216 protein-coding genes, 2 tRNA genes, 1 pseudogene and 1 riboswitch (2 of these 220 running past the window's edge) are annotated in these 225,410 nt (G+C 62.0%); of the genes and pseudogenes, 96 read left to right on the top strand and 123 right to left on the bottom strand.

The window, feature by feature from the left end:
* Positions 1-731, bottom strand: partial view of a peptidoglycan-binding domain-containing protein gene (locus HPQ62_RS06505; protein ID WP_174801709.1) — the 5' portion only. It extends 163 nt beyond the left edge of the window; the window shows 731 of its 894 coding nt (coding positions 1-731); the start codon lies at positions 729-731; its stop codon lies beyond the left edge, outside the window.
* A 390-nt stretch (positions 732-1,121) separates the two neighbouring features.
* On the opposite strand from HPQ62_RS06505, the gene HPQ62_RS06500 reads away from it, so the two are divergent.
* Complete coding sequence (locus HPQ62_RS06500) at positions 1,122-1,622, top strand: DUF5330 domain-containing protein (protein ID WP_174801708.1); 501 nt, start codon at positions 1,122-1,124, stop codon at positions 1,620-1,622.
* A gap of 83 nt (positions 1,623-1,705) precedes the next feature.
* Positions 1,706-2,131 carry a SufE family protein gene (locus HPQ62_RS06495; protein WP_425312598.1) on the top strand — a complete coding sequence of 142 codons (426 nt, stop codon included), beginning with the start codon at positions 1,706-1,708 and terminating at the stop codon, positions 2,129-2,131.
* A 5-nt stretch (positions 2,132-2,136) separates the two neighbouring features.
* Here the strand turns inward: HPQ62_RS06495 and HPQ62_RS06490 are convergent, their stop codons facing one another.
* From HPQ62_RS06490 to HPQ62_RS06445, 10 genes are all read right to left on the bottom strand, one after another.
* Positions 2,137-2,625 carry a DUF6456 domain-containing protein gene (locus HPQ62_RS06490; RefSeq protein ID WP_174801706.1) on the bottom strand — a complete coding sequence of 163 codons (489 nt, stop codon included), beginning with the start codon at positions 2,623-2,625 and terminating at the stop codon, positions 2,137-2,139.
* Complete coding sequence (locus HPQ62_RS06485) at positions 2,618-3,034, bottom strand: helix-turn-helix domain-containing protein (RefSeq protein ID WP_244629580.1); 417 nt, start codon at positions 3,032-3,034, stop codon at positions 2,618-2,620. The genes HPQ62_RS06490 and HPQ62_RS06485 overlap by 8 nt, the downstream gene beginning before the upstream one ends.
* 298 nt (positions 3,035-3,332) lie before the next feature.
* On the bottom strand, positions 3,333-3,755 hold the full coding sequence (locus HPQ62_RS06480; RefSeq protein ID WP_174801705.1) for a Ros/MucR family transcriptional regulator: 423 nt from the start codon (positions 3,753-3,755) through the stop codon (positions 3,333-3,335).
* Between the two features lie 349 nt (positions 3,756-4,104).
* Complete coding sequence (gene mnhG / locus HPQ62_RS06475) at positions 4,105-4,446, bottom strand: monovalent cation/H(+) antiporter subunit G (protein WP_174801704.1); 342 nt, start codon at positions 4,444-4,446, stop codon at positions 4,105-4,107.
* Positions 4,447-4,450: 4 nt separating this feature from the next.
* Positions 4,451-4,843, bottom strand: a complete 393-nt coding sequence (locus HPQ62_RS06470) for a cation:proton antiporter (protein ID WP_174801703.1) — start codon at positions 4,841-4,843, stop codon at positions 4,451-4,453.
* Positions 4,843-5,316, bottom strand: coding sequence for a Na+/H+ antiporter subunit E (locus HPQ62_RS06465; protein WP_174801702.1), 474 nt, complete (start codon positions 5,314-5,316; stop codon positions 4,843-4,845). Before HPQ62_RS06465 ends, HPQ62_RS06470 begins: the two co-directional genes overlap by 1 nt.
* Positions 5,313-6,866 (bottom strand): Na+/H+ antiporter subunit D, encoded by a 1,554-nt coding sequence (locus HPQ62_RS06460; protein ID WP_174801701.1) that lies wholly within the window; start codon positions 6,864-6,866, stop codon positions 5,313-5,315. The genes HPQ62_RS06465 and HPQ62_RS06460 overlap by 4 nt, the downstream gene beginning before the upstream one ends.
* A 22-nt stretch (positions 6,867-6,888) precedes the next feature.
* Complete coding sequence (locus HPQ62_RS06455) at positions 6,889-7,266, bottom strand: Na+/H+ antiporter subunit C (protein WP_174801700.1); 378 nt, start codon at positions 7,264-7,266, stop codon at positions 6,889-6,891.
* A complete protein-coding gene (locus tag HPQ62_RS06450; RefSeq protein ID WP_174801699.1) occupies positions 7,266-7,685 on the bottom strand; it encodes a Na(+)/H(+) antiporter subunit B in 420 nt (139 codons plus the stop codon). The genes HPQ62_RS06455 and HPQ62_RS06450 overlap by 1 nt, the downstream gene beginning before the upstream one ends.
* Entirely contained in the window at positions 7,682-10,039 is a 2,358-nt protein-coding gene (locus HPQ62_RS06445; protein WP_174801698.1) for a putative monovalent cation/H+ antiporter subunit A, read from the bottom strand. Before HPQ62_RS06445 ends, HPQ62_RS06450 begins: the two co-directional genes overlap by 4 nt.
* Positions 10,040-10,253: 214 nt before the next feature.
* On the opposite strand from HPQ62_RS06445, the gene msrB reads away from it, so the two are divergent.
* The gene (gene msrB, locus HPQ62_RS06440; protein ID WP_174801946.1) at positions 10,254-10,667 is read left to right on the top strand and encodes a peptide-methionine (R)-S-oxide reductase MsrB; all 414 of its coding nucleotides are present in this window, start codon (positions 10,254-10,256) and stop codon (positions 10,665-10,667) included.
* Between the two features lie 332 nt (positions 10,668-10,999).
* Here the strand turns inward: msrB and HPQ62_RS06435 are convergent, their stop codons facing one another.
* Complete coding sequence (locus HPQ62_RS06435) at positions 11,000-12,271, bottom strand: PleD family two-component system response regulator (RefSeq protein ID WP_174801697.1); 1,272 nt, start codon at positions 12,269-12,271, stop codon at positions 11,000-11,002.
* Between the two features lie 13 nt (positions 12,272-12,284).
* A complete protein-coding gene (locus HPQ62_RS06430; protein WP_174801696.1) occupies positions 12,285-12,656 on the bottom strand; it encodes a response regulator in 372 nt (123 codons plus the stop codon).
* 128 nt (positions 12,657-12,784) lie between these two features.
* Between HPQ62_RS06430 and HPQ62_RS06425 the strand changes: the two genes are divergently transcribed.
* The 3 genes from HPQ62_RS06425 to HPQ62_RS06415 all read left to right on the top strand — a co-directional run bounded on the left by HPQ62_RS06425 (position 12,785) and on the right by HPQ62_RS06415 (position 15,111).
* A complete protein-coding gene (locus HPQ62_RS06425) occupies positions 12,785-13,081 on the top strand; it encodes a DUF3572 family protein (RefSeq protein WP_174801695.1) in 297 nt (98 codons plus the stop codon).
* A complete protein-coding gene (locus tag HPQ62_RS06420) occupies positions 13,078-13,731 on the top strand; it encodes a hypothetical protein (RefSeq protein ID WP_174801694.1) in 654 nt (217 codons plus the stop codon). The genes HPQ62_RS06425 and HPQ62_RS06420 overlap by 4 nt, the downstream gene beginning before the upstream one ends.
* Before the next feature lie 87 nt (positions 13,732-13,818).
* Positions 13,819-15,111: a DNA polymerase IV gene (locus HPQ62_RS06415; RefSeq protein WP_244629579.1), complete on the top strand. Its 1,293-nt coding sequence runs from the start codon at positions 13,819-13,821 to the stop codon at positions 15,109-15,111.
* Between the two features lie 365 nt (positions 15,112-15,476).
* Here the strand turns inward: HPQ62_RS06415 and xsc are convergent, their stop codons facing one another.
* The 6 genes from xsc to HPQ62_RS06385 form a co-directional block, all read right to left on the bottom strand.
* A complete protein-coding gene (gene xsc, locus HPQ62_RS06410; protein WP_174801692.1) occupies positions 15,477-17,258 on the bottom strand; it encodes a sulfoacetaldehyde acetyltransferase in 1,782 nt (593 codons plus the stop codon).
* 12 nt (positions 17,259-17,270) lie between these two features.
* Complete coding sequence (locus HPQ62_RS06405) at positions 17,271-18,662, bottom strand: NAD(P)/FAD-dependent oxidoreductase (RefSeq protein WP_174801691.1); 1,392 nt, start codon at positions 18,660-18,662, stop codon at positions 17,271-17,273.
* A gap of 7 nt (positions 18,663-18,669) precedes the next feature.
* Complete coding sequence (locus tag HPQ62_RS06400) at positions 18,670-19,068, bottom strand: nuclear transport factor 2 family protein (protein ID WP_174801690.1); 399 nt, start codon at positions 19,066-19,068, stop codon at positions 18,670-18,672.
* A 16-nt stretch (positions 19,069-19,084) separates the two neighbouring features.
* The gene (locus tag HPQ62_RS06395; RefSeq protein WP_174801945.1) at positions 19,085-20,425 is read right to left on the bottom strand and encodes a TRAP transporter large permease; all 1,341 of its coding nucleotides are present in this window, start codon (positions 20,423-20,425) and stop codon (positions 19,085-19,087) included.
* Positions 20,425-20,982: a TRAP transporter small permease gene (locus HPQ62_RS06390; protein ID WP_174801689.1), complete on the bottom strand. Its 558-nt coding sequence runs from the start codon at positions 20,980-20,982 to the stop codon at positions 20,425-20,427. The genes HPQ62_RS06395 and HPQ62_RS06390 overlap by 1 nt, the downstream gene beginning before the upstream one ends.
* A gap of 230 nt (positions 20,983-21,212) precedes the next feature.
* The gene (locus HPQ62_RS06385) at positions 21,213-22,214 is read right to left on the bottom strand and encodes a TRAP transporter substrate-binding protein (RefSeq protein WP_174801688.1); all 1,002 of its coding nucleotides are present in this window, start codon (positions 22,212-22,214) and stop codon (positions 21,213-21,215) included.
* Between the two features lie 122 nt (positions 22,215-22,336).
* Here HPQ62_RS06385 and pdxR point away from each other — a divergent pair, with 122 nt between their 5' ends.
* A complete protein-coding gene (gene pdxR / locus HPQ62_RS06380; RefSeq protein ID WP_174801687.1) occupies positions 22,337-23,815 on the top strand; it encodes a MocR-like pyridoxine biosynthesis transcription factor PdxR in 1,479 nt (492 codons plus the stop codon).
* 107 nt (positions 23,816-23,922) lie between these two features.
* A complete protein-coding gene (locus HPQ62_RS06375; RefSeq protein WP_174801686.1) occupies positions 23,923-24,666 on the top strand; it encodes an MOSC domain-containing protein in 744 nt (247 codons plus the stop codon).
* Positions 24,667-24,719: 53 nt separating this feature from the next.
* On the opposite strand, the gene HPQ62_RS06370 is transcribed toward HPQ62_RS06375, so the two are convergent.
* Complete coding sequence (locus HPQ62_RS06370; RefSeq protein ID WP_174801685.1) at positions 24,720-26,384, bottom strand: FAD/NAD(P)-binding protein; 1,665 nt, start codon at positions 26,382-26,384, stop codon at positions 24,720-24,722.
* Between the two features lie 204 nt (positions 26,385-26,588).
* On the opposite strand from HPQ62_RS06370, the gene ggt reads away from it, so the two are divergent.
* On the top strand, positions 26,589-28,391 hold the full coding sequence (gene ggt, locus HPQ62_RS06365; protein WP_174801684.1) for a gamma-glutamyltransferase: 1,803 nt from the start codon (positions 26,589-26,591) through the stop codon (positions 28,389-28,391).
* Positions 28,392-28,641: 250 nt separating this feature from the next.
* On the opposite strand, the gene nusB is transcribed toward ggt, so the two are convergent.
* The 5 genes from nusB to HPQ62_RS06340 all read right to left on the bottom strand — a co-directional run bounded on the left by nusB (position 28,642) and on the right by HPQ62_RS06340 (position 32,934).
* Positions 28,642-29,106: a transcription antitermination factor NusB gene (gene nusB / locus HPQ62_RS06360; protein ID WP_174801683.1), complete on the bottom strand. Its 465-nt coding sequence runs from the start codon at positions 29,104-29,106 to the stop codon at positions 28,642-28,644.
* A gap of 107 nt (positions 29,107-29,213) precedes the next feature.
* Positions 29,214-29,696: a transcriptional regulator NrdR gene (gene nrdR, locus HPQ62_RS06355; RefSeq protein WP_174801682.1), complete on the bottom strand. Its 483-nt coding sequence runs from the start codon at positions 29,694-29,696 to the stop codon at positions 29,214-29,216.
* A gap of 2 nt (positions 29,697-29,698) precedes the next feature.
* Positions 29,699-31,003 carry a serine hydroxymethyltransferase gene (glyA, locus tag HPQ62_RS06350; protein ID WP_174801681.1) on the bottom strand — a complete coding sequence of 435 codons (1,305 nt, stop codon included), beginning with the start codon at positions 31,001-31,003 and terminating at the stop codon, positions 29,699-29,701.
* Positions 31,004-31,148: 145 nt separating this feature from the next.
* Positions 31,149-32,435 carry a L,D-transpeptidase family protein gene (locus HPQ62_RS06345; RefSeq protein ID WP_174801680.1) on the bottom strand — a complete coding sequence of 429 codons (1,287 nt, stop codon included), beginning with the start codon at positions 32,433-32,435 and terminating at the stop codon, positions 31,149-31,151.
* 121 nt (positions 32,436-32,556) lie between these two features.
* Positions 32,557-32,934, bottom strand: a complete 378-nt coding sequence (locus HPQ62_RS06340; protein ID WP_174801679.1) for a DUF6163 family protein — start codon at positions 32,932-32,934, stop codon at positions 32,557-32,559.
* 132 nt (positions 32,935-33,066) lie between these two features.
* On the opposite strand from HPQ62_RS06340, the gene hemB reads away from it, so the two are divergent.
* From hemB to HPQ62_RS06315, 5 genes are all read left to right on the top strand, one after another.
* The gene (gene hemB, locus HPQ62_RS06335) at positions 33,067-34,089 is read left to right on the top strand and encodes a porphobilinogen synthase (RefSeq protein WP_174801678.1); all 1,023 of its coding nucleotides are present in this window, start codon (positions 33,067-33,069) and stop codon (positions 34,087-34,089) included.
* A gap of 80 nt (positions 34,090-34,169) precedes the next feature.
* Positions 34,170-34,637 carry an RDD family protein gene (locus tag HPQ62_RS06330; protein ID WP_174801677.1) on the top strand — a complete coding sequence of 156 codons (468 nt, stop codon included), beginning with the start codon at positions 34,170-34,172 and terminating at the stop codon, positions 34,635-34,637.
* An 86-nt stretch (positions 34,638-34,723) separates the two neighbouring features.
* Complete coding sequence (locus HPQ62_RS06325) at positions 34,724-35,476, top strand: arginyltransferase (RefSeq protein WP_174801676.1); 753 nt, start codon at positions 34,724-34,726, stop codon at positions 35,474-35,476.
* Positions 35,477-35,590: 114 nt separating this feature from the next.
* A complete protein-coding gene (gene mscL / locus HPQ62_RS06320; protein ID WP_174801675.1) occupies positions 35,591-36,058 on the top strand; it encodes a large conductance mechanosensitive channel protein MscL in 468 nt (155 codons plus the stop codon).
* A gap of 145 nt (positions 36,059-36,203) precedes the next feature.
* Positions 36,204-36,833, top strand: coding sequence for a LysE family translocator (locus tag HPQ62_RS06315; protein WP_174801674.1), 630 nt, complete (start codon positions 36,204-36,206; stop codon positions 36,831-36,833).
* A gap of 15 nt (positions 36,834-36,848) precedes the next feature.
* On the opposite strand, the gene parC is transcribed toward HPQ62_RS06315, so the two are convergent.
* On the bottom strand, positions 36,849-39,128 hold the full coding sequence (parC, locus tag HPQ62_RS06310) for a DNA topoisomerase IV subunit A (RefSeq protein ID WP_174801673.1): 2,280 nt from the start codon (positions 39,126-39,128) through the stop codon (positions 36,849-36,851).
* 167 nt (positions 39,129-39,295) lie between these two features.
* Here parC and HPQ62_RS06305 point away from each other — a divergent pair, with 167 nt between their 5' ends.
* On the top strand, positions 39,296-40,525 hold the full coding sequence (locus HPQ62_RS06305; protein ID WP_174801672.1) for a hypothetical protein: 1,230 nt from the start codon (positions 39,296-39,298) through the stop codon (positions 40,523-40,525).
* A gap of 228 nt (positions 40,526-40,753) precedes the next feature.
* Here the strand turns inward: HPQ62_RS06305 and HPQ62_RS06300 are convergent, their stop codons facing one another.
* The 4 genes from HPQ62_RS06300 to pcaC all read right to left on the bottom strand — a co-directional run bounded on the left by HPQ62_RS06300 (position 40,754) and on the right by pcaC (position 43,658).
* Positions 40,754-41,830 (bottom strand): 3-carboxy-cis,cis-muconate cycloisomerase, encoded by a 1,077-nt coding sequence (locus HPQ62_RS06300; protein WP_174801671.1) that lies wholly within the window; start codon positions 41,828-41,830, stop codon positions 40,754-40,756.
* Positions 41,831-41,949: 119 nt separating this feature from the next.
* On the bottom strand, positions 41,950-42,549 hold the full coding sequence (gene pcaG / locus HPQ62_RS06295; RefSeq protein WP_174801670.1) for a protocatechuate 3,4-dioxygenase subunit alpha: 600 nt from the start codon (positions 42,547-42,549) through the stop codon (positions 41,950-41,952).
* A 1-nt stretch (position 42,550) separates the two neighbouring features.
* Positions 42,551-43,279: a protocatechuate 3,4-dioxygenase subunit beta gene (gene pcaH / locus HPQ62_RS06290; RefSeq protein WP_174801669.1), complete on the bottom strand. Its 729-nt coding sequence runs from the start codon at positions 43,277-43,279 to the stop codon at positions 42,551-42,553.
* Positions 43,272-43,658 carry a 4-carboxymuconolactone decarboxylase gene (pcaC, locus tag HPQ62_RS06285; protein WP_174801668.1) on the bottom strand — a complete coding sequence of 129 codons (387 nt, stop codon included), beginning with the start codon at positions 43,656-43,658 and terminating at the stop codon, positions 43,272-43,274. Before pcaC ends, pcaH begins: the two co-directional genes overlap by 8 nt.
* A 149-nt stretch (positions 43,659-43,807) precedes the next feature.
* Between pcaC and HPQ62_RS06280 the strand changes: the two genes are divergently transcribed.
* On the top strand, positions 43,808-44,734 hold the full coding sequence (locus tag HPQ62_RS06280) for a LysR substrate-binding domain-containing protein (protein WP_174801667.1): 927 nt from the start codon (positions 43,808-43,810) through the stop codon (positions 44,732-44,734).
* A 252-nt stretch (positions 44,735-44,986) separates the two neighbouring features.
* Here the strand turns inward: HPQ62_RS06280 and HPQ62_RS06275 are convergent, their stop codons facing one another.
* The 4 genes from HPQ62_RS06275 to aspS form a co-directional block, all read right to left on the bottom strand.
* Positions 44,987-45,766, bottom strand: a complete 780-nt coding sequence (locus HPQ62_RS06275) for an ATP-binding cassette domain-containing protein (RefSeq protein ID WP_174801666.1) — start codon at positions 45,764-45,766, stop codon at positions 44,987-44,989.
* Position 45,767: 1 nt separating this feature from the next.
* Positions 45,768-46,868, bottom strand: coding sequence for an ABC transporter permease (locus HPQ62_RS06270; RefSeq protein WP_425312609.1), 1,101 nt, complete (start codon positions 46,866-46,868; stop codon positions 45,768-45,770).
* A gap of 154 nt (positions 46,869-47,022) precedes the next feature.
* Positions 47,023-47,970, bottom strand: a complete 948-nt coding sequence (locus HPQ62_RS06265; protein WP_174801664.1) for a sugar ABC transporter substrate-binding protein — start codon at positions 47,968-47,970, stop codon at positions 47,023-47,025.
* Positions 47,971-48,839: 869 nt separating this feature from the next.
* Positions 48,840-50,627, bottom strand: coding sequence for an aspartate--tRNA ligase (gene aspS / locus HPQ62_RS06260; RefSeq protein ID WP_174801663.1), 1,788 nt, complete (start codon positions 50,625-50,627; stop codon positions 48,840-48,842).
* Between the two features lie 506 nt (positions 50,628-51,133).
* Between aspS and rnd the strand changes: the two genes are divergently transcribed.
* A complete protein-coding gene (gene rnd, locus HPQ62_RS06255; protein ID WP_174801944.1) occupies positions 51,134-52,279 on the top strand; it encodes a ribonuclease D in 1,146 nt (381 codons plus the stop codon).
* 83 nt (positions 52,280-52,362) lie between these two features.
* Positions 52,363-53,703, top strand: coding sequence for an esterase-like activity of phytase family protein (locus HPQ62_RS06250; RefSeq protein ID WP_174801662.1), 1,341 nt, complete (start codon positions 52,363-52,365; stop codon positions 53,701-53,703).
* 37 nt (positions 53,704-53,740) lie between these two features.
* Here the strand turns inward: HPQ62_RS06250 and HPQ62_RS06245 are convergent, their stop codons facing one another.
* Positions 53,741-54,148, bottom strand: coding sequence for a DUF2000 family protein (locus tag HPQ62_RS06245; protein ID WP_174801661.1), 408 nt, complete (start codon positions 54,146-54,148; stop codon positions 53,741-53,743).
* Here HPQ62_RS06245 and HPQ62_RS06240 point away from each other — a divergent pair.
* The 3 genes and pseudogenes from HPQ62_RS06240 (at position 54,147) to ppx (ending at position 58,884) form a co-directional block, all read left to right on the top strand.
* Positions 54,147-55,061, top strand: coding sequence for an AraC family transcriptional regulator (locus HPQ62_RS06240; protein ID WP_174801660.1), 915 nt, complete (start codon positions 54,147-54,149; stop codon positions 55,059-55,061). The genes HPQ62_RS06245 and HPQ62_RS06240 overlap by 2 nt on opposite strands.
* Positions 55,062-55,231: 170 nt before the next feature.
* Positions 55,232-57,352, top strand: a pseudogene (locus HPQ62_RS06235) (RNA degradosome polyphosphate kinase); the annotation flags it as partial.
* Between the two features lie 11 nt (positions 57,353-57,363).
* The gene (gene ppx / locus HPQ62_RS06230; RefSeq protein WP_174801658.1) at positions 57,364-58,884 is read left to right on the top strand and encodes an exopolyphosphatase; all 1,521 of its coding nucleotides are present in this window, start codon (positions 57,364-57,366) and stop codon (positions 58,882-58,884) included.
* Between the two features lie 268 nt (positions 58,885-59,152).
* Here the strand turns inward: ppx and HPQ62_RS06225 are convergent, their stop codons facing one another.
* Entirely contained in the window at positions 59,153-59,953 is an 801-nt protein-coding gene (locus HPQ62_RS06225; protein ID WP_174801657.1) for an ion transporter, read from the bottom strand.
* Positions 59,954-60,236: 283 nt separating this feature from the next.
* Here HPQ62_RS06225 and HPQ62_RS06220 point away from each other — a divergent pair, with 283 nt between their 5' ends.
* Both HPQ62_RS06220 and HPQ62_RS06215 read left to right on the top strand, forming a co-directional pair.
* Positions 60,237-61,052: an MBL fold metallo-hydrolase gene (locus HPQ62_RS06220; protein ID WP_174801656.1), complete on the top strand. Its 816-nt coding sequence runs from the start codon at positions 60,237-60,239 to the stop codon at positions 61,050-61,052.
* A gap of 88 nt (positions 61,053-61,140) precedes the next feature.
* The gene (locus HPQ62_RS06215; protein ID WP_174801655.1) at positions 61,141-61,887 is read left to right on the top strand and encodes a YebC/PmpR family DNA-binding transcriptional regulator; all 747 of its coding nucleotides are present in this window, start codon (positions 61,141-61,143) and stop codon (positions 61,885-61,887) included.
* A gap of 369 nt (positions 61,888-62,256) precedes the next feature.
* On the opposite strand, the gene HPQ62_RS06210 is transcribed toward HPQ62_RS06215, so the two are convergent.
* Together HPQ62_RS06210 and HPQ62_RS06205 are read right to left on the bottom strand one after the other, a co-directional pair.
* Positions 62,257-63,261, bottom strand: a complete 1,005-nt coding sequence (locus tag HPQ62_RS06210) for an LLM class flavin-dependent oxidoreductase (protein ID WP_174801654.1) — start codon at positions 63,259-63,261, stop codon at positions 62,257-62,259.
* A 59-nt stretch (positions 63,262-63,320) separates the two neighbouring features.
* The gene (locus HPQ62_RS06205) at positions 63,321-64,274 is read right to left on the bottom strand and encodes a LysR family transcriptional regulator (RefSeq protein WP_174801653.1); all 954 of its coding nucleotides are present in this window, start codon (positions 64,272-64,274) and stop codon (positions 63,321-63,323) included.
* A 91-nt stretch (positions 64,275-64,365) separates the two neighbouring features.
* Between HPQ62_RS06205 and HPQ62_RS06200 the strand changes: the two genes are divergently transcribed.
* The 4 genes from HPQ62_RS06200 (at position 64,366) to ruvB (ending at position 67,668) form a co-directional block, all read left to right on the top strand.
* The gene (locus HPQ62_RS06200) at positions 64,366-65,250 is read left to right on the top strand and encodes an oxidoreductase (protein WP_174801652.1); all 885 of its coding nucleotides are present in this window, start codon (positions 64,366-64,368) and stop codon (positions 65,248-65,250) included.
* Between the two features lie 108 nt (positions 65,251-65,358).
* A complete protein-coding gene (ruvC, locus tag HPQ62_RS06195) occupies positions 65,359-65,874 on the top strand; it encodes a crossover junction endodeoxyribonuclease RuvC (protein WP_174801651.1) in 516 nt (171 codons plus the stop codon).
* Positions 65,875-65,949: 75 nt separating this feature from the next.
* The gene (gene ruvA, locus HPQ62_RS06190; protein ID WP_174801650.1) at positions 65,950-66,570 is read left to right on the top strand and encodes a Holliday junction branch migration protein RuvA; all 621 of its coding nucleotides are present in this window, start codon (positions 65,950-65,952) and stop codon (positions 66,568-66,570) included.
* A 54-nt stretch (positions 66,571-66,624) separates the two neighbouring features.
* Positions 66,625-67,668 (top strand): Holliday junction branch migration DNA helicase RuvB, encoded by a 1,044-nt coding sequence (ruvB, locus tag HPQ62_RS06185; RefSeq protein ID WP_174801649.1) that lies wholly within the window; start codon positions 66,625-66,627, stop codon positions 67,666-67,668.
* 94 nt (positions 67,669-67,762) lie between these two features.
* On the opposite strand, the gene hdaA is transcribed toward ruvB, so the two are convergent.
* Complete coding sequence (hdaA, locus tag HPQ62_RS06180; RefSeq protein WP_174801648.1) at positions 67,763-68,452, bottom strand: DnaA regulatory inactivator HdaA; 690 nt, start codon at positions 68,450-68,452, stop codon at positions 67,763-67,765.
* Positions 68,449-69,576, bottom strand: coding sequence for an AI-2E family transporter (locus HPQ62_RS06175; RefSeq protein WP_174801647.1), 1,128 nt, complete (start codon positions 69,574-69,576; stop codon positions 68,449-68,451). Before HPQ62_RS06175 ends, hdaA begins: the two co-directional genes overlap by 4 nt.
* A 269-nt stretch (positions 69,577-69,845) precedes the next feature.
* On the opposite strand from HPQ62_RS06175, the gene purM reads away from it, so the two are divergent.
* A complete protein-coding gene (gene purM / locus HPQ62_RS06170; RefSeq protein WP_174801646.1) occupies positions 69,846-70,919 on the top strand; it encodes a phosphoribosylformylglycinamidine cyclo-ligase in 1,074 nt (357 codons plus the stop codon).
* Positions 70,916-71,569 carry a phosphoribosylglycinamide formyltransferase gene (purN, locus tag HPQ62_RS06165; RefSeq protein ID WP_174801645.1) on the top strand — a complete coding sequence of 218 codons (654 nt, stop codon included), beginning with the start codon at positions 70,916-70,918 and terminating at the stop codon, positions 71,567-71,569. Before purM ends, purN begins: the two co-directional genes overlap by 4 nt.
* A gap of 46 nt (positions 71,570-71,615) precedes the next feature.
* Here the strand turns inward: purN and HPQ62_RS06160 are convergent, their stop codons facing one another.
* The gene (locus tag HPQ62_RS06160; RefSeq protein ID WP_174801644.1) at positions 71,616-72,263 is read right to left on the bottom strand and encodes an MBL fold metallo-hydrolase; all 648 of its coding nucleotides are present in this window, start codon (positions 72,261-72,263) and stop codon (positions 71,616-71,618) included.
* A 119-nt stretch (positions 72,264-72,382) separates the two neighbouring features.
* Here HPQ62_RS06160 and HPQ62_RS06155 point away from each other — a divergent pair, with 119 nt between their 5' ends.
* From HPQ62_RS06155 to HPQ62_RS06145, 3 genes are all read left to right on the top strand, one after another.
* Positions 72,383-72,871 carry a MarR family winged helix-turn-helix transcriptional regulator gene (locus HPQ62_RS06155; RefSeq protein WP_174801643.1) on the top strand — a complete coding sequence of 163 codons (489 nt, stop codon included), beginning with the start codon at positions 72,383-72,385 and terminating at the stop codon, positions 72,869-72,871.
* Complete coding sequence (locus HPQ62_RS06150; protein WP_174801642.1) at positions 72,871-73,566, top strand: response regulator; 696 nt, start codon at positions 72,871-72,873, stop codon at positions 73,564-73,566. The genes HPQ62_RS06155 and HPQ62_RS06150 overlap by 1 nt, the downstream gene beginning before the upstream one ends.
* 78 nt (positions 73,567-73,644) lie before the next feature.
* Complete coding sequence (locus HPQ62_RS06145) at positions 73,645-75,009, top strand: ATP-binding protein (RefSeq protein ID WP_174801943.1); 1,365 nt, start codon at positions 73,645-73,647, stop codon at positions 75,007-75,009.
* 45 nt (positions 75,010-75,054) lie between these two features.
* Here the strand turns inward: HPQ62_RS06145 and HPQ62_RS06140 are convergent, their stop codons facing one another.
* The 3 genes from HPQ62_RS06140 to HPQ62_RS06130 all read right to left on the bottom strand — a co-directional run bounded on the left by HPQ62_RS06140 (position 75,055) and on the right by HPQ62_RS06130 (position 77,987).
* Entirely contained in the window at positions 75,055-75,834 is a 780-nt protein-coding gene (locus HPQ62_RS06140; RefSeq protein WP_174801641.1) for an SDR family oxidoreductase, read from the bottom strand.
* Between the two features lie 10 nt (positions 75,835-75,844).
* Positions 75,845-76,993, bottom strand: coding sequence for a galactonate dehydratase (dgoD, locus tag HPQ62_RS06135; RefSeq protein ID WP_174801640.1), 1,149 nt, complete (start codon positions 76,991-76,993; stop codon positions 75,845-75,847).
* A 106-nt stretch (positions 76,994-77,099) separates the two neighbouring features.
* Positions 77,100-77,987, bottom strand: a complete 888-nt coding sequence (locus tag HPQ62_RS06130) for an aldose 1-epimerase (protein ID WP_174801639.1) — start codon at positions 77,985-77,987, stop codon at positions 77,100-77,102.
* A gap of 298 nt (positions 77,988-78,285) precedes the next feature.
* Between HPQ62_RS06130 and HPQ62_RS06125 the strand changes: the two genes are divergently transcribed.
* The 6 genes from HPQ62_RS06125 to HPQ62_RS06100 all read left to right on the top strand — a co-directional run bounded on the left by HPQ62_RS06125 (position 78,286) and on the right by HPQ62_RS06100 (position 84,379).
* Entirely contained in the window at positions 78,286-79,062 is a 777-nt protein-coding gene (locus HPQ62_RS06125) for a FadR/GntR family transcriptional regulator (RefSeq protein ID WP_174801942.1), read from the top strand.
* A 90-nt stretch (positions 79,063-79,152) separates the two neighbouring features.
* Positions 79,153-80,133, top strand: coding sequence for an arabinose ABC transporter substrate-binding protein (locus HPQ62_RS06120; protein WP_174801638.1), 981 nt, complete (start codon positions 79,153-79,155; stop codon positions 80,131-80,133).
* A gap of 73 nt (positions 80,134-80,206) precedes the next feature.
* Positions 80,207-81,724 (top strand): L-arabinose ABC transporter ATP-binding protein AraG, encoded by a 1,518-nt coding sequence (araG, locus tag HPQ62_RS06115; RefSeq protein WP_174801637.1) that lies wholly within the window; start codon positions 80,207-80,209, stop codon positions 81,722-81,724.
* 5 nt (positions 81,725-81,729) lie between these two features.
* Positions 81,730-82,680: an L-arabinose ABC transporter permease AraH gene (araH, locus tag HPQ62_RS06110; protein WP_174801636.1), complete on the top strand. Its 951-nt coding sequence runs from the start codon at positions 81,730-81,732 to the stop codon at positions 82,678-82,680.
* A 143-nt stretch (positions 82,681-82,823) separates the two neighbouring features.
* Positions 82,824-83,765 (top strand): 2-dehydro-3-deoxygalactonokinase, encoded by a 942-nt coding sequence (locus HPQ62_RS06105; protein ID WP_174801635.1) that lies wholly within the window; start codon positions 82,824-82,826, stop codon positions 83,763-83,765.
* Positions 83,762-84,379, top strand: a complete 618-nt coding sequence (locus HPQ62_RS06100) for a 2-dehydro-3-deoxy-6-phosphogalactonate aldolase (protein ID WP_174801634.1) — start codon at positions 83,762-83,764, stop codon at positions 84,377-84,379. The genes HPQ62_RS06105 and HPQ62_RS06100 overlap by 4 nt, the downstream gene beginning before the upstream one ends.
* A 68-nt stretch (positions 84,380-84,447) precedes the next feature.
* Here the strand turns inward: HPQ62_RS06100 and HPQ62_RS06095 are convergent, their stop codons facing one another.
* From HPQ62_RS06095 to HPQ62_RS06080, 4 genes are read right to left on the bottom strand one after another with little or no spacing between them, the layout of a single operon-like run.
* A complete protein-coding gene (locus HPQ62_RS06095) occupies positions 84,448-86,157 on the bottom strand; it encodes an aldehyde dehydrogenase family protein (RefSeq protein WP_174801633.1) in 1,710 nt (569 codons plus the stop codon).
* The gene (locus HPQ62_RS06090; RefSeq protein ID WP_174801632.1) at positions 86,154-87,788 is read right to left on the bottom strand and encodes a long-chain-fatty-acid--CoA ligase; all 1,635 of its coding nucleotides are present in this window, start codon (positions 87,786-87,788) and stop codon (positions 86,154-86,156) included. Before HPQ62_RS06090 ends, HPQ62_RS06095 begins: the two co-directional genes overlap by 4 nt.
* A 1-nt stretch (position 87,789) precedes the next feature.
* On the bottom strand, positions 87,790-89,394 hold the full coding sequence (locus tag HPQ62_RS06085) for a GMC family oxidoreductase (RefSeq protein WP_174801631.1): 1,605 nt from the start codon (positions 89,392-89,394) through the stop codon (positions 87,790-87,792).
* A 5-nt stretch (positions 89,395-89,399) separates the two neighbouring features.
* Positions 89,400-91,358 (bottom strand): alkyl/aryl-sulfatase, encoded by a 1,959-nt coding sequence (locus HPQ62_RS06080; RefSeq protein ID WP_206678054.1) that lies wholly within the window; start codon positions 91,356-91,358, stop codon positions 89,400-89,402.
* 100 nt (positions 91,359-91,458) lie between these two features.
* Between HPQ62_RS06080 and HPQ62_RS06075 the strand changes: the two genes are divergently transcribed.
* A complete protein-coding gene (locus HPQ62_RS06075; RefSeq protein WP_174801630.1) occupies positions 91,459-92,373 on the top strand; it encodes a LysR family transcriptional regulator in 915 nt (304 codons plus the stop codon).
* A 12-nt stretch (positions 92,374-92,385) separates the two neighbouring features.
* Here HPQ62_RS06075 and clpS read toward each other — a convergent pair whose 3' ends face one another.
* A complete protein-coding gene (clpS, locus tag HPQ62_RS06070) occupies positions 92,386-92,697 on the bottom strand; it encodes an ATP-dependent Clp protease adapter ClpS (RefSeq protein WP_342343677.1) in 312 nt (103 codons plus the stop codon).
* Positions 92,698-92,915: 218 nt separating this feature from the next.
* Here clpS and ychF point away from each other — a divergent pair, with 218 nt between their 5' ends.
* Positions 92,916-94,019, top strand: a complete 1,104-nt coding sequence (gene ychF / locus HPQ62_RS06065; RefSeq protein WP_174801628.1) for a redox-regulated ATPase YchF — start codon at positions 92,916-92,918, stop codon at positions 94,017-94,019.
* A 24-nt stretch (positions 94,020-94,043) separates the two neighbouring features.
* Here ychF and HPQ62_RS06060 read toward each other — a convergent pair whose 3' ends face one another.
* A complete protein-coding gene (locus HPQ62_RS06060; RefSeq protein WP_206678053.1) occupies positions 94,044-94,322 on the bottom strand; it encodes a BrnA antitoxin family protein in 279 nt (92 codons plus the stop codon).
* Entirely contained in the window at positions 94,258-94,560 is a 303-nt protein-coding gene (locus tag HPQ62_RS06055; RefSeq protein ID WP_174801627.1) for a BrnT family toxin, read from the bottom strand. The genes HPQ62_RS06060 and HPQ62_RS06055 overlap by 65 nt, the downstream gene beginning before the upstream one ends.
* Before the next feature lie 128 nt (positions 94,561-94,688).
* On the opposite strand from HPQ62_RS06055, the gene HPQ62_RS06050 reads away from it, so the two are divergent.
* Positions 94,689-95,177: a glutathione peroxidase gene (locus HPQ62_RS06050; RefSeq protein WP_174801626.1), complete on the top strand. Its 489-nt coding sequence runs from the start codon at positions 94,689-94,691 to the stop codon at positions 95,175-95,177.
* Positions 95,178-95,331: 154 nt separating this feature from the next.
* On the opposite strand, the gene HPQ62_RS06045 is transcribed toward HPQ62_RS06050, so the two are convergent.
* The 6 genes from HPQ62_RS06045 to HPQ62_RS06020 all read right to left on the bottom strand — a co-directional run bounded on the left by HPQ62_RS06045 (position 95,332) and on the right by HPQ62_RS06020 (position 102,958).
* Positions 95,332-95,871, bottom strand: a complete 540-nt coding sequence (locus HPQ62_RS06045; protein WP_174801625.1) for an adenine phosphoribosyltransferase — start codon at positions 95,869-95,871, stop codon at positions 95,332-95,334.
* Between the two features lie 90 nt (positions 95,872-95,961).
* Positions 95,962-96,783 (bottom strand): cytochrome c1, encoded by an 822-nt coding sequence (locus tag HPQ62_RS06040; protein WP_425312608.1) that lies wholly within the window; start codon positions 96,781-96,783, stop codon positions 95,962-95,964.
* A 56-nt stretch (positions 96,784-96,839) separates the two neighbouring features.
* A complete protein-coding gene (locus HPQ62_RS06035) occupies positions 96,840-98,117 on the bottom strand; it encodes a cytochrome b (protein ID WP_174801623.1) in 1,278 nt (425 codons plus the stop codon).
* Between the two features lie 17 nt (positions 98,118-98,134).
* Positions 98,135-98,713, bottom strand: coding sequence for a ubiquinol-cytochrome c reductase iron-sulfur subunit (gene petA / locus HPQ62_RS06030; protein ID WP_174801622.1), 579 nt, complete (start codon positions 98,711-98,713; stop codon positions 98,135-98,137).
* A gap of 221 nt (positions 98,714-98,934) precedes the next feature.
* Positions 98,935-100,803, bottom strand: coding sequence for an ABC transporter ATP-binding protein (locus HPQ62_RS06025; RefSeq protein ID WP_174801939.1), 1,869 nt, complete (start codon positions 100,801-100,803; stop codon positions 98,935-98,937).
* A gap of 295 nt (positions 100,804-101,098) precedes the next feature.
* Positions 101,099-102,958 (bottom strand): ABC transporter ATP-binding protein, encoded by a 1,860-nt coding sequence (locus HPQ62_RS06020; RefSeq protein WP_174801621.1) that lies wholly within the window; start codon positions 102,956-102,958, stop codon positions 101,099-101,101.
* Positions 102,959-103,396: 438 nt separating this feature from the next.
* Between HPQ62_RS06020 and HPQ62_RS06015 the strand changes: the two genes are divergently transcribed.
* The gene (locus HPQ62_RS06015) at positions 103,397-105,301 is read left to right on the top strand and encodes an FUSC family protein (protein WP_174801620.1); all 1,905 of its coding nucleotides are present in this window, start codon (positions 103,397-103,399) and stop codon (positions 105,299-105,301) included.
* On the opposite strand, the gene HPQ62_RS06010 is transcribed toward HPQ62_RS06015, so the two are convergent.
* Positions 105,241-106,092 (bottom strand): AraC family transcriptional regulator, encoded by an 852-nt coding sequence (locus HPQ62_RS06010; protein ID WP_174801619.1) that lies wholly within the window; start codon positions 106,090-106,092, stop codon positions 105,241-105,243. The two genes, HPQ62_RS06015 and HPQ62_RS06010, sit on opposite strands and share 61 nt — an antisense overlap.
* A 64-nt stretch (positions 106,093-106,156) precedes the next feature.
* On the opposite strand from HPQ62_RS06010, the gene HPQ62_RS06005 reads away from it, so the two are divergent.
* A complete protein-coding gene (locus tag HPQ62_RS06005) occupies positions 106,157-107,533 on the top strand; it encodes an SLC13 family permease (RefSeq protein WP_174801618.1) in 1,377 nt (458 codons plus the stop codon).
* Between the two features lie 35 nt (positions 107,534-107,568).
* Positions 107,569-108,042, top strand: a complete 474-nt coding sequence (locus HPQ62_RS06000; protein WP_174801938.1) for a tRNA (cytidine(34)-2'-O)-methyltransferase — start codon at positions 107,569-107,571, stop codon at positions 108,040-108,042.
* 4 nt (positions 108,043-108,046) lie between these two features.
* Here HPQ62_RS06000 and HPQ62_RS05995 read toward each other — a convergent pair whose 3' ends face one another.
* Positions 108,047-108,298 (bottom strand): hypothetical protein, encoded by a 252-nt coding sequence (locus HPQ62_RS05995; RefSeq protein ID WP_174801617.1) that lies wholly within the window; start codon positions 108,296-108,298, stop codon positions 108,047-108,049.
* Positions 108,299-108,404: 106 nt separating this feature from the next.
* Here HPQ62_RS05995 and hemF point away from each other — a divergent pair, with 106 nt between their 5' ends.
* Both hemF and HPQ62_RS05985 read left to right on the top strand, forming a co-directional pair.
* Positions 108,405-109,316, top strand: coding sequence for an oxygen-dependent coproporphyrinogen oxidase (gene hemF, locus HPQ62_RS05990; RefSeq protein WP_174801616.1), 912 nt, complete (start codon positions 108,405-108,407; stop codon positions 109,314-109,316).
* 391 nt (positions 109,317-109,707) lie between these two features.
* Positions 109,708-109,890 (top strand): DUF1059 domain-containing protein, encoded by a 183-nt coding sequence (locus HPQ62_RS05985; protein WP_174801615.1) that lies wholly within the window; start codon positions 109,708-109,710, stop codon positions 109,888-109,890.
* Here the strand turns inward: HPQ62_RS05985 and HPQ62_RS05980 are convergent.
* Genes HPQ62_RS05980 through HPQ62_RS05970 form a run of 3 tightly spaced genes read right to left on the bottom strand, consistent with a single transcriptional unit; the run spans position 109,887 to position 112,377 of the window.
* Positions 109,887-111,152 (bottom strand): CCA tRNA nucleotidyltransferase, encoded by a 1,266-nt coding sequence (locus HPQ62_RS05980; RefSeq protein WP_174801614.1) that lies wholly within the window; start codon positions 111,150-111,152, stop codon positions 109,887-109,889. The two genes, HPQ62_RS05985 and HPQ62_RS05980, sit on opposite strands and share 4 nt — an antisense overlap.
* On the bottom strand, positions 111,149-111,781 hold the full coding sequence (locus tag HPQ62_RS05975) for an NUDIX domain-containing protein (protein ID WP_174801613.1): 633 nt from the start codon (positions 111,779-111,781) through the stop codon (positions 111,149-111,151). The genes HPQ62_RS05980 and HPQ62_RS05975 overlap by 4 nt, the downstream gene beginning before the upstream one ends.
* A complete protein-coding gene (locus tag HPQ62_RS05970; protein ID WP_174801612.1) occupies positions 111,778-112,377 on the bottom strand; it encodes a DUF1285 domain-containing protein in 600 nt (199 codons plus the stop codon). The genes HPQ62_RS05975 and HPQ62_RS05970 overlap by 4 nt, the downstream gene beginning before the upstream one ends.
* A gap of 161 nt (positions 112,378-112,538) precedes the next feature.
* Here HPQ62_RS05970 and HPQ62_RS05965 point away from each other — a divergent pair, with 161 nt between their 5' ends.
* Genes HPQ62_RS05965 through HPQ62_RS05950 form a run of 4 tightly spaced genes read left to right on the top strand, consistent with a single transcriptional unit; the run spans position 112,539 to position 119,288 of the window.
* Positions 112,539-113,540 carry an AAA family ATPase gene (locus tag HPQ62_RS05965; protein WP_174801611.1) on the top strand — a complete coding sequence of 334 codons (1,002 nt, stop codon included), beginning with the start codon at positions 112,539-112,541 and terminating at the stop codon, positions 113,538-113,540.
* A gap of 11 nt (positions 113,541-113,551) precedes the next feature.
* Positions 113,552-114,457, top strand: coding sequence for a DUF58 domain-containing protein (locus tag HPQ62_RS05960; RefSeq protein WP_174801610.1), 906 nt, complete (start codon positions 113,552-113,554; stop codon positions 114,455-114,457).
* A complete protein-coding gene (locus HPQ62_RS05955) occupies positions 114,457-117,225 on the top strand; it encodes a DUF4159 domain-containing protein (RefSeq protein ID WP_174801609.1) in 2,769 nt (922 codons plus the stop codon). Before HPQ62_RS05960 ends, HPQ62_RS05955 begins: the two co-directional genes overlap by 1 nt.
* Positions 117,225-119,288: a hypothetical protein gene (locus HPQ62_RS05950; RefSeq protein ID WP_174801608.1), complete on the top strand. Its 2,064-nt coding sequence runs from the start codon at positions 117,225-117,227 to the stop codon at positions 119,286-119,288. The genes HPQ62_RS05955 and HPQ62_RS05950 overlap by 1 nt, the downstream gene beginning before the upstream one ends.
* Positions 119,289-119,406: 118 nt before the next feature.
* Here the strand turns inward: HPQ62_RS05950 and HPQ62_RS05945 are convergent, their stop codons facing one another.
* Positions 119,407-119,904, bottom strand: a complete 498-nt coding sequence (locus tag HPQ62_RS05945; RefSeq protein ID WP_174801607.1) for a GNAT family N-acetyltransferase — start codon at positions 119,902-119,904, stop codon at positions 119,407-119,409.
* A 270-nt stretch (positions 119,905-120,174) separates the two neighbouring features.
* On the opposite strand from HPQ62_RS05945, the gene HPQ62_RS05940 reads away from it, so the two are divergent.
* Together HPQ62_RS05940 and HPQ62_RS05935 are read left to right on the top strand one after the other, a co-directional pair.
* Positions 120,175-121,146 carry a glutathione S-transferase family protein gene (locus tag HPQ62_RS05940; RefSeq protein ID WP_174801606.1) on the top strand — a complete coding sequence of 324 codons (972 nt, stop codon included), beginning with the start codon at positions 120,175-120,177 and terminating at the stop codon, positions 121,144-121,146.
* Between the two features lie 46 nt (positions 121,147-121,192).
* Positions 121,193-122,110 (top strand): metallophosphoesterase family protein, encoded by a 918-nt coding sequence (locus tag HPQ62_RS05935; RefSeq protein ID WP_174801605.1) that lies wholly within the window; start codon positions 121,193-121,195, stop codon positions 122,108-122,110.
* Here the strand turns inward: HPQ62_RS05935 and HPQ62_RS05930 are convergent.
* Positions 122,092-122,775 (bottom strand): CerR family C-terminal domain-containing protein, encoded by a 684-nt coding sequence (locus tag HPQ62_RS05930; RefSeq protein WP_174801604.1) that lies wholly within the window; start codon positions 122,773-122,775, stop codon positions 122,092-122,094. The two genes, HPQ62_RS05935 and HPQ62_RS05930, sit on opposite strands and share 19 nt — an antisense overlap.
* Before the next feature lie 415 nt (positions 122,776-123,190).
* Between HPQ62_RS05930 and HPQ62_RS05925 the strand changes: the two genes are divergently transcribed.
* Positions 123,191-123,691 (top strand): hypothetical protein, encoded by a 501-nt coding sequence (locus tag HPQ62_RS05925; RefSeq protein WP_174801603.1) that lies wholly within the window; start codon positions 123,191-123,193, stop codon positions 123,689-123,691.
* A gap of 55 nt (positions 123,692-123,746) precedes the next feature.
* On the opposite strand, the gene leuA is transcribed toward HPQ62_RS05925, so the two are convergent.
* The 3 genes from leuA to lepA all read right to left on the bottom strand — a co-directional run bounded on the left by leuA (position 123,747) and on the right by lepA (position 128,959).
* Positions 123,747-125,444 (bottom strand): 2-isopropylmalate synthase, encoded by a 1,698-nt coding sequence (gene leuA / locus HPQ62_RS05920; RefSeq protein WP_174801602.1) that lies wholly within the window; start codon positions 125,442-125,444, stop codon positions 123,747-123,749.
* Positions 125,445-125,723: 279 nt separating this feature from the next.
* Positions 125,724-126,929 carry a benzoate/H(+) symporter BenE family transporter gene (locus HPQ62_RS05915; protein WP_174801601.1) on the bottom strand — a complete coding sequence of 402 codons (1,206 nt, stop codon included), beginning with the start codon at positions 126,927-126,929 and terminating at the stop codon, positions 125,724-125,726.
* Between the two features lie 203 nt (positions 126,930-127,132).
* Positions 127,133-128,959, bottom strand: a complete 1,827-nt coding sequence (gene lepA, locus HPQ62_RS05910) for a translation elongation factor 4 (RefSeq protein WP_174801600.1) — start codon at positions 128,957-128,959, stop codon at positions 127,133-127,135.
* Positions 128,960-129,313: 354 nt separating this feature from the next.
* On the opposite strand from lepA, the gene HPQ62_RS05905 reads away from it, so the two are divergent.
* The 5 genes from HPQ62_RS05905 to HPQ62_RS21030 all read left to right on the top strand — a co-directional run bounded on the left by HPQ62_RS05905 (position 129,314) and on the right by HPQ62_RS21030 (position 133,288).
* Entirely contained in the window at positions 129,314-130,117 is an 804-nt protein-coding gene (locus HPQ62_RS05905; RefSeq protein ID WP_174801599.1) for a hypothetical protein, read from the top strand.
* A gap of 53 nt (positions 130,118-130,170) precedes the next feature.
* Positions 130,171-130,758 carry a helix-turn-helix domain-containing protein gene (locus HPQ62_RS05900; protein ID WP_174801598.1) on the top strand — a complete coding sequence of 196 codons (588 nt, stop codon included), beginning with the start codon at positions 130,171-130,173 and terminating at the stop codon, positions 130,756-130,758.
* Positions 130,755-131,279: a GNAT family N-acetyltransferase gene (locus HPQ62_RS05895; protein ID WP_174801597.1), complete on the top strand. Its 525-nt coding sequence runs from the start codon at positions 130,755-130,757 to the stop codon at positions 131,277-131,279. The genes HPQ62_RS05900 and HPQ62_RS05895 overlap by 4 nt, the downstream gene beginning before the upstream one ends.
* Before the next feature lie 145 nt (positions 131,280-131,424).
* The gene (locus HPQ62_RS05890) at positions 131,425-132,456 is read left to right on the top strand and encodes a histone deacetylase family protein (RefSeq protein WP_174801596.1); all 1,032 of its coding nucleotides are present in this window, start codon (positions 131,425-131,427) and stop codon (positions 132,454-132,456) included.
* 109 nt (positions 132,457-132,565) lie between these two features.
* Entirely contained in the window at positions 132,566-133,288 is a 723-nt protein-coding gene (locus HPQ62_RS21030) for a BA14K family protein (protein ID WP_244629577.1), read from the top strand.
* A 73-nt stretch (positions 133,289-133,361) separates the two neighbouring features.
* On the opposite strand, the gene HPQ62_RS05880 is transcribed toward HPQ62_RS21030, so the two are convergent.
* Positions 133,362-133,847: an acyl-CoA thioesterase gene (locus tag HPQ62_RS05880; RefSeq protein WP_174801595.1), complete on the bottom strand. Its 486-nt coding sequence runs from the start codon at positions 133,845-133,847 to the stop codon at positions 133,362-133,364.
* A 237-nt stretch (positions 133,848-134,084) separates the two neighbouring features.
* Here HPQ62_RS05880 and clcA point away from each other — a divergent pair, with 237 nt between their 5' ends.
* Positions 134,085-135,437 carry a H(+)/Cl(-) exchange transporter ClcA gene (gene clcA, locus HPQ62_RS05875; protein ID WP_174801594.1) on the top strand — a complete coding sequence of 451 codons (1,353 nt, stop codon included), beginning with the start codon at positions 134,085-134,087 and terminating at the stop codon, positions 135,435-135,437.
* A gap of 7 nt (positions 135,438-135,444) precedes the next feature.
* On the opposite strand, the gene HPQ62_RS05870 is transcribed toward clcA, so the two are convergent.
* The 11 genes from HPQ62_RS05870 to HPQ62_RS05820 all read right to left on the bottom strand — a co-directional run bounded on the left by HPQ62_RS05870 (position 135,445) and on the right by HPQ62_RS05820 (position 145,125).
* Entirely contained in the window at positions 135,445-136,389 is a 945-nt protein-coding gene (locus HPQ62_RS05870) for a formylglycine-generating enzyme family protein (protein ID WP_174801593.1), read from the bottom strand.
* Positions 136,390-136,523: 134 nt separating this feature from the next.
* Positions 136,524-136,600 (bottom strand) — tRNA-Pro (locus HPQ62_RS05865).
* A gap of 92 nt (positions 136,601-136,692) precedes the next feature.
* Positions 136,693-136,926, bottom strand: coding sequence for a hypothetical protein (locus HPQ62_RS05860; RefSeq protein ID WP_174801592.1), 234 nt, complete (start codon positions 136,924-136,926; stop codon positions 136,693-136,695).
* 223 nt (positions 136,927-137,149) lie between these two features.
* On the bottom strand, positions 137,150-137,983 hold the full coding sequence (locus HPQ62_RS05855; protein WP_174801591.1) for a polyphosphate kinase 2 family protein: 834 nt from the start codon (positions 137,981-137,983) through the stop codon (positions 137,150-137,152).
* Between the two features lie 69 nt (positions 137,984-138,052).
* A complete protein-coding gene (locus HPQ62_RS05850) occupies positions 138,053-140,596 on the bottom strand; it encodes a plasma-membrane proton-efflux P-type ATPase (protein WP_174801590.1) in 2,544 nt (847 codons plus the stop codon).
* Positions 140,597-140,716: 120 nt separating this feature from the next.
* Complete coding sequence (locus tag HPQ62_RS05845) at positions 140,717-141,247, bottom strand: MerR family transcriptional regulator (protein WP_174801589.1); 531 nt, start codon at positions 141,245-141,247, stop codon at positions 140,717-140,719.
* Between the two features lie 129 nt (positions 141,248-141,376).
* Positions 141,377-141,721 carry an integration host factor subunit alpha gene (locus HPQ62_RS05840; RefSeq protein WP_174801588.1) on the bottom strand — a complete coding sequence of 115 codons (345 nt, stop codon included), beginning with the start codon at positions 141,719-141,721 and terminating at the stop codon, positions 141,377-141,379.
* A gap of 102 nt (positions 141,722-141,823) precedes the next feature.
* A complete protein-coding gene (locus tag HPQ62_RS05835) occupies positions 141,824-142,792 on the bottom strand; it encodes a beta-ketoacyl-ACP synthase III (protein ID WP_174801587.1) in 969 nt (322 codons plus the stop codon).
* A 35-nt stretch (positions 142,793-142,827) separates the two neighbouring features.
* Positions 142,828-143,892, bottom strand: a complete 1,065-nt coding sequence (plsX, locus tag HPQ62_RS05830; RefSeq protein WP_174801586.1) for a phosphate acyltransferase PlsX — start codon at positions 143,890-143,892, stop codon at positions 142,828-142,830.
* Between the two features lie 119 nt (positions 143,893-144,011).
* Positions 144,012-144,584 carry a YceD family protein gene (locus tag HPQ62_RS05825; RefSeq protein WP_174801585.1) on the bottom strand — a complete coding sequence of 191 codons (573 nt, stop codon included), beginning with the start codon at positions 144,582-144,584 and terminating at the stop codon, positions 144,012-144,014.
* A complete protein-coding gene (locus HPQ62_RS05820; RefSeq protein WP_194246286.1) occupies positions 144,577-145,125 on the bottom strand; it encodes a ubiquinol-cytochrome C chaperone family protein in 549 nt (182 codons plus the stop codon). Before HPQ62_RS05820 ends, HPQ62_RS05825 begins: the two co-directional genes overlap by 8 nt.
* A gap of 275 nt (positions 145,126-145,400) precedes the next feature.
* Between HPQ62_RS05820 and HPQ62_RS05815 the strand changes: the two genes are divergently transcribed.
* Complete coding sequence (locus HPQ62_RS05815; protein ID WP_174801584.1) at positions 145,401-145,934, top strand: outer membrane protein assembly factor BamE; 534 nt, start codon at positions 145,401-145,403, stop codon at positions 145,932-145,934.
* A gap of 67 nt (positions 145,935-146,001) precedes the next feature.
* Here the strand turns inward: HPQ62_RS05815 and HPQ62_RS05810 are convergent, their stop codons facing one another.
* From HPQ62_RS05810 to tsaD, 6 genes are all read right to left on the bottom strand, one after another.
* Positions 146,002-146,349 (bottom strand): hypothetical protein, encoded by a 348-nt coding sequence (locus tag HPQ62_RS05810; protein ID WP_174801583.1) that lies wholly within the window; start codon positions 146,347-146,349, stop codon positions 146,002-146,004.
* A 75-nt stretch (positions 146,350-146,424) separates the two neighbouring features.
* Complete coding sequence (locus HPQ62_RS05805; RefSeq protein ID WP_174801582.1) at positions 146,425-148,560, bottom strand: sodium-translocating pyrophosphatase; 2,136 nt, start codon at positions 148,558-148,560, stop codon at positions 146,425-146,427.
* Between the two features lie 398 nt (positions 148,561-148,958).
* Positions 148,959-149,387, bottom strand: coding sequence for an EVE domain-containing protein (locus HPQ62_RS05800; protein WP_174801581.1), 429 nt, complete (start codon positions 149,385-149,387; stop codon positions 148,959-148,961).
* Between the two features lie 3 nt (positions 149,388-149,390).
* Complete coding sequence (locus tag HPQ62_RS05795; RefSeq protein ID WP_174801580.1) at positions 149,391-149,684, bottom strand: YciI-like protein; 294 nt, start codon at positions 149,682-149,684, stop codon at positions 149,391-149,393.
* 13 nt (positions 149,685-149,697) lie between these two features.
* Positions 149,698-150,678, bottom strand: coding sequence for an NAD(P)H-dependent glycerol-3-phosphate dehydrogenase (locus HPQ62_RS05790; protein WP_174801579.1), 981 nt, complete (start codon positions 150,676-150,678; stop codon positions 149,698-149,700).
* Positions 150,675-151,772: a tRNA (adenosine(37)-N6)-threonylcarbamoyltransferase complex transferase subunit TsaD gene (gene tsaD / locus HPQ62_RS05785; protein ID WP_174801578.1), complete on the bottom strand. Its 1,098-nt coding sequence runs from the start codon at positions 151,770-151,772 to the stop codon at positions 150,675-150,677. Before tsaD ends, HPQ62_RS05790 begins: the two co-directional genes overlap by 4 nt.
* Before the next feature lie 65 nt (positions 151,773-151,837).
* On the opposite strand from tsaD, the gene hemC reads away from it, so the two are divergent.
* From hemC to HPQ62_RS05755, 6 genes are all read left to right on the top strand, one after another.
* Positions 151,838-152,767 (top strand): hydroxymethylbilane synthase, encoded by a 930-nt coding sequence (hemC, locus tag HPQ62_RS05780; RefSeq protein WP_174801577.1) that lies wholly within the window; start codon positions 151,838-151,840, stop codon positions 152,765-152,767.
* Between the two features lie 8 nt (positions 152,768-152,775).
* Complete coding sequence (locus HPQ62_RS05775; protein ID WP_174801576.1) at positions 152,776-153,492, top strand: uroporphyrinogen-III synthase; 717 nt, start codon at positions 152,776-152,778, stop codon at positions 153,490-153,492.
* A gap of 120 nt (positions 153,493-153,612) precedes the next feature.
* Positions 153,613-154,899: a COG4223 family protein gene (locus HPQ62_RS05770; RefSeq protein WP_174801575.1), complete on the top strand. Its 1,287-nt coding sequence runs from the start codon at positions 153,613-153,615 to the stop codon at positions 154,897-154,899.
* Positions 154,900-154,910: 11 nt separating this feature from the next.
* Positions 154,911-156,692 carry a heme biosynthesis protein HemY gene (locus HPQ62_RS05765; protein ID WP_174801574.1) on the top strand — a complete coding sequence of 594 codons (1,782 nt, stop codon included), beginning with the start codon at positions 154,911-154,913 and terminating at the stop codon, positions 156,690-156,692.
* 102 nt (positions 156,693-156,794) lie between these two features.
* Complete coding sequence (locus HPQ62_RS05760) at positions 156,795-157,283, top strand: tellurite resistance TerB family protein (RefSeq protein WP_174801573.1); 489 nt, start codon at positions 156,795-156,797, stop codon at positions 157,281-157,283.
* Positions 157,276-157,995: a glutamine amidotransferase gene (locus HPQ62_RS05755; RefSeq protein WP_244629576.1), complete on the top strand. Its 720-nt coding sequence runs from the start codon at positions 157,276-157,278 to the stop codon at positions 157,993-157,995. The genes HPQ62_RS05760 and HPQ62_RS05755 overlap by 8 nt, the downstream gene beginning before the upstream one ends.
* Here HPQ62_RS05755 and HPQ62_RS05750 read toward each other — a convergent pair.
* A complete protein-coding gene (locus tag HPQ62_RS05750) occupies positions 157,974-159,245 on the bottom strand; it encodes an MFS transporter (protein ID WP_174801935.1) in 1,272 nt (423 codons plus the stop codon). The genes HPQ62_RS05755 and HPQ62_RS05750 overlap by 22 nt on opposite strands.
* A 132-nt stretch (positions 159,246-159,377) precedes the next feature.
* Between HPQ62_RS05750 and HPQ62_RS05745 the strand changes: the two genes are divergently transcribed.
* A complete protein-coding gene (locus HPQ62_RS05745; RefSeq protein WP_174801572.1) occupies positions 159,378-159,668 on the top strand; it encodes a YggT family protein in 291 nt (96 codons plus the stop codon).
* Between the two features lie 2 nt (positions 159,669-159,670).
* On the opposite strand, the gene HPQ62_RS05740 is transcribed toward HPQ62_RS05745, so the two are convergent.
* Entirely contained in the window at positions 159,671-160,759 is a 1,089-nt protein-coding gene (locus HPQ62_RS05740; protein ID WP_194246285.1) for a 2'-deoxycytidine 5'-triphosphate deaminase, read from the bottom strand.
* A gap of 70 nt (positions 160,760-160,829) precedes the next feature.
* Positions 160,830-160,907, top strand: a riboswitch (SAM riboswitch).
* Between the two features lie 34 nt (positions 160,908-160,941).
* On the opposite strand from HPQ62_RS05740, the gene HPQ62_RS05735 reads away from it, so the two are divergent.
* A complete protein-coding gene (locus HPQ62_RS05735) occupies positions 160,942-162,126 on the top strand; it encodes an O-succinylhomoserine sulfhydrylase (protein ID WP_174801571.1) in 1,185 nt (394 codons plus the stop codon).
* Between the two features lie 66 nt (positions 162,127-162,192).
* Positions 162,193-162,588: a Co2+/Mg2+ efflux protein ApaG gene (gene apaG / locus HPQ62_RS05730; protein ID WP_174801570.1), complete on the top strand. Its 396-nt coding sequence runs from the start codon at positions 162,193-162,195 to the stop codon at positions 162,586-162,588.
* Between the two features lie 196 nt (positions 162,589-162,784).
* Here apaG and HPQ62_RS05725 read toward each other — a convergent pair whose 3' ends face one another.
* Complete coding sequence (locus tag HPQ62_RS05725) at positions 162,785-164,392, bottom strand: APC family permease (protein ID WP_174801569.1); 1,608 nt, start codon at positions 164,390-164,392, stop codon at positions 162,785-162,787.
* Positions 164,393-164,574: 182 nt separating this feature from the next.
* Positions 164,575-166,191, bottom strand: a complete 1,617-nt coding sequence (locus tag HPQ62_RS05720; protein WP_174801568.1) for an FMN-binding glutamate synthase family protein — start codon at positions 166,189-166,191, stop codon at positions 164,575-164,577.
* 180 nt (positions 166,192-166,371) lie between these two features.
* On the opposite strand from HPQ62_RS05720, the gene HPQ62_RS05715 reads away from it, so the two are divergent.
* Positions 166,372-166,656, top strand: a complete 285-nt coding sequence (locus tag HPQ62_RS05715) for a metalloregulator ArsR/SmtB family transcription factor (protein ID WP_194246291.1) — start codon at positions 166,372-166,374, stop codon at positions 166,654-166,656.
* Complete coding sequence (locus HPQ62_RS05710; protein WP_174801567.1) at positions 166,643-167,299, top strand: SdpI family protein; 657 nt, start codon at positions 166,643-166,645, stop codon at positions 167,297-167,299. Before HPQ62_RS05715 ends, HPQ62_RS05710 begins: the two co-directional genes overlap by 14 nt.
* Positions 167,300-167,326: 27 nt before the next feature.
* On the opposite strand, the gene truB is transcribed toward HPQ62_RS05710, so the two are convergent.
* The 8 genes from truB to amyA form a co-directional block, all read right to left on the bottom strand.
* Positions 167,327-168,259 carry a tRNA pseudouridine(55) synthase TruB gene (gene truB / locus HPQ62_RS05705; RefSeq protein WP_174801566.1) on the bottom strand — a complete coding sequence of 311 codons (933 nt, stop codon included), beginning with the start codon at positions 168,257-168,259 and terminating at the stop codon, positions 167,327-167,329.
* Positions 168,260-168,261: 2 nt separating this feature from the next.
* On the bottom strand, positions 168,262-168,672 hold the full coding sequence (gene rbfA, locus HPQ62_RS05700; protein ID WP_174801565.1) for a 30S ribosome-binding factor RbfA: 411 nt from the start codon (positions 168,670-168,672) through the stop codon (positions 168,262-168,264).
* A gap of 131 nt (positions 168,673-168,803) precedes the next feature.
* Entirely contained in the window at positions 168,804-169,823 is a 1,020-nt protein-coding gene (locus HPQ62_RS05695) for an ABC transporter ATP-binding protein (RefSeq protein ID WP_174801564.1), read from the bottom strand.
* On the bottom strand, positions 169,820-170,806 hold the full coding sequence (locus HPQ62_RS05690; RefSeq protein WP_425312596.1) for an oligopeptide/dipeptide ABC transporter ATP-binding protein: 987 nt from the start codon (positions 170,804-170,806) through the stop codon (positions 169,820-169,822). The genes HPQ62_RS05695 and HPQ62_RS05690 overlap by 4 nt, the downstream gene beginning before the upstream one ends.
* Positions 170,803-171,729, bottom strand: a complete 927-nt coding sequence (locus tag HPQ62_RS05685) for an ABC transporter permease subunit (protein ID WP_174801562.1) — start codon at positions 171,727-171,729, stop codon at positions 170,803-170,805. The genes HPQ62_RS05690 and HPQ62_RS05685 overlap by 4 nt, the downstream gene beginning before the upstream one ends.
* 3 nt (positions 171,730-171,732) lie before the next feature.
* On the bottom strand, positions 171,733-172,659 hold the full coding sequence (gene oppB / locus HPQ62_RS05680) for an oligopeptide ABC transporter permease OppB (protein ID WP_174801561.1): 927 nt from the start codon (positions 172,657-172,659) through the stop codon (positions 171,733-171,735).
* A 126-nt stretch (positions 172,660-172,785) separates the two neighbouring features.
* Positions 172,786-174,393 (bottom strand): peptide ABC transporter substrate-binding protein, encoded by a 1,608-nt coding sequence (locus tag HPQ62_RS05675; protein ID WP_174801560.1) that lies wholly within the window; start codon positions 174,391-174,393, stop codon positions 172,786-172,788.
* Positions 174,394-174,756: 363 nt separating this feature from the next.
* Positions 174,757-176,244 carry an alpha-amylase gene (gene amyA, locus HPQ62_RS05670; RefSeq protein ID WP_174801559.1) on the bottom strand — a complete coding sequence of 496 codons (1,488 nt, stop codon included), beginning with the start codon at positions 176,242-176,244 and terminating at the stop codon, positions 174,757-174,759.
* A 172-nt stretch (positions 176,245-176,416) separates the two neighbouring features.
* Here amyA and HPQ62_RS05665 point away from each other — a divergent pair, with 172 nt between their 5' ends.
* On the top strand, positions 176,417-177,853 hold the full coding sequence (locus tag HPQ62_RS05665) for a mannitol dehydrogenase family protein (protein WP_174801558.1): 1,437 nt from the start codon (positions 176,417-176,419) through the stop codon (positions 177,851-177,853).
* Here HPQ62_RS05665 and HPQ62_RS05660 read toward each other — a convergent pair whose 3' ends face one another.
* Together HPQ62_RS05660 and rpmB are read right to left on the bottom strand one after the other, a co-directional pair.
* Positions 177,854-178,480: a VUT family protein gene (locus HPQ62_RS05660; RefSeq protein ID WP_174801557.1), complete on the bottom strand. Its 627-nt coding sequence runs from the start codon at positions 178,478-178,480 to the stop codon at positions 177,854-177,856. It lies immediately after the preceding gene.
* 95 nt (positions 178,481-178,575) lie between these two features.
* Positions 178,576-178,872, bottom strand: coding sequence for a 50S ribosomal protein L28 (gene rpmB / locus HPQ62_RS05655; RefSeq protein ID WP_174801556.1), 297 nt, complete (start codon positions 178,870-178,872; stop codon positions 178,576-178,578).
* Between the two features lie 226 nt (positions 178,873-179,098).
* Here rpmB and HPQ62_RS05650 point away from each other — a divergent pair, with 226 nt between their 5' ends.
* Complete coding sequence (locus HPQ62_RS05650; protein ID WP_174801555.1) at positions 179,099-179,878, top strand: DUF3108 domain-containing protein; 780 nt, start codon at positions 179,099-179,101, stop codon at positions 179,876-179,878.
* Between the two features lie 4 nt (positions 179,879-179,882).
* Positions 179,883-180,755 (top strand): aromatic amino acid exporter YddG, encoded by an 873-nt coding sequence (gene yddG / locus HPQ62_RS05645; RefSeq protein ID WP_174801554.1) that lies wholly within the window; start codon positions 179,883-179,885, stop codon positions 180,753-180,755.
* Here the strand turns inward: yddG and HPQ62_RS05640 are convergent.
* Positions 180,752-181,171, bottom strand: a complete 420-nt coding sequence (locus HPQ62_RS05640; protein ID WP_174801553.1) for a cupin domain-containing protein — start codon at positions 181,169-181,171, stop codon at positions 180,752-180,754. The genes yddG and HPQ62_RS05640 overlap by 4 nt on opposite strands.
* Positions 181,171-181,941, bottom strand: coding sequence for a hydroxyacylglutathione hydrolase (gene gloB, locus HPQ62_RS05635; protein ID WP_174801552.1), 771 nt, complete (start codon positions 181,939-181,941; stop codon positions 181,171-181,173). The genes HPQ62_RS05640 and gloB overlap by 1 nt, the downstream gene beginning before the upstream one ends.
* 80 nt (positions 181,942-182,021) lie before the next feature.
* On the opposite strand from gloB, the gene HPQ62_RS05630 reads away from it, so the two are divergent.
* The 3 genes from HPQ62_RS05630 to HPQ62_RS05620 all read left to right on the top strand — a co-directional run bounded on the left by HPQ62_RS05630 (position 182,022) and on the right by HPQ62_RS05620 (position 184,893).
* The gene (locus HPQ62_RS05630; protein ID WP_174801551.1) at positions 182,022-182,771 is read left to right on the top strand and encodes a methyltransferase domain-containing protein; all 750 of its coding nucleotides are present in this window, start codon (positions 182,022-182,024) and stop codon (positions 182,769-182,771) included.
* 83 nt (positions 182,772-182,854) lie between these two features.
* Positions 182,855-183,973, top strand: a complete 1,119-nt coding sequence (hisC, locus tag HPQ62_RS05625) for a histidinol-phosphate transaminase (protein ID WP_174801550.1) — start codon at positions 182,855-182,857, stop codon at positions 183,971-183,973.
* Positions 183,970-184,893: a prephenate/arogenate dehydrogenase family protein gene (locus tag HPQ62_RS05620; RefSeq protein ID WP_174801549.1), complete on the top strand. Its 924-nt coding sequence runs from the start codon at positions 183,970-183,972 to the stop codon at positions 184,891-184,893. Before hisC ends, HPQ62_RS05620 begins: the two co-directional genes overlap by 4 nt.
* Positions 184,894-184,903: 10 nt before the next feature.
* On the opposite strand, the gene HPQ62_RS05615 is transcribed toward HPQ62_RS05620, so the two are convergent.
* Positions 184,904-185,899: a DUF2125 domain-containing protein gene (locus HPQ62_RS05615; protein WP_174801548.1), complete on the bottom strand. Its 996-nt coding sequence runs from the start codon at positions 185,897-185,899 to the stop codon at positions 184,904-184,906.
* Between the two features lie 49 nt (positions 185,900-185,948).
* On the opposite strand from HPQ62_RS05615, the gene HPQ62_RS05610 reads away from it, so the two are divergent.
* Positions 185,949-186,500 (top strand): gamma-glutamylcyclotransferase, encoded by a 552-nt coding sequence (locus HPQ62_RS05610; RefSeq protein ID WP_174801547.1) that lies wholly within the window; start codon positions 185,949-185,951, stop codon positions 186,498-186,500.
* 9 nt (positions 186,501-186,509) lie between these two features.
* On the opposite strand, the gene HPQ62_RS05605 is transcribed toward HPQ62_RS05610, so the two are convergent.
* The 4 genes from HPQ62_RS05605 to ftsE all read right to left on the bottom strand — a co-directional run bounded on the left by HPQ62_RS05605 (position 186,510) and on the right by ftsE (position 190,202).
* Positions 186,510-187,301, bottom strand: coding sequence for a lysophospholipid acyltransferase family protein (locus HPQ62_RS05605; RefSeq protein WP_174801546.1), 792 nt, complete (start codon positions 187,299-187,301; stop codon positions 186,510-186,512).
* Between the two features lies 1 nt (position 187,302).
* Positions 187,303-187,977, bottom strand: a complete 675-nt coding sequence (locus HPQ62_RS05600; protein WP_174801545.1) for a YdcF family protein — start codon at positions 187,975-187,977, stop codon at positions 187,303-187,305.
* A gap of 157 nt (positions 187,978-188,134) precedes the next feature.
* The gene (locus HPQ62_RS05595; RefSeq protein WP_174801932.1) at positions 188,135-189,112 is read right to left on the bottom strand and encodes a cell division protein FtsX; all 978 of its coding nucleotides are present in this window, start codon (positions 189,110-189,112) and stop codon (positions 188,135-188,137) included.
* A gap of 430 nt (positions 189,113-189,542) precedes the next feature.
* Positions 189,543-190,202: a cell division ATP-binding protein FtsE gene (gene ftsE / locus HPQ62_RS05590; RefSeq protein WP_174801931.1), complete on the bottom strand. Its 660-nt coding sequence runs from the start codon at positions 190,200-190,202 to the stop codon at positions 189,543-189,545.
* A gap of 254 nt (positions 190,203-190,456) precedes the next feature.
* Here ftsE and hpt point away from each other — a divergent pair, with 254 nt between their 5' ends.
* Both hpt and HPQ62_RS05580 read left to right on the top strand, forming a co-directional pair.
* Complete coding sequence (gene hpt / locus HPQ62_RS05585; RefSeq protein WP_174801544.1) at positions 190,457-190,999, top strand: hypoxanthine phosphoribosyltransferase; 543 nt, start codon at positions 190,457-190,459, stop codon at positions 190,997-190,999.
* A 163-nt stretch (positions 191,000-191,162) separates the two neighbouring features.
* Entirely contained in the window at positions 191,163-191,522 is a 360-nt protein-coding gene (locus HPQ62_RS05580) for a response regulator (RefSeq protein WP_174801543.1), read from the top strand.
* Positions 191,523-191,965: 443 nt separating this feature from the next.
* Here HPQ62_RS05580 and glyS read toward each other — a convergent pair whose 3' ends face one another.
* Complete coding sequence (glyS, locus tag HPQ62_RS05575) at positions 191,966-194,080, bottom strand: glycine--tRNA ligase subunit beta (RefSeq protein WP_174801542.1); 2,115 nt, start codon at positions 194,078-194,080, stop codon at positions 191,966-191,968.
* Between the two features lie 171 nt (positions 194,081-194,251).
* On the opposite strand from glyS, the gene HPQ62_RS05570 reads away from it, so the two are divergent.
* Entirely contained in the window at positions 194,252-194,830 is a 579-nt protein-coding gene (locus HPQ62_RS05570) for a hypothetical protein (protein WP_174801541.1), read from the top strand.
* A 7-nt stretch (positions 194,831-194,837) separates the two neighbouring features.
* Here the strand turns inward: HPQ62_RS05570 and HPQ62_RS05565 are convergent, their stop codons facing one another.
* The 10 genes from HPQ62_RS05565 to HPQ62_RS05520 form a co-directional block, all read right to left on the bottom strand.
* Positions 194,838-196,736 (bottom strand): DUF2207 domain-containing protein, encoded by a 1,899-nt coding sequence (locus tag HPQ62_RS05565; protein ID WP_174801540.1) that lies wholly within the window; start codon positions 196,734-196,736, stop codon positions 194,838-194,840.
* A gap of 384 nt (positions 196,737-197,120) precedes the next feature.
* Positions 197,121-198,368 carry a 3-phosphoshikimate 1-carboxyvinyltransferase gene (locus HPQ62_RS05560; protein WP_174801539.1) on the bottom strand — a complete coding sequence of 416 codons (1,248 nt, stop codon included), beginning with the start codon at positions 198,366-198,368 and terminating at the stop codon, positions 197,121-197,123.
* A 44-nt stretch (positions 198,369-198,412) separates the two neighbouring features.
* Complete coding sequence (locus tag HPQ62_RS05555) at positions 198,413-198,973, bottom strand: LemA family protein (RefSeq protein ID WP_174801538.1); 561 nt, start codon at positions 198,971-198,973, stop codon at positions 198,413-198,415.
* Positions 198,974-199,017: 44 nt separating this feature from the next.
* Positions 199,018-199,968: a glycine--tRNA ligase subunit alpha gene (locus HPQ62_RS05550; RefSeq protein ID WP_174801537.1), complete on the bottom strand. Its 951-nt coding sequence runs from the start codon at positions 199,966-199,968 to the stop codon at positions 199,018-199,020.
* A gap of 161 nt (positions 199,969-200,129) precedes the next feature.
* Complete coding sequence (locus HPQ62_RS05545) at positions 200,130-200,525, bottom strand: (R)-mandelonitrile lyase (RefSeq protein ID WP_174801536.1); 396 nt, start codon at positions 200,523-200,525, stop codon at positions 200,130-200,132.
* A gap of 87 nt (positions 200,526-200,612) precedes the next feature.
* Positions 200,613-202,106: a sodium/proline symporter PutP gene (putP, locus tag HPQ62_RS05540; RefSeq protein WP_174801535.1), complete on the bottom strand. Its 1,494-nt coding sequence runs from the start codon at positions 202,104-202,106 to the stop codon at positions 200,613-200,615.
* 371 nt (positions 202,107-202,477) lie between these two features.
* Positions 202,478-202,666 carry a hypothetical protein gene (locus HPQ62_RS05535; RefSeq protein ID WP_174801534.1) on the bottom strand — a complete coding sequence of 63 codons (189 nt, stop codon included), beginning with the start codon at positions 202,664-202,666 and terminating at the stop codon, positions 202,478-202,480.
* 42 nt (positions 202,667-202,708) lie between these two features.
* Positions 202,709-203,569 carry a S49 family peptidase gene (locus HPQ62_RS05530; RefSeq protein WP_174801533.1) on the bottom strand — a complete coding sequence of 287 codons (861 nt, stop codon included), beginning with the start codon at positions 203,567-203,569 and terminating at the stop codon, positions 202,709-202,711.
* 88 nt (positions 203,570-203,657) lie between these two features.
* Positions 203,658-204,458 (bottom strand): tRNA1(Val) (adenine(37)-N6)-methyltransferase, encoded by an 801-nt coding sequence (locus HPQ62_RS05525; protein ID WP_174801532.1) that lies wholly within the window; start codon positions 204,456-204,458, stop codon positions 203,658-203,660.
* A complete protein-coding gene (locus HPQ62_RS05520) occupies positions 204,455-204,685 on the bottom strand; it encodes a putative signal transducing protein (RefSeq protein ID WP_174801531.1) in 231 nt (76 codons plus the stop codon). Before HPQ62_RS05520 ends, HPQ62_RS05525 begins: the two co-directional genes overlap by 4 nt.
* A gap of 102 nt (positions 204,686-204,787) precedes the next feature.
* Here HPQ62_RS05520 and HPQ62_RS05515 point away from each other — a divergent pair, with 102 nt between their 5' ends.
* From HPQ62_RS05515 to moaB, 4 genes are read left to right on the top strand one after another with little or no spacing between them, the layout of a single operon-like run.
* Positions 204,788-205,804 (top strand): polyprenyl synthetase family protein, encoded by a 1,017-nt coding sequence (locus HPQ62_RS05515; RefSeq protein WP_174801530.1) that lies wholly within the window; start codon positions 204,788-204,790, stop codon positions 205,802-205,804.
* Positions 205,805-205,857: 53 nt separating this feature from the next.
* Positions 205,858-207,636: a tetratricopeptide repeat protein gene (locus tag HPQ62_RS05510; RefSeq protein ID WP_174801529.1), complete on the top strand. Its 1,779-nt coding sequence runs from the start codon at positions 205,858-205,860 to the stop codon at positions 207,634-207,636.
* Positions 207,637-207,641: 5 nt separating this feature from the next.
* Positions 207,642-208,526 (top strand): 4-(cytidine 5'-diphospho)-2-C-methyl-D-erythritol kinase, encoded by an 885-nt coding sequence (locus HPQ62_RS05505; RefSeq protein WP_174801930.1) that lies wholly within the window; start codon positions 207,642-207,644, stop codon positions 208,524-208,526.
* The gene (moaB, locus tag HPQ62_RS05500) at positions 208,523-209,056 is read left to right on the top strand and encodes a molybdenum cofactor biosynthesis protein B (protein WP_174801528.1); all 534 of its coding nucleotides are present in this window, start codon (positions 208,523-208,525) and stop codon (positions 209,054-209,056) included. Before HPQ62_RS05505 ends, moaB begins: the two co-directional genes overlap by 4 nt.
* Before the next feature lie 21 nt (positions 209,057-209,077).
* On the opposite strand, the gene HPQ62_RS05495 is transcribed toward moaB, so the two are convergent.
* A complete protein-coding gene (locus HPQ62_RS05495; protein WP_174801527.1) occupies positions 209,078-209,596 on the bottom strand; it encodes a glycosyltransferase family protein in 519 nt (172 codons plus the stop codon).
* A 178-nt stretch (positions 209,597-209,774) separates the two neighbouring features.
* On the opposite strand from HPQ62_RS05495, the gene HPQ62_RS05490 reads away from it, so the two are divergent.
* Positions 209,775-210,887: a PA0069 family radical SAM protein gene (locus tag HPQ62_RS05490; RefSeq protein WP_342343685.1), complete on the top strand. Its 1,113-nt coding sequence runs from the start codon at positions 209,775-209,777 to the stop codon at positions 210,885-210,887.
* Positions 210,888-211,000: 113 nt separating this feature from the next.
* The gene (locus HPQ62_RS05485; protein ID WP_174801525.1) at positions 211,001-211,657 is read left to right on the top strand and encodes a ribonuclease HII; all 657 of its coding nucleotides are present in this window, start codon (positions 211,001-211,003) and stop codon (positions 211,655-211,657) included.
* Positions 211,658-211,660: 3 nt separating this feature from the next.
* Here HPQ62_RS05485 and iolG read toward each other — a convergent pair whose 3' ends face one another.
* A complete protein-coding gene (iolG, locus tag HPQ62_RS05480; protein ID WP_174801524.1) occupies positions 211,661-212,653 on the bottom strand; it encodes an inositol 2-dehydrogenase in 993 nt (330 codons plus the stop codon).
* A gap of 104 nt (positions 212,654-212,757) precedes the next feature.
* Between iolG and HPQ62_RS05475 the strand changes: the two genes are divergently transcribed.
* The 6 genes from HPQ62_RS05475 (at position 212,758) to HPQ62_RS05450 (ending at position 219,435) form a co-directional block, all read left to right on the top strand.
* Positions 212,758-213,567, top strand: a complete 810-nt coding sequence (locus HPQ62_RS05475; RefSeq protein WP_174801523.1) for a MurR/RpiR family transcriptional regulator — start codon at positions 212,758-212,760, stop codon at positions 213,565-213,567.
* A 135-nt stretch (positions 213,568-213,702) separates the two neighbouring features.
* Positions 213,703-215,613: a bifunctional 5-dehydro-2-deoxygluconokinase/5-dehydro-2-deoxyphosphogluconate aldolase gene (locus tag HPQ62_RS05470; RefSeq protein WP_174801522.1), complete on the top strand. Its 1,911-nt coding sequence runs from the start codon at positions 213,703-213,705 to the stop codon at positions 215,611-215,613.
* The gene (gene iolD, locus HPQ62_RS05465; protein WP_174801521.1) at positions 215,610-217,433 is read left to right on the top strand and encodes a 3D-(3,5/4)-trihydroxycyclohexane-1,2-dione acylhydrolase (decyclizing); all 1,824 of its coding nucleotides are present in this window, start codon (positions 215,610-215,612) and stop codon (positions 217,431-217,433) included. The genes HPQ62_RS05470 and iolD overlap by 4 nt, the downstream gene beginning before the upstream one ends.
* Before the next feature lie 2 nt (positions 217,434-217,435).
* Positions 217,436-218,338, top strand: a complete 903-nt coding sequence (gene iolE / locus HPQ62_RS05460; protein ID WP_174801520.1) for a myo-inosose-2 dehydratase — start codon at positions 217,436-217,438, stop codon at positions 218,336-218,338.
* 59 nt (positions 218,339-218,397) lie between these two features.
* Positions 218,398-219,204, top strand: a complete 807-nt coding sequence (gene iolB, locus HPQ62_RS05455) for a 5-deoxy-glucuronate isomerase (protein WP_174801519.1) — start codon at positions 218,398-218,400, stop codon at positions 219,202-219,204.
* Positions 219,205-219,358: 154 nt separating this feature from the next.
* Positions 219,359-219,435 (top strand) — tRNA-Pro (locus tag HPQ62_RS05450).
* A 144-nt stretch (positions 219,436-219,579) separates the two neighbouring features.
* Here the strand turns inward: HPQ62_RS05450 and HPQ62_RS05445 are convergent.
* Positions 219,580-220,698 carry a TRAP transporter substrate-binding protein gene (locus HPQ62_RS05445; protein WP_174801518.1) on the bottom strand — a complete coding sequence of 373 codons (1,119 nt, stop codon included), beginning with the start codon at positions 220,696-220,698 and terminating at the stop codon, positions 219,580-219,582.
* 276 nt (positions 220,699-220,974) lie between these two features.
* On the opposite strand from HPQ62_RS05445, the gene HPQ62_RS05440 reads away from it, so the two are divergent.
* Complete coding sequence (locus HPQ62_RS05440) at positions 220,975-221,748, top strand: gamma-glutamyl-gamma-aminobutyrate hydrolase family protein (RefSeq protein ID WP_174801517.1); 774 nt, start codon at positions 220,975-220,977, stop codon at positions 221,746-221,748.
* On the opposite strand, the gene HPQ62_RS05435 is transcribed toward HPQ62_RS05440, so the two are convergent.
* Positions 221,742-222,428: a DUF4336 domain-containing protein gene (locus HPQ62_RS05435; protein WP_174801516.1), complete on the bottom strand. Its 687-nt coding sequence runs from the start codon at positions 222,426-222,428 to the stop codon at positions 221,742-221,744. The two genes, HPQ62_RS05440 and HPQ62_RS05435, sit on opposite strands and share 7 nt — an antisense overlap.
* Positions 222,429-222,513: 85 nt before the next feature.
* On the opposite strand from HPQ62_RS05435, the gene HPQ62_RS05430 reads away from it, so the two are divergent.
* Positions 222,514-223,047, top strand: a complete 534-nt coding sequence (locus HPQ62_RS05430; protein ID WP_244629575.1) for a TetR/AcrR family transcriptional regulator — start codon at positions 222,514-222,516, stop codon at positions 223,045-223,047.
* Between the two features lie 6 nt (positions 223,048-223,053).
* Here the strand turns inward: HPQ62_RS05430 and HPQ62_RS05425 are convergent, their stop codons facing one another.
* On the bottom strand, positions 223,054-224,013 hold the full coding sequence (locus HPQ62_RS05425) for a 2-hydroxyacid dehydrogenase (RefSeq protein WP_174801514.1): 960 nt from the start codon (positions 224,011-224,013) through the stop codon (positions 223,054-223,056).
* 29 nt (positions 224,014-224,042) lie between these two features.
* A complete protein-coding gene (locus HPQ62_RS05420) occupies positions 224,043-225,083 on the bottom strand; it encodes a LacI family DNA-binding transcriptional regulator (protein ID WP_174801513.1) in 1,041 nt (346 codons plus the stop codon).
* A 206-nt stretch (positions 225,084-225,289) separates the two neighbouring features.
* On the opposite strand from HPQ62_RS05420, the gene HPQ62_RS05415 reads away from it, so the two are divergent.
* On the top strand, positions 225,290-225,410 hold the 5' end (the start) of the coding sequence (locus HPQ62_RS05415; protein WP_174801512.1) for a CobW family GTP-binding protein. It continues 959 nt past the right edge of the window; only the first 121 of its 1,080 coding nucleotides appear in the window; its start codon is at positions 225,290-225,292; the stop codon falls past the right edge of the window.

Here is a 225,410-nt window from a genome sequence, read left to right as displayed (position 1 = left end):
CGCTGGATCTCGATCACCATCGGGTCGGCAGCGCTGATCTCGATAGCAGGGGCCTCGTCCTCTGCTTCAAGCAGTTCGGCAACGGGATCGGCGGATGGCACGGTCTGCGAACGCGGTTTGGGCAGAGGCATGCTGACAAGCGCCATCAGCGCGCCGTCGGCCTTGCCTGTAACCGCAATGCCCTCATCGGCCTGAAACGCCTTGATCGCGGCTTCCGTAATCGGGCCGGTCACGCCATCAGGCTTGGCCTTGTAGTAGCCGCGTGCGGCAAGCGCCTGTTGCAGCGCCAGAATGTCAACCGGCTGTTCGGCGGGTGCTGCAGCCGGTGTCTCTTCCACCGGCGCCGGCGCGTCTGCTGCAACCGGCGGCGGGTTGGCCTCCACCTGCTCCAGTATGGCAATGAGGTCGTCCTCGGGCTTGTCCTGCCGTGTGCCCTCTTCCAGCTCAATGCGGAATGTTTCGAAATCCGTCGCAGCCGCCTTGCGCCGTCCCGGCACGGAATAGGGATCGGAGGGCAGCCGCGTCTTCATCATCGGGCTTGGATGCGGGCCGGGCTGATACCACAGCGCATTGGCGGAGACGAAACTGAAGACAACGCCGAACACCACCGGCCCGCCAAGCTTGGCGGGGTGGCGGGCAAGCAGGCCGCCGATCGAAGACGCAGTGCGCCGGATCAGCGAAGGAGATTTCTTCCTGCGCTTGCCGGTTTTCTTCGCCGTCTTCTTCGCCATTCTGATCATCACCTGATTCTTATCGTATCTGCCCGAAACCAACGGGCCGCAGGCGCCTCGCGGCACCCGGCCGTCGGCGGGCATATCCATGGCAAAGGTAATGGATCGCCCCCTCCGCGGCCAGTGTCAGAGCCGGATGACCGCATGCCTGACGCGGAAAATCGCTCCCTATGGTTAATACCCGAAGCGCCTTGCAGCGGAACGCAAAGGGCACGAAGACTGACCTAGGCTTATGATATTCCATGCTGATTTGCCACAACAGCCTGATCTTCCGGCCCCGTTTCCTGCAATCGGAGAAATTTTCACGCGCCCTTTTAGCGGCTCATTTACCGCCTTAATATAATGCTGATCTGAAACGCGCTGCGGACGCAACCAACGGGCCGGGAGCCAATGAGATTTCTGCTGAAAGCCGCATTCATGATTTTCCTGCTGTTGCTGGTGGTGCCGTTCTTCGCGCCGCTGATGCTTGGCGATGCGGCAACGCGTGAGCAGCAGGCGCTTCCGAGCGGTCAGGATATCGGCGGCGCCGTTTCCGCCGCACGCGGCACATTCGAATATATGAGCGACATCTGCGATCAGCGACCCGAGGTCTGCACCGATGGCGCGGGCATGCTCGGCTTTCTCGGACGCCGCGCCCGCCAGGGCGCCGAAATCGTCTATCTCTATCTCGGCCAGCATTTCGGCGACACGGCTGAAAAGCCCGCGCTCCAGACGGCAGCAACGCCGAAGCTCGCCCGTCCGGTTATCGAACCGGAACCCGTGGCCGCCGAACAGCCGGCACCCGCTGCCGAAACCACGCCCGACCTGATCCAGACCGGCGCGATCGACGAGGCGCCCCCTTCAACCGCCCCTGTCCAGGTCGTACCCGTCCCGACCCCCCGGCCGCGCTAGATCGCGCCGTTTACTTCGCGCCCCGGTCATTCCAATTTCCGCCGCGCCGGACTATATCGGGCAGAAATCAAGCGAAAGAGCGGATGATGACCCAGACACTCGATCAGATTATCGAAGACTTTTCCTTCCTCGACGACTGGGAGGATCGCTATCGCTATGTGATCGAACTCGGCAAGGCCCTCCCCGGTCTTCCGGAAGACGAGAAAATCGAGGACAACCGCGTTCACGGCTGTGCCAGCCAGGTCTGGCTGGTCTCGGAGCCGGAAGCAGGTGACGATCCGGTGATGCGCTTTCGCGGCGATTCCGATGCCTTCATCGTCCGTGGCCTGGTTTCGATCGTGCTCACAGTCTATTCGGGCCGCAAGGCATCGGACATCGTCAAGACGGATGCGATCGACACCTTCAGGAAGATCGGCCTTGTCGACCATCTTTCCGCCCAGCGTGCCAACGGGCTGAATGCCATGGTGACCAAGATCCGCGACACGGCCGCGCGCAGGCTTTCGGCCTGAACGGACTATTCCTCCGCCAAGAGGGCGGAGATATCCGGCCGGTAGCCTTCGGCGGCCCAGCTTCGGATCCCGGTCCTTGCAGCCGGCGGCGCGTAGTGGCGGGCAAGTGCCGCAAGCGCTGCCCGCACCATCAGCTTGGCCGAGCGCACCGGCCATTGGCGTTCGCGCTCGATCTGCTCCAGACCCTTCATGAAGCAGCAGAAATCCAGGGCTATATCGGCCAGTTCCGGCCCGATCGCCTTCATCGCGCTCGCAACGCGCCGGCGAGCATCGATCGCGCTATCGGACGGGCACGATGCCGCCTGCCCGCGCGTGCGCGTCTCAAGCCGCGGCGACAGCGATGCGGTCAGGCGCGGCTGCAGCATGGCGTGATTGAAGTCGGACAAAAGTCGCTCGCCGGCAATGACCGCCTCCAGCGGCAGAAACGGCGCCCCATCACGCGTCTTCAACCGCGCCAGCGTTTCAAGCGGGCTCCTCTCACCACGCTCAGCCATCATGGCGCACCTCGGCGGCCGTGACGACATTATAGGCAAGCCGCTCCACAGCGGCGATGAACTCGTCGAATGCCCGGTCGTCGCGCCGGTCCTCGATCACCCGGCACGAATAGGCAACGGTGGTGCGGTCCCGTCCGAAGGCCTGGCCGATCTCGCTCAGCGACAATTGCAGCGATACGTGGCAGACATACATGGCGATCTGCCGGTAATGCGAAACAGACCTGCGGCGCTCCGCGCGGATCGAGATCCGCTCCCCGGCAACCACCGCCATCTCCTTGGTGATCAGGAGAACGATGCGGCAGGCCTTGCGAATATCCGACATCTGGCTTGCCCGCTCGATGCACCATGGTTGAGAATGCGGCGAGGACTGACGGAATGCCGTCGGCGAAACTATGTGATGCTCGGTCATATTAGCTCCCTGAAAAATAGGATTTTATTCTTACATCGGCCCAGGAAGCGGGGACGGAATCCGGTTCATCCTTACGATCCCCCTCTGATTTTGTTTATTTATTTTTGCCAATAATAGGATTATTTTCCTACATTGATCAACCGTTTACCTATCCGAGCATCATGCAAGGTAAACGCTTTCTTATGGTTGCAAAACCGATCGTACCCGCCGTGAAATCCGGGACCTGTCACCTGCGCATAAAAAAAATGCCGGCGACCATCAGGTTGCCGGCATCCACACTGTAGCGAGAGCGTCTGTCTTAGCGGCCGCGGCGCTGACCGAGACCCATCTCCTTGGCAAGGCGCGAACGGGCCTCGGCATAGGACGGGGCAACCATCGGATAGTCCGCCGGCAGTTCCCATTTTTCGCGGTAGGCGTTCGGGCTCAGATCGTGATGCGTCATCAGGTGACGCTTCAGCGACTTGAAATTCCCGCCGCATTCCAGACAAACAAGGTGGTCGCCGCTGATCGACTTGCGCACCGAGACAGCCGGCTTCTGCTTTTCCTGTGCGACCGCCACGGCCTGAGGTTTCGCCGTGTTGCTGAGCGCGGTATGCACCTCATGGATAAGACTGGGCAAATCGCCGGTCTGGATGACATGGTTGCTAACATACGCTGCCACGATGTCGGCGGTCAGTTCCACCAGGGCCTGATTGTCGCGATCGACCATTGCATCCGTCATTCGTCACTCCTGTTTTTCTTCCCCTGAAGGCCGCTCGACTCGTCTGCTCGTCGCAACCCGAAATACACTTCAGGCATCGCGTGATGCTCAACGTCGAATCTGTACAGAAGTGGAAGCGATGCTTCCAGGAAGGTACGATCGTTTGGCCTTACGAAGAGGGCTGAATTATTTCCACTCTCGAGCGAATTAACTTCGCGCTCTGGGAGGGAATACCATTTCACTCGGAAATGTAAAGTTTAAATCGCCATAACTTGATCTTTATTTCGCGCGATAGGAAGCCTGCTGCAAATCTCACACGAGCTCTTGGGCTTAATACTTAGAAAAATTCCAAACTCGGAGAAACACGCCATCACGTGTCAGTTCTACTTTGCAACTCATCAATTACCGTCTTCTCGTCAAGCGGGTAGCCAACTTCGTGAGAGGCGCGCGCAAGCAGATGTGCTGAAATCGGCGCAGTAATGATGAAGAAGACAATGCCCGCACAGGCGCGCACGAAGGTGGAAAGTTCCTGAGCGTGCAGGCCGACGGCCAGGAAGATCAAGCCGGCACCGACGGTGCCTGCCTTGGATGCCGCGTGCATGCGCGAATAGAGATCTGGAAGGCGCAAAAGCCCGATCGAAGCCGTGAGCGCGAAGACCGCGCCGCCCAGCATCAGAATGGAAACCAGACCTGCCAGAATATACTGTGCCATTGCCCTACCCCTTGACCTTTTCGCCATCGGCATCGACCACCGGAACATCCTCGCCGTCGGGCCCCTCGTCAAAGGCCATCGGATGCGGCTTCACCTTGAAGCCCGTCTCGGTGTCGTCACGCATCCCGCTCGAGCGGATGAAGCGCGCGAAAGCGATCGTCGCCAGAAACCCGACGAGCCCCAGCGCGATCGCGATGTCGATATAGAGCGTGAAGCCGGAGCGCACCGCAATCACGACGATGAAGCCCATTCCGACCGCAACCAGCATATCAAGGGCAAGCACGCGGTCCGGCAATGTCGGCCCGCGCACCACCCGAAAGGCGGTCACCAGCAACGTAATCGACAGCAGCGCAAGCGAAATATCGGCAGCGAGCCTTACGATCTCTTCAGGCGTCATTACGCGAATGCCTCCCTGATCTTGGCTTCGAACCCTTCGGCGATGCTCTTTCGGATCGCGTCCGGATCTGCGCAGTCGAGCGCATGAATATAGAGGTACTTCTTGTCATCCGAAACGTCGACGGTCAGCGTACCGGGCGTGAGCGTGATCATGTTGGCAAGCAGGACGATCTCGAAATCCTTCTCCAGAGATAGCTCGTAGCGGAAAATCCCGGGCTTCAGGACCATGCGCGGCGTGCACACGAGCTTGGCAACCGACCAGGCCGAAACCATCAATTCGTAGAGGAACAGAAGAAACAGCGTCGTGAGGCGCTTTGCCCGCGTGAAATAGCCCGCCCCTCCGATCTGATGGCGCACCAGCGCCACCGAGATCGCGCCGATGATGAAGCCGAAGACCAGATTGTGCAGCGAGGCGCTGCCGGTCACGGCAACCCAGAAGATCGCAAGAACCAGATTGGCAAGCAGAATTCTCATGGCGCACTCCCGCTCGGGAAGACAGACAGGAAATAACCCTCCGGCGACAGGATCGACTGGACAGCCAGATCGGTGACCCGAAGAAGCGGCTCGGGATAGACCCCGAACGCAACCACGACAGCGGAAAGCGCAATGATCGGAACCCATTCGGACAGCGGTATCCTGATCCGTTCGGCAGGCTCAGCCTCGCCGGGCCGCCAGTAGGCCAGGAGAAAGATCCGGCCAAGCGCGATGGTGGAGCAGAAGCCGGCAAACAGGATCGCCGCCGCAAGCCACCACGTGCCGCTGTCAACACTTGCGCGCACCAGTATGGCTTTCGGCCAGAAGCCCGAGAATGGCGGCAGTCCTGCTGCGGCAAAGAACGCGCCAAGGCTGATGCCGGCAAACACCGGATAGCGGCGGTAGATCCCGCCAATACTGTTAAGCGAAAAACCTCCGGCGAGTTTGCCCGCAAGCCCCGTGAGGAAGTAAAGCAGCGTCATCAGGATCATCGAGTGGAGCGCGTAGAACAGCGCGCCCTGCAGACCCTCGACCCCGCCGATCGCGACACCGGCAAGACAATTGCCGATCCCGACGATCACGATATAGCCGACGGCCCTTCTAATATCGTGCTGGGCAATGGCGCCAAGCCCCGCAAGCGCCATCGTCAGGAACGCCACGATCCCGATGATCGAGGACAGCGCCGAAAGATCAGCTGGCAGGATCATCACCATGACACGCAACAGCGCGTAGACGCCAACCTTGGTCAGCAGCCCGCCGAACAGCGCGGAAACCACGGTGCGCGGCGTGTGATAGGACGCGGGAAGCCAGAAATTCACCGGAAACGCCGCAGCCTTCATGCTGAAGGCGAGAACGAAAAGCGCCGCAATCGTTGCCGTCGGAAGCGCCGGCGCCGCACGCGCCTTGATCGCGATATCAGCCATGTTGAGCGTGCCGAACACGGCATAGATGAAGGCGACCGCAATCAGGAACAGCGTGGTGCCGATCAGGTTCAGCACCGCATATTTCATCGCCCCGTCCAGCTGTTCATGGGTGGAGCCCAGGATCAGCATCCCGAAGGACGAGATCAGCAGCACCTCGAACCAGACATAGAGGTTGAAGATGTCGCCGGTGAGAAAGGCGCCGGAAACGCCAGCAATCAGCAACATCAGAAACGGATAGAAGCCGTAGCGCCGGCCGCTCTTGTTGATATCGCCAAGCGCGAAGACGCCGCCCGCAAGGCCCGCAATCGCTGCGGCGAGCGCAAAAAGCGCGCCCATGAGGTCGACGGTGAAGGCGATGCCGAACGGCGGCAGCCATTTGCCGGCGACCATGGTGATCGGTCCGTATTTCAACACCGCATAGAGCAGCATGGAATCGATGACCACAAGGAAGACAAGCGCCGGAATGGCGATGAGCGGATGCCAGACCGTGTGCTTGCGGATCATCATCAGCACGGCGCCGATGGTGATGCAGGTCACGACGGGCAAGACCACGAGCCACTCCGTCAGGGACGTGGGCGCCATGATCAGAGCGGCTGAAAGGTCGGTTTGGTGAGCGGAAACGGCCATGGGTTCAGTCTTGATATCCCGATCAGTAGCCGAGCGGCGGCATGGGCTGGTCCTTGGGCTCTGCAGCGCGCATATCTTCAGTATCGTCGGTGTCGAGATCCTGATAGGCGCGGTAGGTCAAAACCAGAAGGAAGGCGAAGAAGGAAAACGAGATCACGATCGCGGTCAGGATCAGTGCCTGCGGCAGCGGATTTGCCGTGCCGGAAGGCAGCGTGTCCATCGCTTTCGGAATGATCGGCGGAACGAAGCCCGTGATCCGGCCGGCCGTGAAGATCAGAAGATTGACCGCATTGCCGAGGATCGCGATGCCAAGCATGATGCGGACGCTGTGACGTGACAGCATCAGATAGATCGCGGCTGCAAAGAATATCCCGACTAGGCAGGAAAGCACGAACTCCATCAGACGTGGTCCCTTTCCTCAAGCGCCAGGAAGATCGACGAAATCGCGCCGAAGACGACGAGATAGACGCCGATGTCGAAGGTCGTGACCGTGGAGATCGGAATCTCCACGCCGTAAATTTCCGGATAGATCCAGTGTGCCGTCATGAACGGCGTGCGCGCGAAGATCGAGACGAGACCGGACAGCGTGGACAACAGAAGCCCCGCGCCCGCGATGGCCAGCGGATGAAAATAGATCGCCCGGCGCACCGCCGAAACCCCCATCGCAATCCCGAAGATCGCGATCGCGGAAGCGGCGATCAGCCCGCCGATGAAGCCGCCGCCCGGTGCATTATGCCCGCGCAGCAGCACAAAGATCGAAAACAGCATCATCAGCGCGGACAGAAAAGGCGCCGCCGTTCGGAAAATCAGCGTGTTCATCGGACCTCGCTTTCGGTCGGTTTCTTGGGCTTCGTGCCGGTCTTGCCGTTGCGCACGCGGATGAGCGCCAGGATCGCAAGTCCGGTGATCATCACCACCGCAATCTCGCCCAGCGTATCCGTGCCGCGGAAGTCGACGATGATGACGTTGACGACGTTATGGCCGTGGGCAATCACCTTGGAATAGGTGCTGAAGAAAACCGACAGCCGGTCATCGAAGGGCACTTCGGTCACGCGCATCAGCAGCATCGAGAAACCGAGACCGCAGGCAACGGCGATCGCGCCGTCGAAAATTCGCTGGCCCATGCCGCGGTGGTCCGACGGCGTCAGGTTGAGGCGGGTCATGACCAGCGCCAGGATCACGACGGACAGGGTTTCGACCATGAACTGCGTGAACGACAGGTCCGGCGCGCCAAGCAGCAGGAACAGCACCGCCACCGCAAACCCCTGGATGCCAAGCGTCACGATCGCCGTCAGCCGGTTGTGCGCGCCGATGACGGCGCCAAGACCGATGATCGCAAGCAGCAGGATTGCCCAGTGCGCGAGATGGAACTCTTCCGGCAGGCCGCGCCATTCCGGCAGTTCCCCGAAGGAGACCAGCGAGCCGAGAAGAACGATCGCGACGATGACGAAGGTGGCCGTGATGTAGAATTCCAGCCGTCCCGGCTGCACCGTCTGCGTTACCTTGAAGGCGGTGCGCACCAGAACGCGCATGAAGCAATCGAACCAGGCGTCCGGGCCGGAGCGGGGCAGCATCGCCGCGAAGGCGCTGCGCAGCGCGTCAAGCTTCCAGTAGCAGACAAACGCAATCAAAACGGTCAGCGCGGAGAGCGCTAGCGGCAGGCCGATATGGGGCACCAGCGACAGATGGATCTCGACCGCCTCGCCCGCGACGGCGCTCGCCATCGGCCCGGAAAAATGGTCGTTGAAATAATGCGCGAACACCGCCGCCAGCAAGCCTGCAATGCCGAGCGCCACCGGCCCGAGCCACATCAGAACCGGCCCCTCATGGGCGTGTTTCGGGGTTTCGGTCTTCTTGCCGATGAAGGGCCTGAGACCAACGCCGAAGCCGACGGCAAACATCAGTGCATTGCCGATCAGCGCCACGATCAGAAAGATCGTCGCAAACATCGTGCCGGCATCAAGCGCCTCATAGATGCCTTCCTTGGCGAGAAAGCCGACGAAGGGCGGCAGACCACCCATGGAGATTGCGCCGGCAAGCCCTGCCGCAAAAGTAATCGGCATGGCCTTTGCAAGCCCGCCAAGTTTGGTGAGATCGCGGGTGCCGCTCTCGTGATCGATGAGGCCGGCCACCATGAACAGGCTGCCCTTGAACAGCGCGTGGGCGATCAGGTAAAGCACCGCGCCTTCGACGGCATGCTCGATGCCCATGCCGGTCATCATCACCATCAGGCCGAGCGAGGCGACGGTCGTATAGGCAAGCATCAGTTTCAGATCGGTCTGGCGCACGGCAAGAATGGTGCCGATCAGCAAGGTCGTTCCGCCGAACACCGGCAGGACGGTCATCCACAATGCGGTATCGCCCATGACCGGGTTGAGCCGCATCAGCAGATAGACGCCAGCCTTCACCATGGTGGCGGAGTGCAGATAGGCCGAAACCGGGGTTGGCGCTTCCATCGCGTTCGGCAGCCAGAAATGGAACGGGAACTGCGCGGACTTGGTAAAGGCGCCACCGAGGACAAGGATGAAGGCCGCGAGATAGATCGGGCTGTCGCGCAGAACATTGCCGCTTGCAAGAAGCTCTGACAGCGCATTTGCGCCGGTGATGTACTGGATGGTCAGGACGCCTGCCAGAAGCAGCAGACCACCGCCGCCGGTCACCACCAGCGCCTGGATCGCGGCGCGGCGCGAGGCATCCTTTTCATGATCGAAGCCGATCAGCAGGAAGGAGGTGATCGAGGTCAGCTCCCAGAAGATGAACAGCATCAGCAGGCCATCGGAGATGACAACGCCGAGCATGGCCGCCATGAACATGAACATGAACGACAGGAACCGGGCCTGTTGCGGATGGCCCTTCATGTAGCCGCCGCCGTAAAGCACGATCAGCGTGCCGATGCCGGTGATCAAGAGCGCGAAGGTCAGCGACAGCCCGTCGATCAGGAAGGAGAACCGCAGGCCAAGGCTCGGCACCCAGTCATAGCCGCCGGTCAGCGCGTCGCCTTCGGCGACGCGCGGTATCAGGCGCACGAACTGGATCAGCGAAAACAGCGGCAAGAGCGCCAGAAGCCAGGGAGCAAATGACCTGAAGATGCGATAGACTATGGGAGAAAGCACTGCCCCGAGCAGAGGCAGGAAAAGGGCCAGCATTATGAGTGTCGTCTCACTGGGCGACATGGCATCTCCAAAATCTAGTCCGCCGGACGCATGTGCAGGCGGTGTGCCTGCATATCATCAGCCGTTCATCTGCGCTCAAGTCTTTTCCGAAAGCACCGAATGCCACGGTCGTGGCGGCCAGTTGCTCCTTCAAGGCATTGCTTTTCTTGAGACTACGACACATCTATCTCGTAAAACCAGCCCATTAAACGTGAAAAACCGTTGGAGCGCGACTTTGACAGACAGCAATAAACAGAAAAATCAGGTAACCGAAGCCGAATGGCGCGACAAATTGACGCCCGAGCAATACCACATCATGCGCGAACATGGCACGGAGCGTCCGTTTACGGGTCCGTACTGGGACAGTTTCGAGATCGGAACCTATTACTGCGCGGCGTGCAATGAGCCGCTGTTCCGCTCGGACACCAAGTTTGATGCAGGCTGCGGCTGGCCGAGCTTCTTCGAAGCCGTCAGCGAAAACGCCGTCACCGAACACCGCGATGCCACCCATGGCATGGTGCGCACCGAAATCCGCTGCGCCAATTGCGGCGGTCATCTCGGCCACGTCTTTCCGGACGGTCCGAAGCCGACGGGGCTTCGCTACTGCATGAACGGCCATTCCATGCACTTCGTGCCGGACGAATCCTGAACGTCTGAACTGAAGGGTGGATCGAGCGCAGCGAAGCCTGCAAAATCCGCATTGGCAAGCGCTAACATAAGAGCGGCCGGTTGACGGCAAGGGCACGAGGAAGCCCGCAAGCCATCAACCGGCCGACCCCACGAGACCAGGAGATGCGGCGGACCTGAGCATCATGGGGCAACTGCTTGACGCAGTTTCAGTAACTTTGAACGCACACTGAAAATAATCAACTTATTTCCACTGTTCGAACAGAAATCAGTCTATTTTATGGTTAATTTCGGCGTTCTTTCAGAAAAAACACTATAAAGCGGCAAAAAAACTGGCGTCCTTTGACGGCGGTTTTAGCCCACTTCCATCAGCGCTGACTTAAATACAGGAATGTCATCACCACGCGCCGAGCCCAGCAGTCCGGCGCGCGCGCGCTCGTCGGCAATCTGGCGCCAGCTTGCGTCGAGCATCGCATGCAACGCGTGGATGGCATGCTCGGCATCATCCTTGCCGCGATCGGGATAGAGAATCGCAAACAGGCCGGCTTCGACGTGACTTGCCGCCTCACGGCCCTGCAGATGATAGCGGATCAGGGCCGCCACGGCGCCGGCACTCTCATCGGCAACCGTTTCCGGCACGCGCAGCACGCCCATGTAAAGCGGCTCGCCCGCCTCGCTTGCTTCACGCTTCAAAGCATTGAGCGCCCGGGCAAAGCCGTCGGGAGCAAGCAGGCCATTGCTTTCTTCTTCCGAGGACATTTCCTCTGTAGCAATGTCGATGCCGACGCCGAGGGTTGCGAGGAACCGCTTGCGGCGCAGATGCAGAAGCGACCTGAGAACCAGTTCACCCGTCTCTCCCGGCCAATCCATGCAATCGTCCGCAGCGCGGGCCGCTTCACCTGAAACCAGGGAAAGGCCGCCCTGCTCGGACAGCGCGAAGAGCGGCACGAACCGCATGCCCGGCACGCAGCGGAGCTGGCCGCAGATCCGCATCGCATCGGAAAGCTCTGATCCACCATGCACCAGAACGAGATCGAATCGCTGGCTCGCAGACAGATAAAGCGCTTCCTGGAGGTCCCCCGTGGCAATCGTGGTCGTCAGCGACAACATGGATTTCAGGATATCCTGCCGGAGCGCGGCATCTTCCGCCACCACCAGCACCTTCACGCTGTCATCCGGCACCGGATCGGCATGCGTGCGGCTTGCCGTCCGCTCCCACGAGCCAGCCTCCTTTTGAAGCGCAAAAAACCGCAGCAGCGCGGAAATGCGCGCGGCCGCCGCATTCAGATTATGCTCCAGGCCGATCACGTCGTCAGCGCCGGCCCGAAGGGCGGCGAGCCTCAGCGCGGCATCGGCCTTTTCAGGCGTGATGATCGCGACAGGGGCGGCAATGCCCGAATCATGTTCCTTCAGGATCCCGCAGCATGACAGCGCCGGCCCTGCATCCTCGTCATCGACCGCAACCAGAATGAGGCTTGCGGCATTGACCGCCGCCATCATGCCGTCGCTGTCGGAAAAATCCGCCTGATAGAAACCGACCGGCCACGAGCTCAGCATCGCCGTCAGCGTGTGGGCCACAGCCCCCTCGCCGCCGATCAGAACGATGCTTTCTTCGCCGAAGCTCATTACGTTCGTTTCCTCAGGCATCGCCCAGATAAGTCTTCACGGTCTTGATGAAATGTGGAACCGAGACGGGCTTGGAAAGATAGGCATCGCACCCGGCATCGCGGATCCGCTCCTCGTCGCCGCGCATGGCAAAGGCCGTGATCGCGATGATCGGTATCTTGGCCAATTCGCTGTCGGCTTTCAAGCTGCGGGCGATATCGATGCCCGAGCGTTCCGGCAGCTGGATATCCATCAGGATCAGCCCCGGCCGGTAACGCCGCGCCAGTTCCACCGCATCCGCACCCGTGCGGCTTTCCACCGCCTCATAGCCCGATGCCTCAACCAGATCGCGAAACAGCTTCATATTCAAATCGTTATCTTCGACAATCAGAACCTGTTTCGCCATATGACGCAATCCCCTGGCACCGGCACACTGGTCCGGCTTGCAACACGCCGGTGAAACGCTAGAATCGGTCTCACCCTGCGCATCACTGATCGACTTTAGGCCGATTTGGTTAAGAAACGGAAATCCACGTGCAAAAATTTGAAGAGCCTTCGGAAAATTCCTCGCCCGAGCATCAGCTGGCAATCGAAATCCTGGTGTGGCTTGCTGGCGAACCGGAGCTTCTGAGCCGGTTTTCGGCGCTGACCGGCGTCGATGTCGGCGAGTTGCGCGCGCTTTCTGAAAGCCCCGGTTTCGAACAGGCGATGATCGGCTTCATCGCCGGACACGAACCGACGCTGATGGCCTTCTGCCATGATTGCAACGTGAAACCGGAAACCATCAACCGCGCCTGGCAGAAGCTCGACTATGACGGACAGCGCGCGTGAGTACGCGCATCGATCAGGACAATGCAGGCCTGAAAATCGGGGACCGGCCGCTGGTCGTCGTGGATGTCGATGAGGTGGTGCTGCAATTCCTCGAGCCGTTCAAGGCGTTTCTAAAAGCCAATGACCACGAGTTGGTGCTGAGGACCTTCAGTCTCAACGGCAATGTCACGTCGCTCGAAACCGGCGCTGCAATCCCTGATTCGGGCGTCGGCGCCTTCCTGTCTGCATTCTACGATGCCCAGGAGGACTGGCAGCACCCCTTCGAAACCGCACGCGAAACGCTGGAGGGCATCAGCGAGATTGCCGACGTGCTGCTTCTCACCGCCATGCCGCCGCAGCATCGCGATGCCCGCCGGCGGCTTCTTGCCCGCCACGGCTTCCGCTTTCCGCTGATCGCATCGGAAGAGCCCAAGGGCGAGGTCCTCAGATCGCTTTGCGCCAGGCACCCGCCGGCCCTGATCTTTGTGGACGACATGCTCTACAACTGCCGCTCTGTCTCCGAATGTCTTCCAGGCGCGCTGACCATCAACCTGCTGATCAACGAGGATTACCGCGCCATGGCGCCGAAAACCGAGGCGCCATCGGTGGTAGCAACCGGCTGGAACCATGCGGATCAGCTCATCCGCCGCCACATTGCCGAAAACGGTTGATGACGGCATAGGGCCGGCTTGCCAGAGGTCCGGCGCGGCGTTAGTTTCGGCTGTTCAACTTTTGTTCCGATCGCCATGGCCGACACGATGCCACATCTGGATGCCTTGTGCCGTGATTGCCTGAACGGCGTTTCCGGCGATGCCCGCCGCTGCCGTCACTGCGGCAGCCCGCGCCTGCTGCGCCACAGCGAGCTCAATACGCTTTCCATGGCCCATATCGATTGCGACGCATTTTACGCCGCGATCGAGAAGCGCGACAATCCGGAGCTTGCAGACAAGCCAGTGATCATTGGCGGCGGCAAGCGCGGCGTGGTCTCGACCGCCTGCTACATCGCCCGCATCAGCGGCGTGAAATCGGCGATGCCGATGTTCAAGGCGCTGGAAGCCTGCCCCGACGCCGTGGTGATCCGGCCCAACATGGAAAAATATGTCGCGGTCGGCCGTCAGCTCCGCGCCATGATGCTGGAGCTGACGCCGCTGGTCGAGCCGCTTTCCATCGACGAGGCCTTTCTCGATCTGGCGGGCACAGAAAGGCTGCACAAGGCAAGCCCCGCGCTCACGCTGGCGCGCTTTGCCCGCCGGGTCGAGGGCGAGCTTGGCATCACCATTTCCATCGGCCTCTCCTACTGCAAGTTCCTGGCGAAGATTGCCTCGGACTTTCAAAAGCCGCGCGGCTTTTCGGTCATTGGCGAGGCGGAGGCCATGGGCTTCCTGGCGGACAAGCCGGTCAGCATGATCTGGGGCGTCGGCAAGGCGTTCACCGAAACGCTGAAGCGCGACGGCATCACCACGATCGGCCAATTCCAGAAGATGGAGAAGAACGATTTGCTGCGCCGCTACGGCGTCATCGGGCCGCGGCTCTACCACCTTGCCCGCGGCGAGGACACCCGCAGCGTCAAGCCGGAGCGCGAGGCGAAGAGCATTTCCAACGAGACCACGTTCAACACCGATATCGCCGATCTCGAGGCGCTGAGCGCGATCCTCAGGCGGCTCAGCGAAAAGACCGCCGGACGGGCCAAGGCGGCGGGTGTGGCGGGCCACACCGTGGTCCTGAAATTGAAGACCGCCGACTTCAAGACCCGCACCCGCAACCGGCACCTGAGCGCACCGACCCAGCTTGCCGACCGGATATTTTCCAACGGGCTGGATCTCTTGAAGAGTGAAACGGACGGTACCCGATACCGGCTGATCGGGATCGGCATTGCGGATCTTTGCGATCCCGCAACGGCCGATCCGCCGGACCTCGTCGATCCGGGCGCCGCCAAACGCGCCGCCGCCGAAGGCGCCATTGACCGGCTGCGCGGCAAGTTCGGTCTTGCCGCAGTGGAGACCGGCTACACGTTCAGGCCGGACCGGCCGAAATCGGGCGGACGGGATTGATTTTGCGCGTCGTCGCGTTCTTTGCGAAACGGAATGGAAGTTCGTCTCGCAGCAGCCACCGCGCGAAATTTCCGCAGTCTCAATCTCCCCCTTGAGGGGGGAGATTGCGTTTATTGACGAACCTGTCATCAAGTTCTGTGTCATCCTCGTGCTTGACACGAGGATCCAGGCCGCATGGCAAGCACTCGCAGCAGAGCTTGATGAATTCAATCGCTTCAACCGCCTGGATGCTCGGATCAAGTCCGAGCATGACACCGGTGGGTGAACTTGGAGCGCGCGAAAAATTCTGAAGCTCTGGCTTTGTCAGTAGTCTCAATCTCCCCCTCGAGGGGGAGACCGTTTTCTGCCTGGCCTCAGCCTGCCGCTCAGGCCGCACCCTTCTGCGGGCGCATGTCGCCGGCGTCGATGCCAGCGACGACGACCGGCTTCTTCATGGCGTCGCGGCGGAAGGGTTCGCCGAGTTCCTGGTTGAGCAGCACCTCGATGAAGGTCGTTTCCTTGTGGGACAGCTGCCGCTCGACCGCGGTTGAAAGCGCCTCCGTCAGTTCCTGCTGGCTGCGCACCTGAACGCCGTTCGCGCCGCAGGCCTTCGCGATTGCCGCGTAGGACGTATCGCGGTCGAGCTCGGTGCCGACGAAATTATTGTCGTACCAGAGCGTCGTGTTGCGCTTTTCCGCACCCCACTGATAGTTGCGGAAGATCACCATGGTGATCGCCGGCCAGTGTTCTCGACCGCATGCGGTCATCTCGTTCATGGAGATGCCGAACGCGCCGTCGCCGGCAAAGCCGATCACCGGCGTATCCGGATTGCCGATCTTGGCGCCGAGGATCGCCGGGAAACCGTAGCCGCACGGACCGAACAGGCCGGGCGCCAGATATTTCCGGCCCTTTTCGAAGGTCGGATAGGCATTGCCGATCGCACAATTGTTGCCGATGTCGGACGAGACGATCGCCTCCTGCGGCACCGCCTGCATGATTGCGCGCCATGCCTGACGCGGCGACATCAGATCGGCATCGCGTTCGCGCGCGCCGGAATTCCATTCCGTGCCCGGATCGTCGTCCTCGTGGTCGAGGCTGGTCAGCTCCTGCGCCCAGCGCGACTTGGTCTGCGAGACGAGATGCTTGCGGTCCGCACGCCCGGCATCGCCCGCATCTGCGGAAAGCTGGGCCAGAATGCCGCGCGCCACCTTGCCCGCATCGCCCTGAATGCCGACGGTCACCTTCTTGGTGAGGCCGATGCGCGAGGCGTTGATGTCGACCTGGATGATCTTCGCATCCTTCGGCCAGTAGTCGATACCGTAACCCGGCAGCGTCGAGAACGGATTGAGACGGGTGCCGAGCGCCAGCACCACATCGGCCTTGGCAATGATCTCCATGCCGGCTTTCGAGCCGTTATAGCCGAGCGGGCCCATGGCGAGCGGATGGGAACCGGGGAAGCTGTCATTGTGCTGGTAGTTGGAGCAGACCGGCGCATCGAGCCGTTCTGCAAGCTGGATCAGGTCCGGGATCGCGCCGGACAGCACCACGCCCGCGCCCGACAGGATCACCGGGAATTTCGCTTCCGAAAGAAGCTTTGCGGCTTGCGCCACCGCCTGCTCGCCGCCCGCCGGGCGTTCGAAGGCAACCACCTGCGGCAGATCAACGTCGATCACCTGGGTCCACATGTCGCGCGGAATGTTCATCTGCGCAGGCGCGGAATTGCGCCACGCTTCCATGATCACCCGGTTCAGCACTTCGGGAATGCGCGACGCGTCGCGGACCTCTTCCTGATAGCAGACGCAATCGGCAAAGAGCCGCATCTGCTCCATTTCCTGGAAACCGCCCTGGCCGATGGTCTTGTTGGCGGCCTGCGGCGTGACGAGAAGCAGCGGCGTGTGGTTCCAGTAGGCAGTCTTCACCGGGGTCACGAAGCCGGTGACGCCGGGACCGTTCTGGGCGATCGCCATCGACATCTTGCCGGTCGAGCGGGTGAAGCCGTCGGCCATCAGGCCGGCATTGGTTTCGTGGGCGCAGTCCCAGAAGGTGATTCCGGCTTTCGGAAACAGGTCGCTGACCGGCATCATGGCCGAGCCGATAATGCCGAATGCGTGTTCGATGCCATGCATCTGCAGCACTTTGACGAATGCTTCCTCGGTGGTCATTTTCATGGTTTGTGGTCCTTACGTCCGTTCGTCACGATAGTGATAGAGTTGATAGAGGCCCCATTGGCCGAGCCGGCGGAAGGGCGTTTTCCAGCCCTCGTGTTTCAGTTCATTGCCGTAGATCGGCAGGTCCGGGATCGGTTCGCCAGCGACGAGCTGCGCCATGCGGCGGCCGGCCATCGCCGAATACATCACCCCGTTGCCGCCATAGCCGAGCGCGTAAAAGGCGCCGGGCAGATCCGGCATGCCGGTGATGCGCGGCATCATGTCGTGCGACACGTCCACCCAACCCCACCAGCTATAGTCAAGCTCGACATCGCCGAGCGCCGGGAACTTGCGGCCGATCGCATCGCGAAGCCCTTTCAGATGCGCCGGGTTGGCGGCGTCGCGGCCAGTGATCGCAGCGCGCGAACCGATCTGCAGCCGGTTGTCGGGCAGCAGGCGGTAGTAGTTGCGCAGCGTCCGCGTATCGGTCAGCGGCGACAGCTTCCTGATGCCGATCGCCTTCAGTTCATCCTCGTTCAGCACGCGGGTGACGACGCTGTTGGACATGATCGGCAGGAGCCGGTCCTTGACGCGGGGGTGCAGGCTGCGGGGCGCATAGGCAGCGGTTGCCACCGCCACCCGCTTTGTCCGCACCACGCCGCGCGGCGTCTTCAGGTGATGGAAGCCATCCCGGTATTCCCAGCCCTCCACCGGGCTGTCGACATGAACCTTCGCGCCAAGTTCGCGGGCGACGCGGAGATAGCCGAAGGCAAGCTTGGCAGCGTGAATGCCGGTGCCATCCGGCTCCCACATCGCGCCATGGGCTTCCATGTCGCGGGCAACCGTTTCATGCACTTCCTCGCGGCTCAGCATACGCGCGCCATAGCCGAACTTGTCGTTGAGCACCTTCGTCTCGGCTTCGAGAGCAGGCATGGCGGAAGCCTTGTGGGCAATATAGTAGTGCCCGCCATCCTGCGGCTCGCAGGCGATCTGATGGTCGCGGATCAGGCCACGAAACAGATCGAAGGCCTCGACGATCTCGTCATGGAGCGCGCGCGCCGTCGGCAGGTCCCAGCGCTCGATCCACTGGCTGCGCTTGAGGCGACCGGAACTGATCTGCGCCTGCCCGCCATTGCGGGTGGAGCAGCCATAGGCAACGCCGTTCGCCTCCAGCACGGTCGCCTTGATGCCGTGCATCTTGGCAAGGTGGATCGCGGCGGACAGCCCGGTATAGCCGGAACCGATCACCACCGCCTCCGCCTCCATGTCAGCAGTCACCGGTCCGTCATCGTCCGGAAACGCGCCCGCCGTGCCGATCCAGTAGGTCGGCGCATAATCGCTGCCCGGCCCGAGCGTGCGGGCCGTCAGCGGATCGTAATGTGGATCGAATGGCTTTGAGCCCAAACGCTTTTCGTTGACCTGCATGATGGCCTCACTTGGCTGGTATCGCAGGGCGCTGCTTGCGGATCGCCTGCTTCTCGACAATCTTGCCGTCACGGATCCGAAACAGGTCAACGCCCTGCACTTCGGTGCGCGAACCATCGGGATTGGTGGCACGGAAGGTCCACTGGCTGACGCCGCGGCTGCCGTCCTCGGACATGAAATGGCTGTGATCGGCCCACTCTACGTCCGGCATCGCCGTCCAAACGCCCTCGAAAGCCTTGGCGATCGCCGCCTTGCCCTCGATCCGGTTGCCGTATTCATGGTCGCCGGCCACGGTGAAGAACACGCAGTCCTCGGCAAAATGCGTCATCACGCCATCGATATCGTGCCGGTTGAAGGCATCGAACGTGTCTTTCAGATCGGCGGCGGTAAGCGTAGTTTTCGTCATGGGGAAGTTTCCTTGCCTAGTAGCCCATCATCCGCGGCAACCACAAAGAGATGGCCGGGAAGCAGGCGATGATGAAGATTGCGATGACCGAGGCGATCGCGAACGGGATCGCGCGCAGGCTGATCCGCTCGATCGATATCCCGGAAATGCCGGACGCGATGAACAGGTTCTCGCCAAGCGGCGGGGTCTGGAAGCCGACGGACAGCGTGCAGATCATGACGATGCCGAACTGGATCGGATCGATGCCCATCATGTAGGCGACCGGCAGCATGACCGGGACCAGGATCATGATCGCGGCGAGCGTTTCCATGAACATGCCGATGATCAGCAACAGACCAATGACCATGGCCCAGATCACATAGAGGTTGTCCGTGAGCGACAGGATACCACCGGCGATCACGCCAGGCACATCATTTTCGACGAGGATCCGACCGAAGATCGTGGCTGCAAACAGCACCAGCAGCACGCGCCCCGCAAGCCAGGTAGTGGTGTCGAGCGCCTTGATCACCATCCGGACATCGAGTTCGCGGTAGATCACCGCGCCGACGAACAGCGTGTAGAAGATCGCGACGATCGCAGCTTCGGTCGGCGTGAAAAAGCCCGAATAGATGCCGCCGAGGATGACCACCGGAGCAAGCAGCGCCCAGAAGCCGTGATAGGCAGCGCTCGCGACGCGGCGCAGCGAGAACGGCGCGTCCGATCCGTGGAAGCCGCGAATGCGGCAGCGGATATAGTTCATGGCCAGAAGTCCGCCCGCCATCACCACGCCCGGCAGGACGCCGGCGATGAACAGCTTGGAGATCGACACCGACTGGAACACGCCATGGGCCTCGATCGCCTCCGGCGGCGGCTGCATGCCCATGGCCGAAATGCCGAAGATCACCATCGGGATCGAGGGCGGAATGATGATGCCGAGGCCGCCGGCCGCCGCCGTGACGGATGCCGCATAGCCGGGACCATAGCCCTGACGCGCCATCGCCGGGATCATCAGCATGCCGACCGCCGCGGTCGTCGCAGGGCCAGAGCCCGAAATCGCGCCGAAGAACAGGCAGGCCATGATGGTGGCAGCCCCAAGCCCGCCGGTGAACGGACCGGCCAGGCTTTCGGCGAAGGCGATCAGGCGCCGGGAAAGGCCGGCCGCCTCCATCAGCGCGCCCGCCAGAATGAAGGAGGGCAGCGCCATCAGCGGGAACGACCCCACGGACGACCACGCCATCTGCACCATCTTGATCGGGTTGTCGCCGAGATAGAGCATGGCGGCAAGCGAGGCGACGCCGAGCGCCACGGTGATCGGCGCGCCGAGAACCAGAAGCAGCAGGAAGGCGCCAAACAGGATTTCGATCAGAAAGCCGTCCATCACGCATGCCTCTTGTCAAAGGCGCGCTGCTCGTCGGCGGCGAATTCCATCGCAGCCTCGACGCTGACCTTGTCGGGGTCTTCGGGATCGATCCCCATCACGAGTTTCATGTAGTTGACCTGGAGAATGCGCAGCGTCATCAGCGTGAAGGCGATCGGCAGCGCGAGGTAGATGTAGCGCATCTCCCATCCGAGCGTCTGGGCCTTCACGAACGGCTTCAGCCGGCCTATGAACTCGATCGATTCCACGATGAACACGATGTTGAACGCGATCCAGAACGCATCGCCGACCGCTTCGACAATTCGCGCCTTCTTGCGCGGCAAGGCGTTGAGGTGAAAGGTGACGCGGTTGTGGGCGGCAATGCGCGCGGCATAGGATGCGCCGAAATAGGCAAACCAGACGAACAGGATGACCGACAGCTCTTCGATCCATGTGATCGAGAAGCCGAACAGCTGGCGGGCGACGATCTGCACGAACAAGAGCGTCACGAACACGGCCAGCAGCACGCGGCAGACATGGCTTTCGAACCTGTCGGCAAATGACCAGAACGCGGACATGTGAACCTCGGGAGGATTGGCGTGGAAGGCGAAGGATTGGATGGGGTGCGGCGCACGAGAGCGTCGCTTGTTATGGCGCATCCCCTCTCCTTGCGTCACCCTCGGGCTTGACCCGAGGGTCCAGGCAACGCATTCCGAGTGGCCTGGATGCTCGGGTCAAGCCCGAGCATGACGCGGAGAGGGAGGCGGGACTTGGCAGCGACGAACACCGCGCAGCGCCCCCAACCCCATTACTTCGCCGGTTCGCGGCCGAGTGCGTTCAGCACGTTGTCGAGCACGTCCTTGCCGCCAATCTGATCGTAGAACTTCGGCCAGACGGCCGTCGTCGCCAGCTCGATGAATTCCTTCTCGCCATCGGCCGGATCGGTGATCTCCATGCCGCGGCTGACGAGTTCTTCACGGATCTTGGCTTCCTCGGCCTTCAGGAATTCGGAAGACGCTTTGGTCGCGGCTTCGCCGGCGGCCAGAACCTGCTGCTGCTCTTCTTCCGACAGGCTTTCAAACAGCGCCTCGGAAACGATCAGCGGCTCGATCGAGAAGATGTAGTGCAGGTTGGTGATGTATTTCTGCACTTCATCGAACTTCATCGCATAGACGGTCATGTAGGGGTTATCCTGACCATCGACGACCTTCTGCTGAAGCGCCGCGAAGGTTTCGCCCCAGGCCATCGGCGTCGGGTTCACGCCCCAGCTCTTGTAGGTCTCGATCATGATCTCGTTCTTGGGAACGCGGATCACGAGGCCCTGAAGATCGTCTACGGTCGAAACCGGCTTCTTGGAATTGGTCAGCACCCGGAAGCCGGAATAGGCCCAGCCGATGATCCGCACGCCGGCGTCCTCGATGGTCTGTTCGATCATCTCCTGGCCGATCTCGCCCTGGGTCAGCGTTTCGGCGTCTTCCTGGCTGAGGATCACGTAAGGCAGCGTCAGCGTGCCGACGGAAGGCGAGAACGGGGTGATGTTGTTGATGGCGAGGATCGAGAAGTCGAGCGTCCCGGTCGCAGCTGCCGTCACCGTGTCCTGCTCGTCGCCGAGCTGGCCGTTCAGGAACAGCTTGCCGGTCATTTCGCCGCCGGACTGCTCTTCAAGCGCTGCGATGAAAGCATTGCCAAGCGCTTCCTGCGTGCCGCCTGCGCCATCGCCGACAGCGATGCGATATTCGGTCGCGGCAGCCGGCAGGCTGATCGCGAAGGCCGCCACGGCGCCGGTCACAAAACGGGTAAGAATGGTCATGAGTAGTTCCCCTGGGTTTCGGTAGAGAAGCCGCATTTGCGTGTGCGGTCGTTTGACGATCGGCAAGATTGCAGCAAGCGCGGTTTCGCGATATGTCCAGATGGAAGCTTAGTTAGGTCCAGATGAAGAGCACGATCTCCGCCGAGAGCATTTTCCTGCGCCAGGCAGATGCGCCCACATTGCAGGGCCAGCTCGCGGCAGCGCTGGTGCGCGCCATTCTGGAAGGGCGCACCAGCCCCGGCACCCGGCTGCCCTCCAGCCGCAAGCTTGCCGAGGCGCTTGGCATTTCGCGCATGACCGTAACGCTGGTCTATCAGGAGCTCGTCGGCCAGGGTTATCTCGCGACCTTGCCACGGTCGGGCGTTGCCGTCGCCGACACGGCGCCCCACAGGAAGCTGAGACTTTCGGAGGTTAAGACCGAGCCCGGCACACTGCACTGGAACGACTGGCTCTCCGCTGAACAATCACCGCGACGGGTCATCCGCAAGCCGGCCGACTGGCGCAGCTATCGCTACCCCTTCATCTACGGCCAGCCCGATGCCCGGCTTTTCGACCACCATGCCTGGCGCGATTGCGCACGCCGCGCGCTCGGCACCCGCGATTTCGCCGACCTTTCCGCCGACCGCTACGGCGCCGATGACCCGCTGCTCATCGATTACATCTGCTCCAACACGCTCCCCCGCCGCGGCATTCATGCGCGACCGGATGAAGTGCTGGTGACCCTGGGCGCGCAGAACGCGCTCTATCTCGTGGTCGAACTCCTGTGCCGTGCCGACAGGCTGGCGGTAACGGAGGAACCGGGCTATCCCGATATCGCGGAAACGCTGCGCCGCTCACGCAGCCCGACCGCCTTCCTGCCCGTGGACAAATTCGGCCTCGATCCCGAAAGCCTGCCCGAAAATACCAGGCTCGTCATGATCACGCCGAGCCATCATATTCCGACCGGCTCCACCATGCCGCTCTCGCGCAGACAGGATCTTCTGAACCGGGCAGCGGCGCAGGATTTCGTGATCGTGGAAGATGACTATGATTTCGAGATGTCCTATCTCGGTCCGTCCGCGCCTGCGCTCAAATCGCTCGATGCCAAGGGTCGCGTTCTCTATATCGGCAGCTTTTCCAAGTCGCTGTTTCCCGGTCTTCGGATCGGATATCTCGTTGCGCCGGCGCCGCTGATCGCCAAGGCGCGGGCGCTCCGCGCCATGATCCTGCGCCATCCGCCGGGCCACCTTCAGCGCATGACCGCCTATTTCCTGGCGCTCGGCCATTACGATGCGCATATCGTGCGGCTGCGCGGCGCGCTGGTGAAGCGGCGGGCGGCGCTGGAACAGGCGCTAGCGAAAACCTGCCTGACGCTTGAAAGCGCTGCCGTCGCGGGTGGCGCCAGCGTCTGGCTGAAAGGCCCGGACGGGCTCGACAGCGCGGCTTTGGCCGAACGGCTGAAGGCCGATGGCGTGCTGATCGAGCCGGGCGCCGTGTTCTTTGAAACCCCGCCCGATCCCTGCCCGCTGTTCAGACTCGGCTATGGCTCGATCGATTCGGACGACATTCCGCGCGGGATCGCGCTGATCGATGCCGCCGTGAAAGCGGCGATGAACGGCTGAAATTTACCGGAACCGCGGAACCAATCACGCGAAAATCGGTTCCGGTCTTGACTTTGCGCGTGGCAGCAGCCGCTATCCCTGCGCATTCGCATGAACAAGAGGACGGCATGGACACACTGGGCGAAATCATCGAAATCTGGCGCTATCCGGTCAGTTCGCTCGGCGGCGAGATGCTGTCATCGGCAGTCCTTGGCAGCGACGGCATAGCATTCGATCGTGCGTGGTGCGTCTGCGATGCCGCGACCGGCGCGCCGGCTGCGCCGGAAAAGGAGCTGCGCTGGCGCCCCGCGCTGTTTCTGTCGTCGAGGCTCGGCGAGGACCAGAGGCCCGAGATCGGCTTTCCGGGTGACGACTGGATGCCGGTCGATGATGACGTTCTCGCCGAACGGCTCGGCGAACATTTCGGCTTCGCCGTCGATGTCCGACCCTATGCGCGCAACGCCGATGACGAGGGGCCGACCGCGACCAACCGCTATCTGCCCTCCCCGCTTCATCTGATCACCACCGATGCCCTGAAACATCTGGCAACGCTTGCCGGCACCGATACCGTGTCCAGTCGGCGCTTCCGTCCAAATGTCGTCATCGAAACCCACGGGCTTCAGGGCTTTCCCGAAAAGGCCTGGGTCACGGAACGGCTGAACCTCGGCGATGCGCTGGTGGTGGGCTATGAAGAGACCCGCCGCTGCGGCATGACCTTGACGCCGCAGCCGGAGCTTCCGGAAAATCCGGATATCCTGCGCTCGATCCTGCGTCACAACCGGCGCAATTTCGGCATCTACTGCACGATCGAGGCACCAGGCATGATCGCGACCGGCGACAGCGCGAGTCTTGCGGGAGATGCCACGCTGTAATTGTCTCGCCCTGTCCTCCCTCGCAGTCTCACGAGATCTGCCAGCAGACCCGATCAGGCGGCCGTCCGCTCCGCCTCGTTTTCGCTTGCGAGAATGGCAGAGGCGATCACGACGCCGATATCGCGCGCAGAGGTGATGCCCTGGACGAATGGCAGCTTGTGCAGCAGGAACGAGATCGAACCGCAATAGAGATTGCGCGTGAGATTGTCCGTGAAGTTCGGACGGAAGGCATCGTCGAGATCGACGCCGCCGGTGCGCACCATCCCGCCATCCGCAGACATGAGCCCGGCGCGCGTCACCGCCCCATTGATCACGCCCTGACGCAGAAGTGACGGGAACGGCAGGTCGCGGGCCGAAAGCGCGTGCTGGCCCGTCGCATCGATGAAGGCCTCGAAGCGAAGCTCGTCTCCCTCGAACCGCACCACCGCACCGCGCGGGACGCTCTGATTGTCGATATCGGCATCATTGCCGATCGCGACCACATCGAGTTTGTCGGCGCGGTAGAGCGCGAGAAGGCGGCGGATCGAATCGTGCGGCACCGTGGCGTAGTCATCGACAAACACGGTCTTGAAGTGCCTGTGGAACCGCTTGAGATCGTGTTCGTCGAGGTGGGGGATCGCCCGGGCGATTACCTCGTGCATGCGCAGGATCGCATAGCGCCATTCCACGGTCTGGCGGCGCTTTCGGTTCATGTCCGCCTCGGCGAGATTGCGGGCCGCATGCACGAAGGCATCACTGGTCTGGCGCTCGCTGAAATATGCCTCCGCCAGTGTTTCGACCGTCAGCATGCCGAGCCCTATGCGTGCCGCATAGTCAGGATCTGCCAGCGCCAGTTCCTGTCGGAACAGTTCGAACACCGCGTCGAGAAGTCCGTGCTCATGGGTCGCGATCAAGGCTTCGATGGCTATTTCCGTGCAGACTTCAAGCGGCCTGTAGGGTATCTCGCAATAGAAATCCGCCTCCGGCAGGATCCCCTTGCGCGACATCATGGTCGCTTCAAACCCCTCCGTCCCGGCATGCGGCTGATATTGCAGGTCTCCCTGATCATCGAGGAGGAAAGCGCCATGCGCGGTCGCGACCGTGATCAGCGCGTCGATGCCGCTGAGAGATGTGCCCAGAATACCGACACTGACGGGCGGAATTGACTTCAGCGCCGGTGCCGGCCACGGCGAGACGAAATAACCGGGACGCGTCTCGGTCGTATCCGGAAAGTCATGACCGGTTGCAAGCACCACATGGTCAAACACTTCCCGCACCGTTTCGCCATCCGGCGTGGTGATCGTCAACTCGGCGTCATCGCGTGCAAGCTGAATATCAGCGACCCGATGCCCTGCCCTGATCGTGATATCGTGACCATTTTCGAGACCTTCCCGCACCAGTCCGTAAAACTGGGCCTGGAAATATTCGCCAAGAACCACGCGCGGGTAAAACTCACGCTCGGCAATCGCATCGCGCGCGATGCCGAGATCCTGCAGCACCGGATCGGTCTGTCTGCGCAGCCATCCCGTCAGCGTCTCGCAGACCGGCGGAATCTCGATGCTCGCGATATTGGAAAGCATTGCTCGGTCATTGATGTGCGGCTGGTAGGGCATGCCCTTGCCGGGTGCATCCTCGCGCTCGAAGACGGTGATGGCAAGCGGCATGTGCCGGCCGATCAGCCCCTTGAGCGTGTAGATCCCGGTGGGGCCGGATCCGATAATCGCGATTTTGGAAGTCATGGTTGAACCTTTGACAGCTATCTGAAGGATAACAGTTTCGATGAGTTACATGTTCCCGATCCAGTCAAGATCGCCGAACGCGCCTCGTTTTCAGCGCAAGAAGCCATTTGTCATCAAGGCCAGTCTCGCCTTACCATGTTTCCATGACCGAGGCGTAAGCGTGCATGACTGCGCTCTGCCCGATCGGAAAAGGGAGACCGAGCGATGATGAGATTGTTGGCAGGCAGTGCCGTGATTGCGCTGCTTTCCGTGCCCGCCGCCGCACAGCAGGCGGCAGACAGCGTGGCACCGGAAGTCGGAACGGACACCACAGGCTTTGCAGACGCACCGCCAGCCGTCGAGGCGGCACTTGCCGCCAAGGCCGAAGGCAAGCCGGTCGAGGCAGAGAAATGGATGGTGGCGGCAGCCAATCCGCTTGCCGTCGAAGCTGGCGCGAAAATTCTCGAAAAAGGCGGCAGCGCTGCCGATGCGATGGTCGCCGTGCAGGCGGTTCTGGGGCTTGTGGAGCCGCAGTCCTCCGGGCTTGGCGGCGGCGCGTTTCTCGTCTGGTACGACGCTGAAGAAGACCGGCTGACGACGCTGGATGGGCGCGAGACAGCGCCGCGCCTTGCCACGCCCGAACTGTTTCTCGATGCGGGAGGACAGCCGCTTCAGTTCTTCGATGCCGTGGTCGGTGGGCTCTCCGTCGGCACGCCCGGCACGCCGATGCTGATGGAGGAAGCGCACACACGCTGGGGGAATCTGGCCTGGGACGGGCTCTTCGAGGATGCGATCGCGCTTGCTTCGGACGGCTTTGCCGTATCGCCGCGGATGGCCGGCCAGATTGCCGAGGATCGGGACAGGCTCGGCCGGTTCGAGACTACCGGCACCTATTTCCTGCCGGGCAATGAACCGCTTGCCGCCGGCGCGCTTCTCAAGAACCCCGCCTATGCCGAAACCCTGAAGGCGCTTGCTGCCGAAGGGGCGGACGCAATCTATTCCGGGCCGATCGCGGAGGACATCGTCGACACCGTGCAGGGGGCGGAGGGCAATCCGGGGCTGTTGTCGATGGAAGACCTCGCCGCCTATCGGGTGGTGGAGCGAGACCCGGTCTGCGTCGGCTATCACGGCTACGACGTCTGCGGCATGGGCCCGCCCTCTTCCGGCGCGCTGACCGTCGGGCAGATCCTCGGATTAACGGCGGAGAAGGACCTCGCCGGTCTTGGGCCGGACAATCCCGAAAGCTGGCGGTTGATCGGCGATGCCTCGCGCCTCGCCTTCGCCGATCGCGGCCGCTATATGGCCGATACCGATTTCGTGCCGATGCCGCTGAAGGGGCTGGTCGCGCCCGATTACCTCAGGATGCGCGCGAAGCTGCTCGATGGCGACAAGGCGCTGGAAGCGGTTGAACCGGGTCTGCCCGCCTGGGATCACGCCATGATCCGCCATGGCGACGGTGACGCGATCGAACTGCCCTCGACCACCCAGATCGTGATCGTCGATGCCGACGGCAATGCGCTGTCGATGACCTCGACCGTCGAGAACGGTTTCGGCAGCCGGCTGATGACCAGGTCCGGCTTTCTGCTCAACAACGAACTGACCGACTTTTCCTTCGAAACCCATGACGATGCCGGTTATCCGATCGCCAATCGCGTCGAGCCCGGCAAGCGTCCGCGTTCATCGATGGCGCCGACGATCGTGATGAAGGATGGCAAGCCGGCGCTGGTCATCGGTTCGCCGGGCGGCAGCTCGATCATCGGCTATGTGGCGCAGGCAGTGATCGCCTATCTCGACTGGGACATGAACATCCAGGATGCCGTAGCCATGCCGCATCTGCTGAACCGGTTCGGCACCTATGACATCGAAGCAGGCACCGATGCGGAGGCGATGGCGGCACCGCTCGAAGCCATGGGCTTCAAGGTCAAGCTCGGCGCGCAGACCTCCGGCCTGCAGGCGATCGCGATTGAGGATGGCAAGCTTTATGGCGCGGCCGATCCGAGACGCGAAGGCATCGCGCTCGGGGAGTAGCGAACCTCGACCCGCTTAATGCCGGCGGTGGGTTCCTGAGCTAGCGGCTTGCTCCCAATACTCTCTCCCGCTTGCGGGAGAGATGCCCCGAAAGGGGCAGTGAGGGTGATGCAGCTTGTCAGACCGTGAGGGCGTCCGTTTGGATGGTCTCCCCCCTCACTGTCGCTTTCGCGACATCTCTCCCCTCCGGGGCGAGAAGATTGGGGGGCTATGCGGCCTCTCTTAAGAGGCGATAAACCGCGGTACGGGCTCAGCGCTTGCGCTCGGCGCGTTCGCGCCGGGCGATGCGGTCGAGCACGGCGTGAACGAGCTTTGCCTCCTCGCCCTCGAAGAAGGCGGTGGCGATCTCGACATATTCGGTAACGATGACGGCGGTCGGCACATCGGGCTTGGAAACGATCTCGAACACGCCGGCACGCAGGATGGCGCGCAGCGTCGAATCAAGACGCGACAGCGTCCAGCCTTCAGAGATCGAACCGGCGATCATCGGATCGAGCGTCTTCTGATCCTTCACGACGCCGGTCACGATCGAGCGGAACCAGGCCGCATCCGCCTTCAAATAGGTTTCGCCGTCAACTTCCTTGCCGAGGCGATAGACTTCGTATTCGGCCAGGACATCGGCAAGCGCGGTGCCGCCGATATCCATCTGATAAAGGGCCTGAACGGCGGCGAGACGCGCCGCGCCCCGCTGATTGGCGGTCTTTTCCGTGGTCATGCTGCTCCTCGCAATCCGGCAGGGATGCGGTGATTATGGTTGCGCAAACGCGCGTCTGATGCCGCTAAACCATGGGCGCAGACGGCATGCAAGCGTTTTGGTGTATTTCAGTCGTGCTCGACGCCGGTTTCACGCGCAAGCTTTGCCGAAAATTCCGAGATGATCTCCTCGAAATCTTCCGTGGTCGAGAAGTCGCGGTAGACCGAGGCGAAACGGACAAAGGCGACATCGTCGAGGTTTTTCAACGCCTCAAGCACAAGAAGCCCGATTTCTTCCGACTGCACTTCCGGCTCGCCCGAGCTTTCCATGCGCCGGACGATGCCCGACACGGCGCGCTCGATGCGCTCGCGTTCGACCGGGCGCTTTCTGAGCGCGATCTCGAACGAGCGCACCAGCTTGTCGCGATCGAACGGCACCTTGCGACCGTTCTTCTTCACCACCACCAGTTCGCGCAATTGAACGCGTTCGAAGGTGGTGAAGCGCCCGCCGCAATCCGGACAGACGCGCCTGCGGCGGATGGACGTATTGTCCTCCGCCGGGCGCGAATCCTTGACCTGCGTATCAAGCGAATTGCAGAACGGGCAACGCATCCTCAGCCCATATAGCCGTACATCGGGAAGCGCTCGGTGAGGTTGACCACCTTGTCACGCACAGCGGCTTCGACGGCGGCATTGCCCTCATCCGAGTTCGACTGCTTCAGCCCGTCGAGGACTTCCACGATCAGCGAACCGATCTCGGCGAACTCCTTCTCGGTGAAGCCGCGCGTGGTGCCGGCCGGCGTGCCGAGGCGGACGCCGGAGGTCACGAAGGGCTTTTCCGGGTCGAAGGGGATGCCGTTCTTGTTGCAGGTGATGTAGGCGCGGCCAAGGGCTGCCTCGGCGCGCTTGCCGGTGGCGTTTTTCTTGCGCAGGTCGACCAGCATCGAGTGGTTGTCGGTGCCGCCGGAAACGACATCCAGACCGCCTTCCATCAGCGAGCCGGCAAGCGCGCGGGCGTTCTTCACCACCTGCTCGGCATACTGCTTGAACTCCGGCTGCAGCGCTTCGCCGAAGGCCACGGCCTTTGCCGCGATGATGTGCATCAGCGGACCGCCCTGAAGGCCCGGGAAGACCGCGGAGTTCACCTTCTTGGCAATATCGGCGTCATTGGTCATGATCACGCCGCCGCGTGGACCGCGGAGCGACTTGTGGGTCGTGGTGGTAACAACATGGGCGTGCGGGCACGGCGACGGATGCACGCCGCCGGCGACGAGGCCTGCGATGTGGGCCATGTCGACCATGAGATAGGCGCCCACCGAATCGGCGATCTCGCGGAACCGCTTCCAGTCCCAGATGCGCGAATAGGCCGTGCCGCCGGCAATGATCAGCTTCGGCTTGTGCTCCTCGGCCTTGGCGGCGACCTCATCCATATCGATGAGATTGTCTTCCCGGCTGACGCCGTAGGAAACAACGTTGAACCATTTGCCGGACATGTTCACCGGCGAACCATGGGTCAGGTGCCCGCCCGAATTCAGATCGAGACCCATGAAGGTATCGCCCGGCTGCAACAGTGCCAGAAACACGGCCTGGTTCATCTGCGAACCGGAGTTCGGCTGAACGTTGACATATTCAACGCCGAACAGCTTCTTGGCGCGCTCGATCGCGAGTTCCTCGGCGATATCGACGAACTGGCAGCCGCCATAGTAGCGCTTGCCCGGATAGCCCTCGGCATATTTGTTGGTCATGATCGAGCCCTGCGCTTCGAGCACGGCGCGCGAGACGATGTTTTCGGACGCGATCAATTCGATCTCATGGCGCTGACGACCGAGCTCCTTGCCGATCGCGTCGAAGATTTCCGGATCGGTATCGGCGAGATTGCGGTTGAAGAAGTTCTCGGTAAACGGTGTCTGGCTGGTCATCGCGGGCTCCTGAATGTTTCGGGCTGAAGCGTTCCGTAAAGGCGATTGCGTTCTAACGCCGGCCTTTCAAAGGTGCAATAGACGAATGCCGCCGACAAGCATGGCTTGACGGCGGCATTTTCAAGTCACGATACGAAGGATCGGTTTATTCGATACCGGTCGTCGTCTGAAGAGCGAGTTCCGGTGCGCCATCGAGATTGTAGATATCGTCGCGGAACTGGACGATACCGTCCTTGGTCGACCATGCGGTGATGTAGACGAAGTGGTTCGGCACCGGATCGGCAAGATTCACCGGCGTCGAAATGCCGGCATGGATCGTTTCCTCGATCTTCTGACGGTTCCAGCCGGGGGTGTTCTTCAACAGCCATACATCGAGGTCGCGGACATTGCTGATGCGCACGCAGCCGGACGATTCGAAACGCACCACGTCGTTGAAAAGCGACTGGCTGGGCGTGTCGTGCATGTAGACCGCGTACTTGTTGTGGAAGTTGATCTTGGTCGAGGCCATGGCGCTGTTGGGACCCGGATCCTGACGGAAGGTCAGGTTCGGCGCGGTCTCGGCGTTCCAGTCCACCGTCATCGGATCGACCTCCTGACCCTTGCCGTTGTAGAGGCGGATCTTGTTGTCGACCAGATAGTTCGGGTCCTTGCGCATCAGCGGCATGATATCCTTCTGGATGATCGAGCGCGGCACGGTCCAGGGCGGATTGAAGATGACTTCGAAGATCTTCGAGCTGAGAAGCGGCGTCGGGCGCGAGGGACGGCCGACGATGGCAACGTTGCGCAGCGCGACGACATCGTTTTCAACGGCCTCGCAATAGGCTGCGGGAATGTTGACCAGCACGTAACGCTGACCGAGGTCTGAGCCGAGATCCTCGACGCGGGCGAGATTGGTCTCAAGCTGCGCCAGACGCACAGCCGCGCTGACATTCAGCGCCTTCAGCGTGTACTCGTCGATATAGCCGGTCTCGGCCAGGCCGTGGCGGGCCTGGAAGCGCTTGACGGCGCCCTGGACGTAGGAGTCGTACTGATCGGACATGCCGGCTTCCTGCGGCATGTCGCCGGAGACCATCAGGCGCTGGCGCAGCTGGCGCACGGACTGATCGTAGACACCGAACTGCAGCGGCACGTTGGGGTGGACTTCCGGCCAGCCGCCATTGGCGTTGATGCGCTGATATTCCGCCATCGCCTGCATGATGTTCATCGGGGCATTGGGGCTGAGGATCGGCTGGTTGGAGCTGACCGCAGCCTGGGCGCGCGACGTGACGGCATCGAACTGCTCGTCCCAGTTGCCGCGGCCGGGGGTGTTGATCAGAGCATCGACAGCTGTCTGGGCTGCCGCAAGCTTGGGAAGCGCCACCACACCGGCTGCAGCAGCAATGAAGCTGCGCCGCGAAACGGCCTTGGTGATCTTGTTCAGGTCTTTTGTCATGGATTCCAAATCTCGTTTGTCCCTCGGGCGTCAAAAACGCCTGCGTTGGTCTGCCCTTGCATATCAATATGGCCAATTATTGTCGGGTTTCAAATCGACCCCGGCTATCATTGGCGCCATTCTACCGGTGGCGAATGAAGGCAAGGTAAATCCAGAAGGCGCCGTAGAGGCCAAACAACAAAATGTGAAGACCGACAAAGGCCGGCGTCGCCGACAAGGCAACCTCGACAACCGCTCCGATCACCCAGAGCACCAGCCCCCAGCCAACGCCGAACCACAAGCCTGCAGCCGCGACCGGATAGGCGACGGCCAGCACCACCTCGACGATCCGCTGATCCGGCGAAATCAGGTCGAAACGGCCATCGCCCGCAAGGCCGATGAGCTCGGCCCAGTTGTAAAGCGCGATCACCAGCAGGAATGCGGCCACGCAGCGCTTGAAGGCGACGAAGGCGGTCTGCGAGAAGCTTTGCTGAGGGGGGCGCGTCTGTTCTGAATTCATGGCGCCTTATACGCTCAAAACCGGCTCTGACAAACCCTGAACGAATGGATGGCAGCGACAAAAAGTCGTGTTTTGCGCAAGCCCCCGGCATGCTACAAGCCGGGCCGGAACAAGGACACTGCGGAGAACACGATGAGCGATGCGAACGACAAGACCCACCTGGTGGACAGGATCACCGGTCACCGCCGCATGCGCCGACTGCGCAAGGCCGACTGGACCCGCCGGCTGGTGCGCGAGAACCGGCTGACGGTCGATGACCTGATCTGGACGGTGTTCGTCATTCCGGGCGACAATATCGAGGAGCCGATCCCCGCCATGCCCGGCGTGATGCGCATGAGCGTCGACCGGCTCTGCGAAGCGGCGAAGAAGGCCGCCGATCTCGGCATTCCGGCAATTGCGACCTTTCCCAATATCGAAATGGAAAAGCGCGACATGACGGGTTCGGAAGTGCTGAACCCCGACAATCTCATCAACCGCGCAACCCGCGCGCTGAAGAAGGCCGCACCATCGCTCGGCGTGATCACCGATGTCGCGCTCGATCCCTTCACCAGCCATGGCCATGACGGCATCCTCTCCGGCGAGGAGATCGTCAACGATCAGACCGTCGACCAGATCTGCGAGGCAGCGGTCGCCCAGGCGCAAGCCGGTGCCGATATCATCGCACCGTCGGAAATGATGGATGGCCGGATCGGCGCCATTCGAGAACGCCTCGACATGGCCGGCTTCCAGGACGTCGCGATCATGTCCTACGCCACCAAATTCTCGTCCGGCTTCTACGGCCCCTACCGCGAGGCGATCTCCACCAAGGGCCTGCTGAAGGGCGACAAGGCGAGCTATTACGTCGACACCGCAAACGCCACGGAGGCGCTGCGCGATGCAGCCCTCGACGTGGAAGAAGGTGCCGACATGCTGATGGTCAAGCCCGGCCTTCCCTATCTCGATATCTGCTGGCGGCTGAAGGACACATTCGGTCTGCCGGTCTTCGCCTATCAGGTCTCGGGGGAGTACGCGATGATCAAGATGGCCGCAGAGCGTGGCGCGATCGATGGCGATCGGGTCATGATGGAGACGCTACTGTCGTTCAAACGCGCCGGCTGCGACGGCATTCTGACCTATTTCGCGATCGAAGCGGCCGAGAAACTCGCAAAATCGTGATCACGGCTCTCCGCCTTCATTGCATTTGCCGGGAGACACCCCACATCTTTCGGCAAGACAATATGAAACCGGAGACAGAGATGACCCTTGAACGCGACATGCCCTATCAGGCGCCCACGACTGACCATGCCTATTCGGGCGTGCTGTCGCGCCGGGTAATGGCGTTCATAGTCGATTACCTGCTGATCGCGATCCTGTGGGTTCCGGCCGCGGTGGTGGTGTTCTTCCTCGGGATCGCCACGCTCGGGCTCGCCTTCTTCCTCTATCCGGTCCTCTACTTCATCGTGGCGGGCTTCTATTTCGGCTTCAGCATCGGCGGAACCGCCCAGGCTTCGCCCGGCATGCGCATGTTCGGCCTCAGAATGCTGCGCACGGACGGGCTGAAGATCGATTTCCTGACCGCACTCGTTCATCTGGCGCTGTTCTGGCTGTTCAATTCGCTGCTGACCCCGCTGGTTCTGCTGGTCGGCCTTTTCACCGATCGCAAGCGGCTGCTTCACGATTTTCTGATCGGCGCCGTCGTGGTGCGAGAGGAAGCGCGCTACTGAAATCGCGCTTCGCGAAATCTCCAAGGTTGACGTTCCCGCGATTTGCGCCATGCTGTCGGTGAGTGTCGTTGCATGGTACGCCGGGCATGAATACGCAAACCTTTCAGTCGCCGCAGTTCTACCTGACCGCACCGGCCCAGTGCCCCTATCTTGAGGCAGAGCGGGAGCGGAAGGTGTTTACGCATCTTGTCGGCCCGCGCGCCGGCGAGATGAACGAACTGTTGACCCAAGGCGGTTTCCGCCGCTCCCAGAACATTGCCTATCGCCCTGCCTGCGAACATTGTCGCGCCTGCGTTTCGGTGCGCATCGTTGCGGGCGAATTCGAATTCGGCCGTTCGCTGCGCCGCACCAGGGCGAAGAATGCCGATCTGGTCGGCACGGAGCGTCCGGCATTTGCGACGGCAGAACAGTTCGACCTGTTCCGCACCTATCTCGACAGCCGCCACCAGCGCGGCGGCATGGCCGACATGAGCCTCGACGACTACAAGGTCATGGTCGAGGAAACCCATGTGGAAACCCGGATCATAGAATACCGGGTTGCAACCGGCCTGCTCGAAGAGGAGGGCGAGCTGGTAGGGGTCGCGCTGTCCGATTTCATGGTCGACGGGCTGTCCATGGTCTATTCCTTCTTCAATCCCGCTTATGTGAAGCGTTCGCTCGGCTCGTTCATGATCCTCGATCATGTGGCGCGCGCCCGCACGCTTGGCCTGCCCTATGTCTATCTCGGCTACTGGGTAAAGGGGTCACGCAAGATGGATTACAAGAAACGCTTCCACCCGCAGGAGCATCTGACCGCACAGGGATGGGAGCGCGCCGCGCCCGACCCGGAAGACAGCTGAACTTCCCCACTTTTTTCCATGCCCCGCTGGAAGCCGGGCGGCTGCAGCGCTAGATTTCAATCGGAAGCAACGCAATAAGCGCTGTTCATTGTCGCAAACCGAGGGTCAAGCTGCATGCTGAAGGAATTCCGTGATTTTATCGCCAGGGGCAACGTCGTGGACATGGCGGTGGGCATCATCGTCGGCGCCGCATTCACGGCGATCGTGCGATCGGTGGTCTCCGATCTGATCGACCCGATCATCGGCCTCATCATCGGCGGCATCGATTTCTCGGACATGTATGTGGTCCTGAGCGGCAGCGTTCCGGAAGGCGCGAGCCTGTCTGCAGCGCGCGAGGAAGGCGCGGCGATCTTTGCCTACGGCTCTTTCATTACCGCCGTCATCAACTTCCTGATCATCGCCTTCGTCGTGTTCATGCTGGTCAAGGCCATCAATCGGGCGCGCGCGGCCGCAGAAGAGCATCGCAAGGCCGCCGAGAAAGAGGCCGCCGTTCCAAATCCTCCGCCCGGCCCGAGCGAACTTCAGGTGCTCCTGGAGATCCGCGACGAGCTGAAGAAGCGCGATGCATCCGCAGCCAGCTAGGCTTCGGACGCGACTCGCCCGAACGCCTGATCATCATGCCGACGGGCGGCTTGCTATGTTCTTCTTTTGTTCGTATATTCATCGGAACGGCCGTCGCTCGCCGGAGGGTGCGGCCCTCGCCTGAGCGCTGAAGGAGAGGCTGCCGATGCTTTGGGACTATCTGCCGCAATTCATGCTCGCCTGGTCGATCCAGCTTGTCGGCGTTGTTTCGCCGGGGCCTAGCGTGATGCTGATCCTGGGTGTAGCGATGGAACGTGGGCGCGGCTCGGCCTTGGGAACGGCATTTGGTGTCGCCTGCGGGAGCATGACGCTTTCGATCGCAACTGTGCTCGGCCTTTCGATCGTCTTCGCAAAGCTTGCCTATGCGATGGAGATCGTGCGCTTCTTGGGCGCAGGCTACCTGTTCTTTCTGGCGCTGAAATCATTTGCCAAGGTGGTCAACCCGCCGCCGCTCAAGGCTGCGGCATCGGCGCCCGGATCGCTGCGCAGGCAGGCGGCTGCCGGCTATATCCTTCAGGTTTCGAACCCCAAGGCAATCCTGTTCTGGCTGGCAATTGCCGGCGTCGGCGGCGTCGGCGATGCCCCGGCCGCGATCATCCCGGTTTTCGTGCTTGGCTCGTTCCTGCTGTCATTTGCAGGCCACGGCGCCTACGCGCTGCTGTTGTCGAGCGGCGTCGTCCGCGCCGGCCTCACCCGTTTCCGCCGCGTCGTCGAGGCGACGCTTGGCGGCTTCTTCATCTTTGCGGGCGTGAAGCTTCTGACGGCGAAGGTTTAGGCACCTCGGAAATGCCTATCCCTTGAACTTGCCGTTCCTCGGGAAGCCCTTGGGCGCGATGCGGCCGGCCATGGCACGGTCGCCGCGCCATTCCAGCAGCTCATCCTCGGAGCGCGTATGGGTGCGCCCGGCGCTGTCTTCCCAGGTCAGGCCAGCGGCAAGCGTGAATGTCTTGGCATCCGACAGGCCGCCATCCTTGTAGCGCTGGAGCCGGACGCCCTTGCCGCGGGCCATTTCGGCAACCTGCGAGATCGGAAACACGATCAGCTTGCGGTTCTCGCCGATGACGGCGATGTGATCGCCCAAGATCGGCGTCAAGAGCTTGACCTCGTCCTTGGCAGACACATTCATCACCTGCTTGCCCTTGCGGGTATTGGCCACCATCTGGTCTTCGTCAACGATGAAACCATTGCCTGCGTTGGACGCGATCAGCTGCTTGCGCGAGGCTTCGTGGACGAAGGCCGTCACCACATCCTGATCGGCATCGAAATCCACCATGATGCGCAGGGGCTCGCCATGTCCGCGCCCGCCCGGAAGCTTGTCCGCGCCAAGCGTGAACACGCGGCCGCCTGTCGTGACGATCAGCAGCTTGTCCGTGGTCTGGGCCGGGAAGGCGAGCTTGAGGCTGTCGCCTTCCTTGAACGCCACGCTTGACGTATCGACATGGCCCTTCAGCGCCCTGATCCAGCCCTTTTCGGAGATCACGACCGTGATCGGTTCCTTCTCGATCATCGCCTGCTGGATCGCCTCGATATCGGTCTCGGGCGCAATCGCGAAGGTCGAGCGGCGGCGGCCGATCTCTGTCGCCTTGGCAAAGCTCTTCTTGACCTCGCCGATCTCCCAGGCAACCGTCTGCCACTGTTTCTCGTCGGAGGCGAGCAGTCCCTCGATCTCGGACTTTTCAGCGGTCAACGCGTCGAATTCCTTCCGGATCTCGAATTCTTCGAGCTTGCGCAACGCGCGCAGGCGCATGTTGAGGATGGCCTCGGCCTGGACGTCCGTGATCTCGAAACGGGTCATCATCACCTGTTTCGGCTCATCCTCCTCGCGAATGATCCGGATCACCTCGTCAAGGTTCAGATAGGCGACCAGCAGGCCGCCGAGAATTTCGAGCCTGCGATCGATGGCTGCAAGGCGATGCCGGGACCGGCGCTGAAGGACGTCGCGGCGGTGGCCGAGCCACTCCTTCAGCACGTCCACAAGGCCCATCACCTTCGGCACCTTGCCCTGCGAGAGCACGTTCATGTTCATCGAGAAGCGCTGTTCAAGGTCTGTAAGCTTGAACAGCGATTCCATCAGAAGTTCGGGATCCACCGCGCGCGATTTCGGCGTCAGGACGACGCGGATATCTTCGGCGGATTCGTCCTGGATGTCTTCCAGCAGCGGCAGGCGGCGGGCAATCAGCAGCTCCGCGATCTTCTCGATCAGACGCGACTTCTGGACGCCATAGGGGATTTCGGTGATGACGATCTGATAATTGCCGCGGCCGAGATCTTCCTTTTCCCAGCGCGAGCGCACCCGGAAGCCGCCACGCCCGGTCCGGTAGGTTTCGACCATGGATTGGAAATCCTCGACGATGATGCCGCCGGTCGGGAAGTCCGGTCCCTGGATCATGTTCGCCTTCGGTCCCTCGGCGCCCGGCAGGGTCATCACATCCTCGATGGTCGCATCGGGATGCTTGATCAGATAGATCGCCGCCTCGCAGAGTTCATGGGCGTTGTGCGGCGCGATCGAGGTCGCCATGCCGACGGCAATACCGGTCGAGCCATTGGCAAGCAAGTTCGGAAACGCGCCGGGCAGCACCGCCGGCTCGTCGTCTTCCTCGTTATAGGTCGGGCGGAAATCGACGGCATCCTCGTCGATGCCTTCCAGCATCAGCGCGGCGACATCGGTCATGCGCGCCTCGGTGTAACGCATGGCAGCAGCGCTATCGCCGTCGATATTGCCGAAATTGCCCTGCCCGTCGACCATCGGATAACGCTGGGAGAAATCCTGCGACAGACGCACCAGCGCATCATAGATCGAGCCATCGCCATGGGGGTGGAACTTACCCATGACATCGCCGACGATACGGGCGCATTTCTTGTAGGCCGCATTGGGCCTGACACCGATCTCGCTCATGCCGTGAATGATGCGGCGGTGAACCGGCTTCAGCCCGTCGCGCACATCCGGAAGCGCGCGATGCATGATCGTCGACAGCGCATAAGCGAGGTAACGTTCTTCAAGCGCCTTGCGCAGGTCAACGACATCGATATTGTTGTCGCCGTCATCTGGCGGTGTCAGTTCTTTTCCCATGGTTTCGTGTTAGTGGATGCCACGGGCCGCTGCAAGGCAAGCAGCGCTCAATCCCCTGAAAACAAGGGAAATCGGCCGATTTTTGAGGCCGGTCATCGCAAAATTGCATTTCGGCCTTATATGGCCCCTAAACCAGACAGCAGATTCAGTTTCCAAGGGAGCATTTCATGCGCATGACACGTCTCAAACAGGTTTTCCTCACAGGCAGTTTCCTGGCGATCTGCGCGGCTCCCGCTTTCGCGCTCGACACCGACGACCTGATGAACAAGATCAAGGCCGTCAACGAGCAGCAGAGCCAGCTTACCTTCACCTATGACAGCGCGGTTGAAGGGCCGGACGGCAACGTCACGATCACGGGCATGGTGTTTTCGCCCGTTGCGAATGAAGGCGAGCTTGAAGATTTCAAGCAAACCGCGCCCGTAACGATCGCGCTCGAGAATGTGACCGAGGCAGCCGATGGCAGCTATCTGATCGGCAAGACCATGGTGCCCTCGATGGGATTTGCGATGGATGACGTCGATGTCGCGATCGCATCCATGACCGAAACCAATGTTCACGTGCCGGCCACGCCCGACACGCTGCTTCCGGCCGGATGGGGCTATGGCGAGACCACCGAGATCAACGGCATGACCTTCGACTTTGACGGCGATGCGGCCATGACGGTCGACAAGATTGCGGCCCAGCAGACCTTCAACGACGCCCGCACCAAGGCGGACTACAATGCCGACGTGACCGGCATCACGCTTGACCTGTCCGGAAACGATGAGATCGACGCCGACAAGAAGGCGATGCTTGAAGAGCTTGGCCTGATGAAGACCAGTTCGACCCTCAACATCAACGGCGACTGGGATCTGAACTCCGGCATCCTTAACCTTGCCCGCTACAGCCTTGCGACCGACAATGTCGGCACGCTCGACTTTACGCTTGAAATGTCCGGCCTGACGCTGGAAACGCTCGAAACCTTCAAGGCCATTTCCGAGATCGCCGCCACCGAGCAGGACAGCGATACGCCTTCCGAGGAAAATCCCTACCAGAAGGAACTCATGGAACTCGGCCAGAAGATCGGCATCAAAAGCCTGTCGCTGGGCTTTTCCGATGAGGGCGATTTCACCAACCGCGTGATCGCCGCCATGGCACGCGAGAAGGATACGACGCCGGAGGCAATGGTCTCCGATCTGAAATCGCAGATGCGTTCCAGCCTTGGCCAACTCGAGATGCCCGAGCTTTCTGCCGCGGTGTCGACGGCTGTCTCGACCTATCTTGCCGATCCGCAGAACATCTCCGTCAGCATCAAGCCGCGCATGCAGATGCCGATCCTGGCCGTTGTGATGGCAGGCGCCGCCGCGCCCAAGTCCATTCCGCAGCTGCTGAACCTGCAGATCAGCGCGAACCAGTAACTTAAATGGGGGGAGAGTACCTCCCCCCAGACTGCTGAGAAACTCGCGGCTGCAGAGGTCTTGGTCCAGGCCAAACTTTCCCAAGCGTGTCGTCCCCGGGCGCGACCCGAGCATCCGGGAGACACGAAGCCAAAGGCAGAACGGCTAAAGGCCTGCGAGATTCAATGCCCTCGCGGCTCGGTCTTCTTCGCAACCCTCCGGCTGCGCCCGATCAGACCGGTCGCGCGCTCATTCTTCCCGTCCTCGGCTTTCGGCGGCCGGAAAGTCCGCGATCCGGACCACGCTTTCGATGAGCGTGATGCCTGCCGCCAGCGCACGCGCTGCGGCGGATGCCATTTGCGGCAGGATCATCCACTCCAGCATCCATGCAGCGCCCGAACGCTCCTGCTCGTGCACCAGCGCCTGATGCATGCCGGAAAGCTGGACGGCGTTGAAACGGGCGAGCGTCACGAGGAGTTCGGCAAGGACGGGGTTCTGCTTGTGCGGCATCGATGACGAGCCGCCGCCGCCTGACAGCGCGATGTCCCCGAGCTCTGCCATCAACGCGATATCCTGCCCGATCTTGCCGAGCGTGCCGGTGACCAGCGAGAGAAAACCCGCAAATTCGGCCACACCATCGCGCCGCGCATGCCAGGCGCGTGCCGTGGCGGCGAGCCCGAGACTGTCCGCCACATGGTCGGTCACCGCCTGGGCGTGCCGGCCAAGGGCGCGGCGATCGCCGGCCGCTCCGCCCACCTGCACGCATTCAATGCGCGGGCGCAGCACGCGGAGCCGGTCCGCATGATCCTCAAGCGGCAACCGCCACGATGCTATCCTGTCTCCCGCTGAGATTTCCGTGGCCGCCTGCATGCGGGTGCGGCCCATGAGCGGCACATGGCCGAAGCGGGCATCAAGCGCCTCCAGCGCCTGCCCCAGACGGATGAGCCGGGCCGCCACCAGGTCCGAAGTCGCCTTGAGCGTCAGTGCCAGGGCGGTGTCGATGACATCCTGCGATGTGGCCCCGTCATGGACCGGTCCCGCCCCGGCCTCGGCCCTGAGCGCGCGCACCAGCGCCGGAACCGGAACGCCGTCCCTTGCTGTGCCGGCGCGGATCGCGTCATCATCAACTCGCGTGGCGAGGATTGCGGCGGCGGCTTCTTCCGCCGCTCCAGCCTCGGCCAGTCCAACGCTGCCCAGCGCCCGGCTCCACGCGACCTCGAAGGCGAGCATATGCGCAAGCCGGGCCCGATGCGACCAGATCGCGGCGATCTCGTCATCGCCGAACAGGCCGGACAGCCAGGGATCTTCAAACACGCTTGCGCTCATCGCTTACTTTCCTGTGTGGCACGGACCATGGCGAAACCGTTTTTCGCCGACCTATCAGACAGCGGGGCCCCGGCATCCTTACAAAGGGTGACGCATGGGAGCGCGCGGAGCAAGGGCCGCTACATGTCGAGAAAGACGGTTTCGTTTGCGCCCTGCAGGCGGATATCGAAACGATAGCGGTTCTCGCCGACCTTCTTCGCGATCAACGTTTCCACACGCGTGCGGTGTTCGATGCGGGAAAGCAGCGGATCGCCATCATTGTCCTCGTCCTCGAAATAGATGCGTGTCTGCAGGCCGACATTGATGCCGCGCGCCACGATCCAGAGCGCAATATGGGGCGCCTGCATTACGCCCGAGCGATGGCGAACGCGGCCGGGCTTCACGGTTGAAAGCGTGAACTGGCCGGTCTCGGCATCGGCGGCAAAGCGGCAGAAGCCGGAGACCTTCGAGTCTGCACCCGCCTCGCCCGCGAACCTGCCGTCTGCGTCCGGCTGCCAGCTTTCGATCAATGCATCGCGCAAGACATTGCCCAGTCCGTCGTAGACGGCGCCGGTGATCTCGATGACCGTACCCCGCGCACCGTCCTCGAAGGACCGCGCGCCGATTTCGGTTTCATAGGAACCGCCATTGCCGGCATAGGTTGGCATCATGCCGATATGGACATAGGGTCCTGCGGTCTGGGAGGCGGTTTCGCGCAGTTTTTCGAGTTTCTGGGCCATATCACATCCCCTCCAGTCTGTTCTCGAACATGGTCTGGCGGCGGCCGCGCAGCACGATGTCGAACCTGTAGGCCAGAAAATCCAGCGGCCGAGACGAGGCCATGTCGAGGGGCGCAACGAGGTTGTCGAGCTGTCCGTGGTCCTTCACGGTTGCCGCGATCGGACAGAGCGGGATCAGCGGATCGCCCTCGAAATACATCTGCGTGATCAGCCGCTGGCCGAAACTGTGACCGAAGATCGACAGATGGATATGCATCGGCCGCCAGTCATTGCCGCGATTGGGCCAGGGATAGGCGCCCGGGCGAATGGTGAGAAACTGGTAATAGCCGTCGTCATCCGTCAGCGTTCGCCCGCACCCGCCGAAATTGGGATCAAGCGGGGCAAGATAGCTATCCTTCTTGTGGCGATAGCGACCGCCGGCATTGGCCTGCCAGATTTCGACAAGCGTCCGCGGCACGGGCCGCGCATTTTCGTCCAGAACCCGTCCGTGGACCAGGATCCGCTCGCCGATGGCGGGCGCCTTGCCTTGCGTCCAGTTCAGGATGAGATTGTTGTCGAGCGCACCGAACAGGCCATGACCGAACATCGGGCCGGTTTCCTCCGTCGGGCCGCTTTCAAGCGACAGCAGCGGCAGGTTGGGCGAGCGGGAGACCGAGGTCTTGTAGCCCGGATCCAAGGCGGGCGGATGGGCCGCGCGGTCACGCGGGATCAGGGGACCGGGATCACTCATCTTTTGCCGCCTCCATTTCGGCATAGGTTTGTCTGGCGAGCTTCAGCGCGTGGTTGGCGCGCGGGACGCCGGCATAGATCGCCACATGCTGCAGCGCCTCCTGCACATCGCGCTTGCTTGCCCCGGTGCGCGCCGTTGCGCGGATATGCATCGGGATTTCCTCGAAATTTCCGGTTGCCGCAAGAAGGGCGAGCGTGAGCATGGAACGCTCGCGCCGCGAAATGCCGCCCGACGCCCAGACCGTGCCCCAGGCGGCTTCCGTGATCAGGGCCTGAAACGGCGCATCGAAATCGGTCTTGGCCGCCTCGGCCCGGTCGACATGATCATCGCCGAGCACCGCCCGGCGCACAGCCATGCCGTCATCGTAACGTTCGCTCATCGGACCATCCCTCCCAAAAGCCGAGCCAGCCACACCGCTCCCGCAGGCCCCGCGCGCACGAGCTGCGCGGCGCGATCTTGAATTTGCCATAGCTGAAACCCGAAAAAAATTATAAAGATCGCAATCAACCATAACTCCTAGGTTATATCATGCTGCATCCTCGCCTTCGTTTGCGACATCTCGACTGCTTTCTGGAGACAGCGCGTCTCGGCAGTCTGTCGGCAGCGGCGGACGCGCTGAAGATCAGTCAGCCGGCTGCCTCGAAAACCATTCACGAGCTGGAGGATATTCTGGGCACGCCCCTGTTCGACAGGTCCGGCCGCCGCCTGGTGGTATCGCCCGCCGGCCGGCTCTTCCAGCAATCGGCCGGTGCAGCGCTTGGCGAATTGATGCGGGCGCAGACCCTTCTGCAAGGCGGGGCCGCCGACAACCGGAAGATTGCCGCGGGCGTGCTGCCGACGGCGGCAACGGAGCTGTTTCCGGATGCCGCCGAAGCCTTCCGCAAGCGCCATCCGGCCTGCACGCTGCGGGTTACCACCGGACCGAACTGGCTGCTGCTGTCGCAGCTTCGCGAAGGCGCCCTTGATATCGTGGTCGGCCGCATGCCGCCATCAGGCGCCGGCGAAGGTCTGAGTTTCCGCCAGCTATACTGGGAACGCGTGGTACCGGTCATCCGCCCCGGCCACCCCTTGCGCGCGCGCGCCTGGGAGCCCGACGATTTCTTGCGCTTTCCGCTGATGCTGCCGCCCTCCGGCGCAGTGATCCACGCATCGGTGCGGGCCTTCCTGCAATCGCTCGGTCTCGGCATGCCAGTGCCGGCCTATGAGAACGTGTCCCATGCCTTCGGCCGCCGCGTGGTCGAGACATCGGACACGATCTGGTTCATCTCGGGAGGCGTCGTTGCCAGAGAGCTTGCCGCAGGCACGCTCACCGTGCTGCCGGTGCGCAACGAGTTGCTGGGTGGACCGGTGGGGATCTCGCTGAAGGAAAATGCGACGCGCGCGCCGGAACTCGACACGCTGATCGACGCTCTGGCAAGCGTCGCGACCCGCGATCCCTTGCGCGGGCCGTCGTGATGCGACGGGCAAGATCATGGGGAAGGCACACCCGGCTTCCGCCTCGATGATGATCCGGAGGGGACGCCGGAACGAAAGCGGAAAGCAAAACGCGGGAAGTGTTTCGACTGCCCGCGTCCATTGTCTGCATGAGCCGATGATCAGAACCGGATCTTGAGCGTTCCCTTGAAGGAGTTGTCGCTGGCACCATCGCCGAACGTCGCGGGGTCTCCAGCACCGGTTAATGCTCCCCTGCGTCCGCAGAGCGAAGCCTCAGACCGTGCCGCCCAGCGAGGATTCCAGCTCGACCATTTCGCGTCCCCCGGCCATCATGTCCTGAAGCTCCTCAGCACCAATCTCGCCGCGCCTTGCGGTACCGAGCGTCTTGCCGTGATTGATCACGGTAAACCGGTCGCCGACAGCGAGCGCATGGCGGACATTGTGGGTGATGAAGATGACGCCGACGCCGGCCTTGCGCACGCGGTCGATGGTGGAGAGCACATTGGCCGTCTGGCGCACGCCGAGCGCCGAGGTCGGCTCATCGAGGATCAGAACCCGCGCACCGAAATAGACCGCGCGGGCAATGGCCACCGTCTGCCGTTCGCCGCCCGAAAGCGTGCCCACGGCCTGATCGGCAGAGCGCAGGTGAATGCCCATCTTCGCCATCTCGCCGACCGTGATCGCGCCCGCCTTCTTGTGGTCGAATACCTTGATCGGGCCGAAGCGCTTTTCCGGCTCGCGACCCATCCAGAAATTGCGGGTCACCGACATCAGCGGGATCATGGCGAGATCCTGATAGACGGTGGCAATGCCTGCCGCCATCGCGTCGCGCGGATCGGAGAACACCTTCTCCTTGCCATCGACGAGGATGCGGCCGGAACTCGGCTTGTGAACACCCGACATCGTCTTGATGAAGGTCGACTTGCCGGCGCCGTTATCGCCGAGGAGGCAATGGCATTCTCCGGCGTTGACCGACAGCGAAACGCCCGCAAGCGCGATGACGGGGCCGAAATGCTTCTCGATATCGACGAGTTCGATCAGGGGCGTGCTCATCTTAACGTTCTCCCGTGATGCGGCGGCGGATATAGGTGTTGAGAATGACGGCGAGCAGCAGGATGACACCGAGGAAGACGCGGAACAGCGAACTTTCGACGCCTGCGAAGAACAGCCCCTGCTGGACCACACCGAAGATCAGCGCGCCAAGCGCTGCGCCGATCACGGAACCATAGCCGCCGGTCAGAAGCGCGCCGCCGATGACCACCGAAATGATCGCCTCGAACTCTTTCAGAAGACCGCGGTCTGCCGCAGCCGAGCCGAATTCCATGACCTGGCAGGTGGCGAACACGGTGGCGCAGAAGGCCGTCAGCATGAACATCAGGATCTTGACCCGGTTGACCGGGACGCCGACATAGCGCGCGGCCTGCGCATCGCCGCCGGCGGCAAAGATCCAGTTGCCGAATTTGGTGCGCACCAGGATGAAATGTCCGATGACGATCAGCACAAGCGCCCAGACCATCAGCATCGGAATGCCGTCCACCACGGGCTGGCCGGCCCGGGGACCGGCGACGAACTTGGAGATCATGCCCTGATCGGCAAGCCAGGTGAAAAGCCCCGTCAGCACCTTGCCGCCGAAGAGAGCGGCCAGCCAGTCGCCCTCGGCTGCCTCGCGCACACCGCCGATGATGGTCTTCGAGGTGGCGGAGATCGCGATATAGATCGTAAGGCCCCTCAGGATAAACAGGAAGGCAAGCGTGACGATGAACGAGGGAAGCCCCGTGCGGATGACCAGATAGCCGTTGAGTGCGCCGATCGCGAGCGCAAGCGCAAACGCGACCAGGATCGCGACCCAGGCAGGCAGTCCCACCTGCACCGTCAGGAGCGCGATGATGATGCCTGAAAAGCCGATCATCGAGCCGATCGAAAGGTCGAACTCTCCTGCAATCATCAACAGGCAGGCGCCGACGGCGATGATGGCGAACTGCGCGGAAACGGTGCCCCAGTTGATGAAGCCTTCAGCGGAGAACATGCCGCTGTCGCCGGCAATGAACATGAAGAATACGAATACCAGGATTGTGCCGCAGATACTGCCGAGTTCCGGCCGCACAAGCGCCTTGCGCCAGCGTGGCACAGGCCGCATGCGCTCTTCGGCCACCATCTCGTCTATCGGTTTGCGGGTCGGTGCTTCCGACATGGCTTTCACCCGTTTCTGAGGGCAATGAGATGCCGCTGCGCGGCCGGCTGGCGCGCGGGTCATCTCGGTTTGCGGGTTTTCAGGAAAACGCCGCGCCCGAGGGCGCGGCGATCACGATCTAGCGGTACTGACCGGCGTATTTCTCGACCAGCTCGATATTGTCCTTGGTCGTGAAACCGGGACCGGAATTGATCGAGTTGGAGGGCATCACGCCGTAGCGGGCGTAATTGGTCAGGATCACGACCGGAAGGTAGCCCTGCAGATAGGGCTGCTGGTCGATCGCGAAGTTGATCGTTCCGGCCTTGATGGCATCGGCAATGGCAGTCGACAGGTCGAAGGTGCCGAAGTAGATCTCGCCGGACTTTCCGGTTTCCTCAAGGGCCGCAAGCGTCGGTTCGGCGGAGTTGGGGCCGAGCGTCAGGATCGCGCCGGTATCGGGATGGGCGCTGAGATAGGCCGAGACCTTCGACTTGACCTCCGACGGGTCCATGCCGCTGTCGATCATCTGGTCGCCGAGTTCGACGCCGAGACCATCAGCAAAGCCCTGGCAACGCTCGACCGAAGCCGGATTGGTGATGTAGTGGTTGACGCAGAGGAAGCTTGAGGCACCCGATTCCTTCTTGGCGCGCTCGCCCGCAAGCTTGCCGGCGGTATATTCCGGCTGGCCGACATGCATCATTGCGCCGAGCTGCTTCGACTGTTCCTCGGTGCCCGAATTGATGGTGATGACCGGAATGCCCTTGGCAACCGCATCGGCGACAGGGCCGGAAAGAACATCATAATCCGCGATGGTGACAATGATGCCATCCGGGTTCGACGCGGACGCCTGCTGGACAATGCGCGCCATGTCGGCAAGGTCGCCCGTCGGCGGATTGCGGTACTCGACCTCGACATCCATCTGATCGCCCGCAACATTGATCGCGTTCTTGATGGTGTTCCACCAGCTGTCGCTATCCGGCGCATGCGAAATCAGAACGAAACGCTCGCCCTCGGCATGCGCTGCGGCAGGCAGCATGGCGCCAAGCGCCAAAGCGGTCGCGGCGAATGCAAGTAATTGCTTTTTCATGATTTCCTCCCAATCGAAACCGGCCCCATCTCCTCACGGCTGCCAGTTTCCTCCAAGCGCGGTCCGCTCCCCGTTCCGCGTAAAAAAGAATTTATATTCCATTCTTCTCCACTTCAATATTTATTTGCCATTTTCTTCTTTGCACGGGTGAGCATTAGCCGAAAGTATAATAAGGTCACAGTTTCAGAGCCATTCACGCGCGCCGACCTCACTCACACCTGTCCTCGTCGGACTTGATCCGAGCATCAAGGCGACTCAAGCGGTTGATTTCCTGCGCCTTGTTGCGAACACTGACCGTGTTGCCTGGATCCTCGTGTCAAGCACGAGGATGACCCCGAGTTTGAGGACAGGTTTTTCAGCAAACGAAAACCCCAACGATCGCTCGCCGTGTTCAGACTGCTGACAAGACCACTGCTTGTGAGAAATTCACTCACTCCAACATCCCCCACAGAGTCATGCTCGGACTTGATCCGAGCATCCAGGCAGGTCAAACGGTTGATTTTACTGCGCCTTATTGCCGACGCTAACCGTGTTGCCTGGATCCTCGTGTCAAGCGCGAGGATGACCCCGGGGGAGGTTTGTCAAAAAACGAAAACCCTGGCGGTCGTTCGCGGTGGTCAGACTGCGGACAAGACCAAAGCTTGGGAGATTTTCACTAACTCAAACCGCACCCACAGAGTCATGCTCGGACTTGATCCGAGCATCCAGGCGGGTCAAACGGTTGATTTTCCTGCGCCTTATTGCCGACGCTGACCGTGTTGCCTGGATCCTCGTGTCAAGCACGAGGATGACCCCGGGGGAGATTTGTCAACAAACGAAAACCCCGGCGATCGCTCGCCGGGGTCTTTCAAATGCAAAGACTGAAAGTGTCAGTCGGCTTTCTTCGGCATCAGCCTCAGGCCAAGTTCGCGCAGCTGCGCGGGTTCGGCTTCGGACGGGCCGCCCATCAGCAGGTCCTGGGCCTGCTGGTTCATCGGGAACAGGGCCACTTCGCGCACGGTCTTGGCGCCGGCGAGCAGCATCACGATGCGGTCGATGCCGAAGGCGCAGCCGCCATGCGGGGGCGCGCCGTACTGGAAGGCGCGGTAGAGGCCGCCGAACTGCTCTTCCACGTCGGCAGCGCTCTTGCCCGTGATCTCGAACGCCTTGACCATGACTTCCGGCAGCTGGTTACGGATCGAGCCGGAGGCAATCTCGTAGCCGTTGCAGACGGCGTCATACTGGTAGGCCTTGATCGTCAGCGGGTCTTCGTTTTCAAGCGCCGCGAGGCCGCCCTGCGGCATCGAGAACGGGTTGTGCGAGAAATCGACCTTCTTCTCGTCTTCCAGCCATTCATAGAACGGGAAGTCGACGATCCAGCAAAACTCGTAGCGGTCCTTGTCGGTGAGGCCCAGCTCGTCGCCGACGCGGGTGCGGGCTTCGCCTGCAAACTTGTAGAACTTGGACGGTTCGCCAGCGACGAAGAAGCAGGCATCGCCCTCATCGAGGCCGAGCTGCGCGCGGATCGCCTCGGTGCGCTCCGGGCCGATGTTTTTGGCAAGCGGGCCGGCGCCGTCGAGGCTCTCGCCCTCCTTGCGCCAGAAGATGTAGCCGAGGCCGGGCTGGCCCTGGCCCTGCGCCCAGGAGTTCATCCGGTCGCAGAACGCGCGCGAACCGCCGGTCTTAGCCGGAATTGCCCAGACTTCGACCTTCGGGTTCTTCTCGATCATGCCGGCAAACACCTTGAAGCCGGAGCCGGCGAAATGTTCGGTGACGGCTTCCATCACGATCGGGTTGCGGAGGTCCGGCTTGTCGGAACCATATTTGCGGATCGCCTCGTCATAGGGAATGCGCGGCCACTTCTTGGTGACCGGCTTGCCCTCGGCGAACTTTTCGAAGATGCCGGTCATCACCGGCTCCATCGTTTCCCAGACGTCTTCCTGGGTGACGAAGCTCATCTCGACGTCGAGCTGGTAGAACTCGCCCGGCAGGCGGTCGGCGCGCGGGTCTTCGTCGCGGAAGCACGGCGCGATCTGGAAATACCGGTCGAAACCGGCGACCATCAGCAGCTGCTTGTACTGCTGCGGGGCCTGCGGCAGCGCGTAGAACTTGCCCTGATGGATACGGCTCGGCACCAGGAAGTCGCGCGCGCCTTCCGGCGACGAGGCCGTCAGGATCGGCGTCGAATATTCGCCGAAGCCGTTGTCGGCCATGGCGGCGCGCATCGCGGCGACGATCTTGGTGCGCTTGACGATGTTGGCATGCAGCGTTTCGCGGCGCAGATCGAGGAAGCGGTACTTGAGACGGACATCTTCCGGATATTCGGGCTCGCCGAACACCGGAACCGGCAGTTCCTTGGCAGCCGACAGAACCTCGATTTCCTCGGCATAGAGCTCGATCTCGCCGGTCGCCATGTTCTTGTTGACCGTATCTTCGGTACGGGCACGCACCTTGCCGTCAATGCGAATCACCCATTCGCCGCGCACCTTCTCGGCAGTGGCGAAGGCAGGCGAATCCGGATCGGCAACCACCTGGGTCATGCCGTAATGGTCACGCAGGTCGATGAAGAGCACGCCGCCATGGTCGCGCACGCGGTGCACCCAGCCGGAAAGGCGGGCGGTCTGGCCAACGTCGGACTTGTTGAGAGCGGCACAGGTATGGCTGCGATAGGGGTGCATAATCGTATCCGTAAAGGGTTTTCGGGCGCGCGGCGCGGCCCCTTGTCATGAATTCGCGCGGAAAAACGCACGGCGGGGGCGTTTTGTCAAGGAAAAGGCCTGTTGAGGGGCGGAAATCGGGTTGTCTCGAGTCAAAGAGAATAAGTCAAATTCCCGCATGAACGTCGGTGGCACACTGACCTTTCCCCGTCTCTGCGTCATCCTCGGCCTTGTGCCGAGGATCCAAGCACGTCACCCCACGACAGGCGTGTCGGCCGCTCTCCTTAAACCTCGACACAACGCCAACTCCGCTCGCGACGAAACGGGGTTAGATCCTCGGCACAAGGCCGAGGATGACGGGAGTGCGTGAGGCCAACGCCTCATGACATCGTTGAACCGGCACCGAGAATCCAATCCCTCAACCGCGTATTCGGGCCGCGTTTTGCATACGCCCCCACCCCTTCCCTTGACATCGCCGCCGCAAAGGCCAAGGAAAGATGGCGTAACAGGAAGATACGTTGTTTGAGATGATTGAAACCACCGCCGCCCTTGCCGAGGCCTGCGAGACGCTCGCCAAATCCGACTTCGTCACGATCGATACCGAATTCATCCGCGAAACCACGTTCTGGCCGCAGCTCTGCCTGATCCAGATGGCAAGTCCTGACCTGGAAGTGCTGGTCGATCCTTTGGCCAAGGGGCTCGATCTTGCGCCGTTCTTCAAACTGATGGCCGACACCTCCGTGGTGAAGGTGTTCCACGCGGCGCGCCAGGATCTCGAGATCGTCTACCATCTCGGCAACATGCTGCCGGCGCCGCTGTTCGACACCCAGGTTGCAGCCATGGTCTGCGGCTTCGGCGACAGCATCTCCTATGACCAGTTGGTCGCACGGCTGACCGGCGCGCATATCGACAAGTCCTCGCGCTTTACCGATTGGCGCGCGCGACCGCTGAACGAGAAGCAGCTTTCCTATGCGCTCGCCGATGTCACCCATCTGCGCGACGTCTACCTGAAGCTCAAGGAAGAGCTGGAGCGCGAGGGTCGCACCGATTGGGTGGAAGAGGAAATGGCGATCCTCGAAAATCCCGAAACCTACGACCTGCCGCCGGAACAGGCCTGGACGCGGCTCAAGCTCCGGATCAAGAAGCCGCTCGATTTTGCCGTGATGCAGAAGGTTGCCGAGTGGCGCGAGAACGAGGCGCGCGCGCGCGATGTGCCGCGCCGCCGCGTGCTGAAGGACGACTCGATCTACGAAATCGCCCAGCAGCACCCGACCGAGCCGGACGCGCTTGCCAAGCTGCGCATGATCCCGAAGGGCTGGGAACGCTCGCAGCCCGCCGCCGGTCTGATGGAAGCGGTCAAGAGCGCGCTTGCCATTCCGAAGGCGGAGCTTCCGCGCCTGCCCCGCCAGCCGCAGCTTCCTGAAGGCGCTGCCGCAGCGGCGGAACTGCTGAAGGTGCTGCTGAAGATCGTTGCCGAGCAGAACCAGGTCGCCGCCCGCGTGATCGCATCCTCCGACGATCTCGACAGGATCGCCTCGGAAGGCGAAAATGCCGACGTCGAAGCCATGAAGGGCTGGCGCCGAAAGCTTTACGGCGACCCGGCGCTCAGGCTTCTCGCCGGCGATGTCGCTCTGCGTTTCGTCGACAGGAAAGTCGAGATGATCGACGTTTGACACGAAAGCTTCATCGCTTCGTGAAATCTCCGACATAAGCAACCGCTAACGCTCCCCGTGTTTTCAACACACGGGGATATTTCATGAAGACCCTCTTTCTGGCGGCTGCCGCCACGCTTCTGGCTGGCACCGCCCTTGCCGACGACACCCAATTCTCGGCAACGCTGACCAGCCACGCCATTCTTCCGGCAAACACCATCATCGCCGCGCCGCAGGATGCGCCGGCCTATATCCAGACCTCGGCTAAGTTCCTGAAGCCGGGCCAGCCGCGCGTCACCGAGATCGGCAGCGTGCCCGGCATGTCCGCCAAGCGCGAAACCGGCCTTGGCACCCCGTTCGACGGCCAACCGGTGCAGGGCTTTTCCGGCATCAAGGCCATGGGCGACGGCACGTTCTGGTCGCTCTCAGACAACGGTTTCGGCTCCAAGGCAAACTCCTCCGACGCCGCCCTGATGATTCATCATCTCGGCTTCGACTGGGATGCGGGCACCGTTGACCGCAAGGAAACCATCTTCCTCTCGGACCCCAACATGGTCGTCCCCTTCCCGATCGTGCTCGAAGGCTCCGACAGCCGCTATCTGACCGGCGCGGACTTCGACATCGAATCCATCCAGCCGGTCGAAGACGGCTTCTGGATCGGCGACGAGCTCGGCCCCTACCTCCTGAAGTTCAACAAGGCGGGCGAGTTGCAGGCCGTTTACGAAACGCTTGCCGATGGCCAGCCGGTGCTTTCGCCCGACAACGTTTCGCTGTCGATGCCGAACCCGGGCGGCGAAATGCCCGCCTACAACCTGCCGCGCTCCGGCGGCTTTGAAGGCATGGCGATCTCGCCGGATGGCGCCCACCTCTACGCGCTGCTCGAAAAGCCGATCGTCACCGACGGCAAGCCGGAAATGGCAGACGGCAAGCCGGCGCTGCGCGTCCTGGAATTCGATACCGCCGCCAAGGAATGGACCGGCCGCTACTGGCTCTATCCGTTCGCCGATGGCGGCACCAATATCGGTGATTTCAACATGATCGACGCCACCACCGGTCTCGTCATCGAGCGCGATGGCGGCGAAGGCGACCCGTCGATGGCCTGCGCCTCCGATACGGCCACCGGCTGCTTCGAAAAGCCCGCCATGCTGAAGCGCATCTACAAGATCGAGATGAATGACGACAACGTCAACGGCGCTGCCCGCAAGGTCGGCTACATCGACCTGATGGCGATCGCCGATCCGAACGGCGTTGCCCGCCAGGGCGGCAAGGACGGCGTCTACACCATGCCGTTCGTCACGATCGAGGATGTTGACGTCATCGACGCCGACCACATCATCGTCGGCAACGACAACAACCTGCCGTTCTCGGCCGGCCGCAGCCTCAACGCCGCCGACGACAACGAATTCGTGATCCTCGAAGTCTCCGACTTCCTGAACGCGAAGTAAGCTCTCGCGCCCGGCCGGTCAAACGGCCGGGCGTCCCTCATGGATGCATTCGTGCACCCTTGGTGATCTTGTCGGCAATCTTCCGGTCGGCGATGAAGGCTATGCCCACGACCTTGGCATCGTCCGGCGCAAATTCCGCAAACACCGCCCGGTTGGCGGCGTCGTGTCCGGTCGCAAACATCTCCTCCACATAGAGCGAGGCCGTCACCCCGCGTTCGAGCGCACGGGCCTGGGCCTTGGAAAGTACGGCCTGATCGCCCGCGAGCACGATGATCGGCTGGCCAGATATCGGATGATAGACATTGCCGGTGCGGTCCCTGTATTCTTGGCCGATGATATCGGGATTGGCGCTGGCAACACCGGTCGCGAGGAAGGCCGTGACATTCAGCTTCTGCCAGTTGGCCAGATCCTCGCGCACGATGATGACGAATTTGGTGTCGAACATGGGTGAAAACTCCGGGAAGGGATTTGAAAGATCGGGGGCTCCGGCGAAGCTAGCAGCGCCGGCCGGCGGCGATCTTGAACGTTCGTGCACAAGCTCGGCCGATATCATCCTGTCGGCGCCCGACAGGGACGGGATCGAGCGGATCGAGGCGCGGTTTCACGGAAACGGCTTTTCGCCGCACCGACATGACACCTATGCGCTTGGCGTCACGGTCTCCGGCGTCCAGACCTTCAGCTATCGGGGCGCATCACGCTTCTCGAAACCGGGACGGCTGATCATCCTCCATCCCGACGAACTGCATGACGGCGGCGCCGGCACCGAGGCAGGATTGGTCTACCGGATGATCTACATCGCCCCCGAGCTCATCAGCGCGGCGCTGGAAGGCCGCGCCGCATGCCTTCCTTTCGTCACTGCGCCCGTCTTGAGCGACGCGACACTCCGGACGAGCCTTGTCGAAGCCCTATTTGACCTCGATACAGCGCTCGCCGGGCTGGAGCGCGACGCTTTGCTGGGAGAGATCGCGCAAAGCCTGTTGCGCCTCTCCGATACACGGCTTCATAAAAAGACGGAAAAGCTCGATCGACGGTCACTGGCCGAATGCCGCGCGTATCTCGCCGCATATGCGGACGAAAACGTCCTGTCGATCGATCTGGAAAAAATCACAGGCCTCGACCGGTTCACGCTGGCGCGGCAGTTTCGCTCGCTTTACGGGACCAGTCCGCACCGCTACCTCCTTCAGCGCCGCCTTTCGAACACCAGAAGCCTGATCGCCGCAGGAGAAACGCTGGCCGCTGCGGCAGCGAGTGCCGGCTTCGCCGATCAGAGCCACATGACGCGGCATTTCTCAAAGACCTACGGCATGACGCCCGGGCGGTTCCAGAGACTTGTTAACGGCTTTCACAGCGCCGATTGAGATTGCAGCAGTCGCGCGCGCCTTTCCTTTGTCATAGTATCGTTGCCAAACTCCGCTATCCGGCAATAATGACTGACTGCACGCCGGCCTCGGCCGAGAAGAGGAACACCATGAACGACCTGTCTTCGAGCATTTCCGAAATCGTCAGCAGTGCAGAGGATATCACACAGAGCCCGACGCGATTCATCAATCGGGAATTCTCCTGGCTGCAGTTCAACCGAAGGGTTCTCGAAGAAACGCTCAATCCGGCCCATCCGCTTCTGGAGCGCGTGCGGTTTCTTTCGATTTCGGCAGCCAATCTCGACGAGTTCTTCATGGTGCGCGTCGCAGGCCTCGAAGGTCAGGTGCGCCAGGGCGTGACGATGCTTTCCGCCGACGGCAAGACGCCGGCCGAGCAGCTTGCCGAAATCCTGCGCGAGATCGACAACCTGCAGATGGAGCAGCAGGCAGCCCTTGCCGTGCTTCAGCAGTATATGGCCAATGAAGGCGTGATGATCGTGCGTCCCTCGGTGATCTCCGACGAGGACAGGATCTGGCTCACCAACGAGTTCGAACGCGGCATCTTCCCGGTGCTGACACCGCTCTCGATCGACCCGGCCCACCCCTTCCCGTTCATTCCCAATCTCGGCTTTTCCATGGGACTGCAGCTCGTCTCGCGCCATGGCCGCGAGCCGATGAATGCCCTTCTGCGCCTGCCGCCCTCGATGGACCGTTTCGTGCGTCTTCCCGATCTCGACGGCGCGATCCGCTACATCACCATGGAAGACCTGATTGGCCTGTTCATCCACCGGCTCTATCCGGGTTACGAGGTTCAGGGATACGGCACGTTCCGCGTCATCCGTGACAGCGATATCGAGCTTGAGGAAGAGGCGGAAGATCTGGTGCGCTACTTCGAGAGCGCGCTGAAGCGCCGCCGCCGCGGCTCCGTGATCCGGATCGAGACCGACAGCGAGATGCCGGCATCGCTGCGCCATTTCGTGATCCACGAGCTCGGCGTTCCCGAAGACCGCGTTGCCGTGCTGCCGGGGCTTCTGGCGCTCAATACGCTCTCCGAAATCACCAAGACCCCGCGCCCGGACCTTTTGTTCAAGCCCTTCAACCCGCGTTTTCCCGAACGCGTGCGCGAACATATCGGCGACAGCTTCGCCGCGATCCGCGAGAAGGATTTCGTGGTCCACCACCCTTACGAATCCTTCGATGTCGTCGTCCAGTTCCTGATCCAGGCGGCGCGCGACCCGAACGTTCTCGCGATCAAGCAGACGCTTTACCGCACCTCCAATGACAGCCCGATCGTGCGTGCGCTGGTGGACGCCGCCGAGGCCGGCAAGTCGGTGACGGCGCTGGTGGAGCTCAAGGCCCGCTTCGACGAGGAAGCCAATATCCGCTGGGCGCGCGACCTGGAACGCGCGGGCGTGCAGGTCGTCTTCGGCTTCATCGAGCTGAAGACCCACGCCAAGCTTTCCATGGTGGTGCGCCGCGAAGACCGCAATCTGCGCACCTATTGCCATATCGGCACCGGCAACTACCACCCGATCACGGCGAAGATCTATACCGACCTGTCCTACTTCACCTGCAATCCGGAGATTGCCAACGACGTTGCCGAGATCTTCAACTTCATCACCGGCTACGGTGAACTTGAAGAAAACATGCAGCTCGCCGTATCGCCGAAAACCATGCGGCCGCGCATCCTCCAGCATATCGAGGAAGAGATCGAGCATGTGAAGAGCGGGCTTCCGGGCGCGATCTGGATGAAGATGAACTCGCTGGTCGACCCCAAGATCATCGATGCGCTTTACCGCGCAAGCAGCGAGGGCGTGCAGATCGATCTCGTGGTGCGCGGCATCTGCTGCCTGCGCCCGCAGGTGCCGGGTCTCTCGGAGAATATCCGGGTCAAGTCGATCGTCGGCCGCTTCCTGGAGCATTCCCGGATCTACTGCTTCGGCAACGGCCACGGCCTGCCTTCGGAGAATGCGCATGTCTATCTCGGTTCGGCCGATCTGATGCCGCGCAATCTCGACCGGCGGGTGGAAACCATCGTTCCCGTGATCAATCCGACTGTGCATGAACAGGTCCTGTCCCAGATCATGCTGGGCAATATCATTGACAACCAGCAGAGCTACGAGATACTGCCCGACGGAACCTCGCGACGGGTGGAGCCGCGCGAGGGTGAGGAACCGTTCAACGCGCAGGAGTATTTCATGACCAATCCGAGCCTTTCCGGCCGCGGAGAAGCATTGAAATCGAGTGCGCCGAAGCTCATCGCGGGCCTGCTTTCAGGCCGCAACAAATAAGCCGGGAATACATGGTCGAATCAGAAGCGCAGGGGCGCCTTCGCGGAATTTCCCCTGTCTCCGTGGTCGATATCGGGTCGAACTCGGTTCGCATCGTCATCTATGAAGGCCTGTCGCGTGCGCCGACAGTGCTTTTCAACGAAAAGGTCCTTTGCGGACTTGGCCGCGGCATCGCGGCCAGCGGCAAGATGAACGAGGAAGGCGTCGACCGGGCGTTGAGGGCGCTGAAGCGGTTCCGCGCGCTTGCAAGCCAGGCGCGCTCCGGCACGATGCATGTGCTGGCGACCGCCGCCGCGCGCGAAGCCTCCAATGGCCCCGCCTTCATCGAAGCGGCCCAGAACATTCTCGGCGTCGAGATCCGCGTTCTGACAGGACGCGAGGAAGCGCTTTATTCTGCCTACGGCATCATCAGCGGCTTCCACGAGCCGGACGGCATTGCCGGCGACCTTGGCGGCGGCTCTCTCGAACTCATCGACATCAAGAACAAGACCTATGGCGACGGCATCACGCTGCCGCTCGGCGGCATCCGGCTGTCGGAGCTTTCGGAAGGCTCGCTCTCCAAGGCCCGCAACTTCGCCAAGAAACAGGTGAAGAAGGTGCCCTTTCTCGAGACGGGACGTGGCCGCACCTTCTACGCCGTCGGCGGCACGTGGCGAAACATCGCTCGCCTCCATATGGAGGTCAACAATTACCCGCTGACGATGATGCAGGGCTACGAGATCGGCTTCGACGAGATGATGGCCTTCCTCGACCGGATCGGCGCCGATGAGGAGCAGAAGGAGCCTGCATGGCAGGCGATCTCCAAGAACCGGCGCATGCTTCTGCCCTTCGGCGCGATCGCCATGCGCGAGGTGCTGACGATCATGCAGCCGAAATCGATCAGCTTCTCAGCGCAAGGCGTGCGCGAGGGCCTGCTCTATTCGCTGCTGAATGCGGAAGAGCAGGATCAGGACCCGCTGCTCGTCGCCGCACGCCAGCTTGCGCTTTTGCGCGCCCGCTCGCCCAAACATGCCGCTGAAATCGCCGCATGGACCGGTCTGATGCTCCGCCGCTTCGGCGTGGAGGAAACCCCGGAGGAAGCGCGCTACCGCCAGGCCGCCTGCCTGCTCGCCGATATCAGCTGGCGCGCCCATCCCGATTTCCGCGGCCGCCAGTCGCTGAACGTCATTGCCCACTCCGCGCTCACCGGCATCACCCATCCCGGCCGCGCCTTCATCGCGCTCACCAATTACTACCGCTATGAGGGCCTGCGCGACGACGACCACACCGACGGTCTCGGCACGATCGCAACGCCGGAACTTCTCGAACGCGCCAAGCTGCTGGGTGGCCTGCTGCGCGTCGCCTACCTGTTCTCCGCCTCCATGCCCGGCATCGTCGGCACACTCGATTTCCTGCCGTCCCGGAATCCGGATTTCGACCTGGAACTGGTGGTGCCGGAGCAGCACGCCGACTTCATCGGCGAACGCGTGGAAGGAAGACTGGATCAGCTTGCCAAGCTGACGGGCAAGAAGCTGGTGGTGGCGACGGTTTGAAACGTTTCTGACGTTCGAAATAGCCCGCCCCACGGTTCAAACTCAGAGTTCAGACAAACCTGTCCCCATACTCCGCGTCATCCTCGGGCTTGACCCGAGGATCTAACCAACGCTCCGCACGAGCTGCATTGGCGGTTATTCACGAACCGTAATCAATGATTTTTACCCGAAACGCTTTTCGTGTCGACACGTGATTAGATGCTCGGGACAAGCCCGAGCATGACGGAGGAAAGCGGGGCGAGCATCGTCTTCGCTCCCGCCTCCCCGTTTACGTCACGGGCCGTTCCGCCCTCATCGCCGCAACCTCCTGTCTCAGCGCCTTGAGCTCCGAGATGATCAGTTGCATGTCCGGCTCCCGCGCCTGCCGGTTTTCCTCCAGCAGTTCCTGTTCGTGTTCCTTCTGCATCGCCGAGACGATGATACCGATGAACAGGTTGAGCACGGTGAAGGCCGTCGACAGGATGAAGGGCACGAAGAACAGCCAGGCATTGGGGTAGACGTCCATCACCGGACGGACGATGCCCATCGACCAGCTTTCGAGCGTCATGATCTGGAACAGCGAATAGATCGAAGCGCCGAGCGTTCCGAACCATTCGGGGAAGGCCTCGCCGTAGAGTTTGGTGGCGATGACCGAGAAGATGTAGAATACCAGCGCCATCAGCACGATGATCGACCCCATGCCGGGAAGGGCTGCCACCAGCCCGCCGATCACGCGCCTGAGCGACGGGATCATCGACAACAGACGCAGCACCCGAAGAATGCGCAGCGCCCGCAGCACCTGAAGCGGTCCCGTTGCAGGCAGAAGGCTGATCGCAACGATCGTGAAGTCGAACAGGCTCCACGGATCACGGAAGAAGCGGAGCCGGTGCGCATAGAGACGAAGCCCGATTTCGACGACGAAGATCGCCAGCACGACCCGGTCGAAAAGGCGCAGGATTGGTCCCGCGGCGCTCTGCATGACGATCTCGGACGTCTCGAAACCGAGCGTGATGGCATTGATGATGATGACCGTCAGAATAAAGGCTTCCCACCTCTTCGACATTGTCAGAGCGAGCACCTTTTCACGCATGCCGTCATGATCTCCCTGAAGAATTAGCCCATCCGGCGCGCCCGGAACTGCCCGTGAAAAATCGGCTGGAGCGCGTTCGCCTTTCCATCAGGCAGGGCTCCAAGCGTTCTTTACCGCGCAGGAAATGGGCAAATCGGGCAGCGAAAACAAGGTCCGCAAGATCCAATTTTTCAGAGCATCCACGCGGCTGACTTCACGAAGGTGTGATCTCCGGAAAACCGCGCCTCCATGGACCTTTTCGGCCTTCTGCCGCACACTCGCAAAATCCTGACCTTCCGGGAGAATGGCCATGTTTCGAGAATGCGCCATCCTTGTCCTAGCCGTGTCGGCGTCTGCTGCAACGGTCGCCGCCCAAGAGCCGCGCCCGCCCGTCAGCCAGTGCCAGGCAATCGCCGAACGACTGCCCGATGTGACATTCGCAAGCTTCGCACCGGTTGCCTACGAGGCGCCGGAGGTCACCATCACCTTCGTCGGGCATTCTACCTTCCTGATCGAAAGCCCTGGCGGCATCCGGATCGCGACCGACTATTCCGGATTTCTGCTGCCCGGCGGCCCGCCGGATGTCGCCACCATGAACAAGGCGCATGAAAGCCATTTCACGATGACGCCCGATCCCGGCATCGGGATGGTGCTGCATGGCTGGGGCGACACGCCCGGCGAGCCGGCCAATCACGATATGGTCGTCGGAGACGTCCATATCCGCAACGTCTCCACCGATATCCGCGCCTTCGGCACGTTCGAGGAGGATGGCAATTCGATCTTCATCTTCGAGCTCGCCGATCTCTGCATCGGCCATCTTGGCCATCTTCATCATGAACTCGCTGACAGCGACATCGCCGAAATCGGCAGGCTCGACGTCGTCATGGTGCCGGTCGACGGCGGATTGACGCTTGGGGCTGAGAGCATGCGGAACGTCATCGAGAGGCTCCATTCCTCCGTGGTTCTGCCGATGCACCGCACCGGCCCGCGCGTGCGCGACTTCGCGGCAATGTTTGCCGGCGACTACGAGATCCTCTACTCGGATGCGCGCAGTATCCGCCTGTCCCTTGCCTCCCTTCCCCGCGCGCCGCAGTTCGTTCTGCTGAATGGCGTGTGGTAACGACAGCGCCATCGGGCTTGAATGCGCGGCTTCTGCCCCTTATAAGGGCGCCAAATCCGGGATTTCATAACAAAGACAGGGCGGAGCCATGGCTGGCCATTCACAGTTCAAAAACATCATGCACCGCAAGGGCAAGCAGGACTCGGTGCGGTCGAAAATGTTCTCCAAGCTTGCGCGCGAGATCACCGTCGCCGCCAAGATGGGCACGCCCGACCCGGACATGAACCCGCGCCTGCGCCTGGCGATCCAGAATGCCAAGGCCCAGTCGATGCCCAAGGACAACATCGAACGCGCCGTCAAGAAGGCCTCGGGCGGAGATGCCGAGAACTATGACGAAGTGCGCTACGAAGGCTACGGCCCGGGCGGCGTCGCGGTGATCGTCGAAGCGCTCTCCGACAACCGCAACCGCACGGCTTCAAATGTCCGCTCGATCTTCGCCAAGGCCGGCGGCGCGCTGGGTGAAACCGGTTCGGTCTCCTTCTCCTTCGACCATGTCGGTGAGATCGTCTACAAGGCTGAAGCGGGCGACGCCGATACGATCATGGAAGCAGCGATCGAGGCAGGTGCCGAGGATGTCGTTTCCGACGAGGACGGCCACACCATCTATTGCGCGTTCGAGGACATGAACGAAGTCTCGACCGCGCTTGAAAGCGCGCTCGGCGAAGCCGAAAGCGTCAAGGCGATCTGGAAACCCCAGAACACCATCCCCGTCGACGAAGAGCGCGCCACCTCGCTGATGCGCCTGATCGAGAACCTCGAAGACGATGACGACGTTCAGAACGTCTATTCCAACTTCGAGGTCGATGACGAGGTGATGGCCAAGCTTTCGGCCTGATACCGCAGCAAGCTCAGCGCCCGTCTCAAGGGCGAGCAAAATTCCGATCTTCCCGTACCGGGAAGATCTCAGACTGCCGACAAAGCCTGAGGTTCAGCTCCTCTCGCGCACGCGAACCTCACCCACAGGTGTCATGCTCGACTTGATCCGAGCATCTAGCGTTCAAGCAATTGAATTTTCACGTTATTTTTAGCCTGCGCAAAACTGCCTCGATCCTCGGGCCAAGCCCGAGGATGTCGCCCATGAGGGTGGCCGCTTTTTCGCAGCCTGGCTGATGTTTGCCGACGGCGCGGCCATGGCGGAGGTTCGTTCCCTGGCCTGCGCGCCGTCGTCAGCTTTTTGTTCACGTAAATAGCGGCAAGCGCGCCGCTAGCCGGCGTGCTGCAGAAGATCCCGCCTCAGCGCCCCGAACATGCCGACGGCTTTCAGCCGGGCTTCGAGGGAGTGAATCGGCAGCGAGATGATCACCTCATCGGCGCGGGTGTCTGCCAGGAACCGGCTCATCTTTGCCTGCGCCGTCTTCGGCCCGCCGACAACTGCAAACTGGAACGTATGCTCGATCGACATGCGTTCCATGTCGGTCCACAGACCGTCCATGCTTTCGACCGGCCTCGGCGTCTTGCCGCGGGCATTGCGGCGGAGCGCCACGAAGCTCTGCTGGGCGGAGGTGAACAGATAGTCGGCTTCTTCGTCGCTATCGGCCATGGCCCCCATCACGCCCACGATCACATAGGGCTTGTCGAGCTGGGCGGACGGCTTGAAATTGCTGCGATAGATGTGCAGCGCCTCGAACAGCATGTCCGGGGCGAAGTGGGATGCGAAGGCGTAAGGAAGGCCGAGCATGGCCGCAAGATGCGCGCTGTAGGTGGAAGACCCGAGAATATAGACCGGCACCTTTGCGCCCGCCCCCGGATTGGCGAGAAGCCGCTGCCCCTCCGCAGGATCGTCCATCAACTGCTGCAATTCGACAATGTCGTTCGGGAAGGTCTGGGCGCCGGCATCGAGATTGCGCCGCAAAGCGCGCGCGGTGTTCATGTCTGTTCCCGGCGCACGGCCAAGGCCGAGATCGATGCGTCCGGGATAAAGCGCTTCCAGCGTGCCGAACTGTTCTGCAATCACCAGCGGCGAATGGTTCGGCAGCATGATGCCGCCGGAACCGACCCTGATCGTGGTTGTGGCGCGCGCGGCCTCCGAAATCACCAGCGAGGTTGCGGCACTGGCAATGCCCGTCATGCCGTGATGCTCGGCCAGCCAGAAACGGGTGTAGCCCGCTTCCTCTGCCGTCTTCGCCATCTGTCGCGTGGCATCAAAAGCTTCCGAAAGCGTGCCGCCTTCGACCACCGGACAGAGGTCGAGAATGGAAAATGCTGTCATGAGGTGTCCTGTCCCGGAATGTGTGTCTTTGACACATAATTAGGAATGCAAGATGGGAATTACAAAGGCGGGACTGCGATTTTGCCAGCCGCCTCCCCTTCGCTGCGGCGATATTTGCCCACATAATCGATGAAGGCGCTGAGCGGACGCGGGGTCAGCCGGCTGGAATAATAGAGAAACGGGCCCTCGAACGGCGGAAACCAATCCTCAAGCAGCGGCACCAGTTCGCCCGTTGCGAAATGCGGTTCCAGCCAGTTTCGAAAGGTGCAGAACAAGCCGTGCCCCTCGATCGCAAGCTTGACGGCTGCCTGCCATCCATTGGTCGCGATGATGATCTTTGCCGGCGGATCGAGCGTGATGACTTCGCCCGCCTTTTCGAATTCCCATCCGGTAAGCGCGCCCGAGGCAAACCGCATCAGGATGCAATCATGGGCCAGCACGTCGCGCGGGTGGCCGGGCCTTCCCCTGCGCGCGAGATAATCCGGCGAGGCGGCAAGCGCGCCGCGCTGCTGGCGCGGTCCGATCGGCACCGCAATCATGTCCTGTGCAAGGTGTTCGCCATAGCGGATGCCGGCATCGCAGCCGCTTGCAATCATGTCGGTGAAGCGATCGTCGACCAGTATTTCAAGCCGGACCTCGGGATGGGCCTTTGCGAAACCGTCGATGATCGGCGGAAGGATGTCGTGCATCACGGCACCCGGGACCTGGATTTTCAGACGGCCGCGAACCACGCCCTCGCTGCTTGTGGCATCGGCAATCGCAGACCGCGCTTCCGCAATCACCGGTTCCAGACGATCAGCGAGCGCCCGGCCTGCCTCGGTCAGATGGACGCTGCGGGTGGTGCGGATGAGAAGCGGAACGCCAAGTTCTGCTTCAAGCCGCGTCATGGTTTCGCTGACGGTGGAGGGCGAAACGCCTAGCCTTCTGGCAGCGGCGCGAAAGCCGCCCGTTCTCGTAATCACGAGGAAGGTCAGCAGATCATCGAAAGAAGGCAGGATGGAATTGTTCGGCATGCCGATCACGGTATTCGAAATTGTCCGGATTATCAATCAGGTGCGCGTTCGCTATATCTTAGAAATCGATGCATAGAAAAGGATCAATCGCATGAACAACGTTCCAGGCCCCGCTGCCGCCGCCGGCCGCTTCACCTTTCCCGGAACCGATATCTCCGTGAACCGCATGGGCTACGGCGCGATGCAGCTTGCAGGGCCTCATGTCTTCGGCGAGCCGGAAGACCCGGAGGAATGCCGCGCGGTGCTGAAGGAAGCGATGGCGCTCGGCATCGACCATATCGATACCAGCGATTTCTACGGACCCTACGTGACCAACAGGCTGATCGCAGAGACGCTTGCCCCATACCCGGAAAATCTCACCCTCGTCACCAAGATTGGCGGCTGGCGCGATGAAAAGGGCGGGTGGAACATGAACCACAGCCCGGATTTCCTGCGCAAGTCGGTCGAGGACAATCTGGAGCGGCTGAAGCTCGACCGCATCCCGATCGTCAATCTCAGGATGGGCAGCGTTGATGGCTTCAGCCCGGACGAAGAGATCGAGGCGCCGATGGAGGCGATGCGCAAGATGCAGGAAGAAGGGCTGATTGCCCATATCGGCATCTCGACCGTCACCTCGGACCAGGTAAAGATTGCGCAGGGCATCGCCGCGATCGTTTGCGTCCAGAACCATTACAATCTGATCCACCGCACCGACGATGCGCTGATCGAAGACCTCGCCGGACAGGGCATTGCCTATGTGCCCTATTTCCCGCTCGGCGGCTTCCTGCCCTATCAGGCCGATATTCTGGATCAGGTCGCGCACGAACTCGACACCTCGATCCAGCAGGTTTCGCTTGCCTGGCTGCTGCAGCGCAGCCCCAACATTCTGGTGATCCCCGGCACCTCCTCGCGTGCCCATCTGCGCCAAAACATCGCGGCCGCAGACCTGAAGCTCGGAGAGGACCACCTCAAGCGTCTCGACGCGATCGCGGGCTGAACGCCAAAGACGTAAAATGCCATGCGGAGGGTCTGGCGGCCCTCCGCATGTTTTTGTTTTGTTCACTTTTTTCTGGAAGCTATTGCGGAGGAAAGATAGGGTGAACGCATGGAAAAGACGATTCGCATCATCGGCATCGATCCGGGGCTCAGGCGCACGGGCTGGGGCGTCATCGAGACGCTCGGCAATTCCCTGAAGTTCGTCGATTCCGGCACGGTGACGAGCGATGGCGACCTGGACCTCGCCTCGCGTCTGCGCCAGCTCCATGATGGGCTTTCGGAAGTGGTGCACGGCTTCCGCCCCGACGAGGCGGCCGTCGAGCAGACATTCGTCAACAAGGATGCCGTCGCGACGCTGAAGCTCGGCCAGGCGCGCGGCATTGCGCTTCTGGTGCCCTCGCTTGCGGGCCTGCAGGTGGCCGAATATGCGCCGAACGCAGTGAAAAAGGCCGTCATCGGCGTCGGGCATGGCGACAAGGAGCAGATCCACATGATGCTCAAGGTGCTGATGCCGCGGGTGAAGTTCAAGGGCAGCGATGCCGCGGACGCGCTCGCCATCGCCATCTGCCACGCCCATAATCGCGGTGGAAACCGAATGCTGAAGGCGGCGATGGCGGCAGGGTGAGAGAAGGTGCTGCAGCGATAACGCTGCCGCGCGGGGCTAACAGGTGAATGGATCACGGTTGAAGGAAATGGCGGCATGATCGGCAAGCTCAAGGGCGTGATCGATGAGATCGGCGACGACCATGTGGTGGTCGATGTCCACGGCGTGTGTTACGTCGCATTCTGTTCGGCGCGCACATTGTCGCGCATCGGTTCCGTGGGCGAAGCGGTGGTGCTCTACATCGAAACCTTCGTGCGCGAAGATCAGCTGAAGCTTTACGGCTTCATGAGCGCGGAAGAACGCGGCTGGTTCAACCTTCTGCAGAGCGTGCAGGGCGTCGGCGCAAGGGTGGCGCTTGCCATCCTCTCCACGCTTGCCACCGGCGAGATTGCCAATGCCATTGCGCTTGGCGACAAGACCGCGGTTTCGCGCGCGCCGGGCGTCGGCCCCAAGGTCGCCACACGCATCGTCACGGAACTCAAGAACAAGGTGCCTTCCGGGCTTTCCATGGGTGACAGCGAGGCGATCTCGTTCCGCCGGGAGGTTGGTGAAGGCGCCGCCCCGGCTGCGGTCTCCGACGCGATATCGGCGCTTACCAATCTCGGCTACTCGCGCGACCAGGCCGCAGGCGCCGTTGCCGCCGCGCTGAAAAAGGCCGGCGAAGACGCGCAGAGCCCGATGCTGATCCGTCTGGGATTGAAGGAATTGTCGCAGTAGATTTGCGTCGTTATGCTGTGCCGCCCGCATGGAATCTGGAAAAGACTATAGCCGATGGACAATGAAGCCGACCGCCTGATATCGCCGGACAAGCGCGGGGAAGACCTTGACGCCGCGCTCCGGCCGCAGACGCTGGATGACTTTACCGGCCAGGCGGAGGCGCGCGCCAACCTGAAGATTTTCATCGAGGCGGCCAAGCGGCGCGGCGAGGCGCTGGACCACGTTCTGTTCGTCGGTCCGCCCGGCCTTGGCAAGACCACGCTTGCACAGATCATGGCCAAGGAACTTGGCGTCAATTTCCGCTCCACCTCCGGCCCGGTGATCGCCAAGGCGGGTGATCTTGCGGCCCTTCTGACCAATCTCGAAGAGCGCGATGTGCTGTTCATCGACGAGATCCACCGGCTCAGCCCGGCGGTCGAGGAAATCCTCTATCCGGCGATGGAGGATTTCCAGCTCGACCTGATCATCGGCGAAGGTCCGGCCGCGCGTTCGGTGAAGATCGACCTTTCCAAATTCACGCTGGTTGCCGCAACCACCCGGCTTGGCCTGTTGACGACGCCGCTACGCGACCGTTTCGGCATTCCGGTGCGGCTGAATTTCTACACCGCCGAGGAGCTGGAGCTGATCATTCGCCGCGGCGCGCGGCTGATGGGCCTCGGCATGAGCGATGATGGCGCGCGCGAGATCGCACGGCGCGCGCGCGGCACGCCGCGCATCGCCGGCAGGCTGCTGCGCCGGGTCCGCGATTTTGCCGAAGTCGCCGACGCGCCGGGCGTGAGCCGCGCGATTGCCGACGAGGCGCTGACGCGCCTTGAGGTCGACCATATGGGTCTCGACCAGCTCGACCGCCGCTATCTCAACCTGATCTGCCAGCATTTCGGCGGCGGCCCGGTGGGGATCGAGACGATCGCGGCCGGCCTTTCCGAGCCGCGCGATGCCATTGAGGACATCATCGAGCCCTACATGATCCAGCAGGGCTTCATCCAGCGCACGCCGCGCGGGCGGGTGATGACGGCAACGGCCTGGAAACATCTCGGCCTGACGCCGCCGAAGGATGCCGAGCTGACGCAGTTCCGGCTGTTCGAAGAGGGCGAATAGGGCGGAATCCGAAGCGGCCATCAAAGCGCTCGAGGCCATGGAGGCGACCGGCCTCTCACGTGTCGAGAAACGATCAGGCTTTTCACGCAGCGCGTCAGAAGGTTTCACGCTCCGTCAGCACCTCGGCGGCAAGCGCACGGGTGATGCGGCGGCCGCGCGACAGCGCCAGCTTGTCGATCGCATCGACGATCTGGCTTGCTGCATCGAGCGAGCGCTCCATGCGCGTCACGATATAGGCAACGAGGCGATCATCGACCTCCAGCTGACGGTCGGCGAACAGCTTGAAGATCACCTGTTTCAGCAAGACATCGTCCGGCGGACCGATCTCGACGGTGGTCGCTGCGGCAAGCCGGGATTTGAGATCCGGCAGGGTGAGCTGCCAGAGCTGCGGCAGCGAACGGGCCGTGATCAACAGGGTGCCGTTATGCTGGCGTACGGTGTTGATCAGGTGAAACAGACCGGTCTCGTCAAAGGGCACGCGATCGGCATCCTCGAACAGGAAAGCGCCCTGGCGCGGCGCGATCGGCCGCCCCTCCCGAAGCTCCTCCGTCACGACCCGCGCCTGGCTCAAACCCTTCCAGATCGTGGAGAGGTGGGTCTTGCCGGAACCCGGCGGCCCGACCAGAACGGTCACGGGCGTGCGCCAGACAGGCCAGCGGTCGATCAGATCGATGGCCGGCATGATCGAGGTCGAGATCAGCAGGTGGTCCCGATCGGCAGCGGGATCGTGCCCGAGCGCCAGCGGCAGCTGCAAGGTCTTGTCACGAAGCACGGTGAGGCTCACTTCCCTTCTTCAACGACCGGCGTCGGTTCATCGGCATGATGATCGATCCCGTCCCAGTAGAGATCGCTGGTAAGATACCGGTCGATCGCAAACCGGACGAGCACGCCGACAGCGGCAGAAACCGGAACCGCCACCAGAAGTCCGACGAAGCCGAACAGCACCCCGAAGGCGAACAAGGCGAACATCAGCCAGACCGGGTGCAGGCGGACACTGGAGCCGACAAGCTTCGGCTGCAGCACATTGCCCTCGAGAAACTGGCCGAACAGATAGATCCCGAAGATCAGCGCGATCATCCAGAAATCCGGCCAGAACTGGAACATCGCAACCCCCATCGACAGAATCAGACCGGAGGTCGATCCAAGATAGGGGATGAAGCTTACCAGCCCCGCGAAGATGCCGATCAGCGCGCCGAAGTTGAGGCCTGCGAGCGTGAGCGTGATCGCGTAATAGACCGCGAGGATGATGCAGAGCGAGCCCTGCCCGCGCACGAAGCCGGAAATCACCTCGTTGATCTGACCCGCGAGATAGCGCACGTCGTCAACCTGACCGCGCGGCACCCACTGGTCGATCTTCTTCACCATGCGGTCCCAGTCGAGAAGGAGATAGAAGGCAATGACGGGCGCGAGGACGAAGAAGGAGACCAGATTGATCACCGCCATCGACGAGCTCCAGATCTGCCCGAAGACTGTACCTGCGATGGAAGCGCCGTTGGACAGCATGTTGCCGAGATTTTTGCTCACCGATGCAAGCTGGTCATTGGCCCATGCAATCACGCGGGAGAACTGCGTGGTCTCGAGATACCGCTCCAGTTCGTACATGTATTTCGGGAACTGCTGGGCGATCTCATATGACTGTTGCACCAGGAGCGGAATGAAGAGCAGCAGGACCGCAATCACCAGGATCAGGAAGAACAGCATGATGGTTGTGGTCGCCCACAGCCTGTTGAAGCCGATCTTTTCCAGCCGGTCTGCGATCGGATCCAGGAAATAGGCGAGCGCCATGCCGGCCACGAACGGCAGCAGGATGCCGCGGAACACGAACAGAAAGAGCGCGACGAAGGCAGCAAAGAGCAGCCAGAAATAGATCTGCCTGCGCAAGCCCGCGGCACTGATCCGACCCGCCATGAAAAAAACTCCCGCTCCGGTTCGCGCTCTGGCGATGATGGCTTAGACCCGGCACTTTAAAATTGCCGGCTTACCCGTTTGTTGAGTATCCCGCACCCAGCGTCAAGCACCAACGGCAGGCAGACGCGCCGTTCCCCGATATCCACCGATGAAATTCGGTTTCTGGCGGCGTTATCTGTCGAAATCGGTTGCGGGATCCGGCTACACACTTGCATCATGCAAAACTCCATGCAATGCCCGGCTTTGACTTTTGCATGAGGGATCGCCCCATGAGCGAAACGCGGAAAAACGGCCTCACCTACAGCGATGCGGGCGTCGATATCGATGCCGGCAATCTTCTGGTCCAGAAAATCAAGCCGGCTGTCAAATCGACGCGGCGTCCGGGCGCCGATGGCGAAATCGGCGGCTTCGGCGGCCTGTTCGACCTCAAGGCCGCAGGCTTTACCGATCCGGTGCTGGTGGCCGCCAATGACGGCGTCGGCACCAAGCTGAAGATTGCAATCGAAGCCGGCAAGCACGATACGGTCGGCATCGACCTCGTTGCCATGTGCGTCAACGATCTCGTGGTGCAGGGCGCGGAGCCGCTGTTCTTTCTCGACTATTTCGCGACCGGCGCGCTCGATCCGGATGAAGGCGCCACCATCGTCGAAGGCATCGCCGAGGGCTGCCGCCAGGCCGGCTGCGCACTGATCGGCGGCGAGACGGCGGAAATGCCGGGCATGTATTCCAAGGGCGATTACGACCTTGCAGGCTTTGCGGTCGGGGCGGCCGAACGCGGCGCATTGCTGCCATCCGAAAACCTCGAAGAAGGCGATGTGATCTTCGGCCTCGCCTCTTCCGGCGTTCATTCCAACGGTTTCTCGCTGGTGCGCCGGGTCGCGGAACTGAATGGCCTCGGCTGGCAGGCCCCTGCCCCGTTTGCGCCCGGCAAGTCGCTCGGCGAAGCGCTGCTGGAGCCCACCCGCATTTATGTGAAGCCGCTCCTTGCCGCCATCCGCAAGACCGGCGCGATCAAGGCGCTCGCCCACATCACAGGCGGCGGCTTCCCAGAAAACATACCGCGCGTTCTCCCGGCAACGCTTTCCGCCGAGATCGACCTTGAGGCGATCACCGTGCCGTCCGTATTTTCCTGGATCGCCCGCGCCGGCGGCGTCGCCCCGGCCGAAATGATGCGGACCTTCAACTGCGGCGTCGGCATGATCGGCGTCTGCCGCAAGGACCAGCTTGAAGCTGTGCTTGAAGCGCTGCAAGGCGAAGGCGAAAAGGCCTTCAGGCTCGGACGCATCGTCGCCCGCAAGGAAGGCATGGAAGGCACCGTTTACAAGGGCATGATCGCGCTATGAGCGGAAGGAAACGCGTCGTCGTTTTCATCTCGGGCAGCGGTTCCAACATGGAAAAGCTTGCGGAAGCGGCCACCGCGCCGGATTTCCCTGCCGAGATCGTCGCCGTCATCTCCGACAAGCCGGAAGCAGGCGGCATCGCCAAGGCCGAGGCGCGGGGAATCGCGACCTTCTCGTTCGCGCGCAAAAGCTATGAGAACAAGCAGGCCCACGAGGCGGCCATTCTCGGCAAGCTTGCCGACATCGCGCCGGACTACATCTGCCTCGCCGGTTATATGCGGCTGCTGTCAGGCGACTTCATTCGCGCCTATCAGGGCAAAATCATCAACATCCACCCGTCTCTTCTGCCGCTGTTTCCCGGCCTCGACACGCATCAGCGCGCGCTTGACGCCGGCATGCGCCTTGCCGGCTGCACCGTGCATTTCGTGACCGAAGGCATGGATGAAGGCCCGATCATCGGACAGGCGGCGGTTCCGGTTTACCCGGATGATGACGCGGACACGCTTGCAAAGCGGATATTGACCGTCGAGCACAGGCTTTATCCCGCCGCGCTTGCGCGTCTTGCATCAGGCGAGGTGCGGATGGAAAATGGCAGCGCAATGTTAAAAACCGGCGCGGACGATCAGGGAAGCGGGCATCTGATCGTCGTCTGAAAGACGGCCGGCAAGGTCTGGAGGTGAAAACGCCCAGTCCAGCCGCTCAAATTCCCTTCAGGAACGGATTGTTGCGGCGTTCCTCGCCGATGCGGCCGCCCGGGCCATGGCCGCAGATGAAGCCGACATCGTCTCCGAGCGGAAACAGCTTGTCGCGGATCGAGGCAAGCAGCGTATCGTGATCGCCGCCGGGAAGATCGGTCCGGCCGACCGAACCGTGGAACAACACATCTCCGACATGGGCGAAATTCTGGGCGCGGTTGAAAAAGATGACGTGGCCGGGAGCATGGCCGGGCGTATGGAAGACCTCGAACAGATGGTCGCCGAAGCCGACGGTATCGCCATCCTTCAAAAAGCGGTCCGGGTAACAGTCGCGCACCATGCCTGTCATACCAAAGCGCTCTGCGCTTTCCTCGATGCTCTCCAGGATGAACCGATCATCTTCGTGCGGCCCGACGATCTCGATCCCCAGCCGCTCCTTCAGTTCCATTGCGCCGCCCGCATGATCAAGATGACCATGGGTAAGCCAGATCGCATTCAGCGCGATGCCGTTTTCCTCGATGGTCTGGATGATGACATCGACATCGCCTCCGGGATCGACGACCACGCCCTCCCGCGCTTCCAGATCGAACAGCACGGTGCAGTTCTGCTGAAGGGGGGTGACGGGAATGATCCCGGCCTGAAGTTGCGCCATAGACGTGATATCTCCCTTGTGGACCAACGGCTTCCATTTCCGTCGCGACCGTTTTAAACCTAACACAACACCTATGTCAGAGTTTACCTGATTTCAAACAGCGAGAAAGGAAACCGGTCTTGGGAGCGAAAAACCAGGCGATCCATCCCACACCGACCTCCGATCCTGTGGATGTCGCGGTCGTCGAACTGCTGTTTTTCGCCTATCGCGACTTCACCGCCGATCCGGATGCCATTCTGGGCGATATCGGCTTCGGTCGCGCCCATCACCGCGTCATCCACTTTGTCGGCAGCCGTCCCGGGATGAGCGTTGCGGACCTGCTCGACATCCTGCGCATCACCAAGCAGAGCCTTGCCCGCGTGCTGAAACAGCTGATCGACAGCGGCCATGTGTGCCAGACCGCAGGTCCGGAGGACAGACGGCAGCGGCGGCTCTACCTGACGGAGGAAGGCGAAAACCTCCGCAACGAACTGCTGTCTCCACAGCTTCGGCGCATCGACCGCGCCCTTGCCGGAATGGACCGCGATCAGCGCCGTGCGGTCAGCCAATTTCTCACCAGAATGTGCGACCATGATCCGGCCTCTGCCATGAACAACGGGAGCGATTGATGACAACCGACGTGGACGACGATGCCGCCCACCTGCTGATCGTCGATGACGACACCCGCATCCGCACGCTTTTGAAACGCTATCTCGGCGAGAACGGCTACCGGGTATCGACCGCCGCCGATGCGGCGGAAGCGCGCCGCAAGCTAGAAGGGCTCGATTTCGACATGCTCGTTCTCGACGTGATGATGCCCGGCGAAGACGGCGTTTCGCTTACCCGCCACCTGAGCGCCGAACGCCCGGTGCCCGTTCTGCTGCTGACGGCGAAGGCGGAAGCCGATTCCCGCATCGCCGGGCTCGAGGCGGGTGCCGACGACTATCTTGCAAAGCCGTTCGAACCGCGCGAACTGCTTCTTCGGATCAGCAACATCCTGCGCCGCGCCGATACGCCCAAGACGCCCGTCATCGAACAGGTCGTATTCGGGCCCTACTCGTTCTCGATTGCCCGGCGGGAACTGAAGAAGGGATCGACCCCGATCAAGCTTACCGACCGTGAGCAGGATATCATGACCATGCTGGCCGAAAAGGCGGGCGAGACGGTTGCGCGCTACGATCTCGTCAGCAGCGCCAGCGAAATCAACGAACGCACCATCGACGTCCAGATCAACCGGCTCCGCCGCAAGATCGAGGTCGACCCGGCAAACCCGCTCTATCTTCAGACCGTCCGCGGTATCGGATACCGCCTCAGCCGGGATTAGGACTTGGAACTCTGGCCAGCCAGCATGAAGGACGCCTGCGAACGCGCCGCTGACGCCATCAGGGCGCGGACGCGCGCGATGGTGCGCCTGCCGGGCCTTCGCCATATCGCGGGCGCCTACAAGGTCGTCGCCCGCTGGACCCACCACCGGGTTCCGCGCGGCCTGTTCGCTCGCTCGCTGCTGATCATCATCATTCCGATGCTGCTGCTGCAGGCCGTGGTGGCAACCGTTTTCATGGAACGCCACTGGCAGATGGTGACGCGCAGGCTTGCCGATGCCGTCACCGGCGACATCGCCGCCATCATCGACCTGATCGATGCGACCGACGGCGCCTATGATAACGAGATCATCTCGATCGCCGCCCGCGACATGGGGCTTCGCGTCGCCTTCGAGCCGGGCGCGGGTCTGCCGCCGCCACAGCCCAAGCCGTTCTTCGGCCTTCTGGACCAGGTTCTGGCCGAGCTGATCTCGGCCAAGATCGGCCGCCCGTTCTGGATCGACACGCTCGGCGATTCGAGCTTCGTCGAAATCCGCATCAAGCTCGATGACGGCATCCTTCGCATCTTCGCCCGCCGTTCGATGACCTACGCCTCGAACACCCATATCTTCATTCTCTGGATGGTGGGCACCTCGCTGGTGCTGATCGGCATCGCAACGCTCTTCCTGCGCGGCCAGATCCGGCCGATCCTGAAGCTGACGAAGGCGGCGGAGGATTTCGGCAAGGGCCACCGCTCGGAAGTGCCCTACACGCCGCGCGGCGCCATCGAGATCCGCCGCGCCGGCCTCGCCTTCATCCTCATGCGCGAGCGCATCGAGCGTCAGATCGAGCAGCGCACCACCATGCTGAACGGCGTCAGCCACGATCTGCGCACCATTCTTACCCGCTTCAAGCTGCAGCTTGCCCTGATCGGCGACAGTCCCGAGGTAGAGGGCCTCAACGAGGATATCGAGGAGATGCAGAAGATGCTGCAGGGCTATATCGACTTTGCCCGCGGCGATGCAGAAGAGACCACGGGGACCGCAAGCCTGTCGCAGATCTTCAAGCGTCAGCAGGATGATTTCGAGCGCTCCGGAAAGGAACTCGCCTACAGCATTGTCGGCGAAGACGAGGTGGCGGTCAGGCCGAACGCCTTTGGCCGGTTGATCGCCAACCTCGCCTCCAACGCCAAGCGGCATGCACAAAGGCTGGAGATCACCGCCATGCATGGCGAGCGATGGCTGACGGTGACCTTCGACGACGACGGTCCGGGCATTGCCGCCGACATGCGCGAGGAAGTGTTCAAGCCGTTCCTGAGGCTGGACAACGCCCGCAACCTGGATTCGTCCGGCACCGGTCTCGGGCTCGCGATCGCACGCGACATAGCCCGCTCTCATGGCGGCAACGTCACCCTATCGGACAGCCCGCTCGGCGGATTGCGCGCAACGATCACCATCCCCTGCTGAGCAGAACGGCGCCTGCCACCTAGAGGGCTCGCCTGCCTGCCCGCCTCACGCCGGATGCTGCTGCACACTCAGGCCGCCATCGACGGTGAGGCAGGTGGCGTTCATGAACGGACATTCGTCGGAAATCATGAACACCGCCGCCATCGCGATCTCCTCCGGCGTCGCGATCCTTCCGCCGGGATGAAGCTTCATGGTCTCGGCCTTGGCCGCTTCCGGATCGGGAAAGCTCGCCCAGTAATCGAGAACCTTCTGCGTTGCGACATAGCCCGGCGCAAGCGCGTTCACCCTGATGTTGCGGTCGGCATATTCCAGCCCGAGCGATTTCGTCATGCCGAGCAGCGCATGCTTTGCCAGCGGATACGGAAAGGTGTGGCGGATGATGGTGAAGGCATGGGTCGAGGCGATGTTCAAGATCACGCCGCCTCCGGCTTCGATCATGCCGGGCAATGCCGCCTTGCAGCAGTTCCAGGCGCCCTTGAGGTTGATATCGAAGCAGCGATCCCATTCCGCCTCGGATGTCTCGAGCGGTTCGGCAAAGACATTGACGCCGGCATTGTTGATGAGGGCATTGACCGGCCCGATCTCTTCTGATGCTTTCGCCATGGCATCGGTGATGGCTGGCACGTCGGTGATATCTGCAGACATGAACCCGACCGTCGCCCCTGCCTGCCGCAGAGCCTCCGCCTCCCGTTTTAGAAGCGGCTGATCACGATCGACGAGAAACACGGCAGCATCTTCCCGCGCCACTGCACGGGCGATTGCAAGGCCGATGCCCTGCGCAGCGCCCGTCACAAATATCCGTTTTCCTTCAAGCCTGCCGGTCATGATCTTCTCCTCACCACTCGGCGAAACTGCCATCTTCATGGCGCCAGATCGGGTTGCGCCAGCGATGGCCCTCGCGCGCCCGCGCGATCACATAGTCCTCGTCGATCTCGACGCCGAGGCCGGGCCCCTGCGGAATGGCCACGAAGCCATCGGCATATTCGAATACATCCTTGTTCGAGATATAGTCGAGAATGTCATTGGCCTCATTGTAATGGATGCCGAGGCTCTGTTCCTGGATGAAGGCATTGTAGGAAACCGCATCCACCTGCAGGCAGGCCGCAAGCGCAATCGGGCCGAGCGGACAATGGGGGGCGAGCGCCACATCATAGGCCTCGGCCATGGCCGCGATCTTGCGGCATTCCGTGATACCGCCGGCATGGGACAGATCCGGCTGGATGATATCGACATAGCCGGCCTCGAAGACCGGCTTGAAATCCCAACGCGAATAGAGCCGCTCGCCCAGCGCGATCGGGGTCGAGCAGTGGTTGGCGATTTCCTTCAGCGCTTCCCTGTTTTCCGAAAGCACCGGCTCTTCGATGAACATCAATTTGAAGGGTTCGAGCTCCTTCGCCAGAACCTTTGCCATCGGCTTGTGCACACGACCGTGGAAATCGACGCCGATGCCGATATGCGGGCCGACCGCCTCGCGGATGATGGCGATGGTTTCGACCGCCTTTTCGACCTTCTCATTGCTATCGACGATCTGCATTTCTTCGCAGCCATTGAGCTTGATCGCCTTGAAGCCACGGGCGACGACATCTTTCGCATTGGCAGCGACATCGGCCGGACGGTCGCCGCCAATCCAGGAATAGACCTTGATCCGGTCGCGCAGCTTGCCGCCGAGCAGCTGATGCACCGGCTGGCCGAGCGCCTTGCCCTTGATATCCCAGAGCGCCTGATCGATGCCGGCGAGCGCCGACATGTGGATTGCCCCGCCCCGATAGAAGCCGCCGCGATAGAGCACCGTCCAGTGGTCCTCGATCAGGAACGGATCCTTGCCGATCAGATAGTCCGCCATCTCCTCGACCGCCGCCTGAACGGTCAGCGCACGCCCTTCGACGACCGGTTCCCCCCAGCCGCAGATGCCTTCGTCGGTCTCGATCTTGAGGAAGAGCCAGCGCGGCGGCGCGAGATAGGTCGTGAGCTTTGTGATCTTCATGACTGGTTCCGATCAGAAATGTATGGGCAAACCGCCTTGCGGGCGGCGTAAAGAACGACGCGGCATGGGCCGCGCGAAATCGCGAAAACACGAGACAGGTTGACGATCATAGTCCCTCCGGCCTCAACAGGATGCTGCCGGTCAACCTTTGTCCGGGATCAAGAGGTACAAGCCCGCCGAGATCCGGAAGATTGTGGCCGTTTGCCAGATGCGACATCGGCTCGAAGCAGAAATAGTCGCGCCGATATGACGGATCGAAGGCGGTATCGGACACGAACAGGAAGGCATGCTTGAACAGCGGATCGGCGCTGATCGCAAGCTTCGTCGCGCGCTCCGGCCATGCGATTATCGCTTCGCCCGACCAGCCTTCCAGACCATTGTTGACCCAGCGCTCTGGCAGGGACGATGGCGTGCTGAAATCGAGTTCGGCCGGAGGCAGGATCGGCTCGCCGGGCAGGAAGCCCTCCGCCTCGGTCCAGAGCCTTGCAGCCGGCGCATGAAGCGTGGTTGTGGGCGTCATCGGAAAGAATGGATGCCAGCCGAGCCCGAAAGGCAGCCGCATATCTCCACGGTTTTCGACGGAAAGCGTCATCCGGAGTGCGCCGTCTTCCAGCGCAAGTTCCTGGCGGGCCTCATAGGTATAAGGCGTGTCACCGCCTGCATGGCTGAAGCGCATCGCGATATGGGCGGGACCGCGATCTGCGACCGACCACTCCGCCTGCCAGCCTTCGCCGTGAAGATAGAGCGGGTCCCACGCTGTGTTGGGTGTTAAAACATGTTCGCGGCCTTCGAAGGTGAAGCGGTTATCGCGCACCCGGTTGCCGAAGGGCACAAGCGGATAACAGGATGAACCAAGCGCGCCATCCTCCGGAACGGCAGGCCGCAACAGCGGCACGCGCGCACCGTCCTCCTCCAGCCAGAAGCCGAGCAGAACGCCGCCGGCCGTCGATGCCGTCACGGACAGCGCGCCGGAACTGATGTCGATCACCGCCATTCACACATCCCTCGCCGCGACAAGTCCTATTCTCCCGCTTGCCGTACACGCCGGCTCCCATCACACGCAAGACTGGCGTCAGCCCTACGCGCCCTGACGCAAACCGTTTGCCGACAGAGGTCCGAACCTTATAACGGGCCGTTTCAAAGTCAATTTATAAATAGTATTTATTTTGGAATTTGAATGAAAGAGACATATCGATCATATTACAGAAAGAAGACATCCAGACCAGCCATGCTTGCGCGATTCTGGCTGAATGAAGACCCGGAGCCGAGAGAACACAGTGACAAACGAAGCAATGGTTCAAATTCTGACGGAAGACGGCGCGCCGATCGCAAAGCGCGGCAAGCGCAGCGTCCGCGAGGCGCTTCTGCAATCGCTTGTAGAACTGATCGTTTCCGGCACATTTGCCGAGAACGCCACCCTGCCGAACGAGATGGAGCTGACGGAACGCTTCGGCGTGAGCCGCACCAGCGTGCGCGAATCGATGCAGTATCTCTCAGCCCTCGGCATGGTCCGCTCGCGCACCCGCGCCGGGACGATCGTACTGCCCCGGGAAAACTGGAATTATCTTGATCCGATCGTACTCAACGTGATGCTGAGCATCGGCGCCGACGACGCCTTCTATTCATCGCTGATCGATGCCCGGCAATTGCTGGAGCCTGCAGCGGCGGCCCAGGCCGCGGCCAATGCCAACGCCCGCCAGCTTTACCAGATCGCCAAGGCGTTCGAGGACATGGTGGAGGCGAACTCGCGCGACAATGAGGAATGGAGCCGCGCCGATCTCGAGTTTCACACCGCCATCATCAATGCCAGCGGCAACTGGGTCTACCGCCAGTTCGCGAGCGCCATAAGGGCGGCGCTTCTCGCAAGCTTCCGCCTTACCAACCGCGCCAGCCAGTCGCACGAACAGGCGATCCTTGCCCATCAGGACGTGCTCGAAGCGATCCGCATGCGCAGGCCCGATGCCGCACGCCATGCCATGGAACAGCTCATCGGCGTCGCGCGCAGCGAAATGACCGACGCGCTGCGCCGGACCAGAATGGCTGCGTCCGCGTCTGATAAAAATCGATAAATAATCATACATAAATATTGACCGGTATGATATTTTCTGGATATCTGGCGACACCGCACACGGAGGCTTGCGGATCAGAGGAGACTTAACATGCGTTCACTCAAGGCAATCGTCATCGCCAGCGCCCTCGCCATGATGGCGAACGCGGCCTGGGCCGAAGACGTCAAGATCGGCTTCGTCGTCAAGCAGCCGGAAGAACCCTGGTTCCAGGACGAATGGAAATTCGCCGACCAGGCCGCCCAGGAAAAGGGCTTCACGCTGGTCAAGATCGGCGCCGCCGATGGCGAGAAGGTCCAGTCTGCCATCGACAATCTCGGCGCACAGGGCGCCCAGGGCTTCATCATCTGCGTTCCCGACGTCAAGCTCGGCCCCGGCATCGTCGCCAAGGCTGCCGCCAACGATCTGAAGCTGATGACCGTTGACGACCGTCTGGTCGGCGCTGATGGACAGCCGCTCGAAGATGTGCCGCATATGGGCATTTCGGCAACCAAGATCGGCGAGACCGTGGGCGAAGCCATGGTCGAGGAAATCAAGGCCCGCGGCTGGGACATGAAGGATGTCGGCCTGATCCGCGTCTCCTACGACCAGTTGCCGACCGCCGTCGACCGCGTCAACGGCGCAACCTCGGTGCTCGAAGCTGCAGGCTTCCCCGCCGCAAACATCTTCGACGCCCCGCAGGCCAAGACCGACACGGAAGCAGCGCTCAACGCCGCAACGACGGTTCTGAACCAGCATGCGGACATCAAGTACTGGGTCGCCGTCGGCCTGAATGACGAGGCCGTGCTCGGCGCCGTGCGCGCCACCGAATCCGTCGGCATTCCGGCCGAAAACGTGATCGGCATCGGCATTGGCGGCGCAGAGTCGGCGATCAACGAGTTCAACAAGCCCTCGCCCACCGGCTTCTTCGGCACCGTGATCATCTCGCCGAAGCGTCATGGCTATGAAACCGCCGTCAACATGTATGACTGGATTGCCAATGACGAGGAGCCGCCGATGCTGACGCTGACCTCCGGTTCGCTGGCTCTGCGCGACAACTACAAGCAAGTCCGCCAGGACCTCGGCATCGAATAACCCTCGACAAAACGCACAGGCATCCCGGCAGCGCTAGCTGCCGGGATCATTCCTTATTCCATGCGGGGCGATGATGGCCTTCCTAGAATTTTCAAACATCTCGAAGGGGTATCCGGGGGTTCAGGCGCTCTCAGACATCTCCTTTTCTGTCGAGAAGGGCGCGGTCCACGGCCTGATGGGCGAAAATGGCGCCGGCAAGTCCACGCTGATCCGGATCCTCTCCGGCGACCAGCCGGCCGATACCGGGACCATCACGATCGACGGCCAGGCGCAGAACTACCGCTCGGTCCGCGACGCCTTTAATGCCGGCGTGATCGTGATCCATCAGGAACTGCAGCTCGTCCCCGAACTGACGGTCGCTGAAAACCTCTGGCTCGGCCGCTTTCCCGCCCGCTCCGGCATTATCGACCGCCGGACGCTGATGGATACGGTGCGCAAACGGCTCGACGAGATCGGCATCGACGTCGATCCGTCCGCCAAGGTCGCAACCCTTTCGATCGGCGCCCGCCAGATGGTGGAAATCGCCAAGGCGGTGATGCTGGATGCCCGGGTCATCGCGCTCGACGAGCCGACATCGTCGCTGTCGTCGCGCGAAAGCGAAGTCCTCTTCGCCATGATCGAAAAGCTCAAGGCGAAGGGCACCGTCATTCTCTACGTTTCCCATCGCCTCGACGAAATCTTCAGGCTTTGCGACAGCATGACGGTGCTGCGCGACGGCAAGCTTGCCGCCAACCACACGCGCCTTGCCGACACCAGCCGCAGCCAGATCATTTCCGAAATGGTCGGGCGCGAAATCAGCAATATCTGGGGCTGGCGTGAACGCGCGCTCGGTGAAACCCGCCTCACCGTCGATCAGCTTTCCGGCGCGAAACTGCCCGAGCCGATCAGCTTTTCCGTCCGCAAGGGCGAGATCCTCGGCTTTTTCGGCCTGATCGGCGCCGGCAGAAGCGAGATGGCCCGCTTGCTCTATGGTGCAGATAGCCGCTCCGGCGGCACCGTCTCGATCGATGGCGAGACGGTCGCACCGAACGATCCCAAGCGCTCGATCAATGCCGGCATGGTTCTCTGCCCGGAGGACCGCAAGTTCGAGGGCATCATCCAGGGCCGTTCGATCCGGGAGAATATCGCGATCTCCTCGCGGCGGCATTTCTCGCCGATGGGCATCCTCAACACCCGCAAGGAGAGCGCGCTGGCGGACACCTATATCGCCAAGCTGCGCGTACGCACCCCGTCGGCGCGTCAGGATATCGTCAATCTCTCCGGCGGCAACCAGCAGAAGGTGATCCTCGGACGCTGGCTTTCCGAACAGGGCATCAAAGTGCTCGTGATCGACGAACCCACGCGCGGCATTGATGTCGGCGCCAAGTCCGAAATCTACGAAATCCTCTATGAACTCGCATCCTCCGGCATGGCGATCATCGTCATTTCCAGCGAACTGCCGGAAGTGATGGGAATTTCCGACCGCATCATGGTGATGTGCGAAGGCCGGGTTGCCGCCGATGTGCCGCGCGCGGCATTCGACGAGCGCGCGATCCTCACCGCCGCCCTGCCCGACAAGAGCACCGCCGGCGCAAACTCCATTCAGGAATGATCTCGATGAACTCCTTCAAAAAGATACTTCTCGGCGACCAGGGACTCGTCGTTATCTTCGTCATCGCCTTCGCGATCGTGTCGCTGCTGGTTCCGAACTTCCTCAGCGAGCGCAACATGCTCGGGTTGCTGCAATCGGTCGTCACCATCGGCATCGTCGCCTGCACCATGATGTTCTGCCTCGCCTCGCGGGATTTCGATCTTTCCGTCGGCTCGATCGTCGCGTTTGCGGGCATGATCGCGGTGATGGTCTCCAACGCGACCGGCTCGATCCTGATCGGCATTGCAGGCGCGCTTGTCGCAGGCAGCCTCGTCGGTTTCTTCAACGGCGTGGTGATCGCCCATTTCCGGATCAATGCGCTGATCACGACGCTTGCGACGATGCAGATCGTGCGCGGCTTTGCGCTGATCGTGTCGGATGGCCGCGCGGTCGGCATCAACGATCCCAACTTCTATCAGCTGGCGCTTTCGCGCTTTCTGACGATCCCGACGCCGATCTGGGTCATGGCCATCCTGTTCGTGATCTTCGGCTTCGTGCTCAACCGCACGGTTTTCGGCAAGAACACGCTGGCCATCGGCGGCAATCCGGAAGCCTCGCGGCTTGCCGGCGTCAACGTCGCGCGCATGCGGATCTGGATCTTCACGCTGCAGGGCCTGGTCTGCGCCATTGCCGGCATCCTGCTTGCCTCGCGCATCACCTCCGGCCAGCCCAACGCCGCCAATGGACTTGAACTGTCGGTGATCTCCGCCTGCGTGCTCGGCGGTGTCTCTCTTGCCGGCGGCAGGGCAGCGATGATGGGCGTGATCGTCGGCGTGATGATCATGGGGATTGCGGAAAACGTGATGAACCTGCTGAATATCCAGGCCTTCTACCAGTATGTCGTACGCGGGGTGATCCTGCTGCTCGCCGTGCTGCTCGACAATCTGCGCTCTGCGGCAGCCCGCGGCAAAAGCTGACCGGCGATGGCTGAGCCCGATGCGACGTGCGATGACGGTCCAGCCGTCGGGGCACAGGCGTTCTGGCGGCGCGATAGGGCGCGTGCGGCGTTGCAGAACACCGTTCCGCCGGCTAACACCGGACCATCAACGAGGCAGGGCTCATGACAGAGACGCTTACCGCCATTCTCGACTGGGGCACGAGCGCGCTGCGCGCCACGCTGATTGCCGCCGATGGCCGGGTACTGGACCGGCGCGAGAGCAAGAGCGGCGGCATCCAGTACGTTGAAGACGGGAATTTCGAGGCTGCGCTCTTCCGGTTGATCGGCGACTGGTTTGACGCCCATGGCCCCTTCCCCGTTGCCGCGTGCGGCATGATCACCAGCCGCAGCGGCTGGGTCGAAGTGCCCTATGTCGATGCGCCGGCGGGTGTGGCCGAACTTGCGGCAGGCGCCCGGCGCATCACGCTTCAAAACGGTGCGAAGATGACGTTCTTGCCGGGCATGCGCGATCCCGCCGCGAGACCCTTTCCCGATGTCATGCGCGGCGAGGAAACCCAGATCGTCGGCTTCGGTCTTGCGCGGGACCGCACGCTGGTGCTGCCGGGCACCCACAGCAAATGGGCGCGGATCGAACATGGCAGGATTGCCAGCTTCCAGACCTTTGCGACCGGCGAGATCTTCGCGCTTCTGACGCGGCACTCCTTCATTGCGAAGGCCCCCGACCCCGTGCCTGGCAGCACGCCGGTCTGGCAGGCCTTCGACCGCGCCGCCCGCTTTGCCGCAAGCGATGATCCGGGCGCAAAGGCGCTGCTTGCCGCATTCTTCAGCGCCCGCAGCGGACTTCTGGCAGGCGCGCTCCAGCCCGGCGACATCTTCGATTACGTCTCGGGCCTCTTGATCGGATCCGAGTTCCGGCAGGCCCGGGCGGCGGGCTGGCTGCATCCGGGCGAGGCGATCGGCATCATCGGCAATCAGGTGATGAACGAACGCTATGGCCGGGTCGCGGCCCTTTTCGGGCTCACCGTCGAGCCCGGCCCCGACGAGGCCGCCATGCTCGGCGTCAGGATCATTGCCGAAACACCAAAACAGGACAAACAGTCATGACCCTTTCCGAAGCGCTGAGCGCCTGCAATCTGATCGCCATTTTGCGCGGCATCCGGCCGGAAGAGGCCGAGGCGATCGGAGAGGCACTTTTTGCGGCCGGGTTTCGCATCATCGAGGTGCCGCTGAACTCGCCCGAACCGCTGAAGAGCATCGCGACGCTGCAGGCCCGCTTCGGCGACCGCGCCCTGATCGGCGCCGGCACGGTTCTGACACCGGCGCAGGTGGCCGATGTCGCGGCGACCGGCGCAAGAGTGATCATCTCTCCCAATGCCAATCCCGCCGTAATCGAGGCGACTGCAGCGCGCGGCATGATCAGCCTGCCGGGCGTCGCAACCCCGAGCGAGGCCTTCGCAGCCATTGCAGCGGGCGCAACCGGCATCAAGGCATTTCCGGCAGAGGCCATTCCCCCTGCGGTCATCAAGGCGTGGAAGGCGGTGCTTCCGAAGGAAATCCCGGTGATGCCGGTCGGCGGCATCACACCTGAAAACATGCAGGCCTATCTCGAGGCCGGGGCCGCTGGTTTCGGCATCGGCGGCGCGCTTTACAAGCCCGGGATGACTGCCGAAACCGTGGCGGAAAAGGCAAGGCGCTTTATCGCAGCCCGGCGCGACTGAGACGGTTTGGCAGGCGTGCGCCATGCTGCAGAAGCCCCGCAGCGCACGCGCCTCTCCCCCGGTCCGCCTCAGCCCTGAAGCGCATTCAGGAACAGGCCCGGGATCTTAGACCAGCCGGGCCGGTACTCGAACTCGGTCAGTTGCCGGCCCAGCCTGTCAGCGCGCTTGTTGGTGATGAACCAGGGCGGCTTCGGCAAAAGGGTCATCCGCCCCGAAAGCAGGCTCCACGGGAAAGGCTCCCACGGCGCTTCGATCACCGTGCGCTCGGGCGCTGAAAACATGTAGCTGTTGTGCACAGTGCCGATGCCGCTCTGGACATCTTCCGGCGTGTGACCGGGAAACGCGCCCCACGGACACTGGCTGAGCAGGAAGGCGAGCCCCGTCCAGGCATTGATGGCGATCGTGCCGTAGCGCAGTTCCGCGATCAGCGCCTCGAACCTCTGTTTGCCAAGCGCCCGGCGGGTGGTCGGATGGATCAGGATATTGGCACCGAGCGTGCCATGCAGTGTATCATTGGCATAGGCGATCGCCTCGCGCAGATAGGTCTCCACATCCAGGCTGTCGATTTCGTGGATGCTCATGGCAGGCGCGAATATTTCGGTCTCAGTGAACCAGGGATCCTCATCGGCATTGGTGATGATGCAATCCGGACCATCCTTGCGCATGATCGTTTCCCTGATCTTGCCATGGGCGGCAAAATCCGCCAGCCGGTCGTCTGCGCCGGGATAATAGCCCGGGCGCGACGAGGCCGCGATGGCTGCCATCGTCTCGCGCATGAGATCGCTTTTCAGCCGCCAGCCCGAAGGCAGGATCAGAACCTGGCAGGCCACGCAGTTGAAGCCGCTATTGTGCATTTTCTGCGTCGCAAGATTTTCCGCCTGAAACCGGATGTCGCGCTTGGACCAGGGTCCCGGAACGACGATCGTGGGGCAGACCGCGCCGAGCTCGGAAGTGAAGCGGCGGTTGTTCTTCGGCGTTCCGGCCTTCCTGTTGGCCGCGGCCTCCTCGCCGCGCCCCCAGACGATTGCGTCATGGGTGGCGCCTGCGCCCGTGATATGGAGTTCGCTCACCAGCGGATGCTCGGAAAGATACCCTCCCTCCGCGCCACCCCCCGTGACGATCCGGAGCGCATCACGGTCGATCAGCGGTTTGAGCGCGGCCGTCAGCATCGGCAGCAGATAGTCGTTTACCGGGTTCAGCTTCAACAGCACGACCTGGTTTTCCAGAAACAGCTTCTGGAAGCAATCGAGCGGCGCGATCGCGGCAATGTTGCCGGCGCCGAGAACCAGGGCCACCTTGCCCTGGCGCTGCTCCAGAGGCGTATCATAAAGGGTCGCAACGTGGTCTGCGAGATTTTCGACCATGACATGTTTCTGCATCCAGACTTCCGCCTTGATGCCCGACAACAGCAGCCGGTCCCAGATATCATGCGGCGTCACGGTGACGGCGAGCTGGCCGCTTACCGTCTGGCGCATCTTCAGGCGGTCGAGAAAGGCCTTGCCCTCCAGCTCGGAAAGCGTTTCGATCAGGCCGTTGCAGGCCCGCATCAGCGCAAAGGGACCGCTGGTCCACTCCTCTCCCGCAAGCGGCGAACCGTCCGGGATGCGCTTGCCCTTGACGGCTGCCGCGACCCAGTCCCCGACAACCGGATGCAGCGCTTCCTTGACCTTGCGGAGCAGCGTGATCCGTTCGGCAACCGAGGTGCGCGCCCATTCTTCCTTGGCCGCGTCGAGGGTCGCGAGATCGCGATCAAGCTCGCTGAACATCATGGCGTTCATGACAGGACCTTTCGAAGGACGAGAACATCGCCATGGCTCTCGCGCAATGCCGTCTTCAGCATCTTGCCGGCGCCATTGATCGGAATGCTGTCGACGAAGACGACCGCGTCGGGAACCTGCCAGGATGTCACCTTGCCCCTGAAATGGGCGATAAGCTCGTCCTCTCCGATCTGCGAACCTTCGGCTCTCACCGCAATGATCACCGGGCGCTCGCCCCATTTCTCGTCTCTGGCTGCAATCGCTGCCGCCATTTTCACGCCGGGGTGAGAGACGGCGATATTTTCGAGCTCGACGGAGGAAATCCACTCGCCACCGGATTTGATCAGGTCCTTCGACCGGTCGCGAATGGTCATGAAGCCGTCGGCATCGAGGGTGGCGATATCGCCGGTGTCGAACCAGCCATCCTGTGTCACTGCACGCTGCGCGTGCCCGAAATAGCTGTCGACCACCCAATGACCGCGCACCTGAAGCTGGCCGCGCGCCACGCCATCCTGCGCCTGCTCGACACCGTTCTCGTCGACGATCCTGAGATCGACGCCGAAGGGCGGGCGGCCCTGGCTGCAGCGCAGCGCCGTCATCTCCTCCTCAGGGAGCAGATCATGCTTGGCCTTTGGCTGGTTGATGCTGCCGAGCGGCGAGGTTTCGGTCATGCCCCAGGCGTGAATGGTGTCACAGCCAAATTCCGAACGGAACGCGTCGATCATCGCCGGCGGACAGGCCGCTCCGCCGACAATCGTGCGCGCGAGCGAGGGAAGGCTGCTGCCCCGCTTGCGGGCCGCCGCGAGCAGCCCTTGCCAGATGGTCGGCACACCGAGCGCGAGCGTCACACGGTAGGTGTCGATCAGGTCGATCAGGCTGTCACCATCAAGCCCCGGGCCTGGCAGCACGAGCGTTGATCCCGTCATCGCGGCCGCATAGGGCACGCCCCAGGCATTGACGTGGAACATCGGCACCGCCGGCAGCACCACATCCCGCGCCGACAGGTTCATGGCGTCGGGAAGCGATATCGAAAAGCTGTGCAGCATCGTGGAGCGATGAGAGTAGAGCACGCCCTTCGGCAGGCCCGTTGTCCCCGATGTGTAGCAGAGCGATGACGGCAGGCGCTCATCGAGCGCCGGCCATCGGTAATCATCGTCAACCGCGTCGACCATCAGATCGAGAAACATCAGGCCGGAGAGCGCTTCTGCCGCCGCCTCGTCGCGCTCGCCGAGCAGGATGAAGTGCTCGACCGTCGGAACATGGGCCTTGATGCCGACGATCAGCGGCAGAAAGGTCCTGTCGAACATCAACACGCGATCGCCCGCATCGTTGATGATCAGCGCCAGCTGCTCGGGCGAGAGGCGCGGGTTGATGGTGTGGCACACCAGCCCGCTGCCCGAGACGGCGAACCAGGTCTGCAGATGCCGACGGTTGTTCCAGGCAATCGTCGCAACGCGGTCGCCGACATTCAGGCCGAGCGCCAGAAGCGCGCTTGCCTGCCGCCGCGCACCGCGGTCAAGCTGCCGCCAGTCGGTCTGCGTCACCTCGCCTGACGTCTCGCGAGAAATGATTGCGCCGTCGCCGTGGTAGCGCGCGGCGTGGCTGATCAGATCGCTGATGATCAGCGGGCGTTCCATCATCTTTCCAAGCATGTCATCCTCCCGTATTGCGTGCAGCGCGGATCATGTCCGCCGCTTTTTCCGCGATCATGATCGTCGGCGCATTGGTGTTTCCCGTCACCAGCGTCGGCATGATCGAGGCATCGACAACGCGCAGACCCGAAACACCGTGAACCTTGAGCTCGCTGTCGACCACCGCCAGCGGATCATGGCCCATCTTGCAGGTTCCGACGGGATGATACTGCGTATCCGCCCGGTTCCTGATATCCTGCTCCAGTTCGGTCCGATCCCCCATCATCGCCGCATAGAGCGGCTTGCCACGCACGCCCGACAGCGCCTCATCCATCAGGATCGATCGCATTTTCTCCGCCCCCTTGAGCATAATCTCCATATCTTTCGGGTTGTCAAAGAAGTTCAGATCAATCACCGGTGGTTTCGATGGGTCGGCGCTCGCAAGCCCGACATGCCCGCGGCTTTTCGGCCTGGCGACCGTCACGTGGCAGCTGAAGCCATTGCCGAAATGAAGCTTGCGGTTGTGGTCATCGACAATGCCGATGACGAAGATCAACTGCAGATCCGGTGCCTCCACATCCGGGGATGAGCGGAAAAACGCGCCGGATTCGGCGATGCTGGTGGTGATGATCCCGCGCCGGTGCCGCGCCCATTGTACGATGCCTTTCAGCACCTTGAAGCCGCCCCCAACGCTGAAGCCCAGAGTCTGGGTCCGCGATGAGGCGCGGAAGGTCATGACGTAATCGATATGGTCCTGCAGATTCTGGCCCACGCCCGGCAACACATGCACAGGCGTGATGCCGTGACGCTCAAGCTCCTCGGCGGGACCGATGCCGGAGAGCATCAGGAGCTGCGGGCTGCCGAAGGCGCCGCCGGACACGATCACCTCGCGCTGGGCCTTGAGTTCATGGCGCTGGCCCTCCTTGCGATAAACGATGCCGGTGGCGGAACGTCCGCTGAATACCACCCGCTCGGTTTGGGCATTGGTGATCACCGTGAGGTTCTGCCGATGGAGATTGGGCGTCAGGTAGGCCTTCGCCGCCGAACAGCGTTCACCGTTCCGGATCGTGCGCTGGAGAATGTGGGCGCCGTATTGCTCGGCGCCATTGTAATCGTGATTGATCGGAAGCTGCTGATGCGCGCAGGCCTCCAGGAACATGGCGTTCAGATCGCTCGGGTCCGAGGGCGAGCTGACGCCAAGCGGGCCGTCATTGCCATGATAGGCATTGTGAAAATCGCTGTTGCCTTCCGCACGGATGAAATAGGGCAGCACCGCATCATAGCCCCAGCCGGCATTGCCGAGGCTTTCCCAATGATCGTAGTCATAACGGTTGCCGCGGACATAGAGCATTGCGTTGATGGAACTCGAGCCGCCGAGCCCGCGCCCGCGCGGCTGATAACCGCGCCGTCCGTTCAGCCCCTTCTGCGGCACCGATTTGTAGCGGTAATTGTGGATCGGCGTGCCGATCAATGCGGCGACGCCGAGCGGCGCATGCACGAGCGGCGACCGGTCACGGCTTCCGGCTTCCACCAGGCAGACGGTGACCGTTGGATCCTCGCTCAGGCGGCCTGCGAGCGTGGCGCCTGCCGAACCGCCGCCGACGATGATATAGTCGAACGCCTGCATGACACCTACCTCACCGGCTCGACGATCGGGAACCACGGATCGAACGTATCCATCATCGACACCAGAGCGCCGAGTGCTGCAGGGTCGCCCGCAAAGGTCACCTTTCCGACTTCCGCCAATTGCTGAAAGGTCGCCTTCTTCAGAAGCAGTGCGCCAAAGGCCATGCGGCTCAGCGCAAACGAGGCGTCCGCCTCCTCTGCCACCGCGCCTTCGGTATTGTTGAGCACCGCGTTCTTCAGGCTCAGCACATAGTGCTGATCAACATCGGTGAAGTCGAAGTTGAAGGTCAGCGCCTGGTCGCCCGCCTTCTCCGGATTGAGATGAACGGCGAGGAAATCGAAGAAGTTCTCCGGTGTCATCGTGGCCATCACATCGGCTCCGATGCGCGGCGCGGGCGTTGGCACCACGCCGTCGCGCAGTTCCTTGGCGCCTGCCAAGTAGAAATTACGCCATGGCCCGCTTTCGGCCTGATAGCCGAGCTGCGTCAGCGCATCGGCCTGCAGCGCACGGGCGGCCGTGTTAGCGGGGTCGGCGGAGACGAGATGATCCACCACCTCCGCCACCCAGCGGTAGTCGCCTTCCGCATAGGCGGCTTGCGCCTTTTCGAGAAGCGCATCCGCCCCGCCCATATAGGCGACGTAGCGCGCGCCGCTTTCTGCGGGCGGAAGCGGATCGAGGTTTGCGGGATTGCCATCGAACCAGCCGAGATAGAAGTTGTAGACCGCTTCGGCGTTGTGCTTGAGGCTGCCGTAATAGCCGCGCGTTGCGAATTGCCGTGCCAGCGCATCCGGCAGCGTGATCATATTGGCGATTTCGACCGGGCCATATCCTTCATTCGCAAGCCGGACGGTCTGATCGTGGATGAAGCGGTAGATATCGCGCTGACCTTCCAGAAACGCGTTGATGCGCTGATTGCCCCATGTCGGCCAGTGATGGCCCGCAAAGGCGACCTCGACGTCGTCGCCGAAGAGCAGGATGGTTTCGTTGATATATTTCGACCACGCCAGCGCATCACGCATCTTCGCGCCGCGCGGGGTATAGACGTTGTGCATGACGTGGCTCGTAACCTCGGAGAGGCACAGCGTCTTCTTTTCCGGGAAGTAGAACAGGAACTCCGAGGGCGCCTCGGATCCGTTGGCCATCTGGAAGACGATCGGCACGCCATCGACGGTCAGTTCCGTGCCGGTTTCGAACACGGTCACATTCGGCGGGATCAGCGTCACGGTGCCGGTGGACGTCGTCTGGCCGAGACCGCTGCCGATCTGACCCTCAGGCCCGGCTTCAAGCACATTGCCGTACATGTAGGCTGCGCGCCGGGTCATGACATTGCCGACCATCACGTTTTCGGCGGTCGCATGCTCCATGAAACCGGAAGGGGCGATGATCTGGACCGCGCCCGCCGCAAGCCGCTCCGGATCGACCACGCCGCGCACGCCGCCAAAATGGTCCGCATGGCTGTGGGAATAGATCACCGCGACGACGGGCCGCGCACCAAGCCGGGCATTGGCAAGCGCGAGACCGGCACGCGCGGTTTCCTCGGAGATCAGCGGATCGATCACGATCCAGCCGGTTTCCCCCGCAACCAGCGTCATGTTCGAAAGATCGTAGCCGCGCACCTGATAGATGCCGTCGGTTACCTCGAACAGGCCGTGAATGGCGTTGAGCTGCCCTTGCCGCCAGAGGCTTGGATTGGCGGTATCGGGCGCCTGTCCCTCCAGGAACCGGTACTGTTCCTGATTGAACACGGGTGCGCCGCTGTCGTCGGTGATGATCGCGGGATCAAGGGCTGCGATGAAGCCGCGGGTTGCGTCCTCGAAATCCTGACGATTGCTGAAATCGAGGTCTTTCAGAACTGCCGAATTGCGCGCTGCCGTGACGGTGCTGGCCGGATCGGCAAAGGCGGCCGACCCTCCCATGCATACCGTCGACAGCAGCACGATATGTGCCATCTTGCCAAAGGTCATCTATTCCTCCCAGAACATGACACCTTTGCTACATCGGCTTTTTCCTAAAATAAAATCGAATTAAATTGCAGAAGTTATAGATTTTATTTATTCATGATCCATGATCTCGGCAAAGCATCTGGCGCAAGTCCTGGCCGTCAGTCGCTGCGGCACATTCAACCGTGCCGCGCAGGAATTGAACCTGACGCAGCCCGCCTTGACGGCAAGCATCCAGAAACTTGAGGAATCGCTTGGGGTTACCCTGTTTGTCAGGACCCGGCGCGGTGTCGAACTGACTGTATTCGGCCAGCATGTGGTCGCCGCCGCGCCCGATATCCTGTCCCGCCTTCAAAGGCTTGGCGACGAACTGGACCTGATCGCGGGGGGCGAACGCGGCGTGCTCAAGCTTGCCGCCGGGCCGGTTCTGATCCATGGAGCCATGCGCAGGGTCGTTCCGGCCTTTTGCCGCAGGTTTCCGAATGTCCACCTGTCGCTCAACACCGGGACAGCGCAGAAGATCCTTGCCGATGTCGCTGCCGGCCGCATCGACCTCGGCATCGCCTCGACCGACCAGCCGGCGGATGACGGCACTCTCCGGATGCACACTGTTCTGGAGGAGCCGGTGATCTTCGCCGCACGGGCGGGTCACCCCCTGGCCGATCAGCAGGCGATCGACCGAGCAACGCTGTTCCGCTATCCGCTTGCCTTGCCGGAAGTGCCGGTGGAAATGCTGCCCTGGCTCTCCTCTGCCGGTGGCAGTCCCCATATCGCGCTGCAGACCGACCATTACGAACTGCTGTTTCGCGCGGTGCGCGAAAGCGATGCTGTGACGGGCGCGCCGCGTCATCTGCTCGCGCCCTATCTTGAGGCCGGGGACCTCGCCGTGCTGGACTACCGGGGCCCTCTCCTGAATTGGCACGCCAAGGCGATCTATCGCCAGACCTCGGCGCTCTCACCCGCATTCCAGGAGCTTTTGCGGCTGGTAGAGGCCTATTTCGCGGATGTCACGCAACCACAGGCGCCGCAGCGGGAATAGACCGCCCTGCCGCTATTCCTCCGGCTCGGTCCTGAACATCAGCGGAAAGCCGATTTCCTTCGCAAGGTCGATCGCCTCCTTCGCCTTGGTCTCGGCGATATCGCGGCTGTAGACCGCCACCACGCAGCTTCCCTTCTGGTGGGCGGTGATCATCACCTTGTAGCCCTGATCCTCGCTCATGCGGAACACGGCTTTCAGCACCACGAGCACGAAGTCGCGCGGGGTATAGTCGTCGTTGACGAGAATGACCTTGTAGAGCCGTGGCCGTTCAAGCTTCGGCACGGTTTTGGTCTTGCGTTTGGTATCGACGCCCGTATCGCTCACGCGCTTGCTCTCTGAACTATCATATGTTGAGGATTTGTGTGCCGGCTGCAGCCTTCCGTCGCGGCGCCCGACAATGGGTCCATTTTGCCCTTCCGCCGGCATTTTATCAAGTCCCGGCGCGAGAAAAGCCCGGTTTCGGCGATCGAGCCTTGACCTTGGCAGGCATCATCGCCCATAGCCTCACGCAATAAACGAATTCAAGACGCAGGATAAATTCCATGGGTTTCAAATGCGGAATCGTCGGCCTGCCCAATGTCGGCAAGTCGACCCTCTTCAACGCGCTGACCAAGACCGCGGCCGCGCAGGCAGCCAATTACCCGTTCTGCACGATCGAGCCCAATACCGGCGAAGTCGCCGTGCCGGACGAGCGCATGACCGCGCTGGCAGCGATTGCGGGATCGAAGGAGATCATCCCGACCCGCATCTCCTTCGTCGATATTGCAGGCCTCGTACGCGGCGCGTCGAAGGGCGAAGGTCTCGGCAACCAGTTCCTCGCCAATATCCGCGAAGTCGATGCCGTGGTGCATGTGCTGCGCTGCTTCGAAGATGATGACATCACCCATGTCGAAGGCCGCATCAACCCGGTCGCCGACGCCGAGACGATCGAGACCGAGCTGATGCTCGCCGACCTCGAAAGCCTCGAGCGCCGCGCCGACCAGACCCGCAAGCGCGCCACCGGCAAGGACAAGGAAGCACTCGCCGTGCTGCCCGTGATGGATGCCTCGCTGAAGCTGCTGCAGGACGGCAAGCCGGTGCGCGGGCTTCTCGGCCAGCTCGATGCGGAAGAGCTGAAGATCCTGAAGGCTCTGAACCTGCTGACCTCCAAGCCTGTCCTCTACGTCTGCAATGTCGCCGAGGGCGATGCCGCCAACGGCAATGCGCACACCAGGGCCGTTGCGGAAATGGCCGCCGGCCAGGCAGCCGAGACCGTCATCATTTCGGCGGCGATCGAGGCCGAAGTGGCGCAGCTCGACGCCGAGGAAGCCGAACTGTTCCTCTCCGAAATGGGCCTTGAGGAGCCCGGCCTCGACCGGCTGATCCGCGCCGGATACAAGCTTCTCGACCTGATCACCTATTTCACCGTCGGCCCGAAGGAGACACGCGCCTGGACCATCCGCCGCGGCACCAAGGCCCCGGCTGCGGCAGGCGTGATCCACACCGATTTCGAACGCGGCTTCATCCGCGCCCACACCATCGCCTATGACGACTACATCGGCTTCAAGGGCGAGACCGGCGCCAAGGAAGCCGGCAAGGCACGCGACGAAGGCAAGGAATATGTCGTCGTCGACGGCGACGTGATCCACTTCCGCTTCAATACTTAGGCACGCCCTGAACATGCCTGCCGCTCAACGGCGGTGGGCATCCGCATAGGCTTTCAACACGGCCTGCATCTGCGTCAGATGCCCCTTGCCGTCGGCCTGCTCATAGAAGAAGCTGAAGACATCCGAATCGAGTTTGAGGTGCACCGACCGTTTTCTCTCGGGTGCCTTGATCTCGGCTTTCGACCAAAATTTCACGCCTAGGCTTTCGCCTTCGCTGGCATCAGCGCCGTTTTTCAGTTCACCCCGGGCCTTCCTCGCCCGCAACTCCGCGAGCGAGGCTCGTTTCATAGATGGTTCGTTCATTTCGTCCTCCTTTCCAGGCGGTGATCAGCCGGCAAATGCCGTCGCGCTCCGTGTGCACGTCCACAAAACACTCTCCCTCGACCATACCGAGCGAAATCTCTCGCCTTTCGCCGTAATCGCGGCGATCATCAACGCGTGTCAGCACCGCTCCCTCAAAAATAAGAGCGGCGTAAAGCAGGTCAACACCATGCTCATCGAGCACCCGCAGACGTTTCAGCTCGTCCCATTCGAATTCCATACCAGCATCCCCACAACTGGCAACGCAATAAGAATACACGAATAGTGTACACCCCTCAATATGGCTGCTTGAAACCCAAGACCTGCAGCGCCACAATGGAGGCAATCAAGCTCTATTCGAGGACATACATGAGCGTCTATGAATTTACCGCACGGAGCATCACCGGCGAGGAGGTCAGCCTTGCCGATTTCCGTGGCCATGTGCTGCTGATCGTCAACACAGCAAGCGCCTGCGGGTTCACTCCGCAATATGAGGGGCTTGAGATGCTGCATGAAAAATACAAGGACCAGGCCTTTGCCGTCCTTGGCTTTCCCTGCAATCAGTTCGGCGGTCAGGAGCCGGGCGACGAGGCGGAGATCGCCCAGTTCTGCAAGACCAAGTTCGACATCGAGTTCCCGATGTTCGCGAAAATCAACGTCAATGGCGACGATGCCCATCCGCTGTTCAAATATCTGAAGAAGGAACGGCCCGGCTTTCTCGGCTCCGGCATGATCAAGTGGAACTTCACCAAGTTCCTCATCGGCCGCGACGGCGAGCCGGTCAAGCGCTACGCGCCGACAGAGAAGCCGGAAGACATTCAGGACGATATCAACGAGGCGCTGTCGAAGGAAGCTTGATACGACCCCTGAGGAATCGTTTTTTACGGGGTCATGCTCGGATTTGATCCGAGCATCCAGGCCTCACAGAAAACGATGCCTGGACCCTCGGGTCGCGCCAGGGTGACCCACATCATGAAAGACGGGGCGGCGGAGACGCCCGCAGCGCGCTGCCTCAGTGCCCCTCATACTCGACCAGCGAACGGACTTCGACGTCCATCGCCTCGAGCTTCTTGCGGCCGGGCAGGTCCTTGAGGTCGATGATGAAGCAGGCAGAGACGATTTCCGCGCCCATCTGCCTGAGCAGCTTGACAGCACCCTCGGCCGTGCCGCCGGTGGCAATCAGGTCATCGCACAGGATCACCTTCTCGCCGGGCTTGATGGCATCGACATGCATTTCCATGGTGTCTTCGCCATATTCGAGCTGGTAGGCCATCGACACGGTCTTGTTCGGTAGCTTGCCCTTCTTGCGGATCGGCACGAAACCGGCCGAAAGCTGGTGGGCCAGCGCGCCGCCGAGAATGAAGCCGCGTGCCTCGATGCCGGCGATCTTGTCGATCTTCATGCCGACATAGGGCTGCACCAGTTCATCCACCGCACGGCGGAACGAGCGCGCATCCCCGAGAAGCGTGGTGATGTCGCGGAAGATGATGCCGGGCTTCGGGTAATCCGGGATCGAGCGGATGGAAGCGGCCAGTTCGGGGTTCGAACTCATTTCAACGGGTCCTTTCGTCGTGCCAGACCGAACACATTAAAAAGGCGGCTGAAGCCGCCTTTCTTTGCTGCATATGCAAACCGCCGATGCTCAGTGCGGCTTGCGTGCGTAAATCGATTTCTTCGTCAGGTAAACCAGCACGGTCAGGATCACAAGGAAAACCATGACCACGAGGCCGGTCTGCTTGCGCGCCTCAAGCTTGGGCTCGGCCGTCCACATCAGGAAGGCGGAGATGTCCTTGGCGTACTGATCGACCGTTTCCGGGGAGCCATCCTCGTAGGAAACGATACCGTCGGAAAGCGGCGGGGCCATCGCCAGCGCCGCCGCATTGGCGAAATACGGGTTGTAGTGACCGCCGGCCGGCACCTCCACGCCTTCCGGCGCTTGCTCGTATCCGGTCAGCAGCGAATAGATGTAATCCGGTCCGCCTTCCTGATACTGCGTGAAGATGTCGAACACGAAGGTCGGGAAGCCGCGGGTGATGCCGCGGGCCTTTGCCATCAGCGAAAGATCCGGCGGCGCTGCACCGTTGTTGGAGGCTGCCGCCTGCTCCGCATTTGCGAAGGGCGCCGGGAAGTAGTCCGAGGGAATGCCCGGCCGCATGTACATGTTGCCGTCATTGTCGGGACCGGCCTCGATCTCGTAGTCGGCGGCAAAGGTCTTCACTTGCTCTTCCGAATAGCCAAGATCCGTGAGTGTGCGGAATGGCACCAGATCCATCGAGTGACAGGCCGAACAGACTTCCTTGTAGACCTTCAGGCCACGCTGAAGCTGGGCCCTGTCATAGGTGCCGACCGGGCCGGAGAAGCTCCATTCCATATTGTGCGGATGCTTCAGCGGATAGTGCGGTGTGCCGCCGGCATGCTCCCCCTCCTCGGCCGCCATGGCACCCGTCAGACAGAAGGGCGTCATCAGCGAAACGAACAGGACGCGGGTAATGAGTTTCTTCATGATCTTTTCCCCGCCCTTCACACGCCGTTACCGGCAGGCTTTTTCCGGGCGGCTTCCTTTTCAAGAACCGCTTCGGTAATCGAATTCGGTATCCGCGTCGGCTTTTCGAAGAGGCCTAGAAGCGGCATGATCACGATGAAGAACCCGAAATAATAGAGCGTTCCGATCTGCGAAAGCACCACGAATATGCCTTCTGCGGCCTGCGAACCGAGCCAGCCGAGCATGATCGCATTGGCGACGAACAGCCAGAAGAACAGCTTGTACCACGGGCGGTAGGCGGCAGAGCGCACCTTGGACGTATCCAGCCAGGGCAGGAAGAACAGGATGATGATCGAGCCGAACATCACCAGTACGCCGCCGAGCTTGGAGTCGATCGGGCCGATATTGAAGGTGATGGCGCGCAGCATCGCGTAGAACGGCAGGTAATACCATTCCGGCACGATATGCGATGGCGTCTTCATCGAGTCAGCCGGAATATAGTTGTCCGGATGGCCGAGGAAGTTCGGCATGTAGAAGATGAACCACGCATAGACGATCAGGAACACGGTCACGCCGAGCGCATCCTTGACGGTCGCATAGGGCGTGAACGGCACGGTGTCGCTCTTCTGCTTCACCTCGACGCCCGTCGGGTTGGTCTGGCCGGTTACATGCAGCGCCCAGATATGCAGGATCACCACGCCGGCGATCATGAAGGGCAGCAGGTAGTGCAGCGCAAAGAAACGCTGCAGCGTCGGCTCGCCCACTGCAAAGCCGCCAAGCAGAAGCTGCTGGACCCAGTCGCCGATCAGCGGGAAGGCGGTAAAGAAGCCGGTGATAACGGTCGCGCCCCAGAACGACATCTGTCCCCAGGGCAGAACATAGCCCATGAAGCCGGTCGCCATCATCAGGAGGTAGATGATCACGCCGAGCATCCAGAGGATTTCGCGCGGCGCCTTGTAGGACCCGTAATAAAGGCCGCGGGCAATATGAAGATAGACCGCAATGAAGAAGAAGGATGCGCCATTGGCATGCATGTAGCGCAGCAGCCAGCCGTAATTGACGTCGCGCATGATCTTCTCGACCGAGAGGAAGGCAGCGCCGGTCGAGGCGGTGTAATGCATCGCAAGCACGATGCCGGTCGCGATCTGAACGATCAGCATGACCGACAGCATGGCACCGAACGTGTAGGCGTAGTTCAGATTACGCGGCACCGGATAGGCGACGAAGCTGTCGTGCAGCATGCGCGGCAGCGGCAGACGCGAATCCACCCACCTCGACACACCGTTCGACGGCACATAACTTGAGTGTCCACTCATGAAACAGTCTCTCCCCCTCAACCGATCCTGATCACGGTGTCGGCCGTAAATTCGTATAGCGGAATCGCAAGATTTTGCGGTGCGGGACCCTTACGGATACGGCCTGCCGTATCGTAATGCGATCCGTGGCAGGGACAGAACCATCCGCCGAAATCACCGGCCTGACCGAGCGGAATGCAGCCCAGATGGGTGCAGGAGCCGATCATCACGATCCAGTTTTCCTTGGATTCGCCAGCCGAACGATCCACATCCGTTGCCGGCGAGCCGGACGGCAGGTTTTCGTTGCGCGCTTCGGGATCCTTCAGATCGGAAAGCGGAACAGCTTTCGCTTCCTCGATTTCCTGTTCCGTGCGATTGCGAATAAAAACGGGCTTGCCGCGCCATTTCACCGTCAGCGACATGCCCGGCTCGAGGCTCGTCACATCCACTTCCACTGTCGATAGCGCAAGGGTCGACGCGTCGGGCCGCATCTGATCGATGAACGGCCATGCCACGGCGGCAGCACCCACGGCTGCAGCCATACCCGTTGTCAGGTAAAGAAAATCGCGCCGGGTCGGTTCGCCGGAATGATCCGTCGAAACAATCTCGTCTTGCACCGCTGTCCCTCCATAGCTGATGCCGCTGCCACAGAGGACCGTCCCTCCTCCGCATAACTTCCCGCGAAGGCACGCGGCAGCGTCTATTTGATCCGCCAAGTTTTATGCATGTTCATCAACGATGTCCAGTGTTTGACAGATTTCAGTCACAGGCAAACCATGCTTGCAGCGCAACACGCTAAATTAAACCTTGCAAAGCCTGCCCGAACGCCTTCCCGCCATCACGCATCGAATGCCTCTGCGGGCAGAAAACCGCCGGATTGACGGGCCCAGAGCGACGCGTAGAGACCACCGGTCTCGATCAGTTCACTGTGCGTTCCCTGTTCGACGATCCGCCCGCGATCCATCACGATCAGCCGGTCGAGCGCCGCGATCGTCGACAGCCGGTGGGCGATCGCAAGCACCGTCTTGCCCTCCATCAGCTTCATCAGATTCGACTGGATCGCGGCCTCCACCTCCGAATCAAGCGCGGACGTCGCCTCGTCCAGCACCAGGATCGGCGCGTCCTTCAGCATGACCCGGGATATCGCGATGCGCTGGCGCTGGCCGCCCGAGAGCTTCACCCCGCGCTCGCCGACATGCGCATCGAGCCCCTTGCGGCCACGAAGATCGGAGAGGTCGGCGATGAAACTGTCGGCCTCGGCGCGCTCTGCCGCCTCCCACAGCCGCTCGTCATCGGCGTCCTGACTGCCGAAACGGATGTTGTCGCGGATCGCCCGATGCAGCAGGCCGGTGTCCTGGGTCACCATGCCGATCTTTGCGCGCAGGCTCTCCTGGGTGACGTCGGCGATGTTCTGCCCGTCGATCAGGATCCTGCCGCCGTCGACATCGTAGAACCGCAGCAGCAGGTTGACGAGCGTCGACTTGCCGGCCCCCGAACGGCCGACAATGCCGACCTTCTCGCCTGCGCCGACCGTCAGCGACAGATTGCGGATCACCGCCCCGCTGCCTTCATAGCCGAAGGCGACATTTTCAAAACGAATTTCGGGATTGCGCACCTCAAGCGCGGACGCACCGGGCTTGTCGACAAGCTCGATCGGTTTCGAGATCATCTCCGCGGAGTTCTGGATCGTGCCGATCGCGCGCATGATCCCGTTCAGCTGCATCATCAGCCGTCCGAGCAGCATCGAAAGCCTCAGCGCGAGGCCGAGCGTGAAGGCGACTGCGCCGGACGAAATATCGCTCGTGAACCAGAGCTCGATCGAAAGCGCGGCAATGGCCGTGATCATCACGCCCGACAAGAGGTTGAGCGAGGCCCTGACGCCCGTGATCAGGCGGGTAAAGGTCTGGATCTGCGCAATCAGTTTTCGGAAGCCATCCCGGATATAGCCGTCATTGCCCTCGTCGCTGCCGAAAAGCTTCAACGTCAGAATATTGGAAAAGGAATCCACCAGCCGGCCGGACATCATCGAATTGGCTTCGGCGAGATCGCGGGCATTCTTGCGGATGCGCGGCACGAAGTAGCGCGCCAGCGCGGCAAAGATCGCGATCCAGAGGGCGATCAGCGCGGCAAGGCGCCAATCGAGCGATGCCACCAGCGCCATGGTGGAAATCGTGTAGATCGCCATGAACCAGACGACCTGCAGCAGCGACGACATCAGGTCGCCGACGGACTGTCCGGCAGCCGAGACCTTGGTCACGATCCTGCCCGCAAAATCATTCTGGAAGAAGTTCAGCGACTGGCGCGCGACATAGCGGTAGGACTGCCAGCGCACCAGATTCTGGAAGCCGGGCGTGATCGTCTGCTCCTCGATCAGCATTGAGGCCGACAACAGCACGACGCGGACCACGATCATGGTGAACGCCATCGCAAACAGCGCCAGGCCATGGGCTGCGATGAGGCCCGACCATCCGGCTTCCCGCGAGGTATCATCGAGAATATTGATGAGCACGCCCATGAACCAGAAAGACGCGGTTTCCATCAGCGCGCCGCCGCCGCCAAGCACCAGCATCGCAAAGAACGGCCATTTGGCCTGACGCAGATAGAACCAGCTGAAGCCCAAAAGCGTGGCCGGCGGCTGCTCCACCGGCCGATCGGCAAGCGGATCGATCCAGTTTTCGAAAATCTGGGCGATGCGGCGGAAAATCATGCTGGCAGACATACGGGATTCGCGATGATGAGGAAATGTGCTTTTATCAAGCAAGCGCGGTTATATGACGGCAGTGGCGCGACACCCAGCGAGAACACGTCCCTGGAAGGCTGTTTCGGCTGAGCCGTTCTCCACCGGTTCTCCCTCCGCGCGCGTCATGCTCGGGCTCGACCCGAGCATCCAGGCCATACGGAGAACTTCGCCTTAACCCTCGGGTCAAGCCCGAGGGTGACCCCAGCAAGATGTGAACGATGCGTCAAAAAATCGGCCCCGCCTTTCAGCGGGGCCGGTCTTTTCATTCCGCAGCGGCGTCCTCGACGACTGTTTCATCATCGCCCAGGAAGCCACCGGACTGGCGGCGCCAGAGGTCGGCATAGATGCCGTTGCCGGCCGCCAGCTCCTCATGGGTGCCGAGTTCGACGATCTTGCCCTTGTCGAGCACGACGAGACGATCCATCTCCGTCAGCGTCGACAGCCGGTGGGCGATCGCGATCACGGTCTTGCCTTCCATCAGCCCGAACAGGCTTTCCTGGATCGCGGCCTCGACTTCCGAATCAAGCGCCGAGGTCGCCTCGTCCAGGATCAGGATCGGCGCGTCCTTCAGGAACACGCGCGCGATCGCGATGCGCTGGCGCTGGCCGCCGGAGAGCTTTACCCCGCGTTCGCCGACATGGGCATCAAGGCCGACGCGGCCATGCATGTCGGTAAGCGACTGGATGAACTCCCAGGCATTGGCGCGCTTGGCCGCCTCGATCACGTCCTCATCGCTGGCGTCCGGATGGCTGTAGGCGATGTTGTCGCGGATCGAGCGGTGCAGGAGCGAAGTATCCTGGGTCACGACCCCGATATGCTCGCGCAGGCTGTCCTGCGTTACCTGCGACACGCTCTGGCCATCGATGGTGATCCGGCCGCCCTCGAGATCGAAGAAGCGCAGCAACAGGTTCATCATCGTCGTCTTGCCAGCGCCCGAACGTCCGACCAGGCCGACCTTCTCGCCCGGATTGATCTTCAGCGACAGGTGCTCGATCACGCCGCCCTTCTTGCCGTAATTGAAGGAAATATCGTCGTAGACGATCTCGCCATTCTTCACGTCAAGCGCGGGTGCGTTTTCGACATCGGTGAGCTCGTGCTTCCGCGCCATCATCGACATGCCGTCATAGACCGTGCCGATGTTTTCGAAGAGACCCGTGACTTCCCACATGATCCACTGCGACATGCCGCCGATCCGCATGACCAGACCGAGCGTGAGCGCGATCGCGCCGACCGTGATCGTGTCCTGCATCCAGAAGTGGATCGCCAGCGCGCCGACCGAGAACAGGGCGATCGCATTGTTGATGTAGACGAGGATCTGGAACTGGGTTACCCGGCGCATCTGGCGGTAGACCGTCTCCAGAAAGTCATCCATGCCTTCCTTGGAGAAATCCTCCTCGCGACCGGCATGGGAGAACAGCTTCACCGTTGCGATATTGGTGTAGCTGTCGACCACGCGACCCGTCATCAGCGAACGCGCATCGGCCTGATCGGCGGAGATCTTCCTGAGCCGCGGGATGAAGTACCACAGAAGCAACCCGTAGATGACGATCCAGATCAGGAGCGGAATCACCAGGCGCAGATCAGCCGCCGCCACGACGAAGATCATCGAGGCGAAATAGGTGATGACGTAGACGAACATGTCGAGCGTCTTCATCACCGTTTCGCGCACGGCCAGCGATGTCTGCATCACCTTCTGTGAGACGCGTCCGGCAAATTCGTTGGCGAAGAAAGTCATCGAATGGCGCAGCACGTAACGGTGCATCTGCCAGCGGCCGATCATCGGCAGATTGGGCAACAGCGTCTGATGGATCAGCATCGAGGAAAACGCCGTCAGCAGCGGCAAGCCCACCAGGACCAGCGCCCCCATCCAGAACAGATGCCGGCCCTCGTCTGCAAGAAACGTGTCACGGTTGGCGGTCGACAGCCAGTTGACGATGTCGCCGAGGAACTGGAACAGATAGACTTCGGCAAACGCAATCAGCGCAGCCGCCATCGACATGAGGATGAGCCACGGCGCGGCGGGCTTCGAATAATGCCATAAAAACGGAATGAGACCCTTGGGGGGCATTTCGGGCAATTGTTCGGGATAGGGATTGAGGCGGTTTTCAAACCAGCGAAACATGATCGGACTCCAAAAGGTCTCCTTCGAACCCGACAAACAGCACGCGGCAGGCATGCTCAACGGGGACGAAGCGGAGACTGGAACGCGGCCTTCAACGAAATGGCCGCAACAGCGGATTGATTATCTAGGAATTGAAACGCGCGTGTTAAACGTCACGCGAGCCGGCGTGGTGAAACGAGGAGCAGTGCAGTGCTGCTGATATTCATCATGCTGACGCTCCTTTGCCGGTTAGAGAAACACCGATGCTTATACAGCCGAACCGGCGGCGTGACCAGCCGCGAAGGTCGCCTTGTCAGCCGTTTGCGCATGGGTGTTGCCGCTCGGCAACGCGGATGATCGGATATATCAAGCCTGTTGGTGAATGGATCAGCGCCGATTAGACTTCGCAATCATCAAGGATTTTGAGAGCAGCAGCACAGGGGGCTACGGGTCAGGAGAATGCGGCATAAAGCATGGTTCCGCGAGCTTGCGCTTATGAAGCCCGCTCCCTTCAGCCCGTCCCTCCATGCGCTCCGGCTGGCGCTCGGAACCGGCCTTCCGCTTTTGGCAGGCGTCTTGACCGGCAATCCCGGTCCCTATCTCTATGTTGCGCTCGGTGCGCTTTTGACGGAGCCTTCGACCCGCCTCGGCGCCTATCGCGAACGGTTCCGCATCAGCGCGATCTCCACGGCAATCGGTATGATCGGCTGCCTGATCGGGCCGGTCATCGCTGGCCACGGACCGGTTTCGCTCGCGGTGCTGATTCTGATCGGCTTTGTCTCCGGCATCATCAGCGGCTACGGTGCGGCGTTTTCCACCGGCGCGCTGAACATGCTCGTCCTTGCCATCGTGCACACCTACGCCGCCGGCCACATGCCGCCATGGATGGTTGCGCTCTGCTTTGCGGCAGGCGCCGCCTTCGTCAATGCGCTTCTGGCGCTCGAGGCGCTTGGCGATCGCAGCAAGCCTGAACGCCGGTTGCGCGCCGAACTCCTGCGCGCCCTTGCAACCCTTGCCCGCGCAGAAGGTGCGACCGCCTCTGAGGAAGCGCGCCGCGCGGTAACCGAAAAGATCAAGTCGGCCTATGACATGCTGATCGAAAAGCGCAGCCACAACTCCGGGCGCACCCGCGAGCTGGCGCGATCGGCAGACCTGCTGTCGCTTGCCAACCAGCTCACCATATCGATCATCGCGGCGCGGAAGCACAATCGCGACTGCGCTGACGTTGCGATCATGCTGGAAAGCATGGCGGCGGCGCATGAGGCCGGCAAGCCGACGCCCCCGGCGATCGGCAAGGATGAGGGCGAGCTCTACCGCCTGTGCCGCCAGCTTTCGGACAGGCTCTGGAATCCCCTCGACGCAGCGTCGCAGGAACGGGTTGCAGTCCGCCCTCACCGCCCCTTCAGCCGGGCAGCGCTCTCGGCCCGTCTGCGCAGGCTGGTGGTCGGGCGTGAGGTGTTTACCGCCGCCGTAAGGCTTGCGCTCTGTATCGCCATTGCCGAAGCAGCGGGGCGGATTGTTTCCGGCGATCATGCCTATTGGCTGCCGGTCACGGTTGCGATCATCATGAAACCGGATTTCGGCTCGGTCTTCACCCGCGCCATTCACCGCAGCATCGGCACGGTGATCGGCGTGCTGATCGCCATGTCGGTGCTGCTTTTGGTCCATGCCGATCTCGGGCTGGTCGCGGCGGTTGCCGTTCTCGCCGCCGCCGACCCCTATGCATCGCTCAGAAGCTATGCGGCCAAGGTCACATTCCTGACGCCCCTGATCTTGATCATGATCGAGATCGCCGCCCCCGGACCGCCGCTCCATTACGCCATGCAGCGCCTTGTCGATACGCTGATTGGCGCAGCGGTGGTGCTGGTCTTCGGGTACCTGATCTGGCCCCGATCGCAGACGGTGCGGCTCAGGACCACGTTCGACGATGCCATGGAGACCGTGAACGGCTACCTTACCGCTGCGTCGAGCGCCGCTCCCAATCTCGGAGAGCGGGAGTTTGCGGCCTATCGCAAGCTCTCCGATCTGCGCACCCAGTTGCAGAAGCTGAACGCGGAACCGCCGCCGGCAGGGCGGGAAGCGGCCGCATGGTTTCCGGCCGTCGTCGGCGCGGAGCGGCTTTGCGACGTCATTTCCGCCTATGCCGAAGACAGGCGGCTCGGCGATCCGCCACCCGACGCCCAGCGCCTGGAGCGGGCAACACGGGCGCTTGGCAACCTTGGACGCGGTGAACCCGGGACCGGCGCGGCGGAGAACCCGGACCGGTTTTCCGCCGTCGAGGCCGAAATAGCCTGGCTCTCCGGCTATCTGCGCGATCTGTCATCCGCGGCCGCTTCGGCGCCCGGATCGCCGGCCCTCAGATAGGATTGCGGCGGCACGCCGAAATGGCGCCGGAACGCGGCGACGAAGGCGCTGGCGCTTCGATAGCCGAGCCTGCCCGCAATTTCCGTGCTGCTCCTGCCCTGACCCAGATCGTGCACGGCCTCGATCAGGCGCAACCGGTTGCGCCATTCCGAAAAGGAAAAGCCGGTTTCGCGGCGGAAAAGACGCTCCAGCGTGCGAAGGCCGACACCGGATGCGCGCGCCAGTTCCTCAAGTCCGGCACGGTCATCGGGCCGCTGAAGCAGGCGCGCAGTCACGCGCGTCAGCCGCGGATCGCTGCCGGCGACAAGGCTGAGCGGCGCAGCCGGCAGCATGGCGAGTTCGTCGATGATCACCTCCGCCAGCCGCAACAGCCGTTCCTGATCCTGTCCCGCTTCACCAAGCGCGCGAAATCTGAGGATAAGATGGCGCATCAGCGCCGTCATGTGCAGCACCTCGGTTCCGTTGTCGCGGACCCGGGTGACCGACGGATCGATATAGATGAAGCACGCCGAGACATCGGTTTCCATCGATACCGCATGCACCACCTCGCCCGGAATCCAGACGCAGTGGCTTGCGGGCACCAGCCAGTGCGTGTCGCCCGAGCGCACACGCATCATGCCCTCCTCGGCCCACAGAAGCTGGCCCCGCGGGTGTGAATGCGGCTCCCGCCCGACCTCGCCGGCCTTCCAGCGCTTCGCCCGCGCCGTGACCGGGCGAGCGGGGTCGAGGATCGCACCGGGGCTTTCATCATCGACAAAGATTGTCGGAAACGCGATATCGTTTGGCAACATGTAGCAGTTCCGCAGTTGATCCCGATCTCTTACACTGGCCGCACTGAAATCCAAAGGCTCAAGCATGCCCTCCTACAAGACACTTCTCGTCGCGGGCTTCGCCATCCTGGCGATCGCGTTCCCGCTCCTGCCGCAGTCGATCATGACCACCGATCAGGCCCGCACGCTCGGGCTCGTGCTGGTCACGCTCAGCCTTTGGGCGACAGGCGTCGTGCCGCCCTATCTTGCGAGCCTTCTGTTCTTCGTCATCGCGCTCATCCTCAAGCTTGCGCCGCCCGACGTGGTGTTCTCCGGCTTCCACTCGGCGGCCATGTGGCTGATTTTCGCGGGCCTTGTGATCGCGGCCGCCATCAAGAGTTCCGGCCTCAGTCACAAGATCGGCGGCGCGCTGCTCGGCCGCTTTTCAGAAAACTATACGCTGCTGATTTCCGGGATCTTCGCAATCGCGATCGTGTTGTCCTTCGTGATGCCGTCTTCGCTCGGACGTTTCTTCCTGCTCTGGCCGATCGCTGCGGCCCTTTCCGACAGCCTCGGTTTCGACAAGGCGTCGAAGGGGCGCAGCGGAATTGCGATCGCCGTCGTCTTCGCCTGCCATATGCCGGGCTTTGCATTGCTGCCCTCGAACGTTCCCAACCTGATCCTGGCGGGCGCAGCGCAGACGATCTACGGCATCGACCTCACCTATGCGCGCTACATGGCGCTTCACTTTCCGATCATCGGCCTGTTGAAGAGCGCGATCGTCGTCGCGCTGATCGTGCGCATCTTTCCCGACACGCCGCGTCCCGAAAAGGCCGTTGCGGCCGCGGCTTCGGGCGCCCTTGGCTGGCGTCAGTGGTATGTGGTCGTGGTGCTGGTGCTGACGCTCGCGCTGTGGATGACCGATACGCTGCACGGCATCAATCCAGCCTGGATCGGCATTTTCGCATCGGTCGCGCTTCTGTGGCCGGGCATCGGTCCGATTGGCCCCGCGGAGTTCGATAAAAGCATCAATTTCTCCGTGCTGCTGTTCATGGCGGGCTTTCTGGCGCTTGGTGCGGTGGTCAATGTCACCGGCCTCGGCGTGGTCATCGCCCATGCCCTGGAGCGCATCCTGCCGCTTCAGCCCGGCCATGACTTCCTGAACTTCGTCTCGCTTTCGGTGATCGCCTTCATTGTCGGCGTGATCTCGATCCTGCCGGGCGTGCCGGCGGTGCTGACCCCGATGGCGGGCGAACTTGCGGAACTGACCGGTCTCAGCGTGATGGCCGTGCTGATGAGCCAGGTGATCGGCTTTTCCACGATCCTGTTTCCCTATCAGTCGGCCCCGCTGATGGTCGGCATGCAGGTCACGGGACAGTCGGTCGGGAAGATGATGAGGGTGCTCGCGCCGCTCACGGTGATCACCGCGCTGATCCTGCTGCCGCTCGACTTCCTGTGGTGGAAACTGCTCGGCATGTTCTGATCCTTGAAGGAGGAGATGTTCCGGCGTAGGACACCATCATGACGCTCAGGATCGCCCTCTACCAGCCGGACATCGCCGGCAATACCGGAACCATTCTCAGGCTCGCCGCCTGCCTTGGCCTTGCCGTCGATATCATCGAGCCTGCAGGCTTTGCGCTGTCCGACCGCAACCTGAAACGGGCCGGCATGGATTACATCGCAAGCACCGTGATGACCCGCCATCTCGACTGGGAAGCCTTCGACCGCTTTCGCCGCGACAGCGGAAGACGCCTGGTGCTCGCCTCCACCAAGGCAAGCCTCGGCCACACCGATTTCGGTTATCGGAAAGATGACATTCTTCTTTTCGGGCGCGAAAGCGCGGGCGTTCCCGATCACGTGCACGAAACGGCCGATCATCGCGTCAGGATCCTGATGGCCGAGGGACAGCGCTCGATCAACCTCGCCGTTTCCGCCGGCATGATCGCGGGCGAAGCGATCCGCCAGACCGGCGGATTTTCCGGGCTTTCATGAGGGTTCAATCGGCGGAGGAAAGCCTTCGCATCGTGAACTCGATGCGCCCGTCGCCGACGACGCGCCAGCTTTCGACCTCTGTCCAGTAGGCGGCTTTGGGATAGCTCTGGAACCATTCGCGCGCCTTGGCGCGGGCATCCTCGCGGTCGAGACAAAAGCGCTCGCGCACGAAACCGTCGCTTGCTGCCTGCGTCCGGTGGTCCCGGATGCGTTTCTTCAGCGCCGCCATCGAAGGCGGCTTTGGAACATTTCCCATCACGCTATCCTTCATTCCGCAAAGAAGATAAGATTTTCCTTGTATATTTGCGAGTCAAATCAAAAGCCCGGGACAACGGGCATTCAGTCATGAGTGGAGTGCATCTATGGAACGGCCGCAATTGCCCGTGGGTCTGCCGGACGACATCGAAAACAGGAAGGCCACGTCGAAGGCCTGGTTCGAAAGCCTCCGGGATACGATCTGCGCCGGTTTCGAGGCGCTGGAGCGGGAGTTGACCGGGCCGATGAGCGATCTCGAGCCCGGCCGGTTCGAGGTCAAGGACTGGACCCGCGACAATGGCGAGGGCGGCGGCCGGATGTCGGTGATGCATGGCCGGGTTTTCGAGAAGGCCGCCGTCCACACCTCCACCGTCGAGGGCACGTTTTCGGCTGAAATGGCGGCGAACATGCCGGGCGTCGATGCCGAAACGCGCTATTGGGCAAGCGGTATCTCGCTGATTGCGCACCCCGTGAACCCCAATGTGCCAGCCGTCCACATGAACACCCGCATGATCGTGACCAAGAGCTGGTGGTTCGGCGGCGGTGCGGACCTGACGCCGGTGCTGTTGCGCCGGCGCAAGCAGGAAGATCCCGACAGCATGCTGTTCCATCGCGCGATGGAAATTGCCTGCAACCGGCATCAGGCAATCATCGACTACAAGAAGCTGAAGAAGTGGTGCGACGACTATTTCTACCTGCCCCACCGCAAGGAAGCGCGTGGCATTGGCGGGGTTTTCTTCGATTGGCAGCATTCCGATGAAGACAAGGGCGGGATCGACGCGGATTTCGCCTTCGTCCAGGATATCGGACGTGCCTTCAATCTCGTCTATCCCCGGATCGTGCGCTCCAACTTCAATCATGAATGGACATCGGAAGATCGCGACGAACAGTTGATCCGCCGCGGGCGCTATGTCGAATTCAACCTTCTCTACGATCGCGGCACGGTTTTCGGGCTCAAGACCGGGGGCAATATCGAGGCGATTCTGTCGTCATTGCCGCCCGTCACAAGATGGCCTTAATCCTGCATCGTTTCAGGACGATTTTTCACCAAAACGCCCCATTGTTCATCTTGTATTAATCATATTATCGCCCCACCTTGTAACAAGACTTCATTGCAGACTTGTTCGGGAGGAGCAGGACAATGACAAGGAAAGTCGAATCCAAAGAGCATAGAAAGCCGTCAGACGACCAGAAGCCGAAATCGCAGACGGCTGCGGCGACGGACGACAGAAGTTACGCGGCCATGATGGCAAACCGGCATCGCCGGCCGTGCGAGAGTTCCGCCGTGTTCGAAACCTGGGCGCGGCACTGAAGGCCGTTTCTTAGGCCTATGGGTGTTGCCGCCGTCTCGACGGCGGCACACATGAAATCCTTCGGTCTGGAACCGGAGGCCAACCAAAGGAGGAAACCATGAAACGTTTTGATTGCGGTTCACTTGTTCCCGGATGCAGCTTCCATGCGAGCGCGGAGGACGAGGCGGAGGTTGTCCGCCGCTCCGTCGAGCACATGCGCACCACGCATGGCGAGACCATCATTCGCGAGAACATGGTCGAAAACATCAAGGCGCGCATCAAGGACGAAGAGAAGGCCTAATCCTTCTCGTCCCTCAGCGCCTCGAACCGGGCGGCAATGGCTGCCCGGTCAGCTTGGAAATCGCCACTGATCCACCAGTCTTCCAGTTCCTTCAGATATCTGCCGATCTCCGGCCCGGCCGGCAAACCGGCGGCCACGATATCGCCGCCCGCAAACGGCATTTGCGGTTTTTCCCAGCCTTCCGCCATCTTCAGAAGCGTATCGAGCTTCGCAGCCTCGCCTGCGGCATCGAGGTCCCCTGACCGTGCCTTGCCGCGCGCTGCCGCAAGCGCAAGCTTGAGCCGTATCAGAATGCCGCCCTTGCCGTTGCGATACATTAGCTGTCTGAGCGCCGCAGCCGAGGTCGACCCGCTGACGGTCGGCGCGGTCGCGAAGGCCATCAGCAATTCACGTTCCGTGTTGGAAAGCCTCAACCGGTCGGCAAGCTCGCCAACGCGCACATCATAGGGCGGTATGATCGCGGCGAGCCTCAGACAGGGATCGGGCGCCCAGCCGAGCGCCTTCTCGCAGTCGATCAGCGCCGGAACCGCGTCGATCCCCCATTTCTCGCTCTCCGCGATGATGGCGGTCAGCACGCCGGTCTGGCGCATCCACAACAGGGCGCGCGAGGGATCGGGCGCGGACAGGAGATTTTTCGTCTCCCACCAGACCCGCTCGGCCGAAAGCGAGGCAAGTCCGTCCTTCGTGCGGACCGTCGCGCGCAAACCTTCCGCATCCGGCCGGCCACCGCCATACCAGGCGAAGAAGCGGAAGAAGCGCAGGATCCGCAGATAGTCTTCCCTGATCCGCTTTTCGGCCTCGCCGATGAAGCGCACCGTCCTGCTTTCGATATCGGCCCTTCCCCCGACAGGATCATAGATCGTGCCGTTCTGATCGGCATAGAGCGCATTGATCGTGAAATCGCGCCTTGCTGCGTCCTTCTCCCAGTCTTTCCCGAAATGCACCGTTGCACGGCGTCCATCCGTCTCGACATCCGAACGCAGCGTCGTCACCTCGAAAGGCTTGCCGCCGGTAACGACCGTCACCGTGCCATGATCGATCCCGGTTGGCACGACCTTCATGCCGGCAGCCTCCGCCCGCGCAATCACATCCTGAGGCAGCAGGGTGGTCGCCAGATCGACATCGCCGATCGGCTCGCCCATCAGGCTGTTGCGCACTGCGCCGCCGACGATGCGGGTCTCGCCGCCGTCGCCATTCAGAATCTGCAGCACATTTTGCAGCCGGTCGTCTTTGAACCAGTCGTGATCACCGATCTTGGTCAAGCGTAAAGCCTCTCATAGATTGTTCTGACGATACCGGCGGTTATGCCCCAGATCCGGTGTTCGCCGAACTTGATTTCGTAATATTGCCGCATGTGGCCTGCGAACATGGTGGTGCCCTGCGCATGGTTTGCCGGATCCATGATGAAACCGAGCGGCACTTCGAAGGCGGTGTCGACCTCATCGGGATTGAGCGTCAGCGAAAAGCCGGGCTGCACCACCGAAAGCACGGGCGTGATCCTGAAACCGCTGCCCGCCAGATAATCCGGCAGCCGCGCCACGGGCTGAACGAATTTGCGGTCGAGGCCGATTTCCTCCTCGCATTCCCTGAGCGCCGCATCCTCCGGCGACCGGTCTTCCGGATCGATCGAGCCTCCGGGAAACGAAATCTGGCCGGAATGCTTGCGCAGCTTCGTCGTTCGCCGCGTAAAGATCACCCGCGCCTCATTGCCGTAATCGACAACAGGCACGAGAACAGCGGCGGCGCGCATGTCGAGATCTTCGTAATAGGCGAAAAGATCCGGATTGAGCTTGTGGTCGCCATGGTCGCGCCACGCTTGCTCCGGCGCGCGTCCGTTCTGGCTGAGCGCCCGCTCGCGAAAGGCGCTCGCATCGAAAGCCGGGCTCGTCACACCTGTTTCTCCAGCGCCGCCATTTCCATCACCGGAAACACGCTCTTGCCCGAGCGGATTGCAAACATCGCCCGGCCATCGATCTCGACCTCAGTACCGAGCGCCATCAGATCATAGGTCAGCGCACGGGAGAACAGCGCTTCGAGCCTGCCGCGCACCAGCACATAGGGTTTCACGCCGCCATCGTCGTCGCCGATCCCGAACCGCAGAGGATGCTCGTCCCCGACAGCCACTTCGTCACCCATATTGGTGCGAATCAGAAGGGTGTCCGCATCGTCCCGTTCCATGCCGACGGCGAGGAAAGGCGCGTCCTCCACCTTGATCCTGAGCTTTTCCACCGGCGTGACGAGATAGGTCTCACCATCCTCATCCTTGCGCAAGACAGTGGAGAAAAGCTGCGCCAGCCTGGCGCGTCCGATGGGCGTGCCCTGATAATACCAGGCGCCATCGCGCCGGATTTCCATGTCGATATCGCCGCAGAATTCCGGCTCCCACTTGTCAACCGGCGCCGCCTTGCGCAATTTGCCGCCATCGAGCTGGCGCGTTATTGCCGCAGCCAGTCCGCCGGCATCGCCTGCAATATTGCCTTGCGTCATCTTTCCGTCTCACTTTCGGGGCCAAAATGGCCTCCTCTCGAAATAGTCATTTCAAACCGGCTTGTCAGCCGCCCGCAGGTGATTATCCTTCCCCGACAGGCGTCGCCGAGATGCAAGCAAGCCTGTACCACCAACCGGCCTTGGGCCATGGAGACATGTGAATGGGCGCGATCGACGCAAAGAACCCGCATGAAATCGTCGCCGAGGCCGAAGCGGCACTTGCCGATATCAAGACCGTGCGCGAGGAAGTGTCGAAGGTCATCTACGGGCAGGAAAGCGTCGTCGAGAACGTGCTGCTGGCCATTCTCTCCGGCGGCCATGCGCTGCTGGTCGGCGTGCCGGGCCTTGCCAAGACCAAGCTTGTCTCGACGCTCGGCACCGTTCTGGGGCTTGATGGCAACCGCATCCAGTTCACGCCCGACCTCATGCCCTCCGATATCCTTGGCTCCGAAGTGCTGGAAGAAGGCGAAGCGGGCCGCCGCTCGTTCCGCTTCATCAAGGGCCCGGTTTTCGCCCAGCTCCTGATGGCGGACGAAATCAACCGCGCCTCGCCGCGCACCCAGTCGGCGCTGCTGCAATCCATGCAGGAATATGGCGTGACGATCGCCGGCCAGCATTACGATCTGCCGCGCCCGTTCCACGTGCTTGCGACCCAGAACCCGCTGGAGCAGGAAGGTACATACCCCCTGCCCGAAGCCCAGCTTGACCGCTTCCTGCTGCAGGTCAACGTCGACTATCCCGACCTTGCCTCCGAACGGCGCATCCTGCTGGAAACCACCGGCGCCGTCGAGGAAGTGGCCCGACCGGTGCTGAGCGCCGCCCGGCTGATGGAGATCCAGACGCTGATCAGGAAGATGCCGGTGAGCGAAAGCGTGCTCGATGCCATTCTCGCACTGGTGCGCGCCGCCCGTCCCGGCGAAGGCCATCAGGATACCGACCGCAACGTCGCCTGGGGCCCCGGCCCGCGCGCCGGCCAGTCGCTGATGCTGACGGCACGGGCCCGCGCCCTTTATCAGGGCCGGCTGGCGCCTTCCGTCGACGATGTGCGCGCGCTTGCGGCCCCCGTGCTGCAGCACCGCATGGCGCTGACCTTCGCCGCCCGCGCGGAGGGCATGACCGTGACCGACGTGATTGCCACCATCGCGAAGCGCGATTTCAACTGACAGGCTTGCCATTGGCTGCAATCGGACAAACGACACCGCCGACAGCGCGCAATTCGGCTCTTGCCGAAGCGCGGCGCCGCGCTGCGCTGTTGCCGGATTGCCTGATCGAGGCAAAGCGAATCGCCAATACCGTGATCACCGGCTGGCATGGGCGCAGAAGGCGGGGGCCGGGTGAAAACTTCTGGCAGTTCCGGCCCTATGCGCAGGGCGAATCGATGATGCGCATCGACTGGCGGCGTTCGGCGCGCGACGACCATACCTATGTCCGCGACATGGAATGGGAAGCGGCGCACACGGTATGGCTTTTCGCCGACCTGACGCCATCCATGCAGTTCCGCTCCGAACTCGCCCCGGTTTCGAAGGAACACCGCGCGCTGGTGATCCTGCTGGCGCTTGCCGAAACGCTCCTGCGCTCCGGAGAACGCGTGGGCTTTCCCGGCCTGATGGACCCGGTATCGAACCGCAATGGCGCAGAAAAGCTTGCCCAAGCGCTCGCAACCGCCGGCACGCCTGCCGGGCTTCCTGATACAAGGATGATGCGCGGGCCGTCTGAACTGGTGATGATCGGCGATTTTCTTGATACGCCCGACGCCCTGTTTTCGACGTTGACGCCGCTTTCCGCACGCGGGCTCAGGGCACATCTGCTGGAAGTCGCCGACCCTGCCGAGGAAAGCTTTCCCTATACCGGCCGCACGGCCTTCAGCGATCCAGAGACCGGCCGCGAGTTGACGCTTGGCCGCGCGGAAAGCCTGCAGGAGGCCTATCTCGACGCCTATCGCGCGCGTCGCGCGGTGCTTGCCGATACCGCCCGCCATCTGGGCTGGACCTTTACGACCCACCATACCGACCGACCCGCTTCCGAAGCCCTGACTGCCGTGCACATGCGTCTTTCCGGTCTCGGCCAGGGGGGGCGGTGATGGAATTTGCAAGTCCCCTCATTCTCGCGGCGCTGGTCGTCCTGCCCGCCATATGGTGGCTGTTGAAGCTGACGCCGCCGCGCCCGCAAAGGGAAATCTTTCCGCCGCTCGCGATCCTGCTCCGCCTTGCCAAGCGCGACGAGACGCCCGCCAGAAGCCCCTGGTGGCTGACGCTTCTCAGGATGACGCTGGCCGCGCTGGTGATCCTCGCCGTCGCCAATCCCGTGATCGACCCGGAGCGCACCTCGATCGCCACCGACGGACCGCTGGCGCTTTTGATCGACAATGGCTGGGCAAGTGCCGAAGACTGGCGCGCCCGGACCCGCGCGGCGGAGACCCTGATCGATGCCGCAGGCAACGCCGACCAGCCAATCATGATGGCGTTTACCGCCGACACGGCCACTGATCCGCGCCCCGTTTCGGCAGCCGAGGCACGACAGCGCCTGGCCGCCGCCGAACCCCGCGCTGCCCGCCCCGACCGCCTGACTGCCGCGGCAGCGCTTTCCGAAGCCTTCGGCGAAAACCCGCCCGCAACCTTCGCCTTCATCTCGGATGGTATCGCAGCCGCCGGCGATGCCGAAACCTTCGACATGCTCGCAGGCGCCGGCGTGACCATCGTGCTCGTTGCGAACAGGCCCCTGCCCGTTGCCGTCACCGGCGTCGAGAATGATGCGAGCGCCAGCCGGATTACCGCAAGCCGGGCGACGGCGGGGTCCCAGGCGGAGATGAAGCTCAACGCCTACGACCTGCAGGGACGCGTCATCGCCGAGGCGCCGCTTGTGTTTCCGGCAGGCGCGCGCGCCGCAACCGCAGAAATCCGCGCGCCCTTCGAGGTCCGCAACGATTTCGCCCGCATCGCCATCGACGGCGCCGCCAATGCCGGCGCGGTGCAGCTTCTCGATGACGGCTTCCGGCGCAGGCGGGTTGCGCTGGTCGCCGGAAGCCCCGCCAACGATGCCCAGCCGCTTCTGTCCTCTGCCTATTATCTGCGGCAGGCGCTGTCGCCCTATGCCGACCTCGTCTCAAGCGATCTGCCGACGCTTCCCGAAGAAATTCAAGCGCTGATCGATCGCAAGCCATCCCTCATCATCCTCAGCGATGTCGGCACATTGCCGGAGGAGGCGCACGGCCAGTTGCAGGAATGGGTCGAGAATGGCGGAACCCTGATCCGGTTTGCAGGCCCCCGGCTTGCCGCTGCCGAGGGTGACGACAGCCTTCTGCCGGTCCGGTTGCGCTCCGGCGCGCGCGCCTTTGGCGGCGCCATGAGCTGGAGCGAGCCACAGCCTCTGGCGCCGTTTACCCCCGAAAGCCCGTTTTATGGCCTGCCCGTACCCGAGGATATAACCGTGACGCGTCAGGTGCTTGCCGAGCCCGCGCCCACGCTCTCCGATCATACCTGGGCAAGCCTTGCCGATGGCACGCCGCTGGTGACGGAAGGGGTTCTGGGTCAGGGCCGGATCGTGCTGTTTCACACCTCCGCCGACCCCAACTGGTCGAACCTGCCGATCTCCGGCTATTTCGTGGAGATGCTGCGCCGGATCGTCAACCTGTCGCGCGCGACGGAGGCAGAGGACGGCTCTGCCGCATCCCTGCTTGCACCCTACCGGCTGCTCGCCGCCAGCGGCACGCTGACCACCGACATCGCGGGCGCAAAGCCCATCTCCATGCCCGGAGGCCCGGCTGTTGCGACCATGGAAAATCCGCCCGGCCTTTACGGCTCGCCCGACGGCTTCACCGCGCTCAACCTGTTCCAGCCGACAGATATCCTTGCCCCCGTCGACACCGCAGGGCTTGGAGAGGCAGTGCGTCTGGAGCCGATCGGCAATGCCCGCGCCTTCAGCCTGAAACCCTGGCTGCTTGCCGCAGCCTTTGTGCTGCTGATTGCCGACGGGCTGATCATGATGGCGATGAACGGCGCCTTCCGCAGGCTGCGGCCTGCCGCCGCATCGATCGCGATGCTGGCAGCGCTTGCCCTTCCCCTCGGTCTCGGCGACGCGCCTTCGGCGCATGCGGCAGAGGATGACCAGGCGATTGCCGAGCTGCTCTATGAAACCCATCTTGCCTATGTGATCACCGGCGAGGATGAGGTCGACCGGATTTCGGAACGCGGTCTCAAGGGCTTGTCCGACTATATCTCCTACCGGACCGCACTTGAGCCCGGCGATCCGGTGGGTGTGGATCCGGCAAGCGAGGAGCTGGCATTCTACCCGCTGATCTACTGGCCGGTTTCGGCGACCGCCCCGATGCCCTCCGACAAGGCGATCGCAGGCATCGAGGCCTATATGCGCAATGGCGGCACGGTGCTGTTCGACACCCGCGACCAGTATTCCCCGCTCGGCCAGAGCGCCGTGAGCGCCAATACCGAGCGGCTGCGCATGATCCTCGACAATATCGACGTTCCGCCACTGGAACCCGTGCCGGAAGGCCATGTGCTGACCCGATCGTTCTATCTTCTGTCGGATTTCCCCGGCCGCTACGACGGCTCGCCGCTCTGGGTCGAGGCGCGCGCTGGCGAAGATGCAACCGGCGACACGCTGACAAGCGGCGGCGACGGGGTCTCGCCGATCCTGATCACCGGCAATGATTTTGCCGGCGCCTGGGCGATCAATCCGGATTCGACGCCGATGTTGCCCACCGTTCCGGAAGATCCGCGCCAGCGGCAATATGCCTTCCGCACCGGCGTCAACATCGTGATGTACATGCTGACCGGCAATTACAAGGCCGACCAGGTGCATGTCCCTGCCCTCCTCGAAAGGCTGGGACAATAATGGAACTGAGCTTTTCACCATTGCTGCCGGTTTGGGCGATCCTTGCGGGCCTTGCCGTCGTCATAGCGTTGACGGCCGCGGGCTATCTCACACGGATGCGCGCGACCACGCTGAGGGGGGCCGCCGGCCTGCTGCTCGTTGCCGCCATCGCCAACCCGACCGTCAGCCGAGAAGAACGCTCGGCGCTTTCGACAATCGTCCCGGTGGTGGTTGACCGCAGCCAGAGCCAGTTGACCGGCGACCGGGAGAGCCAGACCGAAAGCGCTCTTGAAGCGCTTCTTGCGCGGCTTGCCGAAGACCCTGCGATTGAGCCGCGGGTCGTCGATGTTGCCACCGCCAATGAGAACGGCCGCCCCGAGACGCTTGCCTTCGAGGCATTGTCGCAAGCCGTCCGCGATGTCCCCCCGAGCCGGCTCGGCGCTGCCTTCCTGATCACCGACGGTCAGATCCACGATATCCCGGATGATGCCGCGGCGCTTCCGGCCGCCGTGCCGCTCGATGCGCTGATCACCGGAACCGAGCGGGAATATGACCGGCGTGTCGAAATCAACGAAGCCCCGCGCTTCGGCCTTGTCGGCGACAGCCTGCCGGTCGAATTCACGGTCGTCGATGACGGGCCGGTCGGCGATCACGCGAGCGGACCGGCAAGGGTCACGGCGCGGCTCAATGGCGCTGTGGTTGCCGAGATGATGGTCGGCACCGATCTGCCGACGCGCTATGTCTTCGACCTCGAGAATGGCGGCGAGAACATCCTCGAACTCTCGGTCGGGCCGGTCGATGGCGAACTGACCACGGTCAACAACCGCGCCGTCCAGATCGTCGAGGGCGTGCGCGAGAACCTGCGCGTGCTCCTCGTTTCGGGCTCCCCGCATTCCGGCGAACGGACATGGCGCAACCTGCTGAAGTCGGACGCCTCCGTCGATCTCGTTCACTTCACCATCCTGCGCCCGCCCGAAAAGCAGGACGGCACGCCGATCAACGAATTGTCGCTGATCGCCTTTCCAACGCGGGAACTGTTCGTCGACAAGATCAACGATTTCGACCTGATCATCTTCGACCGCTATCAGAACCGCGGCGTCCTGCCGCTGCTCTACTACGACAACATCGCGCAATATGTGCAGAACGGTGGCGCGCTGCTGGTGGCGGCAGGGCCGGAAATCGCCGGAGCCGATTCGATTGCCGATACCCCGCTTTCAGCCGTCCTGCCCGCCATCCCGACCGGAGATCTGAGCGAAGGCGGCTTTTATCCCGCGCTTTCGGACATGGGCGAACGCCATCCCGTGACCCGTGATCTGCCGGGCAGCGGCTCCAACCCGCCTGCATGGGGCCGCTGGTTCCGTTCGATCCCCGTCGGGCCGACCCGTGGGGAAACCATCATGACGGCGGACGGAGCTCCGCTGCTCGTGCTCTCGCGCGAGGGCGAAGGCCGCGTGGCCGAGCTGCTCTCCGACCAGGGTTGGCTCTGGGCGCGCGGTTTTGAAGGCGGCGGCCCCTATGTGCCGCTCTACCGCCGCATCGCCCACTGGCTGATGAAGGAACCGGCGCTTGAGGAAGAAACCCTGTCGGCAAGCGTCGAGGGCAATACGCTGACCGTCACCCGCCAGACGATGGAAGAGACCGCGCCAGACGCAACCGTGACCACGCCCTCCGGCGCAACCATCACCATTCCGCTTGGCGAAGCCGAACCGGGACTGTTTCGGGGCGAGACGGGCGTTGACGAGATGGGGCTGTTCACGGTCGAGAACGGCGATCTTCAGCGCCTCGTCAATATCGGCGATCCCGATGCGCCGGAATTCAAGGCGATGATCTCGACGACGGCAACGCTTTCGCCGCTTTCTGAGGCGACCGGCGGCCTGACGCGGCGGATCGCGGACGGCATCCCGCCGCTCCGCGTCACCGATGCGCCGGTTCGCCCCGGCAATGACAGCGCCATGCCCGTGGTCCGAACAACCGATACCAGGCTTGAGAGCATCCGCTCTCTGCCGCTCTTCAACGGTCTTATCGGTCTCGCCGTCCTGCTTGCCCTGATCTCGGCTACATGGTGGCGCGAAGGGCGAAGCTGAAGGCCTCCCTTTGGCCGATAGGTCTCGGCATACGGCGCCTGACGGCGCGGGCGGCTCAGGCCGTTCTTAAGGAATGGAGACGCCGGCGCCCGGCTGACCGCGATCGCGGCAGATGATGTCAGCGCTGATACCGCATCATCCCGACGAGCTTTGCCTCGACGCCATCGACAAGGGCTGCGGCAAGCACGCGGCGCGGATCGACCGGGCCTGGAAGCTGCAGCGTCGGCGGCACGATCGGAAGAAAGCCGAGCGGACCATAATAGGGCGGATCGCCGACCAGAACCACGACTTCAGACCCGGCTCTGCGGGCGGCTTCCACGGCAACGCTCACCAGATGGCGGCCGATGCCCCTGTTCTTGTGGGATGGCCTGACCGCAAGCGGGCCCAGCATATGGCCGCTTGCCTCGCCGGCAAGAACAGGCGTCATGCGGACCGAAGCGACCACCTCGTCGCCATCGACACAGACGAAGGACAGCGCCATGTCATGCGGTCCCTGCTCGCGGATACGGGCGGCAGCGCGCACGAAACGCGCCGGACCAAAGGCCTCGGCATTGATGTCTTCGATGGCAGCGTCGTGGGAAACCTCTTCCGGGAGGTAACGCAATTCACTCGTCATGATGTCTGAACCTGTCTGGAGAACGCATGAAATCGGGGCCGGACGTGGTGTCCGGTCTGAAGTTTCAATCAGCGTCGTCGCAGAACCCGCATGACAAATCCTGTAATTGCGTTTCGACCGCACTATCAGGATTTGGCGGGAGCGTCCAGACGGCTGATGATCAAAAAGCAAGCCGTCCTGCCCATGCAACACACTGTCAATGGTTCCGGGGGTGGCAAAATGCCGGCTGCGCCGTATCTAAGGTGTAACGTTGAATAAAAGGAGCAGACCATGGGTATGCTGGTAGATGGCGTCTGGAAGGACGTCTGGTACGACACCGACAAGACGGGCGGCAAGTTCAAGCGCGAAAGCTCGCAGTTCAGGAACTGGCTCACTGCAGACGGCAGCCCAGGCCCGGAGGGCAAGGGCGGCTTCGAGGCTGAAAAGGGCCGCTATCACCTCTACGTGGCGCTCGCCTGCCCGTGGGCGCACCGCACGCTGATCTTCCGCAAGCTCAAGGGGCTCGAGGACTATATCGACGTCTCGATCGTGGATCCGCTGATGCTGGAAAATGGTTGGGAATTCAAGAACCGCGACGGCGGCACCGCCGATGCCGTCAACGGCGCCGATTTCCTTTGGCAGGTCTATACCAAGGCAGACCCCAACTATACCGGCCGCGTGACCGTGCCTGTCGTTTGGGACAAGAAGCGCGAAACGATCGTCTCGAACGAGTCTGCGGAAATCATCCGCATGTTCAACAGCGCGTTCGATCACCTGACCGGCAACACCGAGGATTTCTATCCGGAAGACCTCCGCGAAGGGATCGATGAGATCAATGCGATCGTCTACGACACCGTCAACAACGGCGTCTACAAGGCGGGCTTTGCCACCAAGCAGGACGCTTATTCCGAAAACGTGCTGAAGCTGTTCGAGACGCTCGACATGCTGGAAAACAGGCTCGGCGAGAACCTCTATCTGATGGGCGACAGGCTGACGGAGGCCGACTGGCGGCTGTTCACGACGCTGGTGCGCTTCGACCCGGTCTATGTCGGCCATTTCAAGTGCAACCTGAAACGGATCGCCGATTATCCGAACCTCTCGGGGTATCTCAGAGAACTTTATCAGGTGCCGGGCGTTAAGGAGACAGTGAATATCGACCACATCAAGCGCCATTATTATGGCTCGCACAAGACGATCAACCCGACCGGGATCGTTCCGGAGGGGCCAATCCTCGATCTCGACGCGCCGCACCGGCGCGGCTGAGATCGACCCGCTTGTCGCTCGGGCGCTGGAAAGCTAAGAAGTCTGCATGTACAAAATCGCCCATATTTCCGATGTCCATCTGGGACCGCTTCCGCAGCTTTCGCCGCGGGAGCTTTTTTCCAAGCGGATAACAGGCTTCTTCAACTGGCATCGAAACCGCAGGAAGCATCTCGGCAAGGATACGCTGGAGAACCTGCTGCTGGCGATTGCCGACGAAAACCCGGACCATCTCGCCATCAGCGGCGACCTTGTGAACCTTGCGACCACGAAGGAAATCGACATTGCCGCCGACTGGCTGAGAAGCGTGGGTCCGGCGAGCGAGGTTTCGCTGGTGCCCGGCAACCACGATGCCTATGTCGGCGGTGCCTATGCCAAGATCGCGAAGGCCTGGGGCGACTACATGCAGGGCGATGGCCATAAGGGCGAACACAAGGGCCGCCTGACCTTTCCCTATCTGCGCAGGCGCGGGCCAATCGCGATCATCGGCTGCTCGTCGGCAGTCCCCTCACCGCCCTTTCTTGCCATCGGCACCTTCGAGGGAAAACAGGCACGCGCCACCGCCGAGCTATTGCGCAAGGCGGGCGAGGAAGGCCTTTTCCGGATCGTGATGATCCATCACCCGCCCGTGCGCAATGCGGCTGCCCGCCACAAGCGGCTTCTCGGCATTCGCCGGTTCAAGGCGACGATCGCGACAGGCGGATGCGAACTGGTGCTGCACGGGCATACCCATCTCAACACCGTGAATTTCATTGAGACAAAAAGGGGCAAGACGCCCGTCATTGGCATCGCCGCTGCCGGTCAGGGCACCGGCGGCAAGAAGCCGCCATCGGGCTTCAATCTGATATCGGTCACCGGCAAGAAGGGTTCTTACGAGATGACCTGCCGCCGCCACGCGCTGTCGGCGGAAACAGGACTGATTGAGCCCGAAAGCGAGTTCAGCTTTTCTTATGCAACGCCTTCGTGAACACGGACCGGACGCGCCTTTGAATAGGCATCGAGGATCGCGTTGACGTTGAGGGTAAGGGCACGGCGAAGCTTCGAGCATTCCCCAGCATCGATCGTTTCCCAGTCGAGGCTCCGCTGGACCACCTGGCGACAGATCTTGAAATACTGAGCCTGGCCAAGCAGGGTAAAGCTGAGGATTGCCGTTTCTTCGCTGTCCTCATCCCTTCCCGTGGCGCGCGCAAGAAGCTGCCGCAAATGCCTGTGCAACGGCGTGATGAACTGCGAATAGAGCAGTTCGAATGCCTCGCTCGGCAGCGCGATATAACGCATGATGAAGGCTGAAACCTCATCCGACTGCTCGATATGCGGCAGCGGCTGAACCATACGCATCAGCAACTCCACCAGCTCCTCGCGCGCTTCCATCGGCGTCATGTCATCGTCGATCGGTTCGAGCATCGACCGGCCAATGCTCTTCTCGGCGATTTCGATGACATGAAGCGCACAGGCGCGCATCAGCCCCGGCTTTCCGCCAAAATGATAGGCAATGCTGCCAATATTGGCGTTTGAGACCTCGGCGATCTTGCGGGTCGATACGGCATTGTAACCATATTCGCCGAAGAGCCGGAGCGCAGCGGAGATGATCGACTGCCGCGTAGCAACTGCACCGCTTTGCTGTTCACTCATGGCTCGGTTTGAAACTCTGTTTAATTCCATGCTTCATATAGGTTAATCCTCCCGTTGATCAAATGTTTCCCCGAACAGGGAAAAAAGCAAGCTGGATCGTCGGTCAACCATATTCCGGCCATACTCTTAACCGGTTTTTGCCATAAATAACACACTATAAAGTTGTCTCTCGACAATCTGCCTCAGAGCGGGGGAGAAAGCCGGAAAGCCCCTTGTTTCCGCCATTTACAAGGGGCAATATCGCGCCGTCGCACCGAGCGCTTCAGTTGCGCTCGCAGAATCTTGTGCGCGGTTGTAAATTTTCAAGGTCGAGATGGATTCCACAGTCGTTCGAAACAGACCGAAGAGAACTGGCTCCCCGCTTCGGCGCCGCTGGATGACGGTGCTGCTTTGTGCTGCGTTCCTGGGAATCGGCGTGGCTGTCGGCGCAACACTGTCGCGTGACAGCGGTACTGCCCACGTGGTCGATCTTTCGCTTGAACCCTCAACCGATTGGATTGACGAGGTCTGCGCGAGTTTCAGGGTTTTCGGCCGCGCCTACCAGCCAATGGTGGATGTCGGTCCGGATGATCCGGCTGCCTTTACCGACCTCGTCCAGCGCACCATCGGCATCGACATGACGGTCCCGACCTTCGAGGAAGGCGCCTCGATCTTCGAGGGCGCGCGGGTCGTTGCCATCGATCGGGTGCCGGGTATCGAGCTCTTTTACCGCAACACAGCAGGCGACCTGCTTTCGGTATTCCTCATCGCGCGTCCGGCCTCGCAGGAAAACCAGGTGACGGATGTGCAGGAGACGATCCGCGACAACCTCACGGTTTCGTGGTGGCAGGGCGAGCGCTCGCTGGTGGCCGTGATCGGCCCCTCCTCCGACGCCGACATGCCGGCGCTTGCGAAGGCTGCCTACCTCAAGCTCTGACAGAAAAGCCGGCCGCAGAAGCGACCGGCCCCTTTATTCCGTATATGAAGCCGCTTCAGCGCGCGGCAACGATCTGGTTTGCAGCCGAGACGATGGCTTCGAGGGAAGCCGCGACGATATTGGTGTTGATTCCGACGCCGAACACCTTGCCGCCTTCATGGCTCACTTCGACATAGGCGATCGCCTTGGCATCCGAACCATGGTTCAGCGAATGTTCGGAGTAATCCTCGACCGACAGCGCGACGCCCAGATAGTCCGAAAGCGCATTGATGAAGCCCTCGACAGGGCCGTTGCCCTTGGCTTCGATGCGCTTTGCGACACCCTTGTCCTCGATCTCGGCCATCACCACGCGCTGGCCCTTGGCCTGCCCCTGCGGATAGGTCTGATGATCGACGAACTTGATCCGGCCTTCCGGCTGCTCGACATAGTGTTCCATGAACACGTCGTAGATCCGCTTGGAGGGCAGCTCGCGGCCCTCTTCATCGGTGATCTTCTGGATGTGCTCGCGGAAGGCCACCTGCAGGCCGCGCGGCATGTTGATGCCGTAGTCGGACTGGAGGATATAGGCGATACCGCCCTTGCCGGACTGGGAATTGATCCGGATGATCGCCTCGTAGGTGCGGCCCACATCCTGCGGATCGATCGGCAGATAAGGCACTTCCCACTGCGGCTTGTTGGCAACCTTGATCGCCTTCATGCCCTTGTTGATCGCGTCCTGATGCGAGCCGGAAAACGCGGTGTAGACCAGTTCGCCGACGTAAGGGTGACGCTCCGGGATCACCATCTGGTTGGAATATTCGTAAACCTCTTTCATGCGCACGATATCCGAGCAGTCGAGCTCCGGATCGACGCCTTGCGTGAACATGTTCAGCGCCAGGGTTACGATATCGACATTGCCGGTGCGCTCGCCATTGCCGAACAGCGTGCCCTCGATCCGGTCGGCGCCGGCCAGAACGCCCATTTCGGCGGCAGCGATCCCGGTGCCACGGTCGTTGTGAGGATGAACCGATATGATCAGGTTCTCGCGGTTGTCGAGGTTGCGGCACATCCATTCGATCTGGTCGGCATAGATGTTGGGCGTCGACATTTCGACGGTGGACGGCAGGTTGATGATCAGCTTGTTGTCGGCGGTAGGCTTGATCACCTCGATCACCGCATTGCAGATCTCCAGAGCGACATCCAGTTCGGTGCCCGTGAAGCTCTCCGGCGAATATTCGAAGCGATAACCGCCGCCGGCCTTTTCGGCCATGTCGGTGATCATCTTGGCGGCATCGACCGCGATCTGGCGGATGCCCGCGACATCCTTGCCGAACACGACGCGACGCTGCAGCTCGCTGGTGGAATTGTAGAAATGCACGATCGGGCGGTGCGCGCCTTCCAGCGCCTCGAATGTGCGGGTGATCAGCTCAGGCCGGCACTGGACCAGCACCTGCAGCGAAACATCCTCGCCGACATTGCCATTTTCGACGCACCAGCGGGCGAAGTCGAAATCGGTCTGCGAGGCTGACGGAAATCCGATCTCGATTTCCTTGAAGCCCATGTCCAGCAGCAACTGGAACATCCGCGCCTTGCGATCGTGTCCCATCGGATCGACCAGCGCCTGATTGCCGTCGCGCAGGTCGACCGAGCACCAGATCGGCGCCTTCTCGATACGCTTTGACGGCCATTGCCGGTCGGTCAGGTTGATCTGCTGATAGGGCTGATATTTCTGGGCTGCAGACGGCATACCCTTGGCGGTGGTTTTGATGTCCATTTTTCCTCACTCCGGCGCTGATCGGCACTTGGCGCGTCAGCGGCCTCAAACTTGTTCTTCAGGATTTTTTTTGGGAGCGCTTGTGCCAGACGGCTTTCCGGCCGCCGGGCGCTCCTCAAAGGACCCGGCAACCGCCGTTAAGGCCGAGAAGAAGGAGCGAGTTTAGGTCGCGCAGGACGATCGCTGCGGCTGTTTTGCCGCGCGTTGACGTCGCCTGAAATGTGTTCGCAAACCTGATCATGTCGTTTCCTTAGCCGCAACGACGCCAAAAAGCAATCGCTATCCGGCCACCTCGCCCCGCGCCCGCTGACGGCGGAGCGCCCATACCTTCAGGCCATGCACGGCAAGCCCCGCAAGAAGCCCCCAGAACGCACCCGAAACACCCAGAAAGCTGACGCCTGCAGCCGCCACGAGAAACGTGATGGCCGCCGCCTCGCGCGCTTCCGGCTCCTTGAAGGCGCCGAGAACCGCGCCGCTGAAGGCGCCGATCAGCGCAAGGCCTGCCACCGCCTCGATCAGGATGGGCGGCGCAAGCGAGACCAGTGCCACCACGAGGCCGCTGAAAAGACCGAGCACGATATAGCCGATGCCGCTGACGATCGCCGCCCAGTAGCGCCGCTTCGGATCGGGATGCGAGTCTGGACCGGCACACATCGCCGCCGTGATCGCCGCGAGATTGATGCCGTGTCCGCCGAACGGCGCAGACAGCAAGGTGGCGAGACCGGTGATCGAAAACAGCCGGCCTGCGGAAGGGCGATAATTGTTGATGTTCAGGATCGCAACGCCCGGAATGTTCTGCGAGGCCATGGTGACGATGAAGAGCGGTATGCCAAGTGAAATAGCGCCCTGCAGCGAAAAATGCGGCGTGACCCAGACCGGCGCGGCAATCGCATTGCGAAACACGCCCGACCACGCCCCCTCGTCGATATCGACGCCGAACACCAGCACCGCGACGAAGGCTAAGAGCGCTGCCGGCACAGCCATCAGCCGGTTGAACGCACTGACGGCCAAGAAGGTCACGATGATCGGCAGCGCCAGAAGGGGCGAGACCTTCACCGCCTCGACCGGCGCGAAACAGAGCGCCAGAAGCACGCCGGCGAGCATGGCATTGGCAAGCGGTGCGGGAATGGCGGAGATCGCGCGACCAACAGGGCGGACAAGGCCTGCAAGAATGATCAGCAGCGCCGAGATTACGAAGGCGCCAACAGCTTGGGAAAATCCGCCCGGCAGAGCAGCGCTCGTTGCCATCAGTGCAGCGCCGGGCGTCGACCAGGCGACGCTGACGGGCACGCGGGTGACGATCGGAATGAGAATGCCGCAAAGCCCCATGCCGATCGAAAGCGCCATCAGGCCGGAGGCTGACTGGGCATGGGTTGCGCCCGCCCCTTCCAGCCCCTGAAGGATGACCGAAAACGAACTCGCAAAGCCGACAAAGGCTGCCAGCAACCCCATGGACATGCTCTGCAGAGAAAAGTCCCGCAGCATTCTTCTATTCCTCGCAAACAGCGGTCAGAAACCGCTTCGCCCGCTCGTGGCGCTCGTTCCCGTTTGCATCGCAAACGGAAGGGGCCGTCAAGGCCGCCTTTCGGCTTACCGGTTCGATGCAGGAGAAAGCGCCGACGCGCATGCTGGCAAATATCCGCCACAGCAAAAACGGCGGGCGGATGACACGCCCGCCGCTTGAAAGACTATTCGTCGCTCATCTTCAGAGCGGCGATGAAGGCTTCCTGCGGAATTTCCACCTTGCCGAACTGGCGCATGCGCTTCTTGCCGGCCTTCTGCTTTTCCAGAAGCTTGCGCTTGCGGGTGGCGTCGCCGCCATAGCACTTGGCGGTCACGTCCTTGCGCAGCGCCGAGATGGTTTCGCGCGCGATCACATTGCCGCCGATCGCGGCCTGGATCGGGATCTTGAACATATGCTTCGGGATCAGCTCCTTCAGCTTCTCGCACATGTCGCGGCCACGCTTTTCGGCGGCGGCGCGGTGAACCAGCATGGACAGCGCATCGACCGGCTCGGCATTGACGAGGATCGACATCTTCACAAGATTGCCGGCGCGGTAATCGGCGAGATGATAGTCAAAGGAGGCATAGCCCTTGGAGATCGACTTCAGCCGGTCGTAGAAATCGAACACCACTTCGTTCAGCGGCAATTCATAGGTCAGCATCGCGCGGTTGCCGACATAGGTGAGGTCGGTCTGGATGCCGCGGCGATCCTGGCAGAGCTTCAGAATGCCGCCGAGATAGTCGTCCGGCGTCAGGATCGACGCCTTGATCCACGGCTCGCGGATTTCGGCGATCTTGACGACGTCCGGCATGTCGGCCGGGTTGTGCAGCTCGATCTCGCGGCCATCGGTCATGGTCAGTTCGTAGACCACGGACGGCGCGGTCGCGATCAGGTCGAGGTCGAATTCGCGCTCCAGCCGCTCCTGGATGATTTCCAGATGCAGCAGACCGAGGAAGCCGCAGCGGAAGCCGAAGCCGAGCGCTGCCGAGCTTTCCATTTCGAACGAGAACGACGCATCATTGAGACGCAGCTTGCCGACGGCGGCGCGCAGATCCTCGAAGTCGTTGGCATCGACAGGGAACAGGCCGCAGAACACCACCGGCTGTGCCGGCTTGAAGCCCGGCAGCATGTTTTCCGTCGGACGCTTGTCTTCCGTAATGGTATCGCCGACGCGGGTATCGGCCACTTCCTTGATCGAGGCGGTGATGACGCCGATCTCGCCGGGGCCGAGCTCGTCGACCACCAGCATCTTCGGGGTCAGCACGCCAACGCGGTCCACCGGGTACTTGGCGTCCGTGCCCATCATGCGGATGGTCTGGCCCTTTTTCAGAACGCCGTCGATGACGCGCACCAGCACCACCACGCCGAGATAGGTGTCGTACCAGCTGTCGACGAGGAGCGCTTTCAGCGGGGCCTTTTCGCCCTTTTCGGTCTTTGGCGCCGGCAGCTTGTGAACGATGGCTTCCAGCACGTCCGGAATGCCCATGCCGGTCTTGGCGGAGATCAGAAGCGCGTCTGAGGCATCGATGCCGATGACATCCTCGATCTGCTCCTTCACCCGTTCGGGATCGGCCGCCGGCAGATCGGCCTTGTTGAGAATCGTCACCAGCTCATGATCATTGTCGATCGCCTGATAGACGTTCGCAAGCGTCTGCGCTTCCACGCCCTGCGATGCATCGACCACCAGCAACGAGCCTTCGCAGGCCGAAAGCGAGCGCGAGACCTCATAGGCGAAGTCGACATGACCGGGCGTGTCGATCAGGTTCAATACGTAGGTCTCGCCATTGTTCGCCTTGTAGTGCAGGCGCACGGTCTGGGCCTTGATGGTGATGCCGCGCTCGCGCTCGATATCCATGTTGTCAAGGACCTGCGCCGACATCTCGCGCTCGGCGAGTCCCCCGCAGGTCTGGATCAACCGGTCGGCAAGCGTCGACTTGCCGTGGTCGATATGGGCCACGATGGAAAAGTTGCGGATATGGTCCAGCGGAATGCGATCATCATTTGTGCTCATGCGCGCGCATATAGCAGCGCACGCGGTATCAGGGAAGTGAAATCGCGGCGGCGTGGCTCAGCACCCATGGGTTTCCTGGTCCCTGATGTAGTCGACGAAGGCGGCTGCATTCAGAGTCATTGTCGTTTGCCATCTGGCCGTCTTTCTCCTTATGGTGTCTCGGACAGACGCTCAAAGATTCCTCCTTTGCGGGCAATCTCGGCTTGTTCGATACCCCGGACAGCATTTTTGCCGTGAACAGCCCCAACTGGAAGCGCAGCTCACCCCCGAGCGCAAGGCATTCGTGGATGAGGCGGCGGCGCGCAATGATCTTTCGGTCGTTCTCGCAACCACCGGTCCGTGCGGCGATACCGCATGGAGGAAGGTAGACGGGCCGTGACGCGCCGATCGCTGGTTTTGATGTTGCCCTTTCTCCTGACCGGTCTGATGAGCGCGTCCAGCACTGACATCTGGTTCAAGCGCCATCCGCAGCCGCCCGAGTGGGACCTGACACCGGAGGAGTTCAGGTTTCTCAATCCTCCGGGCTCCCACCTCGACTATACGACGCCGGGCTGCGGCGATTATCTGGAAAAGGCGTTCACCGTCTATCTGCAGCGATATCCGGACTACGCTGAAAACAGTCAGACGGCCGATCGGCGTTTTCGGCGCTGGCTGGATTATGCCGAGATCAGTGAGGTCATGCGGCTCCCCTTCTGCCTCACCGCGCCATATGCCTACAGGCTCAGAAAGCTCGCCGATTCACCTGAAAACGCGATCTTGATTTCGTATTGCGGCAGATATTCCGGCAAGGACAGCACGGCGGACGACAGTCGTGCACGTGCGTTGATCGATGAGGTGGAGCGCATCGCTCGCCGGGGTTCGGTCTCGGCGTTCGCAGGCTATCTTCTGCTTGACGGCGAAAACGAGGTGGTGCGCCTCAATCCGGATGTGCTTTATTTTCTGAAGCAAGCCTTGATGAACGCTTCTCCGATAACGAGACCAGATTATCTCTTCGATGACACCAGCGCCTGGGCCGATGCTGCGTGGAACAGACCCGACCTCGAGGACCAGCTTTCACCGGAGCGCAAGGCATTCGTGGATGAGGCGGCGGCGCGCAATGATCTTTCTGCCGTTCTCGCGACCACCGGTCCGTGCGGCGATACTGCCTGGCGGGACTAATTCTCAATTTTTGTGCTATTGACTCCACGATCGTAGAATTCCATGATCATATCATGGATACTCTTGATCTCTCCTTCGACCACGCCATCGGCGTCAACCTGAAGCGCCTCAGGGCCGCGAGCGGATTTACGCTCGACGGGCTTGCCGACGCGTCGGGCGTTAGCCGGGCGATGATCTCACGCATCGAACGCGCGGAAGCATCGCCGTCAGCGCTCATTCTGGCAAAGCTCTGCGCGGCGCTCGGCACCTCGTTGTCAGCCTTCTTTGCCGATGCCAACCGGCCGGTCGATCCACTGTCGCGCCGGGTCGATCAGCCGGTCTGGCGCGATCCGGAAACCGGCTATTCCCGCCGCTCGATCTCACCCTCTGGCACCGGCTCCGGCGTCGATATCGTGCTGATCCGCTTTCCCGTGGGCGGGCGTATCGCCTATCCGCCCAAGCATGGCGCGGAGGGGCTGAGCCAGCATATCTGGATCATGAGCGGCGTTCTGGAAGTCGCGATGGACGAAGAGACCTATCTACTGTCGCGCGGCGACTGCCTCTACATGCCGGTCGCCGATCCGCACAGCTTTGCCAATGCCGGCGATACCGACGTGCTCTACGCCGTCATCATTGAACGAACACGTCAGGGGCTCCTATGACCGAAATCCGCATCCTGTCCGCAGAAGAGGCTGCCGCCGCCGTTCCTGCGCTTTCAGACCTTCTCAGGGACAGCATTGAAGACAATGCCTCGATGGGCTTCATGGCCCCGTATGACCCGGAGGCGGCAGCCATCTTCTGGCAGGGCGTGGCAGACGGCGTGGCCGAGGGCTTCACCGTGCTGCTCGCCGCCGTTGACGGCCCGGAGATCGTCGGCACCGTGCAGGCGGGCCTCGCCCGCAAGCCGAACCAGCCCCACCGCGCCGACGTGATGAAGCTGATCGTACGACGCGACCGCCGCGGCAAGGGCCTTGCCAGAAAGCTGATGACACAGCTCGAAAACGAATGCGCGAACCGGGACCGCTGGCTGCTGGTGCTCGACACTGCAACCGGCAGCGACGCCGAGGCCATCTATCCCCGCCTCGGCTGGCAACGCGTCGGCGTCGTGCCCGAATACGCGCTTTATCCCGACGGCGGCTATTGCGGCACGACATTTTTCTACAAGCGGCTGGGCGACGGATAAGCGCGCGGGGCCCGCTTGTTTTCCAGGCGGGATGCCCCGTTTCAGGCTTGGCCAGCAGCACATAGGACCATCGACGCTGCACTGAAAGCGATTCCCGTTCTGGCGCTGATACGCTATGAAAACCTCAAAAGGGAAGGCTTTCACCATGCGCATCATCTATTCCGAAGACCACAAGTTTCGCGACGCCAGGACAGAGCTTCACGGCGGAGAACTGGTGAAACCCTTCGAGGGCCCGTTTCGGGTGGAGTGGATTCTTGCCGCGCTGAAGGAGCATGGCTTCAACGATATCGTCGCACCGCCCGCCCACGGACTTTCCGTGGCAGCAAAACTCCACGACGCTGGCTATCTCGCGTTTCTGGAAACGATCTGGGAACGCTGGACCGCCGCCGGTTTCACCAGCGAGGCGATCCCGATCTCGCTGCCGGTGCGCCGCTCCTATCACGCCCGACCGCCGAAAAACATCGACGGTCTTCTCGGCTACTACGCAAACTCGGTGGAGACATCGATCACGGAGGGCACGTTCAGGGCGGCGCTTGCGGCCAATGACTGCGCCATAACCGCCGCCGACCATGTCAACGACGGCAACCGCTTTGCCTTCGCGCTCTGCCGTCCTCCCGGCCACCATGCCGGCATCGATCTCTTCGGCGGCTATTGTTTTCTCAACAATGCCGCGATCGCCGCCCAGCGTCTGATCGACCAAGGCGCGAATAAAGTTGCGATCCTCGATGTCGATTTTCACCATGGCAACGGCACACAGGACATCACCTATGAGCGCGATGACATCTTCTTCGCCTCGATCCACGGCGATCCAGACGACGCCTTTCCCTATTTCTGGGGCCATGCGGATGAGATCGGCAAGGGTCGCGGCGAAGGCTTCAACGCCAATTTCCCCCTCCCCCGCAACACGCCGTGGAGCCGCTATCGCGAGGCGCTGAAGAACGCGCTCGCCCGCATCTCCGGTTTCGGTGCTGACGCGTTGATCGTCTCGCTCGGCGTCGATACGTTCGAGCGCGATCCGATCTCGTTTTTCCGGCTGACGACGCCCGATTTCAGGAGCATGGGGCAGGATCTCGCTGCAGCGGGCCTGCCGACCGTGACCGTGATGGAGGGCGGCTACGGCGTGCCCGAGATCGGCCACAACGTTGCCAATGTGCTTATCGGTCTCGAAGAGGGCTGAGGCGATCAGGGCGGATGCCGTTCAGCTTCCGTTCAGCCAGAACATGCTACCTCAGGTTTAGAATTGACACGCCCCAACCGGCGATTTGTTCGAATGCAGAAGGAATGAGATGTTCGGACTTGCAAGAAAATCCCTCGTGACAATCGTGGCCGCCACCGTTCTTGCGATATCGCCGGTGGCAGCAAACGCGCACTCCTTTGGTGGCGGCGGTTTCCATGGCGGCGGCATGGGCGGATTCCACGGCGGCGGCTTCAATGGCGGCGGCTTCCATGGAGGCTTCAACGGTGGAGGCTTCAACGGAGGCGGCTTTCACGGCGGTGGCGCACCGCATTTCAACGGCCCGCCGCCCAACTGGCACAATGGCCCGCCGCGTGGTCCCGGTCCGGTCGTCGCGCCCGGCGATCCGCGAAACGGTCCCCCGCCTTATTGGCACGGCGGTCCGCCGCCGCATTGGCATGGTGGCCCACCGCCCTATTGGCACGGGGGCGTCCCGCCCTATGCCCATGGCGGGCCTTACTGGCATGGCGGGCCCTATTACCCCGCACCCGCACTCGGCCCCTACTGGTACGGACCGCCCTATGGTCCCTATGGCCCGGGCTGGGGCTGGAATGGCGGCGCATGGGTGCCGTTTGCGGCCGGCGCGCTGATCGGCGGTGGCGTCGCAGCGGCAGCCACAAGCGACGATTACAACAACGCCACGGCCACAACGCCGACGATCAACCCGAAGCACTATCAGTGGTGCCAGGATCATTACGCATCGTACCGCGTCTCGGACAACACCTACCAGCCTTATAACGGCCCCCGGCAGCAGTGCGTTTCGCCCTATTACTGATCGATGCGCCCCGCAGCGATGATCCGCTGCGGGGTCTTGCCTGATCGAGACCCGCGACCTGGGGGCCTGCCCTTCACTCAGCCGTCAGCGCGTTGAAGCGGCTGCGGTATTCGCGGCGAAGATCGTGGCGCATCTGCGCCTCGGTGTGGCGGCGCTTTTTATCCGGCGTGTCGAGCACGAGCTTCGGAACCGGCGTCGGTTTTCCGTCCTTGTCGACGGCCACCATGGTGAAATAACAGGAATTCGTGTGGCGGCGATGGCCGCTGCGCACATCCTCCGCTTCCACGCGAATGCCGATTTCCATCGAGGTGCGGCCGGTATAATTGACCGAGGCCCGCATCGTCAGCAGTTCGCCCACATTGATCGGCTCGACGAACGTGACCTGATCGACCGACAGCGTGACCGCATAATCCTGGGAATAGCGCGAGGCGCAGGAATAGGCGACCCTGTCGAGCAGGTTCAGGAGCGCGCCGCCATGCACCTTTCCCGAGAAGTTCGCCATGTCCGGCGTCATCAGCACAACCATTTCAAGCTGGCTCGGATCGTGTTCGCGGTCCATCCATTTCCCCTTTTTAATATCACGCGCGCCTGCGCTGCTGGCAGGACTTTTGCCTGAAAGCCAAGTCCAATCAACATTAAACTGATATACCGGGCGAGCGTACGGCAAGCAGGCAACACGCTCTGGACAAGAAAATCGGGGTCTGCATACTGCAGGGTGAAAAGGGCAGGACGCACGGAAGATGATTTCGATCGGCAAGCCCCCGCAATTTTTACCTGCAGTTCCAGCCGGTGCTCTATGACCAGACCAGACAATGAAGACCTCGAAGGCCGCGACCGCCGGGGAGAGACGCGCTACATTACCATGGCCGCCATTGTCGGCCTGGTGACAGGCACGATCGGCTCGGTTTTCCACCTCGTGATCGACCGGCTTTCGTTGTGGCCGAGCGCGCTCGGACGCCATATCGATGGCCCGCTTCTTGTCGCCGCCGCCGCTCTCGTCACCATGATCGTCACGGTGGCGATGGTCGCGATCGTCAGGCGCTATGCACCGGAGGCTGCGGGAAGCGGCGTGCAGGAAATCGAAGGCGCCATGAGCAATCTGCGCACCGTGCACTGGCGCCGCGTTCTGCCCGTCAAGTTCTTCACCGGCATCGGCGCCCTGTCATCCGGGCTGGTGCTCGGCCGAGAGGGGCCGACGATCCACATCGGCGCGTCGATTGCAGCCGCAACCAGCGACTATATCAAGGTGTCCGATACCGAGCGGCGCGGTCTGCTGGGTGCGGGCGCTGCCGCCGGCCTTGCCTGCGCCTTCAATGCGCCGCTCGCCGCAGTCCTCTTCATCATCGAGGAAACCCATAACCAGTTTCCCTATAATTTCCGCAGCTATATGGGCGTGATCATCGCCGCTTTCTGTTCGACGGTGATGACGGAAGTGATCGGCGGCAAGGCGCCCGATTTCGCGATGGCGGTGGCGACGCCCGCGCTCCTCCTGCTGCCGGCCTTCGTCGTGCTCGGCGCGGTTCTCGGCGTCATCGGCGTCGCGCTGAACGCCAGCCTCATGCATGTGTCGGGCTTCACCATCGCGCTCGGCAAGCGCGCGCCCTATCTGGCTCCGGCAGTGATCGGGCTCGGCATCGGCGCGCTCTTCATCCTGTTTCCGCGCGCCGTCACCGGCGGGGAAAACGTGATTGTGGCGCTTGCGCGCGAGCATGTCGTGCTGAGCGCCCTGCTGCTGCTGGCGGTTCTCCGGTTCATCACCATGGTGGTAAGCTATTCGGCCGGCACGCCCGGCGGCATCTTCGCGCCGATGCTGGCGCTTGCCATCGCCGTCGGCCTCGCCTTCGGCTCGGTACTCGACGGTTTCCTGCCCCAGGATACGGCGATACCGCTTGCCTTCGGCATCGCCGCCATGGGCGGCCTGTTTTCAGCCTCGGTCCGTGCGCCTGTCGTCGGTGTTGCCCTGACGCTGGAACTCACCGGCGCCTACACCATGACGCTTCCGCTGATCGCGACCTGCGTTACCGCCAATATTGCGGCACGGTGGCTCGGCGGCCAGCCGATCTACGAGCAATTGCTGGAGCGCACGCTGAAACAGGCCGGCATCCACCCCGAACGCATGCCGCACCGCCCGGAGAGCGAACTCGGCTAGAACGGGATCAGCCGTCGTAGGCTACACGAAAACCGACATTGCTTGCCGCGCTGTCCGGCGACAGCGCCATCCGCGCGGCGATCCGGTAGCGGTAGCAATAGCTGTAGTGGCAGAGGAAGGAACCGCCCTTCAGAAGCCGCTCATTGGCCTCGATGGCGGCGGCATTGCGCTGCTTGGCGTGGCGGGAGAGCGAGCGGATCCGGTAAGGGTCCGAGGTCCACTCCCAGACATTGCCGGCCATGTTGTAGAAGCCGCCCTCATTGGGTTCGAAGGATTGCGCCGGCGCAGTGCCCATATAGCCATCGACGCAGGTATTGTTGTCGGGAAAACGGCCCTGCCAGATATTGCAGAAGATCTTCGTGTCCGTCGGCTCTTCCTCGCCCCAGACGAACTTGCGGCCGACCACGCCGCCATGGGCCGCCCGCTCCCATTCCGCTTCGCTTGGAAGCCTGCCTCCCACCCATTCGGCGAAGGCCATGGCATCGGCAAGCGACACCTGGGTGACGGGGTGGTCGAGGCGGTCCTCGATCGAACTGCCCGGGCCTTCCGGCTTGCGCCAATAAGCGCCGTCGATCCGCAGCCACCAGGGCGTGGCGGGCGCGCTGCCCATGACGACCGCATCCTTGGGCGCAAGACCCGCAAACACGGCGGACCAGCCGAAGCGCTCCGCCTCGCTGACATAGCCGGTCGCGTCGACGAATTCGGCGAATCGCCTGATCGTGACTGTCTGCGCTTCAAGGGAAAACGGGCTGAGCTTGACGAAACGGGCGGGGCCCTCGCCGTCCTTCGGAATTGCGGGATTGTCGATGCCGACATGGCTTCGTCCGCCGGGAATGGCGATATCATGCGAGCGCGCGCCCTGTCCGGCGCCGGCGATTGCAACCGCCTCGCCTGACGGCATGCCGCCATTGCGTGACATCGAACAGCAGCTACCCTTGATTTCTTCGCTCATTCCGCGGAGCCCCCGTCAATCCAGTGCTTGAGCAACCCATGTAGCAAGTTCGCGCTATGATTGCCAATGACGCAATGTCGCATCCAAAGCGGGGGAACTTTGGAGAGGATTGATTCCAAGGATTTTTGGATAAATGGTCGGGGTGGCGGGATTCGAACCCACGACCCCTTGACCCCCAGTCAAGTGCGCTACCGGGCTGCGCTACACCCCGACCAACCGTCTAAACGGCCCGTCCCCTTTAGACTTTCACGAAACCGCGCGCAAGAGGCAAAACCGGCTTTCGTCAGAAAAACAGGACCGCACTCAAACCAGCATGGCCTGGATCGAACGCAATTCAGGACGAATGACCTCGAGCTTCTGAGCAAACGCCTCATCCATATAAAGGACCACCGCCCACAGAAGCGATGCGCCGACAGCGGCCATGGCCAGCCAGAATTTGTTGGTGTTGACCATCGGCGTGCGTCGATAGCAGACCGAACAGGTTCGGCGGCCGTAACGGAGATGATGAGCGCAATGGCTGCACTTGAAAACACGCATTCCAGACCTCCTGGATGTCTTCAATAGACTACCAGTAACAAATAAAATCCAATTTGAGTCAAGTAACAATTATAAGACTACGATATTTATATTTGCCTTTATAATGAGACTATAAATGAAATACAGTTAATATACTTTTTTCTTAAATGCAAAAGGCCATCAATGCCGCTTCAACAGGCGTCGCTGGAGAGCTCCTGAGGCCCCAGCGACGCGATTTTCGGCTTCACGACGACCGTACCGCATGGTGGTAGCGCCGATAGATCTCATCGATATCCACGGTCGGCTTCGGGCTTTCTATGTTCATGTCCACCATGGTGCGATGGATGATGTCCGCTGCCGCGAGATTGCGGAACCACTTGCGGTTGGCGGGGATCACATACCATGGCGCATGCTGCGTGGAGCATTTCGAGAGCATCGCCTCATAGGCTTCGATATAGTCATCCCAGCGCTCCCGCTCGGCGTAGTCGGCAGGTGAAATCTTCCACTGCCGGTCCTTGTCCTCCAGCCGCTTCTCGAACCGTTCAAGCTGTTCCTCCTTGGAAATGTAGAGGAAGAACTTGACGATGCTCACGCCATTTTCGGTCAGATATTCTTCGAAATTGTTGATCTGGTTGTAGCGCCGCGACCACTCCGCCTTCGGCACCAGATTATGGACGCGCGCGATCAGCACATCCTCGTAATGGGAGCGGTTGAAGACGGCGACCTGCCCCTTGGCAGGCACGCGCTGGTGGACGCGCCAGAGAAAGTCATGTGCCGTCTCAACATCCGTCGGCTGCTTGAAACTTGCAACGGTTGTGCCATGCGGGTTCATCGCCCGGATCACATGCCAGCACACACCGTCCTTTCCGGCTGCATCGATGCCCTGCAGCACGATCAGAAGTGCATGCTTGCCCTCCGCATAGAGTTTTTCCTGCAGCGGGCTGATCTCGTCCAGAATGCCGGCGAGCAGTTCCCTGCCCTCATCCTTGCCGTCGATGCCGCCATCGGCAGCCGGATCGATATCGGCGAGGGAAACCGAGCTGCCCGGCTCTACGATCAGCGTCTTGCGGAAATCCATGACATTGCTCCCATTTTTTTGATGTCGTCACGGTTAACGCGCGAGCCGGCCAATCGGCTGCGGCGTCAGCTATCGATTGAGCCGCGCATTGACGACATCGATCGACATGGCGCGCCGGGCACTGCGGTTCTCGAGCATATTGTCGATGGCAATGCGCACCACGCCAAGCACGAACAGCCAGGCGATGAGGTAGAGCCAGACAAGGCCGATCAGCAGCCACGGTATCTTCGGCACCAGTATGCCGAATCCACACATGATGACCGCAACGAGCTGGGTGGCAACCATCGCGATCAACAACGGCGGCGCGGGATATGGTCGCCTGATGAACCAGTTTTCCGTGCGCGCCACCAGGAGCAGGAGATGGCCACCGGCGACCAGGGCCAGGAACATCATCGATTGCAGGTGTCCCTCGTCGACAAGGCCGAGCCCCGGCCAGCGCGCCGGCTCGGACATCACCTCCATCCCCATCAGAAGCAGGCCGAAGGACTGTACGATCGACGCAAAGCCGAGCACAGCTGATACCGTCAACAGATGCGGCATCCGCCACCTGATCGGCTGATCGGAGACGGTGGTGTTGTCGTAGGCAACCGTCATGATCGGGATATCGTCAAGCAGCGACATCAGCACGATCATGACCGGCGTGAGCGGCTGAAACCCCAGGAATATGGTCGACAGCACCACCAGGAACATGATCGTCATCGTCAGCGCCACGCGATAGACGGTGTAGCTGGTGATCCGACCGAAAATCCGCCGCGCCTCGTCGATGGCATTTTCGATCACGGAAAGGCCGGGTGCTGTCAGGATCAGGGCCGCCGCACCGCGGGCCGCGTCGGTCGCGCCCGAAACCGCGATACCGCAATCGGCCTGCTTGAGGGCGGGGGCGTCGTTGACGCCATCTCCGGTCATGGCGACCAGATGTCCGTTCTTCTGGAAGGTCTTGACGATCGCGTATTTGTGCTCCGGAAAGACGCGGGCAAAGCCGTCGGCGGAGAGTATCCGGTTGGCGATCGGACCGGGCACATTGTCGGGGTCCATGTCCTTGGGAAAGATGTCGGCTGCGGCCAGGATATTGGTGCCAAGACCCAGCTGACGCGCGGTTTCGCGCGCGATCGCGGTATCGTCGCCGGTGATCATCTTCACCGTCACGCCCTTGGCGCGCACGGCGTCGATCGTCGCCTTTGAATCGTCACGCGGCGGATCATACATCGGCAGGATGCCCGCAAGACGCCAGCTCGCGCCGCCATCATCGGACCGCGCAACGGCCAGCGCCCGGTATCCCTTTGCCCCGAGTGCCGCGACATGGCCGTCGAGCGTGGCTGCGCCCTCTCCCTTGCAGAGCGTGGCAATCGCATGCGGTGCGCCCTTGGAGATTGAAAAGACATTGCCGTCAGGTCCGGTCACGTCAACCTCGGTACGTTTGGACACCGGATCAAACGGCGTGAACTTCGAGACCGTGTAGAGGGAAAGGGCGGCCTTGTCGCCGACCGCACCGAGCACCGCGCCATCGATCGCATCACCGCCTTCGGCGTGCGAAGCAAGCGCCGCAAGCAGCACCACCGCCGCAGGATCTGACCCATCAAGCGGGATCGGCTCGGACAGCGTCAGGATGTTCTTGGTCAGCGTGCCGGTCTTGTCGGAACACAGGATATCGGCGCCCGCCATTTCATCGATCGAGGACAGGCGCGAGACGATCGCCTTCTGCCTGGAAAGCGCCAGCGCGCCGAGCGCCATGGTGATGGAAAACACCGCCGGCATGGCAACGGGGATAGAGGCGACCAGCAGCACCAGCACGAACTGGAGGATCGCCAGCGCATCGGCAAGCCCCCAATTGTCGGATTTGACGATATCGACATAGACCTGGACGGCGACCATGATCATCGCCAGCACGACGGCAAGCACGATCAGGAAATTGCCGATGTGGAACATCGCCTTCTGGGCCTCGCTGACGGAGCCCGCCCCCGCCACCAGCCTTGCGGTCCTTCCGAAGAAGGTCTCGGCCCCCGTCGCAATCACCACGCCGGTCATCTCGCCCTGTTTGACGACGCTGCCGGAATAGGCAAGATCGCCGGGCTTCTTCGTGACCGGCAGGGATTCGCCGGTCAGCGCCGCCTGATCGATCGAGGCATAGTTGCCATCGACAAGCCGGAGATCCGCGGGCACGATTGCGCCAATCTGCAGGCGGACAATGTCCCCGGGCACGAGCCGTGCGGTGTCGATCGTCTTCACCGTGCCGCCGCGCACCACGCTTGCCTGCGGGGCAAGCGAATTCTTGAGCGCTTCAAGCGCGCTTGTGGCCTTGCTGTCCTGATAGAATTCGAGGCCGGCATTGAAGAGAAGCAGGCCGAAAATGATGAAGAAATCGCCCCAGTCGCCAAGAACGAGCGAAACCAGCGCGGCCGCCTCGATCATGAAGGCGATCGGGCCGATGAAGTGCTGGGCGATCTTGCGGAATATGCTGGATTTTTCTTCCGGCAGGGCGTTCGGGCCGTATCGACCGAGCCTCGTTTCCGCCTCGCCATCCGACAGGCCGCTGCCGGCATCGGTTTCGAGATCAGCCAGCACCGCGTCAAGCGATGCGGTTTCGAGATCCTGCTTGCCCGAGCCATGAGCCATGAACGGCACTCCAACATCCTGCTACCGGAAGTGGAAACAGATGTTGCGGCATTTGGCAACATGCGTTTACGCGGAAACGCGAATCATAGCGCTTTTGCGGGATCTGGCGCGGAAAGGACGTCAGCGCACCTGATCGAGAAGACGCTTGCATTCCAGGAGGTCGGAGAGGACCTCCTTCAGCATGGCATCGTCCGAGCGGGCAAGACCGAAGGCTGGAGAAACATCGGCCTCATCATCCTTGGCGCGACGGAAGAAACCCTTGCCGCTTGCCTTCTTCGGCCGTCCGACGACCTGATCGTCGTCGAAGATGGAGGGCTGGTCTTCCTGCTGGCGGGCCTCGATCTGCGGTGCGAGCGCTTCGATCAGCTCGGCATCGCCGTTGCCGACAGCCGTGACGAAGCGGTTGCCGTTGCTCTTCAGCAGCTTCTGCACGCCCTTGATGGTGTAGCCGTGATCGTAGAGCAGATGACGAATGCCCTTCAGCAACTCCACATCTTCCGGCCGGTAATAGCGGCGTCCGCCGCCACGCTTCATCGGCTTCACCTGCGTGAAACGCGTTTCCCAGAACCTCAAGACGTGCTGCGGCAGTTCCAGCTCTTCGGCAACCTCGGAAATGGTGCGAAACGCCTCGGGACTCTTGTCCATGCTCATCAAACGCTCCCGGCTTTCATGCATTGACGGCAGGCAGGCAATGCCGACCGCACGCGATATCGAATCGCAATCATTTCACCGCGAACGGGTCGCGATGACAAGACACAATCAGATGAATGCGGTGTTCGCTCAGCCGGCGGATTTGGCGGCGGCCTTTTCGGCCTTGTTGCGGCGCATCAGATGCGCCTTGAGAATCTTCTGCTTCAGGACGTTGGACGCCTTGAAGGTCATCACCCGGCGGGGCGAGATCGGCACTTCCTCGCCGGTCTTGGGGTTTCGCCCGATGCGCTCGTTCTTGTCGCGCACCTGAAACGTCGCGAATGAGGAAAGCTTCACCGTTTCGCCACGCACGATGGCATCGCAAATCTCGTCGATTACGGTCTCCACCAGTTCGGCCGATTCCGTTCGTGAAAGACCCACCTTGCGGAATACCGACTCGGCCAGGTCCGCACGCGTCACAGTTTTGCCAGGCATTACCGCATCCCGATTTTCAATTGGTTCCCCGTCCCATAGACACTATTGCCGACCGGCATGGTGGTCAAGCGCCTGATGGGACAGAATGATTGGTGAAAGGCGCTACCAGCGCAACAGAACGGCGCCCCAGGTAAAGCCCCCACCCATGGCCTCGAGCATCACGGTATCGCCGCGCTTGATCCGCCCGTCGCCAGCAGCGGCAGCGAGCGCCAGCGGAATGGACGCGGCCGAGGTATTGGCATGCTGGTCGACGGTGACCACCACCTTCTCCATCGGAATGCCGAGCTTCTTGGCAGAGCCCTCGATAATGCGGCGGTTGGCCTGGTGCGGCACCAGCCAGTCAAGCTCTTCAGCCGTAATCCCCGCTTCGTCGAAGGCAGCGACGATCACATCGGTGATCATGCCCACGGCATGCTTGAAGACCTCCCGGCCTTCCATGCGAAGATGACCGATCTGGCCGGAAGATGAAACGCCGCCATCAACATAGAGCTTCTCGCGGTGCGCGCCATCGGAGCGAAGGCTGGAGGCGATGATGCCGCGGTCGCCGGCTTCCGCCTCGTCTACCGCCTCCAGAATGATGGCGCCGGCGCCATCGCCGAACAGCACGCAGGTGGTGCGATCCGTCCAGTCAAGAATGCGCGAGAAGGTCTCCGCGCCGATCACCAGCACCCGCCTTGCACGGCCCGCGCGGATGAAGTTGTCGGCGGTGGTGACCGCATAGACGAAGCCAGAACAGACCGCCTGCATGTCGAAGGCAAAGCCATGGCTCATGCCCAGGCGATGCTGGATGTTGACTGCGGTTGCCGGAAACGTGTTGTCGGGCGTCGAGGTCGCGACCACGATGGCGTCGATGTCATCGGGCGTGAGGCCTGCATTCGCGAGCGCTGCGCGCGCTGCCGCCTCGCCAAGCGAGGCCGTCGTTTCACCCTCGCCTGCGATATAGCGCTGGCGAATCCCGGTACGCTGCTGGATCCAGGCATCAGACGTGTCAACGAGCTGCTGAAGCTCTTCGTTGGTGACGACACGTTTGGGCAGGGCTGCACCGAAACCGCAAACGACAGAACGGTTCATCTTTGTTTTATCCTTATTGGCAGCCGAAGGCTGCGTTATCCTGTTTCGCCGGCTCGGGCCGCATCCGGCCCCATCGGCGATGCATTACGGGCATGGTATTCATTCAGATCATGCTGGATCTTGGCCTGCAGGCCATTGTGAACCATGTCATAGGCAACTTCGATCGCGGACGCATAGCCCTCCGCGTCCGTGCCGCCATGGCTCTTGATGACAATGCCGTTGAGACCCAGAAACACGCCGCCATTGACCTTGCGCGGGTCGAGCTTCTCGCGCAGCATCCGGAACGCGCCGCGTGCGAGCAGGTATCCGAGCCTCGACATCCATGTGCGCGACATTGCGGCACGCAGATATTCCGCGATCTGGCGCGCCGTTCCCTCGGCCGTCTTCAGCGCGATGTTGCCGGTAAAGCCTTCGACCACAAAGACATCCACCGTCCCGCGCCCAAGGTCGTCGCCCTCGACGAAACCGGCATATTCGAGATTGTCGATGTCGGCTTCACGCAGAAGCTTGCCCGCTTCCTTGACCTGCTCGACGCCCTTGACCTCTTCGACGCCGACATTGATCAGCCCCACGGTCGGCTTCTTGATCTCGAACAGCGCGCGCGCCATCGCGCCGCCCATCAGCGCGAAATCGAGCAGTTGCTTGGCATCCGCGCCAATCGTCGCGCCGATGTCGAGCACGATGCTCTCGCCCTTCACGGTCGGCCAGATGCCGGCAATTGCAGGCCGGTCGATCGCAGGCATGGTTTTCAGGCAGAACATGGCCATTGCCATCAGCGCGCCGGTGTTGCCGGCGGAAACGGCGGCATCGGACTTGTTGTCCTTGACCGCCTCGATCGCCTTCCACATGCTCGACACGTTGCGGCCGCGCCGGAGCGCCTGGCTCGGCTTTTCGTCCATCTCGACGGCGACTTCGCAGTCAATGACCTCGGCATGGCCCGCAAGTTTCGGATAATTGGCGAGAAGCGGTTCGATCGCCTCCTTCCTGCCGTACAGCAGAAAGCTGATATCGGGATGGCGCGTCAGCGCCTGGGCCGCGCCTCCGATCGCGACCTCCGGTCCGACATCTCCCCCCATGACATCAATGGATATTCTAATCAAACGTTTGAGGTCCCTGTTTACACGCATCGGCGGAGCCGCGCCAAAATACCCTTTTTGTTTCCTGACACAACTAGTCCGGTTGAAAAACCTCGAATTCGGGGTGTTGCCCCTCAGGCCCGCTAGTCCGCGTCGCCCTTCCAGTTCTTGAGCGCAGCGAAGGGAGAGGGCGGCGCCTCCTCATCGGCATCATCTTCAGGCACGGCAAATTCCTCCGGCACTGCGGCGCCTTCCTTGCGTGGATAGGGATCGATGGCAAGGCCGATCGCCTCGACAACCAGCGCCGCGATATCGATCTCGCTGCCGGAGAAAGGCTCCGGCTCGTCGGGGCCGTCCGGATCAACGATCAGTTCGCCCTCTTCATTGACCTTGCGCTGGAAATGACGGGAGGTCTCGGGAAGGAAGGTCGCATCGACGTCCTCCTCGATCACGGCCTCGATCGGCTCCAGCGTGACCACGCAGGACTGGGTGATCTCTGCGCGCACCGTGCCGCGCACGCGCACGCCATCCCGGCGCCAGGGCGAAATCCTGAGCTCTGCCGAAAGCGCGTCCACCGTCCGCACATCGAGAAAATCAGCCGTTGCAGCGCGTTCACGCTCATCGGTCTCAAGCTTCATGTCGAAGGCAACGGCAGAAGCGCGCGCGACCGGAAATGGCCGGGAGAACGGCAGGCTCTTTTCAAATGTCTCAGCCACGGACAACCTCCGCACTTTCCGGCACAAGAAAGCTCACCATGCCGGTTTCCACCATCACTTCGTCCATGCGGGCAAGGTGATCGAAATTTGCAAGCATCCACCGCGCGAGTTCGGCCATCGGCTGATGATCGGCATCGGCCCCTTCGATATTATGGGCAAGCGCGATCGCCAATTGGGAAAGGTCGCGGTCCTGCAGACAGCGCACATAACGCTCCAGCCGGCCGTAGAACATGCCGGCGAGCTTTTTCATCCGTTTCGGCACGGAATTGTCACCCACGCCCAGCTCGCGGATCGAATAGTCGATATCGAGAAAGAAGGCATCGACCACGTCCTGCGAAAGCTGCTTGCCGATCTCGGAGGATCTGGACGTGCGCGACAGAAACAGGATCATTACCGCCGAGAGCATCTCGAAACGGCCCATCACGGTGTCTGGAACATTGTAATCGGTATAAAAACAAGGCTGGCGCGCCGTCGTGGTGATCACGCCGTACTGGCGCTGAACCACCTGACGGTTGCCGCGTCTCCTGCTGAAAAGTCCCAAGGCAATCCCACTCTTTCTACTTCAATTCCATCAGGCCGGCCGTCGCAATTGCATCCGGACACAAGCTGGTTTATCCAGTTACCCTGGAAAACGCGAAGCTTGATGACGAGCCGGCCAAAGACGGTCCCGGTCCCTTGAACCAACCATGCATAATGGTAGTTTGCGCGGGCCCTGCCCGCAACCGGGAATCGTCGCCAGCAACAAGCTTTGGCGTTGGCACATGAGACAAACCGCCGGCGGTTTCGCCGACCGGCATCAGACTTGCCAGGGAGTGTATGTTGAAGACGCACGGTGTGAAAATTGATTTTGGTCCGGTTCGCCCGGCAGCCGCCGGTGCGCTTGTCGCCGCAACGCTTCTGATTGCAGGCTGCTCGGCAAGCGACGTTGTCGGCACGCGGAGCGTCTATTACCAGGGTTACGTCATCGACGACCAGCTGCTTCAGCTCGTCAAGGTGGGCTCCAGCCGCGAGCAGGTGCTGCTGACGCTTGGCGAACCCTCGACCACCGCAACCTTTGACAATGAAGTCTTCTTCTATATTTCGCAGAAGAAGGAAAAGCGCTTCGCGTTCCAGAAGCCGCGCCTCGTCGATCAGGAGATCCTTGCGATCTATTTCGACGGCAACGGCCGCGTCCAGCGAATCGGCCGCTACACGCTTCAGGACGGCAATCTCATCGACATGGCCACCGAAACGACGCCGACCGGCGGCAAGGAAATCACCTTTATCCAGCAGATCCTGCAGGGTACCGGCGGCAGTGCCGCGCGCGACTTCTTTGGCGCAGGCAACAATGCCGGCGTTGTCGGGCCCTAATTCGAAAACGCAAATGGCAGGCCCTCGGGCCTGCCATTTCATATGACCGGTGATTTTCAGCAGACGCTCAGTTCGTCCCCTGCATCACCCGGATGACCTTCGGCGAGAGCTTTCCGCGCTGCACATCCTTGTAATCCTGATAGCTCAGATCGCCATTGGCCATGCTTGCCACGATGCGCGAGCACAGCAGCGGCACCGCCTTGGACCTTGTCGTATCGAGAAAGACCGCCGTCATGCGCAGATCTTCCGCGCTGAGCCCGCCCATGTCCTTCACGCACTCTTTCGAAACTTCCCTCTGCATGGCCTTGCTGCCGCTCAGCGCGGTCTGAACCATGGCATATTCCTGTGATTCCTGCGTCGACTGGCAACCTGCAAGAAGGCCAAGGCCGAGACCGGCCGCCAAAAGTCTTTTCATGCAATTTCACTCCCTTTCTGCCGGGCCGGTCCGTCCAGAAACATTCCCCCGGACAGGGCCCGGGGGAAGGATAGCTCACGCCAGGACGGCCAACAACAGGAGCGCCACGATGTTGGTGATCTTGATCGCCGGATTGACGGCTGGGCCGGCCGTATCCTTGTAGGGATCGCCCACCGTATCGCCCGTGACGGATGCCTTGTGCGCCTCAGAACCCTTGGCATGGGTCACGCCATCGGCATCGACGAAGCCGTCCTCGAAGCTCTTCTTGGCATTGTCCCACGCACCGCCGCCGGACGTCATAGAGATGGCGACGAACAGGCCGTTGACGATCACGCCAAGGAGCGAGGCGCCAAGCGCTGCGAAGGCCGAAGCCTTGGAACCCGAAATCAGCCAGACGCCGAAGAACACCACAAGCGGCGCCAGCACCGGCAGCAGCGACGGGACGATCATCTCGCGGATCGCGGCCCGCGTCAGCATGTCCACGGCGCGGCCATAGTCCGGCTTTTCGGTTCCTGTCATGATGCCCGGCTTGTCGCGGAACTGCTGGCGCACTTCCGATACGACAGCACTCGCCGCCCGGCCGACCGCCGTCATCGCGATCCCGCCGAAGAGGTAGGGGATCAGCCCGCCGAAGATCAGTCCCGCAACCACATAGGGGTTCGAGAGCGAAAACGAGATATCACCCATATTCGCATAGAACGGATACTGGTCGCCATGCGCCGCGAAATAAGCGAGATCGTTGGAATAGGCCGCAAACAGCACCAGCGCGCCGAGCCCGGCCGAACCGATCGCATAGCCCTTTGTGACCGCCTTGGTGGTATTGCCGACTGCATCGAGCGCATCCGTGGACTTGCGCACTTCAGGCGGAAGCCCCGCCATTTCCGCAATCCCGCCGGCATTGTCCGTGACCGGCCCGAAAGCGTCGAGCGCCACGATCATGCCAGCAATGCCGATCATCGCGGTGACTGCAATGCCGGTGCCGAACAGGCCCGCCAGCTGATAGGTGACGATGATGCCCCCGCAGATGACGAGCGCCGGCAGCGCCGTTGCCTCAAGCGAGACGGCAAGGCCCTGAATGACATTGGTGCCATGACCCGAGACCGAAGCCTGGGCGATCGACACCACCGGGCGCTTGCCGGTGCCGGTATAATATTCGGTGATCACCACGATCAGCGCGGTGACGACCAGCCCGACAATGCCGCAGATGAAGAGCGCGATGCCGGTTATGTTGCGCCCCGCCACCTCGCCGATCGAACCGAAGCCGATGGTCATCCAGATCGCGAGCGCGATGCCGACGATGGACAGGACGCCGGTGACGATCAGCCCGCGATAGAGCGCGCCCATGATTGAACCATTGGTGCCGAGCTTGACGAAGAAGGTGCCGACGATCGACGTCAGGATGCAGACGCCGCAGATCGCAAGCGGCAGCAGCATGATGTCGGGCAGCAAGGCGGCACCGCCGAAGAAGATCGCGGCGAGGACCATGGTCGCGACCACGGAAACCGCATAAGTCTCGAACAGATCAGCCGCCATGCCCGCGCAATCGCCGACATTGTCGCCAACATTGTCCGCGATCGTTGCGGGGTTGCGCGGATCGTCTTCCGGAATGCCTGCCTCGACCTTGCCGACAAGGTCGCCCCCGACATCGGCGCCCTTGGTGAAGATGCCGCCGCCGAGACGCGCAAACACCGAAATCAGCGACGCGCCGAAACCGAGCGCCACGAGCGCATCGATGACCTCGCGATCGTTCGGCGCATAGCCCATGATCACGGTGAGATAATAATAATAGACCGAGACGCCGAGCAGGGCGAGGCCGGCCACCAGCATGCCGGTGATCGCGCCAGACTTGAAAGCGATATCGAGCCCTGCGGGCAGGCTGTAGGAAGCAGCCTGGGCAGTGCGCACATTGGCGCGGACCGAGACATGCATGCCGATGAAGCCCGCAACGCCCGAAAGCACGGCGCCGATGAGAAAGCCGATCGCCGCGTTAAGCGACAGCAGCAGCCAGGCCAGGATGAACACGACCGCCCCGACGATCGCGATCGTGGTATATTGGCGCGTCAGATAGGCCTGCGCGCCCTCGCGGATGAAGCCCGCAATTTCCTGCATGCGCGGCGTGCCCTGATCGGCAACCATGACCGAGCGAATGGCCCATAGCGCATATACGATTGACAGAAGGCCGCAGACAATTACGGCAAGCAGTATCGTCATTTCGCTTTCCTTCCCTCTACGGCCGGCGCGAAAACGCCTCTCGGCCGAATTGACTAGACGGCGAAATCAGCCCCTGTCGGAAGGTTCCTGCACCTGCCGGCCGGCGTAAGACCGCCGTATGACGCTGTCCGGCGTCCGTTTCCTCCCGCGCCGCCAGCCAGGGTGAGAGTGATGGGCTGCGGCCAAGGCGTCAAGTGCCATGGAAGGACATTAGACCATCGGGGAAGGCGCCGGCGCCGCTAAAGGAATCGCACCGAACGCTGCGAGGGAGCAATCGCTCTCGCGCTATCGCAAGATGCCGGATGAACGGACGGGCTGACGAAGCCAATCGCGCTCGCGTTTGACGCCGTGCACGGCATTTGGGCGGAAGGCTGCAGCATTTTGCAGCCAGCGCGCGCTCACATCGGCGGATTGTCGAGACCGCCCATACGGCAGACTTCCAGCCACTCGTCTTCCTTCACCGGCTGCACCGAAAGCCGCATCGAGGTGACGAGCGACATGTCGGCAAGCGCGGGATTGGCCTTCACGTCCTTCAGCGAAACGGGCTTCGGCATTTCGGTCACCGCGCGAATGTCAACGCATTCCCAGCGCGGATCATCGGTGGTGCTGTCGTGATGGGCAAGCGCGCAGACTTCGCAGATGCCCACGACTTCGAGCCCCTCATTGGAGTGGTAGAAGAAGCCCTTGTCGCCGATTTCCATGGCGCGCATGTTGTTGCGCGCCTGATAATTGCGCACACCGTCCCATTCTTCCCCGGTCTCGCCCTTGTCCTTCAGCATCTGCCAGGAAAACTTGAACGGCTCGGACTTGAACAGCCAGTACGCCATGCCTCACGCCTCCGGATTGTTGTAAAGCCACTTGTAGGGCTTGACCTCGACGGTCTCGAACAGCCCGGCCCCGGCATAGGGATCCTCAGCCGCGATCGCTTCGGCTGCCGCCTGGCTCTCCGCCGCGATGATCAGCATCGAGCCGCAGGGCTTGTCGTCGGCGTCGAGAAAGGGGCCTGCGATCTTCAGCGTGCCCTTTTCGTTCAACCCGTCGACCCATTCGAGATGGCGCGGGCGGGTTTCCATGCGGACATGGAGGTGTTCGGGCTTGTCCTTGCACAAAACAGCGTAGAGCATTTGTCTGTCCTCTTCATTCAGTGGTGATCGGCCGGCTCATCAGTTCCTCGAGCGCCTGCGGAATGCCGAGCTTGCCCTCGAGCACGCGGGCGACGGCGCTTGAAATCGGCATCTCCACGCCATGGCTCGCGGCGAGATCGTTGGCGACGGAGGCGCTGTAGACGCCCTCGACAAGCGCTGCGTTGACGCTCTCGAAATTCACCTCGGCCAGCGCCACGCCATAGCGGAAATTGCGCGACTGGCGCGAGGTGCCGGTCAGAACCAGATCGCCGAGCCCCGAAAGGCCGCGCACCGTTTCCGGTTCGCCGCCCATGGCGACAGCCAGCCGCGACATCTCAGCCAGACCGCGCGAAATCAGCGCCGCACGGGCGGATTCGCCGAGGTCCGCGCCCTCGACAATGCCGCAGGCAATCGCCAGCACATTCTTCAGTGCGCCGCCGATCTGCACGCCGACAGGATCGCCCGAGGCATAGATGCGGAAGGTGCGGCCCGACAGGATCTGCGCCGTCTCGCGGGCGCGCTGACCGTCGGCAAAGGCGAGCACCATCGCAATCGGCTTTCCGGCTGCCAGATCGACGGCAAAGCCCGGACCGGACAGCGCGCCGGCGGCATGGTCCGGCAGCGTTTCCGCCAGCACCTCGGTGATCAGACGTCCGCTTGCGCGGTCGATGCCCTTGGCTGCGGAAACGATGGTGGCACCAGGCTTCAGATACGGCGCGTAATAAAGGGCTGCGGCGCGCTGCGCCTGCGCCGGCACCGCAAGCACCACCGTATCCGCAGCATTCAGAACGGCCGGATCGATGGTGAAAGCAAGCGCTGCGGGCAGATCTATGCCGGGCAGCACCGCCTCGTGACGGCGGGTCTTCTGCAAGTCCCCGATCAGCCCGGCATTGCGGCCAAGCAGCGTGACAGCATCCTCGACTTCATGGGCAAACACGGCAGCAAGCGCCGTGCCGAACGCACCCGAACCGATGACGACAGTGTTGCTGGTCATGCCTTGGCCCCTCTCCTGCCGCTTCCGATCAGCGCCGCAGCATTGCCATCGAGCGGCCAGCGCGAGCGCACGGAAACATCCATCCCGTCCGGATCAAACCCCAGACGGATGCGTTCCAGCCCCGCCCAGGCAATCATCACAGCATTGTCGGTGCAAAGCCGCAAGGGCGGCGCGACGAAGGCAAAGCCTTCCTTCGTGCAGAGACCGGTCAGCATTGCCCGGATCGCGCCATTGGCGGCAACACCGCCGGCAACCACCAGCGCGGGTGTCGCATCCTTCTGATAGCCTTCGGCCTGAAACCGCAGCAATGCACGGCGAAGACGATCTTCCAGCGTGTCGGTCACCGCAAGCTGGAAGGCGGCGCAGATATCGGCAACATCCTGGTCGCTGACAGGCGCCAGCGCCTGTGCCGCCTGCCGCACGGCTGTCTTCAGGCCGGAGAACGAAAAATCAAGCCGGTCTTCGCCCTTCATCGGTCGCGGCAGCGGAATGCGCTTCGGGTCGCCATTTCTGGCCGCCTGCTCGACCGCCGGGCCGCCGGGATAGCCGAGACCCAGCAGTTTCGCCGTCTTGTCGAAGGCCTCGCCGAGTGCATCGTCAATCGTCGAGCCCCAGCGCTCGTAATCGCCGACGCCTTTCACCAGCACGATCTGGGTATGGCCGCCGGATACCAGCAGCATCAGGAAGGGAAAGGAAACGCCATCCGTCAGCCGCGCCGTCAGCGCATGGCCTTCAAGATGGTTGATGCCGTAGAACGGTTTCTCCGCCGCATAGGCAATCGCCTTGCCGCTCATCGCGCCGGTCATCAGCCCGCCGATCAAGCCGGGGCCGATGGTCGCGGCAACGCCATCGAGATCGTCCAGCGTGATCCCCGCTTCGCCAAGCGCGCCGGCAATCAGCCCGTCCATTGCCTCGACATGCGCGCGCGCGGCGATTTCCGGCACCACGCCGCCGAAGGCCGCGTGTTCCTCGAGCTGGCTGAACACCAGATCGGCTATGATTTCGCCATGCCCGGCCTCATCCATCGCCACGATGGCGGCGGCGGTTTCATCGCAACTCGATTCGATGCCGAGAAAGAGTGTCTGTTTTTTCATCGCGATTGTTTGCGGCAGGGCGCAATCCGGTTTACGAGACACCCGGTAACAATGGTGGACGCAGGATGCAAACGAAACCTTACAGGATCGGCACGCGCGGCAGCCCGCTGGCGCTCGCGCAGGCTTATGAGACCCGCGACCGGCTGGTGGCCGCCCATGGCCTGCCGGAAGACATGTTCGAGATCGTGGTGCTGTCGACCAAGGGCGACCGGATTACCGATCGTGCGCTTGCCGCGATCGGCGGCAAGGGGCTTTTCACCGAAGAGATCGAGGCCCAGCTTTCCTCCGGCGCGCTCGATTTCGCCGTGCACTCTTCGAAGGACATGCCGACGGCGCTGCCGGAGGGGCTGACGCTTTCCACCTTCCTGCCGCGCGCCGATCCGCGCGATGCCTTTATCGGCCGCACCGCCGAGCGGCTTATCGATCTGCCGAAGGGCGCCGTCGTCGGCTCCGCCTCGCTGAGACGCCAGGCGCTGATTCGCCGCCTGCGTCCCGATATCGAGGTGGTGATCTTCCGTGGGTCGGTGCAGACCCGGCTTGACAAGCTGGCCGACGGCGCCGTTGACGGTACGTTTCTCGCCTATGCCGGTCTGACCCGGCTTGGCCTGCAGCAAAAGGCGACCGAGATCCTCGATGCAGAGACCTTCATCCCGGCCCCGGCGCAGGGCGCGATCTGCATCGAGCAGCGCATTGGCGATGACCGGATTGCGGCGCTCCTCGCGCCCATCAACGACCGCGACACATCGGACGCCGTTGCCTGCGAACGCGGTTTTCTGGCAGCGCTCGACGGCTCCTGCCGCACGCCGATTGCCGGCCACGCCACGATCGATGGCGGCACGATCCGCTTTTCGGGCATGATCCTGTCGCCGGATGGCAGGGAGGCGCATGACATCAATGTTGAAGGCGAGCGCAGCGATGCTGCCGATCTCGGCCGGGCCGCAGGCGAGGAATTGCGGGGCCGCGCCGGAGCGCACTTTTTCGAAGACTGGAGCTGAGGGCAACGATGCGCGTTCTGGTGACCCGGCCCGCAGAAAAGGCGCTGAAGACCGGCGCGCTTCTGGAGCGGCTCGGCCATCAACCGGTGGCGCTGCCACTGTTTCACACCGTGCATGATCCGGACGGCGCAAGGCAGGCTCTGAAACGGCAAAGCTGGGCGGCGCTTGCTGCGACCAGCACGGAAGCGCTGAAGGGCCTCGATGCCGAACGCGATGCGCCGGCGCTCCGCGACCGCCCGCTCTTTGCCGTCGGTGCAGAAACGGCGCATGCGGCGCTGGTGGCCGGCTTCACGCGGATCTTCACCGGCACCGGCAATGGCGAGGCGCTTGCCGAGGCGATCGCCGCCGAGCGGTCGCTGTTTTCAAAGACGCCATTGCTCTACCTTGCCGGCAGCCTGCGCGCGCCGCATCTCGAACGCCGCCTTGCCGCGCTCGGCGTGCCATTTGAAACCGTCGCCGTCTACACCATGGCGCCGATCGACCATGCGGCTGCGGACCTTAGCGTGGCCATCCAGGACGCGGACGCCATCCTGTTCTATTCGCAGATGACGGCGATGCGCTTTTTTGCGCTTGGCGCGGCGAATATCCTGCGCGAAAGCGCATCAGCCCCCCTCTTTCTTTGCCTTTCGGAAAATGTCGCTAAGGCAGTGCCTGCGGCGTTCGCCGGGGCGGTCCGCATCGCCGGGGCACCCAACGAGGAAAGCCTGCTTTCGCTTCTTCCATGATCAGCTTCGGCGTAAGAAGAAGAAAGCGGATCGGTTGGGGGAACAAGTCTCCAACAAAAGCCTTTTCTTAATACCCCTCGGCCTCTAACCTAGAGCCGAGCAGCGCAACAAGAGGTAACCATGGTTTCGGACACCCCGTCTTCCCAGAACGAGAAGAAAAACGTCGAGACAGCAGAAGACGCTGCGCCGGTTTCGCCCGCGACCAGCGAGCCTGCCTCCCTGGAGCCCAAGCCCGACGAGACGGCGGTAGAAACCGCGATGGCCGATGTCGCTGCGGCCATCAAGCGCCATGAAGACCACCTTGATGAGGAAACGCTTGCGCAAGAGCAACGCCACGCCGAAGAGGATGACGGGCACGAGGCCGCAGATGCGGAGCCGGTTCGGGAGAAGGAAACGCCTGCGCAAAGCGTGCACCCTGCTCCGCCACCGCCTCACACCCCTGCCGTCGAACGGACCCGCGGCCCCGGTTTCGCAGCCATGCTGGCTGCAGGCGTTGCGGGTGCCGTGATTGCGCTCGCCGCAGCCTATGCTCTGCAGCAGGCCGGCGTTATCGGCAGTGGCGGCAAGACAAGCGACGAGATTGCGGCGCTGCGCCAGGAAATCGATACGCTGAAGGCCAATGACGGGACGTCGAAGCTCCAGAGCGACATCGATGCGCTGCGCCAGCAGATGGCGGCTGCCACAGGCTCGGCTGAGGAGATCGACACTTTGAAGCAGCAGGTCGGCGCGCTTCAGGCCGGGCTTCAGAGCGACAGCAATGCCGTACAGAGCCTGCAATCCGGTCTCGACGCGGTGAAAACCACGCTTGCCACCGGCCAGCAGGATGTTCAAAACAGGATCGCCACGATCGAGGACAAGCTCAACACGCCCGGAAAGGACGTCGCAGTAGCGCGCGCAATCTCGGCAGCGGCGCTGAAATCGGCCATCGACCGGGGTGAGAGCTTCGCCTCCGAGCTTTCCACCTATCTCGGCGTTGCGCCGGAAAACGCGAAGATCGGCGCGCTGAAGACATTTGCAGATACCGGCGTCCCGACGCAGGAAGAGCTCGCTGACATGTTTTCGAAGGACGCCGACGCCATCATCGCGGCAAGCGCGCCGCCACCGCCTGAAGGCAATATCTTCAACCGGCTCGTTGACAGCGCCAAGGGCCTGGTCAGCGTGCGCCCGGTCGGCGATGTGGAAGGCGACACCGTGCCGGATATCGTTGCCCGCATCGAAAATGCGCTGACGGAAGGCGATTTGAAAAAGGCGGAAAGCGAATGGGAAACGCTGCCCGCCGCAAGCAAACAGGAATCTCAGACATTCGCTGACGGGCTGAAGGCCCGGATCGAGGCTGATGATCTTGTATCGGAAACGCTGACGGAAGCGCTTGGTGCAACCGCCGGCGCTTCTGCGTCTGGCAATTGAGGAGGTAGGATATGATCAGGCTTTTGTTTTTTGCGATCATCGTTCTGGCCTTCGCGCTCGGTTTCTCCTGGTTTGCGGACCGGCCCGGCGAGCTGACACTGGTCTGGGAAGGCCGTATATTCGAAACCCCGCTGACGACGGCGCTTGCACTGCTGATCGGGGTGATCTTCGTGGTGATGCTGCTGTGGTGGCTGATCAGCGCGATCTGGACCTCGCCCAAAAGCGTCACCCGCTATTTCCGCGCCCGCAAGCGCGATCGCGGCTATCAGGCGATCTCCACCGGCCTGATCGCCGTCGGCGCTGGCAATCTGGTGATGGCGCGCAAGATGTCGACGCGCGCCCACGCGCTTCTCAGTGCCGATCAGGAACCGCTGATCCATGTGCTCGATGCGCAGGTGGCGCTGACGGAAGGCAATTACGACAAGGCCCGCCATCTTTTCGAAGCCATGTCGGAGGACCCCGAGACAGCAGAACTCGGCCTCAGGGGGCTTTATCTGGAGGCAAAGCGCGTCGGCGCTGACGAAGCCGCCCAGCATTTTGCAGAGCAGGCTGCCGACAAGGCGCCCTACCTCGCATGGGCTTCCAAGGCGACGCTCGAAGCCCGGGTCCGCCAGGGCCGCTGGGATGATGCAATCCGGCTGCTCGACCAGCAGCGTTCTGCCAAGGTGACCGACAAGGATGAGTCGGCCCGGATGAAATCCGTGGTCTTGACGGCACGTGCTGAAAGCAAGCTCGACACCGATCCGAAGGGCGCTGCGGCCGATGCGCTTCAGGCGCTGAAACTGCGCGACGATTTCCATCCTGCGGCGATCATTGCCGCCAAGGCCTATCTGGCGCAGGGCAATCTTCGAAAATCCGCCGGCGTGCTGGAAATGGTCTGGAAGAAGGATCCGCATCCGCAGATCGGTGCGCTTTATGCCCGCGCCCGCGGCGGCGATACCGCCGTCGACCGCTTGAAGCGTGCTGAAAAGCTGGAGGCTTTGAAGCCCAACAACTGGGTGTCGCTGATGGTTGTCGCCCGCGCGGCGCTTGACGCACGTGAATTCGACAAGGCCCGCACCAAGGCGGAAGCGGCCGCACGGATGCAGCCGCGCGAAAGCGCCTTCCTGTTGCTTGCCGACCTTGAGGAAGCCGAAACCGGCGATCAGGGCCGTGTCCGCCACTGGATGGCGCAGGCGCTCCGCTCCGAACGCGATCCGACCTGGGTCGCCGACGGGCTGGTCTCCGAATACTGGCGGCCGTTCTCGCCGAAGACCGGCCAGCTCGACGCGTTTTCCTGGAAGGTGCCCTATGGCGAAATCGCTGGTCCTGTCGAAGAAGGCAGCGCTTCGCGTCTCGACGAGGCCCTGAAGAGCCTGCCGCCCGTCGGCGGTCCGCGTGGCGAAGCCGAGAAGGATGATCAGGCGCCGATCTTCACGGAGACGGCAAGCGCATCAGAACCGGAAGCGGCGAAGGAGACCGAGCCTAAGGCGGATGAAAAGCCCGTCCTCAAGCCTGAAGCCGAGCCTGAGATCAAGACCGAATCGGTCAGGCCTGTCGCCATGACCGCCCCTGCTGCGCCCTCCGCCATCAATTCGGACAAGGTATCCTCGGACGACACGACGCTCGTCGTCGATGCGGAAGCGGACGACATCACCGATGCGCCTCGTCCTGCCGAGGGCAGCATTGACGATAACGACGACACCGACGGCGTGGTTTCGCCCTTCGGCGGACGGACGCCGGATGATCCGGGCATCGGCGACAGCGACGATGACGAGACGCCGACGAACGCCAAGAAGCGCCGTTTCTTCTGAACCTGTCGTAACCATAATTTGACCCGCCTTCGCCATTTGCCGTATTGGCGAACGGTGCCTGGCGGGTCATGATGACATATCCAGTAAGGCGAATATTCGACCATGTTTGAAAAGATCAGCAGGTTTCTGCAGGACATCACCAGCGACGCGCCCCATGGCGAGCCCCGCCCGGACGATGCGCGGGTGGCGGTCGTTGCACTCTGCTACCAGGTGATGGAAGCGGACGGCGTGATCAGCGACAGCGAGCGCAAGCGCCTCCGGGAACTGATCGAAAGCCAGTACGACCTTCACGGGGCGGGTCTGGAACAGCTGATTTCTGCCGGAGAAGAGGCCGGCAGCGAGGCGGTCGATTTCTACCGCTTCACCTCCGATGTCAAACGCCATCTCGACGACGACCAGCGCGTCCGTCTAATCGCGCTGTTATGGGACATCGCTTATGCCGACGGCAGCCGCAGCGAGATGGAGGACAATGTCGTCTGGCGGATTGCCGAACTGATTGGCGTTTCCGGGCGCGACCGCGTGCTGGAACGTCAGGCTGCGCGCAAACGCGCGGCCATTGACGACAATGGAGACATGCCCGGTGATGACTGAAACTGCCCGGCCGATCCTGGTTGTCCTTCACCAGGAACGTTCGTCCCCCGGCCGCGTTGGCCAGCTTCTCACGCAAAAAGGCTTTCGCCTCGACATCCGCCGGCCGGCGCTCGGCGACACGCTGCCCGATACGCTCGATGCGCATTCCGGCGCTGTCGTTTTCGGCGGCCCGATGAGCGCCAATGACGACGAAGCCTATGTCCGCAAGGAAATCGACTGGCTGTCAATACCGCTTCGGGAAAACCGGCCTTATCTCGGCATCTGTCTTGGCGCGCAGATGCTGGCGCGCCAGCTCGGCGCCAAGGTTTCCAGCAATCAGGACGGCTCGGTGGAAATCGGCTGGTATCCGCTCCATGCCACCCCGGAAGGGCGCCAGATGATGAGCTGGCCCTCCATGGTCTACCAGTTTCATCGCGAGGGATTTGAATTGCCGCGCGGGGCAAAATTGCTGGCACGCGGCGATCTCTACCCCAATCAGGCCTTTCGCTATGGCGAAAAGGCATTCGGCGTACAGTTTCATGCTGAATTGACGCGCGCGATGATGCAGCGCTGGGTGGTGCACGGCGCAAGCCGGTTCTCCCTGCCCGCAGCCCAGGCCGGGCATCTTCACCTTGAAGGCCGCATGCTGCATGACCGGGCCTTGAAGGACTGGCTAAGCGAATTTCTCGATATCGTGTTCGAGCGGGTGGCTCAGCCGGCGCTAGAGGCCTGATCGGCTTCAGTGACGAGATGGGCCGGCGTCTCGAGGCCGTCGACGTTCCTGAGCTTGGGAAAACGCATCGCCCAGATCACCGCAACGGCGAGCGAGCCGACGCCGCCGAAGATCACCGCAGGCACGGCGCCGATGACATGGGCCATCGTTCCCGCACGGAATTCTCCGAGTTCGTTTGACGCGCCCACGAACACCATGTTGACCGCATTGACGCGGCCGCGCAGCTCATCCGGCGTCCAGAGCGCAATCAGGGTTTCGCGCACATAGACCGAGATCATGTCGGCCCCGCCCATCACCGCAAGCGCTGCGATTGAAATCCACGGGCTGCTCGACAGGCCGAAAACGACGGTCGACAGGCCAAAGATCGCAACGCCCGCGAACATGTAGTAGCCCGCATGATGGCGGATCGGGATCGAGGCCAGGAGCAGCGCCACCAGCACCCCGCCAACGCCCGGAGCGGCGCGCAACAGCCCAAGCCCCCATGGACCGAGTTCAAGGATGTCGCGGGCGAAGACCGGCATCAGCGCGACGGCACCACCCAAGAGAACCACGAACAGGTCGAGCGAGATCGCGCCCAGCACCACCTTCTCCGTCGTGATGAAACGGAAACCGGCGAGAATGGTCTGCATCGTGACCGCACTCGCCGGGCGGCGCTGGCTCGGCTTCGGCACCATGATCATCAACACGGTCGCTCCGGCAAACAGGCAGAGCGCGGTCGTGTAGGCCAGGAAGGCACCGCCGCCATAGAGCAGACCGCCCGCAACCGGACCGACGATGGAGGCGACCTGCCATGACGACGAATTCCAGGCGATCGCATTCGAAAGGTCCCGCTCCGGCACGAGGTTGGGCGCAAGCGACTGCAGTGCCGGGCCGGAAAAGGCGCGCTCCGTGCCGAACAGCACGAGCAGCGCGAAAATCGGCCAGGGCGAAAACAGGCCGAGCATGGTGATTGCCAGAAGTGCCGCGGTGCAGGCGGTTGCGACCGCAAAGCAGATCGCCGCGATCAGGCGCCGGTTGTAGCGATCGGCAACGGTGCCCGTGACGAGCGTCAGCAGCAGCGCGGGCAGAAACTGAAACAGGCCGATCAGGCCGAGATAGAATGCATTGCCGGTCTCGTCATACATCTGCCAGCCGACAGCCACCGAGACGATCTGCACCGCAAATGTGCCGAGAAAGCGCGAAAAGAAGTAGATCGCATAGCTTTTGTGGCGGAAGGCGTCGAAGCGGGCGCCGGGAGAGGAGACAGTCATCTGCAACAGGCTTTCCGGGGCCGACCGAAAAAGAGGATGGGAACAGCGATAATCCCCGGACAAAACCCTCCGCCCCTTGCCCGTTTAGAATTGAATGTCTAAATGTTTGCAAGGAAAAAACGGGAGTTCTTCATGATCGCGCTGTTCGAGACGATTTACTATGCGCTTGAGATCTACAAGTGGATCATCATCGCCGGCGCCATCTTCTCCTGGCTCTTCGCATTCAACATCGTCAACGCCGGAAGCCCGTTCATCAACTCGATCGGACGCACGCTCTACGCGCTCACCGAGCCGGTGTACCGGCCGATCCGTAATTTCCTGCCCAATCTTGGCGGGATCGACATTTCGCCGGTCATCGTGCTGTTGATCGTGTTCTTCCTGCAGCGGCTGATCCTGACGGGCATCATACCCCGCCTTTATTGATCTCAATCTGCCCGGAAATGCTTGGAAAGCTTCAGGCCCTGCGCCTGATAGTTCGAGCCAAGTCCCGCGCCGTAGAGCGTTTCGGGCATTTCCAGCATGTTCTCGTAGATCAGACGGCCGACGATCTGGCCGTGCTCCAGGATGAACGGCACTTCGTGGCTGCGCACTTCCAGAACCGCGCGCGCGCCTCTGCCGCCAGCACCCGCATGGCCGAAACCGGGATCGAAGAAGCCGGCATAATGCACGCGGAACTCGCCCACCAGCGGATCGAACGGCGTCATTTCCGCAGCACATAGCGGCGGCACGTGTACCGCCTCGCGCGAGACGAGGATGTAGAACTCGTCCGGATCGAGGATCAGCTCTCCCTTGCCGCGGCCATGGATCGGCTCCCAGAAATCGAGAATGTCGTAGCCTGCCTTGCGGTCGACATCGATCACGCCGGTATGGTGCTTGCCGCGATAGCCGACGAGCCCCTCGCCCGCCAGATCGATGGAGAGCGCGATGCCGCCGCCAGAAACATTCGGCATGTCGCTTGCAACCAGCGTCTCGCGCTGGTGGAGCGCCAGGAGCGCCTCTTCCGAAAGCACGGACTGGCCGGTGCGGAACCGGATCTGCGACAGGCGCGAGCCCTGCCGCACGATGATCGGAAAGGTGCGCGGCGAAATCTCCAGATAGAGCGGCCCTTCATAGCCGGCCGGGATGATGTCGAATTCCTGCGCGTAATCGGAAATCACGCGGGTGAAGATGTCGAGCCTGCCCGTCGAGCTTTTCGGATTGGTCGAGGCCGACAGACCGTCCGCAAGTCTCAGCGCTTCCATGAGTTCCACGATATAGACACAGCCCGTTTCCAGCACCGCGCCCTCGCTCAAGTCGATCTCATGAAGCGACAGGCGGGAAAGCTTGTCTTCAACCTTGTGGCCGGGGCCGGGAAGAAAGCTCGCCCGCACGCGGTAGGCCTTGGCGCCAAGCCTCAGATCGAGGCTTGCGGGCTGGATCTGATCGCGGTCGCGTTCGGCGCTGGCAATGAGGTTGCCGTTCTGAAACAGGCTGGCGATCGCGCGATCGGCCAGAATTCCGGGCTTATTTGACATGATTTGCTCCTGTTGGGGGACAAAACCAAGCTTTGAGAATTGACGCAAGCGCTTATAGGGATTATGCCGCCTTTATACCCGTGGTGATTTGGCCGGTCGGCTTGCAGCCACGTTAAACAACTAGCTAAAAGGCCGGGTGAACCGGTCCCTTTGCGACCGGTTTTTTTGTTTGGAGATCAATGATGAAGAAGTCCTGGCGTCCGCAGACCAAGCTCGTTCACGGTGGCAGCCTCCGCTCGCAATATGGCGAGATGTCGGAAGGCATCTTCATGACGCAGGGCTTTCTCTACGAGAACTCCGCTTCCGCCGAGGCAAGGTTCAAGGGTGAGGCAGACGGCTTCATCTATGCCCGCTACGGCAGCCCCACCAACGCCATGTTCGAGCAGCGCATGTGCGCGCTTGAAGGGGCCGAAGACGCGCGCGCCACCGCATCCGGCATGGCCGCCGTTTCCGCAGCGATCCTCTGCCAGCTGAAGGCGGGCGATCATATTGTTGCCGCTCGCGCGCTGTTCGGCTCCTGCCGCTGGGTGGTGGAAACGCTCGCACCGAAATACGGCATCGAATGCACGCTGGTCGATGGCCGCGATCTTGCCAACTGGGAAGCCGCAATCCGCCCCAACACCAAGCTGTTCTTTCTTGAGAGCCCGACCAACCCGACGCTGGAAGTGGTGGATATCGCAGGCGTGGCGGCCCTTGCAAAACAGGCCGGCGCGCGCACCGTTGTCGACAACGTCTTCGCCACGGCCCTTTACCAGAAGCCGCTCGAACTCGGCGTCGATATCGTGGTCTATTCGGCGACCAAGCATATTGATGGTCAGGGCCGGTGCCTCGGCGGCGTCGTGCTTTCCTCGAAGGAATGGATCGAGGAAGAGCTCCAGGACTATTTCCGCCACACCGGGCCGGCGCTTTCGCCGTTCAATGCCTGGCTGCTGCTGAAGGGTCTTGAAACCTTTCCGCTGCGCGTGCGCCAGCAGACCGAAAGCGCGGGCAGGATTGCCGATTTCCTCGCCGATCAGAAGCAGGTTGCGCGCGTGATCTATCCGGGCCGCGCCGACCACCCGCAAGCCGACATCGTCAAGAAGCAGATGGCCGCTGGCTCATCGCTGGTTGCCTTCGAACTGAAGGGCGGCAAGGAGGCGGCATTCGCGCTTCAGGATCACCTTGAGGTGATCTCGATCTCCAACAATCTCGGCGACGCCAAGAGCTTGATCACCCATCCGGCGACCACCACGCACAAGAACCTGTCGGAAGACGCGCGGGCCGAACTCGGCATCACCGCCGGCACGGTTCGCTTTTCTGCGGGCATCGAGGACACCGACGATCTGATCGAGGATTTCGCAGCAGCCCTTGCAAAACTGCCGCACTGAGCCAAATAGCCCTCAGGGGCGGTCTCCCGTTGGCGGCCGCCCGGGGCAGATGCCCCGGGAGAAACAGTGCATTACAGGGCAACGACGCACGAAATCGAAGTTCGGGTAAAACCGACCTTCCTCGATGGGCATTCAAACCCGGGGGAAGAGCATTTCGTGTGGGCCTACGAGATCGAGATCGTCAATCACTCCGATAGCCCGATGCAGGTTCTTTCCCGCCACTGGTCCATTACCAATACCGAGGGCATCGTCGAAACCGTGTCGGGCTCGGGCATTGCCGGCAAGCAGCCGGTGATCGCCGCAAAGGAGCGCTACGCCTATCAGTCTGCCGTCCCGCTCGATACGCCGTCCGGCATCATGGTCGGTCACTACATCGTCAAGACCGCCGACGACCGCCTGCTGCAGGTCGACATTCCCGCCTTCTCGCTGGATTCGCCCTACGACGTGCGCCGGGCCCATTAGAAGCTTTCGCGGTTTTCGAGAACCACCTGACGCCCGCAAGACTGCGCCCGAGCGGAGGATTGCTGCGAAATAGCCTTGCCCTGATCCCACGCAACCGCTCCGCCTTTTGCCGGAAGCCACCGGCGCAGCCCTGAATCAACAAGGCCGCTCCTTCTCGAGAAGGAACGGCCCTGAAATCCTTGTTCAAGCGGAAAGTCTATTCCCGCGTCATCACGTCCTCGGCATCATCGCCGTCATATTCCTGACGTTCGATCTCATGCTGTTCATGGCGGAAGCGTTCGAAGACCTCCTGGGTAACACGGCCGCGCACGGCCAGCAGGAAAGTCACCAGTGCAAACAGCACCACCACGACGCTATCAAGCGGATGCGGTATGAGATTGAGACCGCCGCCATAGCCGCCGAAATAGGAGAGGATGCTGAGGCCTGCCATATAGATCGCGAACCAGACAGCACTCGCCGGCTCCAGATCTTCCCTGCCGATGACGGCAAGCCGCAGGAAGAACAGCACCGCGCCGACGGCCAGAAGCGCCAGCAATACCCAGATCGTGCTCCAGCCGGACCAGTAGATCATCAGGGTTGCGATCGCAAAGGCAATGGCACCGACCACGCCTGCAGCCGGCACCACGAAGGGGCGATGCGCATTGGGCGCCAGGTAGCGGAAGGCGACCATCGACACCGGACCGGCGATAAAGGACAGCACCACCGCCGCGCTGTTGAGCGCCAGGATTTCCTGGAACGGCAGCACGATCAGCATGAACAGCGCCACGACATAGTTCAGGATCAGGCCCCAGAGCGGCACGCCATATTCGTTGAGCTTGGCGAACAGCCGCGGGAACACGCCGTTGTTCGACATCGCGAGCGCCAGTCGGGCGTTTGAGCCGACCGACACCAGGCCGCTACCGGCCGGGGAGATCACGGCTGCGACATTCAGCATGCTGAGCAGCCACAACACGCCCACGGAGGTTGCCAGTGCACCGAGCGGGCCCAGTTCATGACTTGCCTCGATCGTCTGCCAGCCCTTTGCAAGCGAAGCCGGATCGATGGCGCCGACAAAGGCGATCTGCAGGCCGACATAGATCGCAAGGCAGATCAGCACCGACATGATCAGCGCCAGCGGAATGACGCGCTGGGAATTGCGCACCTCGCCTGCAAGGTCGATCGCGTGGCGGAAGCCGATGAAGGCGAAGACCACACCGCCGGTCGACACCGCAGCAAAGATGCCGGGAACGCCGAAGGGCGCGAAGCCGCCTGCCGAGGTGAAGTTCGACGGTTCGAAACGGGCGGCCACGATCACGACGATGAAGATCACCGGCACGATCAGCTTGAACCAGGTCATTGCCGTGTTGATGCGGGCAAACCAGGCGACGCCGAAGACGTTGATGACCGTCAGAACAGCAAGGAAGATCGCTGCCGCCACATAGCCCGCAAAGGTCAGTCCGCCCGTGCTGTTGGTCAGCCAGGGAAGGTAGGAGGACGCATAGCCGAGCGAGGCCTTCACCTCGATCGGCGCGGTGGTGCAGTAGCCCACCCAGGCGCTCCACCCCATGGCAAGCGCGAGCAGCCTGCCATGCGAGAACTGCGGAATGCGGGCGATGCCGCCGGCAATCGGAAACAGCGTGGAATTTTCAGCGTAGGTGAGGGCGATCAGAAGCATCGCCACGGCACCGATCAGCCATGAAATGATGGAAGCAGGACCCGCAAGCTGCGCCGTATCAAGCGGGGCGAACAGCCAACCGGAACCAAGAACACCGCCGACGGCGACAAATGTCAAACCGAGCAGCCCAATTTCGCGTCGCATTGCCATAGAAAACCCCCTTAGCTCAACGCGCTTGCCGATTGCAGCCAACCACCCCTGCTGGCCTACTACAGTGAATTTCAGTCTCCGAGTTCAGTATTCCGACCGGTGACGGCGCAAGTCAATCGGCGCGGTTGTAAATTCTTTATATTAGAGGATTACGTGCGTAAGTAAGAATGCACGCAATACTGCTAGCCATTGCTGGCCCGCATCCGCACGAGATCGGCGGTGGGCCGGAAGCTGTCGGGGCTGGCGGCGCGCCACCAGTCCGCGTAGAGCGTCGAGTCGGGATCGTCCAGCAGCACGCCTTCCGGCAGGAAGGTGTGAAGCTTGTCGAGCGGCACGGCATCATGCGAACCGACGCGGTGCATGATGTGATGGGGCTGCAGATCCTGCGGGTGCGCATAGCCACAGGCAGCAACGATTTCCGACAGCGCCTCGACGGTCTTCTTGTGGAAACGGGCAGCGTGAGCGCCCTGCTCTTCCGGCACCAGGGCGCGCTGGCGCCATTTGTCCTGGGTTGTTACACCCGTCGGACAGGTGCCAGTGTGGCAGCGCTGGGCCTGGATGCAACCGACCGACATCATGAAGGCACGGGCCGCGTTGCACCAGTCGGCGCCGATGGCGAGATTATGGGCAATCCCCATGCCCGAATAGACCTTGCCGCTGGCGGCAAGACGGACATGCTGCTTGACGCCTGCCCCGACGAGCGCATTGCGCATGATGATCAGGCCATCCCAGAGCGGCATGCCGACCCAGTCGGCAAGTTCGAGCGGCGCAGCCCCGGTTCCGCCTTCAGCGCCATCGATGACGATGAAATCCGGGTAGATGCCGGTTGAAAGCATCGCCTTCACGAGCGCGAAGGGTTCGTGCGGCTGGCCGACGCAGAACTTGATGCCGACCGGCTTCCCGCCTGAAAGGTCACGCATCTTCGCGGCAAACTCGAGCATTTCCGTCGGCGTGGAAAAGGAGGAGTGGCCGCGCGGCGAAAGACAGTTTTCGTGAACGGGCACGCCGCGCACTTCTGCGATTTCCGGCGTCACCTTGGAGGCGAGCAGCATGCCGCCATGGCCGGGCTTCGCGCCCTGGCTGACCTTGATTTCCGTCATCTTGACCGCATCATTGGCGGCCTTGTCGCGGAATTTTTCCGGATCGAACCGACCGTCCTTGTCGCGCGCGCCGAAATAGCCCGAGCCGATTTCCCAGACGATGTCGCCGCCATGCTCCAGATGGTAGCGGCTGAGACCGCCCTCGCCCGTGTCCTGATAGAAGCCCCCGGTCTTGGCGCCGATATTCATGGCGCGCACCGCATTGGCCGACAGCGAGCCGAAGCTCATGGCGGAGATATTGAGGATCGACGCGTCGTAGGGCTTGGAGCACTGCTCGTTGCCAACCCGCACGCGGGGAGAACGGTCCGGATCCGTGTGCGGCGCCATGCTGTGCGAGATCCAGTGATGCGGATCGTCATAGACCTCGAGTTCGGTGCCAAACGGCACCGTATCGGAAAGGCCGTGCGCGCGGGTCTTGATCAACTGGCGGGCAGCATAGGAATAGGGCGTGCCGTGGGTGTCATCCTCAACCGCATAGGCCCGGATGAACGGGCGCAGCGAAAGCGCAAGCCAGCGGAAGCGCCCGAGCGCCGGATAGTTGCGCGTAATCGTCCAGGACGACTGGAACCAGTCATAGAAGGAAACCGCCAAAGCCGGGACCGTGATCAGCAGGATCCAGAACCAGCCGGTTGCAACCGCGATGATTGTAAAGAAAGCGGCGGCAATCGGTACGATGCACCGCATGATCATATCCAGCATGCGCGTCCTCCCAGACTGTTCGATGAAAATGGTCTGTATCATCTGGCTAAACACTCTGGCGGAAATATCAAGACCCGAATGCGATAGCGGATTTAAATGCGTTTTCCCTCATATAAGCCGGATAGCGACGACGGCCTTGACTTATTTAGTCTTTCATCTAATTAGCATAGAAACGAAACTCTGGAGGTTTCCATAAAAACGGTCTTTGAGGCGCTTTCCCATCCGGTGAGGCGAAGGATCCTGACGCTGCTGCAGGCAGGCCCCATGCGTGCCGGCGCGCTCGCGGATCACTTCGATCTGACCAAGCCGACGCTATCGGTCCATTTTGCAAGGCTGAAGGAGGCTGAACTGATCACGGTGGAGCGGAAGGGAACGAGCCTCGTCTACCATCTCAATGCTTCGCTGCTGGAACAGTCGGTCGCGGCGCTGCTCGGCTTGAAGGATCGGCACGATGAAGAAGAATAGTCCCATATCCCTGATGCAGCTTGCGCTGCTGGCAGGCCTTGCTGTTGTCACCCTGCTCGGCTTCATCATGATCCCGGCAACCGCAGCCGTGCCGATCCACTGGGGCGTCAACGGCACGCCCGATGCCTTCTGGCCGCGCAACTACGCGCTTGCGGTCCTGCCTGTGATCGCGCTTGCCATGCTTTGCCTGAACCTCATTGCCGGCAGGCGCCGCTCGGCCCAGAACGGACGCCATGTCGCAAGGGCAGCGATTACGGCCGCCCTGATCATCTGCCTCGCAATCCAGGGGGGCGTCGTCATGACGGCTCTTGGCCGCAACATCGACATGCTGCAGCTGGTGGCCCTGGCTGAAGCTGTGCTGATGGTCCTGATCGGCAATGCCCTGCCGAAGTCGCAGCCTAATCGCTATGCGGGATTGCGCCTGCCGTGGACGCTCGCCGATCCGCTGATCTGGCAGGCAACGCACCGGCTCGCCGGCAAGCTCATGATCGTCTTCGCCGTCGTGCTCGTGATTGTAGCCTTTGTGGTCCCGGCAGGGCCGTGGCTTGTCGCAGCCCTTGTGGCCTGCGTGGCTGTGCCGATGCTTGCAGCAAGCGTGATCAGCTATCGCTGGTCGCGGCACCCGGAGCGTTCGAACGGCTAGTTCCGGGTACCGGCGTCTTTTACACGATCAGCCGAAGACGCGCCGCGGCCTGAACTGGCCCTCGGCAATCTCGCCGATCGCCACCAGCTTTCCGGCGACGGACGCATAAGCATCCGGCTCTTCCACCGGCGCATGGGCGCCACGCAGGATGATCGGATTGCCGAGTTTCAGGCGGCGCGCCTGCTCTTCGGTCACCGGTACATGCGGCAGGCTCGTCAGTGCCTCGGACGTATCGATCAGATATTCCTCGAGCGCTGCAAAGCGTTCGGCATCGTCCTCGATCTCTTCCAGTGCGGTGAGTTCCGAAAGCGGCACCAGCATGTCCTCGGCAAACGGCGCGACGAAGGGGCGGCGCAGCGAGGAGATGTGGCCGAAGCAGCCGAGATCGCGGCCCATGTCGCGGGCAAGTGCGCGCACATAGGTGCCCTTGCCACATTCGACCTCGAATTCAGCCGAATTCTCGTCCGGGCATCCGAGAAGCGTCAGCCGATGGATTTCGACCTCACGGGTCGGGATATCGACGGTCTCGCCCTCTCGCGCCAGGTCGTAGGCGCGGTTTCCATCGATCTTGATGGCGGAAAACTGCGGCGGCACCTGCTCGATGACGCCGGTGTATTTCGCAAGCAGCGCCTCGATGGCTTCCTTCGACGGACGGTTGTCGGAGCTTTCGCTGACCTCGCCCTCGAGATCGTCCGTGGTGCGCTCCTCGCCCCAGGTGACCGTGAATTCATAGATCTTCCGGCCTTCCATGACGTAGGGCACGGTCTTGGTGGCATCACCCAGCGCGATCGGCAGCATGCCGGAGGCGAGCGGATCGAGCGTGCCGGCATGACCGGCCTTCTGGGCCTTGAACAGCCACTTGATCTTGGAAACGGCTTCGGTCGAGCCGAAATCGATCGGCTTATCGAGGATCAGCCAACCGGAAATCGGGCGGCCCTTGGGTTTTCTCTGTCGTGCCATGCTTATTCTTCTGTGTCGTCTTCATCATGATCGAGATCGCGCGCCACTTCTGGCGAGTGCAGCAATTCGTCGATCTTGCGATAGTTCTCGAAACTGGTGTCGTCGCGGAAGCGCAGCTCCGGCATGTACTTCATTTGCCGCAGTTCCCGGCTGATCCGGCCGCGCAGGAACTTGGCATGATGGTTCAGCGCCTTGACCACGGCATCATGGTCGGTCTGGCCAAGCGGCGTGACATAGGCGGTCGCGACCTTCAGGTCCGGCGACATCCTGACTTCGGAAATCGAAATCACCGTGGTCTCGAGCAGCGGATCGAGGAGTTCGCCCCGCTGCAGCACCTTGGTAATGGCGGCGCGCACCTGTTCGCCAACGCGCAGCATGCGCTGGGAGGGCGCCGAGGAGGTAGCTCTCGTCATAAAAGTCCTGATTCGTTCGTGTTCGTTTTCGATCCGGTCTGACGGGGTTCGAACCCGGCCGGACGCCATGTGGCGCCCCGTTTAGCGCTTCGGGACGCGAAGGTCAATCGAGGGCAAGCGGGCGGGAGGCGCTAGACGGCCGCCTCAAGCTCTTCCGGCTTCGCCGGCCCCGGATAATGACAGGCGACCTGCTGCGCGGCGTGATCGCCGGCAGGACGAAGCTTTGGCTCCTCCCTGGCGCAGAGTTCAGTTGCACGCGGGCAGCGCGTGCGGAAAACGCAACCGGACGGAGGGTTGAGCGGGCTTGGCAGATCCCCTTCGATCGGCAAAAATCTCTTGTTCCGCTCGATTTCCGGATCGGGGATCGGCACCGCCGACAACAGCGCCTGGGTATAGGGATGCTGCGGCGAGGCATAGAGATCGACGCTTGGCGCGATCTCCATCACCTGGCCAAGATAGAGCACCATCACGCGCGTCGAGATGTGTTTGACCACGGAAAGGTCATGCGCGATGAACATCAGCGCAAGACCGAGATCGCGCTGCAGATCCATCAAAAGGTTGATCACCTGCGCCTGGATCGAAACGTCGAGCGCGGAAACCGGCTCGTCGCAGATGATCAGCTTCGGCTTGACGATCAGGGCACGGGCAATGCCGATGCGCTGGCACTGGCCGCCGGAGAATTCGTGCGGATAGCGGTTGATCTGGTTCGGCAGAAGGCCAACGAGACGCATCATTTCCTCGACACGTGCGCGGACTTCCTTCGACGACAGGCTCCTGTCGTGGGTCTTCAGCGGCTCGGCAATGATATCGCCAACCTGCATGCGCGGGTTGAGGCTTGCCAGTGGATCCTGAAAGATCATCTGGATATCGTTGCGATAGCGCATCATCGCCTTTGGCGACAGCGACAGGAGGTCGGTTTCGTCATTCCAGCGCACGGTGCCCGTGGCCGGCACCATGCGGATGATCGAACGCGCTAGCGTGGACTTGCCGCAGCCCGATTCGCCGACAATGCCCAGCGTCTCGCCGGCGTTGAGCTCGAAACTGACGCCGTTGACCGCATGAAGCTTGAGGGCCTTTGCCCACGGCATCGCGCCGCGGCGGTGGATCTCGAATGTAACGCGGACATCTTCCGCCTTCAGAAGCGCTGTCATTGACTTCCTCCCGTGACCACGGAGACCGGACGGTTGCAGGCGCGGTACCGGCCCGGGGCGAATTCCGTCAGTGGATCGAGATGATCGACACAGTCATCGCCGGCGAAATCGCAGCGCGGGGCGAAGGGACAGCCCCGATGCATCTTCGCCATATTGGGCGGATTGCCGGGGATCGACAGCAGCGCCTCGTCCTGCCGGTCGACGCGGGGAACGGAGCCGAGGAGGCCGCGCGTATAGGGATGGGTCGGCTCGGCAAACAGCGGATGGACCGGCCCCTTTTCCATCACCTGCCCGCCATACATCACGATCACCCGCTCGGCGGAACCTGCAACCACGCCAAGATCGTGCGTGATCAGGATGAGCGCCATGCCGAACTCCTTCTGCAACTCGTGCAGGAGCTTCATGATCTGCGCCTGCACCGTGACATCGAGCGCGGTGGTCGGCTCATCGGCGATCAGCACGTCGGGACGACAGAGCAGCGCCATGGCGATCATCACCCGCTGGCGCATGCCGCCGGAAAATTCGTGCGGATAGAGGTTCACCCGCGAGGCGGCATCGGGAATGCGCACCGCATCCAGCATCTGCGCTGCCTCCTTCACGGCGGCGCGCTTGCTCATGCCCTTGTGGAGCTGGAGCACTTCGGCCATCTGGTCGGAGACCCGCATATAGGGGTTCAGCGACGTCATCGGATCCTGGAAGATGATCGCCATCCGGTTTGCCCGGATCGGGTTCAACACCTTCGGCGCGGCATTGAGGATTTCGGTGCCATCGAATTTCACCGAGCCGCTCGCCTCGCCATTGCCGGCAAGCAGGCCCATCATCGCAAACACGGTCTGGCTCTTGCCAGAGCCGCTCTCGCCCACGATCGCGAGCGTCTCGCCGCGATCAAGCTTCATGTCGACGCCGCGCACGGCATAGACCGGGCCGGAATTGGTCTGAAAGCGGACGTTGAGATCATTCACATCAAGCAGCGCCATGATCATCGATCCTTCGGGTCGAGCGCATCGCGCAGTCCATCGCCCAGAAAGAAGAACGAAAACAGCGTGAGGATGAAGAACAGCAGCGGAAAGACGAGCTGCCAGAGCGTTCCGTAATTCATCGTGGCCGCCCCTTGCGAAATCAGCGCTCCGAGGCTCGTCAGCGGTTCCTGAACGCCAAGGCCGAGGAAGGAGATGAAGCTCTCGGACAGGATCATCCCCGGCACAAGAAGCGTGGCATAGACAATGACCACGCCAAGAAGGTTTGGCACGATATGGCGCCGGATGATGGTGCGGGGCGCAACGCCTGTCGCCTGCGCGGCCTCGATATATTCGCGCCCCTTGAGCGTCAGCGTCTGGCCGCGCACGATCCGGCTCATCTCGAGCCAGGACAGAAGCCCGATGCCGACGAACAGCAGCACCAGCGAACGGCCGAACATCACCAGAAGCAGGATCAGCACGAACATGTACGGGATAGCGAGCAGGATATCGACGATCCGCATCATCACACCGTCGATGCGGCCGCCGAAATATCCGGACGCCGCGCCGTAGATGGTGCCGACGAGAACGGCAATCGAGGAGCCGATCAGGCCGACGGCAAGCGAGATCTGGGTGCCGAGCACGGTGCGGGCGAAGAGATCGCGGCCGAGATCATCCGTCCCGAAATAATGGCCGTTGGCGAAGGACGGACCGCCATCACGGGCGATATCGCCCATCACCATGAAGTCGATCTCGTCAATCGGCCAGCGCGCGATGAATGGACCGAAAACCGCAAAAGCGACGATGAAGGCGAGCAGCAGAAGCCCGATCAGCGCCAGCCGGTTCTTGAAAAATCGCACCCTGGCATCGGCGAAGGGCGAACGCCCCTTTTCATTGCCCTCTGCCATCGCCTCGTTGAGGCTGTTGAGCTTATCTTTCGCGATCATCATGGCTCAGTACCTGATTTTCGGGTCGATCCAGGCATAGAGGATATCGACGAGGAGGTTGAAGGCGATGGTGAGCGCGCCGAGCAGGATGGTGATCCCCATCATCACGGCATAGTCGCGGTTGAGCGCCGAATCGACGAAGAACTTGCCGATGCCGCCGGTCGAGAAGAACATGTCGATCACCACCGAACCGGTGATCATGCCGACAAAGGCCGGACCGAGATAGGAAATCACCGGCAGAAGCGCGGGCTTCAGCGCATGGCGCATGACGATGCGGCGCATCGGAAGCCCCTTCGCCTTGGCTGTGCGGATGTGGTTGGAATTCATCACTTCCAGCATGGAAGATCGGGTGATGCGTGCGATCGAAGCCATGTAGGAGGTCGAAAGCGCGATCACCGGCATGATGATGTAGGAGGGATGCGAAAGCCCGCCCCAGCCGCCGCCGGGCAGCCAGCCGAGCCATAGCGTGAACACCAGCACCAGCACCGGCGCCATCACGAAATTCGGCAGCACTTGCGCGCCGACCGAAATGCCGACGGCGAGGCTGTCGAGCCAGCTGTTGTGGCGGACGGCGGCGACCACGCCGAGGGTGACGCCGACGAGCGATGCCACCACCGCCGAGAGCAGCCCATAGGTCAGCGTCACCGGAAAGCCCTGGGCAATGATCGAATTCACGGTCTGATCCGGATAGACGAAGGACGGACCGAAATCGAAGCGGGTGACGATGCCCCAGATATAATCCGATAGCTGCACCAGAAGCGGCTGGTCGAGGCCGTACTTGGCGTTGATATTGGCCATCACCTGCGGCGGCAGGGCGCGCTCGGATGTGAACGGCCCGCCTGGGGCGGCGTGCATCAGAAAGAAGGAAAACACGATCAGCAGAAGGATCGTGGGAATCGCAACAAACAGGCGTTTGACGATGTAGCCGAGCATGATCAGCCGGTCCTCATTGGTCCGTATGATGCATGGTTGCGCAACAATGGCGCAGCCGCAACCGCGAAAACGGACGGAAGATGGGAAGCATCGGGGGCAGCGCTTGCGGCGCCGCCCCCTGCCCGCTTACTCGGCGACCCGGTAAAGGTCCTTGCCGTACCAGTTCTGCAGAACGTTTTCGACCGGCAGGCCCTTGAGATCGGCCGGCACCATGACCGGTGTCGAATAGAAGTAGATCGGCACCAGCGGCATCTGCTCGGCGAGGATCTGCTCGGCCTTGTCATAGTCGGCGGCCGGATCTTCCGCCGTCAACGACGCCTTCATCATTTCGTCGTAGTCCGGATCGGAGAAGCCGCCGTAATTCATGCCGCCCGTGCGGAAATAATCGAGATAGGTCGAAGCCTCATCATAGTCGCCGCACCATGCGTAGCGGCCGATGTCGAAATTGTAGTTCTTGAGGTCGTCCAGATAGACCTTCCACTCGGCATTGTTGAGCGTGACATTGACGCCGATCGCCTTCCAGAACTGCTGCGCGGCGACTGCGATCTTCTTGTGGTCGTCAGACGTGTTGTAGGAAAGCGTGAGGTTCAGCGGATTGTTCTTGTCGTAACCGGCCTCTTCCAGCAGCTCGACGGCCTTCTCGTTGCGCTCTTCCTGCGTCCACTCAGAATAATCCGTGACCGGCGGCGTGAAGTCGGAGGTGGCGAAATAGGTCCAGCTATAGGCCGGCTTCTGGCCGCCGCGGGTGATGTTGTTGACCACGACGTCGCGGTTCATCGCATAGGAGAGCGCCTTGCGCACGCGCACATCCTTCAACGCTTCCGGTCCCTTGTCCGAGAGATTGAACAGGAACGCATAGGTGCAGGAGCGCGGCACGGCGTGGGTCTGGTCCGGATATTCTTCCTTCAGACGCGGGAACTGGCCGGAGGGCAGCTCGACATAATCGAATTCGCCGGCAAGATAGCGGGTCAGCGCCTGATCCTGGTCGTTGACGGCCTGGAAGTGGAGCGTGTCGATCACCGTGTTGTCATTGTCCCAGTAATTCTCGTTACGCTCGAGCGTGATGTCCTGACCGAGCTTGTCGTCGACAAGCTTGTAGGCGCCATTGCCGACGAGCTTGCCGGGCTGGGTCCACTCATCGCCATATTCCTCGACCACGGCCCTGTTGACCGGGAAGGTCGAGGTGTGGGTCAGCATCTTGGTGAAGAACGGGATCGGGCTGTTGAGCGTGACTTCGAAAGTGTGATCGTCAACGGCCTTGACGCCAAGTTCGGTGGGCGCGACATCGCCGGCGATGATTTCCGACGAATTCTTCACATTCATCAGCTCTTCGTACCAGGCATAGGTCGAGCCGGTGGCTGGATCGACAAGACGCTGCCACGCAAAAACGAAGTCATCGGCGGTCACAGGATCGCCGTTCGACCACTTGGCCTCCGGGCGCAGATGGAACGTGTAGACCGTCTTGTCGTCGGAAACATCGAAGCTCGTCGCCACGCCCGGAACCAGCTCGCCTTCATTGCTCTGGTTGAACAGGCCTTCGAACAGCTGGCGGGCGATATGCGAGCCTTCGACATCCGAATTCTTCTGCGGATCCTTCGTCTTGTTGGAATCGAGGAGCCAGTAGTTGACGGTCTGGTTGTCGGAGAGCTTTTCATCGGCGCCGGGGCTGGCTGCAAGCACGGGCGCTGCGAGCACGAGGCTCAGGGCTGCGGAAAGCATCAGTGTTTTCTTCATGGTCCTGGTTCCTTCTGGAGTTGCCCCTTGCGCAGGGCTTTGGATCAACCTTAAGCCGATAAACTTAGATGAAACAATCGATTAAAATCCACCCTTCACGACCATTATCCGAACAGAATGGTATTTTGGAAAGCTTTGTACGCAGACAGGAATGTTTGCGCAGCATTCGCAAACACCCGGCAGCCTCAGGGAAATTTTGTTGCGCAGCCGAGCGGAGAGCCATGGCTCTATCCACAGTTTTCGACCCGAAGAGCAATTTCTTTTCGGTAACGCAGTCAAAACGGACTTCCCTGCAACAATCACCGCGACCCTTTGTATTCGCGCGACACGGCTCCTCCTTCATCGCAGCCGCCTCCGGCCCTTTCAGAGACTGTCTTCCCGCACCCAGACGCTGACGCTGCCGCCATTGACCGGAAAGCTAGCCTTGCCGTTTTCGTCGGTGGTCACGACATCCTCGCGGTGTCCCAGGAAATCGCGGAAGGAAGCGTTTCCGTGGGTCTCGCCAAGCTCGATCTCGCGCGCATTTTCGCCGGCATTGGTCAGCACCGTGACCGAACCCGGCGCATCGTCGGTGCCGTGGCGGACGATCGCGAGGCAATGCGGATCTTCGAAAACATCGGTCTGGCCGCCATTGGCGTACCGCCTGCGGGCCTCGATCAGCTTCGGCAGGCACTCGATCCTCGGCATGACAATGTCGTAGTCGTTACCGTCATTGCCCTTGTCACGATACTCGGTGCCGAACAGGTCGGCGTAGAAGATGCTCGGCGTGCCCTGTTCGCGCATCAGGATCAAGGCATAGGCCAGCGGCTTGAACCATGGCTCCACGGCTGCTTCCAGCGATTGCAGCGGCTGGGTGTCGTGGTTTTCGACCAGCGTGACCGTATGTTCGGGATGGACAGAAAGCAGCGATCCGTCGAAGATCGTGCGCATGTCGAAGCTGTCGCCGCTTGCCGAAGCCTCATGCAGCCGGTGGTGCAGCCCGACATCGAACAGCATCAGCTGGCGATCGACGAGATCGAGGTAATGGCTGAGCGCACCGATATCGGGATGCCAGTATTCGGCAACCACGAACAGGTCGTCCTTCACGTTCTCGCGCATGTGACCGATCCAGTCGCGGAAGAACCATGCCGGAATATGCTTGGCCGCATCGAGGCGGAAGCCGGCGACCGGCACCTGTTCGGCAAACCAGCGGCCCCAGTATTTCAGTTCCTCGTAGACGGCGCGGTTGCGGAACTCGACATCGGAGCCGATCAGATAATCGTAATTGCCGAGCTCTTCGTCGACCTCCTGGCTCCATTCCCCTTCGCCGTACTCGTTGATGAGACGGAACACGCCGGTGTCGCTCGGATCCTCGATGTAATCGACCCCAGTGAAGCACTTATGCGTCCAGATGAATTCCGAATATTTGCCCTGGCGGCCCGGAAAGGTGAAGCGCGTATAGGCGTGGGCGTCAAAAACCTCGTCTTCGATCTCGTTCCTGTTGTCCGGATTGGCGCGCCGCACCTTGACCGCCTCGCGCTCGTCGCCCCCCATCTTGTGATTGAAGACAACATCATGGATCGCACCGATGCCGTGATCGGAAAGCGCGCGGCAGGCGTTTTCGAAGGCGGCGCGGTCGCCATATTTGGTGGCAACCGTTCCCTTCTGATCGAACTCGCCGAGGTCGAACAGGTCATAGGCGTCGTAGCCAACAGAATAGCCTCCATTCGCGCCCTTGCCGGCAGGCGGCAGCCAGACATCGGTGACCCCCATCGCGGCGAGGCTTTCTGCCCGCTCGGCAACCTCATTCCACAGATGACCACCGTCGGGATAATACCAATGAAAGAATTGAAGAAGAACGCGTCCGGCCACGATGCCCTCGCTTATGTGGGATGATTAGCGCTCAGGAACGGTTTGGGCCCGCTAAAGTTCCGCGCGCACTGTCCGCGCGGCTGCCCGCGTCCCGATGCCGCACTGCAAACAAGGCTTGACCGGCAGGCCGCCATCCGCTGATAAGCGAGCTCACCACGAAAGAGGATTAGCGATGCACCACACCATCATCCGCCCCGGCTTCGACCCCGCGACCCTGAGGCCGCGCATCCTGCATATCGGCTTCGGCGCCTTCGCGCGCGCCCATCTGATGGTGTATCTCCAGGAAGGGCTGAACGCCGCCGGCGGCGATTTCGGCGTGGTGGCCTGCCGGCTGAATTCAGGCGTGGAAGAGCTGACCGCGCTCGATGCCGCCGGGCACCGCTATCTGGTGGCCGAGGTCGACGGCGGAACCGTGACGGCGCGTGAACTGGGCGTCGTGATCGGCACCTGCCATCCGGGCCGCGACGGCATCGACGCGCTGCTCGACCTGATCGCTTCGGAACCGATGTCGGTCATAAGCCTGACCATTACCGAGAAGGGCTATTGCTGCCGCAATGGCAGCCTCGACCTTGACCATGCCGGCATTCGCGCCGATCTCGAAAACCCGCAAAGCCCGAAAACCGCGATCGGCGTCATCGTGGCTGGCCTCGAACGCAGGCGCGGGAACGCGCTTTCCGGCCTCACCGTTCTCTCCTGCGACAACCAGCCGGACAACGGCAAGCTCACGCGCGCTGCGGTTCTGGCCTTTGCGCATCAGCGCGACGGCAAGCTCGCCGACTGGATCGACGCCAACGTCACCTTCCCCGGCACCATGGTCGACCGGGTCGTGCCAGCGCTCGACAGCGAGGGGGTTCAACTCCTGAAGGACATCAATGGCGGCAAGGACGATCCGAACGGCATTGTCTGCGAGCCCTTCCGCCAGTGGGTGATCGAAGATGATTTCGCAAGCGCCCGCCCGCCCTATGCGGAAGGCGGCGCCATGCTGACCGGCGACGTGCACCCGTTCGAAACGATGAAGCTCAGAATGCTCAATGGCTCGCACACGTTTCTGGCCATGCTTGGAACGCTCTCGGGCCTTGAAACCGTGGATGCCTGCATGGCGGATACCGTGTTCCGCAAGGCGACGCTCCGGTTGATGCTCACCGAGCAACGCCCGACGCTTCCCGAAATCGACGGTGTCGACATTGAAGGTTATGCCGAGGATCTGATCACCCGATTCGCGAACCCGAAACTGAAGCACCGCACCCGCCAGATCGCCTCCGACACCAGCCAGAAACTGCCGCAGCGCCTGCTTTCGGCAATCGCCGACAATCTTGACGCCGGCCGGCCCTGGCCGCTGCAGGCGCTCGCCGTTGCCGGCTGGATGCGATTCGTGAAGGAAGCGGCGGATGCGGGCGAAAAGCTCGCCGATCCGCTGTCGGCCGATCTGATCGCGATTGCAGAAAAGCAGGATGGCGAATCGCTGATCGATGCGCTTTCGGGCGTCGAGACGATCTTTCCGGCAGACCTCAGGGATGCGCCGGGCTTCCGCGCCGGCATTATCGAAGCCTACAACGCCATTGCTGAGAATGGCGCAAGGAAGGCTGTGGAAGCCGTCATCGAGGCCTGATCAGGCCACGATCGTCCTTTGCGGCCTGATCCACGACATCAGCGCCGCATAGGGCAACAGCATGATCAGGCTGAAGGCGACCTTGACCGAAAGGTCGCCGAGCGCCCAGGACACCCAGCGCGGCACGTCGATCGGGAACACGCCAAACAGCGGCGCCATGCCCAGAGCAAAGTCGTCATTCGGGCCGATGAAGGCGAAGATGGCGGCAAAGCTGATCGAGAAGAACAGCACCGTATCGAGCACCGAGCCCATCAGCGAGCCCGCAAGCGGAGCCTTCCACCAGGTCTGGCGGCGCAGACGGTTGAACACCGTGATATCAAGGAACTGGCCGACCAGGAACGCCGTACCGGATGCGATCGCGATTCGCGGCACCGAGGCGTAGAAGGAAAACGCAACGCCCACCACGAAACCGGCAATCACCACCTTGCGGGCCGCAGACGGACCGAACTGGCGATTGGTGAGGTCATTGACCAGAAAGGCAAGCGGATAGGTAAACGCGCCCCAGGTCAGAAGATCGGCGAGCGAAATACCATAAAGCGATCCGGAAACCGGATACTGGACGAGAATGTTTGAAAGAAGCACGACGCCTGCCATCAGCAGGCTATAGACGATCACTGTCTGCCGCATTTTTTTATCCTGGGTGATGCCACCAGTTGGAGTAGAAATAAAGAGAGCCTCACCGGCATGCGGCAAGGCTCCCCAATATGATCAGTTGCCTTGGATCAGGCAGCGGCCTGTTCAGCCGTCTTCTTGATGATTTCCTTGCGCAGGAGGCGGGCGCGCGGCGAAAGATCGCCTTCACCAGCCTTGATCAGGAATGCATCGAGACCACCGCGATGCTCTACGGAGCGGAGTGCCGCTGCCGAAACACGCAGACGGTAGCTCATGCCGGTTGCTTCCGACATCAGGGTCACCCGGCACAGGTTGGGAAGAAACTTGCGGCGGGTCTTGTTGTTGGCATGGCTGACATTGTTGCCGGACAGCACGCCCTTGCCAGTCAATTCACACGTGCGGGACATGGTTTCACCTATTTATTCTATGTTAGCCATGGCATTCAACGGGACAAACAAACCCCGCGATCCAATTGGCGGCTCATTGGAAAGTTGCGGTTCTATAATCTTGCTCTCAGGAAAGGTCAAGGCGATTTGCCGGTTTTTCCCTGAGCCAGGGATTTTACGGCTGTTTTTTTCGCCCCGGCTGCGACATATACAGTGATACCGAAACCTATTTTCGCGGGATATCGCAATGGCATCAAATCTTCTCAAGGCGCTCGGGTTCGCGATCGCAGTGCTGGCCGCCCCCTTCGCCCATGCCGAGGATATCAAGCAGAAGACGGTTTACACCCTTTCCTTCTCCGGCCTCAAGATCGCCGATGCGGTGTTCAACACCACGGTGATCGACGGCAATTACAACATCAAGGCCGATATCGAGGCGGCGGGAATCGGAAACCTGTTCACATCGATCGCCGTGAAGGTCGACGCCAAGGGGGTGTGGAAGAACGGCAAGCCGGAGACCCGCGCCTTCCAGCTGTCCTACCGGGACGGCGACGATGCGCGCGACTACGGCGCCACCTTCGCCAACAAGCGGGTCACCGGATCGAGCATCAAGCCCGAGCCGGGCCCGCGCAACGCGAACTGGGTAAAGGTCCAGCCGAAACATCTGCGCAACGTCATCGACCCGATTTCCGCGCTGCTGCTGCCACCTTCCAACAACCCCTGCGCCACCACCATCTCGATCTTCGACGGGGAGACCCGTCTCGACCTTGAAATGGCGTCTGCAGGAAACAGGCCGTTTTCGACCAAGGGCTTTTCGGGACGCGCGATCGGCTGCGCCATCCGCTTCCGTCCGATCGCCGGTTATGAGCGCAAGGACGAGGATATCGAATTTCTCGCCAATTCGCGCGAGCTGGTGGTCTGGTTCGCCTTCAATGAAGAGCTGAATGTCTATGCGCCGGTGATGGCCAACATTCCTCTGAAGATCGGTAAACTCACCATCTACGCCTCGCAATTCGGAATGCCTGCCTGATACCATGACAATGCGTGCAACACTGATCGGCTTCACGGCCGTCCTGATGTGGTCCGTGCTTGCGCTGTTTACCGCAGCGTCGGGAAACGTGCCGCCATTTCAGCTTTCGGCCATCGCCTTTGCGATCGCCAGCGTGCCGGGCATCATCGTGCTTGTTGCCCGGCCCGAGCGCATCAAGATGCTGCGCCAGCCGGCGAAGGTCTGGATCATCGGCATTGCGGGACTTTTCGGCTATCACTTTCTCTATTTCACCGCGCTTCGCAACGCGCCGGCCGTGGATGCCGGGCTGATTGCCTATCTATGGCCGCTGTTCATCGTCGTGGGCTCGGCGCTGCTGCCGGGTGAAAAGCTCAAGGCGCACCATATCATCGGCGCCGCAGCTGGCTTTCTCGGCACCGCGCTGCTTGTCACGCGCGGCGGCGGGCTGGCGCTCAGCGGAGAATACGCCCTCGGCTATATAGCCGCCTTCCTCTGCGCCTTCACATGGTCCGGCTATTCGCTGCTGTCGCGTTCCTTTTCGAAGGTCTCGACCGATGTCGTCACCGGCTTCTGCCTCGCCACCGCCGTGCTGTCGCTTCTCTGCCATCTCATGCTCGAGCAGACGGTCTGGCCTCAAACGGGCGGAGAATGGCTGGCGGTCGTCGGGCTTGGACTGCTGCCGGTGGGGCTTGCCTTCTATGCCTGGGACTACGGCGTCAAGCACGGCAATATCCAGGTGCTGGGTGCCGCAAGCTATGCCGCGCCGCTGCTGTCGACCATCATCCTGATCGTTGCGCGATTCGGCGAACCCGGCTGGCGCGTGATCGTTGCCTGCCTGCTGATCACCGGCGGCGCCGTGATCGCGGCCCGCGACATGATCAGAGGAAAGAAATCCTAGCCGGGCGCCCAGCCCGGTTCGGCAAGCTCGAAATCCTCGAAGGTGAAGCCCGGGGCAACGGTGCAGCCCACCAGCGTGAAGGCACCGGTTGTCTCGGCTGCCTGCCAGTGGCCGGCGGGAATGATTCCCTGAGGCCGCTCGCCGCGTGCAATATCCGGGCCCAGCATCTGTGTTTCCGTCGTCTTGCCGTCGGCCGACCGCATCAGCTTCAGCGCGTCGCCGGCATAATAGTGCCAGACCTCCACCGCCGTGTGCAGCCGGTGCCAGTGCGAGCGTTCACCCGCCTTCAGCAGAAAGTAGATCAGCGTCGAGGCGCCGCGCCCGCCGCCTGACGGGTCCCGAAAGGTTTCGGCGAACCATCCGCCCTCGGGATGCGGCTTCATGGCAAGGGCCAGAATGATCTCGTCGGCGGTCATCAGAAATTGTCCTTGCGCGACCTTATCTCGGCCAGAACCTCGGCGTCGCTGGCCTGTTCCATGCCAAGCCCCTTTCTGATCGCGGGATCCGCGACCCTGAGAAACGGGTTGGTCTTCTTTTCCAGACCGATCGTGGTGGGAATCGTGAACGCGCCTGCTTCGCGCAGGGCAGCTACGGCCTCCGCACGCTCCTTGAGCGTGGCGTTGTCGGGATCGACCGACAGCGCGAATCGGGCATTCGAGAGCGTGTATTCGTGCCCGAAATAGACTTCGGTCTCGTCGGGCAGCGCCATCAGCTTCTCAAGCGACGGCCACATATCGGCCGCCGGGCGCTCGAACAGTCGCCCGCAGCCCATTGCAAACAGCGTGTCCGCCGCAAACAGCAGTCCGTCATCGACGAAGTGGTAGCAGATATGGCCGGCGGTGTGGCCAGGGGTTTCGATCACCTCGACGCGCCGCCCAGCAAAATCAAGCGCCTCGCCCTCGAACACGGCGAGATCGAGGCCGGGAATCACCACCGCCTCCTCCACCGGACCGACGATGCGGCAATCATATTTCTCCTTGATCGGCAGGTTGCCCTCGACATGGTCGTTGTGGTGATGGGTGGTGAAGATGTCGGTGATCGTCCAGCCGCGCTTTTCGGCCTCGGCCATCACCTTGTCGCCATCCGGCGCGTCGATGCTGACGGTTCTGCCGCTTTCCGGCTCGTGCAGCAGCACGCCGTAATTGTCGGATCGGCACATGAAGACGGCGATTTCCAGGGGACGCATATCAGGCCTCGCAATTGCTTACTCTATAGCCATCAATGTAGTACGGTGCGCTTCGAAGTCCAACATTGCCTGGCGTGCCCATGAATGCCGATATCGTCGATCTCCGCGCGTTTTACCATTCCCGGCTGGGGATGATGGCGGCCCATTCGATCGCCATGGCGATCGCGCCGATCTGGCCGAAGCTGCCACAGGAACGGCTGGTGGGCCTTGGCTACTGCCTGCCCTATCTGGACCGGCTTTCGGCGGATGCCGAGCGCACCATGGCGCTGATGCCCGCCTCTCAAGGGGCAATCAACTGGCCGCCGCGGGGACTTTCGGCAACCGCCCTCGTCCACGAAGACGAATTGCCGCTGCCCGATGCCTCGATCGACCGTATCCTTCTGGTCCACGCACTGGAATTCACCGAGGCCCCGCGCGAGACCATGCGGGAATTGTGGCGGGTCCTGGCGCCCGGCGGGCGCGTTATCATTGTGACCCCCAACCGGCGCGGCGTCTGGGCGCGGATGGACCACACCCCGTTCGGCAATGGCAGGCCCTATTCCAAGGGCCAGATCATCCAGTTGCTGAGAGAAACCAACTTCACCCCGTCAGCCTTTTCCGAGGCGCTGTTCTTTCCGCCGGCTAAAAGCCGCGCGATCCTGAAATTCAGGGCCAGTTTCGAACGCTCAGGGCGCACCTTCTGGCCGGCCTTTGCAGGCGTCAACGTCATCGAGGCGCAGAAGCGGCTCTATCAGGGCCTGCCTGTTGCCGAGCGCGCCCAGCGCAAGCTGCTGGTGCCGGCGCTTGCCCCGCAGGGCGTGCCGACCACCCGCAAACGACACCCGGGCTGACCCTCGACAAAGCCTTCCATCGCTATTATTGCTGCTCCCACAAAAAACCGGCCGCAAAGGCCGTCCATTTTCGAGGTTTTTCGATGTCCGAGCTGATGACCAAGCCGACCCCCCGCCCCGGTATCATGGATATTGCCGCCTATGTGCCCGGCAAGTCTCACGGCACAGGCGCGGGCAAGGTCCACAAGCTGTCATCGAACGAAACGCCGCTCGGACCGAGCCCGAAGGCCGTCGCGGCGATCCAGGCGGTTGCCGAGCATCTCGAGCTCTACCCCGACGGCCAGTCGTCTGCCCTGCGCGAGGCGATCGCGGCCAAATACGGTCTCAATACCTCCAACATCATCTGCGGCAATGGCTCGGACGAACTTCTGGGACTGCTCGCCCACATCTATCTCGGTCATGGCGATGAGGCGATCATCACCGAACACGGGTTTCTGGTCTACAAGATCCAGATCCTGGCCAACGGCGCCACGCCCGTCACGGTCAAGGAGAAGGATCAGACCGTCGATGTCGATGCGATCCTTGCAGCCGTCACCGAGCGGACGAAGATCGTGTTCATCGCCAATCCGGCAAACCCGACCGGCACCTATATTCCGTTCTCCGAGGTGAGACGGCTCCATGCGGGCCTGCCGTCGAACGTGCTGCTGGTGCTCGATGCCGCCTACGCCGAATATGTCCGCCGCAACGATTACGAGGCCGGCCTTGAGCTGGTGGCCGAAAACGGCAATGTCGTCATGACCCGGACCTTCTCGAAGATCTACGGGCTGGCGGCGCTGCGCGTCGGCTGGCTTTACGGGCCGCACGACATCATCGATGCGCTGGAACGCGTGCGTGGGCCCTTCAACCTCAATGCGCCTGCGATTGCGGCCGCCACTGCCGCCGTCAAGGATGACGCCTTCACCCGCGCCGCCGTCGACTTCAATACGGGATGGATCGAAAGGCTTACCTCAGAGCTCACCGCGCTCGGCCTGACCGTGACGCCTTCCGTGACCAATTTCGTGCTGATCCACTTCCCGGATGAGGACGGCAAGCGCGCCGCCGATGCCGACCGCTATCTGTCCGAACGGGGATATATCCTGCGCGCCGTCGCGGGCTACGGCTTCCCGAATGCGCTGCGCATGAGCGTCGGCGTCGAGGAAGCCAATCTCGGCGTCATCGAGGCGCTGAAGGCCTTTCTCGGCAGGGAAGCGAAGACGGCATGAGCGAATTCGAACGCATAACGCTGATCGGCATCGGCCTGATCGGCTCGTCGATCGCGCGCGACATTCGCGCCAAGGGGGTCGCCCGCGAGATCGTGGTGTGCACGCGCTCGCCGGAAACGCTGCGGCGGGCAGAAGAGCTTGGTCTCGGTGACCGCTATACCACGTCTGCGGAAGATGCGGTGCGCGGCGCCGACATGGTGATCGCGTCGGTACCCGTCGGCGCCTCCGGCGCTGTGGCGGAACAGATCGCCCCCAATCTCAAGAAGGGCGCGATCCTCACCGATGTCGGCTCCACCAAGGCATCCGTCATTTCCCAGATGACGCCGTTCGTGCCGGAAGGCGTGCATTTCATTCCCGGCCACCCGATAGCCGGCACCGAGAAATCCGGTCCGGATGCGGGCTTTGCCGGGCTCTTCAAGGGCCGCTGGTGCATTCTGACGCCGTCCGAAGACGCAGACCCGGACGCGGTCGCAAGGCTGACGCGGTTCTGGCAGGCGCTCGGTTCGCGTGTCGATACGATGGCGCCCGATCATCACGATCGCGTGCTCGCCATCGTCTCGCACCTGCCGCACATCATCGCCTATAATATCGTCGGCACCGCGGATGATCTGGAAACGGTCACCCAGTCCGAAGTGATCCAGTATTCGGCCTCGGGCTTTCGCGACTTCACCCGCCTTGCGGCCTCCGACCCGACCATGTGGCGCGACGTATGCCTGCACAATCGCGATGCGATTCTGGAAATGCTCGCGCGGTTTTCGGAGGATCTCGCCTATCTGCAGCGGGCCATCCGCTGGGGCGAAGGCGACAAGCTGTTTGAGCTTTTCAGCCGCACGCGCGACATTCGCCGCTCGATCGTCGAGGCAGGCCAGGATGTCGAGGCCGCGGACTTTGGCCGTCACGCGCTCGACGACAAGTCCTGATCCGCGCCGATCAGAGCGGGGGTATCTGACCGAGCGGGATGAAGCCCAGCACGGCCTTGCCGTGGGTGACGCGGACGTCGAGCCTCATGGTGCGTTGTCCGCCGGCGAAACCTTTGACCAGACCGGTCACCGTATCGATCACGCCCGCGGCTTCCGGAAACGACAGCTGCAAAAGCTCTGAAAGGCCGTCTATTCCGGTCATCTCAAAGCTGAAACGGCCGTCGAGATAGCCTTCCGAATCGAAGGCGAACCGCCCTGACACCGCCATGTGGGACTGGCTTTCGCCGATCGTCAGCGCCGCCTGATTGATGATCCCGCTCTTGCCCCGCAGCATCTGCGGATGAAAGTTCTTTTCCAGAAGCGGGCCGCCCTGATCCACCGTCGCCAGAAGGTTGAGCGAGACGGCAGGCAGCGCCTCGCCATTGTTCTGCGGGCGCAGCACCGCATTGTTGAGCGTCAGCGCGACATCGAGGTCGCCATCATCATTGCGGACGAGCCCCTGGCCCTCTTCCGCCGTCAGCGTCCCCTGATTGCCAAGCGGGTCGGCGTAGCGCGCTGTCATCGAATCAAGTTCGAAGGACACCAGCCGGGGCCCGCCACCCTTGTAGATCAGCTTGCCGCCGAGATGCTGCCATTCGGTGCGCAGCAGCATGCCCGAATCATCCTGAAGCGTGGCCGGCCCCGTAACCGTCGCCAGAACCGTCCAGGGCGAATAGACCGGTGCTTCTGCAAGAAGTTGCGGCGTATCGAACACCGTATCCGATACCCGGTCGCGCACATGGAGCCCTTCGCAGAAGAAGCCGAATTCGACGGGAAAGCCCTTGTAGTCGACATCTTCGCAGGTGACGATCACGTTTTGCTGCTCCTGGCCTTCGAGCAGCGCGAAGATGCGGGCCTTCACCGTCCTTGCGATGAAGAACCAGCCAAGGGCGTAGATCACGGCGAGGAGAAGCACGACGATGATCGTCCACTTCACGAAGTTCCGCATCCGGGTTGATCTCGCCATCATGGTTCCCCATTCTAATCTGCAAACGAAACGGCTTCAGGCATAGCATATGGACGAATTCTGGGTATTTGGCTACGGCTCGCTGATGTGGAACCCGGGTTTCAAGACCCACCGGAGCCTTCATGCGCGCCTATCGGGCTATCACCGCAGCCTTTGCGTCTATTCGCACGTCCATCGCGGAACCGCGCAAAAACCCGGTCTTGTCCTGGGCCTCGATCGCGGCGGCTTCTGCGAGGGCGTCGCCTTTGCCTGCCGCACCAAGGACGAGGACGAGGTGCTCGATTATCTGCGCCGGCGCGAGCTCGTGACCCGGGTTTACCGCGAACTCGTTCTGCCGGTAAGGCTCTCTTCGGGCGACACCGTGCCCGCCATCGCCTATGTGGTCGACCATGCGCATGAGCAATATGCCGGCAAGGTCGACCTCGACCATGCGGCGGAGATCGTGCGCGGCGGCCACGGCCAGTCCGGCTCCAACCGCGACTATGTGCTCAATACCGTCGATCATCTGCGCAACATGGACATCGGGGATGGGGCACTCGAAACGATCGCCAAGCTGTTGAAAAACGAAAAGCCGCGCCCGAGCCATGGCGACGCGCCATAGCGCCAACGCCTACCCCTCGCCGGCGCGCAATGCAAAGATGCGCCGTTTGGTGACCTCTGGAAGATCGAGATGCGGGTTGGCCTCAACCGTTTCGAGAAGCAGCCGGTCGCTTTCGCGTTCCATCGTTTCCACCAGTTCGGAAAAGAAGGCCTTCGGGTCCTTGCCGGGCAGGATCGGCGGCAGGATACGGACCTTGAAATGGCCGCCCTGCCGACGGAAACTGCCGCGCGGCCAGAACAGACCCGGATGCATCACCACCGGGATTACCGGGACGCCGAGATCGCGGTAGAGCCGCTGGATGCCGCGTTTGTACTCCGGTTCTGCACCGGGGGGGCGCCGGGTACCCTCGGGAAAGATCACCAGCTGGCGCCCGGTTTCCACTTCCGCCTTCGTACGCGCGATCGCATCCGCCATCGCCCGTCCTGTCTGCGCTCTGTCCACGGCGATCTGGCGCTGTTTCTTCAGATACCAGCCGAACAGCGGCATCTGGATCAGCTCGCGCTTGAGCATGAACACCGAATCCGGGATCCATGGCAGCAGCATGATCGTATCCCAGGCCGACTGATGCTTCGGTGAAATGATGCAGGGCCCGTCGGGCAGATGTTCGAGCCCTTCGATCTCGAAGGTCGCACCCGCCCAGATCCGCATCTGCCGGTTGACGAACCTTCCCCATCCCTGGACCACGACCCGATAGGCATCTTTGCGCGACGCCATGAAATAATAGGGCGACTGCACGATCATGCGCAGAGCGGTTCCGACGTAGAAGGCGGTGTTGAAGGCGGCGGAGTGGATCGCGCCCATGTCATTTCCCCTCTGCAGCTGGCGCCAGCACCGGAAGGTCGGTGCGCGCGCGGATATAGGCGCCGATCAGTTTCAGGTATTCCAGTCCCGCAACCCTGAAGTAGCGCAGGTCTTCCTGCCAGGGCGCGCCCGGTTCCGACATCGCCACCGGATAGCCGACAAAGATGGTATCGGGATCTATGGCACGCAGTTCGAGCAGCCCTCGCGGCAGATGGTAGGCGCTGGTGACCACCAGGATGCGCTGGTAACCATGCTCCTCGATCCACTGTCGGGTCTCGACCGCATTGCCATGGGTGTCGAGCGCCTCGTAGCCGACGTCGACGCAGCATTCGAAGAGCTGGCTGTCCCCGCCGATGATCTTCTGGATGCCGGAGGGCGACGTGGCGGGATTGACGCCGGAAATCAGCAAGCGCTCTCCCGCACCTGACTCGAGAAGCGCAAAGGCCTCCTCGATCCGCCGCGATCCTCCGGTCAGCACCACGATCGCATCGGTCTCATAGATATGGGGCGGCCTGGCCGTGAATATGTTGACGCAGAACACGACGAAACCGCCGGAAAGCAACAGCACGCCCGCAACGAAGATCATGCCAAAAAGACGCAACACCGCGCCGCCGAACGAGCGTCGCCGTGTCTCGCTGCCGCCTTTTGCGTGCAGTCCGCGCCCCCTTTCAGCCATGCTCGTTCCGTTCCAGTCCTTGAGCCCGCTTGCGACGGGTTCTTCCTAAAATGTGTTCATGAGACCGCCCGAATCAGACGATTGACCCGCCAATCTATACATCACGGGAAATCGAGTTGAAATTCAGGCGAAGGCTCCGGCAGACAATCCCGTAAAATCACCCATTGTCGCTGCGCTCGGGATCGGACCGGATCAGGTCGATCTCCCGGATGGTGCGAATGACGGTGAGCCGGGTCGTCAGCGCCGTCAGACAGGCAATTGCGATGATCGTCAGGAGGATGCCGAAATAGGCGCCCCAGCCGATCGAGATCGTGCCGAACAGCGCCGTTGTCTGGTCGGCGCCGGGCGTTGCGAGATAACGGCGCTGCCAGAACCGCGCCAGCACGAAGAACAGGCAGGCAAGCGCCCCGCCGAGAAATGCCCCCTTCAGCGCGACATTGAGGAAATGACGCTGGAACTGGCGCGCGACGAACCCCGCCTCGGCGCCGACGAAATGCAGCACCTCGACGATATCGCGGCTGCCGGCGAGCGCGCCGCGTGTGGCAAACACCACGGTCAGCACCATGGCCGAGAAGACCAGTGCCATGATCGAAGCGCCGATCGTCGTGGTGGCATCGGCCATCGCCGAAAGCCGGTTCACCCAGGCACGATGATCGTCGAGGCTCGCGCCCGGCACGCCCTTCTGCAAGGCCGCGGCCATGGCCGCAAAATCGGGCGGATTGTTCTCATCGATGGTGACGATGACAAGCCGCGGCACCGGCAGCATGTCGAAATCGAGGCCGGTTCCGAGCCAGGGTTCGAGCAGCCGTTCGGTTGCCGCCTCATCCACCACCCGGCCATCCACCGTCCCCACGAACTGGAGGGCGATGTCGCGGGCGTTGAGAAGCGCCTCGTCCATGTCGCGGCCTTCGCGCGGCTTGATCTGGATGGTCACCTCCCGCGAGATTCCGTCCTGCCAGCTGGCAGCGGTCGCGCGCACCATGGATACGGCGCCGAGCGTGAGGCAGGCCAGAAACGCCATGATCGTGACCACCGCCATCAGCGCCCGTGTCTGGACGTTCGAGGGCGGCACGATCGGGGTCGACTTGCGCGGCGATCTGGAAGAGAGCCGGCCGCGCGGCTTGCCGCTCTCCATGGCAGCCGGGCGCGGCGTCCTGACATTGCTTTCCGGCGGCGCGGAAGGGCGCGGAGCAGCGCGCTTCGGGGCTTCGGCCGGTGCTGCCGGCGCCTTGTCCCGGGCCGTTTTGACGACCGCATCAGGTGGCGCCGCAGGCTTTTCCGTGCGCGCCCTCGCCTTTTCGGCACGTGCTGCGGCTTCCCGGGCGGCGCGCTGCAGTTCGGCCTGGCGTTCCGCCTGTTTTTCGCGCGCCAGGCGCTCGGCCTGTTCGCGCTCCTCGGCCGGCTTGCGCTCGGCCTCCCGCTTGGCCTGTTCTTCCTGCTGGGCCCGGATTTCCGCGAGCCTGCGGACTTCGAGCAGACGCTCTTCTTCCGCACGCGCGGCGGCGCGCTGTCTCTCGACGCGTTCTCTTTCCTCGATGCGCGGATCGCGAAGCGAACGGGGCGGCCTAGTCATGGATATCGAGCCTTCCATCCGAAAGGATCATCCGGCGCGCATCATAGCGATCCATCAGCGCGATATCATGGGTGGCGATGACGACGGCAGTGCCCAGCCGGTTGAGTTCGACAAGCAGGCTCAGGATACGCCGCGCCATCGGCGGATCGACATTGCCGGTCGGCTCGTCGGCCAGCAGCACTTCCGGCTGGTCGATGAGCGCACGGGCAATGGCAACGCGCTGCTTCTCGCCACCGGAAAGAATCGGCGGGCGGGCATGCAGCCGCTCGCCGAGCCCGACCCATTTCAAAAGCTCGATCACGTCGTTTCTGTAGGAAAGCTCTTCCCGCCCGCGCACCCTGAGCGGCAGAGCGACATTCTCGTAGATCGTCATATGGTCGAGCAAGCGGAAATCCTGGAACACGATGCCGACGCGCCGCCTCAGCATCGGCAGTTCCCGGTGCGGGATCACGGCGACGTCGCGGTCGAAGAGCCGGATCAGTCCCCGCGTCGGCTGCAGCGCCATCAGCATCAGCCGGAGCAGCGTGGTCTTTCCCGCGCCCGAGGCCCCAGTCAGAAATTGGAAGGATTTTTTCGGGATGTCGAAGGTCAGATCCCGCAGAACTTCCGGGCCCATGCCGTAGCGCAGTCCCACGTTCTCAAACTGAATCAGTGCCATGCCCTGAGGCTGTCCTCTTCGTTCCATAGCGGCCATGATGCGCGATTATGAATAACAGGTGGTGAACAGGCTGCAAGCTTTGGCATTTTTGGCGGATATCCACGGCGTTTTGTCCCCTTCGCCTGCGCCAACGCGCCCGCGCGATTGCCCGCCTGCGGCAAACCCATTAAAAACGGTCACTCACCGATAACCCCATGCGGCGAAAAGGGCCTTGCGCCCATCCATACCGCAGGCAAAGGAACGCGCCCATGCATGTCGTCCGCGGCAAGAAGATCGAAGTCCTGTTTTCGCCGGAGGAGATTGCCCGGCGCAACGAGGAGCTGGCGAGCGAAATCGCGAAAGGCCCTTCCAGGGACCTTCTGGTCATCGCGATCCTGAAAGGCTCCTTCGTGTTTGCCGCCGACCTGATCCGCGCGCTCCACAAGATCGGCCTTGCACCGGAGGTCGAGTTCATGACGCTGTCGAGCTACGGCACCGGCACCGTCGGCAAGTCCGTGAAGATGGTCAAGGATATCGACAGCGAAGTGAAGGGCCGCGATATTCTGCTGATCGACGATATTCTTGAATCCGGCCGGACGCTGCGCTTTGCCCGCGAGCTGATGCTGGAGCGCGGCGCGGCCAATGTCTCGATCGCGGTGCTGCTGGACAAGGGCAACAAGCGCGAGGAAGCGCTCGAGGCCGACTATTCCGGCTTTCACTGCCCGGACAAGTTCGTGGTCGGCTACGGCATGGATGTTGCCTATGCGTTCCGCGAGCTGCCCTTTGTCGGCGTTGTCACCGGAGATGCTTAATCAGGTATAAACAGGCGCCGAACAGCTTGTTAACTACATAAAACGCCACATTTCGATGTTTACCTATCGCTAGGAAAGTTCTGGTCATCTCGTATTCAACAAAGCCCGGGAACAACGGGCCGCATATACGGGTTATGAAAGACAGAGAGAACTGGATAGCGCCATGGCGAGGATTCTGATCACTGAAGACGAGGCGTCGCTGCGCATGTTCGTGGCGCGCGCCTTGCGGCTTGACGGGCATGAAACCGTGGAAGCCTGCGATGGCGCCGAAGGCCTCGAGCTTCTCGGCGAAAGCCATTACGACCTTCTCCTGTCGGATGTCCGCATGCCGATCATGGACGGGATTGCGCTTGCCCACGCGACCGCAATCGACCACCCGCGCACCAAGATCCTGCTGATGACCGGCTTTGCCGAACAGCGCGAGCGCGCCGACGACCTTATGGAAAAGATCGTTGATGTGGTCTCGAAGCCCTTCGCCCTGCCCGATATCCGCAAGGCAGTGGCCCGGGCGCTCGCTGCCTGAGCTTCCCCGATCGCTGAGTTGCCTTGTCGACACGCGGCCCATCGGCCGCGTGCTGTATACTATGAATGGATCAGAGAGAGGTGCCGCGAGACGCGATCGTTTGCTGGCGTGCGGATAGGTTGCCCCTTCGGCCCTGTTGTCTCACACCAAAGGTGCCAGAGTGGTCATGATCGGGCCTGACCCGAACATCCATCGTGCACAAGCAACTAACTTGCGATCTTATTTTCGAGACCGAACAAGACTGCCTGGATCCTCGGGTCAAGCCCGAGGATGACCCTGTTGGGGGTGGTGGCACGACTTGCTGCGTGGCAAGACTTGTTGAGTGAAAAGACTTGAGTGGCAAGGCTTGATGACGCGCCCGGAGAGCGCCGGAACGACGTCTTAAGATCGATATGGCCCCGACGAAGAGCGGGAGCGCCTGGCAAGAGGCGCCCCTTCAAAACTCAGCCCGAGATCTTCGAGAAATCCGCGACCGTGCCGGTGGCCTCGCGGATCATGGCAAGCAGGGCCAGGCGGTTGGCGCGAACAGCCTCGTCCTCGGCATTCACCAGAACATCGGTGAAGAATGTGTCGACGGGCGCGCGCAGCGTCGAGAGCGCTTCCATGGCGGCGAAATAGTCTTCGCTTGCGGAAGCGGCCTTAGCCTTCTCGACGGCTGCCTCAATGGCGGCGTAGAGCGCCTTTTCAGCATCAAGCTCGAACAGCGCCGGATCGACGGTCACGGCAATCCGGGTCTTCTTCTTCTCTTCCGCCGCCAGCAACTGGCTGGCGCGCTTTTCGCCGGCCAGAAGGTTCTTGCCGTCCTCGCTGTCGAGGAATTTCGTCAGCGCCTCCACCCGGCGGGCGACGACTTCGAGATCGTCGGCATCGGACCCAAGCACCGCGTCGATCAGGTCATGCCGCGCGCCAAGATCGCGCAGATAGACCTTGAAGCGGTCGTGGAAGAAGGAGAGCAGGTCGCGATCGTCGAAGATCGACAGCAGCGGCAGGCGCACGCCGCGCTCCAGAATGATGCGAATCACGCCAAGCGCCGCGCGACGCAGAGCGTAAGGGTCGCCGGAGCCGGTGGGCTTTTCGTCGATCGACCAGAAGCCGGTGAGCGTGTCGAGCTTGTCGGCAAGCGCCACCGTCAGCGAGACCTTGCCGCGCGGCACGACGTCTGAGGGGCCGAGCGGCTTGTAATGTTCTTCGATGGCCGCTGCCACATCCTCGCTCTCGCCCTGAAGGATCGCATATTTGCGGCCCATGGCGCCCTGAAGCTCCGGAAACTCGCCGACGGCCTCGGTGCGCAGATCGGCCTTTGCCAGCACGACCGCGCGATCGACCTCGGCCGCGTCGGCGCCGACGATCGGGGCGAGCTTTTCGGCGAGCGCGCGGATGCGGGCGACGCGGTCGCCCTGGCTGCCGAGCTTTGCGTGGAAGGTGACGTTCAGTGCGTCGAGCTTGGCCATGCGTTGGTCGAGCGGCTTCTTCAGGTCGAGGCCGAATTTCTCGGCGGAAGACTGAAGCATCTCAAGATCCGGCAGGTCACGCTGGTCGATGTGCCAGAAATGCAGCGCGTCGGAGAGGCGCGCGCGCACAACCTTGCCATTGCCATGGCGGATTTCCTTGCCGCCGTCGGTGGCGGCGATGTTGGCGACCAGGATGAAGCGGTTGGTCAGCCGGTCCTCGCCGGTCTTGCGGGTGACGAAGCATTTCTGGTTGGTCTTGATCGTCAGCCGGGTAATCTCGTCCGGGATCTCGAGGAAGGCCTCTTCGAATTCTCCGAGCAGCACCTGCGGATATTCGACCAGTCCCGCGACCTCGTCCAGCAGCCCCTCATCCTCGACCACTTCAAGACCATTGGCAAAGGCGAGATTGGCGGCATCCTGGCGGATGATCTCCTTGCGGCGCTCGGCATCGAGCACGACGTAGGCCTTTTCAAGGCCCGCAGCGTAATCGGCGAAGCGCTTGACGGTGAAGGCTTCCGGCGCGTGGAAACGGTGGCCATAGGTGACGTTTGAGGCGATGATGCCATCGATTTCGAAATCGATGACCCTGGTCTCCTCGATCTCGGTCCCGAAGGTGCAGACGATCGACTGCAGCGGGCGCACCCAGCGCAGGCTGCCGGGCTTCGCGGAAGCCGCGCCCCAGCGCATCGATTTCGGCCAGGGGAAATTGCGGATGATGCCGGGCATCACATCGCGGATGATCTCTTCGGCATCCCGGCCGGGCTTTTCGATGATGGCGACGTAGAAATCGCCCTTCTTCGGGTCCGACTGGATTTGCGCCTCGGAAATGTCAGCAAGCCCCGCACCGCGCAGAAAGCCTTCCAACGCCTTTTCCGGCGCGCCGACGCGCGGGCCCTTGCGCTCTTCGCGGACATCGGCGGAACGCGCCGTCAGGCCGTGAATATCAAGGGTCAGCCGGCGCGGCGTGAAATATTCGCGCGCGCCCTCATAGGTCAGCCCCGCATCGACCAGCGCATCGGTGACGCGCTTTTTCAACTCGCCTGCGGCCTGACGCTGCATGCGCGCTGGGATTTCCTCGGAGCGGAGTTCTAGCAAAAGATCTGGCATCGGGCGGCTTCTATCGTGATCTGGAACTTGGGTGTGGCGGTGTTAGCAAGCTCCGCGAAAAAAGTCATCCGGCAATGCTCTTTTTCGATGGGCTGCCGGAAAAGAACCGTTTTTGCGCCCGCAACGGGCCGGATTTTCCGTTATTCTGGACATACCAATGGAGGCTTTCCCGTGTTCACACTTTCCCTCTTGCCTCTTGTCCTGATGGCAAGCACCGCGACTAATGTTTCCGCCGAACCGGTTCTGCCGCAGGGCATTTTCAGGACGGCGTGCATCGAAATCGGCAAGGATGGCCGCCATGGACTGATCGCTGAGGTCTCGATCGAGGGCAATGTGATTTCGGCCTCGGCCCAGTCCTACGCCCGTAATGACTGCGATGAGGCGACGGTGCGCGCCGACTATCGCGGCGTCGTGACCGGCTCGAGCGAAAGTGGCGACCGGATCGACTTTACCCAGCAGACTGGTGCATTCACCTATACGCTCCTCGCAGACGATGTGACGACGTATTACAATGCCAATGTCGAAACCGCCGGATGCGGCATCGGCGATTGGCAAACGGGTGTCGCCCGCGACGTTGCCGGCGCCACCTGCGCACCCTATTCTTTTCCCGATGTCGGGACAGTGCTGAAGGACAGCGTGTGGGCAAATAACAACGGCATCGTCTTCGGCCGGATGCCGCTTGTCTGGGAGACAGACGACACCTATCCGGCAACCGCCTCCGGCATTCTTTTCACCCGCGTGAAAGACTGAGCAGCCGCTACCAGCCTCCGCCACCGCCTCCGCCGCCACCGCCGCCGGAAAACCCGCCGCCGCTCGAAAAGCCGGAGGACGAGGTGTTCTGGGTGGGCATCGAGGACGACATCGTCGAGGCCATGGAGGAGGAGAAGTTGCCGATCTGGTCGGACAGATTGTTGTGGCGGAAATCGCCGGCATACCAGTAAGGCGAATAATAGCCCGCAGTGCCCGCCGCAACGGCCGCCACAAGCCATTTGTCGAAGGTCGCCGACCAGGGCTTTTCCACGCCGAGCGCCACCGCATAGGGCAGCAGCGTTTCGAAATGTTCGGGCGACATTTCCGGAGCGCCGCGCATGTTCATGCGATCGGCTTCGGCGAGCATCAGATACTGTTTCAGGCCCGCAATCTCATCCATCTTCTTGCGGCCGATCGCCGTCGGCGCGCCCATGATGAAGAAGAAGATCAGATTGACGAGGACGATGGCGCCGACTGCGGCGACGACCACCCAGTCATCGGCGCGAAGGCCCGCGCCCATTGCGGTGACAGCGAGGCCGCCGATGGCCTGCAGCACGGCAAATCCGGCGATAGCAATGCCAAAGACCCTTCCGAGCACCCTCGAAATCCCATCTCCGCGCCTGCTGAAAAGCTTGGCGAGAACGCTTGAGCCGACGCCGATGAACACCGCCGCAAATACGGACATGAACAGGACCGGCAGGATGTCCGGCGAGAAGTCACCGAAGATCAGAAGGACGAAGGCCATCAACGCGGACAAGGCCGCACCGCCGATCGTATAGCCGGTATTGGTGACGAAATATTCGCCGCGATGCTCGCTGGTGATTGCCGAGGTGAAGGCGCTCGCCATGGAGGAGACCGCAGAGCTGTGCTTCTTGTCGACAATGAAAACGCCATCGGCGGCGTCCACCGCCTTCAGCAGCGCCTTCTGGCCGGCGGGAAGGGCCGGGTCGTATGGCTTGGCGGTCCGTTTCAGCGTCATCCGCTTCTTCGGCTCGTCGATCACGAGGTAGCCCTTGACCGCAAGATCGATGGCGGTGGCGGCGATCGCGTCGAACCGGCGCGATCCGAAACCCTGGTGCTCGACATAGGCGACGAGGGCTGGCGACAGGCCTTCCGGCGGCTCCCAGCGCGGCACCATGACGCCTGCTGGCGGATCGCGCCCGACCTTGCGCCATGACAGCAAATAATAGGCGAACACCACCAGAAACCCGGCAATGCCGAGGATGTAATCGCGGTAGTCGCTCAAAAACCACGAGGCCGCCTGCGATGACGACGGGGCATCGATCGCGCCCTTCGGCACGGCGATGACAACGGAAAGCCCCTCTTCAGGTCCAAGCGGCTCGGTGGTTTCGACGGTCACCACATTGCCGCTGCCGCTTTCGCGGGCGTTCTGCGCGCGCGAGCCGTATGCGCCGGTGTAAAACGCGGTCCTCGTCGGCGTCACACCCTCCGGCAAGGTGATCGTGGCGGTCGCTTTCTCGATGGGGAAGGCCCAGAAATTGCCGGTGGCGTTCCAGTAGATCTCGTCGTGATCGTCGAAGAAGCGCACCTGCCGGTCGGTCTCGTAGGTCAGCTGATAGGTATGATTGCCGGGCGAGACCGTCTCATTGGCGGACCCGATATAGATCCGGATGCCGTCCCTGATGCTCTCGGTGTGGTGGTCGACCGGCCTGCCGTCAAGCGTGACGGACTTGAGGTCGAATGTGACCTCCCCGGTGCGCCCGCTGTCGGTATTGAAGCGGAGCGGGAAATCCCGGTAGATGCCGCGCCGGATCTGGTCGCCCTCGGCATGGACGGCGATGGTCTCGGTGACATCGTAGACGCCGGATTTCTGCACCGTGACATCGGAGGTGTAGCTGTTGATCACTTCCGCTGCGCGAACGGGTGCTGCTGCCAGGAAAAGCATTGCGAAAAGCAACGCGATGCCGCGCGGCTTCCGATCTCCCCGGCTGAGGCAAGTCGGAAATGCTCGGACTTGAGGCTTGCACCCGATAGTCTCTCCCGCTTGCGGGAGAGATGCCCCGAAAGGGGCAGTGAGGGTGAAGCAGCTTTTCAGTTTCGCGAGGGCTTTCGCGACGAGGCTCTCCCCCCTCACTGTCGCTGTCGCGACATCTCTCCCCTCCGGGGCGAGAAGACTGGGGGGCTCTGCGGGACGACCAAGCGCGCACCTGCCCTCAAGGGGGAAGATTGAAGGGAGTACCGCTGCAAAGGTCATGTGCATCCTCGGAACCCACCGCATGGCTACCTCACGCGAGAGTGACAGTGTCCGGTGCGCCATGGTGATCCTCCGTCAGTGTTCGTATTCGACGCCAAGCGATGCCAGCGCATCCCAGTAGCCGGGATAGGTCTTGCCGACGCAGAGCGGATCCAGAATGGTGATGCCGGAAATCCTGAGGCCCGCGAGCGCGAAGCTCATGGCAATCCGGTGATCGGCGAAGGTGTCGATGTCGGCGGGCAGATGCTGGCCGGCAAGCGCGGGGTCGGAGTGCACGATCAGGTCGTCGCCGTCCTCTTCCGCAAGGCCCTCGCGGATGGCGTTCAGGCCAAGCGACAGCGCACGGGTGCGATCGCATTCCTTGACGCGCAGGTTCTCGATGCCGGTAAAGCGCACCGGGGTCTCGTTGAAGGCGGCAAGCACGGCGAGCGTCGGCACGGCATCCTGCATCTGGCTGCCGTCGATTTCGGCGGGCATGTGCGGGAAGGTCGCCATCACGGCGTGGGACTTCGCATCCGGCTGGGTGAATTTGTCCGCAGCCGTACCGATGCCGATCCGTCCGCCGGTGAGCATTTCGGCGGCCCAGAGATAGGTAGCTGCGGAAGCGTCGGGCTCGATGTGGAAATCGGTTGCCTCATAATCGCCTGGCATCACCGTCCAGGTGGCGTCGTCCACCTGCTCGGCCTTCGCGCCGAAGGCCGCCATGGCGTCGAGCGTCAGCTGGATATAGCCGCGCGCGCCGATTTCCGTGCCGGTCAGCGCAATGGTGACGGGGGCCGAAGCGAGGGGGGCAGCCATCAGCAGGGCGGAGACATACTGGCTCGAAAGCCCGGCATCGATCTCGATCCGGCCCGATCCGAACCGGCCATTGCCGTCGATTGTCACCGGCGGGCAGCCGGTCGGGGCCTCGGCGGAAATGCCGAGCCGCCTCAGCGCATCGACCAGCGGGCCGATCGGACGCTTGCGCATATGCTCGTCGCCATCGACAATCACCGTGCCGTCGACGCTTGCCGCAGCCGCCGTCAGGAACCGGGTCGCCGTGCCGGCATTGCCGAGGAACAGCGGGCCGGAGGGCGCGTTGAGCCGTCCTGTGCCGGTCACCACGAAGCTGGTCGCGTCTGGCTCCTCCACCGAAACGCCCATCGCCCGCAGGGCATTGGCCATGTGCTTGGTGTCGGCGCTCTTCAGCGCGCCCGTCAGCCTGCTCTCACCTTTCGAAAGGCCTGCGAGCAGCAGCGCCCGGTTGGTGATCGACTTCGATCCGGGCGGGCTGACCTTTCCCTCAAGCGCTCGGCCGGGCGGAATGATGGTGAGCTTGTCCATAAGGGGGCACTTTCATTGAGGACGCGCGCGAGCGCGAAGATATGTCAGAAGGAAACCTTGGGAACGGCGCGGTCGCCCGCATCCTCGATCTCGAAATAGTCGCGCTTGTGGAACCCGAACTGGCCGGCAATGATGTTGCTCGGGAAGCTCTCCACCTTGATGTTGAGGTCGCGGGCAGCGCCGTTGTAATAGCGCCGCGCCATCTGGATCTCGCTTTCGGTCTTTTCGAGCGAGGCCTGGAGGTCGGCGAAGTTCTGGTTGGCCTTGAGGTCGGGATAGGCTTCCGAAAGAGCAAACAGCCTGCCGAGCGCCTGGGTCAGCTCGCCCTCGGCCTCGGCGCGGGCGGCGACATTGCCTGGCGCGACCGATTGCGCCTTGTTGCGCTTCTCGACCACCTCTTCCAGCGTGCCGCGTTCGTGGCTGGCATAGCCCTTCACCGTCTCGACGAGGTTGGGGATCAGGTCGGCGCGGCGCTTCAGCTGCACATCGATGCCGGACCAGGCCTCCTCCGCCGTCTGGCGGGCGCGCACCAACCCGTTATAAAGCGCCACCACGAAGCCGATCAGGGCTCCGACGATCACGATGATTGCGATCAGTGTCAGCATGTTTCAGCCTCCCCTTGAGAGCGCGGAAACCGCGCAGTGACCTGTCAGGCGGCTTCTGGCTTGTATCCGCCTGCTTCGGTCAGAAGATAAGCCTCGCCGCAGGCTTTGGCCAGTGTGCGCACGCGCAGGATGTAGCTCTGGCGCTCGGTGACCGAGACGACGCCGCGCGCATCGAGCAGGTTGAAGAGGTGCGAGGCCTTGATGCACTGGTCGTAGGCCGGGAACACGCAGCGGTGCAGCATGCCGGGCTCGGACGGGTGGCCGGCGGCAAGCAGCGCCTTGCACTCGGCCTCGGCATCGTTGAAATGGCGATGCAGCATCTCGGTGTTGGCGTATTCGAAATTGTGGCGCGAATATTCCTGCTCGGTCTGCAGGAAGACATCGCCATAGGTGACCTTCTCATCGCCCTCGCGGCCGTTGAAATTCAGGTCGTAGACCTTGTCGACGCCCTGCACATACATGGCGAGGCGTTCGAGGCCATAGGTCAGTTCGCCGGCGACCGGCGCGCATTCGATGCCGCAGACCTGCTGGAAATAGGTGAACTGCGAGACTTCCATGCCGTCGCACCAGCATTCCCAGCCGAGACCGGCCGAACCGGTGGTCGGGTTTTCCCAGTCGTCCTCGACGAAGCGGACGTCATGCAGCAGCGGATCAAGCCCGATCGCCTTCAGCGAGCCGAGGTAAAGCTCCTGCAGGTCCGGCGGCGAGGGCTTCAGGAGCACCTGATACTGGTAGTAGTGCTGCATCCGGTTCGGGTTCTCGCCGTAGCGGCCGTCGGCCGGACGGCGCGAGGGCTGGACATAGGCGACGTTCCAGCGCTTCGGCCCAAGCGCGCGCAGCGTGGTCGAGGGGTGCAGCGTGCCGGCGCCCACTTCCATGTCATAGGGCTGCAGAATGGCGCAGCCCTTGTCGGCCCAATAGGCCTGCAATGTCAGGATAAGCCCCTGAAAGGAGCGGGTCGGGTGCATATGGGGCGGTAGCGTCGCGTCGGACATGGCAAGCAGACTTTGTCTTCATTGAAGGGTCAGCGCTGAGTGCCACGGAAGCGCCAAGGGGTCAAGCCGAGCATCGGCGCGGTTGCCGAAACCGGGCCCCGAAGGTACCCGTCCGCGAAACCCATCGCATACAGTCGCGATTGCGGGCGCCCGCTTATCCTCTAGCCCAGGTAATCCGCGTCGGAGACCTGCTCCATCCAGGTTACGGGAGAGCCGTTCTCCGCCTCCTGGATCGCCACATGGGTCATGGCCTTCTTATCGGTGGCGCCGTGCCAGTGCTTTTCGTGCGGCTCGAACCAGACCGTATCGCCGGGCCGGATAACGATCTTCGGCCCGCCCTCCTTTTGCACCCAGCCCTCGCCCGCTGTCACCAGAAGGCGCTGGCCGAGCGGATGGGTATGCCAGGCGGTGCGCGCCCCCGGCTCGAAGGTGACGACGGCGGCAGCGGCTCTCGCCGGTTCCGGCGGCGCGAACTGGCTGTCGATGCGGACCTTGCCGGTGAACCAATCGGCAGGACCGGCGGCGGATGCCTGATCTCGGTTTTCGATGATCCTCATGGACTTAGCCCTTCAGCGTGGTTTTGAAATTCCAAGGCGGTGTGCGCGGGCCGAGAAGCGGCCGCCCACCGGGCGGCCGCGATCGTGTTACTTCGCGGCGCTCGGCAGGGCGCGGAATTCGTCCTTTGTCGGCGTTGCGAGGCTCACCAGCCAGATCGCAAGCCAGGCGACGATGAAGCCCGGGATGATTTCGTAGATGCCGGGGCCACCCATGAATTTCTGGTCGAGACCAAAGGAAATCCAGAGGATCACCGTCACCGCTCCGGCCACAAGACCAGCCACGGCGCCCGCGCCCGACATGCCGCGCCACATCAGCGACAGGATGATCAGCGGACCGAAGGCAGCACCGAAACCCGCCCAGGCATGCGACACCAGGTCGAGCACTTCCGAATCCGGATTGTGGGCGATGACGGCGGCAACGATCGCCACGACCAGAACGAACAGGCGGCCGATATTGACGATTTCCCGTTCGCTGGCGTTGCGCCGCAGGAACAGCCGGTAGAAATCCTCGGTGAGCGAGGACGAGGCCACCAGAAGCTGGCTCGAGATCGTGCTCATCACGGCGGCGAGAAGCGCAGCCAGCAGGAAGCCGGTGATCAGCGGAATGAAGAGCTGGTTGGCGAGAATGATGAAGATCGTTTCCGGATCGGGGACGTTGACATTGTTGCCGACGGTATAGGAGCGCCCGAAAATGCCGACGCCGACAGCACCCGCAAGCGAGATGATCATCCACGCCATGCCGATATTGCGCGCGCGCGGGACATCCTCAACCGAACGAACGGCCATGAAGCGGACGATGATGTGGGGCTGGCCGAAATAGCCGAGCCCCCAGGCGACCGCCGAAAGGAAGCCGATCACGGTCAACCCGTGGAACATCGACAGGAAGTTCGGATCGACGCTCATCATCCGCGCTTCGGATACGCCGAAACCGCCGGCCTTGATGAGCACGACGATCGGCATGATCACCAGCGCCAGCATCATGATGCAGCCCTGGACGAAGTCGGTGAGGCTGACCGCCAGAAAGCCGCCGACCATGGTGTAGATCAGGACGATGCCGAGGGTCAGATAGATGCCGGTCTGATAGGCGCTCATATTGCCGATATGGATCAGGTCCGGAAAGGCGGTGTCGAACAGCTTGCCGCCGGCAACCAGCCCGGAGGCGGTGTAGACGGAGAAGAACACCACGATGACGATCGCCGAAATGCTGCGCAGCGACAGGGCCCTGCTCGGGAAGCGCTTGGACAGGAACTCGGGGATCGTCAGGCTGTTGTCATAGCGCTCGGTCTGTTCGCGCAGGCGCGGCGCGACGATGATCCAGTTGAAAAAGGCGCCGATGACGAGGCCGATGCCGATCCAGCTCTGAGTCAGGCCGGAGACGAAAAGCGCGCCGGGAAGCCCCATCAACAGCCAGCCGCTCATGTCGGATGCGCCGGCGGAAAGCGCTGCCACGCCCGGCGAAAGCTGGCGTCCGCCCAGCATGTACTCTTCGGAATTCGATGTCGATTTGCGCCATGCATAAATGCCGATGCCGATCATCAGCATAAAATAGGCGGTCAGGCTGATCGTGATACCAAGGTTCATGGCCCTCTCCTTCGCTTGGTCCCTCAAGGAGGAAGTCGCGAAAGCCAATGGCCGCCGCGCCTTCCCTTGCCGCGGAGTTGGCCTCTATACGGCGCACAGTCAACTCCAGCCGAACGGTTGCCGCGTCTTGTAAGCGCGAATCCCCATTGACCGTTCGAAGGGCGAGCTTAGCACTGTGCGGAAAGAAGCGGCAAGCGGCGAAGGAAGAGAGCATCCCTGATGGTAAACAGCGCAATAGGCCGCGAAGCGCAATAGGCGGCGCGCGCGCCTCTTGATTGCAAGGCCAAAAGTCCATCGGCAAATCGCACCACGAAGCACGACTTTTCGCATTCAGTGCCGGAGAAACGGATGTGAAAGAACTATCGGGAGCGTCAGTCGGCGTTCTTGACGCGGTATTCGCCCGTCACCGGGTCCTGTACCAGCGTCCCGGTCGCACCGTTCTTCTGTTCGGCGCGCTTCTGGTCGCCGCGCGCGGAAAGGGCTTCTGCATCGTTGATGAACTTGCGGTAGAGCATGTAGCCACCGCCGGCGATGGCCGCCAGAAACATCAGTCGTCCCATGTCATGCTCCTTCCCAATGTGCCGCGATCCTCTTCAATGGGGTCACAGGCCGTACCGCGCCCATAATGCGCGATCTTCTGCCGTTTCGGCAAGACCCGTTGCCAGGCCTGCGGCGATTTCCTCGCCGCTGATGCCGCTGACGCCGGGAAGCTTGCGCCCGAGCATGGTCGACGGGCCTGTGACGAGCTTCAGTTCAACCTTGTCGCCATAGCGGCTCTTCAGCACCGTGCGCATATCGCCGACGCCATCGACAAGCCCGCGCTCGACGCCGCCGAGACCGCTCCAGAACAGGCCGGAGAACAGCTCGGGATCATCGGACAGCTTGGCGCCGCGACGCTCCTTGACCATTTCGATGAAGACCTGATGGATTTCGTTCTGCAGGCCCTTGAGGAATTCGACATCCTTCTGCTTCTCGGGCTGGAACGGATCGAGCATCACCTTGTTCTCGCCGGAGGTATAGACCCGGCGCTCGACGCCGATCTTGTCGATCAGCCCGGTGAAGCCGAAGCCGCCCGATACCACGCCGATGGAGCCGACGATCGAAGTCGGATCGACAAGGATCTCGTCGCCTGCAAGGGCGATCATGTAGCCGCCGGAGGCAGCGACATCCTCGACGAAGATCAGCACCGTCTTCCGCTTCTCCTGGGACAGCGCGCGGATGCGCTGATAGATCAGCCGAGACTGCACCGGCGAGCCGCCCGGCGAATTGAGCGAGATGGCGACGCAGGGCGCATCCTTCATCGCAAACGCCTTCTCGAGAGCAGGCGCGACGGTTGCAAGGTTCAGATTGCGCCGTCCCGGGGAATTGCTCGCCATGATCGTGCCGGCAAGCCGCACGACCGGGACGATCGTCTTGTCCTTGCGGAACTTCTTCGGCACCAGACCGGCAATCAGGCTTTTCATCGCATCCTCTCGGCGTTCAATCTCGATGGAGCGCATGTATGCGTGAAAGCGCGGAAGACAAGGGCAAGACGGCGGAAAAAGCCTGCAATCAGACGGATTTACCGGTCACGCGGCGAGGATAGTGCGAACGGCCGTTGTTGAGGTCGTCAACAGCTCCAAGAAAGGCATGACCGTCTTGTCCATGCATGATGAAGGCCGGCCGCATCTGCAGGCGGGCACGCGATCCCTTGATCGCACTCACGAGGATCCGGAAGGCATCCTCTTCGGCGCGGGCATGGACCGGCGTGATCTCGAGCCCGCCGAATCGCTTTCCGCAGGCGGCGATGATCTCGGCGAGCGATTGCGGGCGGGCGATCAGCGACAGCTGGCCGCCCGGCCTCAGGATCGCGCCCGCCGTGCGGATCCATGCCTCGAACAGGCCCTCTGCCATGGCATGGGCGACCTGCTTCAACGGATCGGGCGTCTTGCGATCCCGCGCCTCGTTGAAGGGCGGGTTCATGATGACGTGGTCGAAGCCGTCATCGACAAGCCCTGCCGCGTTGCGGGCGGCACCTTTCAGGGTCACATCGGCTTCGAACACGCGGATGCGCTGATTTGTCGCTTCATTCTCGCTCAGTGCCGCTGAGCGGCGCGCATAGTCGGCCATTTCGGGCGACAGTTCGAAAAGCGACACCTCCGCCTCCGGAATCCGGGACGCGACGGCAAAGCCCGCGGCGCCAGCGCCCGCGCCGAGATCGGCAACCTTGAGCGGCCCTTTCCCGCCCGGCTGAAGCGGGCCCACCATCGCGGCAAGCAGCATGGCATCCATGCCGGCGCGGTGCCCCCTGCCCTTGGGCTGGACAAGGTAAAAGGCGCCGCGATGAAAGGCGTCGACGGTCTCCTCCGTCATTCCGGCTCAAGCTCCTTGCCGAGACCCGCATCGGTCAAAAGCGCCCTCGCCTCCGCCTCGTCGCTCTCATCCACCATCAGCCGTCGCGGCAGAAGGCCGAGCGAGCCTTCCATGATGCTCATCGACTGATCCGCCACGAAGAAGTGAATACCAGCCTCCTTCAGCAGGCTTTCCACGAGGCCCAGAACCACGGCATCATTGGTCCGCATCAGTTTGGTAAGGGCCATTCATCACTCCTGAATTTCGATTAAAAAGGAACCGTCACCCCTTGTCGCTGCTGACACCGCTGCCTATTGTCGGCTGGATTGCATGAAAAGGAGCGAGCTCACTTGGGCGCCGTTACACCACTGGTAAAAGAGAACAAATCCGCAGGCTCGGTCAAGCCCATCGTCGACATGACGAAAGCCGACATGGAACGCGTCAATGCGCTCATCCTGTCGAAGGCCGGATCCGACGTCGAGATGATTCCCGAAGTTGCCAACCATCTGATTTCCTCGGGTGGCAAACGGCTGCGTCCGATGCTGACTCTCGCGACCGCAGCGCTCTACGGTTATCGCGGCGATCACCATATCCGGCTCGCCACCAGCGTCGAGTTCATGCACACCGCCACCCTGCTGCACGACGACGTGGTTGACGAGAGCGACATGCGGCGCGGCAAGTCCAGCGCGCGGATGATCTGGGGCAACCAGGCGAGCGTTCTGGTGGGTGATTTCCTGCTTGGCCAGTCCTTCCGGATGATGGTCGAGACCGGTTCCATGGAAGCGCTTTCCGTGCTTTCCGATGCCGCTGCGGTGATTGCCGAGGGCGAAGTGCTGCAGCTTTCCGTCTCGAAGAAGATGGAAACATCCGAGGAAGACTACATTTCCGTGATCCGGGGCAAGACGGCGGAGCTGTTTGCAGCCGCTGCCGAAGTCGGCCCGATCATTGCCGGCGCATCCGATGCCGACCGCAAGGCGATGCGCGATTACGGCATGGCGCTCGGCATTGCCTTCCAGCTTGTCGATGATGTGCTTGATTACGGCGGCAACAGCGCCGATCTCGGCAAGAATGTCGGCGACGACTTCCGCGAGGGCAAGGTGACGATGCCGATCATCCTTGCCTATCAGCGAGGTGACGACAGCGAGAAGGCTTTCTGGCGCAGCGCCATCGAAGACGGCCAGAATGATGACAAGGCTCTCGAAAAAGCCCGAATCCTCATCAAGAAACATGGCGCGCTTGCCGATTCTGTCGAGCGTGCCCTGTCTTACGGCGAGGCGGCGCGCGATGCGCTGTCGGGCCTGCCGCACTCCGCCGGCCGGCATGCGCTTGAGGAAGTGATCGATTTCTGCATCGCGCGGATCAATTGACCGGCGCGCGGCCTGCAAATGCCTGCACAGCACATGAAAGGGAGCGGAGCCTGATGAAACGCCGCCTGAGGACGACACTTCTTGCCGCAGCACTTGTCTTGCCGCTGCCGGCGCTTGCCAAGGACGCGATCGTCAGCGATCCTGTGTATGACGCGCAGGGCGCGCTCAGCTTCGCGGGTGCATTGCTGGCAGGCCAGACCGCAGCCATGGACAATGACCTGGAGCGCGCGATTGCCTATTTCCGCCGCGCGCTGCAGCATGAACCCTATGATATCGGCACCAACAATCAGCTGTTCATCACGCTGATCTTCAACGGCGATCTGAAGGCCGCCGAAGCGCAGGCGCCCAAGACCTCGGACGAGCCGCAGCTTGTTCCGCTGCGCGACCTTTCGCTTGGCCTCGCGGCGCTGCAGGACAAGCGCTACGAAGAGGCCATTCCGCATTTCAAGGCCTATGGTGGAGCGCCGCTCAACGATCTGGTCGCGGGATTGCTGGTGGCCTGGGCGCAGTATGGCGACGGGAAGACCAGCGAGGCGTTGAAGACGATCGATGCGCTCTCCGGCCCGCCCTGGTATGATCTCTTCACCAACTACAATGCCGGCGCGATTGCCGCGGCATCCGGCGACACCGATAAGGCGCGCCGCTATTTCAACGCGGCGCTTCTGGACCGCGAAGGCGGCGGCACCTCGCCCGACACCATGTTGAAGACCGTCATCGCGCTTGCCGCAATCGAGGCCGAGGCGGGCAATACCCGCAAGGCGCTGGACACGGTTTCGACGGCCGAGACCTATGGCCTGAACCCGGCCGTGCTGAACCCGGTGCGCGAACGCATCGAAGCCGGCGATCCGATGCAGAGCCTTCCGGAGACCGCGGCAGAAGGTGCCGGCAGCGTTCTGTTCGAAGTGGCGGCAGCGCTGAACCAGGGGGGCAGCGACGACATCGTGAAGCTTTACCTGGCGCTCGCCGAAGCGATGGCGCCATACGACACCGACGTGCTCTACCTTCAGGGCATTGTTGCCGCTGCCGACGACAAGCCGGAACGGGCGCTTTCCTATTTCTCGCGTATTCCGGCATCTGCGCCGCAGTACCGGCTTGCCGAGCTGCAGCAGGGCCTGGCGCTTGCCGGGCTCGACCGGCTTGACGAAGCCCAGGACCACCTTCTTGCCGTGATCAAGGAGGATCCGGATGACAGGCGCGCCTATCTGGCGCTTTCCGGCGTCTACTCGCAGGAGAAGAATTTCGAGGCGATGGCGGACATCCTCAACCAGGCCGTCGACCATATCGGCCCGGTCGCGGCTTTGGAGGACTGGGGCATCTTCTACCGTCGCGGCATTGCCTATGAGCGGCTGAAACAATGGGACAAGGCGGAAGCAGACTTCAAGAAAGCGCTGGAGCTCTATCCCAACCAGCCGCAGGTTCTGAATTATCTCGGCTACTCCTGGATCGATCAGGGGATCAATCTCGACGAGGGGCTGGACCTGATCCAGCAAGCCGTCGATCAGCGCCCGGATGACGGCTACATCGTCGATTCGCTCGGCTGGGCCTTCTACAAGCTCGGCCGCTATGAAGAGGCCGTGCGCGAGCTTGAACGCGCCGTATCTCTGGACACCGGCGATCCGACGATCAGCGGCCATCTGGGCGATGCCTACTGGAAGGTCGGACGCAAGCTCGAAGCGATCTACGAGTGGAGGAAGGCGCTGGCCGGCGATCCGCCCGAAGATCTGGTGCCATCCCTCGAAGACAAGATCGCCAACGGGCTGACGCCCGAAAACGAGGAAGCGCCGGTCGCCAGCGCACCCGAGGGAGACGGAGACGCCGTCAAGACGCCGTGACCACCATGGCCGGCGCGACGCTTCACGCCCGCGCCAAGATAAACCTTGCGCTTCACGTCACGGGGCGTCGAAGCGACGGTTATCACCTGCTTGATACGCTGGTGACCTTCGCCGATTTCGGCGACATTCTGACGTTCAACGAAGCCGACAGCGACCGTTTCACGCTGTCGGGCCGCTTCGGCGACGAGCTGCCGCGCGGCGACGATCCGGACACTGGCAACCTCGTCCTGAAGGCGCGCAACCTTGTGCGCGCACATGCAGAGGCTCAGGGCAAACGCGCCCGCCCGGTCCATATCCATCTGGAAAAGCGGCTGCCGCCCGCCTCCGGCATCGGCGGCGGGTCTGCGGATGCAGCGGCGACGCTCCGCGGGCTTGCGCGCTTCTGGAATCTGGCGGAGACCGTTTCGCCGGAGCAGGCGCTTTCGCTCGGGGCCGATGTTCCGATGTGCCTGATGGGCCGGCCGCTGCTTGCGCGCGGGATCGGCGAAGCGCTGACGCCGGCATCCGGTCTTCCCGACCTTCACCTCGTTCTCGTCAATCCGCTGCAGCCGGTCTCGACGCCATCCATATTCCGGGCCCTGACGCAGCGCGACAACGCGCCGATGCTCGATGGCCCCATGCCGCAGTCGAAGGAAGACTGGCTTTGCCTGATCAAAAAAAGCCGCAACGACCTTCAGATTGCCGCAAGCGGCATTGCGCCGGTTATCAACGCCGTGATGGATGCGGTTTGCGAGACGGAAGCCATGCTGGTGCGCATGTCCGGCTCCGGCGCGACCTGTTTCGGGATCTACGGCAATGAGGCGGAAGCCGACGCTGCAGCGCGCAACCTTTCCTCAGCCTTCCCCGAATGGTTTGTTGTTGCCACGAAAGCACAAGGAGAAAGCCGATGAGCGATCGCCCCTTCATTCCGGTGCGCTTTGCCGTGCTGACGGTGTCCGACACCCGCTCGCTTTCCGATGACCGGTCGGGAACAACGCTTGCCGAACGGATCGAACAGGCAGGGCATCTGCTTGCCGATCGCAGGATCGTCGGCGATGACAGGGCGGCCATTGCCGCGGCTGTGCAGGAGTGGGCCGCCAATGATGCAATCGACGTGGTGATCACAACCGGCGGAACCGGCTTTACCGGCCGCGACGTCACGCCCGAGGCGATCGAGCCGCTGTTCGACAAGAGGATGGACGGATTTTCCGCGATCTTTCATCGGATCTCGTTCGAAAAGATCGGAACCTCCACCGTCCAGTCGCGGGCGACCGCCGGTCTTGTCGGGCGGACCTTCGTTTTCGTGCTGCCGGGCTCGCCCGGCGCCTGCAAGGATGGCTGGGACGGCATCATCGCCCAGCAGTTCGACTACCGGCACGCACCCTGCAATTTCGTGGAGATCATGCCGCGGCTCGAGGAGCACCTGAAGCGCAAGACCTGAGCATCAGGCGGCAAACGCGCATCAGGCGCGCAGCATTGCCCATGCGGGAATGATTTCGCAGGAGAGCCTTCGCGTGACCTGTCTGCGTGCAAGCAGGAAAGGCGAATCACCCGCGCTCGACGCCTTCTCCACCGCCATTGCCTTCGGCATCAGCACGCCGACTTCGAGCGCGCAGGGGCGCGAAAACAGGCGCTTCCACAGCGAGCGGCGGTGGCGTCTTGAAAGGGAAAACCGCGCTGCCCGCTCTTCAAGCGCGATATGTTCGGAAACCGCCTCGACCCATCCGGACAACGGCCTGGCTCCGGGCTCAAGCACGAGAATCCAGTTGCCCCGCGCTTCTGCGATGACATCGGGCAGGTTCCATGACCGCAGGAAGCGGCAACCGGCGGCGTCAGCGACCCGCTCGACACCCTCATTTGCACCATGTTCCAGAACGATGACATCGCTGACAAGCCCTTCGACCGCGCCCGAAACGAGGGCGGACAGTGTGTGGGCAAGCTCGGCTTCCTGATTTCTGCTTTCAATCAGCACGCTAATCATGACGCTAAATACCCAGATTAAGGGGGTCTTGCCAAGGGAAAACGACCACATGCAGCGGGAGCCATGGTTTATGTTCTTGTTTTGTTCTTAACCATGTCCTATATTTCCCTCAATGCGCTGCCGATGGGTGCCTCCTCGGCAAGCGCGACGGGAGATGATCATGGACGACGCATTCAATATGGACATCGCCGGCATCACGCCGTCCTCGGCCCATCACTTCGAGCCGATCGAAACTGCGCGCAGACGTGGCCGCGCCGCGACTGCCAATCCTTCCGGCAGGTTCGAACCGCAAAGCCGCGAACGCTTCGACGACGGCTGGGAGATCGACGAGGATCTGCCAGCCTTCTCCACGGAGGTGCAGGTCGAGAAGGTGAAGTCGATCATCACCCGCAATGCCTCCCCGGATGTTCCCTTCGAGCGCTCGATCAATCCTTATCGCGGCTGCGAGCATGGCTGCATCTATTGCTTCGCCCGCCCGACCCATGGCTTCATGGGGCTGTCTGCCGGTCTTGACTTCGAAACCAAGCTTTTTGCCAAGCCGGATGCGCCGCGCCAGCTCGCGCGTGAGCTTTCGAAACCGGGCTACCGTGCGAAGACGATTGCGATCGGCACCAATACCGACCCTTATCAGCCAGTCGAAAAGGAGTGGCGGATCATGCGTCAGGTGCTGGAAGTGCTGGCCGACGCCAACCATCCGGTATCGATCACCACCAAGTCCGCGCTGATCCTGCGCGATCTCGATATCCTGTCGGCCATGGCGGAAAAGCATCTGGTGAAGGTCCAGATGTCGGTGACGACGCTTGACCGGAAGCTTGCGCGCGCGATGGAACCGCGCGCCGCCACCCCGCCCCGCAGGCTTGAAACGATCCGCGCTCTTTCCGGCGCGGGCATCCCCGTCGGCATTTCGGTAGCCCCGATCATCCCGGTTCTCACCGATCACGAACTTGAGCGCATTCTCGACAGCGGCGCTGCCGCCGGGGCGACGGAGGCAAGCTATATCCTGCTCAGGCTTCCGCTCGAAGTCGCGCCGCTGTTCAAGGACTGGCTTCTGGAACATCACCCGGACCGTTATCGTCATGTGATGAGCCTGATCCGCTCCATGCGCGGCGGCAAGGACTACGATGCCGAATTCGGCAAGCGGATGAAAGGCAGCGGACCCTATGCCTGGCAGATTGCCCGCCGCTTCGAGATGGCGGTCAAGCGGCTTCATCTGATGCGGCGTTCCACGGCGCTGCGCGAGGATCTGTTTGCCGCGCCCGATGGCGGCGGCGCCCAGCTCAGCCTTTTCTGATCCGGCCGGGAGAACCCTTGGACCCTGCCGAAGAAGTCCCCTTACTGCCGCACATGAGCTTATTGCTCTGAAGGGGACTTGCGGGAGATCGGAAGGCGGTGTGAAATGACGCCATGTCATCTCCCCGACCTTCCGATTCTCCCGCCCTGTTCGATCTGCCGCTGAAAGCGCCCGATTTTTCGATGGAGCTTGCCGCTCGCGCCAATGGGCTCTGGCCGGTTGCAGGCTGCGACGAGGCCGGCCGGGGGCCGCTTGCGGGTCCGGTCGTGGCGGCAGCCGTGATTTTGGATCCGGACAATATCCCGGAAGGGCTCAACGACTCAAAGAAGCTTTCCGCCAAGGCGCGCGACCTGCTGTTCGACGCGATCCTGGAGAGCGCAGTCGTCTCGGTTGCCTCCAGCAGTCCGGCGCGGATCGACCGGATCAATATCCTGCAAGCCTCGCTTGATGCGATGCGCCGCGCTGTCCTTGGTCTTCCGCTGGCCCCGGCGATGGTCCTGACTGACGGCCGGGATCGGCCACCTGGCATCTCATGCCGCGCGGAGGCCGTAATCAAGGGCGACGCCCGCTCTGTCTCGATTGCCGCTGCCTCCATCATCGCAAAGGTCACGCGCGACCGGATGATGGCGCAGGCCGCCACCATTTATCCTGCCTATGGCTTTGCCGGCCATGCCGGCTATGGCACGGCCGTCCATCGCGCCGCCATTCTCGATGCCGGCCCCTGTCCGCTCCACCGCATGAGCTTCCGCCCGCTGCGGCAGACGGATTAGCGTCTAGCCGAGGGTGATGGTCTTCTGCTCCTTCACCGCCCGCAAAGCGGCATCGGCAAGGGTCAGCGCCTTCAATCCGTCTTCGATCGAGGGCGAAGGGTCGGTGTCGTTTTCGATACTGTCGATAAAGGCTGCGATTTCGGCCGCATAGGCGGCGGTGTAGCGCGTCATGAAGAAATCATGCAGCGGCGGACGCGTATAGCCATCCTTGTTGGCGATTTCGATGGAGACGGCGCGCTGGTTTTCCGCGGAAGCCGAACCCAGCGAACCGTGCACCTCGATGCGCTGATCGTAGCCATAGGAAGCGCGGCGCGAATTTGAGATCACGCATTGCTTGCCGCTCGCGGTCGCCAGAACCAGGCTTGCACTGTCGAAATCGCCAAGCGCACCGATTTCCGGGTTCACGAGCACCGAGGCTGTGCCGGAAACGCTGGTGATTTCCTCGCCGAGCAGGAAGCGCGCCATGTCGAAATCGTGGATGGTCATGTCGCGGAACAGGCCGCCTGATACCTTGATGTAGTCCGCAGGCGGCGGGCCGGGATCGCGGCTGACGATCGTCACCATTTCAACATCGCCGATCCTGCCGTCATCGATCGCTTCGCGAACGGCCAGAAAATGAGGATCGAAGCGGCGGTTGAAGCCCAGCATGACGCGCGCGCCAAGAGACTTCACAACGTCAGCGCAGGCCTTGGCGCGCTCGACATCGAGATCCACCGGCTTTTCGCAGAAAATGGCCTTGCCGGCCTTCGCAAAACGCTCGATCAGATCGGAATGCGTGTTGGTCGGCGTGCAGATGATCACCGCATCGATGGATGTGTCGGCTTCGATCTCGCCGATCGTCATCACGCGCGCATCGCAGGCCTCGGCGATCGCCTCGGCTGCGGCGGTCACGGCATCGGCCACCGCCACCAGACGGGCTCGCCGGTCTGCGGCGATCGCCTTTGCATGTACCTTGCCGATTCGGCCCGCACCCAGAAGCGCTATCTTCGTGACCATGTTACCCTCCCTGCTGCGCTGTCGCGCAAATCCTGTTGGAATATATATTCCATTTTGCTAGTTTGCGGCATTGTTCATGTCAATATCAATGTTTCGGGGGATGCATGTCTGCACCAGCCACTGTCAGGGCGTTCGAGGAAAGGCTGGCCGAGCTTGCGGGCACGCTGCCAAAGCGGTTGCGCCAATGCGCCGACTTCGTTGCCGCCAATCAGGATCGCATCGCCGTTTCAACGGTCGCGGAAATGGCGGAGGGCGCGGGCGTACAGCCTTCGGCTTTCATGCGGTTCTGTCAGATCGTCGGCTTCTCCGGCTTCTCGGAAATGCAGAAACTGTTCCGCGATTCCTATGCCGGCGGCTGGCCGGATTACCGCACGCGCCTGGAGCATCTGCGCGAAACGGCAGCGGGCAGCCCCGTCGCACTTCTCGCGGAGTTTACGGACGCCGGCCGGACCTCGCTCGAAAGCCTGCTGAAGACCGTGGAGCCGGCCGAACTGGAAAAGGCCGTCAAGCTGCTGTCCGAAGCACGCACAATCCATATCATCGGCCTCAGGCGGGCCTTTTCCGTGGCCACCTACATCGCCTACGCCTTCGAGCGGATGAGCGTTCCCGCGATGCTGCATGGCGCGGTGGGCGGGCTTGCCAATTATCAGGCCATGCGGCCCGGCGATGTGGTGATCGCAATCAGCTTTGCGCCCTACACCGCCGAAACGCTGGCCTTCGCCGAACACGCCGCCGCAAGCGGCATTCCGGTGATCGGCATCACCGACACGATCATGAGCCCGCTCCGGCCGCTTTCCGACACGATACTCTCCGTAACGGAGGTCGATTTCGGCGCTTTCCGGTCGCTCTCCGCCACGCTCAGTCTCGCGATCGCGCTGACAGTCGCCGTGGGCGCTGCGCGCAATGGCACATGATCGCGCGCAGCCTTTAAATTCGAATATAAATATTGAAATTCACAAAAATAGAATTTATTATCCAAATCGACAAAGACTGACGCCGCGACCCCGCGCGGCGCATCAAGCGGCCGCAAGGCCTTGAGGGAGGTATTCTTGGCGTCACTTGACCTGATCACCATCGGCCGATCATCGGTGGATCTCTACGGCGCACAGGTTGGCGGACGTCTGGAAGACATGGCCTCCTTCAACAAGTATATCGGCGGCTCGCCCACCAACATTGCCGCCGGCACGGCGCGCCTCGGCCTGAAATCCGGATTGCTGACGCGCGTCGGCGACGAGCATATGGGCCGGTTCATCCGCGAACAGCTGGTACGCGAGGGCGTTGATGTGCGCGGCGTGAAGACCGATCCGGAACGCCTCACGGCACTTGTGCTGCTCGGCATCCGCGATCAGGAACAGTTTCCGCTGATCTTCTACCGCGAAAACTGCGCGGACATGGCGCTTTGCGAAGACGATATCGATCCGGCCTATATTGCCGAAGCCCGCTGCATCTGCGCCACCGGCACCCACCTTTCCCACCCGAAGACCGAGGCGGCGGTCTTGAAGGCGCTCAGGCTCGCACGCGAAAATGGCGCCCGGACTGCGCTCGACATCGACTACCGGCCCAATCTCTGGGGCCTTGCAGGCCATGGCGCGGGCGAGAGCCGCTATATCCGCTCCGAAGCCGTCACTGCCAAGCTGCAGTCGACGCTCGGCCTGTTCGATCTGATCGTCGGCACAGAAGAGGAATTTCACATCGCCGGCGGCAGCACCGACACGCTTGAGGCGCTGAAGGCGGTGCGCGAAGTGTCCGATGCCGTGCTGGTCTGCAAGCGCGGCCCCATGGGGGCGGTGGTGTTCGAAGGCGCTATCCCGGCAAGCCTCGATGACGGTAAGACCGGAGAAGGCTTCCCGATCGAGGTCTTTAACGTGCTCGGCGCCGGCGACGGTTTCATGTCCGGCCTGCTCAAGGGCTGGCTGACGGACGAGGACTGGCCGACCAGCCTGAAATACGCCAATGCCTGCGGTGCCTTTGCCGTGTCGCGCCATGGCTGCACGCCGGCCTATCCGAGCTGGGAGGAGCTGCAATATTTCTTCCGTACCGGCATCCGAGACAAGGCGCTGCGCAAGGATCGCGCCCTGGAACAGGTGCACTGGTCCACAAACCGCACCGGCGAATGGCCGGAGATGCGGGTGTTTGCCTTCGACCACCGCATTCAGCTGGAGGAGATGGCGGACGAGGCCGGCGTTTCGCACGCCCATATCGGCCCGTTCAAGGAACTCTGCCTGAAGGCCGCCCTTGACGTTTCCGCGGGCAAGGCGGGCTACGGCATTCTCTGCGATGGCAGGTTCGGCCGCAACGCGCTTTACCGCGCGACCGGCACCGGCCTCTGGATCGGCCGGCCGGTGGAGCTTCCGGGCTCCCGCCCGCTCAAGACCGAGGCAGAGATCGGCGAGGATTTCGGCGGGCTCGGCGAATGGCCGGTGGACAATGTCGTCAAGGTGCTGTGCTTCTATCATCCGGATGACGACGCGGCGATGAGGGATCATCAGGAAGCCACCGTGTCGCGCCTGTTCTCCGCCGCGCGCCGCAACGGGCTCGAATTCCTGCTCGAAGTCATTCCATCCAAGGTCGCCCCCGTCAACGACGGCACAACCGCCGCCATCATCGAGCGCTTCTACGAGATCGGCGTCTATCCCGACTGGTGGAAGCTCGAGCCGATGAAATCGGAAGCCGCATGGGAAAGGGCCTGCGACTCGATCGCGCGCAACGACCCATATGTCCGCGGCATCGTGGTTCTGGGGCTCGACGCGCCGCTCCGCGACCTTGAGGAAAGTTTCGCCACGGCCGCGAAATTCGATCTCGTGAAGGGTTTTGCGGTGGGCCGCACGATCTTCGGCGAGACCGCCCGCAAATGGCTTGCAGGCAAGATTGAGGATGAGGCGGCGATCTCGGAAATGAGCGCGAAATATCGCAGCCTTTGCGCCGTCTGGGACAGCGCACGCAGGGAGAATGCAGCATGAAGACCATCCGCCTTACCGCAGCGCAGGCAACCGTGCGCTACCTCGCCAACCAGTATACAGATGACGGCGTCCCCTTCATCGCCGGCATCTGGGCAATCTTCGGCCATGGCAATGTCGCAGGGCTTGGAGAGGCGCTTTATGCCATGCGCGACACGGTGCCCACCTATCGCGGCCAGAACGAGCAATCGATGGCGCATGCGGCGATCGCCTATGCCAAGCAGCTCGGCCGGCGCCGGGCAATGGCCGTGACGTCCTCCATCGGCCCCGGCGCGCTGAACATGGTGACGGCTGCAGCGCTTGCCCATGTCAACCGCCTGCCTGTCCTGCTTCTCGTCAGCGACGTCTTCGCCAATCGCGGACCAGACCCCGTACTACAGCAACTTGAGGATTTCGGCGACGGCACCATGACCGTCAATGACTGCTTCCGGCCCGTCAGCCGCTATTTCGATCGCATCATGCGGCCCGAACAGCTGATCACCGCGCTGCCGCGTGCCATGCGCGTCCTGACAGACCCCGCCGAATGCGGACCGGTGACCCTGTCGCTGTGCCAGGATGTGCAGGCCGAAGCCTATGACTATCCGGAAAGCCTGTTCGAGAAGAAGGTCTGGCATCAGCGTCGCCCCGAGCCCGACACCCATGAACTTCAGCGCGCCGTGGAGCTGCTGAAGGCCGCGAAGAACCCGGTCATCGTTGCCGGCGGCGGGGTGCATTTTTCCGGCGCGACCGAGACGCTGAAGGCCTTTGCCGAAAAACATGCAATCGGCGTGGTCGAGACCCAGGCCGGCAAATCCGCCCTTTCCTGGGATCACGCACTCAATTTCGGCGCAGTCGGCGTGACGGGGACTGCAAGCGCCAATGCGATTGCCGAAAAGGCCGATCTCGTGATCGGCGTCGGCACCCGGTTCCAGGATTTCACCACCGGATCCTGGTCGCTGTTTGCCCATCCCGAGCGCAAGATCCTGGCGCTCAACATCCAGCCCTATGACAGTGCCAAGCATGATGCGATCCCGCTTGTGGCGGATGCGAGGGTCGGGCTTGAGAAGCTGAGTGCCGCGCTTGGCGACAGGCGTTTCGATGGCCCCGACCAGCGCGTGAAAAAGGCCTGGTTCGAAAAGGCCGATGCGATCACCGCGCCGCCCGAGGACACCAATGCGCTGCCGACCGACATGCAGGTGATCGGCGCGGTGCAGCGCGCTGCGCGCGAGGATACGGTGGTGATGTGCGCTGCCGGCACCATGCCGGGCGAGCTGCACCAGCTCTTCAAGGCCAAAAAGCCGATGTCCTATCACATGGAATACGGCTTCTCGACGATGGGCTACGAGATTGCCGGCGGCCTTGGCATCAAGATGGCCGAGCCGGATCGCGATGTCATCGTCATGGTCGGCGACGGCTCCTACATGATGATGAATTCGGAGCTTGCGAGTGCCGTTGCCATGGGGATCAAGATCACGGTCGTGATCACCGACAATCGCGGTTATGGCTGCATCAACCGCCTGCAAATGGAAACCGGCGGGGCGCAGTTCAACAATCTCTATGCCTATTCCAATCACGAAAACCCGATCGCCATCGATTTCGTCGCGCATGCGGCATCGATGGGGGCAAGCGCCAGCAAGGTTTCCTCAATTGCCGAACTCGACGACGCGCTCGAAGCCGCGCGCGACGCATCCACGGTGACCGTGATCGTGATCGACACCGACCCCTACCAGACGCCCGATGCCGGCGGACACTGGTGGGATGTGGCCGTACCCGAAGTTTCAGACAGACCCGAAGTCAACCAGGCGCGCGCCAGCTATGAGGCCGCCCTTACGAAGAGAAGCTGAGCATGATCCTCTACGGCACCAATCCGATTGCCTGGACCAATGACGACGACCGCAGTCTCGGCGCCCATATCAGCCTCGACCAATGCCTGGACGAAACCGCCGCGATCGGTTTCGACGGCATTGAAAAGGGCCACAAATTCCCGCAGGACCCGGACGGTCTGAAGGCGGTTCTGGAACCGCGCGGCCTGAAATATGTCTCCGGCTGGCACTCGCTGAACCTTCTCGTCAATTCGGTGGAGGATGAGAAGAAGGCGATGCAGCCGGCGCTTGATCTCCTGAAGGCGATGGGCGCCAAGGTGATCATCGTCTGCGAAACCTCCAATGCGATCCACGGCGATGACACCGTCCCGGTCGCAGATCGGCCTAAGCTGGACAACGGCAAATGGGCAGAGTTCGGCGCGGGCGTCGAGGCGCTTGCCCAATACGCTGCCGATCAGGGCATCGCGCTCGTCTACCACCACCATATGGGGACGATCGTGGAAACCGAGGACGAGATCGACCTTCTGATGCAGCACACCGGGCCCGCAGCGAAACTGCTTCTCGACACCGGCCACTGCCTGTTTTCCGGCGGCAATCCGGAAGCGCTCGCCGCAAGGCACATGAACCGGGTGCGCCACATCCACGCCAAGAATGTCCGTCCGGCGATTGCGCACGACGTGCGCGAGCAGAACCTCTCCTTCCTCGAAGGCATCCGGCGCGGCGTCTTCACCGTGCCGGGCGACGCGGAAGGCGGCGTCGACTTTGCGCCGGTCCTGAAGCTTGCAGCCGATGCCGGTTATGAGGGCTGGCTGGTGATCGAGGCCGAACAGGATCCCGACGTCCGCAATCCGCTCGAATACCAGACCCTCGGGCTGAAAAGCCTGAAGGCGATGGCGAAAGCAGCAGGCCTCGACAAGAACGCATAGAGCCGATTCGGTCCGCATGGGACTGTTTGAGGCCAATTCTGATCAAGGGAAGGAACGCCATGACCAACCTCCTCAGGAAACCGACGGGTGCCTCCGGCAAGGTGCACGACATCACGCCCGAAAATGCGGACTGGGGCTATGTCGGCTTCGGCCTCCATCGCCTGGCGCCGGGAGAGACGGCGCGTGAACAGACCGGCGATACCGAGGTCATCCTCGTCCTTGTCGAGGGCAAGGCCGAGATCGCCTCGGGCGACACATCCTTCGGCGAACTGGGCGAGCGCATGAGCGTGTTCGAACGACTGCCCCCGCATTGCGTCTACATTCCCGCCGGGTCGGAATGGGCCGCGACGGCCACGACCGATTGCACGCTCGCCGTCTGCACCGCGCCCGCCAAGCCCGGTCGCGAAGCGCAGGTGATCGGTCCGGAAGGGATCACGCTCAACGAGCGCGGCAAGGGAGCCAACACCCGCTACATCTATCCGATCGCGATGGAGGAACGCGATGTCGCCGACAGCCTGCTGGTGACGGAAGTGTTCACGCCCGCCGGCAACTGGTCGTCCTACCCCCCTCACCGGCACGACGAGGACCGTTTCCCGGATATGACCTATCTGGAGGAAACCTATTACCACCGCCTCAACCCGGCCCAGGGCTTCGCTTTCCAGCGCGTGTTCACCGAGGATGGCGCGCTGGACGAAACCATGGCGGTTTCCGATGGCGATGTCGTGCTGGTGCCCAAGGGCCACCACCCCTGCGGCGCACCCTATGGCTACGAGCTCTATTATCTCAACGTCATGGCCGGGCCGATGCGCAAATGGCGCTTCGAGAATCACCCTGATCACGACTGGATCTTCCAGCGGGACAAATGAAAACGCGCCTGCCGGGCTGGAACGCAAGGGCTTGACCGCCCTTCGACAATCCACCCGGCGGCTTTTAGCCAAGGGTTTGCGCCGTGATGACAAAAAAATGTCGGAAGGCGCTTGCCGAACCCTGCAGGCTGTTTTATAGAGCAGCCGCTGGTCACGGAGTGTAGCGCAGCCTGGTAGCGCACCTCGTTCGGGACGAGGGGGTCGCAAGTTCAAATCTTGCCACTCCGACCATCGCACTTTCCCGACATTTCCATTGAAATTCATACTGATCCGTCGCCCCGGCGCGGCCGGTGGGCATGTTCGTCCGCATCATCGCGCGCACGAAAAACCCCGGAAGTTTTCACTCCCGGGGCATAATCGTCAGATAGAAGAGACTTACGACAGCGGCTTGATCTGGCCAGCGTTCTGGGCAGCCATCATGAACTGGTCATAACGGAACTCTGCCGTCTTCAGCCAGCCATAGGCCGCGTTCTTGTATTCGGTCTGATCGTTGTAGATCTTCTTGAAGGTCTCGTTGGAGCCGCCGAGCTCGGCATAGACTTCCATCGCCGCATTGAAGCAGGCCTGCATGATTTCGGTGCTGAAGCCCTTCAGCTGGGCGCCCTCGGCGATCAGCTCGCGAATCGCGACCGGGTTCTTCACATCGTATTTCGCCATCATGTTGGTGTTGGCAAAGGCGCAGGCGTCATCGAGCGCTGCCTGATAGTTCTTCGGCAGGCCGTCATACTTGTCCTTGTTGAAGAAGCCGTGGATGGTCGGGCCGCCTTCCCACCAGCCGGGATAGTAGTAATACTTGGCGACCTTGTAGAAGCCGAGCTTCTGGTCGTCATAGGGGCCGACGAATTCGGCAGCATCGATCGTGCCCTTCTCGAGAGCCGGATAGATGTCGCCGCCGGCAAGCTGCTGAGGAACGACGCCAACCTTCTCCATCACCCTGCCCGCAAGGCCGGCAATGCGCATCTTCAGGCCCTTGAGGTCTTCCACGGTGTTGACTTCCTTGGAGAACCAGCCGCCCATCTGCACGCCGGTATTGCCAGCCGGCAGGCCGTAGACATTGTAGCCCGCGAAGAATTCGTTCAGAAGCTGGTTGCCATTGCCCTCATAGAGCCAGGCGTTCATAAGCCGCGCATTGAGGCCAAAGGGGATCGCCGTGCCGATCGCGAAGGTCGGATCCTTGCCCCAGAAATAATAGGAGCAGGTATGCGCCGCCTCGACCGTGCCATCCTGCACTGCATCAAGGGCCTGCAGACCAGGCACGATTTCGCCCGCCGCATAGCACTGGATGTCGAAATTGCCGTCGGTGGCGGCGGCCACATGGCTCGCGATATCTTCTGCACCGCCGTAAATCGTGTCGAGCGATTTCGGGAATGACGACGTCAGGCGCCATGTGATCTTCGGGTTTTCCTGCGCAATTGCAGGCGCGGCAAGCGCGGTCGCGGCAGCAGCGCCGACGCCACCCACCCCGACCTTTCTGATAAAGGAACGACGGTCCATGAAATACCTCCCAAATTGGCTGTGTCCGCCCTGTATCCTCCGGCGGACGTGTTGGAAGGAAAGCATTTTGCTTCCGGCGTTTCAACACCTGAGCCGATAGGAGAGAGCGCTTTTGCGGCGCAAAATGCCCGGCATTAAACGAAGGTATAATGGGCCGGGCATCAATTCCGCTTATCGCGCCAGTAGAAATTGTCATCACGCCCCTCAAGGAAACATTTGACAGCGGCCCGGCCAATCGACATCACTCGCATTATTTGCAAGAGGCAGGAAAGCGCCATGTCCACCCCCATCATTGCCGTTCCGGCAGATACCAAGGTCTTCGGAGAGATCACCTGGCATTCGGCGCAGCAACAATATGTCGGGGCGGCGATGGATGTTGCGGGCGTGATGAGCCTGATCGTTCCGGCTTATCAGACGGGTGCCGATATTGATGCCGTGCTTGACCGCGTCGAGGGCGTGATGATCACGGGTGCCGCCAGCAATGTCGCGCCGCAGCTTTACGGCAAGGTGGCCGAGGAAAAGGACGGGCCGTTCGATCCCGGCCGCGATGCCATCACGCTGCCTTTGATCCGCCGCGCGATCGCCCGCGGCATTCCGCTTCTCTGCATCTGCCGGGGGATCCAGGAACTCAATGTCGCGCTGGGCGGAACGCTGATCAGCGAAGTTCAGGAACAGGAAGGCCGTATCGATCACCGCGAGCCTGAAAACGGCAATCGCGATGAAAAATTCGTCATCCGCCAGCCCGTCTTCATTCGCGAAGGCACCTGCCTTGCCGACATTCTAGGCGCGGGCGAGGTCAAGGTGAACTCGCTGCACCGCCAGGCAATTGGCGAGATCGCGCCCAACCTCCAGGTCGAGGCAGCTGCCTCTGACGGCACTGTCGAGGCCGTATCGGTGATCGGCGCGAAAAACTTCGCCGTCGGCGTGCAATGGCACCCGGAATACTGGGCCCGCACCGACTCGCCGTCACGCAAGCTGTTCGAGGCTTTCGGAGACGCCGTGCGCGCCTTTGCCGCGGCAAAGACCGGCTTTGCGGCGGCGGCTCAGTAAAGCCAGCGGAACGCTCTTTCCAGAAACGCCTTTGCCTCTCGCCGCACCGGTGCGCCGTGGGCAAACAGCACCTGTTCCGTGGGCCAGCCGAGAATGACATCGACCTTTTGCCTGGTGGCAGACCGGTCCGTGAAAGCGACCCGGAATTTGCGCGGCACTGCCGGTTCACACCCCTCCATCGCATCCATTCTGGCGACAAGCCCGCGCCATCCGCGAAACCAGCCACGTTCGAAATGCTGGATCAGGTCGGTAAAGATCGCCGTCCTGCTGGCGTGATGAAAGAACACGGTCTCGGTCATGATCCGGTTGCCATCCAGCACCACGACGTCGAGTTCACCGGGCCAGTGTCCGGCTGCCGCCTCCAGCGAGCCCGAAAAGGCGATGTCGGGCCGCTTTTGTGCAAGCGCGCGCGGGCCGAGCACGGCGCAATCGGGAAAAGCCTGCGCCCAATCCGGCAGGAAGACGTGATGCAATGTGTTTGGGGCGACGAGAAATTTCGGGGTGCCGCGCGCTCCGACCTCCCGCATCAGTTCTTGGGAGGTTGCTACCGGCGACCACAACAGCAGGGTTTCGTCGGAGAGCCTGATCACCGCCATGCGCGTGGGATAGCGAAAACCCATATGCGCGGTCGCGGGCGTTCCATCGGCGACCCAGATCTCCGAGCCAATGTTCTCCAGCATTTCACACTCCGCCATTTACACACGTGTAAAAATATACGAATGTGTAAATATGGCAAGCTCATCGCGTATCGAACGCTCAAGATCCATGATCCTCGCAGCAGCGGAGGAGATCTTCCGACGCAATGGCTTCGATGCCACGACAATGGAAGAGATTGCTGCAGGTGCGGGGCTGACGCGCAAGACCGTCTATAATCAGTACGCATCCAAGGAGGAGATCGCGCTCGCGCTGATTGCCCTGGCGGAAGCAGACGACCAGCCCTATCGTGCCAGGATCGCCGCCGGCGAGGATGCGATCGGTCTCGTCTGTACGATACTCCGAGACAGCGCCCTGTGGTGCCACGCCAATCCTTCGCTTGCGGCCATGGCGCTTTCACCGGCGCGCAGGCCAGGCCTTCAACCGCCGGCGGACCGGCCGTCGTTTCAGGGCCTGCTATGCGACGTGATCGCTCTTGGACAGGAGCAGGGCCGCTTCCGGCGCGACGAGCGCGCGGAATTTCTCGCGCTGGTCCTGCTCGCAATCTTCGGTCAGGCGATGCTGAATGCGCTTGCAGACGAAGCGCTCAGCACAGACTGGATCGCCGATATTGTCCGCCTCGTCACCGAAGGCATCGGCGCCTGACGCCAATCAGCCGCCGATCGGCATCGGCGTTTCGGGAACCGGCGTGACCGGACGCCCCTCTTCAAACCAGCGGCTCAGATTTTCGGCCACCAGTTCAGCCATCGCCCTGCGCGTGGAAACCGAGGCGGAGGCGACATGCGGCAACACGCTGACATTGTCGAATTCAAGAAGCTTTTCCGGCACGTGCGGCTCGTCATAAAACACGTCGAGGCCCGCGCCGCCGATCGTGCCCGCCTCAAGCGCTGCAATCAGGTCATCCTCATCCACTGTCCAGCCGCGGCCGACATTGATGAGAACCCCGTCGGGACCGAGTGCCTTGAGAATATCGGCATTGATGGTCTTGTGGGTCGCATCCGTCTTGGGCACGATCGCGATCAGCGTATCAACGGCATCCGCAAGGGAAGCGAGCGTCGGATGATAGGCATAGGCGACACCCTTTTTCGGCGTGCGGGTGTGGTAGGCGATCTCGACCTTGAACGGTGCGAGGCGCGCGGCGATCTCCTCGCCGATCCGGCCGAGGCCGTAAAGCCCGACCTTGCGGCCCTTGAGCGACAGCGGCGAGAGCGCAAAGGCCCCTTCCCGCTCCCAGTTTCCGTCGCGCACCCATTTTTCGGCAAAGTAAAATCGGCGGATGGTGTTGAGCAAAAGCGCGATCGCGGTGTCCGCCACCTCGTCGTTCAGCACATCGGGCGTATGGGTCACGATGATGCCGCGCCGCGCCGCGTGGGCGGTATCGATGCCGTCATAGCCGACGCCCGGGCAGGCGATGATCTCGAGATTTGGCAGAGCCTCCATCTGCTCGGCAGAAAACGCGCTGAAGGCAATCACGGCGCGGATATCGGCGGTGCGTGCCCCAAGCGCGGTAATGCCCTCCTTCGGCATTTCCAGGAACTCATACTTGTCAGCCAGCGCCTCCTCGATGAAGCGGTTCAGCTTTTGCGACAGCAGCACGACGTGTTTGGGCATGTGAACTCCGGGAATGGCAGAGAGGATATTCAGACAGCGACCGCATTTTCGGCGGGCTCGCGATGGGGGCCGGTTGACTGGCGGATGCGCATTTCCGGCTTGATGAGATGCATCCCGTTCGGCGCGCTGGAGCCTGCCAGCCGGTCGAGCAACGCGCGCGCGGCAAGCCTGCCGACCTCAGCCTGGCCGTTCCAGACCGTGGTGAGCGATGGCGTGGCGATCGAGGCTTCCTCGAGATCGTCATAGCCGGTCACCGAAATATCGACGCCCGGCGTCAGCCCGGCGCGCGAAATGCCGTTCATCAGGCCGATCGCCACCAGATCGTTCCAGCAGACGGCAGCCGTCGGCTTCTGCGGCAGCGACAGGAAGTGCACCGCCGCCTCGAACCCGCCCTGCTTGGAGCGCGGCCCGGGTATGCGCAAGCCCGGATCGACCGGAATGCCTGCCTTCTTCAGCGCGTTGACATAACCGGCATAGCGGTCGCGGCCGGTGGAGGTCTGGTCCGTTCCGCCGATCATGGCGATGCAGCGGTGACCAAGGCCGATCAGATGGTTTGTCGCAAGCGCGATGCCATAGCTGTCATCGCCGCGATAGGTCGGAAGGTCCAGTTCCTCGAGTGTACGGGCGACGAAGATCGCCGGCATGCCGTTTTCCTCGGCAAGCTGCACATCGGCTGCGGGTGTTCCGATGGCCGGCGACATGATCACGCCATCGCCGCCAAGCTGCAGCAGCGTTTCGATGAAATTGCGCTGCTTCTCGACAGAATCATAATGGTTGGAGAGAATGAAGGTATGCTGGTTGCGGTCGAGCTCGCTCTCGATCGCCTTCAGGATTTCGCCGTAGAACGGGTTCATGATGTCATGCACCACGACGCCGATAATGCCGGAGCGGGACGTTCTGAGGCTGGCGGCACGACGGTTGTAGATATAGCCGAGCGCCCGTGCCTGCTCCTTGATCCGCTCCCGCGTGGCAGCGGCAACCAGCGGACTGTCCCTCAGCGCAAGCGAAACCGTTGCCGTGGAGATCCCCAATGATTCGGCAATGGTGGAGAGTTTGATTTTCTGGGCCAAGCTATGCTCCGCTCTGCAAACTGGACGGAATGTCACCGCCTTCATTTAAAATTTTTAAACAAAACCCTTCGGAATTTCAACTGCACAATAAAAATCGGTTTAATTGTTGCCGCCTTATCAACATGAAGCGAGCGTCGCGGATGCCTTGCTCCCATAAGCGACGGTCCTTATATATGCGAAAACCTCCTCACAAGGATCGATCGATCATGACCGAAACGCTCGCAAAGCCCATCCCCGTGACCGTGCTCACCGGCTATCTCGGTTCCGGCAAGACCACCCTCCTCAACCGCATCCTTTCCGAAAATCACGGCAAGCAATATGCGGTGA

The sequence above is a fragment of the Martelella limonii genome, assembly GCF_013344475.1.
Classification (GTDB): Bacteria; Pseudomonadota; Alphaproteobacteria; order Rhizobiales; family Rhizobiaceae; genus Martelella; species Martelella limonii.
The sequence above is the reverse complement of the archived record's forward strand: the minus strand, read 5'-3'. Positions and strand labels throughout refer to the sequence as shown.

What these genes read in the sequence shown, in the direction of transcription:
- HPQ62_RS05605 (WP_174801546.1), bottom strand. Translation starts at nt 187,301, where the DNA reads ATGGGCGCGATCCACTCCGCCGCCTTCAACACCGCCTTCTACGTCGGA.
- HPQ62_RS05690 (WP_425312596.1), bottom strand. Translation starts at nt 170,806, where the DNA reads ATGATCATGGCGCTGCTTGATGTGAATGATCTCAACGTCCGCTTTCAG.
- HPQ62_RS06300 (WP_174801671.1), bottom strand. Translation starts at nt 41,830, where the DNA reads ATGAGCGCAAGCGTGTTTGAAGATCCCTGGCTGTCCGGCCTGTTCGGC.
- HPQ62_RS05520 (WP_174801531.1), bottom strand. Translation starts at nt 204,685, where the DNA reads ATGGCCCTTACCAAACTGATGCGGACCAATGATGCCGTGGTTCTGGGC.
- HPQ62_RS05725 (WP_174801569.1), bottom strand. Translation starts at nt 164,392, where the DNA reads ATGGCAATGCGACGCGAAATTGGGCTGCTCGGTTTGACATTTGTCGCC.
- HPQ62_RS05445 (WP_174801518.1), bottom strand. Translation starts at nt 220,698, where the DNA reads ATGGACCGTCGTTCCTTTATCAGAAAGGTCGGGGTGGGTGGCGTCGGC.
- HPQ62_RS05435 (WP_174801516.1), bottom strand. Translation starts at nt 222,428, where the DNA reads ATGCTGGAGAACATTGGCTCGGAGATCTGGGTCGCCGATGGAACGCCC.
- HPQ62_RS05895 (WP_174801597.1), top strand. Translation starts at nt 130,755, where the DNA reads ATGACCGAAATCCGCATCCTGTCCGCAGAAGAGGCTGCCGCCGCCGTT.
- HPQ62_RS05795 (WP_174801580.1), bottom strand. Translation starts at nt 149,684, where the DNA reads ATGCTCTACGCTGTTTTGTGCAAGGACAAGCCCGAACACCTCCATGTC.
- HPQ62_RS06315 (WP_174801674.1), top strand. Translation starts at nt 36,204, where the DNA reads ATGCTTTGGGACTATCTGCCGCAATTCATGCTCGCCTGGTCGATCCAG.
- HPQ62_RS06005 (WP_174801618.1), top strand. Translation starts at nt 106,157, where the DNA reads ATGCCCTCCTACAAGACACTTCTCGTCGCGGGCTTCGCCATCCTGGCG.
- leuA (WP_174801602.1), bottom strand. Translation starts at nt 125,444, where the DNA reads ATGGACATCAAAACCACCGCCAAGGGTATGCCGTCTGCAGCCCAGAAA.
- HPQ62_RS05965 (WP_174801611.1), top strand. Translation starts at nt 112,539, where the DNA reads ATGGGCGCGATCGACGCAAAGAACCCGCATGAAATCGTCGCCGAGGCC.
- parC (WP_174801673.1), bottom strand. Translation starts at nt 39,128, where the DNA reads ATGGGAAAAGAACTGACACCGCCAGATGACGGCGACAACAATATCGAT.
- pcaG (WP_174801670.1), bottom strand. Translation starts at nt 42,549, where the DNA reads ATGGCCCAGAAACTCGAAAAACTGCGCGAAACCGCCTCCCAGACCGCA.
- HPQ62_RS06130 (WP_174801639.1), bottom strand. Translation starts at nt 77,987, where the DNA reads ATGGCGGTGATCGACATCAGTTCCGGCGCGCTGTCCGTGACGGCATCG.
- HPQ62_RS05805 (WP_174801582.1), bottom strand. Translation starts at nt 148,560, where the DNA reads ATGACGATACTGCTTGCCGTAATTGTCTGCGGCCTTCTGTCAATCGTA.
- HPQ62_RS06245 (WP_174801661.1), bottom strand. Translation starts at nt 54,148, where the DNA reads ATGTTCGACACCAAATTCGTCATCATCGTGCGCGAGGATCTGGCCAAC.
- HPQ62_RS05620 (WP_174801549.1), top strand. Translation starts at nt 183,970, where the DNA reads ATGAGCGAATTCGAACGCATAACGCTGATCGGCATCGGCCTGATCGGC.
- HPQ62_RS05490 (WP_342343685.1), top strand. Translation starts at nt 209,775, where the DNA reads ATGGACATCGCCGGCATCACGCCGTCCTCGGCCCATCACTTCGAGCCG.
- HPQ62_RS05565 (WP_174801540.1), bottom strand. Translation starts at nt 196,736, where the DNA reads ATGCTTTTCCTGGCAGCAGCACCCGTTCGCGCAGCGGAAGTGATCAAC.
- HPQ62_RS05545 (WP_174801536.1), bottom strand. Translation starts at nt 200,525, where the DNA reads ATGAGGATCATCGAAAACCGAGATCAGGCATCCGCCGCCGGTCCTGCC.
- HPQ62_RS06460 (WP_174801701.1), bottom strand. Translation starts at nt 6,866, where the DNA reads ATGGCCGTTTCCGCTCACCAAACCGACCTTTCAGCCGCTCTGATCATG.
- gloB (WP_174801552.1), bottom strand. Translation starts at nt 181,941, where the DNA reads ATGCGTCCCCTGGAAATCGCCGTCTTCATGTGCCGATCCGACAATTAC.
- HPQ62_RS05890 (WP_174801596.1), top strand. Translation starts at nt 131,425, where the DNA reads ATGCGCATCATCTATTCCGAAGACCACAAGTTTCGCGACGCCAGGACA.
- HPQ62_RS05850 (WP_174801590.1), bottom strand. Translation starts at nt 140,596, where the DNA reads ATGGCTCATGGCTCGGGCAAGCAGGATCTCGAAACCGCATCGCTTGAC.
- iolD (WP_174801521.1), top strand. Translation starts at nt 215,610, where the DNA reads ATGAAGACCATCCGCCTTACCGCAGCGCAGGCAACCGTGCGCTACCTC.
- HPQ62_RS06495 (WP_425312598.1), top strand. Translation starts at nt 1,706, where the DNA reads ATGATGACCCAGACACTCGATCAGATTATCGAAGACTTTTCCTTCCTC.
- HPQ62_RS06385 (WP_174801688.1), bottom strand. Translation starts at nt 22,214, where the DNA reads ATGACCATTCTTACCCGTTTTGTGACCGGCGCCGTGGCGGCCTTCGCG.
- HPQ62_RS06280 (WP_174801667.1), top strand. Translation starts at nt 43,808, where the DNA reads ATGCTGCATCCTCGCCTTCGTTTGCGACATCTCGACTGCTTTCTGGAG.
- ruvC (WP_174801651.1), top strand. Translation starts at nt 65,359, where the DNA reads ATGGAAAAGACGATTCGCATCATCGGCATCGATCCGGGGCTCAGGCGC.
- nusB (WP_174801683.1), bottom strand. Translation starts at nt 29,106, where the DNA reads ATGACCACGGAAAAGACCGCCAATCAGCGGGGCGCGGCGCGTCTCGCC.
- pcaC (WP_174801668.1), bottom strand. Translation starts at nt 43,658, where the DNA reads ATGAGCGAACGTTACGATGACGGCATGGCTGTGCGCCGGGCGGTGCTC.
- HPQ62_RS05720 (WP_174801568.1), bottom strand. Translation starts at nt 166,191, where the DNA reads ATGCTGGATATGATCATGCGGTGCATCGTACCGATTGCCGCCGCTTTC.
- purN (WP_174801645.1), top strand. Translation starts at nt 70,916, where the DNA reads ATGAGCGGAAGGAAACGCGTCGTCGTTTTCATCTCGGGCAGCGGTTCC.
- HPQ62_RS05735 (WP_174801571.1), top strand. Translation starts at nt 160,942, where the DNA reads ATGAAGAAGTCCTGGCGTCCGCAGACCAAGCTCGTTCACGGTGGCAGC.
- HPQ62_RS21030 (WP_244629577.1), top strand. Translation starts at nt 132,566, where the DNA reads ATGTTCGGACTTGCAAGAAAATCCCTCGTGACAATCGTGGCCGCCACC.
- HPQ62_RS06275 (WP_174801666.1), bottom strand. Translation starts at nt 45,766, where the DNA reads ATGAGCACGCCCCTGATCGAACTCGTCGATATCGAGAAGCATTTCGGC.
- purM (WP_174801646.1), top strand. Translation starts at nt 69,846, where the DNA reads ATGAGCGAAACGCGGAAAAACGGCCTCACCTACAGCGATGCGGGCGTC.
- lepA (WP_174801600.1), bottom strand. Translation starts at nt 128,959, where the DNA reads ATGAGCACAAATGATGATCGCATTCCGCTGGACCATATCCGCAACTTT.
- HPQ62_RS06055 (WP_174801627.1), bottom strand. Translation starts at nt 94,560, where the DNA reads ATGGAATTCGAATGGGACGAGCTGAAACGTCTGCGGGTGCTCGATGAG.
- mscL (WP_174801675.1), top strand. Translation starts at nt 35,591, where the DNA reads ATGCTGAAGGAATTCCGTGATTTTATCGCCAGGGGCAACGTCGTGGAC.
- HPQ62_RS06390 (WP_174801689.1), bottom strand. Translation starts at nt 20,982, where the DNA reads ATGTCCGCGTTCTGGTCATTTGCCGACAGGTTCGAAAGCCATGTCTGC.
- iolB (WP_174801519.1), top strand. Translation starts at nt 218,398, where the DNA reads ATGACCAACCTCCTCAGGAAACCGACGGGTGCCTCCGGCAAGGTGCAC.
- HPQ62_RS05855 (WP_174801591.1), bottom strand. Translation starts at nt 137,983, where the DNA reads ATGGATTTCCGCAAGACGCTGATCGTAGAGCCGGGCAGCTCGGTTTCC.
- ychF (WP_174801628.1), top strand. Translation starts at nt 92,916, where the DNA reads ATGGGTTTCAAATGCGGAATCGTCGGCCTGCCCAATGTCGGCAAGTCG.
- HPQ62_RS05555 (WP_174801538.1), bottom strand. Translation starts at nt 198,973, where the DNA reads ATGCTGACACTGATCGCAATCATCGTGATCGTCGGAGCCCTGATCGGC.
- clcA (WP_174801594.1), top strand. Translation starts at nt 134,085, where the DNA reads ATGACCAGACCAGACAATGAAGACCTCGAAGGCCGCGACCGCCGGGGA.
- ruvB (WP_174801649.1), top strand. Translation starts at nt 66,625, where the DNA reads ATGGACAATGAAGCCGACCGCCTGATATCGCCGGACAAGCGCGGGGAA.
- HPQ62_RS06405 (WP_174801691.1), bottom strand. Translation starts at nt 18,662, where the DNA reads ATGCAGGTCAACGAAAAGCGTTTGGGCTCAAAGCCATTCGATCCACAT.
- hemC (WP_174801577.1), top strand. Translation starts at nt 151,838, where the DNA reads ATGCAAACGAAACCTTACAGGATCGGCACGCGCGGCAGCCCGCTGGCG.
- HPQ62_RS05815 (WP_174801584.1), top strand. Translation starts at nt 145,401, where the DNA reads ATGTTGAAGACGCACGGTGTGAAAATTGATTTTGGTCCGGTTCGCCCG.
- araG (WP_174801637.1), top strand. Translation starts at nt 80,207, where the DNA reads ATGGCCTTCCTAGAATTTTCAAACATCTCGAAGGGGTATCCGGGGGTT.
- HPQ62_RS06200 (WP_174801652.1), top strand. Translation starts at nt 64,366, where the DNA reads ATGAACAACGTTCCAGGCCCCGCTGCCGCCGCCGGCCGCTTCACCTTT.
- glyS (WP_174801542.1), bottom strand. Translation starts at nt 194,080, where the DNA reads ATGCCAGATCTTTTGCTAGAACTCCGCTCCGAGGAAATCCCAGCGCGC.
- HPQ62_RS05775 (WP_174801576.1), top strand. Translation starts at nt 152,776, where the DNA reads ATGCGCGTTCTGGTGACCCGGCCCGCAGAAAAGGCGCTGAAGACCGGC.
- HPQ62_RS05475 (WP_174801523.1), top strand. Translation starts at nt 212,758, where the DNA reads ATGTCTGCACCAGCCACTGTCAGGGCGTTCGAGGAAAGGCTGGCCGAG.
- iolE (WP_174801520.1), top strand. Translation starts at nt 217,436, where the DNA reads ATGATCCTCTACGGCACCAATCCGATTGCCTGGACCAATGACGACGAC.
- HPQ62_RS05745 (WP_174801572.1), top strand. Translation starts at nt 159,378, where the DNA reads ATGATCGCGCTGTTCGAGACGATTTACTATGCGCTTGAGATCTACAAG.
- HPQ62_RS06435 (WP_174801697.1), bottom strand. Translation starts at nt 12,271, where the DNA reads ATGAGCTTCGGCGAAGAAAGCATCGTTCTGATCGGCGGCGAGGGGGCT.
- HPQ62_RS05640 (WP_174801553.1), bottom strand. Translation starts at nt 181,171, where the DNA reads ATGACCGCCGACGAGATCATTCTGGCCCTTGCCATGAAGCCGCATCCC.
- HPQ62_RS05560 (WP_174801539.1), bottom strand. Translation starts at nt 198,368, where the DNA reads ATGGACAAGCTCACCATCATTCCGCCCGGCCGAGCGCTTGAGGGAAAG.
- HPQ62_RS06265 (WP_174801664.1), bottom strand. Translation starts at nt 47,970, where the DNA reads ATGAAAAAGCAATTACTTGCATTCGCCGCGACCGCTTTGGCGCTTGGC.
- HPQ62_RS05630 (WP_174801551.1), top strand. Translation starts at nt 182,022, where the DNA reads ATGAATGCCGATATCGTCGATCTCCGCGCGTTTTACCATTCCCGGCTG.
- HPQ62_RS06145 (WP_174801943.1), top strand. Translation starts at nt 73,645, where the DNA reads ATGGTGCGCCTGCCGGGCCTTCGCCATATCGCGGGCGCCTACAAGGTC.
- HPQ62_RS05595 (WP_174801932.1), bottom strand. Translation starts at nt 189,112, where the DNA reads ATGGAGAGCGGCAAGCCGCGCGGCCGGCTCTCTTCCAGATCGCCGCGC.
- HPQ62_RS06105 (WP_174801635.1), top strand. Translation starts at nt 82,824, where the DNA reads ATGACAGAGACGCTTACCGCCATTCTCGACTGGGGCACGAGCGCGCTG.
- HPQ62_RS06060 (WP_206678053.1), bottom strand. Translation starts at nt 94,322, where the DNA reads ATGAACGAACCATCTATGAAACGAGCCTCGCTCGCGGAGTTGCGGGCG.
- HPQ62_RS05505 (WP_174801930.1), top strand. Translation starts at nt 207,642, where the DNA reads ATGGCCGGCGCGACGCTTCACGCCCGCGCCAAGATAAACCTTGCGCTT.
- pdxR (WP_174801687.1), top strand. Translation starts at nt 22,337, where the DNA reads ATGAAGAGCACGATCTCCGCCGAGAGCATTTTCCTGCGCCAGGCAGAT.
- ggt (WP_174801684.1), top strand. Translation starts at nt 26,589, where the DNA reads ATGATGAGATTGTTGGCAGGCAGTGCCGTGATTGCGCTGCTTTCCGTG.
- HPQ62_RS06430 (WP_174801696.1), bottom strand. Translation starts at nt 12,656, where the DNA reads ATGGCGAAACAGGTTCTGATTGTCGAAGATAACGATTTGAATATGAAG.
- HPQ62_RS06375 (WP_174801686.1), top strand. Translation starts at nt 23,923, where the DNA reads ATGGACACACTGGGCGAAATCATCGAAATCTGGCGCTATCCGGTCAGT.
- HPQ62_RS05660 (WP_174801557.1), bottom strand. Translation starts at nt 178,480, where the DNA reads ATGCGGCAGACAGTGATCGTCTATAGCCTGCTGATGGCAGGCGTCGTG.
- HPQ62_RS05900 (WP_174801598.1), top strand. Translation starts at nt 130,171, where the DNA reads ATGGATACTCTTGATCTCTCCTTCGACCACGCCATCGGCGTCAACCTG.
- HPQ62_RS06090 (WP_174801632.1), bottom strand. Translation starts at nt 87,788, where the DNA reads ATGCTTGGAAAGATGATGGAACGCCCGCTGATCATCAGCGATCTGATC.
- HPQ62_RS05600 (WP_174801545.1), bottom strand. Translation starts at nt 187,977, where the DNA reads ATGGCTGAAAGGGGGCGCGGACTGCACGCAAAAGGCGGCAGCGAGACA.
- HPQ62_RS05835 (WP_174801587.1), bottom strand. Translation starts at nt 142,792, where the DNA reads ATGAACCGTTCTGTCGTTTGCGGTTTCGGTGCAGCCCTGCCCAAACGT.
- HPQ62_RS06340 (WP_174801679.1), bottom strand. Translation starts at nt 32,934, where the DNA reads ATGAATTCAGAACAGACGCGCCCCCCTCAGCAAAGCTTCTCGCAGACC.
- HPQ62_RS06025 (WP_174801939.1), bottom strand. Translation starts at nt 100,803, where the DNA reads ATGATTTTCCGCCGCATCGCCCAGATTTTCGAAAACTGGATCGATCCG.
- HPQ62_RS06465 (WP_174801702.1), bottom strand. Translation starts at nt 5,316, where the DNA reads ATGAGAATTCTGCTTGCCAATCTGGTTCTTGCGATCTTCTGGGTTGCC.
- iolG (WP_174801524.1), bottom strand. Translation starts at nt 212,653, where the DNA reads ATGGTCACGAAGATAGCGCTTCTGGGTGCGGGCCGAATCGGCAAGGTA.
- HPQ62_RS06485 (WP_244629580.1), bottom strand. Translation starts at nt 3,034, where the DNA reads ATGACCGAGCATCACATAGTTTCGCCGACGGCATTCCGTCAGTCCTCG.
- HPQ62_RS05665 (WP_174801558.1), top strand. Translation starts at nt 176,417, where the DNA reads ATGCACCACACCATCATCCGCCCCGGCTTCGACCCCGCGACCCTGAGG.
- HPQ62_RS05945 (WP_174801607.1), bottom strand. Translation starts at nt 119,904, where the DNA reads ATGACGAGTGAATTGCGTTACCTCCCGGAAGAGGTTTCCCACGACGCT.
- HPQ62_RS05615 (WP_174801548.1), bottom strand. Translation starts at nt 185,899, where the DNA reads ATGGCGAGATCAACCCGGATGCGGAACTTCGTGAAGTGGACGATCATC.
- HPQ62_RS05840 (WP_174801588.1), bottom strand. Translation starts at nt 141,721, where the DNA reads ATGCCTGGCAAAACTGTGACGCGTGCGGACCTGGCCGAGTCGGTATTC.
- HPQ62_RS06305 (WP_174801672.1), top strand. Translation starts at nt 39,296, where the DNA reads ATGCGCATGACACGTCTCAAACAGGTTTTCCTCACAGGCAGTTTCCTG.
- HPQ62_RS05495 (WP_174801527.1), bottom strand. Translation starts at nt 209,596, where the DNA reads ATGATTAGCGTGCTGATTGAAAGCAGAAATCAGGAAGCCGAGCTTGCC.
- HPQ62_RS05940 (WP_174801606.1), top strand. Translation starts at nt 120,175, where the DNA reads ATGGGTATGCTGGTAGATGGCGTCTGGAAGGACGTCTGGTACGACACC.
- ppx (WP_174801658.1), top strand. Translation starts at nt 57,364, where the DNA reads ATGGTCGAATCAGAAGCGCAGGGGCGCCTTCGCGGAATTTCCCCTGTC.
- HPQ62_RS06345 (WP_174801680.1), bottom strand. Translation starts at nt 32,435, where the DNA reads ATGACAAAAGACCTGAACAAGATCACCAAGGCCGTTTCGCGGCGCAGC.
- HPQ62_RS06415 (WP_244629579.1), top strand. Translation starts at nt 13,819, where the DNA reads ATGCCACATCTGGATGCCTTGTGCCGTGATTGCCTGAACGGCGTTTCC.
- HPQ62_RS06470 (WP_174801703.1), bottom strand. Translation starts at nt 4,843, where the DNA reads ATGACGCCTGAAGAGATCGTAAGGCTCGCTGCCGATATTTCGCTTGCG.
- HPQ62_RS06100 (WP_174801634.1), top strand. Translation starts at nt 83,762, where the DNA reads ATGACCCTTTCCGAAGCGCTGAGCGCCTGCAATCTGATCGCCATTTTG.
- HPQ62_RS06240 (WP_174801660.1), top strand. Translation starts at nt 54,147, where the DNA reads ATGGGTGAAAACTCCGGGAAGGGATTTGAAAGATCGGGGGCTCCGGCG.
- HPQ62_RS05985 (WP_174801615.1), top strand. Translation starts at nt 109,708, where the DNA reads ATGAAACGTTTTGATTGCGGTTCACTTGTTCCCGGATGCAGCTTCCAT.
- HPQ62_RS06480 (WP_174801705.1), bottom strand. Translation starts at nt 3,755, where the DNA reads ATGACGGATGCAATGGTCGATCGCGACAATCAGGCCCTGGTGGAACTG.
- HPQ62_RS06010 (WP_174801619.1), bottom strand. Translation starts at nt 106,092, where the DNA reads ATGTTGCCAAACGATATCGCGTTTCCGACAATCTTTGTCGATGATGAA.
- HPQ62_RS05800 (WP_174801581.1), bottom strand. Translation starts at nt 149,387, where the DNA reads ATGGCGTACTGGCTGTTCAAGTCCGAGCCGTTCAAGTTTTCCTGGCAG.
- dgoD (WP_174801640.1), bottom strand. Translation starts at nt 76,993, where the DNA reads ATGAAGATCACAAAGCTCACGACCTATCTCGCGCCGCCGCGCTGGCTC.
- HPQ62_RS05770 (WP_174801575.1), top strand. Translation starts at nt 153,613, where the DNA reads ATGGTTTCGGACACCCCGTCTTCCCAGAACGAGAAGAAAAACGTCGAG.
- HPQ62_RS06050 (WP_174801626.1), top strand. Translation starts at nt 94,689, where the DNA reads ATGAGCGTCTATGAATTTACCGCACGGAGCATCACCGGCGAGGAGGTC.
- HPQ62_RS06020 (WP_174801621.1), bottom strand. Translation starts at nt 102,958, where the DNA reads ATGTTTCGCTGGTTTGAAAACCGCCTCAATCCCTATCCCGAACAATTG.
- HPQ62_RS05860 (WP_174801592.1), bottom strand. Translation starts at nt 136,926, where the DNA reads ATGCGTGTTTTCAAGTGCAGCCATTGCGCTCATCATCTCCGTTACGGC.
- HPQ62_RS06205 (WP_174801653.1), bottom strand. Translation starts at nt 64,274, where the DNA reads ATGCCGAACAATTCCATCCTGCCTTCTTTCGATGATCTGCTGACCTTC.
- moaB (WP_174801528.1), top strand. Translation starts at nt 208,523, where the DNA reads ATGAGCGATCGCCCCTTCATTCCGGTGCGCTTTGCCGTGCTGACGGTG.
- HPQ62_RS05750 (WP_174801935.1), bottom strand. Translation starts at nt 159,245, where the DNA reads ATGACTGTCTCCTCTCCCGGCGCCCGCTTCGACGCCTTCCGCCACAAA.
- ruvA (WP_174801650.1), top strand. Translation starts at nt 65,950, where the DNA reads ATGATCGGCAAGCTCAAGGGCGTGATCGATGAGATCGGCGACGACCAT.
- HPQ62_RS05755 (WP_244629576.1), top strand. Translation starts at nt 157,276, where the DNA reads ATGACTGAAACTGCCCGGCCGATCCTGGTTGTCCTTCACCAGGAACGT.
- HPQ62_RS05930 (WP_174801604.1), bottom strand. Translation starts at nt 122,775, where the DNA reads ATGAGTGAACAGCAAAGCGGTGCAGTTGCTACGCGGCAGTCGATCATC.
- HPQ62_RS05760 (WP_174801573.1), top strand. Translation starts at nt 156,795, where the DNA reads ATGTTTGAAAAGATCAGCAGGTTTCTGCAGGACATCACCAGCGACGCG.
- rbfA (WP_174801565.1), bottom strand. Translation starts at nt 168,672, where the DNA reads ATGACGAGAGCTACCTCCTCGGCGCCCTCCCAGCGCATGCTGCGCGTT.
- HPQ62_RS05525 (WP_174801532.1), bottom strand. Translation starts at nt 204,458, where the DNA reads ATGACGGAGGAGACCGTCGACGCCTTTCATCGCGGCGCCTTTTACCTT.
- HPQ62_RS06085 (WP_174801631.1), bottom strand. Translation starts at nt 89,394, where the DNA reads ATGCAGGCGTTCGACTATATCATCGTCGGCGGCGGTTCGGCAGGCGCC.
- truB (WP_174801566.1), bottom strand. Translation starts at nt 168,259, where the DNA reads ATGGCACGACAGAGAAAACCCAAGGGCCGCCCGATTTCCGGTTGGCTG.
- HPQ62_RS05710 (WP_174801567.1), top strand. Translation starts at nt 166,643, where the DNA reads ATGAAGAAGAATAGTCCCATATCCCTGATGCAGCTTGCGCTGCTGGCA.
- HPQ62_RS05440 (WP_174801517.1), top strand. Translation starts at nt 220,975, where the DNA reads ATGTCCACCCCCATCATTGCCGTTCCGGCAGATACCAAGGTCTTCGGA.
- HPQ62_RS06215 (WP_174801655.1), top strand. Translation starts at nt 61,141, where the DNA reads ATGGCTGGCCATTCACAGTTCAAAAACATCATGCACCGCAAGGGCAAG.
- HPQ62_RS05510 (WP_174801529.1), top strand. Translation starts at nt 205,858, where the DNA reads ATGAAACGCCGCCTGAGGACGACACTTCTTGCCGCAGCACTTGTCTTG.
- HPQ62_RS05485 (WP_174801525.1), top strand. Translation starts at nt 211,001, where the DNA reads ATGTCATCTCCCCGACCTTCCGATTCTCCCGCCCTGTTCGATCTGCCG.
- HPQ62_RS06490 (WP_174801706.1), bottom strand. Translation starts at nt 2,625, where the DNA reads ATGGCTGAGCGTGGTGAGAGGAGCCCGCTTGAAACGCTGGCGCGGTTG.
- HPQ62_RS05430 (WP_244629575.1), top strand. Translation starts at nt 222,514, where the DNA reads ATGATCCTCGCAGCAGCGGAGGAGATCTTCCGACGCAATGGCTTCGAT.
- HPQ62_RS06150 (WP_174801642.1), top strand. Translation starts at nt 72,871, where the DNA reads ATGACAACCGACGTGGACGACGATGCCGCCCACCTGCTGATCGTCGAT.
- rnd (WP_174801944.1), top strand. Translation starts at nt 51,134, where the DNA reads ATGATTGAAACCACCGCCGCCCTTGCCGAGGCCTGCGAGACGCTCGCC.
- HPQ62_RS06120 (WP_174801638.1), top strand. Translation starts at nt 79,153, where the DNA reads ATGCGTTCACTCAAGGCAATCGTCATCGCCAGCGCCCTCGCCATGATG.
- HPQ62_RS06370 (WP_174801685.1), bottom strand. Translation starts at nt 26,384, where the DNA reads ATGACTTCCAAAATCGCGATTATCGGATCCGGCCCCACCGGGATCTAC.
- nrdR (WP_174801682.1), bottom strand. Translation starts at nt 29,696, where the DNA reads ATGCGTTGCCCGTTCTGCAATTCGCTTGATACGCAGGTCAAGGATTCG.
- HPQ62_RS05580 (WP_174801543.1), top strand. Translation starts at nt 191,163, where the DNA reads ATGGCGAGGATTCTGATCACTGAAGACGAGGCGTCGCTGCGCATGTTC.
- HPQ62_RS06095 (WP_174801633.1), bottom strand. Translation starts at nt 86,157, where the DNA reads ATGAACGCCATGATGTTCAGCGAGCTTGATCGCGATCTCGCGACCCTC.
- HPQ62_RS06160 (WP_174801644.1), bottom strand. Translation starts at nt 72,263, where the DNA reads ATGGCGCAACTTCAGGCCGGGATCATTCCCGTCACCCCCCTTCAGCAG.
- HPQ62_RS05955 (WP_174801609.1), top strand. Translation starts at nt 114,457, where the DNA reads ATGGAATTTGCAAGTCCCCTCATTCTCGCGGCGCTGGTCGTCCTGCCC.
- HPQ62_RS05530 (WP_174801533.1), bottom strand. Translation starts at nt 203,569, where the DNA reads ATGAAAAGCCTGATTGCCGGTCTGGTGCCGAAGAAGTTCCGCAAGGAC.
- hemB (WP_174801678.1), top strand. Translation starts at nt 33,067, where the DNA reads ATGAGCGATGCGAACGACAAGACCCACCTGGTGGACAGGATCACCGGT.
- HPQ62_RS05675 (WP_174801560.1), bottom strand. Translation starts at nt 174,393, where the DNA reads ATGAAGAAAACACTGATGCTTTCCGCAGCCCTGAGCCTCGTGCTCGCA.
- HPQ62_RS06175 (WP_174801647.1), bottom strand. Translation starts at nt 69,576, where the DNA reads ATGGCGGGTCGGATCAGTGCCGCGGGCTTGCGCAGGCAGATCTATTTC.
- HPQ62_RS06395 (WP_174801945.1), bottom strand. Translation starts at nt 20,425, where the DNA reads ATGGACGGCTTTCTGATCGAAATCCTGTTTGGCGCCTTCCTGCTGCTT.
- HPQ62_RS06040 (WP_425312608.1), bottom strand. Translation starts at nt 96,783, where the DNA reads ATGACGCCCTTCTGTCTGACGGGTGCCATGGCGGCCGAGGAGGGGGAG.
- oppB (WP_174801561.1), bottom strand. Translation starts at nt 172,659, where the DNA reads ATGCTCGGCTACATCGTCAAACGCCTGTTTGTTGCGATTCCCACGATC.
- HPQ62_RS05550 (WP_174801537.1), bottom strand. Translation starts at nt 199,968, where the DNA reads ATGTCCGACGCGACGCTACCGCCCCATATGCACCCGACCCGCTCCTTT.
- mnhG (WP_174801704.1), bottom strand. Translation starts at nt 4,446, where the DNA reads ATGGCACAGTATATTCTGGCAGGTCTGGTTTCCATTCTGATGCTGGGC.
- hpt (WP_174801544.1), top strand. Translation starts at nt 190,457, where the DNA reads ATGCATGTCGTCCGCGGCAAGAAGATCGAAGTCCTGTTTTCGCCGGAG.
- HPQ62_RS06075 (WP_174801630.1), top strand. Translation starts at nt 91,459, where the DNA reads ATGATCTCGGCAAAGCATCTGGCGCAAGTCCTGGCCGTCAGTCGCTGC.
- pcaH (WP_174801669.1), bottom strand. Translation starts at nt 43,279, where the DNA reads ATGAGTGATCCCGGTCCCCTGATCCCGCGTGACCGCGCGGCCCATCCG.
- HPQ62_RS06325 (WP_174801676.1), top strand. Translation starts at nt 34,724, where the DNA reads ATGAATACGCAAACCTTTCAGTCGCCGCAGTTCTACCTGACCGCACCG.
- HPQ62_RS06210 (WP_174801654.1), bottom strand. Translation starts at nt 63,261, where the DNA reads ATGACAGCATTTTCCATTCTCGACCTCTGTCCGGTGGTCGAAGGCGGC.
- aspS (WP_174801663.1), bottom strand. Translation starts at nt 50,627, where the DNA reads ATGCACCCCTATCGCAGCCATACCTGTGCCGCTCTCAACAAGTCCGAC.
- hisC (WP_174801550.1), top strand. Translation starts at nt 182,855, where the DNA reads ATGTCCGAGCTGATGACCAAGCCGACCCCCCGCCCCGGTATCATGGAT.
- HPQ62_RS05535 (WP_174801534.1), bottom strand. Translation starts at nt 202,666, where the DNA reads ATGGGACGACTGATGTTTCTGGCGGCCATCGCCGGCGGTGGCTACATG.
- HPQ62_RS05650 (WP_174801555.1), top strand. Translation starts at nt 179,099, where the DNA reads ATGGCATCAAATCTTCTCAAGGCGCTCGGGTTCGCGATCGCAGTGCTG.
- HPQ62_RS06250 (WP_174801662.1), top strand. Translation starts at nt 52,363, where the DNA reads ATGAAGACCCTCTTTCTGGCGGCTGCCGCCACGCTTCTGGCTGGCACC.
- HPQ62_RS06035 (WP_174801623.1), bottom strand. Translation starts at nt 98,117, where the DNA reads ATGAGTGGACACTCAAGTTATGTGCCGTCGAACGGTGTGTCGAGGTGG.
- HPQ62_RS05935 (WP_174801605.1), top strand. Translation starts at nt 121,193, where the DNA reads ATGTACAAAATCGCCCATATTTCCGATGTCCATCTGGGACCGCTTCCG.
- yddG (WP_174801554.1), top strand. Translation starts at nt 179,883, where the DNA reads ATGACAATGCGTGCAACACTGATCGGCTTCACGGCCGTCCTGATGTGG.
- HPQ62_RS06225 (WP_174801657.1), bottom strand. Translation starts at nt 59,953, where the DNA reads ATGCGTGAAAAGGTGCTCGCTCTGACAATGTCGAAGAGGTGGGAAGCC.
- HPQ62_RS06270 (WP_425312609.1), bottom strand. Translation starts at nt 46,868, where the DNA reads ATGGTGGCCGAAGAGCGCATGCGGCCTGTGCCACGCTGGCGCAAGGCG.
- HPQ62_RS05740 (WP_194246285.1), bottom strand. Translation starts at nt 160,759, where the DNA reads ATGTCAAATAAGCCCGGAATTCTGGCCGATCGCGCGATCGCCAGCCTG.
- HPQ62_RS05610 (WP_174801547.1), top strand. Translation starts at nt 185,949, where the DNA reads ATGGACGAATTCTGGGTATTTGGCTACGGCTCGCTGATGTGGAACCCG.
- HPQ62_RS05905 (WP_174801599.1), top strand. Translation starts at nt 129,314, where the DNA reads ATGGAGGAAGGTAGACGGGCCGTGACGCGCCGATCGCTGGTTTTGATG.
- HPQ62_RS05810 (WP_174801583.1), bottom strand. Translation starts at nt 146,349, where the DNA reads ATGAAAAGACTTTTGGCGGCCGGTCTCGGCCTTGGCCTTCTTGCAGGT.
- hemF (WP_174801616.1), top strand. Translation starts at nt 108,405, where the DNA reads ATGGAACGGCCGCAATTGCCCGTGGGTCTGCCGGACGACATCGAAAAC.
- HPQ62_RS06450 (WP_174801699.1), bottom strand. Translation starts at nt 7,685, where the DNA reads ATGAACACGCTGATTTTCCGAACGGCGGCGCCTTTTCTGTCCGCGCTG.
- HPQ62_RS05845 (WP_174801589.1), bottom strand. Translation starts at nt 141,247, where the DNA reads ATGAGCATGGACAAGAGTCCCGAGGCGTTTCGCACCATTTCCGAGGTT.
- HPQ62_RS05695 (WP_174801564.1), bottom strand. Translation starts at nt 169,823, where the DNA reads ATGACAGCGCTTCTGAAGGCGGAAGATGTCCGCGTTACATTCGAGATC.
- rpmB (WP_174801556.1), bottom strand. Translation starts at nt 178,872, where the DNA reads ATGTCCCGCACGTGTGAATTGACTGGCAAGGGCGTGCTGTCCGGCAAC.
- putP (WP_174801535.1), bottom strand. Translation starts at nt 202,106, where the DNA reads ATGAACCTTGGTATCACGATCAGCCTGACCGCCTATTTTATGCTGATG.
- HPQ62_RS05870 (WP_174801593.1), bottom strand. Translation starts at nt 136,389, where the DNA reads ATGAGCGAAGAAATCAAGGGTAGCTGCTGTTCGATGTCACGCAATGGC.
- HPQ62_RS06015 (WP_174801620.1), top strand. Translation starts at nt 103,397, where the DNA reads ATGCGGCATAAAGCATGGTTCCGCGAGCTTGCGCTTATGAAGCCCGCT.
- araH (WP_174801636.1), top strand. Translation starts at nt 81,730, where the DNA reads ATGAACTCCTTCAAAAAGATACTTCTCGGCGACCAGGGACTCGTCGTT.
- HPQ62_RS06330 (WP_174801677.1), top strand. Translation starts at nt 34,170, where the DNA reads ATGACCCTTGAACGCGACATGCCCTATCAGGCGCCCACGACTGACCAT.
- HPQ62_RS06455 (WP_174801700.1), bottom strand. Translation starts at nt 7,266, where the DNA reads ATGGAGTTCGTGCTTTCCTGCCTAGTCGGGATATTCTTTGCAGCCGCG.
- HPQ62_RS06220 (WP_174801656.1), top strand. Translation starts at nt 60,237, where the DNA reads ATGGCCATGTTTCGAGAATGCGCCATCCTTGTCCTAGCCGTGTCGGCG.
- glyA (WP_174801681.1), bottom strand. Translation starts at nt 31,003, where the DNA reads ATGACCAGCCAGACACCGTTTACCGAGAACTTCTTCAACCGCAATCTC.
- HPQ62_RS05685 (WP_174801562.1), bottom strand. Translation starts at nt 171,729, where the DNA reads ATGATGATCGCGAAAGATAAGCTCAACAGCCTCAACGAGGCGATGGCA.
- HPQ62_RS06445 (WP_174801698.1), bottom strand. Translation starts at nt 10,039, where the DNA reads ATGTCGCCCAGTGAGACGACACTCATAATGCTGGCCCTTTTCCTGCCT.
- xsc (WP_174801692.1), bottom strand. Translation starts at nt 17,258, where the DNA reads ATGAAAATGACCACCGAGGAAGCATTCGTCAAAGTGCTGCAGATGCAT.
- HPQ62_RS06080 (WP_206678054.1), bottom strand. Translation starts at nt 91,358, where the DNA reads ATGACCTTTGGCAAGATGGCACATATCGTGCTGCTGTCGACGGTATGC.
- HPQ62_RS06500 (WP_174801708.1), top strand. Translation starts at nt 1,122, where the DNA reads ATGAGATTTCTGCTGAAAGCCGCATTCATGATTTTCCTGCTGTTGCTG.
- HPQ62_RS05765 (WP_174801574.1), top strand. Translation starts at nt 154,911, where the DNA reads ATGATCAGGCTTTTGTTTTTTGCGATCATCGTTCTGGCCTTCGCGCTC.
- HPQ62_RS05970 (WP_174801612.1), bottom strand. Translation starts at nt 112,377, where the DNA reads ATGACGCAAGGCAATATTGCAGGCGATGCCGGCGGACTGGCTGCGGCA.
- HPQ62_RS06045 (WP_174801625.1), bottom strand. Translation starts at nt 95,871, where the DNA reads ATGAGTTCGAACCCCGAACTGGCCGCTTCCATCCGCTCGATCCCGGAT.
- HPQ62_RS06140 (WP_174801641.1), bottom strand. Translation starts at nt 75,834, where the DNA reads ATGACCGGCAGGCTTGAAGGAAAACGGATATTTGTGACGGGCGCTGCG.
- HPQ62_RS05880 (WP_174801595.1), bottom strand. Translation starts at nt 133,847, where the DNA reads ATGGACCGCGAACACGATCCGAGCCAGCTTGAAATGGTTGTGCTGATG.
- HPQ62_RS05790 (WP_174801579.1), bottom strand. Translation starts at nt 150,678, where the DNA reads ATGACCAGCAACACTGTCGTCATCGGTTCGGGTGCGTTCGGCACGGCG.
- HPQ62_RS06400 (WP_174801690.1), bottom strand. Translation starts at nt 19,068, where the DNA reads ATGACGAAAACTACGCTTACCGCCGCCGATCTGAAAGACACGTTCGAT.
- HPQ62_RS05915 (WP_174801601.1), bottom strand. Translation starts at nt 126,929, where the DNA reads ATGCTGCGGGACTTTTCTCTGCAGAGCATGTCCATGGGGTTGCTGGCA.
- HPQ62_RS05950 (WP_174801608.1), top strand. Translation starts at nt 117,225, where the DNA reads ATGGAACTGAGCTTTTCACCATTGCTGCCGGTTTGGGCGATCCTTGCG.
- HPQ62_RS05425 (WP_174801514.1), bottom strand. Translation starts at nt 224,013, where the DNA reads ATGCCCAAACACGTCGTGCTGCTGTCGCAAAAGCTGAACCGCTTCATC.
- tsaD (WP_174801578.1), bottom strand. Translation starts at nt 151,772, where the DNA reads ATGAAAAAACAGACACTCTTTCTCGGCATCGAATCGAGTTGCGATGAA.
- HPQ62_RS05995 (WP_174801617.1), bottom strand. Translation starts at nt 108,298, where the DNA reads ATGGGAAATGTTCCAAAGCCGCCTTCGATGGCGGCGCTGAAGAAACGC.
- HPQ62_RS06125 (WP_174801942.1), top strand. Translation starts at nt 78,286, where the DNA reads ATGGTTCAAATTCTGACGGAAGACGGCGCGCCGATCGCAAAGCGCGGC.